Annotated in this window: 187 protein-coding genes, 4 tRNA genes, 1 pseudogene, 1 CRISPR repeat array and 1 riboswitch; of the genes and pseudogenes, 63 read left to right on the top strand and 129 right to left on the bottom strand. The window is 67.9% G+C overall.

The window, feature by feature from the left end; translation table 11 throughout:
* The coding region (locus tag ACN5KJ_RS12960) for a BapA prefix-like domain-containing protein (protein ID WP_418594454.1) at positions 1 to 1,186 on the bottom strand (1,186 nt) is incomplete at its 3' end.
* Between the two features lie 242 nt (positions 1,187 to 1,428).
* On the opposite strand from ACN5KJ_RS12960, the gene ACN5KJ_RS12955 reads away from it, so the two are divergent.
* The 3 genes from ACN5KJ_RS12955 (at position 1,429) to ACN5KJ_RS12945 (ending at position 5,618) form a co-directional block, all read left to right on the top strand.
* Positions 1,429 to 3,459 carry a hybrid sensor histidine kinase/response regulator gene (locus ACN5KJ_RS12955; protein ID WP_418594453.1) on the top strand — a complete coding sequence of 677 codons (2,031 nt, stop codon included), beginning with the start codon at positions 1,429 to 1,431 and terminating at the stop codon, positions 3,457 to 3,459.
* Positions 3,460 to 3,610: 151 nt separating this feature from the next.
* Complete coding sequence (locus tag ACN5KJ_RS12950) at positions 3,611 to 4,249, top strand: LuxR C-terminal-related transcriptional regulator (protein WP_418594452.1); 639 nt, start codon at positions 3,611 to 3,613, stop codon at positions 4,247 to 4,249.
* 127 nt (positions 4,250 to 4,376) lie between these two features.
* Entirely contained in the window at positions 4,377 to 5,618 is a 1,242-nt protein-coding gene (locus ACN5KJ_RS12945; RefSeq protein ID WP_418594450.1) for a glycosyltransferase, read from the top strand.
* On the opposite strand, the gene ACN5KJ_RS12940 is transcribed toward ACN5KJ_RS12945, so the two are convergent.
* From ACN5KJ_RS12940 to ACN5KJ_RS12915, 6 genes are all read right to left on the bottom strand, one after another.
* Positions 5,602 to 6,906: a BamA/TamA family outer membrane protein gene (locus tag ACN5KJ_RS12940; RefSeq protein WP_418594448.1), complete on the bottom strand. Its 1,305-nt coding sequence runs from the start codon at positions 6,904 to 6,906 to the stop codon at positions 5,602 to 5,604. The two genes, ACN5KJ_RS12945 and ACN5KJ_RS12940, sit on opposite strands and share 17 nt — an antisense overlap.
* Positions 6,907 to 6,949: 43 nt before the next feature.
* Positions 6,950 to 8,122: an HlyD family type I secretion periplasmic adaptor subunit gene (locus ACN5KJ_RS12935; RefSeq protein WP_418594446.1), complete on the bottom strand. Its 1,173-nt coding sequence runs from the start codon at positions 8,120 to 8,122 to the stop codon at positions 6,950 to 6,952.
* The gene (locus ACN5KJ_RS12930; protein WP_418594445.1) at positions 8,119 to 10,254 is read right to left on the bottom strand and encodes a type I secretion system permease/ATPase; all 2,136 of its coding nucleotides are present in this window, start codon (positions 10,252 to 10,254) and stop codon (positions 8,119 to 8,121) included. Before ACN5KJ_RS12930 ends, ACN5KJ_RS12935 begins: the two co-directional genes overlap by 4 nt.
* 31 nt (positions 10,255 to 10,285) lie before the next feature.
* Complete coding sequence (locus ACN5KJ_RS12925) at positions 10,286 to 11,572, bottom strand: TolC family protein (protein WP_347165319.1); 1,287 nt, start codon at positions 11,570 to 11,572, stop codon at positions 10,286 to 10,288.
* Positions 11,569 to 12,417, bottom strand: a complete 849-nt coding sequence (locus ACN5KJ_RS12920) for a hypothetical protein (RefSeq protein ID WP_418594443.1) — start codon at positions 12,415 to 12,417, stop codon at positions 11,569 to 11,571. Before ACN5KJ_RS12920 ends, ACN5KJ_RS12925 begins: the two co-directional genes overlap by 4 nt.
* 228 nt (positions 12,418 to 12,645) lie before the next feature.
* Entirely contained in the window at positions 12,646 to 15,735 is a 3,090-nt protein-coding gene (locus ACN5KJ_RS12915) for a hypothetical protein (protein WP_418594441.1), read from the bottom strand.
* A gap of 1,059 nt (positions 15,736 to 16,794) precedes the next feature.
* Between ACN5KJ_RS12915 and ACN5KJ_RS12910 the strand changes: the two genes are divergently transcribed.
* Complete coding sequence (locus ACN5KJ_RS12910; protein ID WP_418594439.1) at positions 16,795 to 18,009, top strand: tyrosine-type recombinase/integrase; 1,215 nt, start codon at positions 16,795 to 16,797, stop codon at positions 18,007 to 18,009.
* 224 nt (positions 18,010 to 18,233) lie between these two features.
* On the opposite strand, the gene ACN5KJ_RS12905 is transcribed toward ACN5KJ_RS12910, so the two are convergent.
* The 16 genes from ACN5KJ_RS12905 to ACN5KJ_RS12830 all read right to left on the bottom strand — a co-directional run bounded on the left by ACN5KJ_RS12905 (position 18,234) and on the right by ACN5KJ_RS12830 (position 36,566).
* Entirely contained in the window at positions 18,234 to 19,769 is a 1,536-nt protein-coding gene (locus tag ACN5KJ_RS12905; protein WP_418594437.1) for a GTPase, read from the bottom strand.
* The gene (locus ACN5KJ_RS12900) at positions 19,756 to 21,675 is read right to left on the bottom strand and encodes a TerB family tellurite resistance protein (RefSeq protein WP_418594435.1); all 1,920 of its coding nucleotides are present in this window, start codon (positions 21,673 to 21,675) and stop codon (positions 19,756 to 19,758) included. The genes ACN5KJ_RS12905 and ACN5KJ_RS12900 overlap by 14 nt, the downstream gene beginning before the upstream one ends.
* A gap of 3 nt (positions 21,676 to 21,678) precedes the next feature.
* Positions 21,679 to 22,074 (bottom strand): hypothetical protein, encoded by a 396-nt coding sequence (locus tag ACN5KJ_RS12895; protein WP_418594433.1) that lies wholly within the window; start codon positions 22,072 to 22,074, stop codon positions 21,679 to 21,681.
* Positions 22,075 to 23,143: 1,069 nt separating this feature from the next.
* A CRISPR array of direct repeats spans positions 23,144 to 23,721; the repeat unit is 29 nt; unit sequence CGGGTGATCCCCGCGTGGGCGGGGAACAG.
* Positions 23,722 to 23,801: 80 nt separating this feature from the next.
* Positions 23,802 to 24,092, bottom strand: coding sequence for a type I-E CRISPR-associated endoribonuclease Cas2e (cas2e, locus tag ACN5KJ_RS12890; protein ID WP_418594431.1), 291 nt, complete (start codon positions 24,090 to 24,092; stop codon positions 23,802 to 23,804).
* A complete protein-coding gene (cas1e, locus tag ACN5KJ_RS12885) occupies positions 24,067 to 25,008 on the bottom strand; it encodes a type I-E CRISPR-associated endonuclease Cas1e (protein WP_418594429.1) in 942 nt (313 codons plus the stop codon). The genes cas2e and cas1e overlap by 26 nt, the downstream gene beginning before the upstream one ends.
* Position 25,009: 1 nt before the next feature.
* Positions 25,010 to 25,681 (bottom strand): type I-E CRISPR-associated protein Cas6/Cse3/CasE, encoded by a 672-nt coding sequence (gene cas6e, locus ACN5KJ_RS12880; protein ID WP_418594427.1) that lies wholly within the window; start codon positions 25,679 to 25,681, stop codon positions 25,010 to 25,012.
* The gene (cas5e, locus tag ACN5KJ_RS12875) at positions 25,678 to 26,376 is read right to left on the bottom strand and encodes a type I-E CRISPR-associated protein Cas5/CasD (protein WP_418594425.1); all 699 of its coding nucleotides are present in this window, start codon (positions 26,374 to 26,376) and stop codon (positions 25,678 to 25,680) included. Before cas5e ends, cas6e begins: the two co-directional genes overlap by 4 nt.
* The gene (gene cas7e, locus ACN5KJ_RS12870; RefSeq protein WP_418594423.1) at positions 26,369 to 27,427 is read right to left on the bottom strand and encodes a type I-E CRISPR-associated protein Cas7/Cse4/CasC; all 1,059 of its coding nucleotides are present in this window, start codon (positions 27,425 to 27,427) and stop codon (positions 26,369 to 26,371) included. Before cas7e ends, cas5e begins: the two co-directional genes overlap by 8 nt.
* Positions 27,424 to 27,924, bottom strand: a complete 501-nt coding sequence (gene casB, locus ACN5KJ_RS12865; protein WP_418594421.1) for a type I-E CRISPR-associated protein Cse2/CasB — start codon at positions 27,922 to 27,924, stop codon at positions 27,424 to 27,426. The genes cas7e and casB overlap by 4 nt, the downstream gene beginning before the upstream one ends.
* Positions 27,921 to 29,390 (bottom strand): type I-E CRISPR-associated protein Cse1/CasA, encoded by a 1,470-nt coding sequence (gene casA / locus ACN5KJ_RS12860; protein WP_418594419.1) that lies wholly within the window; start codon positions 29,388 to 29,390, stop codon positions 27,921 to 27,923. The genes casB and casA overlap by 4 nt, the downstream gene beginning before the upstream one ends.
* A gap of 111 nt (positions 29,391 to 29,501) precedes the next feature.
* Positions 29,502 to 31,949: a CRISPR-associated helicase Cas3' gene (gene cas3, locus ACN5KJ_RS12855; protein ID WP_418594417.1), complete on the bottom strand. Its 2,448-nt coding sequence runs from the start codon at positions 31,947 to 31,949 to the stop codon at positions 29,502 to 29,504.
* Between the two features lie 804 nt (positions 31,950 to 32,753).
* Positions 32,754 to 33,158 (bottom strand): XRE family transcriptional regulator, encoded by a 405-nt coding sequence (locus tag ACN5KJ_RS12850; RefSeq protein ID WP_418594415.1) that lies wholly within the window; start codon positions 33,156 to 33,158, stop codon positions 32,754 to 32,756.
* A 152-nt stretch (positions 33,159 to 33,310) separates the two neighbouring features.
* Positions 33,311 to 34,114: a recombinase family protein gene (locus ACN5KJ_RS12845; RefSeq protein WP_418594414.1), complete on the bottom strand. Its 804-nt coding sequence runs from the start codon at positions 34,112 to 34,114 to the stop codon at positions 33,311 to 33,313.
* A gap of 160 nt (positions 34,115 to 34,274) precedes the next feature.
* Positions 34,275 to 35,924: a DUF927 domain-containing protein gene (locus ACN5KJ_RS12840; RefSeq protein WP_418594412.1), complete on the bottom strand. Its 1,650-nt coding sequence runs from the start codon at positions 35,922 to 35,924 to the stop codon at positions 34,275 to 34,277.
* 78 nt (positions 35,925 to 36,002) lie between these two features.
* Positions 36,003 to 36,236 carry a helix-turn-helix transcriptional regulator gene (locus tag ACN5KJ_RS12835; protein ID WP_418594410.1) on the bottom strand — a complete coding sequence of 78 codons (234 nt, stop codon included), beginning with the start codon at positions 36,234 to 36,236 and terminating at the stop codon, positions 36,003 to 36,005.
* Positions 36,237 to 36,476: 240 nt separating this feature from the next.
* Positions 36,477 to 36,566 (bottom strand) — tRNA-Ser (locus tag ACN5KJ_RS12830).
* A 216-nt stretch (positions 36,567 to 36,782) separates the two neighbouring features.
* Here ACN5KJ_RS12830 and ACN5KJ_RS12825 point away from each other — a divergent pair.
* The 4 genes from ACN5KJ_RS12825 (at position 36,783) to ACN5KJ_RS12810 (ending at position 40,823) form a co-directional block, all read left to right on the top strand.
* Positions 36,783 to 37,727, top strand: a complete 945-nt coding sequence (locus tag ACN5KJ_RS12825; RefSeq protein ID WP_418594408.1) for an SPOR domain-containing protein — start codon at positions 36,783 to 36,785, stop codon at positions 37,725 to 37,727.
* 170 nt (positions 37,728 to 37,897) lie between these two features.
* Positions 37,898 to 39,064, top strand: coding sequence for a D-alanyl-D-alanine carboxypeptidase family protein (locus tag ACN5KJ_RS12820; RefSeq protein ID WP_418594406.1), 1,167 nt, complete (start codon positions 37,898 to 37,900; stop codon positions 39,062 to 39,064).
* On the top strand, positions 39,061 to 39,678 hold the full coding sequence (tmk, locus tag ACN5KJ_RS12815; protein ID WP_347165323.1) for a dTMP kinase: 618 nt from the start codon (positions 39,061 to 39,063) through the stop codon (positions 39,676 to 39,678). Before ACN5KJ_RS12820 ends, tmk begins: the two co-directional genes overlap by 4 nt.
* Positions 39,675 to 40,823, top strand: coding sequence for a DNA polymerase III subunit delta' (locus ACN5KJ_RS12810; RefSeq protein ID WP_418594404.1), 1,149 nt, complete (start codon positions 39,675 to 39,677; stop codon positions 40,821 to 40,823). The genes tmk and ACN5KJ_RS12810 overlap by 4 nt, the downstream gene beginning before the upstream one ends.
* 52 nt (positions 40,824 to 40,875) lie before the next feature.
* Here the strand turns inward: ACN5KJ_RS12810 and ACN5KJ_RS12805 are convergent, their stop codons facing one another.
* Positions 40,876 to 41,940: a P-loop NTPase gene (locus ACN5KJ_RS12805; RefSeq protein WP_418594402.1), complete on the bottom strand. Its 1,065-nt coding sequence runs from the start codon at positions 41,938 to 41,940 to the stop codon at positions 40,876 to 40,878.
* A gap of 221 nt (positions 41,941 to 42,161) precedes the next feature.
* On the opposite strand from ACN5KJ_RS12805, the gene ACN5KJ_RS12800 reads away from it, so the two are divergent.
* Together ACN5KJ_RS12800 and ACN5KJ_RS12795 are read left to right on the top strand one after the other, a co-directional pair.
* Positions 42,162 to 42,380: a DUF1127 domain-containing protein gene (locus ACN5KJ_RS12800; protein WP_347165327.1), complete on the top strand. Its 219-nt coding sequence runs from the start codon at positions 42,162 to 42,164 to the stop codon at positions 42,378 to 42,380.
* Positions 42,381 to 43,418: 1,038 nt separating this feature from the next.
* Positions 43,419 to 46,514: a valine--tRNA ligase gene (locus ACN5KJ_RS12795; RefSeq protein WP_418594400.1), complete on the top strand. Its 3,096-nt coding sequence runs from the start codon at positions 43,419 to 43,421 to the stop codon at positions 46,512 to 46,514.
* Between the two features lie 617 nt (positions 46,515 to 47,131).
* Here ACN5KJ_RS12795 and ACN5KJ_RS12790 read toward each other — a convergent pair.
* The 4 genes from ACN5KJ_RS12790 to metZ form a co-directional block, all read right to left on the bottom strand.
* Positions 47,132 to 48,580, bottom strand: a complete 1,449-nt coding sequence (locus tag ACN5KJ_RS12790; RefSeq protein WP_023851505.1) for a TrkH family potassium uptake protein — start codon at positions 48,578 to 48,580, stop codon at positions 47,132 to 47,134.
* 213 nt (positions 48,581 to 48,793) lie between these two features.
* Entirely contained in the window at positions 48,794 to 49,021 is a 228-nt protein-coding gene (locus ACN5KJ_RS12785) for a hypothetical protein (RefSeq protein WP_347165331.1), read from the bottom strand.
* A 124-nt stretch (positions 49,022 to 49,145) separates the two neighbouring features.
* Entirely contained in the window at positions 49,146 to 50,246 is a 1,101-nt protein-coding gene (gene folE2, locus ACN5KJ_RS12780) for a GTP cyclohydrolase FolE2 (protein ID WP_418594397.1), read from the bottom strand.
* 122 nt (positions 50,247 to 50,368) lie between these two features.
* Positions 50,369 to 51,544: an O-succinylhomoserine sulfhydrylase gene (gene metZ, locus ACN5KJ_RS12775; protein ID WP_418594395.1), complete on the bottom strand. Its 1,176-nt coding sequence runs from the start codon at positions 51,542 to 51,544 to the stop codon at positions 50,369 to 50,371.
* Positions 51,545 to 51,591: 47 nt separating this feature from the next.
* A riboswitch (SAM riboswitch) is annotated at positions 51,592 to 51,670 on the bottom strand.
* A 120-nt stretch (positions 51,671 to 51,790) separates the two neighbouring features.
* Between metZ and ACN5KJ_RS12770 the strand changes: the two genes are divergently transcribed.
* Together ACN5KJ_RS12770 and ACN5KJ_RS12765 are read left to right on the top strand one after the other, a co-directional pair.
* The gene (locus ACN5KJ_RS12770) at positions 51,791 to 52,714 is read left to right on the top strand and encodes an alpha/beta hydrolase (protein WP_418594393.1); all 924 of its coding nucleotides are present in this window, start codon (positions 51,791 to 51,793) and stop codon (positions 52,712 to 52,714) included.
* Between the two features lie 276 nt (positions 52,715 to 52,990).
* Positions 52,991 to 54,874: a monovalent cation:proton antiporter-2 (CPA2) family protein gene (locus ACN5KJ_RS12765; protein WP_418594392.1), complete on the top strand. Its 1,884-nt coding sequence runs from the start codon at positions 52,991 to 52,993 to the stop codon at positions 54,872 to 54,874.
* A 464-nt stretch (positions 54,875 to 55,338) separates the two neighbouring features.
* On the opposite strand, the gene ACN5KJ_RS12760 is transcribed toward ACN5KJ_RS12765, so the two are convergent.
* From ACN5KJ_RS12760 to ACN5KJ_RS12740, 5 genes are all read right to left on the bottom strand, one after another.
* Complete coding sequence (locus ACN5KJ_RS12760; RefSeq protein ID WP_418594390.1) at positions 55,339 to 55,845, bottom strand: CarD family transcriptional regulator; 507 nt, start codon at positions 55,843 to 55,845, stop codon at positions 55,339 to 55,341.
* A gap of 268 nt (positions 55,846 to 56,113) precedes the next feature.
* Positions 56,114 to 56,452, bottom strand: a complete 339-nt coding sequence (fdxA, locus tag ACN5KJ_RS12755; protein ID WP_347165336.1) for a ferredoxin FdxA — start codon at positions 56,450 to 56,452, stop codon at positions 56,114 to 56,116.
* Between the two features lie 46 nt (positions 56,453 to 56,498).
* On the bottom strand, positions 56,499 to 56,885 hold the full coding sequence (locus tag ACN5KJ_RS12750) for an RNA-binding S4 domain-containing protein (RefSeq protein WP_206564437.1): 387 nt from the start codon (positions 56,883 to 56,885) through the stop codon (positions 56,499 to 56,501).
* A complete protein-coding gene (locus tag ACN5KJ_RS12745; protein ID WP_418594388.1) occupies positions 56,882 to 59,887 on the bottom strand; it encodes a helicase-related protein in 3,006 nt (1,001 codons plus the stop codon). Before ACN5KJ_RS12745 ends, ACN5KJ_RS12750 begins: the two co-directional genes overlap by 4 nt.
* A gap of 47 nt (positions 59,888 to 59,934) precedes the next feature.
* Positions 59,935 to 60,501, bottom strand: coding sequence for a hypothetical protein (locus ACN5KJ_RS12740; RefSeq protein WP_418594386.1), 567 nt, complete (start codon positions 60,499 to 60,501; stop codon positions 59,935 to 59,937).
* A gap of 87 nt (positions 60,502 to 60,588) precedes the next feature.
* Here ACN5KJ_RS12740 and ACN5KJ_RS12735 point away from each other — a divergent pair, with 87 nt between their 5' ends.
* From ACN5KJ_RS12735 to ACN5KJ_RS12710, 6 genes are all read left to right on the top strand, one after another.
* The gene (locus tag ACN5KJ_RS12735) at positions 60,589 to 60,879 is read left to right on the top strand and encodes an SCP2 sterol-binding domain-containing protein (RefSeq protein ID WP_206564434.1); all 291 of its coding nucleotides are present in this window, start codon (positions 60,589 to 60,591) and stop codon (positions 60,877 to 60,879) included.
* Positions 60,879 to 61,841 carry an alpha/beta hydrolase gene (locus ACN5KJ_RS12730; protein WP_418594384.1) on the top strand — a complete coding sequence of 321 codons (963 nt, stop codon included), beginning with the start codon at positions 60,879 to 60,881 and terminating at the stop codon, positions 61,839 to 61,841. The genes ACN5KJ_RS12735 and ACN5KJ_RS12730 overlap by 1 nt, the downstream gene beginning before the upstream one ends.
* 201 nt (positions 61,842 to 62,042) lie before the next feature.
* Positions 62,043 to 63,053 carry a ligase-associated DNA damage response exonuclease gene (locus ACN5KJ_RS12725; RefSeq protein ID WP_418594383.1) on the top strand — a complete coding sequence of 337 codons (1,011 nt, stop codon included), beginning with the start codon at positions 62,043 to 62,045 and terminating at the stop codon, positions 63,051 to 63,053.
* The gene (locus ACN5KJ_RS12720) at positions 63,050 to 64,642 is read left to right on the top strand and encodes an ATP-dependent DNA ligase (RefSeq protein WP_418594381.1); all 1,593 of its coding nucleotides are present in this window, start codon (positions 63,050 to 63,052) and stop codon (positions 64,640 to 64,642) included. The genes ACN5KJ_RS12725 and ACN5KJ_RS12720 overlap by 4 nt, the downstream gene beginning before the upstream one ends.
* Before the next feature lie 113 nt (positions 64,643 to 64,755).
* Positions 64,756 to 65,628, top strand: a complete 873-nt coding sequence (locus ACN5KJ_RS12715; RefSeq protein WP_418594380.1) for a hypothetical protein — start codon at positions 64,756 to 64,758, stop codon at positions 65,626 to 65,628.
* 346 nt (positions 65,629 to 65,974) lie between these two features.
* Positions 65,975 to 67,795 carry a M3 family oligoendopeptidase gene (locus ACN5KJ_RS12710; protein WP_418594378.1) on the top strand — a complete coding sequence of 607 codons (1,821 nt, stop codon included), beginning with the start codon at positions 65,975 to 65,977 and terminating at the stop codon, positions 67,793 to 67,795.
* A gap of 211 nt (positions 67,796 to 68,006) precedes the next feature.
* Here ACN5KJ_RS12710 and ACN5KJ_RS12705 read toward each other — a convergent pair whose 3' ends face one another.
* The 3 genes from ACN5KJ_RS12705 to ACN5KJ_RS12695 all read right to left on the bottom strand — a co-directional run bounded on the left by ACN5KJ_RS12705 (position 68,007) and on the right by ACN5KJ_RS12695 (position 69,816).
* Positions 68,007 to 68,534 carry a hypothetical protein gene (locus ACN5KJ_RS12705; protein ID WP_418594376.1) on the bottom strand — a complete coding sequence of 176 codons (528 nt, stop codon included), beginning with the start codon at positions 68,532 to 68,534 and terminating at the stop codon, positions 68,007 to 68,009.
* A gap of 162 nt (positions 68,535 to 68,696) precedes the next feature.
* Complete coding sequence (locus ACN5KJ_RS12700) at positions 68,697 to 69,371, bottom strand: hypothetical protein (RefSeq protein WP_418594374.1); 675 nt, start codon at positions 69,369 to 69,371, stop codon at positions 68,697 to 68,699.
* 175 nt (positions 69,372 to 69,546) lie between these two features.
* Positions 69,547 to 69,816 carry a DksA/TraR family C4-type zinc finger protein gene (locus ACN5KJ_RS12695; RefSeq protein WP_347165352.1) on the bottom strand — a complete coding sequence of 90 codons (270 nt, stop codon included), beginning with the start codon at positions 69,814 to 69,816 and terminating at the stop codon, positions 69,547 to 69,549.
* Between the two features lie 88 nt (positions 69,817 to 69,904).
* Between ACN5KJ_RS12695 and ACN5KJ_RS12690 the strand changes: the two genes are divergently transcribed.
* Positions 69,905 to 70,417, top strand: coding sequence for a glutathione peroxidase (locus ACN5KJ_RS12690; protein WP_418594372.1), 513 nt, complete (start codon positions 69,905 to 69,907; stop codon positions 70,415 to 70,417).
* Between the two features lie 77 nt (positions 70,418 to 70,494).
* Here ACN5KJ_RS12690 and ACN5KJ_RS12685 read toward each other — a convergent pair whose 3' ends face one another.
* The 8 genes from ACN5KJ_RS12685 to ACN5KJ_RS12650 all read right to left on the bottom strand — a co-directional run bounded on the left by ACN5KJ_RS12685 (position 70,495) and on the right by ACN5KJ_RS12650 (position 78,779).
* Entirely contained in the window at positions 70,495 to 70,731 is a 237-nt protein-coding gene (locus ACN5KJ_RS12685; RefSeq protein ID WP_347165354.1) for a YdcH family protein, read from the bottom strand.
* A 293-nt stretch (positions 70,732 to 71,024) separates the two neighbouring features.
* Positions 71,025 to 72,680 carry a choline dehydrogenase gene (gene betA, locus ACN5KJ_RS12680; RefSeq protein WP_418594371.1) on the bottom strand — a complete coding sequence of 552 codons (1,656 nt, stop codon included), beginning with the start codon at positions 72,678 to 72,680 and terminating at the stop codon, positions 71,025 to 71,027.
* 169 nt (positions 72,681 to 72,849) lie between these two features.
* Positions 72,850 to 74,307, bottom strand: coding sequence for a betaine-aldehyde dehydrogenase (betB, locus tag ACN5KJ_RS12675; RefSeq protein ID WP_418594369.1), 1,458 nt, complete (start codon positions 74,305 to 74,307; stop codon positions 72,850 to 72,852).
* A gap of 110 nt (positions 74,308 to 74,417) precedes the next feature.
* Entirely contained in the window at positions 74,418 to 75,926 is a 1,509-nt protein-coding gene (gene betC / locus ACN5KJ_RS12670) for a choline-sulfatase (protein ID WP_418594367.1), read from the bottom strand.
* Positions 75,923 to 76,489 (bottom strand): transcriptional regulator BetI, encoded by a 567-nt coding sequence (gene betI, locus ACN5KJ_RS12665; protein ID WP_418594366.1) that lies wholly within the window; start codon positions 76,487 to 76,489, stop codon positions 75,923 to 75,925. Before betI ends, betC begins: the two co-directional genes overlap by 4 nt.
* A gap of 388 nt (positions 76,490 to 76,877) precedes the next feature.
* Positions 76,878 to 77,075: a hypothetical protein gene (locus ACN5KJ_RS12660; RefSeq protein ID WP_347165356.1), complete on the bottom strand. Its 198-nt coding sequence runs from the start codon at positions 77,073 to 77,075 to the stop codon at positions 76,878 to 76,880.
* A 116-nt stretch (positions 77,076 to 77,191) separates the two neighbouring features.
* Positions 77,192 to 78,088: a DMT family transporter gene (locus tag ACN5KJ_RS12655; protein WP_418594364.1), complete on the bottom strand. Its 897-nt coding sequence runs from the start codon at positions 78,086 to 78,088 to the stop codon at positions 77,192 to 77,194.
* Positions 78,089 to 78,185: 97 nt separating this feature from the next.
* On the bottom strand, positions 78,186 to 78,779 hold the full coding sequence (locus tag ACN5KJ_RS12650; RefSeq protein WP_418594363.1) for a LysE/ArgO family amino acid transporter: 594 nt from the start codon (positions 78,777 to 78,779) through the stop codon (positions 78,186 to 78,188).
* 90 nt (positions 78,780 to 78,869) lie between these two features.
* On the opposite strand from ACN5KJ_RS12650, the gene ACN5KJ_RS12645 reads away from it, so the two are divergent.
* Positions 78,870 to 79,763 (top strand): LysR family transcriptional regulator ArgP, encoded by an 894-nt coding sequence (locus ACN5KJ_RS12645; protein WP_418594361.1) that lies wholly within the window; start codon positions 78,870 to 78,872, stop codon positions 79,761 to 79,763.
* Between the two features lie 135 nt (positions 79,764 to 79,898).
* Here ACN5KJ_RS12645 and ACN5KJ_RS12640 read toward each other — a convergent pair whose 3' ends face one another.
* From ACN5KJ_RS12640 to ACN5KJ_RS12625, 4 genes are all read right to left on the bottom strand, one after another.
* Positions 79,899 to 80,648: a YebC/PmpR family DNA-binding transcriptional regulator gene (locus ACN5KJ_RS12640; RefSeq protein WP_347165359.1), complete on the bottom strand. Its 750-nt coding sequence runs from the start codon at positions 80,646 to 80,648 to the stop codon at positions 79,899 to 79,901.
* 452 nt (positions 80,649 to 81,100) lie between these two features.
* Complete coding sequence (locus ACN5KJ_RS12635) at positions 81,101 to 82,882, bottom strand: SLC13 family permease (protein ID WP_347165360.1); 1,782 nt, start codon at positions 82,880 to 82,882, stop codon at positions 81,101 to 81,103.
* 69 nt (positions 82,883 to 82,951) lie between these two features.
* Positions 82,952 to 83,764, bottom strand: coding sequence for a TIGR00282 family metallophosphoesterase (locus ACN5KJ_RS12630; RefSeq protein ID WP_418594359.1), 813 nt, complete (start codon positions 83,762 to 83,764; stop codon positions 82,952 to 82,954).
* 265 nt (positions 83,765 to 84,029) lie between these two features.
* Positions 84,030 to 84,353, bottom strand: coding sequence for a 2Fe-2S iron-sulfur cluster-binding protein (locus ACN5KJ_RS12625; protein WP_347165363.1), 324 nt, complete (start codon positions 84,351 to 84,353; stop codon positions 84,030 to 84,032).
* 445 nt (positions 84,354 to 84,798) lie between these two features.
* Here ACN5KJ_RS12625 and ACN5KJ_RS12620 point away from each other — a divergent pair, with 445 nt between their 5' ends.
* From ACN5KJ_RS12620 to ACN5KJ_RS12610, 3 genes are all read left to right on the top strand, one after another.
* Entirely contained in the window at positions 84,799 to 85,155 is a 357-nt protein-coding gene (locus ACN5KJ_RS12620) for an OB-fold nucleic acid binding domain-containing protein (protein WP_418594358.1), read from the top strand.
* Between the two features lie 36 nt (positions 85,156 to 85,191).
* Positions 85,192 to 85,740, top strand: coding sequence for a peptidoglycan-binding domain-containing protein (locus ACN5KJ_RS12615; RefSeq protein ID WP_347165365.1), 549 nt, complete (start codon positions 85,192 to 85,194; stop codon positions 85,738 to 85,740).
* A gap of 67 nt (positions 85,741 to 85,807) precedes the next feature.
* Complete coding sequence (locus ACN5KJ_RS12610) at positions 85,808 to 86,599, top strand: pyrroline-5-carboxylate reductase family protein (protein ID WP_418594356.1); 792 nt, start codon at positions 85,808 to 85,810, stop codon at positions 86,597 to 86,599.
* A gap of 234 nt (positions 86,600 to 86,833) precedes the next feature.
* On the opposite strand, the gene ACN5KJ_RS12605 is transcribed toward ACN5KJ_RS12610, so the two are convergent.
* The 7 genes from ACN5KJ_RS12605 to rpiA form a co-directional block, all read right to left on the bottom strand.
* Entirely contained in the window at positions 86,834 to 88,231 is a 1,398-nt protein-coding gene (locus tag ACN5KJ_RS12605; RefSeq protein WP_418594459.1) for a DegQ family serine endoprotease, read from the bottom strand.
* Positions 88,232 to 88,534: 303 nt separating this feature from the next.
* Positions 88,535 to 88,726 carry a DUF2065 domain-containing protein gene (locus ACN5KJ_RS12600; RefSeq protein WP_023852510.1) on the bottom strand — a complete coding sequence of 64 codons (192 nt, stop codon included), beginning with the start codon at positions 88,724 to 88,726 and terminating at the stop codon, positions 88,535 to 88,537.
* Positions 88,727 to 89,773 carry a protease modulator HflC gene (gene hflC, locus ACN5KJ_RS12595; protein WP_418594353.1) on the bottom strand — a complete coding sequence of 349 codons (1,047 nt, stop codon included), beginning with the start codon at positions 89,771 to 89,773 and terminating at the stop codon, positions 88,727 to 88,729.
* Between the two features lie 2 nt (positions 89,774 to 89,775).
* Positions 89,776 to 90,954, bottom strand: coding sequence for an FtsH protease activity modulator HflK (hflK, locus tag ACN5KJ_RS12590; RefSeq protein ID WP_418594351.1), 1,179 nt, complete (start codon positions 90,952 to 90,954; stop codon positions 89,776 to 89,778).
* Positions 90,955 to 91,025: 71 nt separating this feature from the next.
* Positions 91,026 to 92,468: an FAD-dependent oxidoreductase gene (locus tag ACN5KJ_RS12585; RefSeq protein WP_418594350.1), complete on the bottom strand. Its 1,443-nt coding sequence runs from the start codon at positions 92,466 to 92,468 to the stop codon at positions 91,026 to 91,028.
* A gap of 126 nt (positions 92,469 to 92,594) precedes the next feature.
* Positions 92,595 to 93,245, bottom strand: a complete 651-nt coding sequence (locus ACN5KJ_RS12580; RefSeq protein WP_418594348.1) for a M15 family metallopeptidase — start codon at positions 93,243 to 93,245, stop codon at positions 92,595 to 92,597.
* A 217-nt stretch (positions 93,246 to 93,462) separates the two neighbouring features.
* Positions 93,463 to 94,245, bottom strand: coding sequence for a ribose-5-phosphate isomerase RpiA (gene rpiA, locus ACN5KJ_RS12575; RefSeq protein WP_418594346.1), 783 nt, complete (start codon positions 94,243 to 94,245; stop codon positions 93,463 to 93,465).
* A gap of 511 nt (positions 94,246 to 94,756) precedes the next feature.
* Here rpiA and ACN5KJ_RS12570 point away from each other — a divergent pair.
* The gene (locus ACN5KJ_RS12570; RefSeq protein ID WP_418594344.1) at positions 94,757 to 96,232 is read left to right on the top strand and encodes a fused MFS/spermidine synthase; all 1,476 of its coding nucleotides are present in this window, start codon (positions 94,757 to 94,759) and stop codon (positions 96,230 to 96,232) included.
* A gap of 233 nt (positions 96,233 to 96,465) precedes the next feature.
* Here ACN5KJ_RS12570 and ACN5KJ_RS12565 read toward each other — a convergent pair whose 3' ends face one another.
* Positions 96,466 to 97,149: an anti-sigma factor gene (locus tag ACN5KJ_RS12565; RefSeq protein WP_418594342.1), complete on the bottom strand. Its 684-nt coding sequence runs from the start codon at positions 97,147 to 97,149 to the stop codon at positions 96,466 to 96,468.
* Positions 97,146 to 97,697 carry a sigma-70 family RNA polymerase sigma factor gene (locus tag ACN5KJ_RS12560; protein ID WP_206565068.1) on the bottom strand — a complete coding sequence of 184 codons (552 nt, stop codon included), beginning with the start codon at positions 97,695 to 97,697 and terminating at the stop codon, positions 97,146 to 97,148. The genes ACN5KJ_RS12565 and ACN5KJ_RS12560 overlap by 4 nt, the downstream gene beginning before the upstream one ends.
* A gap of 92 nt (positions 97,698 to 97,789) precedes the next feature.
* On the opposite strand from ACN5KJ_RS12560, the gene cobS reads away from it, so the two are divergent.
* From cobS to ACN5KJ_RS12530, 6 genes are all read left to right on the top strand, one after another.
* On the top strand, positions 97,790 to 98,776 hold the full coding sequence (gene cobS / locus ACN5KJ_RS12555) for a cobaltochelatase subunit CobS (RefSeq protein ID WP_039616178.1): 987 nt from the start codon (positions 97,790 to 97,792) through the stop codon (positions 98,774 to 98,776).
* 248 nt (positions 98,777 to 99,024) lie between these two features.
* Positions 99,025 to 99,429 (top strand): hypothetical protein, encoded by a 405-nt coding sequence (locus ACN5KJ_RS12550; protein ID WP_418594340.1) that lies wholly within the window; start codon positions 99,025 to 99,027, stop codon positions 99,427 to 99,429.
* Positions 99,430 to 99,476: 47 nt separating this feature from the next.
* The gene (cobT, locus tag ACN5KJ_RS12545; RefSeq protein WP_418594338.1) at positions 99,477 to 101,357 is read left to right on the top strand and encodes a cobaltochelatase subunit CobT; all 1,881 of its coding nucleotides are present in this window, start codon (positions 99,477 to 99,479) and stop codon (positions 101,355 to 101,357) included.
* A gap of 245 nt (positions 101,358 to 101,602) precedes the next feature.
* Positions 101,603 to 103,372 (top strand): aminopeptidase P family protein, encoded by a 1,770-nt coding sequence (locus ACN5KJ_RS12540; RefSeq protein WP_418594337.1) that lies wholly within the window; start codon positions 101,603 to 101,605, stop codon positions 103,370 to 103,372.
* Positions 103,373 to 103,432: 60 nt separating this feature from the next.
* Positions 103,433 to 103,783, top strand: a complete 351-nt coding sequence (locus ACN5KJ_RS12535; RefSeq protein WP_418594335.1) for a DUF427 domain-containing protein — start codon at positions 103,433 to 103,435, stop codon at positions 103,781 to 103,783.
* 176 nt (positions 103,784 to 103,959) lie between these two features.
* Complete coding sequence (locus ACN5KJ_RS12530; RefSeq protein WP_418594333.1) at positions 103,960 to 104,787, top strand: SH3 domain-containing protein; 828 nt, start codon at positions 103,960 to 103,962, stop codon at positions 104,785 to 104,787.
* A 196-nt stretch (positions 104,788 to 104,983) separates the two neighbouring features.
* Here ACN5KJ_RS12530 and ACN5KJ_RS12525 read toward each other — a convergent pair whose 3' ends face one another.
* The 5 genes from ACN5KJ_RS12525 to ectA all read right to left on the bottom strand — a co-directional run bounded on the left by ACN5KJ_RS12525 (position 104,984) and on the right by ectA (position 109,466).
* Positions 104,984 to 105,580, bottom strand: coding sequence for a YdeI/OmpD-associated family protein (locus ACN5KJ_RS12525; protein ID WP_418594331.1), 597 nt, complete (start codon positions 105,578 to 105,580; stop codon positions 104,984 to 104,986).
* 167 nt (positions 105,581 to 105,747) lie between these two features.
* Positions 105,748 to 107,166, bottom strand: coding sequence for an aspartate kinase (locus ACN5KJ_RS12520; RefSeq protein WP_418594329.1), 1,419 nt, complete (start codon positions 107,164 to 107,166; stop codon positions 105,748 to 105,750).
* Positions 107,163 to 107,576 (bottom strand): ectoine synthase, encoded by a 414-nt coding sequence (locus tag ACN5KJ_RS12515; RefSeq protein ID WP_347165384.1) that lies wholly within the window; start codon positions 107,574 to 107,576, stop codon positions 107,163 to 107,165. The genes ACN5KJ_RS12520 and ACN5KJ_RS12515 overlap by 4 nt, the downstream gene beginning before the upstream one ends.
* Before the next feature lie 5 nt (positions 107,577 to 107,581).
* Positions 107,582 to 108,856 (bottom strand): diaminobutyrate--2-oxoglutarate transaminase, encoded by a 1,275-nt coding sequence (gene ectB, locus ACN5KJ_RS12510; RefSeq protein ID WP_418594328.1) that lies wholly within the window; start codon positions 108,854 to 108,856, stop codon positions 107,582 to 107,584.
* A gap of 73 nt (positions 108,857 to 108,929) precedes the next feature.
* Positions 108,930 to 109,466, bottom strand: coding sequence for a diaminobutyrate acetyltransferase (ectA, locus tag ACN5KJ_RS12505; RefSeq protein WP_347165385.1), 537 nt, complete (start codon positions 109,464 to 109,466; stop codon positions 108,930 to 108,932).
* 195 nt (positions 109,467 to 109,661) lie between these two features.
* Between ectA and ACN5KJ_RS12500 the strand changes: the two genes are divergently transcribed.
* Positions 109,662 to 110,195 (top strand): MarR family winged helix-turn-helix transcriptional regulator, encoded by a 534-nt coding sequence (locus ACN5KJ_RS12500; protein ID WP_418594325.1) that lies wholly within the window; start codon positions 109,662 to 109,664, stop codon positions 110,193 to 110,195.
* 191 nt (positions 110,196 to 110,386) lie between these two features.
* Here ACN5KJ_RS12500 and ACN5KJ_RS12495 read toward each other — a convergent pair whose 3' ends face one another.
* Positions 110,387 to 112,057 (bottom strand): chloride channel protein, encoded by a 1,671-nt coding sequence (locus ACN5KJ_RS12495; RefSeq protein WP_418594324.1) that lies wholly within the window; start codon positions 112,055 to 112,057, stop codon positions 110,387 to 110,389.
* Between the two features lie 81 nt (positions 112,058 to 112,138).
* Here ACN5KJ_RS12495 and ACN5KJ_RS12490 point away from each other — a divergent pair, with 81 nt between their 5' ends.
* Complete coding sequence (locus tag ACN5KJ_RS12490) at positions 112,139 to 113,515, top strand: FAD-binding oxidoreductase (protein ID WP_418594322.1); 1,377 nt, start codon at positions 112,139 to 112,141, stop codon at positions 113,513 to 113,515.
* A gap of 254 nt (positions 113,516 to 113,769) precedes the next feature.
* Here ACN5KJ_RS12490 and recN read toward each other — a convergent pair whose 3' ends face one another.
* From recN to ftsW, 14 genes are all read right to left on the bottom strand, one after another.
* Entirely contained in the window at positions 113,770 to 115,422 is a 1,653-nt protein-coding gene (gene recN / locus ACN5KJ_RS12485) for a DNA repair protein RecN (protein WP_418594321.1), read from the bottom strand.
* A gap of 35 nt (positions 115,423 to 115,457) precedes the next feature.
* On the bottom strand, positions 115,458 to 116,312 hold the full coding sequence (locus ACN5KJ_RS12480) for an outer membrane protein assembly factor BamD (RefSeq protein ID WP_347165388.1): 855 nt from the start codon (positions 116,310 to 116,312) through the stop codon (positions 115,458 to 115,460).
* A gap of 128 nt (positions 116,313 to 116,440) precedes the next feature.
* Positions 116,441 to 117,367 carry a UDP-3-O-acyl-N-acetylglucosamine deacetylase gene (lpxC, locus tag ACN5KJ_RS12475; protein WP_347165390.1) on the bottom strand — a complete coding sequence of 309 codons (927 nt, stop codon included), beginning with the start codon at positions 117,365 to 117,367 and terminating at the stop codon, positions 116,441 to 116,443.
* A gap of 431 nt (positions 117,368 to 117,798) precedes the next feature.
* Positions 117,799 to 119,433, bottom strand: a complete 1,635-nt coding sequence (gene ftsZ, locus ACN5KJ_RS12470) for a cell division protein FtsZ (protein WP_418594320.1) — start codon at positions 119,431 to 119,433, stop codon at positions 117,799 to 117,801.
* 492 nt (positions 119,434 to 119,925) lie between these two features.
* The gene (locus ACN5KJ_RS12465) at positions 119,926 to 120,603 is read right to left on the bottom strand and encodes a hypothetical protein (RefSeq protein ID WP_347165394.1); all 678 of its coding nucleotides are present in this window, start codon (positions 120,601 to 120,603) and stop codon (positions 119,926 to 119,928) included.
* A gap of 15 nt (positions 120,604 to 120,618) precedes the next feature.
* Positions 120,619 to 121,947 (bottom strand): cell division protein FtsA, encoded by a 1,329-nt coding sequence (gene ftsA, locus ACN5KJ_RS12460; protein WP_418594319.1) that lies wholly within the window; start codon positions 121,945 to 121,947, stop codon positions 120,619 to 120,621.
* Between the two features lie 2 nt (positions 121,948 to 121,949).
* The gene (locus ACN5KJ_RS12455) at positions 121,950 to 122,936 is read right to left on the bottom strand and encodes a cell division protein FtsQ/DivIB (protein WP_418594317.1); all 987 of its coding nucleotides are present in this window, start codon (positions 122,934 to 122,936) and stop codon (positions 121,950 to 121,952) included.
* A 220-nt stretch (positions 122,937 to 123,156) separates the two neighbouring features.
* Positions 123,157 to 124,071 (bottom strand): D-alanine--D-alanine ligase, encoded by a 915-nt coding sequence (locus tag ACN5KJ_RS12450; RefSeq protein ID WP_418594316.1) that lies wholly within the window; start codon positions 124,069 to 124,071, stop codon positions 123,157 to 123,159.
* 175 nt (positions 124,072 to 124,246) lie between these two features.
* Positions 124,247 to 125,167, bottom strand: coding sequence for a UDP-N-acetylmuramate dehydrogenase (gene murB / locus ACN5KJ_RS12445; protein ID WP_418594314.1), 921 nt, complete (start codon positions 125,165 to 125,167; stop codon positions 124,247 to 124,249).
* A 132-nt stretch (positions 125,168 to 125,299) separates the two neighbouring features.
* On the bottom strand, positions 125,300 to 125,572 hold the full coding sequence (locus ACN5KJ_RS12440) for a hypothetical protein (protein WP_418594313.1): 273 nt from the start codon (positions 125,570 to 125,572) through the stop codon (positions 125,300 to 125,302).
* Between the two features lie 343 nt (positions 125,573 to 125,915).
* The gene (locus ACN5KJ_RS12435; protein WP_418594311.1) at positions 125,916 to 126,164 is read right to left on the bottom strand and encodes a DUF2484 family protein; all 249 of its coding nucleotides are present in this window, start codon (positions 126,162 to 126,164) and stop codon (positions 125,916 to 125,918) included.
* 427 nt (positions 126,165 to 126,591) lie between these two features.
* Positions 126,592 to 127,989, bottom strand: a complete 1,398-nt coding sequence (gene murC, locus ACN5KJ_RS12430) for a UDP-N-acetylmuramate--L-alanine ligase (RefSeq protein ID WP_418594458.1) — start codon at positions 127,987 to 127,989, stop codon at positions 126,592 to 126,594.
* Between the two features lie 13 nt (positions 127,990 to 128,002).
* Complete coding sequence (locus tag ACN5KJ_RS12425; RefSeq protein WP_418594309.1) at positions 128,003 to 129,157, bottom strand: UDP-N-acetylglucosamine--N-acetylmuramyl-(pentapeptide) pyrophosphoryl-undecaprenol N-acetylglucosamine transferase; 1,155 nt, start codon at positions 129,155 to 129,157, stop codon at positions 128,003 to 128,005.
* A 123-nt stretch (positions 129,158 to 129,280) separates the two neighbouring features.
* Positions 129,281 to 130,450, bottom strand: coding sequence for a putative lipid II flippase FtsW (gene ftsW, locus ACN5KJ_RS12420; RefSeq protein WP_347165401.1), 1,170 nt, complete (start codon positions 130,448 to 130,450; stop codon positions 129,281 to 129,283).
* A 217-nt stretch (positions 130,451 to 130,667) separates the two neighbouring features.
* Here ftsW and ACN5KJ_RS12415 point away from each other — a divergent pair, with 217 nt between their 5' ends.
* Positions 130,668 to 131,843: an NAD(P)/FAD-dependent oxidoreductase gene (locus tag ACN5KJ_RS12415; RefSeq protein WP_418594307.1), complete on the top strand. Its 1,176-nt coding sequence runs from the start codon at positions 130,668 to 130,670 to the stop codon at positions 131,841 to 131,843.
* 84 nt (positions 131,844 to 131,927) lie between these two features.
* Here ACN5KJ_RS12415 and ACN5KJ_RS12410 read toward each other — a convergent pair whose 3' ends face one another.
* From ACN5KJ_RS12410 to ACN5KJ_RS12390, 5 genes are all read right to left on the bottom strand, one after another.
* Positions 131,928 to 132,926 (bottom strand): endonuclease/exonuclease/phosphatase family protein, encoded by a 999-nt coding sequence (locus ACN5KJ_RS12410; RefSeq protein WP_418594305.1) that lies wholly within the window; start codon positions 132,924 to 132,926, stop codon positions 131,928 to 131,930.
* Entirely contained in the window at positions 132,923 to 133,966 is a 1,044-nt protein-coding gene (locus ACN5KJ_RS12405) for an ABC transporter ATP-binding protein (protein WP_418594304.1), read from the bottom strand. Before ACN5KJ_RS12405 ends, ACN5KJ_RS12410 begins: the two co-directional genes overlap by 4 nt.
* 109 nt (positions 133,967 to 134,075) lie before the next feature.
* The gene (locus tag ACN5KJ_RS12400; RefSeq protein WP_418594303.1) at positions 134,076 to 134,975 is read right to left on the bottom strand and encodes an ABC transporter permease subunit; all 900 of its coding nucleotides are present in this window, start codon (positions 134,973 to 134,975) and stop codon (positions 134,076 to 134,078) included.
* A 9-nt stretch (positions 134,976 to 134,984) separates the two neighbouring features.
* Positions 134,985 to 135,866 carry an ABC transporter permease subunit gene (locus tag ACN5KJ_RS12395; protein ID WP_347165408.1) on the bottom strand — a complete coding sequence of 294 codons (882 nt, stop codon included), beginning with the start codon at positions 135,864 to 135,866 and terminating at the stop codon, positions 134,985 to 134,987.
* A gap of 61 nt (positions 135,867 to 135,927) precedes the next feature.
* Complete coding sequence (locus ACN5KJ_RS12390) at positions 135,928 to 137,232, bottom strand: extracellular solute-binding protein (RefSeq protein ID WP_418594301.1); 1,305 nt, start codon at positions 137,230 to 137,232, stop codon at positions 135,928 to 135,930.
* A gap of 640 nt (positions 137,233 to 137,872) precedes the next feature.
* On the opposite strand from ACN5KJ_RS12390, the gene ACN5KJ_RS12385 reads away from it, so the two are divergent.
* The 5 genes and pseudogenes from ACN5KJ_RS12385 (at position 137,873) to ACN5KJ_RS12365 (ending at position 143,339) form a co-directional block, all read left to right on the top strand.
* Positions 137,873 to 139,423 carry a glucan biosynthesis protein gene (locus ACN5KJ_RS12385; RefSeq protein ID WP_418594299.1) on the top strand — a complete coding sequence of 517 codons (1,551 nt, stop codon included), beginning with the start codon at positions 137,873 to 137,875 and terminating at the stop codon, positions 139,421 to 139,423.
* Entirely contained in the window at positions 139,420 to 139,590 is a 171-nt protein-coding gene (locus ACN5KJ_RS12380; protein WP_347165410.1) for a hypothetical protein, read from the top strand. Before ACN5KJ_RS12385 ends, ACN5KJ_RS12380 begins: the two co-directional genes overlap by 4 nt.
* Before the next feature lie 7 nt (positions 139,591 to 139,597).
* Positions 139,598 to 141,379, top strand: a complete 1,782-nt coding sequence (gene mdoH, locus ACN5KJ_RS12375; protein ID WP_418594298.1) for a glucans biosynthesis glucosyltransferase MdoH — start codon at positions 139,598 to 139,600, stop codon at positions 141,377 to 141,379.
* Positions 141,366 to 142,595, top strand: coding sequence for an OpgC family protein (locus ACN5KJ_RS12370; protein ID WP_418594296.1), 1,230 nt, complete (start codon positions 141,366 to 141,368; stop codon positions 142,593 to 142,595). The genes mdoH and ACN5KJ_RS12370 overlap by 14 nt, the downstream gene beginning before the upstream one ends.
* A 65-nt stretch (positions 142,596 to 142,660) precedes the next feature.
* A pseudogene (locus ACN5KJ_RS12365) lies at positions 142,661 to 143,339 on the top strand (acyl-CoA dehydrogenase family protein).
* Positions 143,340 to 143,714: 375 nt separating this feature from the next.
* Here the strand turns inward: ACN5KJ_RS12365 and ACN5KJ_RS12360 are convergent.
* The 4 genes from ACN5KJ_RS12360 to ACN5KJ_RS12345 all read right to left on the bottom strand — a co-directional run bounded on the left by ACN5KJ_RS12360 (position 143,715) and on the right by ACN5KJ_RS12345 (position 150,147).
* Positions 143,715 to 146,876 (bottom strand): efflux RND transporter permease subunit, encoded by a 3,162-nt coding sequence (locus ACN5KJ_RS12360; protein WP_418594294.1) that lies wholly within the window; start codon positions 146,874 to 146,876, stop codon positions 143,715 to 143,717.
* A complete protein-coding gene (locus tag ACN5KJ_RS12355; RefSeq protein ID WP_418594292.1) occupies positions 146,873 to 148,252 on the bottom strand; it encodes an efflux RND transporter periplasmic adaptor subunit in 1,380 nt (459 codons plus the stop codon). The genes ACN5KJ_RS12360 and ACN5KJ_RS12355 overlap by 4 nt, the downstream gene beginning before the upstream one ends.
* Positions 148,253 to 148,409: 157 nt before the next feature.
* Positions 148,410 to 148,835: a PACE efflux transporter gene (locus ACN5KJ_RS12350; protein ID WP_418594291.1), complete on the bottom strand. Its 426-nt coding sequence runs from the start codon at positions 148,833 to 148,835 to the stop codon at positions 148,410 to 148,412.
* A 415-nt stretch (positions 148,836 to 149,250) separates the two neighbouring features.
* Complete coding sequence (locus ACN5KJ_RS12345; RefSeq protein WP_418594290.1) at positions 149,251 to 150,147, bottom strand: LysR substrate-binding domain-containing protein; 897 nt, start codon at positions 150,145 to 150,147, stop codon at positions 149,251 to 149,253.
* A gap of 205 nt (positions 150,148 to 150,352) precedes the next feature.
* On the opposite strand from ACN5KJ_RS12345, the gene katG reads away from it, so the two are divergent.
* Entirely contained in the window at positions 150,353 to 152,572 is a 2,220-nt protein-coding gene (gene katG / locus ACN5KJ_RS12340) for a catalase/peroxidase HPI (RefSeq protein WP_418594288.1), read from the top strand.
* 289 nt (positions 152,573 to 152,861) lie between these two features.
* On the opposite strand, the gene ACN5KJ_RS12335 is transcribed toward katG, so the two are convergent.
* Positions 152,862 to 154,103: an AGE family epimerase/isomerase gene (locus ACN5KJ_RS12335; protein ID WP_418594286.1), complete on the bottom strand. Its 1,242-nt coding sequence runs from the start codon at positions 154,101 to 154,103 to the stop codon at positions 152,862 to 152,864.
* 431 nt (positions 154,104 to 154,534) lie between these two features.
* Here ACN5KJ_RS12335 and ACN5KJ_RS12330 point away from each other — a divergent pair, with 431 nt between their 5' ends.
* From ACN5KJ_RS12330 to cydX, 9 genes are all read left to right on the top strand, one after another.
* Positions 154,535 to 155,461 carry a LysR family transcriptional regulator gene (locus tag ACN5KJ_RS12330; RefSeq protein WP_418594285.1) on the top strand — a complete coding sequence of 309 codons (927 nt, stop codon included), beginning with the start codon at positions 154,535 to 154,537 and terminating at the stop codon, positions 155,459 to 155,461.
* Positions 155,462 to 155,569: 108 nt separating this feature from the next.
* Positions 155,570 to 156,571: a Bug family tripartite tricarboxylate transporter substrate binding protein gene (locus tag ACN5KJ_RS12325; protein ID WP_418594283.1), complete on the top strand. Its 1,002-nt coding sequence runs from the start codon at positions 155,570 to 155,572 to the stop codon at positions 156,569 to 156,571.
* 274 nt (positions 156,572 to 156,845) lie between these two features.
* A complete protein-coding gene (locus ACN5KJ_RS12320) occupies positions 156,846 to 157,421 on the top strand; it encodes a tripartite tricarboxylate transporter TctB family protein (protein ID WP_347165427.1) in 576 nt (191 codons plus the stop codon).
* Positions 157,421 to 158,938 carry a tripartite tricarboxylate transporter permease gene (locus ACN5KJ_RS12315; RefSeq protein ID WP_418594281.1) on the top strand — a complete coding sequence of 506 codons (1,518 nt, stop codon included), beginning with the start codon at positions 157,421 to 157,423 and terminating at the stop codon, positions 158,936 to 158,938. The genes ACN5KJ_RS12320 and ACN5KJ_RS12315 overlap by 1 nt, the downstream gene beginning before the upstream one ends.
* On the top strand, positions 158,935 to 159,786 hold the full coding sequence (locus ACN5KJ_RS12310; RefSeq protein WP_418594279.1) for a shikimate dehydrogenase family protein: 852 nt from the start codon (positions 158,935 to 158,937) through the stop codon (positions 159,784 to 159,786). The genes ACN5KJ_RS12315 and ACN5KJ_RS12310 overlap by 4 nt, the downstream gene beginning before the upstream one ends.
* 213 nt (positions 159,787 to 159,999) lie before the next feature.
* A complete protein-coding gene (locus ACN5KJ_RS12305; protein WP_418594277.1) occupies positions 160,000 to 162,339 on the top strand; it encodes a DEAD/DEAH box helicase in 2,340 nt (779 codons plus the stop codon).
* 534 nt (positions 162,340 to 162,873) lie between these two features.
* Positions 162,874 to 164,484 carry a cytochrome ubiquinol oxidase subunit I gene (locus tag ACN5KJ_RS12300; protein ID WP_418594276.1) on the top strand — a complete coding sequence of 537 codons (1,611 nt, stop codon included), beginning with the start codon at positions 162,874 to 162,876 and terminating at the stop codon, positions 164,482 to 164,484.
* A 6-nt stretch (positions 164,485 to 164,490) separates the two neighbouring features.
* Entirely contained in the window at positions 164,491 to 165,654 is a 1,164-nt protein-coding gene (cydB, locus tag ACN5KJ_RS12295) for a cytochrome d ubiquinol oxidase subunit II (RefSeq protein WP_418594274.1), read from the top strand.
* 11 nt (positions 165,655 to 165,665) lie between these two features.
* The gene (gene cydX, locus ACN5KJ_RS12290) at positions 165,666 to 165,806 is read left to right on the top strand and encodes a cytochrome bd-I oxidase subunit CydX (protein ID WP_347165437.1); all 141 of its coding nucleotides are present in this window, start codon (positions 165,666 to 165,668) and stop codon (positions 165,804 to 165,806) included.
* Positions 165,807 to 166,245: 439 nt separating this feature from the next.
* Here cydX and ACN5KJ_RS12285 read toward each other — a convergent pair whose 3' ends face one another.
* From ACN5KJ_RS12285 to rlmB, 7 genes are all read right to left on the bottom strand, one after another.
* On the bottom strand, positions 166,246 to 166,566 hold the full coding sequence (locus tag ACN5KJ_RS12285) for a hypothetical protein (RefSeq protein ID WP_418594272.1): 321 nt from the start codon (positions 166,564 to 166,566) through the stop codon (positions 166,246 to 166,248).
* Positions 166,567 to 166,811: 245 nt separating this feature from the next.
* Positions 166,812 to 167,714 (bottom strand): mechanosensitive ion channel family protein, encoded by a 903-nt coding sequence (locus ACN5KJ_RS12280; RefSeq protein WP_418594270.1) that lies wholly within the window; start codon positions 167,712 to 167,714, stop codon positions 166,812 to 166,814.
* A gap of 115 nt (positions 167,715 to 167,829) precedes the next feature.
* Complete coding sequence (gene nusB / locus ACN5KJ_RS12275) at positions 167,830 to 168,303, bottom strand: transcription antitermination factor NusB (RefSeq protein WP_347165440.1); 474 nt, start codon at positions 168,301 to 168,303, stop codon at positions 167,830 to 167,832.
* Positions 168,300 to 168,851, bottom strand: a complete 552-nt coding sequence (locus tag ACN5KJ_RS12270) for a 6,7-dimethyl-8-ribityllumazine synthase (RefSeq protein ID WP_418594268.1) — start codon at positions 168,849 to 168,851, stop codon at positions 168,300 to 168,302. The genes nusB and ACN5KJ_RS12270 overlap by 4 nt, the downstream gene beginning before the upstream one ends.
* Positions 168,851 to 169,978 carry a 3,4-dihydroxy-2-butanone-4-phosphate synthase gene (gene ribB / locus ACN5KJ_RS12265; protein ID WP_347165443.1) on the bottom strand — a complete coding sequence of 376 codons (1,128 nt, stop codon included), beginning with the start codon at positions 169,976 to 169,978 and terminating at the stop codon, positions 168,851 to 168,853. Before ribB ends, ACN5KJ_RS12270 begins: the two co-directional genes overlap by 1 nt.
* Positions 169,979 to 170,105: 127 nt before the next feature.
* Entirely contained in the window at positions 170,106 to 170,432 is a 327-nt protein-coding gene (locus ACN5KJ_RS12260) for a hypothetical protein (protein WP_418594267.1), read from the bottom strand.
* Between the two features lie 9 nt (positions 170,433 to 170,441).
* Entirely contained in the window at positions 170,442 to 171,218 is a 777-nt protein-coding gene (rlmB, locus tag ACN5KJ_RS12255) for a 23S rRNA (guanosine(2251)-2'-O)-methyltransferase RlmB (protein WP_418594265.1), read from the bottom strand.
* Between the two features lie 129 nt (positions 171,219 to 171,347).
* Between rlmB and ACN5KJ_RS12250 the strand changes: the two genes are divergently transcribed.
* A tRNA-Tyr gene (locus tag ACN5KJ_RS12250) sits at positions 171,348 to 171,431 on the top strand.
* A gap of 280 nt (positions 171,432 to 171,711) precedes the next feature.
* Here the strand turns inward: ACN5KJ_RS12250 and ACN5KJ_RS12245 are convergent.
* The 18 genes from ACN5KJ_RS12245 to ACN5KJ_RS12160 all read right to left on the bottom strand — a co-directional run bounded on the left by ACN5KJ_RS12245 (position 171,712) and on the right by ACN5KJ_RS12160 (position 186,119).
* Positions 171,712 to 172,188 carry a Fur family transcriptional regulator gene (locus tag ACN5KJ_RS12245; RefSeq protein WP_206565127.1) on the bottom strand — a complete coding sequence of 159 codons (477 nt, stop codon included), beginning with the start codon at positions 172,186 to 172,188 and terminating at the stop codon, positions 171,712 to 171,714.
* Positions 172,189 to 172,424: 236 nt separating this feature from the next.
* Positions 172,425 to 173,204 carry a LamB/YcsF family protein gene (locus ACN5KJ_RS12240; RefSeq protein WP_418594264.1) on the bottom strand — a complete coding sequence of 260 codons (780 nt, stop codon included), beginning with the start codon at positions 173,202 to 173,204 and terminating at the stop codon, positions 172,425 to 172,427.
* Complete coding sequence (locus ACN5KJ_RS12235; RefSeq protein WP_418594262.1) at positions 173,201 to 174,208, bottom strand: biotin-dependent carboxyltransferase family protein; 1,008 nt, start codon at positions 174,206 to 174,208, stop codon at positions 173,201 to 173,203. Before ACN5KJ_RS12235 ends, ACN5KJ_RS12240 begins: the two co-directional genes overlap by 4 nt.
* Positions 174,209 to 174,251: 43 nt before the next feature.
* Complete coding sequence (locus tag ACN5KJ_RS12230; RefSeq protein ID WP_418594261.1) at positions 174,252 to 174,989, bottom strand: 5-oxoprolinase subunit B family protein; 738 nt, start codon at positions 174,987 to 174,989, stop codon at positions 174,252 to 174,254.
* A 408-nt stretch (positions 174,990 to 175,397) separates the two neighbouring features.
* A complete protein-coding gene (locus ACN5KJ_RS12225) occupies positions 175,398 to 176,645 on the bottom strand; it encodes an aminotransferase class V-fold PLP-dependent enzyme (RefSeq protein ID WP_418594259.1) in 1,248 nt (415 codons plus the stop codon).
* On the bottom strand, positions 176,642 to 176,827 hold the full coding sequence (locus ACN5KJ_RS12220) for a DNA gyrase inhibitor YacG (protein WP_347167924.1): 186 nt from the start codon (positions 176,825 to 176,827) through the stop codon (positions 176,642 to 176,644). Before ACN5KJ_RS12220 ends, ACN5KJ_RS12225 begins: the two co-directional genes overlap by 4 nt.
* Positions 176,824 to 177,852, bottom strand: a complete 1,029-nt coding sequence (locus ACN5KJ_RS12215; protein WP_418594258.1) for a ribonuclease E/G — start codon at positions 177,850 to 177,852, stop codon at positions 176,824 to 176,826. The genes ACN5KJ_RS12220 and ACN5KJ_RS12215 overlap by 4 nt, the downstream gene beginning before the upstream one ends.
* On the bottom strand, positions 177,849 to 178,436 hold the full coding sequence (locus ACN5KJ_RS12210) for a Maf family protein (RefSeq protein WP_418594257.1): 588 nt from the start codon (positions 178,434 to 178,436) through the stop codon (positions 177,849 to 177,851). The genes ACN5KJ_RS12215 and ACN5KJ_RS12210 overlap by 4 nt, the downstream gene beginning before the upstream one ends.
* A 442-nt stretch (positions 178,437 to 178,878) precedes the next feature.
* Positions 178,879 to 179,097 carry a translation initiation factor IF-1 gene (infA, locus tag ACN5KJ_RS12205; protein ID WP_023849011.1) on the bottom strand — a complete coding sequence of 73 codons (219 nt, stop codon included), beginning with the start codon at positions 179,095 to 179,097 and terminating at the stop codon, positions 178,879 to 178,881.
* 89 nt (positions 179,098 to 179,186) lie between these two features.
* Entirely contained in the window at positions 179,187 to 180,071 is an 885-nt protein-coding gene (locus ACN5KJ_RS12200) for a carbon-nitrogen hydrolase family protein (RefSeq protein WP_418594255.1), read from the bottom strand.
* A 295-nt stretch (positions 180,072 to 180,366) separates the two neighbouring features.
* Entirely contained in the window at positions 180,367 to 180,948 is a 582-nt protein-coding gene (locus ACN5KJ_RS12195) for a GNAT family N-acetyltransferase (RefSeq protein ID WP_418594456.1), read from the bottom strand.
* Positions 180,948 to 181,346 (bottom strand): ketosteroid isomerase-related protein, encoded by a 399-nt coding sequence (locus ACN5KJ_RS12190; RefSeq protein WP_418594253.1) that lies wholly within the window; start codon positions 181,344 to 181,346, stop codon positions 180,948 to 180,950. Before ACN5KJ_RS12190 ends, ACN5KJ_RS12195 begins: the two co-directional genes overlap by 1 nt.
* A gap of 181 nt (positions 181,347 to 181,527) precedes the next feature.
* Positions 181,528 to 181,971, bottom strand: a complete 444-nt coding sequence (locus ACN5KJ_RS12185) for a low molecular weight phosphatase family protein (protein WP_347167925.1) — start codon at positions 181,969 to 181,971, stop codon at positions 181,528 to 181,530.
* Between the two features lies 1 nt (position 181,972).
* Positions 181,973 to 182,452 carry a UPF0262 family protein gene (locus ACN5KJ_RS12180; protein WP_418594251.1) on the bottom strand — a complete coding sequence of 160 codons (480 nt, stop codon included), beginning with the start codon at positions 182,450 to 182,452 and terminating at the stop codon, positions 181,973 to 181,975.
* A gap of 199 nt (positions 182,453 to 182,651) precedes the next feature.
* Complete coding sequence (gene hisD, locus ACN5KJ_RS12175) at positions 182,652 to 183,965, bottom strand: histidinol dehydrogenase (protein WP_347165452.1); 1,314 nt, start codon at positions 183,963 to 183,965, stop codon at positions 182,652 to 182,654.
* A 247-nt stretch (positions 183,966 to 184,212) separates the two neighbouring features.
* Positions 184,213 to 184,677: a DUF2948 family protein gene (locus tag ACN5KJ_RS12170; RefSeq protein WP_347165453.1), complete on the bottom strand. Its 465-nt coding sequence runs from the start codon at positions 184,675 to 184,677 to the stop codon at positions 184,213 to 184,215.
* Positions 184,674 to 185,945, bottom strand: coding sequence for a UDP-N-acetylglucosamine 1-carboxyvinyltransferase (gene murA / locus ACN5KJ_RS12165; protein ID WP_347165455.1), 1,272 nt, complete (start codon positions 185,943 to 185,945; stop codon positions 184,674 to 184,676). The genes ACN5KJ_RS12170 and murA overlap by 4 nt, the downstream gene beginning before the upstream one ends.
* A 9-nt stretch (positions 185,946 to 185,954) precedes the next feature.
* Positions 185,955 to 186,119, bottom strand: a complete 165-nt coding sequence (locus tag ACN5KJ_RS12160) for a hypothetical protein (protein ID WP_347165456.1) — start codon at positions 186,117 to 186,119, stop codon at positions 185,955 to 185,957.
* Positions 186,120 to 186,250: 131 nt separating this feature from the next.
* On the opposite strand from ACN5KJ_RS12160, the gene ACN5KJ_RS12155 reads away from it, so the two are divergent.
* From ACN5KJ_RS12155 to ptsP, 6 genes are all read left to right on the top strand, one after another.
* A tRNA-Thr gene (locus ACN5KJ_RS12155) sits at positions 186,251 to 186,325 on the top strand.
* A 416-nt stretch (positions 186,326 to 186,741) separates the two neighbouring features.
* Positions 186,742 to 187,962, top strand: coding sequence for a 3-deoxy-D-manno-octulosonic acid transferase (locus ACN5KJ_RS12150; protein ID WP_418594249.1), 1,221 nt, complete (start codon positions 186,742 to 186,744; stop codon positions 187,960 to 187,962).
* A 62-nt stretch (positions 187,963 to 188,024) separates the two neighbouring features.
* Positions 188,025 to 188,450, top strand: coding sequence for a DUF1178 family protein (locus ACN5KJ_RS12145; RefSeq protein WP_418594248.1), 426 nt, complete (start codon positions 188,025 to 188,027; stop codon positions 188,448 to 188,450).
* Positions 188,451 to 188,454: 4 nt separating this feature from the next.
* The gene (locus ACN5KJ_RS12140; RefSeq protein WP_418594246.1) at positions 188,455 to 188,907 is read left to right on the top strand and encodes an SgcJ/EcaC family oxidoreductase; all 453 of its coding nucleotides are present in this window, start codon (positions 188,455 to 188,457) and stop codon (positions 188,905 to 188,907) included.
* Between the two features lie 107 nt (positions 188,908 to 189,014).
* Positions 189,015 to 190,274 carry an aspartate kinase gene (locus ACN5KJ_RS12135; protein ID WP_347165459.1) on the top strand — a complete coding sequence of 420 codons (1,260 nt, stop codon included), beginning with the start codon at positions 189,015 to 189,017 and terminating at the stop codon, positions 190,272 to 190,274.
* A gap of 358 nt (positions 190,275 to 190,632) precedes the next feature.
* On the top strand, positions 190,633 to 192,876 hold the full coding sequence (gene ptsP / locus ACN5KJ_RS12130) for a phosphoenolpyruvate--protein phosphotransferase (protein ID WP_418594244.1): 2,244 nt from the start codon (positions 190,633 to 190,635) through the stop codon (positions 192,874 to 192,876).
* A 193-nt stretch (positions 192,877 to 193,069) separates the two neighbouring features.
* Here ptsP and ACN5KJ_RS12125 read toward each other — a convergent pair whose 3' ends face one another.
* Complete coding sequence (locus ACN5KJ_RS12125; RefSeq protein ID WP_418594242.1) at positions 193,070 to 193,771, bottom strand: HAD family hydrolase; 702 nt, start codon at positions 193,769 to 193,771, stop codon at positions 193,070 to 193,072.
* Positions 193,768 to 194,052 carry a DUF3572 domain-containing protein gene (locus tag ACN5KJ_RS12120; protein WP_418594240.1) on the bottom strand — a complete coding sequence of 95 codons (285 nt, stop codon included), beginning with the start codon at positions 194,050 to 194,052 and terminating at the stop codon, positions 193,768 to 193,770. Before ACN5KJ_RS12120 ends, ACN5KJ_RS12125 begins: the two co-directional genes overlap by 4 nt.
* A gap of 112 nt (positions 194,053 to 194,164) precedes the next feature.
* On the opposite strand from ACN5KJ_RS12120, the gene ACN5KJ_RS12115 reads away from it, so the two are divergent.
* Positions 194,165 to 195,634 carry a diguanylate cyclase gene (locus tag ACN5KJ_RS12115; RefSeq protein WP_418594238.1) on the top strand — a complete coding sequence of 490 codons (1,470 nt, stop codon included), beginning with the start codon at positions 194,165 to 194,167 and terminating at the stop codon, positions 195,632 to 195,634.
* Between the two features lie 347 nt (positions 195,635 to 195,981).
* Here ACN5KJ_RS12115 and ACN5KJ_RS12110 read toward each other — a convergent pair whose 3' ends face one another.
* The 4 genes from ACN5KJ_RS12110 to ACN5KJ_RS12095 all read right to left on the bottom strand — a co-directional run bounded on the left by ACN5KJ_RS12110 (position 195,982) and on the right by ACN5KJ_RS12095 (position 198,255).
* The gene (locus ACN5KJ_RS12110) at positions 195,982 to 196,482 is read right to left on the bottom strand and encodes a periplasmic heavy metal sensor (protein WP_418594237.1); all 501 of its coding nucleotides are present in this window, start codon (positions 196,480 to 196,482) and stop codon (positions 195,982 to 195,984) included.
* A 3-nt stretch (positions 196,483 to 196,485) separates the two neighbouring features.
* Positions 196,486 to 196,854: a hypothetical protein gene (locus ACN5KJ_RS12105; protein ID WP_347165466.1), complete on the bottom strand. Its 369-nt coding sequence runs from the start codon at positions 196,852 to 196,854 to the stop codon at positions 196,486 to 196,488.
* Positions 196,847 to 197,434, bottom strand: a complete 588-nt coding sequence (locus tag ACN5KJ_RS12100; RefSeq protein WP_418594235.1) for an RNA polymerase sigma factor — start codon at positions 197,432 to 197,434, stop codon at positions 196,847 to 196,849. The genes ACN5KJ_RS12105 and ACN5KJ_RS12100 overlap by 8 nt, the downstream gene beginning before the upstream one ends.
* 104 nt (positions 197,435 to 197,538) lie before the next feature.
* A complete protein-coding gene (locus tag ACN5KJ_RS12095; protein WP_418594233.1) occupies positions 197,539 to 198,255 on the bottom strand; it encodes an EF-hand domain-containing protein in 717 nt (238 codons plus the stop codon).
* 224 nt (positions 198,256 to 198,479) lie between these two features.
* Between ACN5KJ_RS12095 and ACN5KJ_RS12090 the strand changes: the two genes are divergently transcribed.
* From ACN5KJ_RS12090 to ACN5KJ_RS12080, 3 genes are all read left to right on the top strand, one after another.
* A complete protein-coding gene (locus ACN5KJ_RS12090; protein ID WP_347165472.1) occupies positions 198,480 to 198,869 on the top strand; it encodes a DUF983 domain-containing protein in 390 nt (129 codons plus the stop codon).
* A gap of 15 nt (positions 198,870 to 198,884) precedes the next feature.
* On the top strand, positions 198,885 to 199,598 hold the full coding sequence (locus tag ACN5KJ_RS12085) for an NUDIX hydrolase (protein WP_418594231.1): 714 nt from the start codon (positions 198,885 to 198,887) through the stop codon (positions 199,596 to 199,598).
* 301 nt (positions 199,599 to 199,899) lie between these two features.
* Positions 199,900 to 200,667 carry an alpha/beta fold hydrolase gene (locus ACN5KJ_RS12080; protein WP_347165475.1) on the top strand — a complete coding sequence of 256 codons (768 nt, stop codon included), beginning with the start codon at positions 199,900 to 199,902 and terminating at the stop codon, positions 200,665 to 200,667.
* 238 nt (positions 200,668 to 200,905) lie between these two features.
* Here ACN5KJ_RS12080 and ACN5KJ_RS12075 read toward each other — a convergent pair whose 3' ends face one another.
* Positions 200,906 to 201,865, bottom strand: coding sequence for a LysR family transcriptional regulator (locus ACN5KJ_RS12075; protein WP_206565436.1), 960 nt, complete (start codon positions 201,863 to 201,865; stop codon positions 200,906 to 200,908).
* A 383-nt stretch (positions 201,866 to 202,248) separates the two neighbouring features.
* Complete coding sequence (locus tag ACN5KJ_RS12070; RefSeq protein ID WP_347165479.1) at positions 202,249 to 202,614, bottom strand: arginine transporter; 366 nt, start codon at positions 202,612 to 202,614, stop codon at positions 202,249 to 202,251.
* 400 nt (positions 202,615 to 203,014) lie between these two features.
* On the opposite strand from ACN5KJ_RS12070, the gene ACN5KJ_RS12065 reads away from it, so the two are divergent.
* Both ACN5KJ_RS12065 and ACN5KJ_RS12060 read left to right on the top strand, forming a co-directional pair.
* Positions 203,015 to 203,371, top strand: a complete 357-nt coding sequence (locus ACN5KJ_RS12065) for a hypothetical protein (RefSeq protein ID WP_347165480.1) — start codon at positions 203,015 to 203,017, stop codon at positions 203,369 to 203,371.
* Between the two features lie 92 nt (positions 203,372 to 203,463).
* On the top strand, positions 203,464 to 204,888 hold the full coding sequence (locus ACN5KJ_RS12060; RefSeq protein WP_418594228.1) for a PepSY-associated TM helix domain-containing protein: 1,425 nt from the start codon (positions 203,464 to 203,466) through the stop codon (positions 204,886 to 204,888).
* 213 nt (positions 204,889 to 205,101) lie between these two features.
* Here ACN5KJ_RS12060 and gdhA read toward each other — a convergent pair whose 3' ends face one another.
* From gdhA to ACN5KJ_RS12030, 6 genes are all read right to left on the bottom strand, one after another.
* Positions 205,102 to 206,457: an NADP-specific glutamate dehydrogenase gene (gene gdhA, locus ACN5KJ_RS12055; RefSeq protein ID WP_347165484.1), complete on the bottom strand. Its 1,356-nt coding sequence runs from the start codon at positions 206,455 to 206,457 to the stop codon at positions 205,102 to 205,104.
* Between the two features lie 329 nt (positions 206,458 to 206,786).
* Positions 206,787 to 206,861: transfer RNA gene (locus tag ACN5KJ_RS12050), tRNA-Glu, on the bottom strand.
* 190 nt (positions 206,862 to 207,051) lie between these two features.
* On the bottom strand, positions 207,052 to 208,791 hold the full coding sequence (recJ, locus tag ACN5KJ_RS12045; protein ID WP_418594225.1) for a single-stranded-DNA-specific exonuclease RecJ: 1,740 nt from the start codon (positions 208,789 to 208,791) through the stop codon (positions 207,052 to 207,054).
* 299 nt (positions 208,792 to 209,090) lie between these two features.
* Complete coding sequence (gene glpX, locus ACN5KJ_RS12040; protein ID WP_418594224.1) at positions 209,091 to 210,062, bottom strand: class II fructose-bisphosphatase; 972 nt, start codon at positions 210,060 to 210,062, stop codon at positions 209,091 to 209,093.
* 235 nt (positions 210,063 to 210,297) lie between these two features.
* A complete protein-coding gene (locus ACN5KJ_RS12035; RefSeq protein WP_418594222.1) occupies positions 210,298 to 211,584 on the bottom strand; it encodes a homoserine dehydrogenase in 1,287 nt (428 codons plus the stop codon).
* A 346-nt stretch (positions 211,585 to 211,930) separates the two neighbouring features.
* Positions 211,931 to 212,257: a hypothetical protein gene (locus tag ACN5KJ_RS12030; RefSeq protein ID WP_418594221.1), complete on the bottom strand. Its 327-nt coding sequence runs from the start codon at positions 212,255 to 212,257 to the stop codon at positions 211,931 to 211,933.
* Positions 212,258 to 212,339: 82 nt separating this feature from the next.
* Between ACN5KJ_RS12030 and ACN5KJ_RS12025 the strand changes: the two genes are divergently transcribed.
* Positions 212,340 to 212,927: a TetR/AcrR family transcriptional regulator gene (locus tag ACN5KJ_RS12025; protein WP_418594219.1), complete on the top strand. Its 588-nt coding sequence runs from the start codon at positions 212,340 to 212,342 to the stop codon at positions 212,925 to 212,927.
* Between the two features lie 197 nt (positions 212,928 to 213,124).
* On the opposite strand, the gene ACN5KJ_RS12020 is transcribed toward ACN5KJ_RS12025, so the two are convergent.
* Positions 213,125 to 213,535 (bottom strand): c-type cytochrome, encoded by a 411-nt coding sequence (locus ACN5KJ_RS12020; RefSeq protein WP_206565148.1) that lies wholly within the window; start codon positions 213,533 to 213,535, stop codon positions 213,125 to 213,127.
* A gap of 310 nt (positions 213,536 to 213,845) precedes the next feature.
* Here ACN5KJ_RS12020 and ACN5KJ_RS12015 point away from each other — a divergent pair, with 310 nt between their 5' ends.
* Positions 213,846 to 214,280 carry a DMT family transporter gene (locus ACN5KJ_RS12015; RefSeq protein ID WP_347165488.1) on the top strand — a complete coding sequence of 145 codons (435 nt, stop codon included), beginning with the start codon at positions 213,846 to 213,848 and terminating at the stop codon, positions 214,278 to 214,280.
* 267 nt (positions 214,281 to 214,547) lie between these two features.
* Here ACN5KJ_RS12015 and rplA read toward each other — a convergent pair whose 3' ends face one another.
* Positions 214,548 to 215,246 carry a 50S ribosomal protein L1 gene (rplA, locus tag ACN5KJ_RS12010; RefSeq protein WP_418594217.1) on the bottom strand — a complete coding sequence of 233 codons (699 nt, stop codon included), beginning with the start codon at positions 215,244 to 215,246 and terminating at the stop codon, positions 214,548 to 214,550.
* Positions 215,247 to 215,251: 5 nt separating this feature from the next.
* A partial coding sequence (gene rplK / locus ACN5KJ_RS12005) for a 50S ribosomal protein L11 (RefSeq protein WP_418594215.1) occupies positions 215,252 to 215,590 on the bottom strand: 339 nt, incomplete at its 5' end.

Below are 215,590 nucleotides of genomic sequence, written 5' to 3'. Positions count from 1 at the left end.
GACCACCATCGGACAGCACCGGGTCGAGCAGGCCGCCGTCACCGCCGACGAGTCCCGTCACCGCGTCCGTGAGGCCGTCCACCGGCTCCAGCACCTCGTCCAGCAGGCCACCTGCGCCGCCATCACCCAGCAGACCGGTGCCCAGCAGCCCCCCCAAAAGGCCGTCGGACCCGGTCACGTCGCCCAGCAGGCCGCCATTGCCCAGAAGGCTGCCCAGCAGGCCGTCCGAGCCGGTGATGTCTCCCAGCAGGCCATTGTTGCCGGTCACCGGCCCGAGCAGACCACCATCGGACAGCACCGGGTCGAGCAGGCCGCCGTCACCGCCGACGAGTCCCGTCACCGCGTCCGTGAGGCCGCTTACCGGGTCCAGAAGCCCGCCCAGCAGGCCACCTTCGCCGCCGTCACCCAGCAGGCCGGTGCCCAGCAGGTCGCCCAACAGGCCGTCCGAGCCGGTCACTTCGCCCAGCAGCCCATCGTCACCGATGAGGTCGCCAAGCAGGCCGTCCGAGCCGGTGATATCGCCCAGAAGGCCATCGTTGCCGGTCACCGGGCCAAGCAGACCATCATCCGAGAGGATGGGGTCCAGCAAACCGGCAGAACCATCGGTCGGGTCGGTGCCATCGGTCGGATCGGTGCCGTCGGTCGGATCGGTGCCGTCGGTCGGATCGGTGCCGTCGGTCGGATCGGTGCCGTCGGTCGGGTCCGTGCCATCGGTCGGATCGGTGCCATCGGTCGGGTCGGTGCCATCGGTCGGGTCGGTGCCATCGGTCGGGTCGGTGCCATCGGTCGGGTCCGTGCCATCGGTCGGGTCCGTGCCGTCGGTCGGGTCGGTCGGATCGTCATCATCGTCGGATCCGCTCCCGCTGGAGGCGGCAAGGCCGAGCCCGGCGATCGCGGCGCCAATCCCCGCGGCCGCATCGTCCGGGATGGCAAAGCCCAGACCGGCCTCACCCTCTTCCGGCCCCTCTTCCCCCGAAACGCCGGTGTATGTGCCATCCGCGAACAGCAGCCGGTGAACCTCGCCGCCCGCCGTCGGCGCGTAGAAGCCCGTCACGCGAATCGTGTCGCCAGAGGAGGTCTCGACAACCAGATCCTGGCCCGCGCGCAGATAGCGTGAGACGTCCCCGGCATTGACCGGGAGTGTGACAGCCTGCGCCGGTCCGGCCGCAAGTACAGTATTTGCCATCGTATCGTTTCCTGTTCAGCTGAGATCTGGCGGCGGCCCAGGTCCGTCGCGCACGTTATCTTTTGTATGTACCGGACCATACTATCGGATGATAAAGTGTCAATCGTATGCCCCTGCAGATATTTCCCTGTACATGGCGGCAGTTCGACGCTACCCGATGGCGGTGGCCGCAGGGTCGGGCGGACCGCCGCGGCGGGTCGTCACGGTCGTGCGCCCCCTTCAGCAGGCGCGGAGGCACAGGCTTGAGCACGACAGACAAAGGCGAAGCGGTCCCGGCCAGCGCTTCCCCGGTCTTGGATCAGGTCGCCCCGGCGACCCCGGAGGCGACCAGCGCCTCTTATCGGCCCATGATCCAGATGCTGGCGCGCCTGATCGCCTCGGACCGCAGGGCGGTTCTGCTGGCCAACGAAGCGGGCGAGGTCCTGCTGGCCAACGGCCCCGCCAAGCGGCTTGGCGTCGAACGCACCCTGCGGGACCGCATGAACTGGACCGAACGCTGCACGGTCGCGAAGCGCGCCGGCAGCGCCCCGGTCTCGATCACCGTCGACGACCTCTCGCTGGAAGGCGAACTGGTCCTGTTGCCGCTTGGTCCGGCGGCGGGGTTTTACCTGCGGCTTTCCGAGACCGATGGCGAGGCGCTGTGGCTGCGCAACCGCGCGCGGGCCGCGACCCTGCTGCGCGTCACCCATGACCTCAGAACGCCGATACAATCGCTGCTGGCCAGCGCGGAAACGCTGGTGCTGAACAAGGAACACAACCAAGAGGGGCTGGAGCGCCTGAAACGGGCGGCGGAATTGTCGCTGGATCACATCAGCAACGTGCTTGCGGTGATCCGTGGAGAGCAAAGCGGCGCCGCGGCCCGACCGGACGAAGCCTTCTCGATCGCGCAGGAACTGCGGCAGATGACCGATGTCATCCGCCCCCTGGCCGAGCAGCGCGGTGCCGCCCTGTCGCTGAGCCTGCCGCCCGAGGCCGAGACCTGCGTGACCGGCCCGGTGCGCTTTGTCCGCGCGCTGTCCCAGAACATGGTCGACAATGCCGTGAAACACGGCGGCGAGGCGATCGAGGTCATTCTGACCACCGCCCGGCTGGGGTCCGATATCGAGGAGCTCTCTGACACAGACCGGCGGCTGCAGATCACGCTGGAGGTCCGGGACATGGGCGGCGGCCTGCCCCGGGCGCAGAAAGACCGGCTGCGGCAGGCGCTGGGACAGGCGGGCGGCGCGACCCCGGCCCCGCCCCCGGCGCAGGACCGGCCCTCGGGGGGCATGAATGTGCTGGCCCATGCGCTCACCCAGCTTGGCGGACATCTGGACATATTGGATCGCGGTGTCGACGGCACCCCGGTCGGCGCCGAGGGCGGCGCGGTCGTCGGCACCATCCTGCGCGCGGTCTTCTCTTTGCCCGCCGCGGACCTTGCCGACACCACCTTTGAACAGGAGGCCCCGCAAGAGATCGACGGCCTGCTGAAGGGCGCCTCTCTGCTGGTGGTCGAGGACAGCCCCGCCAGCCAGGCCTGGCTCAGCCATGTGTTGCGGGCCGCCGGGGCAGCGGTGCAGGTGGCCGGCAGCGGCGCCGCGGCGCTGGCGCTTCTTGAACATCGCGCGGACACCCGGTTCGACCTTGTGCTGTCCGACGTGACCCTGCCGCAGATGAGCGGCGTCGAACTGGCGCAACGGATCGCTGCGGGCATCGCCTCGGGTGCCATCACCCCCGCCCCGCGCATCGTCGGCCTGACGGCCCATATCGAGGACAGCATCCGCGCCGCCTGTCTGAAGGCCGGGATGCAGAGCGTTCTGGAAAAGCCGATTCGTCCCGACCCCCTGTGCCATGCGATCCGCGACGCGCTCGATTCGGACATCCGCACCCCGCCCCGCCCCCGGGCCGCCGCCACGCGCAAAGGGCCGGGCAGACCGCCCCGCCCGGCACCGGACGCGGTCCTCAGCGACTCGGTGGTGACGGAACTGGTGGCCGGGCTGGGGGCGGACGGCGCGCGCCGGTACATGTCGCGCGCGCTGGCAGAGGCAAGCGCCGCGATCGTCAGCCTGAAGGCCCATGGCGTCACCGACCAGACGGATTGCATGCTGCATGCCGCCACCGGGGCCTGCGGGCTGACCGGGCTGGCCGGGCTCGACAGCAGCATGCGCCTGCTGGAAGACGCGGTGAAGGCAGGCAAGCCCGATTTGTCCGCCGAAATGGCCCGCGTGACCGACGCCCTGACCCGCACCACGCAGGCAATTGCCGCCCTTGGCGCGGATCCGGCGGCCGGTTGACGCAAGGTTCTGCCGGTATCGCCCCCGGAACAAACGTGACTTCGCCGAATTTAATCTACCTACGTGACGAAAGGTGAGGCATCCGGCATGCTATGCTCCCGCAGCAGGCGGATTCGGCAAGCCGGATGCTGCAGAGTGCGAAGGTAAAGAAATGGTATCAGAAGAAGTCACCCCGATCAGGATCCTGATCGCCGACGATCACGCGATGGTCCTGGAGATGTTCCAGCAGTTCATTTCGGGCGTGCCCGACGTGACGGCCATGACAGCCCCCGATCTGGACACGGCCCTCGACATCATCGACCGTGAAGGTGCCTTCGATCTCGTCCTTGTCGACCTGAACATGCCCGGCATGAACGGCACCGCAGGCCTGCGCAAGGCCATCGAGCGCAATGACGGCAAGCCCGTCGCCCTGCTGACCAGCAACCCGCCGGCCCATCTGGTGCCCGAGGTGCTGGACATGGGCGGCGCGGGCTTCGTGCTGAAGACGACCTCGCTGCGCAGCTTCTACAACGAGGTGCGCTTCATGGCGGCGGGCGAACGCTACATCCCGGTCGAGTTGATCGAATGCAGGCGCGTGGTGCCCCGCGACATGGCAACCGTGCCCCTGTCCGAGCGCGAGATGGACGTTCTGGCAGAATTGTCCGAGGGCAAGTCGAACCGCGATATCGGCACTGCGCTCGGCCTCAAGGAAGCGACGGTGAAGATGCACGTGAAGTCGGTCTGCACCAAGCTGGGGGCCAACAACCGCACGCAGGCGGTGATCGCCGCCCGGGAAATGAACCTGATCTGACCCCGACCCCGCCGTAAGTCGAGAAATCACCGCCGAAAGTATGTAAGTCGCGACCGTTTTGCCCTAGACCGGCAGGACGGGCGCCCGGCGCGCCCCTTCGATGGATCGAAAGCGGAGAGAGCGGGCCATGGCCAAACCAGTGATCGTCTTTGCCGGGGCCGTCTACCCCGGCCAGTTCGGCGGGCTTTGCGACTACTTGCGCGCGGCGGGACTGGCGGAAACCTACTTCCTGACCACGCCGGGCCATCAGGCCCGGAACGCACATCGCGGCAAGCACATCCTGGGCTTCCGCCCCGATGGCCCGGTGACCGGCAAGCAGCACTACTACTACACCGCCAAGCTGGAGCGCTCTGCCCATATCGGGCGGGGCCTGCTGTCGGCGCTGCAGCAGTTCCAGAAGCACAAGAAGATCGACGTGGTGCTCAGCCATTCGCTCTGGGGGGCGCCACATTTCCTTTATGACGAGATCGACGCGGCCATCGTCAGCTATATCGAGTTTCCCAGCTTCCGGGCGCATGGCTGGGATCCCGCCTACCCGCCGGACCAGTCGCAGCGCATGGTCGACCGCAACACCGAGATGCTGAACTTTCATCAGGCGCTGCGCAGCGATCTGGTGATCTGTCCCAGCCATCATGCAAAGGCCATGTTCCCCGAGCCCCTGCAATCCAACATCGAAGTGCAGCTGGAAGGCTTTGCCTTCGAAGCCATGACGATGCCCGAGCCCAAAGCGGCCTCGGCGCCGCTGACCATCGGCTTTTCCGCCCGCGACCTGTCGAACGCCAAGGGCTTCGACACCTATGTGCGGCTGGTGGACAAACTGGTGGAACGCGGGCTGAAGGCGAACTTCGTCGCCCTCGGCGGCAGCGAGGGCAGCACCTACGGCTACGAACAGCAGTGGGTGCAGCGCAAGTACGGCGGCGAGGTCGCCAGCTTCCGCGATCACCTGCTGAAGGTCTATCCGCGCGCCGCAGAGGTGATCGCCTTTCCGGGGAAGCTGCCCTACGAGGCCTTTGTCGAGAAGCTCTCCGGCATCGACATCTTCCTTTATCCGCTGCGCTTCGGCGTCGCGAACTGGGGCCTGGTCGAGATCCTCGGGCGCGGTGGCTGCGTGCTGGCACCGGATCGCGGTTACCCCGCCGAACTGATCCAGGACGACGTGAACGGGCGCCTCCTGCCCGACGATGACGAGGCCTGGATCGACGAGATCACCGCCCTGGCGCAGGACCCCGAACGGCGCCTGCGCTACGGGCAAGCCGCCTGCGCCAGGGCGCGGCTGCTCTACAGTCTTCAGGCGGTCGCGCCGCGCTATCTGAACCTGTTCCGCCTCGCCATGGACCGGCGACAGGCGCGGCTTAGAAACGGGTCGTGAAGCTGAGGCCGATGGCCTGCGTCTTGTCGCCCGACTTTTCACGCAGCGGTGTCGCGACATAAAGCGACACCGGTGTATTGGCGACCTCGAAGGACAGCGACAGCCCGACGCTGGCCCGCATGTGCCAGTCGTCGTCAATGGCGCCGTTCAGCGTGTCGTCCAGCCCCCAGGCGCTGCCCGCCTCGACAAACAGACCCGCCTGCATCGGCAGAGACAGCAGCTTGCCGATGTCGCGCTGCACCTCGACAGAGCCGACGAGATAGCTGTTGCCGCCCAGACGGTCGTCGCCGTCCCGCGGGCCGATCCCGCGCGGCGCGAAGCCGCGGAAGCTGTCGGCGCCCGGAAAGAAGCGGTCGACGGCGCGGGTGTCATTGCCGTTCAGCCCGGTGACGCTGCCCGCGCGCACCGTCCCGAGCAGCCGGTAGGACCCGCCGAAGGGCTGCGTCACGCTGGCCTCCAGTCGGCTGTCCGACAGCGCCTCTCCGGTGCCGATGTTCCACAGGTAGTGATCCAGCCGCAGCCCGTATTCCAGCGCGCCCACCGCCTCGTCATCGCCGCCGCGACCGCCGGAATAGACCGCCGACATGCGCAGGTAGGGCGCGGAAATCTCGCCGGTTTCCTCGCGCAGAAGCAGGGCGCTGGCGGCGCCGTCGACGTCGTACATACGATAGCTGCGCCACCCCAGCCCCAGTTCCAGACGCGCGTCTTCGTCCGGCGTCCAGGCAAGGTAGGGCTCTGCCCGGACACCCCGTTCAGAGTAATTGGTATCGTCGAGATGCGCCTCGCGCGCGACAAGGTCGATGCCGAAATCCAGCGTCTCGGAAAAGGCATCGGCGCGGTAGAGATGCGCCTCCAGCGCCTTCACCTCGGCGTTGAACGACAGGTGAAGCGCGCCATAGGTGCCGGGGAACAGGTTGTATTGTTCGAAGGACAGCTCTCCGACCACGCCCGCGTCGGACACGTAGGACACCGCCGCCTCGATCCGGCCGGGGCGGTTGTCGATCTCGGCCACCTCGATCACCAGCGCCTCGCCCTCGGGGGACAGGCTGACCGCCTCGAAGGCCCCGGTCGACATCAGGCAATCCTCGATCGCCCGCAACTCGTAATCCGCGTAGTCGACGCCCGGCAGGGCGCCGCAGGTCATGCGGATGTCTTCTTCGGGGATGAACTCGGCACCGCGCACCGCGACCGTCTCGAAGACGCGCGCGGATGCGGGGGCGGACAGGGAAATCACGGCAAGAGCAAGCAGAGCCTCTCGGCAGCGGGGGGCGTGGCAGACGCGCGACACGGGTATTCCTTCGACTTCTTGGCAGTTCGGAGAGGGGCAGCCCTCAGCGGAGACGGGCGTTGAGCAGCGGCCGCGTCAGGTAACTCAGAACCGAGCGCTTGCCGCTCTCGATATCGACCTGGGCCACCATGCCCGGCCGGATCGCGAAGCGCTCGCCGCCTTGTTCGAGGTAGTTGTGTTCGGTCATGACCATGACCCGGTAGAAGTTCTGCGGGCCCTGCCGCGTCTCTTCCTCGACCGTGTCCTCGGAGATCTGCATGACCGTGCCGCGCAGGTCGCCATAGGTGGCAAAATCATAGGCCGTGATCTTGACGCTGGCGGGCATGCCCGGCGCCACGAAGGCGACGTCGCGCGGCAGCACCTTGGTCTCGATCACCAGCTGGTCGTCGATGGGCGTGATTTCCATGATCGGCTCGCCCGGCTGCACAACCCCGCCCAGCGTGGTGATCGCGATATTGTTCACCCGCCCCGCAACCGGAGAGCGGATGGCGGTGCGCTGCAACTCGTCCTGCTTCTGCACCGCCTCTTCGGACAGCGCGCTGAGGCGCGAGCGCCGCTGCGCGAGGTCCTTGTAGGCGTCCTGCACATAGGCGTTGCGCGTGTCGCCGATCCGACCGTCCAGCTCGGCCTTCTTCTGTTCCAGCTGCAACAGGTTGATCCGGCTGACAGAGCCGCTGGCGGCCAGCGGGCTGGTAATGGCGATCTGTTCCTCGATGGCGGCGCGTTCGCTTTCCAACGCCTGTAGCGAGGCCTCCAGCTTGGTGCGGCGCGCCTTGAACAGCCGCAATTCGGTCTGCTCGGCGGTGTTGGGCTCGGCGCCGAAATCCAGCTTTGGCTGTTCCAGCACCTCGGCCTCCAGCCGGGCGACCTCGGCGGTCAGGGCGGTGATCTGGCTTTCGGCGGCCATGAAGGCAGAGCGCGAGCGCGTCGCATCCAGCCGCGCCAGCACCTGCCCGGCCTCGACGATATCGCCCTCGGCGACCTGAAGCTCGGCGAGGATGCCGCCCTCAAGGCTCTGGATCGTCTGCATGCGGCGGGCCGGAATGACCTTGCCGTCGCCCCGCGTCACCTCGTTGACCTGCGCCACCGCAGCCCAGGCGATGGCCGCCAGCAGCGACAGCACGACGAGGTATATCGTCAGGCGCGACCGGCGCAGCGTCTGCTGGCGGTAACTTCCGTCCACATGGCTGGGGTCGAAGAGCTCGGGGCTGCTCATGTCACTGCCTTCACCTGCGCCTTCTGCACCGTGTTCGCACGGGCCGTGTTGAGGATCTGCAGCAGGTCACCGTCGCGCGCGATCTTGCCCTCTTTCAGCACCAGCGTCCGCTGCGTCAGGCTGAGCAGCTCGCGCTTGTGGGTCGAGATGATCGCCGTGCGCCCCTCGAGCCAGGTGTTCAGGTGGGTGATGACCTGCTTCTCGGTGATGTGGTCGAAGGCCGCCGTCGGTTCGTCCAGCAGCACGATCTTCGGGTCCTGCAACAGGATGCGCGCCAGCCCGATGGCCTGACGCTGGCCGCCGGACACGTTGCCGTTGCCGTGGATGACAAGGTCGAGCCCGCGCACGTGGCGGCGCACGAAACTGCCCAGCCCGACCGCGTCCAGCGCTTCGAGCAGCTGGTCGTCCGAGTGCAGCCCGTGATCCAGCAGCAGGTTGTCGCGCAGCGTGCCCTGGAACAGCGCGACCGATTGCGGCAGGTAGCCGATCTGGCGGCGCCGGTCGAGCGGGTCGATCTGGCTGAGCGACAGGTCGTCCAGCAGCACAGAGCCTTCCTGCGGGTCGATCAGACCGGCAATCAGCCGCATGAAGCTGGACTTGCCCGCGCCGTTGCCGCCCAGCAGCGCGATGCGCTCACCCGCCTTGATGTGCAGGTCGCGGATATTGACCACCGGCGGCGCGGCAGGATCGTGGCGGAAGACCACGTTGTCCAGCCGGAACTCGCCGCGCAGCTCCGAGGCACGCACGAAGTGGCGGTCGGCGGGGCGTTCCTGCGGCAGCTCCATGATCTTGTCGAGACCGTCCAGCGCGGCGCGCACCTGTTGCCAGCGGGCCAGCAGACCCGCCACCTGCCCCATCGGAGTCAGCGTGCGGCTGGACAGGATCGTACAGGCGATCAGGCTGCCCACGGTCAGACTGCCGGAGCTGATCAGGTAGACACCCGCGATGATGACCCCGGCATAGGTGACCTTCTGCACGCCGCTGACCAGCTGGGTCATCGTCGTGGTCAGGTTGCGGGTCTTGACCGCCGTATTGGCCATGGTGGCGGACAGCTGGGCATAGGACCGCTGCAACCGCCCCTCGGCCCGGGCGGCCTTCACGGTTTCAAGGTTCGAGATCGTTTCCAGCAGCAGGCCGTTCAGGGCGGCGGCCTCGCGGGCGTTCTCGCGCGAGGCACGGGCCAGACGCCCCTGCATCAGCATGCCGGGAACGATGGTCATGATCACGCCAAGCAGCGTGACGATGGCCACCGGCCCGCCGATGAACCAGATCACCGCAAGGAAGATCGCCACGAAGGGAATGTCGCAAAGCGCCGTCACCGTGCCCGAGGTGAAGAACTCGCGCACCGTCGCGAAATCCCTTACCTGGTTGGCGAAGACCCCGGTCGAGGCAGGCTTGTGCGCCAGCCGCATGTTCGCGACCCGGTCGAACAGCTTCGACGAAAGCTGCAGGTCCAGATCCCGGCCCGAGACGTCGATTAGCGAGGCGCGGGTGGTGCGCAGGACAAGCTCCAGCAGGATGGCCAGCCCGACCCCGCTGGCCAGGATCCACAGCGTGTCGAAGGCATTGGTCGGCACCACGCGGTCATAGACCTGCATGGAAAACAGCGCCGTCGCGATGGCCAGAAGATTGGCCGCGAAAGAGGCAAAGACGACGTCGCGATAGATCCACCAGTTCCCCAGAACCGGCCCCCGCAGCCAGTGGCCCTGCTTCGGCTTCGACTCGTCCAGCCGATCCGACACGATGTCGATGGGCTTGGACACCAGGATGCGCCCGTCGTGCTTTTCCGCCAGTTCCTTCCGGCTCCAGAACAGGCGGCCGCCCGAGGTTTCGGGCAGGATGATCTGCACGTCTTCCTCGGCCCATTTCTCCAGCACGGCGGTCCGGCCATCCTTGAGGAACAGCAGCACCGGCAGGCTGTGGTCGGGGAACGATTGCACTGGCGCCGATGTCACCCGGCAGCTCATGTTGATGCGCCGCAGCGCCTGCGGCGCAAGCTCGACCGACATCGGCTTGTCCGGCGACCAGCCAAGACCGTCCGTGAGGCGGGCCGCCGAGGTCGTCACGCCCTGCGCACGGCACAGTTCGATCAAACCCTCGACGACCGGATCGAAGTTCTGGTGGGCGTTCATGGCCGGTGGTTCCCGCAAAATTGCATGCTACTCATGACCCGCTCGATGCAAGGATCAGGGTGCCGAGCACCCCAAGATCGCGGGCGGCCTGGTATTCCGTCCGCTTTCGTTCGTCGTAGGTGTCGACCTGATCGACCCGCGCGTCGTAAAGATCGCGTCCAGTGGTCAGCACGTCGATCAGCTCTCGCTGTCCGGCCACGAACTGATCCTCGTAGTTCGCAAGGACGCGGGTGGCCTGTTCCAGCTGGGTGACGCGCGACTGCTCTGCGGTCCGCAGCGTCGCGATGTGGCGAAGCGCCGTCTGGGCGGTATTGGTCATCTGCCGCTCGATGCCGCGCAGCGAGGATTCCGCCGCAGCCGCGTCCGAGCGGGCCACCTGAACGGCCCGCCCGCCAAGGCCGCCGGCGTTCAGGTCGACCCCCGCCGACAGTCCCAGCGCCGTGCTGGTGCGCCCGCCGTTCAGGTCGGTCCGCCCCTGCGCCTGCAACTGGATCGTCGGCAGGCGCGCGGCCTTCGCCCGGTCGACATTGGCAAAGGCCTCTGCCGCGCGGGCGCGCCCGGCGATGTAGTCCGGCGCGATGCGCACGGCGGACTGGATCTTGGCCGCATTGCCGTAACGCCGCGCGTAGTCCAGCGAGGGCGGCGCCTGCACAGCCGACAGCTTGCGCCCGGTCAGAAAGGCGATCTGCGAAAGGCTCATGTCGCGATCCGCCATCAGGCTGTTCAGCTGATCCTGCGCGCGGGCCACTTCCAGTCGCGCCCGGGCGACCTCGCCATTGTCGCCAAGACCGGCACGGGCGCGGCCCTCGGCCTGGGTGGACAGGCGGTCGGCGAACCCCATGTATTCGCGGGTAAGCGCGATCTTGCGCTCGGCGATCTCGACGTCGAGGAACGCCTCGGAGACCAGCAGGGTCAGGTCTTCCACCGACATCTTCAGATCGGAAACCGCCTGCACCCGGGCCTGCGTCGCGGCCTTGATCTCGCTTCGGATCAGGCCCCAGTCATAGAGCACCTGCGACACCGTCAGCGAGATGCCGGGTCCGTTGGCATCCGTGGTGCTGGTATCGCTGGAGAGGCTGACCTTGGGGTAATAGCCGTCGCGCGCCTGCTTGATCCCCAGCGTCCGGCTGGCGACCTGCTGGCGCAGCGCGGTCACATTGGGGTCGAGTTCCGTCGCCAGCCGCGCCGCGTCCTTCAGGGCCAACTGCGCGAGGGCCGGCGCCGCCAGCACCCCAAGGGCAAGGGCAGACACCGCGGCCAGCCGGGCGCACCGCGTGACCAGCAAGGCTGCGATCGGTTTGCTGGGGCTCTTCGTCATGTCTCACCTTCGGCAGTCAGGGGAAGCAGCAGGTCCGGTGCGTCCAGCCCTTCGGGCGACAACTCGGTGGCCTCTGCGAAAAACGGGGCAGACGGACCGTCCGTCTGCGGGGGATCAAGGGGGGCGCCGGCACTTTGGCCGCCGTCCTGGTCGGCCTCGTCCTGCATGGTGCTGGCAAGGATATCGCCCAGGGCACGCGCGACCTCGTCCTCGGCCTCTGGCGCGCCAAGCAGGGCGTCGATGTCCTGCTGCAGCGCGTCGGCATCGGCGGCGGCCTGATCGGCGGCCGGCAGGGCCGCCTGGCTTGCCCGGTCGTCGTCGTCCCCCTCGTCGTCCTGCACGTCCGTAAAGAGGTTCATCGAGCCATAGCCCGCGGCCAGCCCGGCCCCGGCGCTGAGCATGGTCGAGCCGCCGCCAAAGGAAGCTGCATCGCCGTCGGCCTCGCCGGTTTCACCCGATGCGGCAGCAGTGCGGCCCGGCCCGTCGTCGCCCCCGGCAGCCCCGGGGGCGCTGCCTGCGTCCAGCGCCGACGCCATGTCGCCGCCCATGTCGTCCAGCGAAGGCTCCGGTGCCGTCAGGCCTGTCACCATCGGCTCGCCCCGGGCGTCCAGCAGGCGGCTGTAGTCGCCCTCGGGGTCGATGACAAAGAAGTTCCCGATCTTCAGGGTCTGACCGTCAGACAGCTGCACCGCCAGATCGCGGCCCGTCTTCTCGTGACCCACGACCTCGGGGCCGGTCGCCGGGAGGGCGATATCTGACGCACGATTCAGCGCGATCCCGGCCTCCACAACCAGTGATTGCGCCTGATCCCGCCCCACGCCACGCACGGACAGCTCTGTTGCCATTCAACCACTCCCCAAGAAACGGGACGTCCCACGTTATTCTTGGTCCAAACCTCTGCAAACAAACGACCACATACAATTCGAACGCGCCAGCAGGACGAAGAGAACACAGGTGTTCACGGGCGCCCTGGGTTCGGATTATATCCTGAAACTCGCCTTACAGGAGAATACACCCAATAGATGCATATTACCTGCATTTATGTGGGTCAACCAAAGACACCCCCAAAAGACTTATCCGGTTTCGTCGTCCGCACCACCCAGACCGCCCAGCAATCCGCTTCCGGTATCGAACAGCGACGAAAGTACGCCATCGATCTCGGCCTCGCCCAGAAGGCCGCCATCGCCGGTGTCGACCGCTGCGGCGGGGTCGTCGGACTCTGCATCGCCTCCGATCAGCAGGTCGAAGATGCCCGGCCCGCTGTTGGTGACATCACCGTCGACAGAGCTGCCAAGGATCTGCGTCAGCAAGCTGTCGATCTCGTCATCCGGAACGGCGTCATCGGCCAGCAAGCCCTGCTCGATCAGGGAACCGCCCATGTCGGCAAGCCCGCCAAGACCCGCGGTCAGATCGTCGACATCCTCCACCGGGTCGAGCGGAACATCGATCCCGAAGACATCGTCGTCGCCGACAAGGGCGGCAATGAGGTCCTCGCCGCCGCCGGAGGCAAGCAGCGTATCGACGAAGTCATCCACGCCCGGATCATCACCCAGATCGTCGCCCGGCCCCGTGTCCGCCGCTTCGCCAAGGGTCGGCGCGCTGTCCGGCGCTGCCTCCACAAGGCCTTCGGTCCCGGCAGCGGTCGCCAGCGGCTCATCAGCGCCCAGCCCCCCGTCCGCCGCACCGCCGTCTCCGGCCAGCGTATCGCCAGCGAAGGCCGAGACGAGGCCCCCTTCGGGCGCGTCATCCAGCGCGGTACCGCTGTCCGCTTCGGCTACGATTTCGGCTTCGGCAGGGTCATCGCTTTTCGCAAAGGCGCCGAAGAGCGACCCCAGCAGCCCGCCTTCACCGATCACCGGGTCGAGCACCGAGCCCAGAAGCCCGCCGCCCCCGAACAGCCCGCCCAGCAGACCGTCGTCGCCCAATACCGCGTCGACAACGCCGCCCTCGCCGGTGACCGTGTCGAGCACCGTGTCCACAAGACCGTCGTCGCCGAACAGCCCGCCCAGCAGACCATCGTCGCCCAGCACCGCATCGACAACGCCGCCCTCGCCGGTCACCGTGTCGAGCACCGTGTCCACAAGACCGTCGTCACCGAACAGCCCGCCCAGCAGACCGTCGTCGCCCAGCACCGCGTCCACAACGCCGCCCTCGCCGGTGACCGTGTCGAGCACCGTGTCCACAAGACCGTCGTCGCCGACAACGCCGCCCAGCAGACCGTCGTCCCCGGTCACCGTGTCGACAACCGAACCCACAAGGCCGTCGTCGCCGGTAATGCCACCCAGCAGGCCGTCGTCGCCCAGCACAGCGTCGATCGGCGTTTCGGGCACGGCGCCCAAGGGCGCGTCGTCATCCGCGACGGGATCCGCCGAGCCACCGCCCCCCAGCACGCCGCCGAGCAGCCCGCCCAGAAGCCCGCCCTCACCGGTCACCGTATCGAGGACCGAACCCACAAGGCCGTCTTCTCCGACAATGCCACCCAGCAGGCCGTCGTCGCCCAGCACCGCATCGACAACGCCGCCCTCGCCGGTGACCGTGTCGAGCACCGTGTCCACAAGTCCGTCGTCGCCGACAACGCCGCCCAGCAGACCGTCGTCGCCCAGCACAGCGTCGACAACGCCGCCCTCGCCGGTGACCGTATCGAGCACCGTGTCCACGAGGCCATCTTCGCCGACGATGCCACCCAGCAGACCGTCGTCGCCCAGCACAGCGTCAACAACGCCACCCTCGCCGGTCACCGTGTCGAGGACCGAGTCCACGAGACCGTCTTCCCCGACGATGCCGTCCAGAAGACCGTCTTCGCCGATCACCGTGTCCAAAACCGAGTCCACGAGGCCGTCGTCGCCAACGATGCCATCCAGAAGACCGTCTTCGCCGACCACCGTGTCCAGGACCGAGTCCACGAGGCCGTCTTCCCCGACGATGCTGTCCAGCAGGCCGTCTTCGCCGATCACCGTGTCCAGAACCGAGTCCACGAGGCCGTCGTCGCCGACGATGCCATCCAGAAGACCGTCTTCCCCGACCACCGTGTCCAGGACCGAGTCCACGAGGCCGTCGTCGCCGACGATGCCGTCCAGCAGACCGTCTTCCCCGACAACCGTGTCCAGGACCGAGTCCACAAGCCCGTCTTCGCCGACAATGCCATCCAGAAGACCGTCTTCGCCGACCACCGTGTCCAGGACCGAGTCCACGAGCCCGTCTTCGCCGACGATGCCATCCAGAAGACCGTCTTCGCCGACCACCGTGTCCAGGACCGAGTCCACAAGCCCGTCTTCGCCAACGATGCCGTCCAGAAGACCGTCTTCGCCGACAACCGTGTCCAAAACCGAGTCCACGAGCCCGTCGTCGCCGACGATGCCATCCAGCAGACCGTCTTCGCCGACCACCGTGTCCAGGACCGAGTCCACGAGCCCGTCTTCGCCGACGATGCCGTCCAGCAGGCCGCCCCCGTCAGTATCCGCATCGGCGGGCTCATCCCCTCCGGATGCGTTGGCCGGCTTATCGGTCGAAGGCGCGGGCCCGTCCTCGGGCAGCGGAGACGGAGCAATGGCGGGTTGATCGCTGTCGGATTCCGCCGGTTCCAATGGCTTGACGATGCCGACCTCGGGTCGCGCCTCGACAACCGCTTTCGGGGCGGTGGATGTGGGAGCCGCGTCAATCGCATCGGCAGTCGCGGCCCTTGCCACCTCTACCGTCGTCGGCTCATCCTCGCTGTCGGGATCCGCAAAGGGGAACGGCCCTGCGCCGACATCGATCTCTACCGCCGCCTGCGACTCGGGGCCTGCCAGATCTTCCGCCCCCGGCACCTCGACCGGCGGCGCCGCGTTCAATCCGGTCTCGTCCGTGGGCCCGGTCTCAGCGGACTCCATCGGCGCCCTGCTTGTATCGGGTGCCCGCTTTCCGCCGGCGTCGCCGGACATCCGGCCCGGCGCCTCCTTGGGCGGCAGAGCGGCCTGAAGCGATGTCTGGCCCTCTGCCGTGGCGTTCTGGGTCGCAAGCCCCATGCCGATGACGCCAGAGATCGCGGCAATACCGGCCTGACCAAAGTCAGCCCGCGCGGATACCGTCGCATCGCGCTCGCGCGCGACGTAGACGTGCTCCTGCGGCCCCTCGACCGTCAGCGGCCTGCTGCCCGAACCACTCTTTCCCCTGCGAGCCCCCAATCGGGTGTTCCTTTCACTCAGGTCATTCGCCGCGTCACGGCCAAGCCGGCTCGATTCCCGATGGGAGATCGAACATTCTTTCGTTTGTATAGCTTTCGGCTACCCGCCTGTCCACATTCTTTGGTATGTAAGCACCCCGTGCGAGCTTCGGGGCTTTTACACTTCACAGCCAAAAGACGGCAACGCCCGGCAATCAAAGGTTGAATCGCCCCACCGCCCTGAACGCGCGGGTCCCGCTCCGCGCCCCCGCCGGTCGGTCCGCCGAAACGGGGCGCGGCATCGCCATCGCCCCCGACCCGCCCCGGGACCACCCCGGACCCGGCCCAGCCCGGGCCGTTCACCCCAAGCAGGCCGGTCGGCGGAAACACCTCTTCACGCGCCGCTTGAGACATCGAGACGAAACACCGGCCGGTCGCCCGGAAAGCCACCGCCGCGCAGCCTTTGAGCGCTGCGACGGGCTGCCCGTCGGATGTGGCTTCGGATCCGTCAGCCGAAAGCGGCGACACGCACGCCTTGGTCGCGGCCCTGCCGGGGTCGACAAGCGCCATGGACGCAGGACACCCGCCCCGAGCCGGACGCGTCTTCAGCGTCGCTTTCCCTGTGATGCTGGCACCATGCAATTGACTGACAGTCCTGGCCAAATCCGATCTGACCAAGGCGCACCTGCGTCATGGTGCGGGCCTGCTCATGACGCCCGGGTACCACGCCGGACCCCCAAGAGGAATCCCCCACGGCACCTGTGCCACACTGCCGGAGGACGGACCGGCCCCGCAGAGACCCTGAACATGCCGCCCGGCAGTTTCCCGCGTGGACAGGCAACAGGCGGGCGGGAAGGCCCACAGGTCTTGGGACCGAACAATCAAGCCAGGGAATTGCCCGCAATTCTGGCGGAGGCTCAGTCCGCCCGACCACACCTGCACACAACAGCAGACTTCAGAAAAAACATTAATTATCGAATATTTACGTTATGATCTCGATCTTTTTACTTGCAGACACCCTCAAACCTCCACTTACAATCGCCTATCGTTAGGTGGGATCGTGCCTAAGATTGCTAAAGAGATGAGCGCGCTGGAAGTGAAGCGACTGACGGGCGTGGGCAAGCACGCTGTCGGCGGCGTCACAGGGCTCTGTTTGAACATCAATCGCAATGCTGCCAAGTCGTGGATCCTCCGTACGACGATAGATGGCAAGCGCAAAGAGATCGGGATGGGTTCCTATCCTACCGTGCCCCTCTCGACCGCGCGGGATGAAGCCCGTCGACTTCTCGCTGACGTGCGCTCTGGCTCCGATCCCGTGGTAGAGCGAAAGCGTTCGCGCCAACAGGCAACGAAGAACGCCGTCACTTTCGCAATCGCATTCGAAACTTTCTTCGCTGACAAACGCGAGGCCGAGTTCAGCAACGACAAGCACGCCAAGCAGTGGCGTTCTACACTCGAAGCCTATGCCTATCCGGTCATTGGCGACAAGCCTGTGTCGCAGATCATGTTGGATGATATACTGAAGGTCCTGAAACCGATTTGGCAGACCAAGACAGAGACAGCCGCCAGGCTGCGTGGTCGTATGGAGAACGTTCTGGCTTGGGCGACGGTTTCAGGCCTGCGAGAAGGCGAGAACCCCGCGCGCTGGCGAGGAAACCTTGATCAAGTTCTACCTTCTCCGAACAAGGTCAAGAAGCAGGCCCATCGTCCCGCCCTTCAGCTAGACGACGTAGCGCGGTGGTTCGCGTTGCTTCAGGCTCGTGAAGGTATCGCGGCTCTGGCAATGCAATTTCTTTTCTTGAACGCTGCACGCTCTCAAGAGATCCGCATGGCGACCTGGGCCGAGATCGACCAAACCACCTGCATCTGGACCGTACCTGCCGAGCACATGAAGATGAAGCGCACGCACCGCGTCCCGCTGTCTGACGCTGCGATGGCTGTGCTTGCGGCAGCGCCTCGACTCGCGGGAGCGGACCTTATCTTTCCTGGAATGAACAACCGTCCAATGTCGGACATGACCCTGTCCGCGGTCATGCGCAGGATCAACGAGTCCGAAAGCGCGGCTGGCAGGACAGCTTTCGTCGACTCCGTCAGTGGACGGCCCTTAGTGCCGCATGGATTGAGGTCCACGTTTCGCGATTGGGCCGCTGAGCGCACCGAGTACCCATCGGACATGGCCGAACTAGCGCTTGCCCATGATGTCGGTACTGCAGTCGAACAGGCGTATCGTCGAAGTGACATGGTCGAACGGCGTCGGCAGATGATGCGCGATTGGGCGCAATTTGTGCTGCAGTGAGCCTCTCGCCCCTACCCCTGATCAGTGCACAAGCAATGGAACGAGTGCGGCGCCTGCAAAAGCGACACGGTAACGAACGACAGTCGCCCAAGCGAAGCCGCGGTGTGCTCCAGGCAGAACTCTGCATGACACGTCAAGGGCGTCGCGAGCAGAGTATCATCAACTCCGAGGGCGAATGCAGATACCGGCCGCCATCGGATCTATCTTACCGAGAGAAATCCGCTTTAGCGCCCAAAGAGTTTCCCGCTTGCGAGGCGACCTGCTTGCCAGATGCCGGACGCACCTCGCGAAAGTTCCTGCGATACCGAACTGCCCGCTTGGGTCCCCGTCATGCGCCGGCGGTTGCGCTGCGTGGCCAAGGCGTCTGATGCGCCGTTCAAGATCGCGGCTCTCAACTGGTCATGGTTCCAGACGCTTCCTTCGGACACCAGCGGGATCGCCTCCCGACAGGATAGATCAGCGCAGATGGCGCTGCTGGCGGCGGCGACGGTCGTCTGCGCCTCGTTCGTCAGGTGATGTTCGGGAAAAGGCCAGTCCGGCAACAATTGGTCCACCGCGTTCGCGGCGATGGTCATGGGCGGCACCCGCCGCAACGGGCGGGCAGCGAAGGCCGTCTCGATCATTCGGAGCAACTCGACATCCGGTGCGCGTGCGGGGCGGTCAGCGCGGACAATCCAGAGGATGTGGTCGCATTCGAGAACCTGTGCGAGCAATGCTTGAGCCACTTGGTCACTGCCGTCGATTCCCTGGCTGTCGATCACCGAATATGCCAGTCCGTCAATGTCGAACACATGTCGGGTCAGACCCGGTGTGGTCGGTGCCATGTCGGTCTCGGCGATCGTGCTTTCAGCGAGCTGGTTGATTACCGTGGATTTTCCCGCCGACACTTGGCCGATGACAAGCAAACGGATTGGCTCGTCCGGCTGGGCGAGGATGCGCTTGTCGAGAACGGCCGAGCCAAGCTCGATCTTGAGCAATTCCTCGTCCGTGAAACGCATGTGACCGGAGTGCAAATCCACCGCGGCGCGCGCGACTTCTTCCAGAATGACCTGCTGAACGATGACAACGCTGAAATTCCTAATCTCGCCGCCATCGGCCCCACTGGTCACGATCCCTTGGATCTCCTGTATGATGGCGGCAGGCGGGTTGGTGACCAGACGCTTCGCACGCCAAGCCCATCCGGCTGCAGTGGCGCCGCGTTGGGCCCATGCCTTATTCTGCCACATCCAGAGGAGAGTCTTGAGGCTGATGCGGTCGGAGAACGGAACCATGTCATGCAGGTTTCGCCGCATGCGGATCATCACGCGATCCGCCAACAACAGCGCTTCGGGGATCGAGAAGTCCAAGGCCCCCTTTTCGCCAGCTGACAGGTGCTTGGCGGCCTCCTCGACCAGATCAAAGGCAACTTGGCGAAGGTTCGACCATGGAACCGGTTCCCGAGCGATGCCCGCGCACAGGCTCTTAAATGCCGCCAGCTCCCGCTCGGTCCAGTCCGGATTCGGAGCGACGATTGGCTCATGATCGGCATCGCCGGGCGCAGTACTCCATCGCCTCCACAATCGGCGGAGCAGCATAAGTGCCAGCCTAAGGAGAAGAGTCAGGCCAAGCGTGATTCCGACGAAAGGCAAAAGCCAGTCATGCTCTGCCAGCCAAAGCACACCGAGTACGACCAGCGCTAGCCACGGCAGGGCGTAGATCACAACTGCGAGAACGGCAGGGCTGCGCGTAATGCGTTTGAGTACGACATTAGCCTTTGGCATGGGCGGCATCCTTCACCTCGGCCTGCGAGAAGGCGGCACGGTAGCGATCCCGAAGCGCCTGCCCATCGACCTTGCGGCCCGCTTTGGTATGATACATCCAGTAGGCGGCCGCGCGGCCCACGGCATAGGTCGAGGCAAAGCCGTATCCTGCGGTCAGCACCGGAACGGCCGTCTGGCCTACGACCGGGATGGCTCCGGCGAGGCTACGGCCCAGAACGCCGACCAGTGCGCCTCCGACAACGCCCGTCCCAAGCGTAGAGACGAAAGCAATCAGACGGTCACGATCCCAGGGCAGGCCATAACTGTTTGCCAGCGCAGTGACCAAGGCGAGTTGCAGGGCTGGGGCTGTCGCCGCCCCTACAAGGGGCACGGCACCAGAGGCGGTCGCCATACCCGCATAGCGCAGAATGGTGCCTCGATTGGCCAGAAAGGCCGCCTCCTCCGCGTCGCTCGCCCTGTTCCGGTCCATCAGCATCGCGACGGAAGGCAGGGTCGTGGACAGAGCTTCTTTCAGCCCCTCCAGATCGGCTTTCGAGGGTATCGACAGGTCCAGTTCGAGCCACGGCAGGTCCCGCTTCGCCGACTTCTCGAGGAGCGACTGGTTTGCCGTCTTGATCCTTCTGCGTTCGGCCGGGTCGGCAACCTTGTCTGCCGCGGTGTGCAGGACGACGACGTTCAGGTCGGGCCTCTTTCGGATCACTTTCGCAAGCGCGTCCGCGACAGTGCCCTGGACCGGATCGTCGAGGCGCGACACCACGAGTATCATCTGCGAAGCGTCCCCGTTCGCTGCAAGATCTTGCTCTGGACGATAGCCTGCTTCGCCTAGCCCGCGCGTATCCAGGAAGCGCAGGACGGGATCCTCCGCCGGGAAGTCGTAGGTATCCGCCGTCCGGGTGCAGGAGACAAAGCCATTTCCGATCTCGGCCGCGCTTTTTCCGGTCATTGCCTGTACCAGCGAAGACTTGCCGGCACCTGTCTTTCCCAGCAGCCACAGAACCGGGACGGAATGGTCGAGCGGGGAAGGACTTTGCGAATGCGCCTTGCCGTGTCCCATCAGCGCCGACGCTCCGCTGGAGACAGTGGACCATAGATATGAAGGCGCGGCAGTGACGCTGCCCAGCGCCGAACGGGCGGTTTTGGACCATCCGCCCGTTGCCCTTTGAAGAATCTGGTCTGTCCGCGTGATGGCAGCGAGTTCCGCATCATGAAGGACGCCATCCGCCGATGCGATCTCGGTCAGAAAGGCCAGAAGCTCTGCCTTGAGTGCTTCGAGGCTACAGTCGGGGTTGTCCCGATTATAGGCGGCCAGCGCCTCGGCAATCTCGTCGATGTTGCGGCCTTCGGCGCTGCGCTCGATGACGGGCAAAGCGGCGGCGATGTAGGCCGGATCAAGGCCCCACTCCGCAATGAAGTAGTCGGTGATCGCCGCCCGCTCGGAGTCATCGACCGCTTCTGCCTCCAAGGCCACACGTACGGCCAATGATCCCATCATGTCGAACAGAGCCGCCCCGAGCACGTCGATGGGCGTGTTGATGAAGGTCGGCACCTTCTGGACGCGCGAGCCTTCGTAGTTGCGGAATAGGCTTAGAACCCCGTAGCACGCGGCACCGCTTGCAACGGCTGCCCCGACCACCCAGCCAACAGGTGTCACCGCCGCACCGATGCCAAGAGCGGCGAGCCATCCACCGCCGAAGAACGTTCCCGCCACGGCGGACGAGCTCGCCGCCAGCCCTCCGGCCGTTGCAGCGGTGCCAACCTGCCAGAGGCTGCCAACCATGCGCGCGGCCTGCAGCGACGCAAAGGCATCCTCTCCGATCGCAAGCTTTGCCTTGAACTTCAGCGGTTCGGCGACCACCCGCGTGACGCCCTCGAAATGACTGGCCTGATCGTGGACAACGGTTGCCAAGGTTTACGCTTTCACGGCGGCGAGTTGCGCCTGAAGCGCCTCAACCCTCGTCGACCAAGCTGAGGACCGGAGGTCCGACAAGGCGCCCATCGTCACACCCGTCGCCAGCATGATCGGACCGGCAAACGCAGCAAGCAGCGGTCCGACCAAAGGCAGGGTCCCGACAATCAGGGTGACGATGAAGGCGACTACCACGCCGAACAGGGTGCCTGGGAATGTCGTCACGATGTCCAGCGCGACAGACAGAATCTTGCGCCCGATGGCGACAACCGTCGAACCGACGGTCCATGTCACCTTTGCCAAGTCTCTGAGGACCGCTTTGAAATCGGCCGATGCATCAAGTTGATCTATGTGGGCCGTCAGCTTCCGAAGGGGAAGAGACAGGTTCAGTTCCTTCACGATACCTGCATTTCCCGGATTAAGCGGATGTGTTGGCGACATGAATAGATCCTTCCCTGTGCGTCGTATGGTCTAATAGGTGGCAGCATCAGCCGCCAAGAAGAATGTCCTGCCTCTGAATAAAACAGTTTTTTGTTGCCAGGATAGCGCTTTGCCGCGCGCAGAGATTGCCAATCGTTGGGTGTGACTTCTCGATCTTGGTCCAGCGCATGAAACGGGTCCCGTGGGGTCCGACTTATGTCCGGTCTGTGTCACCCCGCCTTGCATGAAGCTGAAAAATCCCCCTGGCGGGAGCAGACACTCACAAAAACGCATATGCTGCCGGACGCATCGGAGGTATTGTCGATTTCCGCAAAGCCCATCGAATGCTGCCGTGCGGGGCAAAACTTCCCTTCTCTGACTTCCAAGGGAATCTGGCAGCAAGGCCCAAGCCTCGCTGGGAGACAAGGCAATCGCGGCTTGGTCATGATGCCAACGTCATGCCAGACAAAACTGCGCCGCAATTCACACGTGCGTCGGTCGCGCAAAAGATGAAACACTCGCTTGCACGTTCTGAATGAGATCCTGGCAAACATCGTCTCGCCGTTGCTTGCAGCTTTTTAAATCACTTTCGCGGTTTTTTGGACAGAGGTGGTCCAAAAGGGAAAAGTACCCTTATTTCATTGGCCCTGACCCTTCCTTCTGGTCCCGGATGTAAGGGTTTGCGGGCGTAAGGTAAGGGTCCGATGCTTCCGAGGTAAGGGTGCATGTAAGGGTCGAGGGAAGGGTCACGTAAGGGTTTCAGCACCTGAGGTAAGGGTTCGTACCGCCTCGGCGGCGCCGGGCCTGAATTGGTTCAAGAGAGATGACGGGTGTGCTGCTCAAGTGGACGGCAGACATTCTCGGGCGTGGAACTGAATGAGAGCTTAGATTGCAAAGAAAGTACCCGACCGATTGGGGGCGCCTGCCTAAGGTCGGGGTTCCGAGGTAAGACACGTGCATAACGACGCCGCTATGCGCATGTTTTATTCGGAGGAGCCATGCTGGGCGGGGAACGGCGCACCGCCTACGCAGGCAATGACGCCACCGGCGGGTGATCCCCGCGTGGGCGGGGAACAGGCTTCTTTGTTTCCCTGCTGGACCCAGTTTTCCGGGTGATCCCCGCGTGGGCGGGGAACAGCCGATCAGCGGCACGTCATGCACCAGCCGGATCGGGTGATCCCCGCGTGGGCGGGGAACAGGCGCTGAACGCTCCAGGTTCACGCCACGCCATCGGGTGATCCCCGCGTGGGCGGGGAACAGGCGCCGGTACTGAAACGAGGGCGCGCATGAACCGGGTGATCCCCGCGTGGGCGGGGAACAGCCCTTCCCACCACGGGTCATCTCGCCCCATGTCGGGTGATCCCCGCGTGGGCGGGGAACAGGAACGGAATAGCTGCGCGCCGAACACCGACAGCGGGTGATCCCCGCGTGGGCGGGGAACAGATTCGGGACGTGGCTGTAACCGGCGGCTGCGGCGGGTGATCCCCGCGTGGGCGGGGAACAGTCCACCGCAACATCCGCCCGGATCATCTCGCCCGGGTGATCCCCGCGTGGGCGGGGAACAGTCCACCGCAACATCCGCCCGGATCATCTCGCCCGGGTGATCCCCGCGTGGGCGGGGAACAGTCTTGCTGGAAGTAACTGATTCCACTTCGTAATCTGAATGTCAAAAAGCGTACCAGCCTTTGGGCCGGTGATTTGCAATGCTAGCGGCCCTGTGGGAGAAACCGGATGAGTTGCAACCCCTCGAAGTCCTCTGGCATCCTGCGGTTCCGGCCGGTGGTGAGAAAGTCGAAGCCCTGATCGTTCGGGGTATGCCAGACCATAACCGCATCACCCTCTTCAGTGCCACCCAAGACCTGATCCCAGATCATCTCGCGGGTTCGCGCGGAGTAGTCTCCGACATAGACCCCGGCCCGGATTTCCAGAAGCCAGGCCGCCAGCCGCCCGCGCAGACGTGGCGGTGCTCGACTAACCACGATGACCATCATCGCCATGGCCGATCTCCTCTTCAAAGGCAGGCCCCACGGCATCTGCGGGCGGGTCCGGACGGCGCAGCTCTCCCGCCATAAGGACCTCTTCAATTTGCGGTATGATCTTTGCCAGCAGTCCGCTCTTGCGAAAGGCATCGCGGCAAGCAAGGCGAACGGCGCGGTCCGGCGCCATATCGAGTTTGCCCAGAGCAGCTTGCCCGGCTATCCGGAACGCCTCTGGCACGACGGTGTCGAGCTTCCACAGGTCGGCAATGTCATAGACGAAGCTCAGGGGTTTGCCCGTGTGCAAAAAACCGATGGCGGGCGCATAGCCAGCGGCCAGAACAGCGGCTTCGGTCAGCCCGTGCAGACAGGCGGTGGCCGCGGAAAGGCATCGGTTGGGGGTGTCGCCCGCCTCCCAGTCCTTTGGGTCGTACTTTCGACGTTTCCATGCCACCCCATATTTCTGTGCCAGGAGGGCATAGGTCTCGCGGACACGCACGCCTTCGATACCACGCAACTGGTCGATAGAACGGCGCTCGGGGGCTGGCTGGCCAAAGCGGATCTCGAACATGCGGCGCACGATTTTCAGCCGCGCATTGTCATCCAGCGCCAGCCGAGCTTGCCAAAGCAATTTGTCTGAGCGCGCGCCTCCGGGCTGGCCAGCAGAGTAGAGGCGCACACCACCTTCGCCAACCCATGTGATCAAGGTGCCGGTGCGCGCGGCGAGGGCGATTGCCGCGTGGCTGATGCGCGCGCCCGGTTCCAGCATAAGACCGGCGAGGCCTCCCACCGGGATCTGGGTGACCGTGCCATCGGCATTGACCGCGCAAAACGCACCGTCGCGCACGTCAAGCTGCGCGCGTTCGACGAAGACGAGCTGCGCCCGGTCCTTGAGCGGGATCGGACGCGGTGGAGGCAGGCCCGGTATGGATGACATATTAGGCGCGCCGGATCAGCATGAGGCCGCAACCAAAGCTCTTTGCGCGACCAAAGCCTTGCTGCAGTTTTTGTGTAAAGGCGTCGGGCTCGGCGATCGTCAGCTGCCCCGTCAGGTCGAGAATGCCGAACCGCGGCGCGCCTTGGCGCTTGCCACGATAGCCTGGCAGCGTGAAGGCCGTGTATTCCTGAACCCGCACCTCGTCCGGCGTGAACCCGGCGCGCGCGCCTTGCGCCTGCATCCAGTCCAGCGCCGCCTGATTGGCTATGTCCATGCGACGGGCGTTGCGCTGTTCTTTCGGTATGTCATGCAGCAGGTGCATGACGACATCAACGCGTCTGCGTTTATCTCCACGCAGATCGCGCGTGGCGTTGACCCGCAACAGGAAGGATAAGCGGTCCCCGGCTCGAAGATCCGGGGCATGTTCGCGGATCTCAGCAGGTTCGAAAAACGGGCTGTCCTGTGGCGGACGCGCGGACTGAACCAGAAAGTTCCCATGGCCGCCGTCTCGCCACAGGAAATCGCGGGTTGCCTCCGGATCGCCCGCAAAGGCGGACCAGATTAAGCGGTGATGAGCATCCAGTTTGTCGCCTGCCGTTTCGGGGTCGAGCAGGGCATTCAGAGCCGCGATCTGCGGGGAACGCGACAGTCGCAACCATGACAGGTACATCATGATGTCACCTCAGAGGTCTGAATATCCGGATGGGCAATGGCGTAGCGTCGCGACCCGAAGTGCCAAAGCGGACGATTGAGCGCGCGATCATGGCGCGTCTCGATGCGCGCAGGAGCGCCAAGTTCGGTGCCTTCATCAGCGGCGATCTTTGACATCGAGCGCGGGCCGATCCACGGGGGCAGGCGTAGATGCGCCAAGGCGTGCGATGGGGTCTTGGCCCCGACCTGTTGTGGATCGAACGGCGCTGAAAGCGGGCAGGCCTTACGACCCAGGAACGTTTGAAAAACCGGGCGCCGAAGCGCGGCTTCCAGTTGTGACAGGTCACCGTTCCAGAGTGCCACACCGAACACGCAATCAGTGCGGTAGTCACGACTTGTCAGTGTCGTGTTGACCTTGCGTCCGGCGTCCCGCAATGCCTGAGGGCGGGACTGCGGTTGTTTGATGGCCGCAGAGGGCACTGTCTGCACCGTATGGTAGTCTCGCAGCGGCGTGGTGAGAGCGAAGCTGGCAACCGCGACCCCCAATCCATCGAGATCCTCGAAAGACTCGTTGCGCCGCCGCCCCAAGGCTGCCCCCAGCGTGCCAATCACTGCAGATCGGCCCGGGAGGTCGAGGCTACCGCGCCGGTCATGACCGCCGAACTCGCCCATTGCACCGATCGTGGCAATCAACTGAAAAACCAGGAAATCAGGCATGGGTTGGCTGGGTCACTGCATCCGCCGCAAAAGCGGCGATCGCTTCCAGAGTCCCGGTGCCCCGCGCGACGTCCATCACCAAAACATCATCGAAATTGGAGCCGTAAGCCCGGTCAATCTTGTCCGCCATTTCCGTCAACGCATCGATGCTCGCGCGTTCATCGGCTACCACCGCACTGTGAAAGGCACCCGACAGGTCGCGCGGTTGTTGGGCCCCACGTTCGACCCGAATGAACCCGGCGCGCGGATGGTGGGCGTGGCTGTTTTGCTTTCCCTTCGGCGTGGCCGTGGACAGAGCCCGCGCCAGAGAGGCAATACCTCGGGCCGCCAAAACGCGATCGCCGCACAGGTTCTCAATCAAGAGATCCACGTTCACGCAGGCGTAAATGTAATAGACGCCGGAGCCAAAGCCGTGTTCGCCGATATGACCGGCGCCGGCATCCTCTTCGCGCGTCTTCAGATCGTCCACTGCTGAAAACCAATCGTCCTGCACCTGCGCGCGGTGGGTAGTAAAGGCGTGGGCGACCTGCACTGCCGCATCCCGGTTGTATTCTGGGCTGTCCGCCAGCATACGGCCGAACATCGCGATATCGACCGCGCCATCTGCACGACGCAGCACGGCTTTGCGCAGGTCTTTCTCCTTTGGCAGCGCTTCTCCCGCGACGGCTCGGGCCGCTAGATTACGCGCAAGGGCCCACTCCTCGGGTGAGATGAAGGCCAGCGTGGTCGCATTGGTCGATGCCTTCTCAAGTTTTGAAAAAGCCGTGCCGATATCGGTTGCAATCTGGTCTGCCTGCTCGTCGCCCACACCTTGCGCGATCAACTCGGCCTTCAGTTCGGTCGCCAACCTGCGCGTCCGCGTGCCGGTGTGGCCAGCCAGGTCCTGGGCGAAAAAACTGCTTTCTCGCACCGCTCGTTTGAGCGATTGCGAGGAAATCCGCAGGCGTGGCGCGCCGCCGATCAACGCCTGCTTCGGGCGGCCTTGATCGTCGCGGTTGGGATTGGACAACGGGTACGTGGTCAAAAGATGAAACTGAACGAAGGTCGTCATAGAGCGATATCCTTGGAATGGTTGGCCTCGGTGGGGGCCTCGGCGCCGTAGTAGTCAAAGCACCAGCGTGTGCGCATCTTGTCGTTCCAGAACAGCAGCGACTCGCCCAGATGAGCAACATTGGCTGCGTGACCGACCATTGGCAGCGCCCGGCGGATGGCTGTTTCCAGATCATCTTCGCCGGACTGGATCAGCCGCTCGAACCGGAGGGGGGACAAGGCTTTCGGATCACCTACCCCAAGGCGCTTCGGCAGGTTCGCCGGCACATGCTCGCGGATATTTGCAAGGCTGCGTGCCAAACGTGCGATACGCGGCCCGTCGCGCAACCCAAGCCGCCCGGCCAGAGCATGTACTGGCAGCTGGCACAGGACACTGACGTCGTCGCCCCGGCTCAGCCGGGCCGAGAGGCCCTTTTGTGAACCGGTTGCCCGTGCTCCCAGTTCTGATGACCACCACGCCAGAATGACCTGGCCGGGGCGGAGTTGGGCTTCGCTCATACCTCGACCTCCTGCTTGGTAGATTTTCGGGACACGGGTGGTTGCAGGCCCGCTGCCGTCCACAGTTTCTGTCCCGCCTTGCTGCGCCCCAGTACCAAAGCCTGCAAGTGCCGATGGGCCGCGACGATGGCACCTGCTTTCTTGATAGAATTGTCCACCATCCCGGGCAAAGCGTGTGCCTGGAATTGCCTAAGCGCCTGTGCGCCAATCGCGCGGACGAAGCGGTGCGATATTGCTGCTGCGTCGTGCCCCTCTATGGCAAGCCCCGACAGCGCGGCTGAAAAATCGCCCTCGGTCGCGGACCAGAGCTGGTCCAGTTCGGCCTCCCGCGCGCTGCCTTCTGCCAGCAAGATCTGCAGATGTTGCCGCAGGCCGCTGGCGACCAGGCTGGCGGCTTCGATCAGTTGTGCGGCACGGGTCTGCGCATCCGTGTCCAGCGGCAAGAGCGGCAGTTCGGCCCAAAGAAAATCCTTTGGCTTCATGTTGTCCATGGCCCAGCCAGCAGCGATCATCCTGTGGGCCTGATTTTCGAAGCGGTTGAAGCAGTTGCGAATGCACGCGGCACGCAGCCGCAGCCCCCCTTCTTCCTGAGAGGGGTCAGACAGGATGATCCCCGCCCAGTTGCGATAGGGCAAGCGCCCACCCGAAGGGTGCCGGGGCAGCAGCTCCGCGCCGGCCTTTATCCGATAATATGGTGTCGTGGGATGCGTCCAAAGGGCGTAATTCGTGCCGTACGGACGCTGGATCACCCCTTCTACGACATCGTCACCGACAAGATGGAGACGCCGTGGCATTCCGAAGAACGCCTCGACCGAGTGAGCATGTTCAGGGTGAACCGCCTGGGCTGTTTCAGAGGTTCGAGTCGGACGCATCCACGGCAGATCGTGAACGCTGGCGGCAGAGCCATAGGGCACATTTGCCCAGACCAGATCCCAAAGTCCGGTGCCCGGGTCGATCAGCGTCACCAGAGGGCCGCCACCACGCATCGAGGTTCGATTGCCTGCTCCGCCTGCCGGCGCGAATTGCTGAAACGCATAGAGCGCCATTGCTGCCAGCGGCAGTTCCAGCACGTCATAGCGGTTGCGGTGAACCATCACGTCCGCGTTGTTCTTGATCGTATTTCCACCAGATGAATCGATGAACAGCATGTCCGGCGGGTTCGGCGCGCCCGGAAGCGGCTCAATATCCTGCAAAAAGCGCGGTCCGTCGCCCATCAACTCGAAGGCTGACGCGAAGGCGCTCAGTCGATCTTTCAGTGCGGCTTGGCCCGGTCGATTGCGCGCCCAGTCTCGCAAATCGGATGGCGGCGCGACCATAAAGACCATTCCAATCAGAAACTCGTAGCAGGCGAGATTCAAATCTGCACGGGGCCAATCTGGAGCGGAAATCTGTGGATCGGCCACTTCGTGAGGGGCAATCAAAGCACGGGTTCCGTCTATACGACGAACCGGGATCCAACGGTCCAAAATCAAATTCAAAGACACAGCAGTCACGCAAGATCAGCAATTTACGTCGACGGTATTTACAAACGCATGGTGGGTCAATCCATGCTTCTACACCTTGGAGGAAATATTGAATCAGGAGAATATCAGCCCGACACCAACAGCATAAGATAACCCCTCGCAAATCGACCCATCCTCCTCAACCGGGCAAATCGTCATTTGCGCCCGCATCCAGTCAGGCCATTCGGCTTTGATCTGTGTGATCTCGGGGCTGTCTTGATTTGGCAGGGATAGACAGTCGAGCTTTCTCGACGAAGTCGACACTTCGCTGAGCTGTCGCGCGGTCGAGGTCCACGCTTCACCATTCCAAGGGCTCAAACCAGCGTCAGCCCGGCGGGCCAACACCAAGGTTCTTTGGGGCAAGCCAAGGCGGGTCGGAAAATCAGCGTCTTCGGCAAACCCTTTGATGTCACGATAGGCGACGTTGAGGTCGATAAGGTTTTGCCTCGCCAAAGATGTCGCAGAAAATCCTTCGGCTTCGCGCTCAAGTTCTGCCTGTTGCACCTCAGGCGGTAGCACGCCACCGGTCAAGCCATCCTCGATCAGCGCGCGTAAACCCTTGGGCGCATCGATCCGACCGGCATCAAAGATCGCCCGGGCAGAGCGCCACTGCATATCCACGGGGTAGGTGAAAGCCCCCCTGTCCAACACATTCCGCAACCAATGCGCATCCTGAACCGCGTCCGGGTCGGGTGATACCACATGTAGGATAGGCTCCGGCACCGGGCGGTGGGGCCTGGGACGCCGATCCATGTGCCTCCAGAGACGACCGGCGCGTTGAACCAGCGCAGCAATCGGGGCCAGATCCGACACCATCACGTCAAAATCCAGATCGAGCGAGCTTTCCACCACCTGCGTCGCCACCAGCACCCGTCCAGTCCTTTCTTTGCGAGCCTTTCCATACGTCGCGAGCGCGGCCGCTTCGTGCCTCAGGCGGTCGCACAGGGCAAAACGAGCGTGCAACAAGTCAGCTTCGATACCGTGCTCGCGCAACGCATCGACCGCGGCTACCGCATCATCAACGGCATTGCGGACCCAGAGGCAGACAGCTCCGCATTGTACGGCTTGCCGCAGGACGCTTATGGCGTCGGATGCCGTCGGCAGTCGGGCAATCGCTACTGGCCCCCGCGGGCTGCCCGTCTTTTGGCCACTGACATGACTATGACCGGCAATGATCAGTGCAGGGTAAGCCTTGCTAGTCGGGGCTGTGGTTCCGAAGGCCGCGCATAGGCGCTCTCGCTGGGCTACCGGCAGCGTGGCGGTCATCAGAATGGCAGATCCGCCCATACGCCGGTGCAGTGCCAACAGGTGGCACATTTCCTCCAACATGTATGGATCGCCCATCTCGTGCACTTCATCCACGATCAGGATTTTTTGAGCCAACGCGAAATGCCTTAACATCGCATGCCGCACTGGCAGGGCAGAGAGCAACGCTTGGTCAATGGTCCCTACCCCGACATTGGCCAGCAAGGCGCGCCTGCGATCATCGGCCAGCCACGTTGTGCAGGACGGCATCCGCGGATCGCGTTCGAACCGCGTCACCTCACGGAACTTTTCGGACAGCGCCGCGCGCCCATGCGCAAGCGCTAGGCTGGGGGGCGTGAGGTATAAGCGCCCGACCATATCCGCAGCACGAGCGAACATGGCATTCGCTGTCGCCATGGTTGGCAGCGCAAAGAAAAGTCCGCGCCCCTTGCCCGCCAATAGCATCCTTTGCGCAAGGATAAGCGCCGCCTCCGTCTTGCCCGAGCCGGTTTCGTCCTCGATGACAGCCAGGGTTGGCCCGTCGGGAATGCTGACATTGGCCGCAACCTCCTGCATCGGTCGCATACGCCAGTCCGGCGGTATGACGGACGCATTGGACGGCGTGGGCCAATCCAATCCGGACGTTTTGACCGCTTGCGCGGCTTTCAGGCGTGCTGCCTTCAAATAGGCTTCGGGGGAAGGTCCCGGCGAGAGGACGGGGAAGAAATCGGTATTTGACCCGAGCCAATCAGACACTGCGATCAAGCCCGGTAGCCACCAGGTCAACGAACGAATTTCGTCCTCCGGCACCTTCAGCTGAGCTCTAGGCCAGCATTTCAGTAGGGTGGTAAATGCCACTTCGGCATCGATCCTCGCCTGAGCTCCAGCCGCTGAGAGCATGGCGGAAAAGTCCTCGCGCCAAGGCGGACGTCCGTGATGCCCTGCGATAGACGCACGGATGTCTTTTCGGTCGAATCTGTCGCCGATGACCTTTGAGAACGGCTGATCTAATTTGTACAACCAAGCCTCTGTGACTTCCCAGTGCCGCCCGTTGGATTGCGTTGCGCCATGACGCAGCATGGCGCGGAAACTCTCGCTGATCTTTCCCAGATCGTGCATTGCCGCGCTCAACGCAAAGAACTGCTTTAATTCTTCGGAGATATCCAGCGGCGCCACCAAACACTCAGCAACCGCTCCGACGTCTAGCATGTGGTAAATCGCTGGGTGCTCGGGGTTGCCGCCTATTGCAGATTTTCCGGGCCAATCAAACAAGGACATCAAAACGCCTTCAATGTTGCAAGACAGCATTGTTCGTTTGAGCAACGCACCGACTAAAGCAGGGCACGGGATCGCCGGCAAGCCCCAGCTTCGGGACCCGGAAAACGACATCAGGAACTGACCTATCAGCGTCACACGGAACTACCCCCACCTTGTTTCCAGAGCAAACATTGGTGCCGCCTTGCGGTCGATAGAGATGACATCGCTGTAGTGCAGCTATCCGGTCGAAGGTCGCCGTGGTGAGAACGGAGACGCCAAAATCTGTACTGACAACTCTTGAGCTGGCGACAGCGGAAGAATTGCCCACCCGGGTCATCCCGGGACCCCGAGGCATCCCCAGCACAGGTTACGGTTCTTCTAGGGCTTCGTCTTCCTTCCCTGGATCCCAGGCAACAGCGCCTTTCCTCGGATGCAGGGGAGTGACGAGGCACACGCCACGCGCAAGTGGTGTAACAGGCAGTACTTCCTCTCCCACATCAGAGATGAAGTCGTCGCACCAAGCGTTCCAGATGGACAGTACGCTTCGACGAAGTGGGGCCAACCAGAGCGCCATAAGTAGCCTGCGCGAGTAGAGGCCCTAGAACATGGCGCCTTCGCTCCCAGCCCCAACACTGCCCCCCTAGAGACTCTTTATGTTATCGCGCTCCATCGCCCCCCCCCTCAGCGTTTGTACTTCGACGAGGCGCGGCGCCCTGACGGGACCGGGGTAGAGATCGCGAAGGACTTCGATCCAGCGGCGTTCGTCGGCGGTCAGATGGCGATGATCGTCCGGCAGCTTGAACAAGTGATGGTCATGTCCATGAATCATTCGAACAGGCTCCGCAATATCTTGCGGGCGCGTGCTGTCAGAGGTGGATTGGCACCTCCGGACGCGTCCCGCAGTTCTTCAAGCCAAGAGAGTTCGTTGCTTGTTACGACAGTGCCGATGATCTGCTTCAATGCGGCGAGTGCAGTCTCGTTGCCCTGTTGTTCGAAAGCCAGCAGGAAGAGATGGCGGTCGTCCGTGTCGAGGGCCTTCGACAGCGCGGGCACACGGTCGAGCGCAAGCTTGGCGTCTCCGGTCTTGATCATCGACAACATGTTGGCGTTTGCAAACCCGGCTTCACGCGCGATCTCCTTTTGCGACTTGGCGCCGGAGAGGGCAAGAATGCATGCGGCGACATGCCGCGCGAGGCGGGAAAGATGACCGGGGTGAACGTGTTTTGGCACGGATGAGATCCTTGATTGTTCAGTGACGATACAAGTTCATTATAGTCGTCTCTGACGCGGATCTGCGTCATGCCGCGTTGGGAGTTGAAAAGGGTCTTGAGCAGGCGACCCTTCGGGTACTGCGGCCCGGCGGACCGCAGTAGTTCTAGGCGTTAGGCAGGCGAGTAACCGTCCACGAACCAACCATTCAAGATGATGTAGTCGCGCATCAGCGGCTCTATCTGGCGCTTCCAAGCGCGCTTGAAGCTCTGCAGGTCCCACTCGCGCGCGCCCTTTACGAACTCGCGCCGTACACCCCGGCTGCTCAAGTAGCCGACCTTCTGAGCGTGGTCCATACGGGCGATGTCAGGCTGATGTGCCAGACACTCTGCCGCGCGCCGGATGTCGTCAGCCCTTCGCGTCTGGTTCTTCAGGCGGCCTTTCAGGCGCTCGGCATCGCCGAGGTTGTTGCGTGGGCGAGCCTTCTTGTCGCGCCGGATGTTTGCGTCGATCTGGGCCGCCGACTTGTGATTGCTGTTGCGCGCGGCACGGGCGATCCGCGTTCGCAGGAAGTCACGACCCAGAGGCCGAAGAAGATCCCGGTCGCGAACGAGGAACGGTATTCCGGTGTCGTAGAGCAGTTCGGCATCCTTGCGGCACCGAGACAGACGCGAGATCTCGTCAACGAGGATCACGGCGTCGTATTCGATTGCCCGCAACAGGACCTCGCACAGGACCGGCCGACAGAGCAGGAAGCGCCCCCGCGCCGAAGCCGTTTCGCGGTAAGCTTCCCCGATGATATCGATGCTGTGGATGTCAGCGAATGCCCGGCACCGGCGCTCCTGATCCTGAAACGAGTTCTGCTGCGGCGTTGAACAGCGTGTGTAGAGGATCGCCCGGCGCGGGGCGATCCTGGGCCTCAGCCTGACAAAGTTCGCGGGTATCTCAAGATGTGTGATGAGGTCCGTATGGATCATGATCTGTTGGTGTGTCCTGGGTGTGGGAGAAGTGTGTAAAGTGTGATGTAGCTGGGCCAGTAGCCGAGCCTGACAGAGGCCACGGGTAAATCCGGATCAACGGGATCGGGATCATGCCGTCGCAGCCTGATCCGTTTGATCCGGATTTCGTGAATGCAGGTCATTTCGGGCTCTCGGCGGGCAGGCGTAGCGCGTAGACCTTGGGCTGCTTCGGATCGAGGCCGCGCGGGACCCGGTACTGGTAGCCGTCTGAGTTGGATGTCAGCAGCCCTTCGGCATTGAGCGCCTTGGCAGCCTTCTTGGCCCCGTCCGGAAAAATGTCGCGCCAGTTTCTCGGCAGAACGTAGACATGTCCGGTATCGCGATAGCCCGCCCGAGGGGCTGATCCTTCGGAGCCGGCATCGTCGGCGAACTGCTCTGCGTGCTTGGCAGCGTAATCAAGTATCTGCCGGGCGTAGACATTTGCATCGGTATCGCCAGAACAGGCCTGACGCGCAGCCCATTCGCAGAGGAGCCTCAAGCACGCGTGGGATGCATCCGCTTTCTGCCACCCGGTGAGCCCCGCTTTTGTTGCCAACTCACCGGCCAGCGCAACCGCAGCGAGCCTCGAGGCGACGCGGTCCGCGACGACATTTTCGCGATCGACGCTCGCCTTGAAATGCTGTGTCAGTCGCACATGCATCTCTGCGAACGTCGGGAAGCTCGAGCGCGTCTGCAGCAACCAATCAAGGAACGCTGGGCCTACCACGGCATGGTTGTTCCCTGCAGCGTGCATGATCCGTTGTGCAACTTCGGTCGGAAGCGTGCATGCGCTGCCATCAATGTCGATCAGGCCGTCAATCAGCGTCCTGGCGCCCGGGCGCCGCACCGGCATGCCGGCCATCGACCATGGGCTGAAGCTGACGACGAAGGACCTGCCATAGTGCTTGCGGTCGCCAGACCCTCCAAGGGCGGCGGCATCAAGAGCCTTGAAAATTGGTGGAGCGTTGCCCGCGCCGAGTTCACCCAACACAAATGTTCCGTCCTGGGAACGGTAGCCGGCACGAAGCAAGGCCTTGCCAGACAGTGCTGTCGTGCATACCGAAGCAAGCCCAACGGACCGACAGACGGCCATCAGCAGGTCGCCCTGCACGGATGTCACGCCCGCAAAGTAGACGCCGCATGAAGGCAGGTCGAGGATGCGCATCAACGGGCCGACAAGTCCGCAACAGAGCGCCAGGATCGCAAGCGGGTCATTGCCGCAGGGCGCTGCAACGTCGACACGCCAAGCGTCCAACGTGCCGCTGGGAGGCATGGTCTCGACCGTTGTGTTGCAACACCGATAGGAGTCGAGTCCGACGCAGCATCCGTCCGCCGTCAAAAATGCATCCAAACCGGCACCGACCCAACCATAGCGATCGAGTTCGATCACGCGTTGCGCTGGGATCCACTCGTCGAGGAGACGCGCGACATCGGTATCAGCGCCATAGGTCACGCGCAGCCCACCAGAACGCAGCGACTGGACCACTTTCGCTGTACCGGGGCCGAAGTTGGCCAGGGGGACAAGCCGTTCATGCTCACGTCCATCCATGTCCATGAACGTCACGATCTTGCTCCTGAGCCTCCCGTCCGGCGTGGTGCTGAGAGCCTTGACCGTCAAAGTTCCGCAGATGTTGCGGGGCGCGATCGGGTCACCCGCGCCGCCCTTCACGTAGATGCCGTCGGGCCGCACCACGAACCCTGGCGGCAGGTCCGAGGCGTCTGCCGACCCGGAGGCTGTCTTGTGAAGAAAATCGTCGGGGAGGGGCGAATGGTCGGCTGTTTGAGCCATGCTGGTTCCTTGATGCCATAGCGGTAGCGATCTCCGAACGGGGTCCGGAGCGTGCGCAGTTCGATCATGAGGCTGGTTTCAGGGCCTGAAAGTGATACCAGACGTGTCGAACGTCATCACCATGCAGGCTTCGAGACCCGCTTCAAACTCAAGGACATCGGCGAGTCTCCAGCGCGTCATCTTTGGCCCAAGGCGACGCGGCACCGGGAACGTGCCGTTCCGTTTCCAGCGCCAGATGGAATCTTCAGAGACGCCGAAGCGTTCCGCCACTTGCGTGACAGACAGGTAGAGAGACGAGTTGTCCAGAGGCATGTTTTCCGCCTGAGCTATGAGATTACGGTCTTTTTGACCTTCTCTACTCATAGCGCGGCACTGCGAGCGATGCGGGCGGTTTCCTCACAAAAAATCAGTGTCTGTTGATCGAGCTTTTTAGGTCATCCATGCCGCCCGCGCGCACGAGGCCAAACTGACTCAACTGTTGGCGGGCAGGAAGGTGGGATCACCCGTGGACCTGATATTTACGTAACAATTTCAACAATTTACCTGAATGCATGGCGGAGGCTCAGGGATTCGAACCCTGGGGACGCTCTCACGCCCAACGGTTTTCAAGACCGCCGCATTCGACCACTCTGCCAAACCTCCGGTCCCGCCGCGATACCCCCGCCAAAGCGATTCTGGAAGCACCCGATCGGAAAATCCGCGCCGCCCCTGCGGTGCAGGGTTCCCCTGAGACTCCGAATTGGCTAGTCTACCGCCAAAGGCGGGCCGCAAGAGCCCGTACCAGAGGCAGCAAACGACCGGGACAACCCGGCGTGACGCGGTGACATCGGTCGCCACGGCAAAGGCGAGAGGCAAGAGATGAGCGGTTCTTCGGCACATATCGGCAGGACTCTGCGTGTATCGGTTGCGGGCATGGCACTGCTGGGCCTGACCGCCTGCGCCGAGGGCCAGATGCCCGGCTTCCTGAAATCCAAGGGCGATGGCGATGTCGTCTCGCGGGCCAGCACCACCGGCGGCGGCAAACGCACCTCTGAACGCGACGTCGAGGCGCCGGATATCTTCCAGGCCACCGAGGCGGGCCTCTGGGACGGCCGGCCCTCGCTGGGCGGGGTCTGGGTGGCGCATCCGGACGTCAAGGAACCCGAGCGGGCGATCATCCGCAACGAACAGAACGGACAGTTCGTCATCGGCGCGCTGTTCAAGCGCGAACGGCAAAGCCCCGGCCCGCGGCTTCAGATCTCGTCCGACGCCGCCGCAGCGCTTGGCGTGCTGGCCGGTCAGCCGTCGAACCTGAACGTCGTCGCGCTGCGCCGCGAAGAGGTGGCAGAGGCCGCCCCCGCACCGACGCCGGTGATCAATGCCGCCGGTGCGACAGAAGCCATGCCCGCCGCCCCCGGCGTGACCGAGGGCACGCTGGACCCGGTCGCCACCTCGGCTGCCGCCGCCCTCGATGGCACCGCCCTGCCCCCGGCCTCTGCACAGGGCGACACGCCGCAGCCCAGCCTGGCCGCAGCTGTTCCGGCGCCGAGGCCGAAGCCCGCCGCCAAGCCTGCCAGCGCCGCCAGCAGCCTGAAGAAGCCCTATATCCAGATCGGCATCTTCTCGGTCAAACAGAACGCCGAGAACACCGCCACATCGATGCGGCAGTCCGGCATGGTGCCCACGGTCAAGGCCCACAACAGCCAGGGCAAGGAGTTCTGGCGCGTGGTCGTCGGCCCGGCGCAGACCAAGGGCGAGATGGACACCCTGATGAAGACCATCAAGGACAATGGCTTTACCGACGCCTACGCCGTCAGCAATTGATGCCCCGCCCTGCGCGCAGGGCACAAAACCGCGCATCGGGATGACAGGCTCTCGCATATCGGGGATAACCGGGGCACAGCCCCCCCGGGGTCCGTTCGACTCGGCCCTTTCCGGGCGGCGGTCGGCCCCCGGTATCGTTCGGGCCGGACCCGCGCCACAGGAGACAGACCATGAGCCAACTCTCCCGCTTTCTTGCCAGCGCCGCGACCCTCGCGCTGATCGCCACGCAGGCCCCGGCCTTCGACACCACCGCGCGCGCGGCCTTTGTCCTTGATCAGAAGACCGGCACGGTGCTTCTGACCAAGAACGCCGACGAAGCGCTGCCCCCCGCCTCGACCTCGAAGCTGATGACGCTCTACGTCGCCTTCGAGGCGATCCGGGACGGGCGCCTGCAGCTGGACGAACGGCTGCCGGTGTCGCAGCACGCGCAAAGCTATGGCGGTTCGACCATGTTTCTCGACACCACGGACCGGGTCCGGGTCGAGGATCTCTTGCGCGGGATCATCGTCCTGTCGGGCAACGACGCCTGCGCGGTTCTGGCCGAGGCCCTGTCGCCCGACGGCACCGAAAGCGGCTTTGCGCGGATGATGACCCAGCGCGCGCAGCAGATCGGCATGACCTCTTCGACCTTCAAGAACGCCTCTGGCTGGCCCGCCGAGGGGCACGTGATGTCGATGCGCGATCTTGTCCTTCTGGCCGATCGCATCATCACCGACTTCCCGGAATTCTACCCGATGTTCGCCGAGCAGAAGTTCGAGTTCGACGGCCGCGCGCCCTCCAATGTCAACAACCGCAACCCGTTGCTGGGGCTCGGGATCGGCGCCGACGGGCTGAAGACCGGCCACACCGAAGAAGCGGGCTACGGCCTTGTGGGCTCTGCCAAGAGCGGCGACCGCCGGGTGATCTTCGCCATCACCGGCCTGCCCACAAGCGGCGAGCGCGCCGAACAGTCCGAGCAGATCGTCAATTGGGCCTTCCGCCAGTTTGCCGAAAAGACCATCGTGACCAAGGGCGCGACCATCGCCAGCGCCGAGGTCTGGATGGGGGCCACCGACCGCGTGGACCTGGTCGCCGAAGAGGATGTGACCATGCTGCTTCCGACGCTGTCCGCCAACGGGCTGGAGGCCGAGGTGGTTTACACCGGCCCGATCGAGGCGCCGGTGCGGCAGGGTCAGAAGCTGGCGGAACTGATCATCCGCCCCGAGGGCCTGCCCGAGCGCCGCGTGCAGCTGGTCGCCGCCGGCAATGTCGAGGCCGGCGGCTTCGTCGACCGGATGCTGACGGTCAGCCGCGTGCTGGCCCAGCGGTACTCGGCGCAGCCGCAGGACTCGATGTGAGCGGCAAGGGCCTGTTCGTCAGCTTCGAAGGCATCGACGGTTCGGGAAAGTCCACGCAGGCGCGCCTGCTGGCCGAGGCCCTGCGCGCCGAGGGCCGTGACGTTCTGCTGACCCGCGAACCGGGCGGCAGCCCAGGCGCCGAGGAAATTCGCGCGCTGGTCCTGCAGGGCGACCCAGACCGCTGGTCGGCGGAAACCGAACTGCTTCTGTTCACCGCGGCCCGCCGCGATCACCTGGAACGCACGATCCGCCCGGCACTGGCCGAGGGCCGCGTGGTGATCTGCGACCGCTTCGCCGACTCGTCGCGCATGTATCAGGGCCGCGACGGGCGCCGCGCGCAGGTCGACGCGCTGCATGACCTGATGATCGGGATAGAACCGGACGTGACGCTGCTGATCGACATGGACCCCGAGGCCGGCCTGTCCCGCGCCAAGGCCCGGGCCACCGCCGAGGAACGCTTCGAGGATTTCGGCCTGCCGCTGCAACAGGCCATGCGCGCGGGCTTTCTGGCCCTGTCGCGGGAGTTTCCCGCACGCTTCCGCGTGATCGAGGGCAACCGGGCCATGGACACTGTCGCCGCCGATGTGCGCGCCGCGCTGGAGCCGGTGCTGTGAGCGATCCCGAAGACCTTCCCGAACCGGACCGCGCCCCGGGCGCCCCGCATCCGCGCTTCTGCCCGCAGGTTCTTGGGCAGGGGCGCGCCGAAGCCGGTTTCCTCACCGCCTTCAACGCCGGGCGCCTGCACCATGGCTGGTTGCTGACCGGGCCGCGCGGCGTCGGCAAGGCCTCTTTCGCCTGGGCCATCGCGCGCTTCCTGCTGGCCACGCCCCCGGACGAGGGCGACGGCCTGTTCGGCGCCCCGCCGCCGCCCGAAAGCCTGCACATCGACGACGAGCACCCGGTCGCGCGGCGTCTGCGTGCCCTGTCGGAACCCGGGCTGTGCCTGATCCGGCGCGGCGGCCTGGGGACCACCGAGTCCGAGCGCGAGAAGAACTACAGGGACGGCAGGTTCTCTGCCGGTATCCGCGTGGACGAGATCCGCAAGCTGGCGGACTTCATTCACATGTCGTCGACCGATGGCGGGCGGCGCGTGGTGATCGTCGATGCCGCCGACGATCTGAACGCCAGCGCCGCCAACGCGATCCTGAAGATGCTGGAAGAGCCGCCCGCCCGCACGACGCTTCTGCTGATCTCGCACCAGCCCTCGGGTCTGCTGCCGACGATCCGCTCGCGCTGCCGCGAGTTGCGGCTGGCGCCCCTGTCGCCGGAGGATCTTGGCGCGGCCCTGCATCAGGCCGGCGTCAGCCTGGACCCCGAGAGCGCGGCGGCCCTTGCGGTGCTGTCCGATGGCTCTGTCGGGGCCGCGATCCGGCTGATCAGCCTTGACGGGCTGGCGCTCTACCGCGACATCCTCGGCCTGCTGGGCAGCCTGCCCGCGATGGATCGCGGGCGCCTGCTGCGGCTGGCCGAAAGCTGCGCCGGGCGGGGCAAGGAAGAGCGCCTTGCCCTCTTGCTGGGGCTTACCGACCTCGCGACCGCGCGCCTGGCCCGCACGGGGGTTCTGGGTTCTGCCGGAACCGAGATAGAGCGCGGCGAGACCGAGCTTCTGCGCCGCCTGTCACCGGACGCGGGTGCCGCCCGCCGCTGGGCCGATGCCGGACAGAAGGCCTCGGACCGCGCCCGGCACGCGCTGTCCGTCAACGTCGAGCCTGCGGCGCTGGTCACCGACCTTTACCTGCAACTGGCGAAGGCCGGTTGAAAGCGGGCCCCGGCGCCGCGCGGTGACGCGCGGACACCGGCAGGCCCGCCCCTCAGACGAGGCCGCCCGCGATCATCCGGTCCGCAAGCCGGGCATAGGCCTCTGCCATGGCACCCGAGCCTGTCGCCACCGGCACACCGCCATCGCCGCCCAGCCGGGTGTCGAGGTCGATCGGCAGCTGCGCCAGCAGCGGAACACCCAGCGCCTCGGCCTCGGCCACCACGCCGCCATGGCCGAAGATCTGACTATCCTTGCCGCAATGCGGACAGGTGAAGACCGCCATGTTCTCGATCAGCCCCAGAACGGGCGTCTTCAGCGTCCGGAAGGCGTCCAGGGCTTTGCGCGCGTCGATCAGGGACACATCCTGCGGCGTCGAGACGACGATGGCGCCTGCCACCTCGCTTTTCTGGCACAGGCTCATCTGGATATCGCCGGTGCCCGGCGGCAGGTCGACGATCAGCACGTCCAGCTGGCCCCAATCCACCTGCATCAGCATCTGCTGCAGCGCGCCCATCAGCATCGGCCCGCGCCAGACCACCGCCTTGCCCTCTTCCAGCATCGAGCCAATGGACATGACCGTGACCCCATGCGCCTTGAGCGGCACGATGGTCTTGCCGTCCGGGCTGGCGGGGCGCTGCGTCAACCCGAACATGCGCGGCTGCGACGGCCCGTAGATATCGGCATCCAGCAGCCCGACGGATTTGCCCGCCCGGGCAAGGGCCACCGCAAGGTTAGACGAGACGGTGGACTTGCCGACACCGCCCTTGCCCGACCCGACCGCGAGGATCGTTTTCACGCCCGCCGGGCGCATCGGCCCTTCCTGCGGCGTGGCATGGCCGCCCATCTTCAGCGCGGGCGGCTTGCGCTCTTGCGTGGGCGCGCTGAGCACGGCGCTGGCGCGCAGCACGCCGGGCACGTCCAGCGCCACGGCCTCGGCGGCCTTGCGCACCGGCTCCATCAGGCGCGCGATCTCTGCCGTCGGCGCTTCGATGACGAAGCGCGCAACGCCCTCTTCGACTGTTAGCGCCCGAATCAAGTCCCGGGAAACGAGGTCCCCGCCATCGGGAAGGCTGACGCGCGCCAGTTCCCGCAACACCGATTCTTTCGTTTCCTGCATGCCCATACCTCTTCAATTTGCCTCTTTAAGTGGCGCTACCCCTACGGCAACGCAACTCCTACCGCCCCGGGCGCCGCATTAGCCAGCAGAACCTGCCGCCCATAGTCATCTTTACCATGCAATTGCTGCATGGCGGCATTGCTTGGGAAGGCATTGTGCACGTGCAGCATTTCACCCATCTTGGGGACAACAGAACGAAACACTGCCTGAGGCAATAGACAATGGCACACGCAACACATATCGCGACCGGCAGCCAAAGCGGTCTGCTCGCCCGGGTCGCCACCCTGATCGAAACTCTCCGTGCACGCTCCGCAAAGCGCCGGATCTACAACCAGACCTACCGCGAGCTGGCAAGCCTGTCCGACCGCGACCTGATGGATCTGGGCATGAGCCGGACAGAGATCCGCCGCGTCGCATGGCAGGCCGCTTACGAAGCGTAAGCAGCAAGCCGGATATGATATCCGGCGAAAAGGGGCGGCCCGGCCGCCCAACGGAATACCGGGCCCCGATGGCCCAGAGACATGTGAAGGCCCCTCTCCTCCTCCCTGGGGTCTAGCATAAGCGGCGGCACCTCTCCTCCTCCCTGGTGTCGCCGCACCCTACAATCGGGCTTCTCTCGCGCAAGCGACTGCCGCCCACGACATGCCGGACCCCTCTCCTCCTCCCTGGGGTTTACGGTATCAGCGACGGTGCCTCTCCTCCTCCCTGGCACCGTCGCAACCTTACAAAGGGTTCCGGCGTTTGCCTGTGAACTCATCGAATGCAGGGTCCCTCTCCTCCTCCCTGGGGCCAAGCATAAGCGGCGGCACCTCTCCTCCTCCCTGGTGTCGCCGCGCCCTAAAACCGGGCTTCTCTCGCGCAAGCGACTGCCGCCCACGACATGCCGGACCCCTCTCCTCCTCCCTGGGGTTTCCGACATCAGCGACGGTGCCTCTCCTCCTCCCTGGCACCGTCGCAACCAGATACCGGCCCCCGACGGGCCAGAGATTGCAGGGCTCCTCTCCTCCTCCCTGGAGCCAGGCATACGCGGCGGCACCTCTCCTCCTCCCTGGTGCCGCCGCACACCAATTCGGTTCGAGCCCCCTCTCCTCCTCCCTGGGGCGCTCGTAAACTTCGGCCCCGCGATGCACCCGCATCGCGGGGCTTTTTTCGGTCGCTGCGAGCCCCGCCTCGCAGCGACCAGTGGGCAAAGCTGCCTTTCCGCGTGAACTCCGGCGGCTCATCCCCTCGCCAATCCAGCGCCCACCCGAAACAAGGCCCGTTTTCTTCCCCAGACCCGGGCCGCCGACTGGCCCGGCGGACCGCCGGAATCCCCACAGGCCCGTCCCACCCCAAAGGGTCCGGGTCGGGTGGGCGGGCCGCCTTTGCGCAGCAAACAGGTCCGCCCCGCCCGAGCGCACCGCACCTGCAAAGCCACGCGCCCTTCCCCTCCCCGCCCCCATTCGCTACAGGTCTGGACAAAGCAAAGAGGTCCCGACATGCCCCTGGAAAAGACGTTCAACGCCGCCGAGGCCGAACCCCGCCTCTCCGCCAAGTGGATCGAGAGCGGCGCCTTCCGCGCCGGTGCCAACAAGTCCCGCGACGAGAGCTTCACCATCATGCTCCCGCCGCCCAACGTGACCGGCGCCCTGCACGTCGGCCACGCCTTCAACCACACGCTGATGGATATCCTGACGCGCTGGCACCGAATGCGCGGCTTTGACACGCTCTGGCAGCCCGGGCAGGACCACGCGGGCATCGCCACCCAGCTTCAGGTCGAAAAGAAGCTGAAGGCCGAGCAGGGCCTGCGCCGCACCGACCTGACCCGCGCCGACTTCCTGAACCACGTCTGGGACTGGAAGACGCAATACGGCGACACCATCATCCAGCAGATGCACCGGCTGGGCAGCTCGTGCGACTGGGAACGCAACGCCTTCACCATGTCCGGCGCCCCCGGCGCGCCCGAGGCGGACAGCACCGGCAACTTCCACGACGCCGTGATCAAGGTCTTCGTCGACATGTACGAAAAGGGCCTGATCTATCGCGGCAAGCGGCTGGTGAACTGGGACCCGCATTTCGAGACGGCGATTTCCGACCTCGAGGTCGAGAACATCGAGACGCCGGGCCACATGTGGCATTTCAAGTACCCGCTCGCGAATGGGGCGACCTATACCTACGTCGAGAAGGACGAGGACGGGACCGTGCTCTTCGAGGAAGAGCGCGACTATATCTCCATCGCCACCACGCGCCCCGAGACCATGCTGGGCGACGGCGCGGTCGCGGTGCATCCCTCGGACGACCGCTATGCGCCCATCGTGGGCCAGCTTTGCGAGATCCCGGTCGGCCCCAAGGAACACCGCCGCCTGATCCCGATCATCACCGACGAATACCCCGATCCGACCTTCGGCTCGGGCGCGGTGAAGATCACCGGCGCGCACGACTTCAACGACTACCAGGTCGCCAAGCGCGGCGGCATCCCGATGTATCGCCTGATGGACATGGCCGGCCAGATGCGCGCCGACGGCGCCCCCTACGCCGAAGCCGCCGCCACCGCGATGAAGGTGGCCAAGGGCGACCAGACCCTGACCGAGGCAGAGACCGACGCACTGAACCTCGTGCCCGACCACCTGCGTGGCCTCGACCGCTTCGAGGCGCGTGACAGGGTCGTGGCCGAGATCACCGCCGAGGGTCTCGCGGTGATGACAGAGGCCACCGACCCGCGCCTCGGAAAGCCGGTCAAGGCTCCCGTCGCGCCCGAGGAAGGCGGCGAGGACCGCACCGAAGAGCAGAACCTCGTGCCGCTGGTCGAGGCCAAGCCGATCATGCAGCCTTTCGGCGACCGCTCGAAGGTGGTGATCGAGCCGATGCTGACCGACCAGTGGTTCGTCGATGCCGAGAAGGTTGTCGGCCCCGCGCTGGATGCCGTCCGCTCGGGCCGCATCAAGATCATGCCGGAATCGGGCGAGAAGACCTATTACCACTGGCTGGAAAACATCGAGCCCTGGTGCATCTCGCGCCAGCTTTGGTGGGGCCATCAGATCCCGGTCTGGTACATCCCCGGCGAGGAAGACTGGTACCCGGTCTGCGCCGCGACAGAGGCCGAGGCCATCGAGAAGGCCATGGCGATCTCGCCCGAGGGCACGGAATTCCGCATCGTCGCCGATGCGCAGGAGGCCGCCGATGTCCTGCGGGCCCTGCGCGAGGCCATGGACGTGGCGGACGAGGGCACCATCCGCACCTTCGATGCCCCGATGCAACTGCCGATGTTCCGCGATGCCGATGTGCTGGATACCTGGTTCTCGTCCGGTCTCTGGCCCATCGGGACGCTGGGCTGGCCCGAAGACACGCCGGAAATGCAGAAGTATTTCCCCACGGACGTGCTGGTCACCGGGTCCGACATCCTGTTCTTCTGGGTCGCCCGGATGATCATGATGCAGCTTGCCGTCGTCGACGAAATCCCCTTCCACACCGTCTACCTGCACCAGCTCGTCCGCGACGAGAAGGGCAAGAAGATGTCCAAGACCACCGGCAACGTCATCGACCCGCTCGAGGTGGTCGAGGAATACGGCGCCGACGCGCTGCGCTTCAACAACGCGGCCATGGCGTCCATCGGGGGCGTGCTGAAGATGTCGATGGACCGCATCGCGGGCTATCGCAACTTCGGCACCAAGCTGTGGAACGCCTGCCGCTTCGCCGAGATGAACGAGGTCTTCACCGCGCATGAAACCGCCGCGGACCCGGCATGGGTCGTACCCGCGCAGCAGACCGTCAACCGCTGGATCGTGGGCGAAACGGCGCGCGTGCGCGAAACCGTCGACCTCGCGCTGGCCGAGTACCGTTTCAACGACGCGGCCAACGCGCTGTACGCCTTTGTCTGGGGCAAGGTCTGCGACTGGTACGTGGAATTCTCCAAGCCGCTGTTTGCGGACGAGAATCCCGCCGTCGTGACCGAAACCCGCGCGACCATGGCATGGGTTCTGGACCAGTGCCTGACCCTGCTGCACCCGATCATGCCCTTCATCACCGAAGAGCTCTGGGGCACGCTGGGCACGCGCCAGAAGATGCTGGTCCACACCGACTGGCCGACCTATGCCGCCGCCGATGTGGTGGACGCCAAGGCCGAGGCAGAGATGTCCTGGGTCATCGCCCTGATCGAGGGCGTCCGCTCTGCCCGGGCGCAGATGCATGTGCCCGCAGGCCTCTACGTGCCGCTGCTGGTCACGGGGCTGGGCGCCGAGGACCGCGCCGCGTGGGAGCGTAACGAGGCGCTGATCAAGCGTCTCGCGCGGATCGAGAGCCTGTCGGAGGTGACGGAGTTCCCCAAGGGCTGCGTCACGGTCCCGGTGGGCGGGGCGACCTTCGGGATGCCGCTGGCGGATATCATCGACGTCACCGCCGAGAAGGCCCGGCTGGAGAAATCCATCGCCAAGCTGGCCAAGGAACTCGGCGGGCTCCGCGGACGGCTGAAGAACCCCAAGTTCGCGGAATCCGCGCCGCCCGAGGTGGTCGAGGAAGCCCGCGACAACCTCGCCGCGCGCGAGATGGAAGAGGCCAAGCTGCAAGAGGCGCTGGCGCGTCTGGCAGAGCTGGGCTGAGACAGACGCACCCCGCCTTCGGGCGGGGTGCGCTGTGATGGTGAAGCGCTATTGGCTGGTTATTGGGCTGGTCGCCTGCGGCTAACGATTGGGGGCTGGTCAGCAGGCTGGCCGCCTGCCGCGAACGATCACCCCGACTTTCGAAAAGTCCTACCTATCCGCTCCAAAGCTCAAACAAGTCAGCGATGAGGAAGGACAATGCGATCCACCGCCCGGCGCGGAATCAAGGCGAAGCCGCCGCGCATCGCCGGGCCGCCCCCTGGCCCGGCGATTTGGCTACCGGTATCGCTACCCGGCGAAGTTCTACGGACTTGGCTGGGATAAAGTGCCGTCCAGAAAAGTCAGATCGCCGCGCCACGGCCCGCCGATGCGCGGCTTGGTGGTTGGGGAGAGGGTATCCCGAGGTTCGTCGCGCACTCAGGCGACCTCCGAAGGTCTGAAGGCTTGGCAGGAAACAACCGCCGTCCTGACATGTCAGATCGCGGGACCACCAAGACCCAGCGATGCTCGTCACCGCGGATACAGCGGGCCGTTCTCCCCTGTTGGCGGGTTGAATCCCGACCTACGACGCTTCGCGGCGGACCGCCCTACGGCACCAAGGCCACCAAATGTCCTCCTCAGTCCTGCCAGAACCGCAGTGTGAAGAGGACATAGACCGCCATCAGCTCAAGCCGCCCGGCCAGCATGGCGAAGCACAGGATCCACTTTGCCGTATCGCCCAGCCCCGCGAAATTGCCCGCCGGGCCGATCATGTCGCCCAGCCCCGGCCCCACGTTCGCCAAAGCCGTCGCCGCCCCGGACACCGAGGTGATGAAGTCCAGCCCGGTCAGCGACAGCGCCACCGCGAAGACCCCCAGCGAGACCACGAAGAACACGAAGAAGGTCATGACCGACCGCAGCACGTCCTGCGCCACCGGCCTCCCGTCGTAGCGCGTCACGAAGACCCCGTGCGGCGAGACGATGCGCTTCAGCTGCACCCGCACCGCCGCGAACAGCAGCTGGTAGCGGAAGATCTTCACCGAGCAGGCGGTCGAGCCCGCGCAGCCTCCGATCAGGCCGATGTAGAAGAACATCGTGACCAGCACCGGCCCCCACTGCATGTAGTCGACAGAGGCATAGCCGGTCCCCGAGATGATCGAGGTGATGTTGAACAGCGCCTCGCGCACCGCCTGCTCCGGGTGGTGCGGGAAGATCCACAACAGCGCCACCGCCGTGCAGACCGTCAGAACGCCGATCACCCAGAGGAATCCGCGCGCCTGGATGTCCTGGAACACCGCGAAGCGGTTGCCGCCGACCATCTGCACGTAGCGCACGAAGGGCAGCGCCGCGAGGATCATGAAGACCGAGGCGATGTATTCCGCCGGCCCCGAGAAGGTCCCGAAAGAGGCGTCGTAATTGGCGAAGCCGCCGGTCGAGACCGTGGTCATCGCATGCACCGTGGCGTCAAAGGCATTCATGCCCACGATCAGGTAGCAGGCGGTGCAGGCCAGTGTCAGCGAGACATAGATGGTCGAGATCGAAGAGGCGATCTGCGTCGCGCGGGGCAGGATCTTGCCCATGGTGTCGAAAGCCTCAGAGCGGAAGATCTGCATGCCCCCGACCCTCAGCTCCGGCAGGAAGACCATGGCCATGACGATCACCCCGATGCCGCCGGACCATTGCAGCAGCCCGCGCCACAGAAGCAGCCCCTTGGGCAGGGTTTCCAGCTGGGTGAAGACCGTCGACCCGGTGGTGGTCATGCCCGACATGGCCTCGAAATAGGCGTCGGTGAAACTGGCCTCGGTGGCGCCCAGCACGAAGGGCAGCGCGCCGAAGAAGGGCAGCGCGACCCAGACGCCGGTGGTCAGAAGAAAGGTCTGTTGCAGCGTCAGGTGCTCTTTCACGCCATTGGCGCAGGCCAGCGCGATCATGCCGCCGCAGAACATCGTCAGGACGCCGGTTTCCAGAAAGACGTGCCATTCGCCCCGCCCTTCGGCAAGGTCGACGAGCAACGGCAGGAACATCATCGCGCCGAGGATCGCGACCAGCAGGCCGATCACATAGGCGACGGGGCGGATATCGAACATCGGCGGGCGTCCGGTCCGGCTCAGGCCCGCAGGGCCGGCGCCCGGCTCCGCGCCGCGTCGGCGTGGCAGGCCTGAGCGTGTGCGCCCACCCGTTCGAACCGGCAGGCCCTGCAAAGGCAATGTCCCGTCAACGTCCGCATCGCTGCGCCCCCGTTCCTGATCGCCGCGACCCTACCGCGCAAGCGCGGCATGGGAAAGCCGCAACCGCAACGGTCACACGGCGAGAATGTCGCGGAACACGAAGCTGAGGATCTCCTCGCGCCGCAGGCCCAGCTCGGCCAGCTGCGCATCCGTGGCGGATTCCAGCACGATGATCTCGCGCAGGCGCCCGCGCCGCAGGGCGTAGGGGTTCAGGCCAAGGCCGATTTCAAGGAAATAGCGGTCGATCTTCTGATGGATGGAGGCATGTCCCATCCCGATCTGGACATTGTCGCGCGGCATCGTGGAAACCTCTTCGCAGGGGGTCGGTTTCCTCCCGCCGCCATGCTGCCACGAATCCGCTGCGCGCTCCATTAAAGACAGCGGCGCCGGATGGCCTCCGGCGCCGCTGCCTGCATTTCAGGCATCAGCCGACGTGAAACAGCGTCTGGAACAGCTTCGGGTCAAGGCTCTCGGAGGCAAACAGCGTGCCTTCGGTCAGGACCGATACCGCGTCATGGCTGTGCAGGCTTTCCTGATGGCTGGCAATGATGCGGTAATCGCCGATCCGGTCGTCCTCTTGCAGCTGCTCGGCGAACAGCCGCGCCGCGTCCTCAACGAAGATCGGGTTGGCGGCGTTCAGCTCGGCAAAGGCCTGCTCGTCCTCGCGCTTGACCATGACCTGCGTTTCCGTCGGCACGGCGCGGCGGCACATGTCGATCAGGTCTTCGAACCACAGGCACTTACCGGGGTTCAGCTCTACCGACAGGCGCGCCACGGAGCGCTGCGAATGCGGCGTCGCAAGCTGACCGCGCTCGCGCCGCGCATGTTCGGACAGCTCCAGGGAGCAGGGGCAGGTCGAGGAATAGACGTAATCGAGGTGCATAACCTTGCGCCGCACACCGTCCACTTCGAACAGTTCCAGCGCGATGTCGTAATACTGGTAGCCCTTCAACCCCGACCGCAGGCTTTCCACCTTCACCGGGAAGCGGAAGGCCATGTTGATCCGCGCGTCGAAACTGCCAAGGTCGGCCTTGTAGTCGTCCAGCGCCGCCTCGATCACCTCGAAGCTGAAGGTCTTGTCCGCATGCACGTAGAAGGACCGCATGATGCGGCTCATGTTGATGCCCTTCTTGTCCGCCTCGAGGCTGACGGTGCCGGTGACGCTGGTTTCCAGCGCAAGATCGCCGCTGTCGCGCGAATGGTACTGGATCGGCAGGCGGAAGTTCGAGATGCCGACGTGCTGGATCGCCCGCTGGGCGCCCCTGATCAGCGAGGACGGACCGTTCTGAAGATCCGGCAGCGAGGCCTTGTAGACCGGGTCGACGGCGAATTCCTCGGGGTATTCGCGCGCCAGCGCCGGATAGCCCGCCGGATCGAAGCCGGCGGTCAGCTGCGTCAGCGCCGAATCCAGCGTGTCGATCTCCTGCCCTTCCGCCTGGGTGGCCCAGCGGCGCAGGACAGCCAGGGCCGCCTCCGCCTCTGCGCGGGTCGGTTCGCCGTCGATCTTCGGTGTATGTATGGTCATGGCCGATGGCCCCCGTCCGTCGTCAGTCACGTTCTAACCTATGGCCTGCCCTGCGCAGGTTCCACTCTTGGTAAGACATACGTGAAATACGCCTGATCGGATCAAAGTCCAAGGATTATGCCTCAGACCGCCTCGAGCGCCCCCATGAGATCCGCGATCAGGTCCGCCGGATCCTCGATGCCCACCGACAGCCGCACCAGCCCCTCGGAGATCCCCAGCTGCTCTCGCTGCTCGGGGGTCAGGCGGCTGTGCGTGGTGGTTCCGGGATGGGTCACGATCGATTTCGCATCGCCAAGGTTGTTCGAGATGATGACCACCTCAAGCGCGTTCAAGAAGCGGAAGGCCGCCTCTTTCCCGCCCTTGAGGTCCAGCGCGATCATCGTGCCGCCCGCCCCCAGCTGCGCCTGCGCCAGCGCGTGGTCGGGGTGGTCGGGGTGGCCCGGGTAGATCATCTGCGCCAGCTTCGGGTGACCCTGCAGGGCCTCGGCGATCTTCACCGCGGTCTCTGTCTGGGCACGCACCCGCAGGCCCAGGGTTTCAAGGCCCTTCAGCATGACCCAGGCGTTGAACGGGCTCATCGAGCCGCCGGTGTGCTTCATGTAGGGTTCGACCACGCCACGGATGTGTTCGCGGGCCCCCAGGATGATGCCGCCAAGGCAGCGCCCCTGCCCGTCCACATGCTTGGTGGTCGAATAGACCACCAGATCCGCCCCCTGCTCGATGGCCTTGGAATAGACCGGGGTCGAAAAGACGTTATCCACGACGACCAGCGCGCCCTGCGCATGGGCCAGCCTGGCCACGGCCGCGATATCCACGAGCCGCAGGGTCGGGTTGGACATGGATTCGAAGAACACCGCCTTGGTCTCGGGGCGGATCGCCGCCTCCCATGCGGCCAGATCCCCGCCGTCGACAAAGGTGACCTCGACCCCGTAGCGGGTCAGCACCTCTTCGAGGATGTAAAGGCAGGAGCCAAAGAGCGCCCGGGCCGACACCACGTGATCGCCCGCCTTCAGCATGGAACAGAGCGCGCCATTGACCGCCGCCATCCCCGAGGCGCAGGCGAATCCGTCCTCGGCGCCTTCCAGCAGCGCCATGCGCTCCTCGAACATGGCCACGGTCGGGTTGCCGTAGCGCGCGTAGATGAATTCGTCGGGACCGGTCTTCTTGAACCGGGCCTCCGCCGCCTCGGCGCTGTCATAGACGAATCCCTGCGTCAGGAAGATCGCCTCGCTGACCTCTCCCCACTGGCTGCGCTTGGTGCCGCCGTGCACCAGTTCGGTCTGCTTGCCTCGTGCCATGTCCTAGATCCTTCGCAACAAAAAAGCCCCATCGCGGTCAAGCGAAAGGGGCCTTTCGTCTGACCTCTTTAGCGGAATGTTTAACGTGGCCCGCAATCCGGTAAACAAAGCGCCACGCCCCCTGCCTTAGAGCGGTTAAGCCCGCGTTTCAAGACCGTCACGCGCCTGTAACCGAGGTTTCACAGAGCCGGGCCAGTCTCGGCGCCAAGGGGACTGCACCAGATATAGTGGACGGGCACGATGCCAATGCTACGGCTCACGGTAACCGAACAGGGCGCGGCGCTGCATGAGGCCCGGGCGCCGCTCCTGCCGGTGCTGCGCCACGCCCTGTCGCGCGACCCCGGCCCGGTCACGGTGATGATCCACGGCTACAGGTACCAGCCCGGTCACGCACTGCACTGCCCGCATGGCTCGATCTTCGCGCGCTGCCCGGCGCCGCGGCAGCCGCGCGTCGTCAGCTGGCCCCGCCACCTGGGCCTGCGCGGCCAGCCCGGCGAGGGGCTGGGGATCTCCTTCGGCTGGCAGGCGCGCGGCTCGATCTGGCAGGCCCACCAGAACGCCGCCGAGGCCGGAGAGGCCCTGGCCGAGCTGCTGGCCGATCTCCGCCGCCTCGCCCCCGCGCGCCCGGTCAACCTGATCGCACATTCGCTGGGCGCCCGCGTCGCGCTGCGCGCCATCGCCGGCGCGACCCCCGGCACCGTCAACCGGGCGATCCTGCTGGCCGCCGCCGAATACGCCGGCACCGCGCGCCGCGCGCTCGAAAGCCCCGCCGCCCGGCAGACGCAGGTCCTCAACGTCACCAGCCGCGAGAACGACCTCTTCGACTTCCTCAGCGAAAGGCTGATCGCCCCGGACAGCCCCGGCCCCGACCACATGCTGGGACAGGGCGCGCCGGACCTGCCCAACCTCGTGACCCTGCAACTGGACGACCCCGACAGCCTGCGTGCCCTGCGCCGGGCGGGCTTTCCCGTCCGACCGCCGGAACGCCTCGTCTGCCACTGGTCGCCCTACCTGCGCCCGGGCGTGTTCCCGCTCTACCGCGCGGTCTTTGCCGGGGACATGGCCCTGTCCCGCCTGCGCGCGCTTCTGCCCGCCGAAACGGCGCCGCGCTGGTCGCGCCTGATGCCGCGCCTGCCCGGCCGCACCGCCTCCGGCCCCCTCTCGGCCTGAACGGACCACCCCGAACACCTGCCCCCACCTGCTTCTTTGGTCCGCCAAATACCTCGGGGGAGGCCGAAGGCCGGGGGCAGAGCCCCCTTCGCGCCGCGCCCCCCTAAGCCCCCCCTGTCAAGGACCGCAACACGCCCCTGCCCGCCCACCGCCGCCGGATCCGCTGAAAGACGCCGCGATCCCGGCAAGCCGCCCGCGAATCCGCGCCCGTCATGTTGCGTTTCCCGCCCTGCCCCGCGCATCATGGGGTGACTCGCCAACCCAAGGGGACAACACGTGGAATCCTTCCTGCTTCAGGCCTCGATCTTCCTCGGAGCCGCGGTGATCGCGGTGCCGATCGCCGCGCGGCTGGGGCTGGGATCGGTGCTGGGATACCTCATGGCCGGCCTGATCATCGGGCCGGGGCTGGGCCTCGTCGCCCATACCGAGGACATCCAGCATTTCGCCGAGTTCGGCGTGGTCATGATGCTCTTCATCATCGGGCTGGAGCTGGAGCCGCGGGCACTGTGGGACATGCGCCACCGGCTGATCGGCATGGGCGGGCTGCAGGTGGTCATGACCATGCTGACCATCATGATTGCCGCGATGGTCTTCGGGCTGGTCTGGCAGACGGCGCTGGCGGTAGGCATGATCCTCGCCCTGTCCTCGACCGCCATCGTGCTGCAGACCCTGACCGAGAAGGGCCTGATGGAAACCAACGGCGGTCGCGCGACCTTTTCGGTGCTGCTGACGCAGGATATCGCGGTGATCCCGATGCTGATCGCCCTGCCGCTGCTGGCGACGGGGCCGACGGTCATGCTCTCGCCCGACGGCTCGATCCGGCGCCCCTCGGTGGAACACTCCGACGCGGGCCATGAATCGTTGTCTCTGGTGGCCGATCTGCCGGGCTGGGGCGCGGCGCTGGTGACGCTGGGCATGGTCGCGGCGATCATCCTCGCGGGGATCTACGGCGCGCGCCCGCTGTTCCGCTTCATCCATGCCGCGCGCCTGCCCGAGATGTTCACCGCCGTCGCCCTGCTGATCGTCGTGGGCATCGGCTCGCTGATGCTGATGGTGGGCCTCTCGCCCGCGCTCGGCACCTTCCTTGCCGGGGTGGTGCTGGCCAACTCGGAGTTCCGGCACGAGCTGGAATCCGACATCGCCCCCTTCAAGGGCCTGCTGCTGGGGCTTTTCTTCATCACCGTCGGCGCGGGCATCGACGTCGAACGCCTGCTGCAGGAGCCCTTCCTGATCCTCGGGCTGGCGCTGGGGCTGATCCTGCTGAAAGGCACCGTGCTTTACACGCTGGCGCGCGTCTTCGGGTTGCGCAAGCGCGGGCAATGGCTGTTCACCCTTGGCCTCGCGCAGGCCGGCGAGTTCGGCTTCGTGCTGATTTCCTTCGGGCTGCAGCAAAGCGTCCTGACCCAGAACCTCGGCAACCGACTGCTGCTGGTGGTGGCGCTGTCGATGCTGATCACGCCGCTCTTGTTCCTGCTCTTCGACGCCATCAACCGCCGGATCGCCGCCGCCTCCGGGACCGACCACAAGCCCGACGTGATCGACGACAGCGGGCCGGTGATCATCGCGGGGATCGGCCGCTTCGGGCAGGTGGTGAACCGGCTGGTGCAGGGCGCGGGCTATCGCACGGTGGTGCTGGACCACGACATGCAGACCATCCAGCTGATGCGCCGCTTCGGCTACAAGGGCTTCTTCGGCGACCCGACCCGCCCGGAGCTGCTGCACGCCGCCGGGATCGAGAAGGCGAGCGTCCTGCTTGCGGCGCTGGACGATCCCAAGGCGACGACGAAGCTGGTGGCCTACGCCCGGCGGGTGCGGCCCGACCTGCACATCATCGCCCGCGCCCGCGACCGGGTGCATGTCTACGCGCTCTACAAGGCCGGGGCCAATGACATCGTGCGCGAGATGTTCGACTCGTCGCTGCGGGCCGGGCGCTACGTGCTGGAGAACGTCGGCATGAGTGAATTCGAGGCCGCCATCGCCGAGGAGACCTTCTACCACCACGACCGCGCGACCGTGCGCGAACTGGCAGAGCTGTGGGATCCCTCGCTGCCCGCCTCCGAGAACCACGCCTATATCGCGCGGGCGAAGGAGCTGGAGAAGTCCCTGGAAACCGCGCTCTTCACCGCATTGGAGGAACGGGCCAAGCAGGACGCCGCGTGAACCGGCAAGGTGCCGTCGTACCCACCTTACACCGCACTTTGAGCCGCGCCATCGCAGGGCCGTGGTTCGGCGATCCACCGTTGCTGGATGGCAGTTTATCCCGGCAAAGCCCGTATGCCCTCCGTCAGGTCGCGCCTGCATTTGCCAAATCGCCGGGCCGTCGCACGGAAGGTGCGCCGACCAGATTTGGCCCGCCTTTGGCGGGACGGACGGCCCGTCATGTCGGAGACATGCCTCCGGCGTGATGGCGCGGCGGCCTGCGGCCTTGATTCCGCGCCGGCTGGTGGATCGGAACGGTCCCTCGGGCGACAGGCCCGACCGCCCGGCAAGATCCCCCCTTTGCCGAAGCACGGCCGACAGGTCGCAAGCCATGGGGCGCCGCCCGAAAGGCTCTTTCCCCCGCCCCCGAACGAAAACGCCCCCGCGGTCTCCCGCGAGGGCGTCTCAAGTCAATCCGCGACGGATCAGGCGGCGCGCAGGCCCAACACCTCGTCGACCTGGCGGGCGGCGGCGGCCTCGTCACCGGATACGGCGGCGATCTCGCGGGTCAGACGCTCGAGCGCGGCCTCGTAAAGCTGACGCTCGGAATAGGACTGCTCGCGCTGGTCGTCGGCGCGGTGCAGGTCGCGCACGACCTCGGCGATGGCGATCAGGTCGCCCGAGTTGATCTTCTGCTCGTACTCCTGCGCGCGGCGCGACCACATCGCCCGCTTCACCTTGGCCTTGCCCTTCAGCGTCTTCATCGCCTCGCTCACCACATCCGGAGAGCTGAGCGAGCGCATACCGATTTCCGTTGCCTTGTGCGTCGGAACGCGCAGGGTCATCTTGTCCTTCTCGAAGGAGATCACGAAAAGCTCCAGGCTCAGCCCGGCCACTTCCTGCTCTTCGATCGACACGATCTGGCCGACACCGTGGGCCGGGTACACAACAAAATCATTCGGACGGAATTCGGGTTTCTTCGCTTTGGTCATTTGGGTCCTCGCAGCTCGCGCACGATCAGGCGACAAAAAAGACGATCGGGGATCGCAGCGATTCCCGGTCATCTGTGTGGTTTGTCCCCTGAACTATGCCCCCACTGGCCTACGGGCCGGGGCGGGCGCGCGTGATGTCATCATGTAGAAGAGAAATATAACACAAAAAAGCGCCTCTTCCCAGCACCTCGCCGGAAGAGTAGATTACATCGCTTTTTCAACGGCCTGCGCGAATTATCACCCCCAGCGGGGGCAACCCTGACGCGAATCAGCCGCCCTCGCCCGGCGCCTCGGAGAAATACTTCTCCATCTTGCCTTCTTCCCCGTCGCGTTCCTCTGCGCCGGGCATCGGATCCTTCTTGGAGATGATGACGGGCCAGAGTTCCGAGTACTTGCGGTTGAACTCGACCCACTTCTCCATGTCCGGCTCGGTGTCCGGGCGGATCGCGTCGGCGGGGCACTCGGGTTCGCAGACGCCGCAGTCGATGCATTCGTCGGGGTGAATCACCAGCGTGTTCTCGCCCTCGTAGAAGCAATCGACGGGGCAGACTTCCACGCAATCGGTGTATTTGCAGGCGATGCAGTTTTCGGTGACGACGTATGTCATGGCGCAACCCTCGGTTCTCGGGGTGTTGCTAATCCAGCCCGGCGGATCATTCAACCTCCCCCCGGCGATCAAGATCGAGTTTCCTGCGGTCCCGCTTGGTGGGGCGAGAATTGCCTTCCAGACGGCGCACAGGCGGAACATCCATCGCGGTTTTCGGCTCTGGCGGGGACAGATCTTCGTAGAGCGCCTGCGCCTCGGGTGCCGGGCCGCGCCGCTCGCCCAGCGCAAGGACGCGGATCACGCGAATGTCACGGGCCTGCGGGAAGGTCAGCACGTCGCCGGGCACAACCGCATGGGCCGGTTTCGAGACCGGGTTGCCGTTGACCCGGCAGGAACCGCTGGCCGCCACCTTGGCCGCCAGCGATCTGGTCTTGAAAAAACGCGCCTGCCACAGCCACTTGTCCAGTCGCAGGCGCGTCGCGGGCTCGCTCAAGAGCGGTCCTTCAGCCCCATCAGCGCTGCCGCGAAGGGGTTGTCCGGGTCGATCTGCTTTTCCTTGCGGGGCGGGCGCGACTCGAAGTTCTTCGGTCCGCGATCCCGGTCGCCTTTCGGCCCCTTGCCGCCCTTGCCCTTCGGACCCTTGCCCTTGCCGCCACCGCCGGAGCGGTCGCCGCGCTCGCCGCGCGGACGGTCGCCGCCAGCGGCATCCCGGCGCGGCTTGCCGCCGCCTGCGCCCCGGCGCTGACCGCCACGGTTGTTGCCGCGGTTGCCACCCCAGGTGAAGGTATAGAAGACCTCGGTCTCGGCGCCCGCAAGCGCCTCGTCCGGCGCGGTGCCGGGCAGGATCTCTTCTTCCGGCGTCTCCGCCACCACCGCCTCGTTCGAGGCCGCGTCCGTCACCTCGGCAGGCTCGGCAGAGACCGGCGCCTCGCCCTCGTCTTCCAGGGCGGCCACGGGTTCGGCCACGTCGGCGGGTGTGGGCGTCTCTTCGGCACCGGGTTCCAGCGCGGGCGCGGTCTCGGCGGCGACGTCCATCACCGGCGTGTCCTCGGGCAGCTGCGTGGCCGCGCCCGCGACCTGTTCGCCGGTCTCGGGCTGAACCACCGCATCGGCGGGTTTCACCTTGGTGCGCTCACCCTGCTCGGCGCGATAGCCCAGGCCGCCCATCAGGTCGGCGAACTGTTCCAGCGTCATGCCGGTGATCGACAGCATGTCGGCCTTGGCCTCGAAGCCCGCGCGCGAATCCTCGGCCCGCAGCATGTCGGCCAGACGCTCCAGCATGTCGATGCGGATCGAGCGCTGCCCGGCCTTGCGGTATCCCGCCAGCGTGTAATGCTGGTCCGGCACGTCCTGCACGTTGGGCACGGTGACGAGGCCCGGAGGCGGCGCCTCGGGGAAGATGTCCAGCCCGTTGGCCAGCGACCACAGCACCAGCCGCAGCCGGGTCGGTGCGGGCTTCAGCAGGAGCGGCATGAAGATCGTGTACTGGCCAAACCGCACGCCGTGCTTGCGCAGCGCGCCGCGCGCGTCCTGGTCCAGCGCCTTGACGTCATCGGCGACCTCGGCCCGCGGGATCACGCCCATGGCCTCGACCAGACGGAAGGCAAAGCCCCGCGCCAGGCCGGTCAGCGCCTCGTCGTCGCGCATCTTGACCAGCGGCTCGAACAGCGCGGCGATCTTGCGATCCATGAAGTGCTGCAACCGGCGCTCGACCTTCTGCGCCACATCCGGCCCGGCCTCGTCGTCGACAAAGGCCACGACGCGCGGCTTCAGCGGGTCGTCGCCCTTGGCCAGCTTGCCGACCGCCTGATCGCCCCACATCAACCCGCCCTGTTCGGTATAGTCGATCTCGGTATCGGGCGCGTTGTAGAAGCGGTCCGCGCGCAGGTGGAAATGCGGCGTCAAAGCCTGCACCGAGGCCTGACGCAAGGTCTTGGCCTCCTGCCCGGTCGCGTCCTTGTCCTGACGGAACCGGAATCCCTCGAGCCGACCGACAAATTGCCCTTCGACGGTGACTTCACCCTGATCGTTTACCTCGGCCAAGAGGGCCTCCTTCTGTTTCAACCGGCGAAGCAGAACGCTGGTCCGCCGGTCTACAAATCTTTGCGTCAGAGCCGCGTGAAGCGCATCCGACAGGCTGTCTTCTACAGCGCGCGTGGCGTCGCGCCAATGGTCTTCATCCTGAACCCAACCGCGCCGTTGCGCCACATAGGTCCATGTGCGGATATACGCCAGCCGTTTCGACAATGTGTCAATATCGCCGTCGGTCCGGTCGATCCGCTTCACCTGCCGTGCAAGGAAATCGTCGGGGACATGCCCCACCTGATGCAGATGTCCGAAAATAACGCCAAGCAGCGACGCATGTTCCGCGTTCGAGATGCCGCGGAAGTCCGGGATGCGACAGACATCCCACAAGAGCTTGACCGAGGCCGGGTCAGTGGCCCGCGCCATGACCTCTGTTTCGCCGGACAGCGCCCGGAGCGCCCGCAGGTCGTCGGCCTCGCGCGCCTTGGACAGGCGGTCATCCGCCGGCGACGCGTCCAGCGACGTCTCGAGCGCGGCAATGGAGCCGAAGCGCAGGTCGGCATTGCGCCAGTTCAGCTTCTTCAGCGGCGTGAAGGAATGGCTGGTGATGGCCTCGACCCACTCGTCGGGAATCGGTCCGGCCTCGCCGGTGACGCCGAAGGTGCCGTGGCTCATGCCCCGCCCCGCCCGGCCCGCGATCTGCGCCAGCTCGTTGGGTTGCAGGGGCCGCATCCGCCGCCCGTCGAACTTGGTCAGCGAGGAAAAGGCGACGTGGTCGATATCGAGGTTCAGCCCCATGCCGATGGCATCGGTCGCCACGAGGTAATCCACCTCGCCGTTCTGGTACAACTCCACCTGCGCGTTGCGCGTCCGGGGGCTGAGCGCCCCCATGACCACCGCCGCGCCGCCCTTCTGGCGTTTCAGCAGTTCCGCGATGGCATAGACGTTGTCGATGGAAAAGCCGACGATGGCCGTGCGCGCGGGCAGGCGGCTGATCTTCTTCGACCCCGCGTAGACCAGCTGCGACATGCGTTCGCGCCGCACGAATTCCACCCCCGGCACCAGCCCGGCGATCGGCCCGCGCATGGTGTCGGAACCAAGGAACAGCGTCTCATGCGTGCCGCGCATGCGCAGCAGACGGTCGGTGAAGACATGGCCGCGCTCGGGATCGGCACAAAGCTGGATCTCGTCGATGGCGACGAAATCGGCGCCCATGCCCTCGGGCATCGCCTCGACGGTGCAGACCCAGTATTGGGTGCGCGGCGGCACGATGCGTTCCTCGCCGGTGACCAGCGCCACCACCGAAGGCCCGCGCGCCGCGACGATGCGGTCATAGACCTCGCGGGCGAGCAACCGCAGGGGCAGCCCGATGACGCCGGTCCGATAGCCCAGCATCCGCTCGATCGCGTAGTGGGTCTTGCCTGTATTGGTCGGGCCAAGAACGGCCGCGATCCGAGAATGCTGGGGCATTGCCCGCCTATCCTGCCCCGCTGCCGGGGTATTCCGGGACGCCGACGCTAGAGCGTCACGCCCATGACTTCGCCTTCCAGCCGCTTCATCGCGTTGAGGGTATCCTCGTCGTGCGGCCGTAGTTCCAGTACGCGCTGATAGGCGTCATAGGCAAGGGCATGCCGCCCCACCTGCTCGTTGATCGCGCCGACGCCCTTCAGCGCCGCGAAGTGATGCGGGTTCAGCACCAGCACATGTTCCAGCGCATCCATCGCCGGGCCGAACATCTCGGCCTGGTAGAAGGCCAGCGCCAGCCCGTGCCAGCCCTCGGCGAAACCCGGCGCGTGGTCGGTCAGCGCGGTGAAATGTTCCAGCGCGCCCTCGATATTGTCGACGTCCAGCGCGTCGCGGCCGCGTTTCAGCAGCAGGTCCATCGCCGGAGAGCCGCTCTTGGACCATTCGGCCATGATCTGCGATTCCAGACGGCGCGCGGCGCTGTCGTCCTCTGCCTCGGCCAGCCGGGACAACAGCCGCCCTGCGCGGTCCTCCGCCGACGGCGCCTGCGCTGACGCGGCGTAGGGTAGGGAAAACATGACTACGGCCAGAAATGCCGTGGCGGTAGATTTGAAATCCATGGGACCCGTCCTCATAACCTGTTCATAATGTAGCCGATGCAGGCGGCATTGCCAGAGCACGTTTTTGAGAGAGACCGAGGAAGACACATGAGCGACACCGTAAGCGCAGCCGTGACCGCGCTGAATGCAAAGATGGCCGGAGACGGCTTTGACGGCACCGCGAAATTCGTGATCGAGGATGAGGGCAGCCTGATCATCGACGAGAACGGCGCACATGCCGGCGACGAAGCCGCCGACGTGACCCTGACCGCCTCGCAGGACACCTTCGAGGCGATCCTGTCCGGCGACCTGGACCCCACCAGCGCCTTCATGTCGGGCAAGCTGGCGGTCGACGGCGACATGTCCGCGGCCATGCGGCTGGCACAGGTCCTGAGCTGATGGCCCTCTCCCCCGCTCCCTTCGACAGCGTCCTCGCCGAGGGTCCGCTGGACAGCCGTGCCTTCTGGGTAACGGCCTCCGACGGGCTGCGCCTGCGCGTGGCCCACTTCCCCGGAGAGGGAGAGCGGGGGACGGTGCTGCTGTTCCCGGGCCGCACCGAATATGTCGAGAAATACGGCCGCACCGCGCGGGTGCTGGCCGAGGCCGGCTATCACACGCTGGCCATCGACTGGCGTGGACAGGGGCTTGCCGACCGGATGCTGGCCGAGCGCCGCACCGGCCATGTGGGCCTCTTCTGCGACTACCAGCGCGACGTGGCCGCCATGGTGGCGCTGGCCGACGAGATGGCGCTGCCGGGGCCGCGCCACATGGTGGGGCATTCCATGGGCGGCTGCATCGGGCTGCGCGCGGCGATGGACGGGCTGGAGGTGGCCTCTTGCGCCTTCACCGGGCCGATGTGGGGCATCCGCATCGCCCAGCCGGTCCGCCCCGCCGCATGGGCGGTCAGCCGCCTGTCGAAATCGGTCGGGCTGGGGCATATGTTCGCGCCGGGCACCGGGGTAAACAGCTATGTCGCCTCGGCGGACTTCGACGGCAACCTGCTGACCACCGACCCGGCGATGTGGGACTACATGCGCCGGCAGGTCATGGCGATCCCGGAGCTGCAACTGGGCGGGCCCTCGCTGCACTGGCTGCACGAGGCGCTGACCGAGATGCGGGATCTGAACCGCCGCGCCTCGCCCGACCTGCCCTGCGTGACCTTCTGCGGCACGCACGAACGCATCGTCGATGTCGACCGCATCCGCAACCGGATGGCGCGCTGGCCCGGCGGGCGGCTGGAGATGGTCGAGGGCGGCGAACACGAGCTGATGATGGAGGCCCCGGCGCTGCGCGACCGGGTGATGGCGGAAATGATCGCGCTGTTCGACTCGGCCTCGGAAACGGTCGCGTTACGCGCCTGACCGCCTGAGAGGCGGCGTTGGAGGGGGCGCCGCCCCCGGCCTGCGGCCTCCCCCGAGGGTATTTGGACCAAGAAGAAACCCGGGGCGGTTCTGCCCCTGCGCGCAGGGATGGCGCGTGTCGGGCGGCGCTTTCGGGCTGCCTGTTTCCTGTCGGCGCCCTGCCGGGATTGAAGCGGTCGGGGCGGCGCCTAGTTCCCTGCCATGGCCGACCCCGTTCTGACCTTTACCGAGCGCGGCATCTACTGCCCCGCGGGCGATTTCCACATCGACCCCTGGCGCCCCGTGGACCGGGCGCTGATCACCCATGGCCATGCCGATCACGCGCGGCCCGGCCACGGGCGCTATCTGGCCACCGAGGCGGCCCTGCCGGTCATGCGCCACCGGCTTGGCGCGATCGCGGCCGAGGGGATCCGCTATGGCGATGTACGGCGGATCGGCGGGGCGGAAGTGTCCTTTCATCCGGCGGGCCATCTGCCCGGCTCTGCCCAGATCCGGGTCTCGGTGGGCGGCGTGGTCTGGGTGGTCTCGGGCGATTACAAGACTGCGCAGGACGGCTTCTGCGAGGCCTTCGAGCCGGTGCCCTGCCAGCATTTCGTGACCGAGTGCACCTTTGGCCTGCCGGTCTTCAACTGGCCCGATCAGGCCCGGGTGGCGCGCGAGATCAATGGCTGGTGGGCCGCCAATGCCGCCGAAGGGCGGTTTTCCCTGCTGGGGGCCTATTCTCTGGGCAAGGCGCAGCGGGTCCTGAGCCTGCTGGAGCCCGTCGCCCCGATCCTGACCCATGGCGCCGTCGAGGCCACCAACGCGGTCCTGCGCGACCAGGGCTACGTGCTGCCGCAGACCCTGCGGGTGACGCCCGACCTCGATCCCAAGGCCCATGCGGGCGCGCTGGTGCTGGCGCCGCCCTCGGCGCTTGGCAGCCCGTGGGCGCGGCGGTTCCGGCCATCGGCGACGGGTTTTGCCTCTGGCTGGATGATGCTGCGGGGCATACGGCGGCGGCGGGCCATGGACCGGGGCTTTGTGTTGTCGGATCATGCCGACTGGACCGGGCTACACGAGGCCATCGCCGCAACGGGCGCGGAAAATATATATACAACACATGGTTACACGGACATCTTCGCGCGGCACCTGAGTGAAGAGGGCTATGCCGCGCGGGTGGTTCCGACAGAATTCGGCGGTGAAGAGGACGACAGCGCGGAGGATGCCGCGTGAAACGCTTTGCCGCGCTGTTCAACGCCCTCGACCAGACGACGAAAACGTCCGCGAAGACAAGGGCTTTGGCCGAGTATTTCGAGCAGGCGCCGGAGGCGGACAGGCTGTGGTGCGTGGCGCTGTTTTCCGGGCGCCGCCCGCGCCGGGCCATCACCACCACGCAGCTGCGCGCCCTGGCGGCAGAGCGCGCGGGCCTGCCGCTGTGGCTGATCGAGGACTGCCACCCCATCGTCGGCGACCTGGCCGAGACCATCGCGCTTGTCCTGCCCCCGCCGTCGCGCGCATCGGACCACAGTTTGTCCCATTGGATCAACACCCTGCGCGGCCTGCATGACCTGCCGCAGGAGGCGCGGCGCGCACCGATCCTCGACGCCTGGGACCAGCTGGACGACAGCGGGCGGTTCCTGTTCAACAAGCTGATCACCGGCGGCTTTCGCATCGGCGTCAGCCGCAAGCTGATGACCCGCGCGCTGGCCTTGGCGACCGGGCAGGACGAGCCGGTGCTGGCGCACAAGCTGATGGGCGGCTGGACGCCCGAGACCACCTCCTGGCACGCGCTGATCGAGGCCGAGGACCCGGCGGCCGACGAGAGCCGGCCCTATCCCTTCTGCCTTGCCTACCAGCTGGACACCGAGCCCGGGCTGCTGGGGTCCCCGCAAGATTGGCAGGCCGAGTGGAAATGGGACGGCATTCGCGGCCAGTTGCTGCTGCGCGAGGCCGGGCACCACCTGTGGTCGCGCGGCGAGGAATTGATCACCGACCGCTTCCCCGAGTTCGCCCGCGCCGCGGATTTCCTGCCTGCCGGAACCGTTCTGGATGGTGAAATCGTGGCCTGGGACGGTGCCGCCCCGATGCCCTTCAACGCGCTGCAACCGCGCATCGGGCGCAAGACCGTGCCGAAAAAGCTGCTGAAAGAGGCGCCCGTGGTCCTGCTGGCCTATGACCTGCTGGAACACCGGGGCCGCGACCTGCGCGACCGGCCCATGGCAGAGCGGCGCGCGCATCTGCAGGCGCTGCTGGCGCCGCTGCCCGAGGACGCGCCCATTCGCCTGTCCCCGGCCCTTGTCTTCGACGACTGGCAGGCCCTGGCGGCGACCCGCGCGACCGCCCGCGCCCAGCGCGCCGAGGGCCTGATGCTGAAGCGCAGGGACTCGCCCTACCTGTCGGGCCGCAAGAAGGGCGACTGGTGGAAGTGGAAGCTGGACCCGCTGACCGTGGACGCGGTGCTGATCTATGCGCAGCAGGGATCGGGGCGGCGCGCTACCCTGTTCACCGACTTCACCTTCGCGGTGCGCGACGGCAACGGGCTGGTGCCCTTCACCAAGGCCTATTCCGGCCTGACCGACGAGGAATTCGCCCGGATCACCGCATGGGTGCGGCGCAACACGCTGCAACGCTTCGGCCCGGTGCGGCAGGTCAAGCCAGAGCATGTCTTCGAGATCGCCTTCGAGGGCATCCACGAAAGCCCGCGCCACAAGTCCGGCATCGCGCTGCGCTTTCCCCGCATGGCGCGCTGGCGTCACGACAAGGCGGTGGACGAGGCCAATACGCTGGACGACCTGCGCCAGATCCTGAGGCAATACGCCTGAGCGTCTTCCTGCCACAGCCCCGCGCCATCTGCGCGCTGTCCGGTTTTTCGGGCTAGGCAATGCTGCGGCTGCATGAAACCCTGTCGTCCGCACTTACGAAAGACCGGACCACCATGACCCGCCGCCTGCCCTCAATTCTGCTTGCCCTCCTGGCCCCCGTCCCCGCCCTTGCGCAGGGGCTTTCCTTCGACGGCACGGTGGGCCTTGGGGCCACCGGCACCGAGGGCACGCGGGGCGTGGGCATGGTCGATGTCACCCTGACGGTGCCGCTGTCGCGCCGGATCCCGCTGAGCTTCGAGGCGGGCACCTACATGGTGGTGCTGGAGGGCAAGCGCCCGCATGAAACCTATGCCGCCTTCGCCTGGGACGACCGTTTCCGGATCGGCGTGGTGCGGCCGGCCTATGACAGCGTCCTGCCCTCGGTCTTCGAGCGCGCGGCGCCCTTCCTTGCCTACGAGCGGATCGAATACGCGCGATCCCATGCCACGGTCGAGGCGATGCGGGCGACCGCCGTGCCCTTCGGCATCTCGGCGCAGGGCACAGAGGGCGCGCTGCGCTTGATGGTCTCGGCCCACAAGGACGACAAGGGCGGCTTCGACGCGGCCTCTGTCGCGGCCTCCTATCAGGGCACGGGCTGGCAGATCGCCGCGGCGGTCGAGGGCGTCTGGGAACACGGCGGCCCCGACCGGGTGGATGCCAAGCTGGGCGCGCGGGTCGCCCTTGGACCGCAGGTCGAGGCCGGTCTGACGCTGCTGTCGCCCGACGGCAACGACCGCGACGATGCGCTGGCCTTCGACATGACCTGGACCGCGACGGAGGCCCTGAGCCTCATGGCCTTCGGAGAGACCGTGCGCGGCGGCGGGGACGACGCCTGGGGGCTGGCGGGAGAGTACCGCTTTCGGCCCCGGACCAGCGTGATCGTCGCGGGCACGGATAGCGATGCGGCGGGCGCCGCGTGGCACCTGACGCTGGCCCACCGCTTCTGACAGGGCACGACGGCCAGGCCGCCCGCTCTGCCACGGCGCGCCTGCGGGGACCGTTCCGGGGCGCTGGCGGGACCGTCGGCCTTCTGCCGCAGACCTGACGCCTTGCCTGGCCCAGCCCCCGCCTGTTCGGTCTCACGGGGCAGAGCCGGAAGGCGCGAGGCCCCGGGCCATCCATCCCGGGGCAAGCGGCGCATCCGACAGGGCGGCCTTGCGCGCCGGGGCCACGCCCACCCGGCGCCGCACGCCCCCCTCTTTCTGCGGGAACCGGGCCAAAAGTATCGGCCCCGCGCTTGCCCTGCCCGCCCTGCGGCCCCTATGTCAGGGGAAACGACAGAAAGAGGCCGACATGCGCTATACTCCGACCCTCACCCGCGACGCCAATGCCTCTGCTGGGGGCAAGAACCTCGGCGACCTGCCGGAATGGGACCTGAGCGACCTCTACACCGCGCCCGACGCGCCGGAACTGAAGCGCGATCTCGACTGGCTCGAAGACGCCTGCCGCAGCTTCGCCGCCGACTACGAGGGCAAGCTGGACAGCCTGAGCGCGGGCGAATTCCTGACGCTGGTGCAGCGCAACGAGAAGATCGGTGCCATCGCGGGCCGCATCATGTCCTTCGCGGGCCTGCGCTATTACCAGATGACCATGGATGCCGAGCGCGCCAAGTTCCTCTCCGACTGCCAGGAAAAGATCACCAATTACACCACGCCGCTGGTCTTCTTCTCGCTGGAGATCAACCGCCTGCCCGAAGACCACTACGCCGACCTCTTCGCCGCCAATGACGAGCTGGCCCGCTACAAGCCCGCCTTCGACCGCCAGCGCGCGATGAAGCCCTACCAGCTGTCCGACGAGTTGGAGAAGTTCCTGCACGACCTCGGCGTCGTCGGTGACGCATGGGAGCGGCTGTTCGACGAGACCATCGCCGGGCTGACCTTCGAGGTCGACGGCGAAGAGCTGAACATAGAGTCGACGCTGAACTTCCTGACCGAGCAGGACCGTAGCAAGCGCGAGGCCGCCGCCCGCGAACTGGCCCGCGTCTTTGCCGCCAACATCCGCACCTTCGCCCGCGTCCACAACACGCAGGCGAAAGAGAAGGAAGTGCTGGACCGCTGGCGCGGCATGCCCTCGCCGCAGATGGGCCGCCACCTGTCCAACGACGTGGAACCCGAGGTCGTCGAGGCCCTGCGCAACGCGGTGGTCAAGGCCTACCCGCGCCTCTCGCACCGCTATTACGAGCTGAAGCGCAAGTGGCTGGGTCTCGACCGCATGCAGGTCTGGGACCGCAACGCGCCGCTGCCGATGGAAACCACCCGCACCGTGTCCTGGGACGAGGCCCGCGAGACGGTCATGAACGCCTATTCCGCCTTCGACCCGCGCATGGGCGAGCTGGCCCAGCCCTTCTTCGACAAGGGCTGGATCGACGCGCCGGTGAAGCCCGGCAAGGCCCCCGGCGCCTTCGCCCACCCCACGGTCACCGACGTGCACCCCTACGTGATGCTGAACTACCTCGGCAAACCGCGCGACGTGATGACGCTGGCGCATGAGCTGGGTCACGGCGTCCACCAGGTGCTGGCCGCCGGTCAGGGCGAGATGCTGTCCTCCACCCCGCTGACGCTGGCCGAGACGGCGAGCGTTTTCGGCGAGATGCTGACCTTCCAGCGCATGCTGGAGAACGCCAAGGACGACAAGGAGCGCAAGGTGCTTCTGGCGGGCAAGGTCGAGGACATGATCAACACGGTCGTGCGCCAGATCGCCTTCTACGACTTCGAGTGCAAGCTGCACGACGCCCGGCGCGGCGGCGAGCTGACGCCCGACGACATCAACGCGCTGTGGATGTCGGTGCAGGCGGAAAGCCTGGGCGAGGCCTTCGACTTCATGGAAGGCTACGAGACCTTCTGGGCCTATATCCCGCACTTCGTGCACTCGCCCTTCTACGTCTACGCCTATGCCTTCGGCGACGGTTTGGTGAACGCCCTCTACGCCGCCTATCAGGAAAGCCCCGAAGGCTTTCAGGACAAGTACTTCGACATGCTGAAGGCGGGCGGGTCGAAGCACCACAAGGCGCTTCTGGAACCCTTCGGGCTGGACGCCACCGACCCGACCTTCTGGGACAAGGGCCTGTCGATGATCGAAGGCTTCATCGACCAGCTGGAAGCCATGGAGGAGTGACCCTGGCCGGGCCGCAAGGCCCGGCATCGCCCCTGGTCGGCGCGTTGGCGCGGCAAGGAGGCACCCGCTCGGCTGGGGCAAGCGGGTCTTCCTGCACCCCGGCTCGGACCGTCGGGGCGGCCTGCGCCCCGGCCAGCGCGTTCGCGCCGTCCTGCGTCCCTGCCCCGGCTCAGGCGATCAGGGCATCCTGCGCCCCGGCCTCGCTCCGCCCCTACTCCATCGCCAGCCGCGTCTCGACCACGCCCAGAATCTCGACACAGGTGGCGGGGTCGACCGCCGAGGACAGGCTTGGCTTGCGGCAAAGCTCACCCGTAAAAGCCAGTTCGACCTCGCCCATGCTGCCGTGGATATCGAAGCGGACAATCTCGACCTGCGCCGGACGGGACGCCCCCGCGCTGGTCCAGTACGGCCCGCCCAGCCCCTCGGGTGTATACAGGATATCGACCGAAAGCGGCTCTGCGCCGGGACTGTACCAGCCGGCAAAGCGGACCGTGACCGCCATGCCGTCGGCGCCCGCGAACCGCGGCGCGTCATAGCCCTGGATCTGCAACTCGGCGAGCCATTGGCTCTGCCGAAACCCTGCCGTGACGATCCGCCCGCCCGGCCTGTCGAGGGCATGGATGCGCCATTCATGCGGGACGCCGTCCAGCCGTGCTGTCATCACACCCAGTTCCTCGGCCCAGCACGGAGAGGCGAAACCCCACAACACCAACGCGACACAGTCGAACCGCCGCGCCATTCCGCACCTCCCCGTCAGGGCCGAAAGGGGCTCCGGGCATCTGCGCCGCCTCGCTCGAACCGCAGGTCACGCCGCGCCGGTCCTCCGGCTTTACAGGCATCACGCCTCATCGGGTCCGCTCCGTCAATATCCCAAACCGGGGCAAGGGGCCCCCGGCGCTGCTTACTCCTGACGCAGCCGCGTCAGGACACCGGTGCGCACCGCCTCGGGGTGGATGATGCCCAGTTGCGCCGGGATCTTCGGCAGCCCCAGCACCCGGGCAATGGCAAAGCGGTTGCGCCCGCCGCCAGAGCGCAGCACCTCGCCGTCCCGGGCGATGTGGACATAGATGCCGTCGTATTCGCGCCGCAGGTGTCCGGGCAATTCGCTGCGCGGGCGCAGCCTGCCGGTCCTCTGCGCCTCTTCATAGACCCGGTCGAGATCCTCGTAGCGGGCCATGATCTCTTCCAGCGTGCGGGCGCCCTCGGAAATCCCCTTCTCGGCGATCTTTTCCAGATGATAGTCCACGATCCCGGTTTCCGCCCAGCTCATCCCCCGGACAAAGTGATCGTGGATGACCCGCGCCGCCCGCGTTTCGGGCAGCGGCGCGCGCGACAGGTCCCAGTCGCCGCCGCGCACCATGCCGCTGTGCCTGCGCCGGAACATGGACTTGCCCACGGTGCCGTCCGTCACATGGATATAGCGCACATCGCAGGGCGCCACGTAGATCCGTTCGTCGCTGCGCGGCGCGCCCGGACCAAAGCGCGCCCGGTTCCAGACGTCGCGCAAGACCTTCTGCGGCACACCGGCGGCAAGCCTGCGCCCTAGCGTCGTTCTGGGTTGATCCGGGTGGGGCATGGCACGTCTTCGATCAGGGAGGCGGGGCGGCACTCCGGCCCCGGGCGTCTTTGGCCAAGGATCAAATCCGCAGCGGCCTGTCAACGCCACGGGGGCCTGCCCTTTGGCACAGAGGCCAGCGCCCTCAGGGGTGCACGGGCGAAAGCGAGACCACTGCGCGCACCCGCGCAAGGCCTTACTTCAGCTGGCTGTCCTTCGATCCGCGCCGATTGAAGCCCGCCTTCGCGCGGAACACCCCGTCACGCTCGGAGGCGCAGTCGACGCATAGCTTCACCCCCGGCAACGCCACACGCCGCTTCTCGGGGATTTCCTCGCCGCATTCGGCGCATTCGCGAAAGCTTTCGCCCGAAGGCCCCCTGCGCGCCTTCATGCGCTCCAGCTCCTCGGCAATCGAGGCCTCGATCTGTTCGCTGACCGCGCCGTCGCGGCTCCATCCGCCTGCCATGGCCAAACCCTCCTTTTCCGTCACCATACGACACTTTGAAACCAAAACGCAGAATGCCACGTATCTGTCTCAAAGAAAGGTCCGATCCATGCTGCGCATCCTGCTTCTTGCCCTTCCGCTGGCCACCGCGATCCAGGCGGCGGAACCCTTTACCTTCACCAGCATCGACGGCGGCACGCTGGACCTAGCGGAATGGCAGGGCCAGCCGGTGCTGGTGGTCAACACCGCCTCGCGCTGCGGTTTCACTCCGCAATACGATGGGTTGCAGACGCTTTATGACAGGTATCGCGACCGGGGCCTTGTGGTCCTTGCGGTGCCCTCGGACGATTTCCGGCAGGAACTCGACAGTGCCGAGGCGGTGAAGGACTACTGCGAGACGACCTTCGGCCTGACCCTGCCGATGACCGATATCACCCATGTCCGGGGCAGCGAGGCGCATCCCTTCTACGCCTGGGTCCGGCAGACCGAAGGCTTCGAACCCGCGTGGAACTTCAACAAGATCCTCATCGGCCCCGACGGCGCGGTGCTTGCGACATGGGGCGCGACGACGCGGCCCCTGGCATCCGCCGTCACCGGCGCGGTGGAGGCCGCGCTGGACTAGGGGCGTGGCTCGCGGATGGGCCGGTGGCCCTCTCCGGCAGGAGAGGGGCACGGGGCGCGCACCCGCCAGCCTCGGCCTCAGGCCTTCAGCAGCGCATAAAGCTGGTCCTTCAGCCCGGCCCGCTCTTTCCGCAGGGCCTCTTCGGCGAGATCGTCCATCGGCTCGACCCGGGTTTCGGCGCGGTGGATGCGGCGGTTGACCGCGTGATACGTTTCGGACAGCCGCGCGAAATGCGCATCGGTCTGCTTCAGGGCGCTCATCCGGGCGGCGTGCTCGGGGAATTCCTCGGCCAGTTCATGCGGCACATGCGACATTGCGGGTCTCCTTTGGTTCCTCTGTCGAAGGCACCCTGACAGAGCCCGGGACCCCGCACCTTGACCCGCATCAAACCGGCAGCCTTGCGGGCGCACGCGGCCCGTCCGGGTGGCGAACAAAGGGCACACCCGGTCCGTGCGACGCCCGTCCGGTCACCCCCGGGCGCGGCACTTTCTGCCTCGGGCCTCGACCGGCAAGCACCGAAGACCCGGCAGAGGAACACCGCCCGGCCCTGCCCGCCGCGATCTCTTCAACCCGGCATGACAGGGCAATGACAGCTAGCCCGCAGCCCTTACCGCTGTGCCGTCTGCCACGCGGGATGCAGCCAGGGCTCGGCGTTGTCGGGCGGCAGGCGGCGGCCCAGAACATGGTCGGCGATCTTCTCGCCGACCATGATCGAGGGCGCGTTGAGGTTGCCGTTGGTGATGCGCGGGAACAGCGAACTGTCGGCCACGCGCAGCCCCTCGACGCCGATCACCCGACCCTCGGGATCGACGACCGCGCGCGGATCGTCCACAGCCCCCATCCGGCAGGTGCCGCAGGGGTGATAGGCGCTTTCGGCGTGTTCGCGGATCACCGCATCCAGCGCCTCGTCCGACTGCGCCTCGGCGCCCGGCTGCAACTCCTTGCCGCGATAGGGAGCGAAGGCGGGCTGGGCGAAGATCTCGCGCGTCAGGCGGATCGCGGTGCGGAAATCCTGCCAGTCCTGCGCCTCGGACATGTAGTTGAAGAGGATGCGCGGATCGGCGCCCGCATCAGCGGACCGAAGCGTGACCGACCCGCGCGAGGGCGAGCGCATCGGCCCCACATGCGCCTGAAAGCCGTGGCCCTCGGGCGCGACCCGGCCATCGTAGCGGACCGCGATCGGCAGGAAGTGGTATTGCAGGTCCGGGTAGTCGATCCCGGCGCGCGACCGGATGAAGCCCGCGCTTTCGAACTGGTTCGAGGCCCCCGGCCCCTTCCGCGCCAGAAGCCACTGCGCCCCGACCCAGGCCTTGCCCGCAAGGTTCCAGTATTTCGCGAGGCTGACGGGCTGAGTCGCGGCCATCTGGACGTAAAGTTCAAGGTGGTCCTGCAGGTTCTGCCCCACACCGGGCCGGTCCGCCACGACCGGGATGCCATGCTCGGCCAGATGCCGCGCCGGGCCGATGCCCGAGAGCATCAGAAGCTTCGGCGAATTGATCGCGCTGGCCGAGACGATGACTTCGCGCGCGGCGCGGAGGACCTCTGTCCGGCCACCACGCTGGACCTCGACGCCCACGGCCCGGCCCTCTTCGATGACCACGCGGCGAGCGAAGGCGCGCGTGACCTCTGCCCCCATGGCCTGCGCCGGACGCAGGTAGGCCTTGGCCGCCGACCAGCGTTCGCCTTTCCAGACGGTCATGTCGAAGGGGCCGAAGCCCTCTTGCCGGTGCCCGTTGTAGTCGCCGGTGATCGGGTAGCCGGCCTGCCTGCCCGCCTCGACGAAGGCCCGCGTCAGGGGATTGTCCCGCGCCCCGCGCGTCACGTGCAAGGGCCCGCCCTGCCCGCGCCACGCCGGATCGCCGCCATGACCGCCGTCGTGCCAGTCCTCCATGCGCTTGAAATAGGGCAGCACATCGGCAAAGCCCCAGCCCGCGCAGCCCTCGTCGCGCCAGTGGTCGTAGTCGCGGGCATGGCCGCGCACGTAGATCATGCCATTGATCGAGGACGACCCGCCCAGCACCTTGCCGCGCGGACAGGCAAGGCGGCGGTTGCCCAGATGCGGTTCCGGTTCGGTCTGGAAGCCCCAGTCGTAGCGCCGCATGTTCATCGGGTAGCTGAGCGCGCCGGGCATATTGATGAAGGGCCCCCGGTCGGAGCCGCCGTGTTCGATCACCAGCACCGAGCGCCCGGCCTCGGCCAGCCGGTAGGCCATGGCACAGCCCGCGCTGCCCGCGCCGATGACGATATAGTCGGGCCGGGTCATGGGCGCCCCGCACGGGTCGGATGCTGCGTCCGTGGCTGGCGGCAGATGCCTCCGGCGGGGATATTTCCGGACAGAAGAAACGCGGGGGTGCGCCTCATTTCGGGCCTGGGACGCGCTGGGGTGAGCGGGGGCCGGGTCGTGCGGCGTGGGGGTGCGGAGGGGGCGGCCATCAGAAGGGTGCCTCGACGTCGCCCATGCGCACGTAGACGCTTTTGAGCTGGCTGTAGTGCTCGATCGCGGCCCTTGCGTTCTCGCGCCCCACGCCGGAGCGTTTGGAGCCGCCGAAGGGCAGTTCGACCGGCGCGTCGTTGTAGGAGTTGATGAAGCAGGACCCGGCCTGAAGCTGGCGGATCACCCGATGCGCGCGGGCGAAATCCGTCGTGAAGACCCCGGCGGAGAGGCCGAAGTCGGTGGCATTGGCGCGGGCGATGACCTCGTCCTCGGTCTCGAAGTCGAGCACCGCCATGACCGGGCCGAAGATTTCCTCCTGCGCGATGGTCATGCTGTCGGTGACATCGGCGAAGACCGTGGGTTCGACAAAGAAGCCGGGGCCATCGGGGGCCGCGCCGCCGGTCACGAGACGGGCGCCCTCGGCCCGGCCCTCGGCGATGTAGCCCATGACCTTCTCGCGCTGCGCCTGCGAGACCAGCGGGCCAAAGTTCGTGGCCCCATCCATCGGGTCGCCGAGGATCGCGCCCTTCAGCCGTTCGGCGAGGCGCGTCAAGAAGCGCTCCTTGATGCCGGTCTGCACGAAGACCCGGGTGCCGTTCGAGCAGACCTGCCCGGAGGAATAGAAGTTGCCGAGGATCGCGCCGCCGACGGCGTTTTCCACATCCGCATCGTCGAAGACCAGCAGGGGCGATTTGCCGCCCAGTTCCATCGTGACATGCTTGATGCCCTCGGCGGCGGCTGCATAGACCCGCCGCCCCGTCGGCACCGAGCCGGTCAGCGAGACCTTCTCGACCCGCGGGTCGGTGACCAGCGCGCCGCCCACGGCGCCCGCCCCCTGCACCACGTTGTAGAGCCCGGCGGGCAGGCCCGCCTCGTGCAGGATCTCGGCCACCTTCAGGGCACAGAGCGGCGTCACCTCGGAGGGTTTGAAGATCATCGCATTGCCGCAGGCCAGCGCCGGCGCGCCCTTCCAGCAGGCGATCTGGGTCGGGTAATTCCACGCCCCGATGCCGACGCAGAGCCCCAGCGGCTCGCGCACGGTATAGCCCCAGTTCTCGCCCAGCTGGACGTGTTCGCCGGTCAGGCTCGCCGCCAGCCCGCCGAAGTATTCCAGCGCGTCGGCGCCCGAGGTGGCATCGGCCACCAGCGTTTCCTGCAGGGGCTTGCCGGTGTCCCATGTCTCCAGCACCGAGAGGTCGCGGTTGCGCTCCCGCATCAGGTCGGCGGCGCGGCGCAGGATGCGGCCGCGTTCCGTGCCCGGCACGCGCGCCCACTCCGCCTGCGCCCGCAGCGCCGAGGTCACCGCCTGCTCGATCACCGCCGGGGTCGCCGCGTGCACGCGGGCGATCACCGCGCCGGTGGCGGGGTGGATCACCTCGATTTTCTCTCCGGCGCTGTCCTCGACATAGGCGCCGTCGATGAAGTGGCTGGCGGTGGGTTGCGTGTCATAGGCCATTGCAAAACCTCGAGGTCAAAGCCCCCGGACCGCCCCGAAGGGGCCTCGTCTTCGGAGGACGGGGTGGGTGGGCGGGCGGCCTTCGAAGACGAGGCCGCAGGCGCGCCCGGTCATTCTCCGCGCGGGAAGCGCTTGTTCTCTTCCAGCACGTTCAGGTCCATGTGGTTGCGCATGTAGCGTTCCGAGGCCGCGCGCAGCGGCTGGAAATCCCAGGGGTAATAGCCGCCCTGCCGGAGCGCCTCGTAGACCACCCAGCGCCGGGCCTGGCTTTGCCGCACCTCGGCGTCGAAGCGTTCCAGGTCCCAGCGCGCGGCGGCCTTGACGCGGAACCCTTCCAGCACGGATTTCGCCGCCGGGTCATCGGCACGGTTCTCCAGCTCGTGCGGATCGGCCTCGAGGTCGAAGAGCTGCTCGGGATCCAGCGCGCAGTTGGTGTATTTCCACCGGCCCTCGCGCAGACAGACCAGCGGCGAGTAGCTGGCCTCTGCCGCGTATTCCATCGCCACCGGCGTCTTGCGGGCGGCGCCCCTCATCAGGGGTACCAGCGACTCGCCCTCGGTCCAGGGCATGACCTCGGACATGTCCACGCCCGCCAGCGCACAAAGCGTCGGGCAGATGTCGATGTTGGACACCGGGTCGGTCACCCTCCCCCCCTGCCCGCCGGGCGTGGCGATCATCATGGGCACCCGGGCCGAACCCTCGTAGAAGCACATCTTGAACCACAGCCCGCGCTCGCCCAGCATGTCGCCGTGGTCGCTGACGAAGACCACAACGGCCTCCTGCCGGGTGTCCTCGAGCGTCTGCAAGAGCGTGCCGATGTGGTCGTCGAGATACGAGATATTGGCGAAGTACGCGCGCCGCGACCTGCGGATGTCCTCTTCGCTGATATCGAAATTGCGCCAGTCGTTGGCGTCGAAGATCCGCTGCGCATGCGGGTCGTGATCCTCGTAGGCCATGGCCGGAACCTGCGGCAGCAGATGCGCGCAATCCTCGTAAAGATCCCAGTATTTCTTCCGCGCCACATAGGGGTCGTGGGGGTGGGTGAAGGACACGGTCAGGCACCAGGGCCGCGCATCCAGACCCCGCGCGAGGTCATAGAGCTTCATCCTGGCGTGATGCGCGACCTCGTCGTCGTATTCCATCTGGTTCGAGATCTCGGCCACACCCGCGCCCGTCACCGAGCCCATATTGTGGTACCACCAGTCGATCCGCTCGCCAGGCTTGCGATAGTCCGGTGTCCAGCCGAAATCGGCGGGGTAGATGTCGGTGGTCAGCCGCTCTTCGAAGCCGTGCAGCTGGTCGGGGCCGACGAAATGCATCTTGCCCGAGAGCGCCGTCTGGTAGCCCGCCCGGCGCAGGTGATGCGCATAGGTGGGTATGTCCGAGGCGAACTCGGCGGCATTGTCGTAGACCCGGCTGACGCTGGGCAGTTGCCCCGACATGAAAGAGGCCCGCCCCGGCGCGCACAGCGGCGAGGCCGTGTAGGCATTGGCGAAGCGCGTCGCCCGCGCCGCCAGCGCCTTCAGGTTCGGCGCGTGCAGCCAGTCGGCGGGGCCGTCCGGGAACAGCGTCCCGTTCAGCTGGTCGACCATCAGGATCAGGATATTCGGCTGGCTCATCGCGTCCCCATCATCGCATAGGCGCTGGCCAGCACCTCTTCCGCGCCCCCGCCCACGCCCCGCCCCGAGAGCGCCGCGCGCAGGTAGACACCGTCGATCAGGGCGCCCAGATGCTCGGCCACCGGCCCGGGCCGGTCGGTGCGCCCGCGCAACGCATCCACGAGGTTCGACCGCAGCCGCCGCTGGTAGATCCGCAGCAGCCGCGCCGCTTCCAGATCGCTGAGCGAGAGCACGTAGAAGGTCAGCCAGGCCGAAACCGTCGCGGGCCGGAAACAGCTTTCGGCAAAGCTCGCGTCGATGATCGCCTCCAGCCGCCGGCCCTCTTCGGCCCCGGCCAGGGCGCGCCGCACCTCTTGCCCGTATTCGGTCAGCACGTGCCGCATCGCGGCCAGGAAGATCTGCGCCTTGCCGCCAAAGTAGTGATGGGCCAGAGCGCTGGACATGCCGGCACGGCGCGCGATCTGGCCGACCGTGACGTCAAGCGTCCCGGCCTCGCCGATCTCGGCCACGGCGGCTTCCATAAGGGCCGCCCTGCGAAGAGGTTCCTGTCCAATCTTGGGCATGACGGCAAACTGCCGTTTATTGACTGGTGCGTCAATCAAAATCACCAGTCTGTCACCGCCATCTGTCTGCCGGGCAAACGGCCCCCGAGGCAGCGGCACGGGCGCATCGGTCCGGCCCAGTGAAAACGGCGCGCTCCGCTGTCGGATCAGGCTTGAAGCAGAGCCTGTCGCGCCGATAAGCGACCGGCGAAGGGTTTATCCCCTCTTTGCCTGTGGTGCAGCCTCGACCCGTGACAGCTCCTCGGAGAGGCCAGCTTGTGCAACCGGTCCCCCGCTTGCCAGCCGGGTCCTCGGGCGACCCCGCCCCCTGGCCATGGCATCCGGCCCATGACCCGGGTGCCCTGCCCGCCTTTCCGACGGGCCGATCCGGACCACGCCGGGCCTGGCCTCAGATGGAAAAGACGCCCAGGACCTCGTTCTTCGGCAGGCGCGCCACTTCGACGCCCCCCTCGGTCCGGCGCAGGTTGTAGCCGTAGCCCCGCATCCGGAACCGCCACTCCGCCTCCGACAGCACCTTCTGCCGCTCGGCCAGCAGGAAGCTTTCCACCTCCCTCATATCCCCGGTCACTGTGCTTTCCGTAAACATCCGTCCCTCCTGCGTCGCACTCTGACTTCCGTTGGGTCAATGAATGCCCGCCAAATGCGGCGCCGCTTGGGCGCCACCGGGGATTTTTCACGAGGCGCGAACAATGCCGGGCGAAATCAGAGCTTCGTTTCCGGCACCGCCGGGGTCACGGCTTTCTTCAACCGCGCCTCGCGCCAGGTGATGAAGACCACGGCGCCGACAATCAGCGAGCCGCCCCCGATCACCCAGAAATCCGGCGGCTCGGCGAAGAAGACCCAGCCCACCAGCACCGACCAGACCAGTTGCAGGAAGGTGACCGGCTGCGTCACCGACACCGGGGCGGCGGCGAAGGCCAGCGTCATGGTGTAATGCCCGGCGGTCGCGAAACTGGCCACGCCAAACAGCACCAGCAGCTCCCAGCCGGTCGGCCAGACCCAGACCGCCAGCGCCAGCGGCGCCAGCCCGACGGTCACCGTGATCGACAGTAGCGCCACGACCACGGCGGCGCTGACCTGCCCCGAGAGGATCTTGGCCAGCAGGTAGGAGCCGGCGAAGAACAGCGCCGTGCCCAGCATGGCGATGTGGCCGGGGTCGAGCTCGCGGAACCCGGGCCGCAGGATCAGCAAGGCGCCGAGCAGCGCCGCGACAATGGCAAGGATGCGGCGAAAGGCCAGCGTCTCGCCCAGGAAGAACACCGCGAGGATCGTCACGTAGACCGGGTTGAGGTAGTTCATCGCCGTGACCTCGGCGATGGGCAGGCGCGTCATGGCGAAGAACCACAGCACCACGCCCGCCGTATGCAACAGGCCACGCAGGCCGAACAGCTGCCACTGCCGCCCCGACAGCCGCAGGCGGGACAGGCTGCGCGCCATGGGCAGCAGGAAAACGAGGCCCAAAAGGTAGCGCAGGAAGGCGGATTCGGCGGCGGGGATGCGCTCGCCCAGGAGCTTCACCAAAGCCGTGACAGCAACGAAGCACAGCCCCGTGACCGCCATCCAGAAGATGCCCTGCGCCGGGCGCGCCGTCATGTCCATGGGCCTCAGGCTTAGCGGATATCCGGGCAGGCGCAAGCGGCGGGGGCGCCGAATTCTTGCAAAGAATTCGTGGCGGTTTCTTTCTAAGAAACCGGCCTCACCCCAAGAGCAGCCCCGCCGCGATCAGCCACATGGTCACTCCGATGCCCGCGTCCAGCACGCGCCACGCCCCCGGACGCTCAAAGACCGGCGCCAGCAACCGCGCGCCGAAGCCCAGTGCGAAGAAGAAGCTGAACGAGGCTGTCACCGCCCCGATGCCGAAACCCAGGGGCCAGGCGGCCTCGCCCGAGACCGCGCCCAGCAGCAGCACCGTGTCGAGGTAGACATGCGGGTTCAGCCAGGTCAGGGCGAGGCAGGTCAGAAGCGCCGCCCGCAGGCTGCCCACCCCCCTGCCCGCCGTCATCGCCGCGCCGCCCCGCCAGGCCGACCACAGGCTGCGCAGCCCGTAGGCGATCAGGAAGGCCGCCCCCGCCAGCCGCATCGCGCCCTCCAGCCAGGGCGCCGCGCGCACCAGCGCACCCATGCCGGCCACGCCGCCCGCGATCAGAAGCGCGTCGCTCAGGGCGCAGACCAGGACCACCGGCAGCACATGTTCGCCGCGCAGCCCCTGCCGCAGGACAAAGGCGTTCTGCGATCCGATCGCCACGATCAGGCTCAGCCCCAGGGCGTAGCCCGCGAAGACACTCTGCATCACCGCTCTCTCCCTCTTTCGGACCGGACTACGGTGACACCCGGGATAAGCCAAATTAATCTGCCTGCATCTGCATAAGGACAGCTAAGGATGCGCCTCGACCCCGCCCAGCTTGCCGCCCTCGAGGCGGTCCTGCGTCTTGGCAGCTTCGAGGAAGCCGCCGCCGCGCTTGGCGTCACCCCCTCGGCGATCTCGCAGCGCATCCGCGCGCTGGAGGACCGCACCGGGACGCCGCTGGTGATCCGCACCAGCCCCGCCGAGGCCACCGCGCTTGGCGCCCGCCTGGCCCGGCATGCCCGCGAGCAGGCGCTGCTGGATGCGGCGCTTGCGGATGAGCTGCACCAAGCCCGCGCCGCCGCCCGCGTCCGCATCGTGCTGAACGCCGATTCGCTGGATACATGGGCCCTGCCCGCGCTGGCGGACGCAGACCTGCTGTACGAGATCGTGGTCGAGGACGAATCCATCTCGGCGGAGCGGCTGCGGCGCGGCGAGGTCTCTGCCGTCGTCACCACGCAGGCAAACCCGGTTCAGGGCTGCGACGTGATCGCATTGGGCGCGATGCGCTACCGGGCCACCTGCGCCCCCGCCTTCCACGACCGGCACTTCGCGCGGGGCCTCGACGCCACGGCGCTGGCGCAGGCGCCCATGCTGGATTTCTCGGGGCACGACCGCCACCAGCGGGCCTGGATCACCGCGCTCACCGGGCAGCCGCTGTCGCCGCCCGCGCATCTGCTGCCCTCGACCCACGGCTTCGTCACGGCGGCGAAACTGGGGCTGGGCTGGGGCCTGAACCCGGCGCCGCTGGTGGATGCAGAGATCGCGGCGGGCCGCCTGCGCGACATGGCGCCCGACCGCCCCTTCGACGTGCCGCTGTACTGGCAGCTGCGCAGCCTCGTCGCACCCGCGCTGCGGCCCCTGACACGGGCCATGGTGCGGGCCGCGAAGCGCGGATTGGTGCAACAGGCGGGACCGGACGGCCCCTAGGGGCCCCGGGGCCGCCCTTGTCGAGGTCGCGCACGTCCCCGGCCCGGCACCCGGATGGGCCGGGCCACCGCCTGTCGCGGCAGCCCCCGCCCGCTTCGGTCCGGGTCTCGCGGCCCAGAAAGACCGGATTGCCCGTCAGAGGCTTTCCAGCTGCTCCATGACCTCGTCCGAGGCCTCGAAGTTGGTGGTGACGCGTTGCACGTCATCGTCTTCTTCCAGCGCGTCGACCAGCTTCATCAGGGTCTTCATGCCGTCGAGATCCAGTTCCGTCGTGGTGGTCGGCTTCCAGATCAGCTTGGTCGACTCGGATTCGCCCAGGGCCGTCTCAAGCGCCGAGGACACCTCGTTCAGGTCGGTGTCGGCACAGTAGACCGTGTGGCCCTCTTCCGAGGATTCCACGTCCTCGGCCCCGGCCTCGATCGCCGCCATCATGACGTCGTCCGCGTCCCCCACCGAGGCGGGATAGACGATCTCGCCCTTGCGCTCGAACATGAAGCCGACGGACCCGGTCTCGCCAAGGTTGCCGCCGTTCTTGGTGAAGGTCGAGCGCACGGTCGAGGCGGTCCGATTGCGGTTGTCGGTCATTGCCTCGACGATCACCGCAACGCCGTTCGGGCCATAGCCCTCGTAGCGGATTTCCTCGTAATCCTCGCCCTCGCCGCCGATGGCCTTCTTGATGGCGCGCTCGATATTGTCCTTGGGCATAGACTGGCCCTTGGCCTCTTTCACCGCCAGACGCAGGCGCGGGTTCTTTTCCGGATCCGGGTCGCCCATCTTCGCCGCGATGGTGATTTCCTTGGACAGTTTCGAAAAGACCTTGGCGCGCAACTTGTCCTGTCGGCCCTTGCGGTGCTGAATGTTTGCCCATTTGGAATGGCCGGCCATGTACTCGCCTCATATCGGTTTGTGATGTATGGGCGCCTCTATACGGGAGGACGCCCCCCCTTGCCAAGACGCGTGGCGCGGGCGCGTCGCGGCGGCAAGCCCGCCTTCGTTGCCCGTTTCCTGCCTCTGCCCCCGCTCCGAAGCTTGGGCCAGTGGCGCCGAAGGCCGCGCCGTCCATGACCGGGGCCCGGGGCGCTGGCCCGGCGCGACAAGACCGGCGCGATCCTCGGCGGCGGTCCGGGCTGCGGGCCGGTCCCGGCCCAGACCAGCCACTCAAGACCCAGATCCAGACCGCCCGCCCGTTGCCGATCCCCCGGACCGCCGCGGACGACCGGCCCGCCATGGGCTACGGCTTCGCAGCAACGCATCCGGGCGCAGAGATCTCAAGGGCCCGCAACATCCGCCCGGCAGAAGGCTGCACCGCCCTGTCGAATACTGCCCCTAAAGCCCCGTCACAGCGGGAAAAATACCGGGATCAGAAGCGAGGCGACGATGCCCATGACAAGGTTCATCCCCAGCCCGACCCGCAGGAAGTCGGTGAAGCGATAGCCGCCGGGGCCATAGACCAGCGTGTTGGTCTGGTAGCCGATCGGCGTGGCGAAGGCGCAGGAGGCGGCGATCATCACCGCCACCACCAGCGGGCGCGGATCGACCCCCATGGCAGCGGCCAGCCCGATGGCGATGGGCGTCACCACGACCGCCACCGCGTTGTTGCTGATCGCCTCGGTCAGGATCGAGGTCAGGAAGAAGACCGAGGCCACCAGCAGCACCGGCGGCAGGGTCTCCATCCAGGGCGCCAGCGCGCCGACGATCATCTCGACCGCGCCAGAGCTGTCCAGCGCCGCGCCCACCACCAGCATGGCGAAGATCAGCGCCAGCAGGCGGCCCTCGACGAAGGAAAAGGCCTCGTCCGCGTCGATGCAGCGCGACAGCAGCACCACCGCCACGGCGATCACCGCCAGCGGCAGGATCGGCGCCACACCCAGCGCCGAGAGGATCACCACCGCCGCCAGCGCGCCCAGGGCCACCGGGGCATGGCCGCGACGGAAGGCGCGGACGGTGGGTGTGGCCACATCGACAAGGTCCATCTCGTCGGCGAGGCGCTTGATGTCCTCGGCGTTGCCTTCCAGCAGCAGCGTGTCGCCGACGCGCACCACAAGCTCGTCCAGCTGGCGCCCGATGTTCTGGTTCCGCCGGTGCACCGCCAGCGGGTAGACGCCGAACCGCCGCCGCAGGCGCAGCGCACCAAGCGAACGCCCGACCATCTTGCAGCCCGGAGAGATCAGCACCTCGACGGTCGTTGTCTCCTTGGCGGAAACCTGGTCGACGCGCTTCAGCTCCTTGTTGCGTTGCAGGGACAGCAACTCGGTCATCTGCGTGCGCAGCACCACGCGGTCGCCGACCTCCAGCTCTACGCCTTCAAGGTTGCGGCGCAGGGATTCGTCGCCCCGGATCACGTCGATCAGCCGCACGCCCTCGCGCTTGAACAGCTGCACGCCCAGCACCTCGCGGCCGATCAGGTTGGAATCCGGCGGGATCACCGCCTCGGTGAAGAACTTCATCCGGCTGCGGTCCGACGACAGCATGCCTGCCATCGAAGACCGTTCGGGCAGCAGGAAGCGCCCGGCAAAATACAGATAGGCCATGCCGACAGCGACCAGCACCAGCGCCATGGGGGTGACCTCGAAGATCGAGAAGGGCTCGAGCCCGCGCTGGCGCCCGATGCCGTCCACCAGCAGGTTGGTCGAAGTCCCGATCAGCGTGGTCGTGCCGCCAAGGATCGCCGCATAGCTGAGCGGGATCAGCAGCTTGGACGGCGCGACGCCCAGCGAGTTGGCAATCTGCACGAAGACCGGCAGCATGACCACGACGACGGGTGTGTTGTTCATGAAGGCCGAGGCCAGCACCACGAAGCCGAGAATCGCACCCAGCGCCATCTTCGGGCGCTTCATCACCTGTTCCTGCGCGTGCCGGGTGAAGGCATCCAGCGCACCGGTCCGCACCAGGGCCCCCATGACGATGAACATGGCCGCGATGGTCCAGGGCGCCGGGTTCGCCAGCACCGCCAGCGCCTCATCCTGCGGCAGCACCCCCAGCGCCAGAAGCGCGGCCATGCCGCCAAGGGCGGTGACCTCGGTCGGATAGGTCTCGCGCACGAAGAGGGCGAACATCACGATAACCACCGCAATCGTCACCCACGCCTGCGCCGTCTGGCTCAAGTCGATCCAGTTCATACAATACCTTGTCGCTCATCCCCAAACGAACGCATTTTTGCGAAGCAGCGCAGGCGTTGCAAGAGAAACTCAGAGATCGGGGCCAAGCTGCGCCAGCCGTCCGCCCTGCCGCACCATGCAGACGCGCTTTGCCTTGCCCGTGGCATCGTCGGTCTCGACGAAGGTGCCGCAAAGCGTCGCCTCGCCCTCGGCCGGAGAGAACCGGCTCTTGGGCATGCCGATGACAAAGCGGCGCAGGGGTTCGGTCTTTTCCATGCCGATGACGGAATTGTAGTCGCCGCACATGCCCGCATCCGCCTGAAAGGCGGTGCCGCCGTCGAGGATCTGCGCGTCGGCGGTGGGGATATGGGTATGCGTGCCGACCACGAGGCTGGCACGCCCGTCGCAGAAATGGCCCATGCCCATCTTTTCCGATGTCGCCTCGCAGTGCATGTCCACCACCACCGCCTGCGCCTGTCCGGCCAGACGCTTCAGCGCCTCGTCGACGGCAGAGAACGGGCTGTCGTAGTTGCGCGACATGAAGACCTGCCCCAGCGCCTGCACCACCAGCACCTTGCGCCCGCGCCCGTCCTTGTACAGCGCCGCCCCGCGCCCCGGCGCCGCCTTGGCAAAGTTCAGAGGCCGCACGATGCGCGTCTCGCGCTCGATGTAGGACAGCATCTCCTTCTGGTCGAAAGCATGGTCGCCCAGCGTGACGACATCGGCACCGGCCTCGAAAATCAGCTTGGCATGGGCCTCGGACAGGCCGTGGCCGCTGGTGGCATTCTCACCGTTGACGATGACGAAATCGAGCGCCCAATCACGGCGCAGCGCCGGAAGGCGCTCCGCGATGCCGGTACGCCCGGCGCGCCCCATGACGTCGCCCAAGAATAGTATCCGCATGGCGCACAGGGGTAGACGCGCGCGCCGGGAAAGAAAAGCCCCCTCGACGCCTAATCGCAGCCCATGGCCGCGCGGATCGCCGCAGGGCGGTTGGCGCCAGGGCGGCGGGCCCTCGGCAGGCCGCAAGCCCCCGCACGGCCTGGGCGCGGCGCGTCACAGGCCTGACAGGCGGCGCGCCGGATCAGAACCGGCAGCCCCTGCGCATCAAGCGGCCTGGCCACAAGAGCCGGGGCGAGGGCCGCGAAAGCCACCCCCGCCCGGCGCATCAGATCTGTTTCTCGGGCAATTGCACGACAAGCCCGTCCAGCGCGTCCGAGACCTTCAGCTGGCAGGTCAGCCGCGAGCGCGCCGGGTCCGGCTCGAATGCAAAGTCGAGCATGTCCTCTTCCATGTCGTCCTTGGCGGGCAGCTTTTCCACCCAGTCGGGGGCGACGTAGACGTGGCAGGTCGAACAGGCGCAGGCGCCGCCGCAATCCGCCTCGATGCCGGGGATGCCGTTGTCGCGCGCGCCTTCCATGACGGTCAGCCCGTTGGCGACCTCGACGACATGCTCGGTTCCGTTGTGCTCGATATAGGTGATCTTTGCCATCGCGCCGCTCCTTGGTGCCTTGTTCGCTGGTCCGGCACAGTCCTAGCCAGCCATGCGCCCGGGGGCCAGAGGCTTTTGCGTCGCGGCGCCGCCTGTCGCGACGGCTGTGCCCGATCCGGGCAAGCCGCGCCACGGCCCGCGCCCATGGCTCCGCCCCGCCCCGGCCCGGCGAAGCCCCTCTTCGGCCAGCGATCCGGTGCAGCGATCTGGTGCAGCGGTCTGGCGCAAGGCTCCGGTGCAACGGTCGGTGACAGCGGACTGGCGCAGCGATCTGGCCACATGACCCCCGGCGCGACGGGCGCCACGGGCCGGGACAGCCGCGGCGGAAGCGGGCCATGGAACCGGCCCCGCTCGGGGCACGCGCCCCGGCGCAGGCCAGCCGCACGGGCGCCGGCCCCTGTCTGACCCCTTGCCGGACCACGGGAGATGTTTCATATTCGTTCTCATGACATGGCCCCACCCGCCCTCCTGCCTTCCCGCTGCCCGGCTGGGCGAACCGCCCAATGGCGCGCGTGTCGCCGTGGCGGGCATCGTCATCCTGCGCCAGCGCCCGGGCACCGCGAAGGGCGTGATCTTCGTCACCCTCGAAGACGAAACCGGCGTGGTCAACGTGATCGTCTGGCGCAAGATCTACGAACGCTTTCGCCGCGCGGTCATCGCCGGGCGGATGCTGCGCGTCACCGGCCGCCTGCAACGCGAGAACTGCGTGACGCATGTGGTGTCCGAGCAGATCGAGGACATCTCTGCCCTGCTCGATCGGCTGCTGGACGAGACGCTTTCCTCAGGCTCGGAAAGTGGCTAGTCTCTGCCGGACAAGGCACGACAAGAGGCCCGAGCAGTGATCACCCGCTTCTTCCCGCGCGTTTCGCTTGCGCGCCCGCTGACGGGCTGCGCCCTGGCCGCGCTGTGCGCCTGTGCCGCCCCGGTGGCAGAGACCCCGGCGGGCGGCGCCGCGCCGATGCCCGGGGCCCCGGTGGCAGAGCACGAGGCCGACGGCAGCTGCCGCGTGCGGGAAACGACACCTGCGGTCTACGAACAGGTCATGGGCGAAGTGCAGGTCGTGCAGGCCGAGATCGCCGAGGATGGCACGGTGCTGCGTCCGCCGGTCTATCGCAAGGCCCCGGTGCCGCGCATCGTGCGCCCGCGGGCCGAGATCAGCTTTGCAACCCCCTGCCCCGAAGAGATGACGCCAGAGTTCCTGTCCTCGGTGCAGCGGGCGCTGACCGCACGCGGCTATTTCACCGGCCCCGTGTCGGGCAGCATGGATGCCGCGACCGCGGCGGCGGTGCGCCGCTACCAGTCCGAGCGCGGCCTGGAAAGCGCCCGGCTCTCGGTGGAAACGGCGCGCGACCTGGGGCTGATCGCCGTGGAACGCGATCCGCTCTGAACCGCCCGCCTTGCCAGACACAGCCCCGCGCCTGCACTGGCCCCGGGCAACCCAAAGGAGACGCGCCATGCGCGACAGGATCGGTTTCATCGGATCGGGCATGCTGGGCAGCGCCATCCTGCGGGCCTGGATCGACAGCGGCACGGTCGCGCCGGAGGCGCTGATCGTGGCCAACCGCAGCGGTGCCCTGCCGGACCTGCCGCAGGCCCGTGCCATCACCGTGACCACCGATCCGGCCAGCCTCGCCGCGCGCTGCGACACCATCGTGCTCTGTGTGCCGCCCGCCACGGCACCGGCCCTTGGCCTGCATGCCCCCGATGCGCTGATCCTCTCTGTCATGGCCGCCGCGACGCTTGACGATCTCACCCGGCTGACCGGCGCGGCACGGGTGATCCGGGCCATGTCCAGCCCCGCCGCCGCCCATGGCATGGCCTATTCGCCCTTCGTGGCCGCCCTCGCCGCAACCCGCTCCGACCTGGCCCGGGCGCAGCGCCTGCTGGGCGCCTGCGGCCAAAGCGATCAACTGGCGGACGAGGCGCTGCTGGATCACTTCACCGCCATGACAGGCCCGGTGCCGGGCTTCGTCGCCGCCTTCGCCGAGGCCATGGTCGCCCATGCGGTCCGCGTCGGCACCCCGCCCGAGATCGCGGATCGCGCGATCCGGCAGCTGTTCCTCTCCGCCGGGCATATGCTGGCCAGGGACGCGCCCACAGCCGCCGAACATGTGCAGGGCATGATCGACTACGCCGGAACCACCGCCGCCGGTCTGGAAAGCCTGCGCCGCAGCACCCTGCACCAGGACGTCTCCGAGGCGCTGACCGCCGCCGCCGAACAGGCCCGGCGGATGCGCCCCGCCTGATCGCGGCACACGCGCCCCTCCGCACAGGCTTCCCCTCTTCTTTGGTCTGAAAATACCGCGGAGAGCGCGAGAGGCAGCGCCTCTCGCACGGCCGCGCAGCGGCTGTCCCGCCTGCCCCCGCATGCCCCCGCCAGCACGGACCGGAACCACCACGGACCGGAACCGCCAGAGACCGAAACGAAAAAGGGCGGCCCGAAAAGGCCGCCCAAAACCGAGGTTCCTTGACCTGAAAGCTCAGTCCTCGTCGAGCCCCAGCGCCACGAAGCGCGGATCGCCACCGCGACGGACCAGCAGAAGGATGGACTTGCGCCCCTCTTCCTGCGCCTCGTCGATGCGGTCCTGAAGCTCGGCCACCGTGGTCACGGCGCTTTGACCGGCTTCGGTGATCAGGTCGCCGGCGCGCAGGCCCTTCTCGAAGGCCTGCGAGGTCGGGACGACGTCCATGACCGCAAGGCCCTTGGTGTCCTCGTCCAGCTCCAGCTCGCCGCGGATCTCGGCGGTCAGCGGGCTCAGCGTCAGGCCCAGCACCTCGACCTCGCTGGGGGCTTCCGCATCGGGCCCGCCGCTTGCGGCAGCGGGAACGGCGCCCTGCGCCTCTTCGCGGCGGCCCAGCGTGACCTTCAGCGTCTGCGTCGCGCCGTCGCGGAAGACCACGACCCGCACGGTCTCGCCCACCGGGGTGTTGGCGACAACCCGCACCAGCTGGCGCGTGTCCTCGACCGCAACGCCGTCGAAGGACAGGATCACGTCTCCGGCCATCATCCCGGCCTCCATGGCGGGGCCTTCCGGCACGTCGGAGACCAGCGCGCCCTTGGCTTCCTCCAGCCCCAGCGCCTCGGCTTCATCCTCGGTCACGTCCTGGATGCGGACACCCAGCCAGCCGCGCCGCGTCTCGCCGAATTCCTTGAGCTGCTCGACGACCTTGGTCACCACGTTCGACGCCATCGAGAAGCCGATCCCGATCGAGCCGCCGGTCGGCGAGAGGATCGCGGTGTTCACGCCGATCACGTCGCCTTCCATGTTGAACAGCGGGCCGCCCGAGTTGCCGCGGTTGATCGCCGCGTCGGTCTGGATGTAGTCGTCATAGGTGCCCGACAGCGCCCGATTGCGCGCCGAGACGATGCCTGCGGAGACCGAGAAGCCCTGCCCCAGCGGGTTGCCCATGGCCATGACCCAGTCGCCCACGCGGGCGCCGTCCGAGTTGCCGAAGTTCACGTAGGGCAGCGGCTCGTCCGATTCGACCTTCAGAAGCGCGATGTCGGTGTTCGGGTCGGTGCCCTTCAGCTCCGCCTTCAGTTCGCGGCCCGAGAAGAACTCGATGGTGATCTCGTCGGCGCCTTCGATGACGTGGTTGTTCGTCACGATGTAGCCGTCTTCGGAAATCACGAAGCCAGAGCCCAGGGCCGAGGACCGGCGCGGGCGGTCGGGGCCGCCGCGTTCCTGGAAGTCGCGGAAGAGATCCTCGAAGGGCGAGCCTTCGGGCACGATGCCCTGCGGCCCGGTGCGGCCCGCCACGACGGTCGAGGTGGTGATGTTCACGACCGAGGGGCTGACCCGCTGCGCGAGGTCGGCAAAGCTTTCGGGGACGCCCCTGGCCTGTGCCATCAGGGATTGCGAAACGATCAGGATCATCGACAGCGTGCCCAGCCAGAACAGCCGCAGCGGCGTCGCCCGATCCCGTATTATTGCTTGGGATTGCGGTTTCAATTGAATCTCCTTGTCTGCCAGCCGGCGGTCTGAACGCGCCACCGCCTGCCTCCTGTCAGTCAGTGTTTCAGAGATAGGTGCATGGCGGCAACACCAAAGACAGAGTTACGATTCTTCACGCGAGAGTGACTGGCCGGGGTGCGCCCCCGCCCCTTGTCCGTCGGGATCATACCTGTTTTCCGAACATCCCGACGGAACTTAATCCGGCCCGGATCGGGATCGGCGGGATCACGCCCGCAGGAACCACAGCATGATCAGCCCGGTCGCGAGGGTGGCAAGACCGAGGGTCCGCCTTGTGTCGACCGGCAGGGCCCGCAGGGCTTCCAGCAGGCGTTCGACAAGCGAAGGGGCCAGTGCGTACACCAGCCCCTCGATCACGAGGACCATGGCGATCCCCGTCCAGATGTCCGTCCCGGTCACTTAGTTTCCGGGCGCCGTGTCGTCGCCCTCGGCCGGCGCCGGGTCGACGGGTGCCGGGGTGTCCGGCGTTTCGTCATCCACGGCTTCGGGATCGGCGAACTCGGGCGCTGCGCCGTCCAGCCCTTCCCCCGGCTCGGCGGTGGGAATGCGCGTGGCCGCGGCGGTGAAGCCCGAGGTCGCGTTCTCGTTCCGGAAGTAGTTGAAGAACTGGCTGTCCGGGGTCATCACCATCGACGAATTGCCGCCGCGCAGGGCCGTTTCATAGGCTTGAAGCGAGCGGTAGAAGGCAAAGAACTCGGGGTCGGCGCCATAGGCCTTGGCGAAGATGCTGTTGCGCTCGGCGTCGGCCTCACCACGGATCACGCTGGCTTCGCGTTCGGCTTCCGAGAGGGTCTCGACCACCGTACGATCCGCCAGGGCGCGCACCCGCTGTGCCGCTTCGTTACCGCGCGCGCGCTCGTCCGCCGCTTCACGCTCGCGTTCGGCGCGCATCCGGTCGAAGGTCGCGTCGAGGTTCTGCGACGGCAGGTTCGTCTGCTTCAGGCGCACGTCCACCACGTCCAGCCCCAGCGAGCGGGCTTCGGCCCGGGCCTGATCCCGGATGCGGTTCATCAGCTCGCGGCGATCTTCGGAGAGGATCCGGTCCGAGGTGACCTGATCGGCACCCAGAACTTCGCGGATCTGCGCGTTGAGGATGCCCGAGAGGCGATCCTCGGCAGTGCGCTCGCCGCCGATGCCCACGGCCTGCCGGAACTGCACAACGTCGGCGATGCGGAAGCGGGCGAAGGCGTCGACCACAAGGCGGCGGTCGTCGGCGGGCGTGACCTCGATGGTGTCGGTATCCAGCGACAGGATGCGGTCGTCGTAGCGCACGACCTCCTGGATCAGCGGGATCTTGAAGGCCAGGCCCGGCTCTTCCTTGACGGCCTTGATCTGGCCGAACTGAAGCACCAGCGCCTTTTCACGCTCGTCCACCACGAAGATCGAGGACAGCACGACCACGATGGCGACGACGAGCACGGGAAGGAGATAGGTTGTCTTGCGCATGATCAGTTTCCTTCCGCAGCTGCGCCGCCCGCCGGACGGCGGAGTTCGTTGAGCGGCAGGTAGGGCACGACACCCCCGCCCGACGCGCCGCCACCGGCCACGGATTCGTCGAGGATCATCTTGTCCACGTCGCCAAGCACCTTCTCCATCGTCTCGATGTAGAGACGGCGGCGCGTCACTTCGGGGGCCAGCGCGTATTCCTGCTGGACCGAGGTGAAGCGGGCAGCCTGACCCAGCGCTTCGTTGACCTGCTGGGCGCGGTAGCCCTCGGCCTCTTCGCGCACCTGCGCGGCCTGACCGCGGGCCTCAGCGACGACGCGGTTGGCATAGGCGTCGGCCTGACGCTCCAGCCGGTCACGCTCTTGCTCGGCGGCCTGAACGGCGCGGAAGGCGTCGATGACCTCGGAAGGCGGATCGGCGGTGTCGAGGTTGACCCGGACGATGTTGATGCCGCTGTCGTATTCGTCCAACGTCGCCTGGATCTGCTCACGCGCGCTGTCCGCGATCAGACCACGGTCGCGGTTGAGGATCGGCGCGAGGTTCGAGGCGGCGATGATCTCGCGCATGACCGATTCAGACGCCGCCTGAACGGTCAGCTGCGGGTCGCGGATGTTGAACAGCAGTTTCGCCGGGTCCGAGATGTTCCAGACCACCTGGAAATCGATGTCGACGATATTGGCGTCCGTGGTCAGCATCAGCCCGCCGTCGGTGGCGCGGCCGCCGCCGATTGTCTCGGTGCGTTCCGAGGTCACGTTCACGACCTCGTAGGTCACAACCGGCCAGGGCGCGAAGTTCAGACCCGGGTTGCCGGTCGACGAATATTCGCCAAGGAACAGCTCAACCGACTGCTCTTCGGGCCGCACGGTGTAGAAGCTGCCATAGGCCCAGAGCGCAACGAGGCCCAGAAGCCCCAGCATGACGGTGCCCTTGCCGAAGCCGCCGCCGCCCATGCCGTCGCCGCCATTCCGGCGCGCGCCATTGTCGCCGCCGCGGCCGCCCATGAGAACGCGCAGGCGTTCCTGCCCCTTCTTCATCAGCTCGTCGATCTCGGGGATCTGGCTGTCCTCGGGCCGGCGGCCACCGCCGCCCCCGCCTGAACTGGGCGGGCGTCCGTTGTTGCCGCCGCCGCCCTGGCTTCCGCCACCGCCGCCCCCCCAGGGGCCGCCGCTGTTACCTGCCATGAAGTCCGGTCCTTCCTGTATTCATTCTTGATGGTCTGTACCTGTGCATCACCGCGCGCAAATCAAGCGTATCACGATTTTCGCATCGGCGTGCGCATGGTCACGATTTCCTCGGACATGGTCGGATGCACCGCCACCGTCCGGTCGAAGTCTTCCTTTGTCGCACCCATCTTTACGGCGATCCCGGCCAGCTGGATCATCTCTCCGGCCCCGGGTGCGACGATATGGCAGCCCAGCACCCTGCGGGTGTCGGCGCAGACGATCAGCTTCATCAGCACCCGGTCGCTGCGCTCGGCAAAGGCCGACTGCATGGGGCTGAAGGAGGTGCAATAGACCTCGATCGGGCCCTTGTCGCGGGCCTCTTCCTCGGTCTGGCCGATGCTGCCGAATTCCGGCTGGGTGAAGACCGCCGAAGGGATCAGCTCGTGATCCACCGGCGTCGGGTTGCCCTTGAAGACGGTCTCGACGAAGGCCATGCCCTCGCGGATCGCCACCGGCGTCAGGTTCACGCGGTTGGTCACATCCCCGATGGCATAGACCGAAGGCACGGCGGTCTGGCTGTAGTCGTCGACCGGGATCGCCCCGTCGCGCCCGACCTCGATCCCCAGCGCCTCCAGCCCCAGGCCGTCGGTATTCGGGCGCCGCCCGGTGGCGAAGAACACCGCGTCGAAGCTGCGGCGCTGGCCGCTGGTGGACTTGACGCTGATCGGCTGCCCGTCCGGCCCCGAGGGTGCCTCGGCGGCGGCGGCGAAGTCGCGCACCTCGACAGGCGCATCGCGGGTTTCGTCAAGATCCGCCTCGCGGCACATCTCGACGATCTCGGTGCCCAGATGCAGGTCGATGCCGCTGGCCTTCATCTGCTCGGCGATCAGGCCGCGCGCTTCGTCGTCGAAGCCGCGCAGGATCTGCGCGCCCCGGTAGAACTGCGTGACCTCGACGCCCAGCCCGTTGAGAATGCAGGCGAATTCGCAGGCGATATAGCCGCCGCCGACGATCAGGACCGACTTCGGCAGCCTGGGCAGGTCGAAGATGTCGTCAGAGACCAGACCAAGGTTCGCGTTCACGGCATCCGGCCGCACCGGGCGCCCGCCGGTGGCGATCAGGATATGCTTCGCGGTCTTCGTCTCGCCGGTCGACAGCTCCACCGTATGCGCATCCTTCAGCGTCGCGCGGGCATCGAAGGTCTCGACCCCCGACCCGGCCAGAAGCTTGCGGTAGATGCCTTCGAGACGGTCGAGCTCGGCGTGCAGCTTGCCCTGGAAAACCGACCAGTCGAAGGTGCCGTCGGGGATGTCCCAGCCGTTGGCGCGGGCCGCGGCGGGCATCCCAGCGTATTCAGAGGCGAAAACCATCAGCTTCTTCGGCACGCAGCCCCGGATGACGCAAGTGCCGCCGTAGCGGCTTTCCTCGGCCAGAGCCACCTTCGCGCCGGTCTCTCCGGCTGCAACGCGCGCGGCGCGGACGCCGCCGGATCCGCCACCGATGACGAAGAGATCGTAGTCGAAGTCGCTCATGGGGTGCCTCGTGCCTCGTGCCTCATGTCCCGCAGGAGGTATTTCACAGCCCGCCGGGCTTGGCCAGACCACCCGTGGCCGCGGACACCCCGCCGGAACCGGTTCCGGGGACGCCGCCGCGCCGCCTCAGCGCCCGCTGCGCGAGAAGTGCTGGTAGTCCTTCGCGCTGCGCCATGTGCCGCCCCAGCCCCAGCCGCGCGCGGTGAAGGCGCGCACCACCGCGTCGCCCTCGCGGATGACACCGGGCACCCCGGCGCCGCGCTCCGCCGGCTGGTCGAAGTCGACGCCCGCCGCCGGGGCGGTGCCGCCCCGCGTCACATAGGGGTTCTGCACCGGGTTGATGTCGACGGCGGTGCCGAAGGCGTGATCCGACAGCCGCGTGCCGCCCCCCACCCTGCGACAATTGAAGGCCGAGGTGTTGTTCGCCGCCATCGACAGCGCGTCCCTGCCGCCGAATTCGTGCACGGGACGCATCTGCTGGATCGGGTAGCCCGCCTGATACAGCGCGGCGAAGACGTCCAGCAGGGTCTCGGCCTCCGTCGCGGCGGCGACCAGATGGCCCAAGCGCCGGTCGCCGGTGAAATCGTGATGCGGGATCGTCAGCAGCCGCAGCTCCGCGCGCCCCGCACAGCCCAGGCCCGGGTGCCAGGACACGCCCTGCATCCTCTGCCAGAGCGCATCGGGGATCGGCTCGGCCCGCCCGCGCGGCTCCTGCGCGGGCAAGGCAGAGGCCAGCAGGGCCAGGATCGCGGCGCAGGGCAAGGGTCGCAGCGGCATGGGATCGCCTTTCCGGCTGAAAACCAGTCGCGCAAATCTGGCCGCATCGGGGCCAGCCCCGTCAAGGCGGGAATTCCGGAGGACAGACCGACGGCCCCCTGCAAGCCACGCGGGGCCAAGTCAGGATGACGCCGCAAGGGCTGGGGTCGGGCGCGGCAGGCACCACCGGCCGTCGCACAGGACGGGCGCGCTGCGGGGCCGCCCGTCGTCTATCCGGTCAGACGTCGCGGAACAGGTTCTCGTCCTCGACGAAATCCAGACGCTCTTCGCTGACGGTGCCCGCGTTGATGTCGCGCGTCTCGACCCGGCCATCGCCGAAGCCGATCACCACCTGATCGCAGATGTCGATGAACAACCCGTTCTCGACCACGCCCGGCACCTGGTTCAGCACCATGGCCAGCTGGCGCGCATTGCCGATCCGGCCCAGGTGCAGGTCGAGGATGTGGTTGCCCTCGTCGGTCACATAGGGCCGCTCGCCGTTCATGCGCAGGGTCGCCTTGCGACCCATCACGTCCATGGACACAAGCATCTCTTCGATCAGCGCCTGCGAGGTCTGCCAGCCGAAGGGAATGACCTCGACCGGCAGGGGGAAGTTGCCGAGGCTCTCGACCTCCTTGGCCGCATCGGCGATCACCACCATCTGGTCCGAGGCGGTGGCCACGATCTTTTCCTGCAACAGCGCGCCGCCGCCACCCTTGATCAGGCTGAGGTCGCTGTCGAATTCGTCGGCGCCGTCGATGGTGATATCCAGCCACTTGGCCTCGTCGAGAGAGATCACCTCGATGCCCACCTCGCGGGCCAGATCGGCGGTGCGGGTCGAGGTCGGCACACCGCGAAAGCGCAGCCCTTCCTCGCGGACCTTCTCGCCCAGACAGCGCACCAGCCAGGCGGCGGTGGAGCCGGTGCCAAGGCCCACGCGCATCCCGCTTTCCACGAATTCCGCCGCGCGCTTGGCGGCAACGAACTTGGCCTTGTCGATGGGCGAGAGCTCTCCGGACATTGGTATCCCCTTCAGGTGCGGCAGACGTCGCGCCCTTATAGGGCGGCAGGCGTCGCGGCGCGAGAGGCAAAGGCGAGATTTCATCCCATGCCCGGATCGCGGCGGGGCCCGAGCCCCCGCCTGCCCGGCGCGCGGAGGGGGCGGACGGCCCAGACCCGGGCGCAAACCGGGATGGCGCGGTTGCTGCTGGCCCCCGCATCGGGGCGGGCAAGCACCGCCCGCGTACGGGACGCGCGGAGGCGGGGGTGTCGGGGCGCAGGCCGCGATGGCGATACGCGGGCCCGCGACTGCCGCGCCCAACCGCACGACGGGGACAGCCTGCGCGCCGGTTCCGGGCCGGGCCACGTGGGCAGGACAACGGACGCGAGGGGCGACAGCGCGACATTCGGGCTTGCCTCCAGCGCGCCCGCCCGCAACATGGCGCGCGCCCCGCCTTCCGGTCCCGTGCCGGGCCGATGGGTTGGGATGCCGCGCCAAGGACAGGCGCGCCTTCACGATTGAGAGGCCCCTCATGCGCCCTGCCCCGCTCTGGCTACTGGTCACGCTGCAAGCCGCCGTTTCGGCGGCCTCGCTGGTGGTCGAGATCGTGGCGGGCCGGATGCTGGCCCCCTACGTGGGCATGTCGCTGTATACCTGGACCTCGGTCATCGCGGTGGTGCTGGCGGGCTTTTCCGTGGGCCACTGGATCGGCGGACGGCTGGCCGAGCACCCGCGCGGGCTGGCGCTGACCGGCTGGGGGCTGGTGGCGGCGGCATTCAGCACCGCGCTGGCCGGGGTGGCGCTGCGCGCCTCGGCGCCCCTGCTGATGGAGATCGGCAGCCCGGTGGGCGCGATCACCGCGCTGACGCTGGCGGCCTTCTTCCTGCCCTCGCTCTTTGCCGGGATCCCGGCGCCGGTGCTGACGCAGGTCTCTCTGGCCGCGCCGCAGGGACAGGGGCGCGCGCTGGGGGCGATGTTCGCAGCCGGTGCCGTGGGCGCCATTGCCGGCACGCTGCTGGCGGGATTCGTCTTCATCTCGTGGCTGGGCAGCGCCTGGACGCTGGCGGCGGTCACGGGTGTCTACCTCTGCGCGGCGGCGCTGTGCCTGTGGCTGGCGCGGCGGCTGAGCGCGGCGCCGGTCATGGCGCTGGTGGCGCTGGCGGTCGCGGCGGGCCTGCTGGCGGCGCGGCCCGGCCCCTGCACGGTGGAAAGCCGCTACTTCTGCCTGCAATCCATCGATGTCGCCGCCGATCCCACCCGACCGACACGGGCCATGGTGATCGACCACCTCGTGCACGGCATCTCGGCCCGGGATGCGCCCGAGGTCATGTTCACCCCGCACACCGCCATGCTGGACGCCCTTTCCCGGCTGCGCGCCCCACAGCCCGGGTTTTCCAGCTTTCACATCGGCGGCGGCAACTACGCCCTGCCCCGCGCCTTCGCGGCCCGGGGCAGCGGCCCGGTGACGGTCGCCGAGATCGACCCGGCGGTGACGGCGCTGGCAGAGCGCGATTTCTGGTTCGACCCCGCCAGCGCCACCATCCTGCACGAGGACGCCCGCCGCGCGCTGCTGCTGTCACTGGTACGCTACGACGTGATCATCGGGGACGCCTTCACCGATACCGCCGTGCCGCAACACCTTGTGACCTCGGAGTTCTTTGCGCTGGTGGCCGGGCGGCTGACGCCCGGCGGCAGCTACCTGATGAACGTGATCGACTACGCCGACCGGATGCAGGCGACGGGCAGCCTTGTGGCGACCCTGCGGCGGCATTTCCCGGTGATCGAGGTCTGGACCGAGGCGCGGCGGCCCGCCCCGGGGGAGCGCGTGGTCATGGTTATCGCCGCAGGGCACAGCCGCACGGAGACCGACAGCTTTGCCGTGCCCGCGCCGGAGCGCACCACCTTCGCGGCGCTGGGACCCGGCTTCGTCGACCGGCTGGCGGCGGAGGCCATGGTGCTGACCGACGATTTCGCCCCCATCGACCGGCTGGTGGGCGCGCGGGATTGACCTGCGCCGCACCGATCCCTGGAGACGGATCAGCAGAGGGGAGCGTCCGGGTCGTCCGGCCTGCGCCGGCCGATCCGCCGGGGGCTCTGCCCCCGGACCCCCGAGGTGCTTGGAAGACCGAAGAAGCAGGGGCTTTCGCGTCCCGGGGCGCGGTCGCGGGCAGGCCTGCGGGCGCATGTGGGGACAGGAAAGGCCTGACGCCTGCCGGGATACGGGTGACCGGCGCCCGCGCCTCAGAGCGGGATCGGGATGCCTGCCGCCTGGACCGCGCCCGTGGGCAGGCCGGTGGGCGAGCCGCCCTCGGGCTCGTCCGAGACGGCGAGAGTGGCGCCCGGAACCCGGGCGGCCATCTCGTCCGATAGCACCACGATGTGATCGCCCCCCGGCGACATGACCCCCAGCGAGATCGGCTGTTCGCCCTCCGGGATCAGCCAGAGTTGCAGCACGCGGCCCTCGGGCAGATCGCCGCCGCGGTGGTCGACGGCGACCGTGTGGGTCGGCGGGTCGATGCGCACGTCGAAGGCCAGCGTGCCTGCCACCGGTTCGAGCGAGGCGAGGATTTCGGGGCGGGGCGTTTCCAGCACACCCGACACGAAGACCGCCCAGGACAGGGCCGCCCCGGCCATGGCGCCGCCGAGGTAGGGCAGAAGCTGGCGCCAGACCGGCAGCCGCGTGTCGCCATAGGCCTCGGCCTCGATGCGGCGGATCACGGCGGGAGGCGGGGTCAGCTCTGGTATCGCGTCAGTGAAGCTGGCGAAATACTCGGACCAGGCCGCGACGTCCTGCCGCAGGTCCGGGTCGCGCGCCAGGCGGGCCTCGAAGGCGGCCTGTTCGCCCGGGTCCAGCAGGCCCAGCACATATTCGGCGGCGACGGCCTCCCAGCCGCCGGGCAGCACGGTATCGTCCTTCCCTGTCATCGGCTCAGGCACTCCCGCAGCTGCAGGAGGCTGCGGCGCAGCCATGTCCGCACGGTGTTCAGCTTCACCCCGGTCGATTCGGAGAGTTCCGCGTAGGTCATGCCCTGAAGGTAGGCCTGCCGCACCATCGAGGCCCGGTCATCGGGCAGCTCGTCGAGGCATGCGTTCAGCACCCGCGCCTCGTCGCGTTCCACCGCGCGGGCCTCTGGCCCCGGCTGCGGGTCGTAGAGGCGTTCGGCGATCTCCACCGGCTCGGTCGCCGTACCCTCGCGCCGGGCGCGGCGCAGGCGGTCGATGGCAGCGTTGCGCGTGATGGTGATGAGCCATGTCATGGGCGAGTATCCATTGGCCTTGTAGCTGTCCGCCCGGTGCCAGATCCGCAGGAAGACCTCCTGCAGGACCTCTTCGGCCTGGGCCTCGTCCCTCAAGACACGCGAGGCGATGCCAAAGAGTTTCGCCGAGGTCCTCTCGTAGAGCTCGCGAAACGATTTGCGATGGCCCATGGCCACGCGGGCGATCAGCGCCTCGATCTCTTCCTGAGGTGTCATCGTGTCGTCTTGCCCGCTTCCCCTTGCCCCTCATCCAGATATGTTGCACCTACTGCAAGGCAATCGAGCTTGAACTGAAGGACGGTGCAACCATGGCGGACGGCACGATCGATATCAACGCGAAACCGACCGAGGAGATCTCTGTCCGCGAGGTCTTTGGAATCGACAGCGACATGGTGGTGCACGGTTTCCCCGACCGCACCGACCGGGTGCCGGATCTCGACAGCACCTACAAGTTCGACCCCGACACGACGCTGGCGATCCTTGCGGGCTTTCGCAACAACCGCCGCGTGATGATCCAGGGCTATCACGGCACCGGCAAATCGACGCATATCGAACAGGTGGCGGCGCGGCTGAACTGGCCGGCGGTGCGGGTGAACCTCGACTCGCATATCTCCCGCATCGACCTGATCGGCAAGGACGCGATCAAGCTGGTGGACGGCAAGCAGGTCACGCAGTTCCAGGAAGGCATCCTGCCCTGGGCGCTGCGCAACCCCTGCGCCATCGTCTTTGACGAATACGATGCGGGCCGCGCCGACGTGATGTTCGTGATCCAGCGCGTGCTGGAGACCGACGGCAAGCTGACGCTGCTGGACCAGAACGAGGTCATCACCCCGCATAAGTACTTCCGCATCTTCGCCACCGCGAACACCGTGGGCCTTGGCGACACGACGGGCCTGTATCACGGCACCCAGCAGATCAACCAGGGCCAGATGGACCGCTGGTCCCTGGTGGCGACGCTGAACTACCTGTCGATCGACGCCGAAACCAACATCGTCCTGTCCAAGGCGCCGCATTACAACAACGAGAAGGGCCGCAAGACCATCCGCCAGATGGTCACCGTGGCGGACTTCACCCGCCGCGCCTTCATGAACGGCGAGCTCTCGACCGTGATGTCGCCCCGGACGGTCATCGCCTGGGCCAACAATGCCGAGATTTTCCGCAACGTGGGCTATGCCTTCCGCCTGTCCTTCCTGAACAAATGCGACGAGCTGGAGCGCCAGACCGTGGCCGAGTTCTACCAGCGCTGCTTCGACGAGGAACTGCCCGAAAGCGCGGCAAGCCTGTCGCTGGGCTGAGGGGTCAAGCCGCTTCGAAGCGGCTTTGACGCGCGCCGGGCGCGCGTAGGAAGGCCCTTCGACGGGCCTTTCCGTCCACCGGACCATGGGCCAGACGGATTGCGCCCCAGCCGCCACCGATACGCCGAGGCTTTGCCGCCTCTGGCCGCCCCGCTGCGCCCCGGCGCGGGGGGCGCGCCACATCGATTTCGCAAAAGTTTTCACAACGCCCAATTCTTGACCGGCAAATCCGTGTTATTGTCGTCATCATGGGCGTTCTGAAAACACTCCTCTGCCTCGGCCTTCTTGTCGCATCCGCGGCCCTGCCCGCCCGCGCCCTGCCCGAGATCGCCTCTGACCGCGCCCTGCTCTTCGCCGCCTGTGCCGGGCGCTACTCGGCCACGATGGAGCATGCCTGGCTGATGGGCCAGGACGGCGCCGAGGCCCGCGACCGCCGCGCGGTCTTCGTCGACCTGCTGGAGGCGCTGCAACCGCAGGCCGTGGCCCAGGGGCTTTCGGGACCGGCGCTTCTGCAGGCCCGCATCGCCGCCAAGGCCGCGCAGGCGCGGCTTTTGAACCTGGCCAGTTTCCACACCGAACCCGGACAGCAGCGCCGCGCCCATGCCGCCGCCCGGCGGGCCATGGCCCCCTGCGCCGCGCTTCTGCTGGCCTGACCGGAGGCCCCTTGCCGCGCCCGCGCGAGAGTGCTTTATCGTCAGGCATGAACAAGCCGTCCGACAACCCCGCCGATCCCTTCAAGAAGGCCCTCGCCGAGGCCACCAAGGTCATGGCCGACGATCCCGAGATCACGGTCAGCTACTCGGTCGATCCCGCGGGCATGTCCGGCGATGCCATGCGCTTGCCGCAGGTCAGCCGCCGCATGACCCGCGACGAGGTGCTGCTGGCGCGCGGCACGGCGGATGCGCTGGCGCTCTATCGCCGCTACCACGACGGCGCGACCCACAGCCGCTACCTGCCGCAGGGCGAGATGGCGCGCGACATCTACGAGGCGATGGAAACCGCCCGCTGCGAGGCGATGGGCGCCCGCGACATGCCCGGCACCGCCGGCAACGTCGACGCCAAGATCGCGCACGAGGCGCAGCGCCGGGGCTACGGCCAGATCACCGACAAGGCCGAGGCGCCGCTGGCGCAGGCCGCGGGCTACCTGATCCGCCACCTGTCCACCGGTCGCGACCTGCCGCCCGAGGCCGCGAACGTGATGAACCTGTGGCGCGACTTCATGGACAATCAGGCCGGCGGGACGCTGGAGAGCCTCGACAAGACGCTGTCGGATCAGGCCTCTTTCGCCCGCTTCGCGCGGCAGATGATCACCGATCTGGGCTATGGCGACCAGATCGGCGAGGACCCCGACCAGCTGGACGACGAGGCCGAGGACGAGGGGCAGGAAGACGGCGATCAGGACGATCAGCAGCCCGACAGCACCGGCAATGACGAGGACGAGGGCGAAGAGGCCGACGCCACGCCCGAACAGTCGCAGGACCAGACTCAGGACCCGTCGCAGGCGCAGGTCTCGATGGATGACATGGCCGATCAGGAGCTTGGCGAAGAGGCCGAGATGCCCGACGGCGAGGCCCCGCTGGAACCGCCCGCGCCGCAGCCCGTGTCCGAGGCCGACCCGGATTACATCGTCTACTCGACCGAGCACGACGAGGAGATCGCCGCCGAGGAACTGGCCGAAGCCGCCGAGCTGGAGCGCCTGCGCGCCTATCTCGACCAGCAGCTGGAACCGCTGAAGGGCGCCGTCAGCCGTCTGGCGAACAAGCTGCAGCGCCGCCTTCAGGCGCAGCAGAACCGCAGCTGGGAGTTCGACAAGGAAGAGGGCGTGCTGGATGCAGGCCGTCTGGCGCGCGTGGTGGCGAACCCGACGACGCCGCTGTCCTTCAAGGTCGAGAAGGACATGGAATTCCGCGACACCGTGGTGACTCTGCTTCTGGACAACTCCGGCTCGATGCGCGGGCGGCCGATTTCCATCGCCGCGATCTGCGCCGACGTTCTGGCGCGCACGCTGGAACGCTGCTCGGTCAAGGTCGAGATCCTCGGCTTCACCACCCGCGCGTGGAAGGGCGGACAGGCGCGCGAGACATGGCTGAACGAGGGGCGCGAGCAGCTTCCGGGGCGGCTGAACGACCTGCGCCACATCGTCTACAAGCAGGCTGACGCGCCGTGGCGGCGCACGCGGGCCAACCTTGGCCTGATGATGAAAGAGGGCCTGCTGAAAGAGAACATCGACGGCGAGGCGCTGGAATGGGCACACCGCCGGATGGTAGGACGCCCGGAGGCGCGCAAGATCCTGATGGTGATCTCGGACGGCGCCCCGGTGGACGATTCGACGCTGTCGGTGAACCCGGCCAACTACCTAGAAAAGCACCTGCGCGACGTGATCGCCATGGTCGAGAAGCGCAAGCAGGTCGAGCTGCTGGCCATTGGCATCGGCCATGACGTGACGCGCTACTACGACCGCGCCGTGACCATCACCGATGTCGAGCAACTGGCCGGGGCGATGACCGAACAGCTGGCCAGCCTCTTCGACAGCGATCCGCGCAAGCGCGCCCGGGTGATGGGCATGAGGCGCAGCGCCTGAGACTCCCCGCCCCCGGCCCGACCGGTTGCGCGCCGGTCACAGGCCCCGGTCCGGCCCCCTGTCCGGCCCGACCGGTCGCGATTGCGCCACTGGGCCGGTTTCGGCCCGACCTCCGGGCCAGGGGCCCTTGGCCTGTTTCCCCCATGCCCGCCAGCGACGCGCCCCGGCGCGGTGCTCGGGCCCTCCGGTCCGCGGGTCTTGTCACCCCGTCGCCTGTGACTAATCTGCGCGCAAAGGAGACTTGCATGTTCCAGACATTCGAAGAAAGCGCCTCTCCCGAGCAGGGGCCGCCGCGCCTGAAGGCCCTGCGCGCCGCCATGGAGACCCGGGGGCTGGACGGCTTCCTCGTGCCGCGCGCCGATGCCCATCAGGGTGAATATGTCGCCGACCGCGACGCGCGGCTGGCCTGGCTGACCGGCTTCACCGGCTCGGCGGGCTGGTGCGTGGCGCTGAAGGACCGCGCGGCGGTCTTTGCCGATGGGCGCTACACGGTGCAGGTGCGCGCCCAGGTGGCCGAGGATTTCGAGAAGGTCGACTGGCCCGAGACCGCGCTGGCCGACTGGATCGGCGCGGCCCTGCCCGAGGGGGTGGTCGGTTTCGACCCCTGGCTGCTGACGGTGGACCAGCACCGCGCGCTGACCGAGCGCTGCAAGACCCTGCGGTTCGAACCCTGCGAGAACCTCGTCGACGCGATCTGGACCGATCAGCCCGCCGCCCCGGCGGCGCCGGTCTTTGCCCAGCCCGTCGACCTGGCCGGAGAGCCGCATGGCGACAAGATCGCCCGGCTGGCCAAGACGCTGACGGCAGAGGCCGCGCTGATCACCCTGCCCGACAGCATTGCCTGGCTGCTGAACATCCGTGGCGCCGACATCCCGCGCAATCCCGTGCCGCATGGCTTTGCCGTGCTGCACGGCGATGCGACCGTGACGCTCTACATGGCCGAGGCCAAGCTGGCCGGGCTTGGCGACCATCTCGGGCCGCAGGTGCGGATCCGTCCGCCCGAGGCCCTGACCGGCGACCTTGCCGCGCTTGAGGGGCCGGTGCAGATCGACCCCGCGTCCTGCCCGGTGATCCTGGCCCGGGCGCTGGCGACAGCCCCGGTCGAGGCGCCGGACCCCTGCCTGCTGCCCAAGGCGGTGAAGAACGCCGCAGAGCTGGACGGCTCCCGCGCCGCCCATCTGCGCGACGCCGCCGCCATGGTGCGTTTCCTCGCATGGCTCGACGCGCAGGCCCCGGGCTCGCTGACAGAGATCGACGTGGTCAAGCGGCTCGAGGCCGAGCGGCGCGGCACCAATGCCCTGCGCGACATCTCTTTCGAGACGATCTCGGGCGCCGGTCCGAACGGCGCCATCGTGCATTACCGCGTGACCGAAAAGACCAATCGCCGCGTCGGCGACGGAGAGCTTCTGCTGGTCGACAGCGGCGGGCAGTATGTCGACGGCACCACCGACATCACCCGCACCATCGCCATCGGCCAGCCCGGCGCCGAGGAACGCGCCGCCTTCACCCGCGTGCTGCAGGGCATGATCGCGGTGTCGCGCCTGCGCTTCCCGCGCGGGCTGGCGGGACGCGACGTCGACCCCTTCGCCCGTGCCGCCCTGTGGCAGGCGGGGCTGGACTACGGCCACGGCACCGGTCATGGTGTCGGCGCGTATCTTTCGGTCCACGAAGGCCCGGCCCGGATCGCCCGCACCGGCACTGTACCGCTGGAGCCGGGCATGATCCTGTCGAACGAGCCGGGCTTCTACCGCGAGGGCGCCTTCGGCATCCGAATCGAGAACCTGATCGCCGTGCGCGAGGCACCTGCCCTGCCCGGCCAGACCGTCAAGGCCCTGCTGGAGTTCGAGACCCTGACCTGGGTGCCGATCGACACAAGACTGGTGGATGCCGATCTGCTGACCACGGCAGAGCGCGACTGGCTGAACGGCTATCACGCCGAGGTGCTGGCCCGTGTCGGCCCGCAGGTCGACGATGTCGCAGGGGCGTGGTTGGCCCTTGCGTGCAGGCCGGTCTGACATGGAAAATTCACACACCCTGTGCCAAGCAGGGGAATAACGAGACGAGGGGAGACAACAATGATGACGACCAAGACGATCACCGTAACACCTGCCGTGGGCACCTGGGTGGTCCGCGCCGGCGGCGCGGTTCTGGGGGAAACAAGCCGCGCGCTGGAACTGGTCGAGGGCGATCTGCCGCCGGTCATCTACTTCCCGCGCGAAGACATCGGCATGGCCTTTCTGGACGTCACCGACCACCGCACCACCTGCCCGCACAAGGGCGAGGCCAGCTATTTCTCGATCATGTCCAAGTCGCGCACCTATGAAAACGCGGCCTGGAGCTATGAGGCCCCCAAGGACGTGGTGGCCGCAATCAAGGGACACCTGGCCTTCGACGTGCAGGACGGGGTCGCCGTCGAGCAGGTCTGAACAGCGCATGCAAACCTCTGGCGGGCCTGCGGGGCCCGCCTGTTCATTTCCGCACAACACGCGGTAAACCGCTGATTTCCCAGCCTGTCATTGCCTGACACCCCGGCTGATATTGCATAGCAGCCCGCATAGCCCCCAGTTTGGTGCCATCAGAACGACACCAAGGGAGCTGCCACATGCTTCGCCTAATGACCTTTCTCTCCGTGCTGCTGCTGGCGGGCGCCGCCCATGCCACCACGCTTTTCGTGAACACGCCGAGAGACGGATACCTCAACCTGCGCTCCGGCCCCTCGACCAGCTACGGCGTGCAGTACCAGATGCCGCACGGCACCGAGGTCGAGATCCTCCGCAAGCGGGGCGACTGGGCGCAACTGCGCCACGAAACCGGCCGGACGGGCTGGGCCGCGTCGCGCTACCTGACCACCTGGGCCGAGGAACAGCCCCGCCGCCCCGGGCGCGATCCCGGCGCCGACACGGCCGATCGGCTGCCCGCCCTCTACGTCGATGCGCCCGGCTACGGCGGGCTGAACCTGCGCAGCGGGCCCGGCACCGGCAATGCGGTGCTGCTGACCATGGCGCAGGGCGACCGGGTCGAGGAACTGGGCCGCACCGGCGACTGGCGCCTGCTGCGCCTGTCCAACGGCAAGGTCGGCTGGGCCCACGGCGGGTATCTCTCGACAGAGAAACCCCGCGCGCGTCAGCCGAACCGGACCGCCGGGGGCTTCGACCCCAACCCCAACCATATCCAGCCGGGTTTCCGCCCCGCCCCGCGGCGCGACGACGGCTGGCGCAATGGCCACGGCAATGGCTGGCAGAACGGCCGCGGCAACGGCAATGGTTGGCGCAACGGGCATGACAACGGCTGGCGCGAGGCCGAGCGCGACAACCGCCGCACCTTCCGCGACCCGGTCGACGCCCTGCCCGAGCTGCTGATGCGCTGCGCCGGGCGTGAAGGCAGCGGCCTCGCCAACTGCATCGCCCGGGGCCTGATCCAGACCCAGTGACAGGAATTGGAGCAGTGACCGGAGGGTGTCCCGCAGGGCCGGGCGCCCTTCCCCTTGGCGCCGCGCCCATTCGGGGCAGGCTGTCGGGGGGGCGCGAAGGCACGACCTGCGGCAGCAGCGCCCCCGGCGTAGCGCGGGCATCGACGCGGTCGGCTGGCGCCTACTGACGCTGGCCCGCGAACCGGCGCCCTCCCCCTTACCGCCCCTGAAAGTTCTTCCCGGCAAGGATGTGATCGCGCGCCTTTTCGATCCGGGCCAGCCGCGTGTCCGACTGCTTTGCCTGGCCGACATGCAGGTAATAGCTGCGCTTCCGGCCCGGTGTCAGCGCCGCGAAGGCCTCTGCCAGCGCCGGATCGCCGTCGAGCACCCGGCTCAGCTCTTCCGGTGCGTCCAGATCGTCCTTCTCGAAGACCACCTTCGCCCCCGCCTTTTGCAGTGCCACGGCCTCTGCGACATAGTTCCGAAGGGTGTCTTCGACCGCGCCGATCTGGTCCAGGCCGGTGAACCGCGCCGCGCAGGCAGAGCGCGCGTTCTCTCCGACCGGCGACAGGATCCCTTCCGGGTCCTTCAGCAGCACACCCTTGAAGAAGGTCAGGCGGCAGGAGTCCTTGAAGGCGGCGGGCATCGCGATATTGCCGCCATGGGCCGTGTAGCAGGGCTGGCGCCACTTGCGTTCCTCGCTCAGGCCGCAATCCAGCAGCAGCGCGCGCAGGGCCCGCATCTCTGCCGCCCACTCCCCGTCCTTGGCGTAAAAGGCCTCGATCTTTTCGGCATCGTTCCGCGCGTCGCTCATCCGTCCCTCCCGACTTTGGCGCAGGGTCACCCTGAACGCGGCACATGTCCATCGGAAAAAAAACGACAAACCGGCCCGGCGGGCGGGGGAACAGTCAGGAACCCCATCCCGCCGGACCGGCTGTCATGACCGGCGAGCCGCACCGGCCAAACCCTTCCCCGGCGGCGTCAGGCCGCCAGGGAGATCTGCTTGCTGTCCTCTTCGATGAAGGCCTTGTGCAGGGCCTTGATCGCGGGGGCGAGGTCGTCGCGCTCCATGATGAACTGCACATCCACATTGCGCGGCCCCTGGCTGGCGCCGACGCTGGCCATGCCGGCATCCGCGATGGCCTGAAGGCCCCGTTGCAGCACCGACAGCCCGCGCAGGTCACGACCCACGACAGCGGCCATGCCCAGCGTCCGCAGCATCACGTCGGCAGAGGGGTACAGTTTCTTGATGTCCCGCTCGACCCGACGCAGCGTCTTCAGAGAGGTGTCGACGTAATGGGTGATGGTGTTGGCATTGGACACCTTGGACACGATCCGCACCTCATGGCGCGTCAGCACGTCGAGGATGGCGGCGTCATAGCCCTTCACCCCGACCATGTCCTGCTCGAAGACCTCCAGCGCCACCACCTCGAGGCCGGTCACGATCTCGACCTCTGCCGCATCGGCGGGCTGGTCGTCGATCAGCGTGCCCGGGTCCTCCGGCTCGAAGGCATTGGTCACGCGCAGCGGCACCTCGGCCTGACGCAGGGTCTTGGCCGCCTTGGGGTGGATCGCCTCCATCCCCAGGTTCGACAGCTGGTCGGCCACGTCATAGTTGGTCCGGCCCAGCTTGCGCACCGCGTCCTGCCCGACAAGGTTCGGGTCGGCGGAGGAGAGGTGGAACTCCTTGTGTATGATCGCCTCGCGCGCCCCGGTGAGGGCGGCAAGCTTCGAAAAGGTCACCTCGGAGTAGCCCCGGTCGAACTCGCGCATCAGGCCTTCGGCGCATTGCGCATAGCCGGTCACGATGGGCATTTCCGTCGCCGGGTCGATGCCCTCCATGGCGGTCAGGATACGCTCGTCAAGGGTCACGTTGCCCTCGTCGCGCCAGCCCGACAGATCCACCAGCCGGGCATTCACACCGGCCCGCTGCAGCAGAAGCGTGGTGACGAAGGCGGAATGCGCCTCGCCCAGACCGCTGAGCAATTCGCGGATCTGCAACATGTGCTCGGACAGCCGGAAGTGGCCGTAGGCACAGAGCCGTTGCAGGTCGATCAGGCAGTTGCGGGCGCCGTCGATGCGTTCGCGCACGAAGACGCGGGCCTGATCGCGGTCGCCCGGGTGGTCAAGGACCGCCTCATGCGCCTCGACCATGGCCTCGGACACCGCGTGCAGGGCATCGTGCCAGCCCTGATCGCTGTCGGCATCGGCAAAGGCGGCATAGACGCCCTGCTTGCCGGTCTTCTTGTGTTCCAGCAGCAGGTTGGTGATCCCGCCGAAGGCAGAGACCACGAAGATGCGCCCGTAGGGGTTTTCCTTGTCGCCGATGAACAGCGTGTCGCGCAGTTCATTCACCCGGGACATGGTTGTCCCGCCGATTTTCTCGACCGTATGGGTCATGCGGACACCTCCTCGGTGACCTCCCCGGGCGCGGCGTAAGAGCCGTCCTCGCGGTGCACCTCGGTGCCGGTCACCGGCGGGTTGAAGCAGCAGGCCATGACCAGCTCTTCCTCGGCCCGCAGGATATGGCGGTCGTGCTTGTCCAGCGCATACATCACGCCGGGCTTGATCTCATGCGTCTCGCCGGTGGCCAGGTCGGTGATCGAGCCCTTGCCCTGCATGCAGTAGACGCTTTCGAAGTGGTTCTTGTACTCGAAGGTGTGCTCGCTGCCTTCCTCGAGGAAGGTGATGTGGAAGGAAAAGCCCATCCCATCATCCGCCAGCAGCATGCGCACGCTGGACCACTTGGCGTCAGAGACCACGCGGTCCCGCTCGTTTTTTACGATCTCGTTGAAATCACGGACAATCATGGGTGTTACTCCGCTGCAATCTTGTTGTTGTCGGTCAGGGCGCGCGTCGCGTCGAGAAGAATGCCAAGGCCCTCTTCCATCAGCGCGGGGCTGGTGGTCAGGGGGGCAAGCACCTTCACGACCTCGTCCTCGGCGCCCGAGGTTTCGATGATCAGGCCGGCCTCGAAGCAGCGCGCGCAGATCGCGCCCGCCAGTGCGCCAGAGCCCACGTCGACCCCCTGCATCAGGCCGCGGCCTTTCAGGGTGGCGCCCGGGATCTCGTCCGCGACCGCCTGCAGGCCGGTGGTCAGCAACAGCGCCTTCTCGGCCAGTTCGCGCTGGAAGGCATCGTCCTTCCAGAACTTCTCCAGCGCCACGCGGGCGGTGACGAAGGCATGGGTATTGCCGCGGAAGGTGCCGTTGTGCTCTGCCGGGCCCCAGATATCCAGCTCCGGCTTCATCAGCAGGGCCGCGAAGGGCAGGCCCATGCCGCTGAAGGACTTCGCCATCGGGATCAGGTCCGGCGTCACCCCCATCTCCTCGAAGGAAAAGAAGGTGCCCGCGCGGCCGCAGCCCGCCTGGATGTCGTCGAGGATCAGCAGCGCGCCGTGTTCCCTGGCAAGGCGCTGGAGGCCCTGAAGGAATTCCTTCGACGCGGCATTCAGGCCGCCCTCGCCCTGGATCGGTTCGATCAGGAAGGCGGCGGGGGCGTCGATGCCCGAGGACGGATTCGACAACATCTGCTCAAGGTAGCTGAGGCTGTCGACGCCTTCCAGCGCGCCCTCGAAGGGCATGCGCGTGACGCCCTCCAGATCGGTGCCCGCCCCGGCGCGCTTGCCGGCGTTGCCGGTCGCCGCGAGGGCGCCCATGGTCATGCCGTGAAAGCCGTTGGTGAAGGCGATGACATTCTTGCGGCCGGTGACCTTGCGGGCCAGCTTCAGCGCCGCCTCGACGGCATTGGTGCCGGTCGGGCCGGTCATCATGACCTTGTGGTCCATGCCGCGCGGCTTCAGAACGATCTCTTCGAAGGCCGTCAGGAAGGCGGCCTTGGTGTCGGTGAACATGTCCAGACCGTGGGTGATGCCATCCGCCTGGATATGCGCCACCAGCGCGGCCTGCATGTCGGGGTCGTTATGGCCGTAGTTCAGCGAGGAACACCCCGCGAGGAAGTCGATGTAGCGATTGCCCTCGGCGTCCCACATCTCGGACCCCTTGGCCCGGGTGAAGCGCGTCGGGAAAGAGCGGCAGTAAGAGCGGGCTTCGCTTTCGCGGCGTTCGAAAATGGTGTTGTCGGTAGACATAAGATGTCCTTTCCGCCCCGCCTGGGGGCGTATCATCAAGATTGACTGTTCGGGAATTCGACGTGTCAGGCGATCAGGCGACAGAGCGCAGCTGGCTGCGGTGCTCGGGCAGCGTGATCGTGACCATATGCTCGGTGGCGGCGGCGCCGTCGAAATGGTCGTGCTCTTCGAAATGCGGGCGGTCCCAAAGGGCCCCGCCGATGCTGCGCGCGAAGCTGCGGAACATGCCCCAAGAGGCCTTGTTGCTCTCGGTGATGGTGGTCTTCAGCGTCTCGGCGGTGATGCACTCGGGGCGGCGGACGAGATGCACCAGCATCTTCTTGCCCAGACCCATCCCGCGGGCCTTCTCGCCCACTGCAACCTGCCAGACGAAAAACGCATCCTGACCGGGGATCATGTGGCCGGAGATCCAGCCGACGATCTCGCCGTCCAGCTCCGCCACCACGCAGGTGTCGCGGAAATGGTCGGCCTGGATCAGGTTCGCGTACATGGAATTTTGATCGAGCGGCGGGCAGTTGCGCACCAGCTCCCAGATTGCGGCCCCATCGGTGCTGCGCGGCTTGCGCAACAGGGGCACCCTAGTCTCGGGGTCAGAGACGTCCTTCGGCATGGTATGGCTCCTTGACTGTTCGATAGCCTAAGTAATCCAACCGCGATTTTGTTTCAACCGTCTAAGTATATTTTTCCTTTTCTTGCGCCATAGTCCATATTTCAAAGGGCGATATCGGAATGGTAAACCCTAATGAAATGGACCCGCATCGCTTAGTCTGATATAAGCGAGTTTACGCCAAAAGGAGTCTGGAGCATGCGCCTGAACCATGCGACAAAGGCGATCAATCCGGAGATGGCCGTGGATCGCACCGATGAAAGCCTGATTGCCCTGCGGCGCATCCTGCGCTCGACAGAGCTCTATGCCCGCGACCTTGCACAGGCCGCCGGGCTGACGCCTGCACAGCTGCGGGTCCTTCAGATCGTCGCGGCCAAGGGCGGCAGCACGCAGCCCAAGGCGCTGGCCAAGCAGATGGGCGTCAGCCAGGCCACCGTGACGGCGCTGGTCGACAAGCTGGTCGGCCGCGGCTTCGCGACCCGGCACCGGAACGCGGAGGACCGCAGGCAGACCGACGTCGTGCTGACACCCGACGGGCAGGCCGCCGTGGAAGAGGCCCCCGACGCCCTGCAGCAACGCTACGTGAAAGAGTTCGAGAAGCTGGCCGACTGGGAACAGGCCATGCTCGTCGGCGCGCTGGAACGCGTGGCGGCGATGCTGGACGCGCATGAACTCGACGCCTCGCCGGTGCTGACCATCGGCGACATCCACACCGGCAAGACCAGCCACTAGGCTCCGGTCTCCGGTGGGCCCTGGCGCGCCCCACCCCTCCGCCAAAACCCGCCAGCGCCGACAGGCCCCGTGCGACCCGCGCCGCCAAAGCTCCCCTGTCTTCTCTGGTCTTCCAAATACCCTCGGGGGTCCGGGGGTAGAGCCCCCGGCGGTCCAACGGCCGCCACCGTCCCGTCCGTCAGGCCCCTGCCCTACCGATGCTCCTCCGCCGCCGTCGCCGCCAGCGCGCGGTTGTAGGCCTTCAGCGCATCGACATGGAACAGCGCCCCCTGCAGGACTGGCTCGTCATCCTGCATCGTCACCACCGGCAGGAAGGCGACACCGGACCGGTCAAAGCGCGGCAAGGCGGTTTCCAGCGTGGCGCTGGCCTGCACGAAAAGCCCCTGCTCGATCATCTCCAGACAGGTCTCTTCATCCGCCGCCCCCTTGTCAGTGGGCTTGCGCATCACCCCCTGCACCCGGAACATCGCCAGCAGGTAGCTTTGCGGTCCCGCCGACAGGCGCACGTTGCGCCGCTCCAGCTGGGTCAGGAAATACGACCGGTTCACCGCCCGGCTGGCCAGCGCCGTCGACATCGAGACCGAGACCATGACCGCCAGCCCGGTCTGCCAGTCCCCGGTCAGCTCGAAGACGATCAGCGTGGTCGAGATCGGCGCGCCCAGCACCGCCGCCGCGACCCCGCCCATCCCCGCCAGCGCGTAAAGCGTGAAGGCCGAGGACATCTCGGGGACGACCCCGGTGGCGATATGGCCGAAGGCCAGCCCGGTCAGGGCGCCCACCATCAGCGAGGGCGAGAACATCCCGCCACCCATGCGCCCCGCCACGGTGATCGAGACCGCCGCGACCTTGATGACGGCGAACATCACCGCCTCGCCCAGCCCCATGCTGCCGGTCAGCGCGCGCGAGGTCGTCTCGTAGCCGACCCCGATGATATGCGGAAAAAGGATCGCCAGCCCGCCCAGCAGGCAGCCCGCCAGCGCAGGCCGCAGCCAGGAAGGCAGCCCAAGGCGCCGTTGCAGGTTGGTCTCCAGGTCATCCGCGAAGAAGATCGTCCGCATCATGATGACGGCGACGATCCCGCAGACCAGCCCCAGCAGGAAGAAGGCCGGCAGTTCCAGGTAGAACTCGACGGTGGTGGTGCCCGGCAGGGTGAATTCCGTGACATCGCCATAGACCAGTCGGTTGATCACCGTCCCGGCGGCGCTGGCCACCACGATGGGCGCGAAGGCGTGCAGCGCAAAGTGCCGCAGCACGACCTCCAGCGCAAAGAGCGCCCCGGCGATGGGCGCGTTGAACGAGGCCGAGACCGCGCCCGCCACCGCGCAGCCCAGCAGGTCGCGCCCGGTGATGCCATCGACCCGAAGAAGGTTCGCCACCCAGCTTGATGCCAGCGCGGCGATATGCACCACCGGCCCCTCGCGCCCGGTGGAACCGCCGGTCGACAGGGTGATCCACGAACACAGGACCGAGGCAAGCCCCGCCTTCTTTTCGACCCGCCCGTCGTTCAGCGCCGCACCCTCGATCACGTCCGGGACCGAACGCACCCGCCCGTCCGGCGTGAAGACATGCAGGATGACGCCCACCGCGATTCCGCCGAAGACGGGGATCAGCAGCACCCAGAGCCACGGCAGCTCTTCGGCAAAGCTGTGCAGGGTGTTGACGTTGTCGGTGCCGTAGACGGTCGCCTCCAGCCATTCCACCGCCCCGCGAAAGGCGATGGCGGCGAGGCCCGAGGCCACGCCCAGAAGCAGCGCGATGAACCAGAATTGTATCTGGCTGGGGCCCTTGTGCCGCAGCAGATCCCAGCCTTCGGCACAGCGGCGCCTGGTCTCGTCGATCTGCTGGCGCAGATGCCTCGGCATGGGCGCGTCCTCCGATCCCGTGACTTTCGCCCGGTGCGGGCAGTGGTTAATGTGGCCGGGACGTCTTTACCGGAGATCCCGATGGCCACAGAGCAGGCAATCCGCCTCTTGCAAGAGCTTCTCGGCCCGCGCCTTGGCCTGTCCAAAGCCGATCTTGCCGCACATGGCAAGTCCGAGTCCTATTTTCCCGACATGCCGCCCGATGCGGTCGCCTATCCCGAAGGCACCGCCGAGGTGCAGGGCATCGCGCGTATCTGCGCCGCCGAACGGGTGCCGGTGATCGGCTGGGGCGCCGGAACCTCGCTGGAGGGGCACGGGCTGGCCGTGCAGGGCGGCGTGGTGGTGGATTTCAGCCGCATGAACCGCGTGCTGGACATCCGCGCCGCCGACATGGACGTCGAGGTCGAGCCCGGCGTGACCCGCGAGGCCCTAAACGAAGACCTGCGCGCCACCGGCCTGTTCTTCCCGGTCGATCCCGGCGCCAATGCCTCGCTGGGCGGCATGGCGATGACCCGCGCCTCGGGCACGACGACGGTGCGCTACGGCTCGATGCGCGACAATGTCATGGGGCTGGAGGTTGTGCTGGCCGATGGCCGGGTGATCCAGACCGGCAGCCGGGCGCGCAAATCCGCCGCGGGCTACGACCTGACGGCGCTCTTCCTTGGCTCGGAGGGCACGCTGGGGCTGGTGACGCGGCTGACCCTGCGCCTGCACGGCATCCCCGAGGCGACAACGGCGGGCATCTGCGCCTTCCCCGACATGAACAGCGCCGTGGCGGCGGTGACCGAGACGATCCAGATGGGCATTCCCATGGCCCGGATCGAATTCGCCGACGCCGCCACGGCGCAGGCCTTCAACGCCTATGCCGGCACCGACATGGCCGCCGCGCCGCACCTGATGGTGGAATTCCACGGCAGCCCCGAAAGCGCCGCGCAGGATGCGGAACGCTTTGCCGAGATCGTCGCCGACCATGACGCCAGCCCCTTCCGCTGGTCCGCCCGCGAGGAAGAGCGCCGCGCGCTCTGGGCGATGCGCCACAACGGCTATTACGCCATCCTCGCCTCACGCCCCGGCGCCCGGGCGGTGGTGACGGATATCTGCGTGCCGATCTCGCAACTGGCCCGCGCGGTCGAGGAAACGCAGGCCGACATTGCCGCCAGCGGCATCCCCGGGCCGATCCTCGGCCATGTGGGCGACGGCAATTTCCACGCCATCCTGCTGATCGACCCGGAGCGCCCCGAGGACCTGGCAGAGGCCAAGGCGCTGTCGGCGCGCATGTCGGAACGGGCGCTGCGGCTGGGCGGGACCTCGACCGGAGAGCATGGCGTGGGCATGGGCAAGACCGCCTTCATGCGCGCCGAACACGGCGAGGGCTGGGACGTCATGGGCGAGCTGAAGAAGGCGCTCGACCCGCTGGGGATCATGAACCCGGGCAAGCTGGTGCCGCCGACGCAGTGAGCGGCAGGGGCCTGCGCCCGGCCTGACCGGCGGATCGGGGCTCTGCCCCGTTCAGGCCGCACTCTGTCCAGTGGACAGAGTGCCGCTGCGCGGACCGGCCTTCACCCCCCCGAGGTATTTTCGGGACCAGAGAAGAGCCGGGCTCGAAAACCGCTTCGGCGGCAGGCAGGCCATGACGAGACAGGCAGACGGTCCTCGGACTTCCATCGGCGCGGCGATGGTGCCATCGCGGCCCCCGGGGCCGTGCGGGAGGGTCAGCCGGCCAGGAGCGCCCGGGCCGCGGCGCGGGCCTCTGCGGTCACCGTGTCGCCCGAGAGCATCCGGGCGATTTCCGCCTCACGGTCTTCAAGGGCCAGCGGCACCACCTCGGAGAGCGTCATCTCGGCCTCGACCCGTTTCGCCACGCGCCAGTGATGGCCGCCAAGCGCCGCCACCTGCGGGGAATGGGTCACCACCAGAACCTGCCCGCCTTCGGCCAATGCCTTCAGCCGCCGCCCGACCGCGTCCGCCGTGGCGCCGCCGACGCCCCGGTCGATCTCGTCGAAGATCATCGTCACGCCGCCGCCCTGCTCTTCCGAGAGGCAGACCTTCAGCGCCAGCAGGAAGCGCGACAGCTCCCCGCCCGAGGCGATGCGGTTCAGCGGCCCCGAGGGTGCGCCCGGGTTGGTCGCGACCGTGAAGGCCACCGCATCGCGGCCCTCGGGCCCGGCGGGGGCCTCGGCGATCTCGGTGCGGAAGACCGCGCGCTCCATCTTCAGGGGGGCCAGCTCTGCCGCCACCGCCCTGTCCAGCCGCAGGGCCGCGTCCCGGCGGGCCGCGCTCAGCGCCTCGGCAGCGACATCATAGGCGCCGCTGGCCTCTGTCACTGCGCGGTCGAGGTCGCCGATCCGCGCCTCGCCCGCGTCCAGCGCCTCCAGCCGGGCGCCCAGCGTCTCGGCCAGCCCAGCCAGCTCGTCCGGCAGCACGCCGTGCTTGCGCGCCAGACCGCGCAGGGCAAAGAGCCGCTCTTCGGTGTCTTCCAGTTCCGCCGGGTCGAACTCCAGCGCGTCAAGGCAATCGGCCACGCCGCGGGCGGCATCGTCCAGTTCCGCCATGGCGCGGGCCAGCGCCGCGATCGGCGCGTCGAGCCTGCCCTCGGCCTTGTCCGCCACGCCTTCCAGCCAGCGCAGAGCGCTGGCCATGGCGCCCTCTGCCCCGTCATATCCCAGCGCATTCGAGGCCTGCGCGATGTCGTCGCGGATCTTCTCGGCCGCCTGCATGGCGCGGCGGCGCTTGTCCAGCGCCTCTTCCTCGCCCGCCTGCGGCGCCAACTTGGTCAGTTCGTCGACGGCGTGACGCAGGAAATCCTCTTCCGCGCGCACCGCTTCCAGCGCCTCGACGGCCTTGTCGCGGGCCTTGCGGGCCGCATGCAGGCCGCGCCATGCGCCGCGCACCGCCTCGCGCGCGGCATCGGTCGCGGCATAGGCATCGAGGATGGCCCGGTGCCCCTTTGGGTCCAGAAGGCCCTTGTCGTCATGCTGGCCGTGCAGCTCGACCAGCGTGTCGGACAGCTGCCGCAGCACCTCGCCCGAGACCCGCCGGTCGTTCACCCAGCCGGTTTTGCGTCCGTCCGCCGTGTTTACCCGCCGCAGGATCAACTCGTCCGAGACCGGCAGCCCCGCCTCTTCCAGCACCGTGAAGGCCGCGTGGCCCTCGGGCAGCTGGAACTCGGCCACGACCTCGCCCTGCTCGGCCCCCGTCCGCACCAGCGCGGCGCGCCCGCGCCAGCCCAGCACGAAGCCCAGGCTGTCCAGCAGGATCGACTTGCCCGCCCCGGTCTCGCCGGTCAGCACGTTGAGACCGGGCTGGAACTCGAGGTCCAGCCGGTCGATGATCAGCATGTCGCGAATTTCAAGCGCGCGGAGCATGGTCAGCCCTTGGGTGGGGGGTTACCCCACCTCCCTCAAAGCCACTCGCCCTTGATCATCTGGCGGTAGATCTGCGCCAGCCAGCTGTCTCCCAGCACCTCGGGCTTCAGCCCCTGCCGGGTCAGCAGCTTGTAGCTGTCCTCGTACCACTCGGTCGACTGGTAGTTGTAGCCAAGGATCGCTCCCGCCGTCTGCGCCTCTGCGGTCAGGCCAAGGGACAGGTAGGATTCGACCAGCCGGTGCAGCGCCTCGGGCGTGTGGGTGGTGGTCTGGAAGTCCTCGACCACCACGCGGAACCGGCTGATCGCCGCGCCGAAGTGGTCGCGTTTCAGGTAGTAGCGCCCGATCTCCATCTCCTTGCCGGCGAGGTGATCGAAGGCGAGGTCGAATTTCAGGATCGAAGAGCGCGCATATTCGCTGTCGGGATAGCGCTCGATCACCGTGCGCAGCGCCTGCAGGGCCTGGAAGGTCAGCCCCTGATCGCGGCCCACCAGTTCGATCTGGTCGTAGTAGGACAGCGCCAGCAGATACTGCGCGTAGGCCGCGTCCTCATCCGCCGGGTAGAAGTCGATGAACCGCTGCGCCGAAGAGCGCGCGTTATCGTATTCGCGGTCCTTGTGATAGGCGTAGGCCTGCATGATCAGCGCACGCTTGGCCATCTCGGAATAGGGGTACAGCCGTTCCACTTCGCCGAAGTAGAAGGCCGCGTCGCCCCAATCCTTGGCGTTGATCTCGTATTCGCCACGCTCGAAGATCTGCTTGGCGGTATAGGATTCCAGCGGCGTGTTGCCCGGCCCCTTGTCGCGGGCGCCGTCACCGCCGCATCCGGCAAGAAACAGGGTGATCATGGCCGTCACGGCCACCAATCCCGTCGATCTGCCCCCCGTCATGTCCGCCACCCCTGCTGTTGTCCGACCCGTCAATAAGGCCGTCTTGGCGAAGGGTCTAGCACATTAATTTCCGGTGCAAAACGCCTGTTGATGCCTTTTCTGCGCAGCATCTCGCCCAAGCCCCGCGCTTAGGCGACGGCGGGAATCTCGGCCTGCCGGACACCCGCGCCCGGCAGCCGGGCTGCGGTGGATTCGTCCACGATCACAACGCGATAGGCCTCTGGCGTGGCAAAGAGCGCATGCAGCAGCGCATTGGTCATGGCATGCCCCGCCTTGTCCCCCTCGTAGTGGCCGAGGATCGGCATGCCCGCCAGCGCGAGATCGCCCAGGGCATCGAGCATCTTGTGGCGCACGGCCTCGTCGGCGTGGCGCAGACCGCCGGGGCTGAGCACCTTGTCGCCATCCACGACGACGGCGTTCTCGTAGGTGCCCCCCAGCGCCTTGCCCACCGCCCGCATGGCGTCGACATCGGCGGCGCGGCAGAAGGTGCGGCTGTCGCAGAGCTCGCGCACGAAGGTGCCGTTGGCAAGGTCCAGCCGCTTCGACTGCTCGCCGATGGCGGCATCCGGGAAAGCGATGCGGAAATCCATCGACAGCCCGTCCCCCGTGGCCGGCGACAGCCGGGCCAGCCCGTGCTGGGTGCGGACCTCGACCGGCGCAATGATCTCGATCGCCCGCAGCGGCTTGCCCAGTAGGCGGACGCCGCGGGACACGATCCCGCGCACGAAGGGCGCGGCAGAGCCGTCGAGGATCGGCACTTCGGGGCCGTCGATCTCGACAAGGGCGTTGTGCACGCCGCAGCCCGCCAGCGCGGCCATCACGTGTTCGATGGTCGACACAGAGACCCCGGCGCGGTTGACGATGCGCGTGCACAGCGGAGAGACCTCCACCTGATCCCAGAGGGCCGGGATGCAGGTATCGCCAAGGGCGATGTCGGTGCGGCGGAACCGGATGCCGTGATCGGCGGCGGCGGGACGGATGGTCAGCCGGGCGGGTTCGCCGGAATGCAGACCGACGCCGTCGAAAGATACGGATGAACGCAGGGTGGTTTGCACGACAAACCTCCGGTTGACCTAGAAAACTTCGCACTCCCCCCACGGAAGTGCGACCTTGAAGGGTAGATAGGGTATGGGGGGGCGGGCTCTCAAATCAAAGATTGCAACCGAGTGAAACATCGGCCCGAAAGCCATCGGCAGAACCCCGCCCAATACCCCAGATAGACCGATCAAGGCACTGATAACAATCCACTTTTAAAGACGAACAGGGAGGGGAAAGACCCCTGATGGCGGCGCCGGAAAGTGCGTGTCACCCCTGCTTTGACAGGCCTCGAAGGCCCCGGATTTTCGCCGGGACCGGGCCAGCCGCGCCCCGCCGGAATGTCGGGACATGGCCTGCCGCTGTCTTCACCGGGCTCTCCTTCCACAAAGAAAAGCGCCCCCCGGATCGTCCGGGGGGCGCTTTTGTTCGGGGTCCGGTCTCTGGCGGGTCAGTTGGCCTGACGACGCAGGAAGGCGGGGATTTCGATCCGGTCGTCTTCGGCATCCGTATCGTGCTGCTGCACCGGGGCCGGCGACGGGCGCGACTGCATGGTCGGCTGCTGGCGCCGCGCCTGCGGCGCCTGCCCGCCGTATCCTTCGCTCTGGCCGGTCATCCGACCGATCAGCGAATTGACAGAGAAGCGCGGCTTGTCTTCGGCGTGCTGCTGCGGCGCGGGACGGGCTGCGGCCTGCTCTTCACGCTGGCGCGCGGCGGCGGCCTTCAGCCGGTCCATGGTCTGCGGGCTCGGCGTGCCGGGCACGGCATTGCGGGGCGCCACGTAGTCCTGCGGATCGGCCTCGATGGTGTCCGGCTGCGGGCGGAACTCGGCCACCTGCGGCTGGTAGGCGGGCGGCGGCAGGCCGTCGTCCTGAGCCACCGGCTCGGGCTGATAGTGCTGCTGCGGCTCTTCGTACTGCGCCGTCTCTTCAATGCCCGAGAACAGCGAGGGTTCGGGTTCCGGCGCGTGGGTCGGAGCCGGGGCGGCTGCAGGCGCCTGAGCGGCAACCGGTGCGGGCTGCGGCGCGGGCGCCGCGGCCTCGGGCTGAGCCACCTCGGTCGACTGCGGCAGCGGCGTGCGCAGCGACCGGCGCGGCACCGGCATGTCGCCGACGTTGTCGGAGGCATCGATGCCGGTCGCCACGACGGACACGCGCATCCGGCCACCCATGCCTTCGTCCAGCGTCGAGCCGACGATGATGTTGGCGTCCTGGTCGACCTGCTCGCGGATGCAGTTCGCGGCTTCGTCCAGTTCGAAGAGGGTCAGGTCGTGGCCGCCGGTGATGTTGATCAGCACGCCCTTGGCGCCCTTGAGGCTGATCTCGTCCAGCAGCGGGTTCGCTATAGCCTTCTCGGCTGCCTGGATCGCGCGCTCTTCGCCCTCGGCCTCGCCGGTGCCCATCATTGCCTTGCCCATCTCGTCCATCACGGCGCGGACGTCGGCAAAGTCGAGGTTGATCAGGCCCGGACGGACCATCAGGTCGGTCACACCCTTCACGCCCTGGTACAGGACGTCATCGGCCATAGAGAAGGCGTCGGTGAAGGTGGTCTTTTCGTTGGCAAGGCGGAACAGGTTCTGGTTCGGAATGATGATCAGGGTGTCGACCATCTTTTGCAGGGTCTCGACACCCTCTTCCGCCTGCTTCATCCGCTTGGCGCCCTCGAACTGGAAGGGCTTGGTCACGACGCCGACGGTCAGCACGCCCAGCTCACGCGCGGCCTGCGCGATGATCGGCGCGGCGCCGGTGCCGGTGCCGCCACCCATGCCTGCGGTGATGAAGCACATATGCGCCCCGGCAAGGTGGTCGACGATCTGCTCGATGCTCTCTTCGGCGGCGGCGGCACCGACAGAGGGACGCGCGCCCGCGCCCAGCCCTTCGGTCACCTTCACGCCCAGCTGCACGCGGCTGGCGGCCTGGCTTTGCTGCAGCGCCTGCGCATCGGTGTTGGCGACAACGAAATCGACACCCTCGAGGTTCTTGTCGATCATGTTGTTGACGGCATTGCCGCCTGCCCCGCCCACGCCGAAGACCGTGATACGAGGTTTCAGTTCGTCCTGTCCGGGCATGGAGAGGTTCAGTGCCATGAATATGTCCGCCTGTGTCTTTGTCACCCAACTGCCGGACCTGTCGTCGGTCCGTTATTGTCAACTCTAGCCGCTGTTAACGCGGGCGTCATCAGAAAAACAGCAGATTTCTACCAAATCGGCCACATTCCTGCCGCATTTCTGCGAGTTTTCGCCGAGACCGCCATATCGGGTATTTGCGGGCGCCCCGGACACAAGCATGCCGACAGAGGCCGCGAGACCTGCGGTGCTTGTCCAGTCGATCCAATGGGGGTCTGCCCGACCCGTGTCAGCCTCGGATGGCCCCTCTGCGGGGGTGTTATGCACATAGTAATCCACAGGCGCCCGAAGGTCACGCCCGAAAATGCGGAAAGGCGCCCGTTGCGGCGCCTTCCCTCCCGTCAAGCCCGCGCGGCGGCGCAGGGACATGGCGCCTCGGGACCGCGCCCGGCGCGTCGGCCCGGGCCTCGGCCCGCTTCGTCAGGTCGCGGCTTCGGCCTCGCGATGGCCGCCTTACACGGCCTCGGCGTCGGTTCTCTGCAGGACGAAAAGCCATGCCGGGATGTTCTTGTTGGCCTTGGCCTCGACCTCGATGATGTCGGCCAGCGCGTAGCGGCCCCGCCCCCACTGGAAGATCAGGTAGGGCATCACCATGGGATGCGCGCCGAAGGGATCCTTGGCCCCGGCTTCCTGCGCGGAATGGCCCATGGTGTGCTCGATGTAGATGCAGCCCTTCGGCTGGATCTGCCGGGCCCAGCTGGCCAGCGCCTTCTGCGGCTCCATCGCCTGATCCAGAGAGTTGGTATAGACGAAGTCGAACCGGCCCTCCCACTCGGGGTTCGGATCGTGGAAATCCCAGGTCACCATGTGGTCGAACTGGGTCGCGGTGTCCGAGATGTCGGTCCCGATCACGTCGCCGTCCAGCGCCCGGCGCAGATGCGCAACCTCAAAGCCGTTGCGGGCACCGTGGCAGATGCCGCTCTTGCCCAGCCCGCGCGCGCGCAGGTCCGCCACCACGCGGTCGAGCACGGTTTCATCCGCCCAGACCTTGTCCAGCTTGCGCTTGTTGTGGTGGATCTGCGTCTTGCGATACTCGTCGTAGCCGCCCGGATAGTCATGCAGGTAAACCGCCTGATCGGACCGATCGGGCGTCTTGCCGCCTTTGCCAAGCAGCTTCTTGAGAAAACTCATCTGAACAGCACCTTGTTACCAGTTCTCGCGGAACCACTGCACGGCACGCTTCAGGCTGCGCGCGGGCAGCCGGTCGACCGGCAGTTCGAAATCCCACCATTCGTCCTGCGGATGCGCCGCGAAAAGGCACAGGCCCACCGCACTGGCAAAGCCCGGCCCGGTCGCCGCCTGCGGCAGGCCATGCACGCGCAGCGGGCGGCCAAGGCGCACCTGCTGGCCAAGGATCTTGGAGGCGAGGCCGTCGAGGCCGGGGATCTGGCTGGCCGCGCCGGTCAGCACGATCTGCTGGCTGGGCAGGTGGTCGAAGCCCGCCACGTCCAGCCGCACGCGCACCTCTTCGAGGATCTCCTCGACACGCGGGCGCATGATGCCGATCAGCTCGGCGCGGCTGACGGTGCGGCGGTCGTGTTCCCAGTCACCGGTCTCGCCGCCGGTCTCGATCATCTCGCGGTCGTCCATCCCGGTGGCCACGACGCCGCCATAGAAGGTCTTGATGCGCTCGGCGGTGGCCATCGGCACCTGCAGCCCCATGGAGATATCAGAGGTCACGTGGTCGCCGCCCATCCGCACGGTGTCGGCATAGATCATGTGCTTCTTGATGAAGATCGACAGGCCGGTCGCGCCGCCGCCCATGTCGATGCAGGCCGCGCCCAGTTCCTGCTCGTCCTCGACCAGCGCCGAGATGCCCGAGACATAGGCGGAAGAGGCCAGACCCGCCAGTTCCAGATCGCAGCGTTTGACGCAATAGGCGAGGTTCTGGATCGCCTGCGCGTCGACGGTCAGCATGTGCATGTCGCAGGACAGCTCGTTGCCGATCTGACCGCGCGGGTCGATCAGGCCAGAGCGATGGTCCAGCGCGAAGTTCACCGGCTGCGCGTGCAGCACCTCGCGCCCGTGGCCGAAGTCCGGCGCGTCGCAGGCCGAGAGCACCCGGGCCACGTCCTGCTCGTCCACCGTGGTGCCCATGACCTCGACCTGCCCGGCCAGCCCGTAGCTGCGCGGCTCGGCGCCCGAGAAGGCGGCGATGACATGGTCGACCCGGATGCCCGCCATCTTCTGCGCCGCCTGCACGGCGGTGCGGATCGCGCGCTCGGTCTCTCCCATCGAGTGGATCTCGCCGAAGCGCACACCCCGCGACCGCGTGGTCGCCGCGCCGATCACCCGAAAGCCGGACTGCCCGGCCAGCGACCCGATGCCGTCGTCGCTGGGGTCGGTCCCGTCGAAGCGCAGCACGAGGCAGGCGATCTTCGAGGACCCGACGTCCAGGATCGCCACGACACCGCGCTGCATGGCGGCGCGGCGCATGTTCCGCATGGCCCTTTGGGATTCGTACAGCTCGATCATTGTTATTTGTCCCCACCGGCTTTGGATGCCTTGACGCGCCAGAGTTCCTGCAAGGCGTCGTCGCTCAATCTGATGGTCGGGCGATGCGGCAGCCGAAGATCGACCGACAGCAGATCGCGCGACAGAAGTTTGACATGCGGCGCCAGCGCCAGCGCCGTCACATGCTCCAGCGCCCGCACGGCGCCGTTCTCGGGCAGAAGGATGCGCTGATCCCGGTCCAGCACCGCATCCCAGCGCCGGGCGCCCATGCGTTCGAAGCCGCGCAGCCGCCCCTGCAGGGGCTCCGCCGCCCGATACAGCGCCAGCGCCTCGGAAACGACCTCGCGCATGCTCAGCCGCAGCGCCTCGGCGCGCCGCCGGTCCGCATCGGACAGCGTCGCCGAGCGCGCCGCCAGAAGCGCCGCATCCTCGGGGCGCAGGATGTCGCCGGCGATGACCGGCAGCTCGGCGTGTTCCATGCGGCTGCCCGCCGGTCCGACCGTGACCCCCTCCTCGTCCAGCAGGAACAGCCCGTCCGCGGCACGCCACAGCACCACCGGCTGCCGCTCGACCACGTCGACCTGCAGGACTCCGCTCTGCCGGATGCGCAGATCGGCCGAGCGGACGGCATCCAGCGCCGCCACCCGGGCCTGCATCTCGGTCAGGTCCAGCTCGAAAGAGCTGATCGGGAAATCGACCGGGATCTCGGCCCGGATCGCCTGGGCCACCGGCACAGAGGCGCCGTCGACCGCCATCAGCTTGACCTGGAACTCGGGGCGGTTCTGCACCGCCGCCTGCACGTCGCTGACCATCAGGTTGAAGGCCTCGCGGTTGGCCTCGGTCGAGAACCACAGCGAGGCGCCGCCGAAACACAGCGCGACGGGCAGCCCGACCCGCAGGGTGAAGCGGAACAGCGGCGTCAGCATCAGCCGCTCCATCCGGTAGCGCATGCGCGAGACGCGCGGGTCCAGCCGCGCCATCTGCGGACCGTCGTGGTTCACCTCGACCATGCCGCCCCCCCGGTTTCCGCCAGCAGGCGCGACCAGACCGCGCCGTCGCGCCGCCCCGGGCGCGCCGGGGCGCCGGTCATCCAGACCCCCGTGCTTCTTCTTGGCCCAAATACCCCGAAACCGCAGCCGCCGCGCAGCGCGCCCTCGGCCCATGCCGCGAACCCGGTGCTTCTTCTGTGCACAAACACCCCGGCGCCCCGGCCCGCCTGCGGCACCCTCGTCAGCGATCGCATGAGGCATCCTCCACCATCCAGGCGCAGAACCGGCCGAAGCTCAGGCCGACCAGCCCGGCGTGCTCGGGCGAGAGCGAGGTCGGCGTCATGCCCGGCTGGGTGTTGGTCTCCAGCAGGATCAGCCCGTCCAGGCCCCGGTCCTCGTCCCAGCGGAAATCGGTGCGCGACACGCCCCGGCACCCCAGCGCCCGATGCGCGCGCAGCGCGTAGTCGAGGCAGGCCTCCGTGATCTCGGCGGGGATCTCGGCGGGGCAGACGTGGCGCGACCCGCCCGCCTTGTACTTGGCGTCGTAGTCGTACCAGCCATCGGTCACGATATCGGTCACCCCAAGCGCGCGGTCGCCCATGACCGTGGTGGTCAGCTCCCGGCCCGGCGCGAAGGCCTCGACCATGACCACCCCGGGCATGTCCTCGGACAGGCGCGGCGGCGTGTTGGCGCCCTTGTCGACGAGGTAGACACCCACCGAAGAGCCTTCGTTGTAGGGTTTGACCACATAGGGCGGCGCCATGACATGCCGCGCCATGACCTCGGCCTTCTCGGCCAGCAGGCTCTCGCAGACCGGCAGACCGGCGGCGCGGTAGACCTGCTTGGTCCGCTCCTTGTCCATGGCCAGCGCCGAGGCCAGCACGCCGGAATGGGTATAGGGCAGCCGCAGCCACTCCAGCATGCCCTGCACGCAGCCGTCCTCGCCCCAGCGCCCATGCAGCGCATTGAAGACCGCGTCGGGCTTCAGCGCCTGCAACCGGGCGACCAGGTCCGGCCCAGCATCCACCTCGGTGACATCATATCCTTCGCCCCTCAGGGCGGCGGCACATTCCCGACCGGAAACCAGCGAGACCTCGCGTTCAGCCGAGGGTCCGCCCTTCAATACCGCCACCTTCGGGAGTGTCCTGCTCGACATCCCAAACCGCCTCTTCCGGCGCGACGACCGTTCCGTCGCTGCGCACTTCTATGCAGCTTATATGGTGCTGCCTGTCTTCTGCCGGGGCCGTTTTCCGGCCCATTTTTTCGCCCGGACCGCGTGGGGTCCGACCTTGTCAGGGCCGGTTTCGGCCCAATCTTGGCGGGTCGCGCAGTTACCCTGCTTCGCCGACCCGCATGATTTCCCAGTGTAACTCTATTCCGCTGTGTTGGAAAACCCTTTTTCGCACTTCCTCGCCAAGTGATTCGAGGTCCGCCGCGGTGGCCCCCCCGGCGTTGACAAGGAAGTTCGAATGCTTCGGGCTCACCTGCGCGCCGCCCAGCGTGGCACCGCGCATTCCGGCCTCGTCGATGACCTTCCAGGCCTTCAGATCGTGCACGTCATCCGCCCGCCCGGTCGAGGAGAACCCCGCCGGGTTGCGAAAGGTGCTGCCGGCGGTGCGGTCCTTGGTGGGCTGGGTCTCGTCGCGCTTCTTCAGCTGCGCCTCCATGCGCGCGGCCAGCGCGGCAGGATCGCCCGGCAGCCCCTCGAAGACCGCCTCGACGATCACCGCGCCCTCGGGCAGGCTGCTCTGCCGGTACTGCAGGTCCAGCGCGGCGGCGTCCAGCACCGCCTCGCGACCGTCGCGCAGCACCACCGTCACCGCCTTGAGGTGATCGGCGGTATAGGTGCCGTAGCATCCGGCGTTCATGCGCACGGCGCCGCCGATGCTGCCGGGGATGGTGCGCAGGAAGGTCAGGTCGACGCCCGCCTCGGCGGCGCGCTTGGCCACATGGGCGTCCAGCGCCGCGGCACCCACGGTGACCCGCCTGCCCTCGACCGAGATCCCGTTGAAGCCCCGGCCCAGGCGGATGACCACGGCCCGCAGCCCGCCGTCCCGCACGATCAGGTTGGACCCGACGCCCATCGGAAAGACCGGCACCGCCGGATCCAGCGCCGCCAGGAAGGCCTTCAGGTCCTCTCGGTCGGCGGGCTGGAACAGCCAGTCGGCGGGACCGCCGACGCGCAGCCAGGTCAGGTCGTTCAGGGGACGGTCCGGGGTCAGCCGGCCACGGGTCTGGGGCATCTGGATCATGGGCTTGTGCTACGCCGCCGGACGCGGCAGGGCAAGCCCGAGCGGCGGGGACCCGCGCGACCGGGCCGGGCAGGCCACCTGGAGGCGGGAAGACCTGCCCGGGCACGGCGCCCCGATGCCGGGGCCGCCGGGCTACGCCGCCTGCCGGGCGCCCGGGTCGAACCGGCCCGCCAGCGCGCCGAGGCCAAGCGCGACGAGGCCCGGCAGCACCGCACCCCAGATCAGCAAGGTGTAAAGCAGAACATCGAGGCCGGGCGTGGTGGCCTCGCGCCAGAAGGCCCAGCCACCCAGCGCCACCAGCAGGGCGGCCAGTCCGGCCAGCACATCGCCCCGCCCCCGGGACAGCGCCTGGTGGCCCGCGATGAGGGCCAGGAAGAAGGCTGCAAACGGTACGGCAAGAAGCATGGCGGCAATCTCTTCGATGTCGGGACAACTGTGCGTCCGCCGCAGCGGTTCCCATAGTCCGGTATCCCCGACCCCCGCGCCCGGCGGGATGCGCCCGCGGGTGCGGCCAGGGCCGAAGCGGCTTCGAAGCCGCTTCAGCACCGCGCGGCAAGGCACCCGATGGCGCCCCGACGCAGGGACAGGCAGGCCCGAAGCGATGCCGGTGGCTGCCGGGCGGGAAGCGGCTTCGAAGCCGCTTTCATCCCACCGAAACCGCGCTCTGCGGCCCGGCTGCACCGGAAAGCGGATCGCCCGCGCGGGACGGATCACCCGCCAAGCCCGCTGACCCCGGGTCAGACCCCGCTCAGCCCGTCGTGCGCCGTTTTACCCATGCACCGAGGTAGCGCAGGGGCCAGCGCAGGATGCTCATCCCCGCAAAAAGCACGATCAGCCCGATCCACGGCCCGTTTTGGTAGGTGACATAGCCCAGCAGCGGGATGCCCACCCCGATCAGCCAATAGGCCCGGGTCCAGTGATCGTCTCGCGAGGGGAGAATTGCCAAGACATTGGCCGCCACCGCCCAGAGGCAGGCCAACATGAGTGAGATGGTCATGGCCGTCCCTTTCCTGTTGCCCCCCAGGCGCCGCAACTATGCGCGCCAGGCTACGCCGGGGCAAGAGCGCAAAGGTGGGATTGTCGCGAAAAATGCCCCTGCGAAGGCGCCTGCCGCCCTCTTGTGCGTTTGAGCCGGGGCATATCCCCCGGGCTTCGTGCCACCTCGGGCTGCCGGGGACCGGCCGGAGCGCCCCGGCCCTACGCGCCCCGACGCCCCGACGATCCGCCCGGCGGGCGAGATCGGCGCGGTCTCGCCAGCTCTCAGGATCGCGGCGAACAGCGGAGCGACGACAGGCGGGCACCCCGCCGCCTGCGCCCCCAGAAAAAAGGGCCGGCATCGCAATGCCAGCCCGCAAGCGCAGAGGGAAAGGCGCATGACCGGCAGGACAGGAACCCACCCCTCCCCTTTAACGCCAGCCGGGGCCTCAGCCCTTCAGACGCTCCGGCAGGCCATTGGCCCAGGCACTGATCGTCCCCGCGCCGAGGCAGACCACCATGTCGCCCGGCTGGGCCTGCTCGCGCACCAGCCGCTCCAGATCGTCCTCGTCGCGGATCGCGCGGGCATGGCGGTGGCCGTGGCGCACGAGGCCCGCGACAAGGTCGTCGCGCGTGGCGCCGGGGATCGGATCCTCACCGGCGGCAAAGACCTCGGCAATCGCGACCACGTCGGCCTCGTTGAAGCAGGTGCAGAACTCGTCGAAGTGATGCGACAGGCGCGAGTAGCGGTGCGGCTGGTGCACGGCGATCACGCGCCCCTCGGTCGCCTGACGGGCGGCCTTGAGCACGGCGGCGATCTCGACCGGGTGGTGGCCGTAGTCGTCGATGACCGTCACGCCACCCACTTCACCCACCTTGGTGAAGCGCCGGTTGACGCCGCCGAAGGCGGCCAGCGCCGCGCGGATCTCATCCGCCGACATGCCCAAGTGGCGCGCCACGGCAATCGCCGACAGCGCGTTCGACACGTTGTGGTCGCCCGGCATCGGCAGGGCGCAGCCCTCGATCACGTCGCCCGAGACCTGGAAGGCGACGTCGAAATGCGCGACGCCCTTTTCGTAGCGCAGGTTCACCGCGCGCACGTCCGCCTGCGCGTTGAAGCCGTAGGTGGTCACGCGGCGGTCGGTGACACGGCCCACCAGCGCCTGCACCTCGGGGTGATCGGTGCAGCAGACCGCCAGCCCGTAGAAGGGGATGTTGGACACGAAGTCGTAAAACCCCTGCCGCAGGTTCTCGATGGTGCCCCAGTGCTCCATGTGCTCGGGGTCGATATTGGTCACGATGGCGATGGTCGCGGGCAGACGGTTGAAGGTGCCGTCGCTCTCGTCGGCCTCGACCACCATCCACTCGCCCTGTCCCATCCGCGCGTTCGAGCCATAGGCGTGGATGATCCCGCCATTGACCACGGTCGGATCGAACTGCCCCGCATCCAGCAGCGTGGCGACCATGGTGGTGGTCGTCGTCTTGCCGTGGGTGCCCGCGATGGCAATGTTGGACTTCAGGCGCATGAGCTCGGCCAGCATCTCGGCCCGGCGCACGACGGGCAGGCCACGGCGGCGCGCCTCGTCCAGCTCGGGGTTGCCCGGCTTGATCGCCGAGGAAATCACCACCACGTCGGCGCCTTCGAGGTTCTCGGCCCGCTGGCCTTCGAAGACGCGCGCGCCCATCTCGGCCAGCCGTTTGGTGATCTTCGAGGCCTTGAGGTCGGAGCCCTGCACCGAATAGCCGTGGTTCAGCAGCACCTCGGCGATGCCGGACATGCCGATGCCGCCGATGCCGACGAAGTGGATCGCCCCCACGTCTCCGGGCAGCTTGGTCGCCCCCGTCATGACCGCCGCCCGCTCAAGCTCCAGGTCCTTCATGTCCCATGCCCTCGTTTTCTTGTTCTGCCTGTAGGTAAGGCCTTGTCCCGGCCAAGTGTTCCACGAGGGCCGCCAGTTCCTCGGCGGCCTCGGGTTTGGCGACGCTCAGCGCCGCCCTTTGCATCTGGATCGCGCCGCTTTCGTTCGACAGGATCGAATGGATCGCCCCGGTCAGGCTTTCGATGGTCAGCTTCGTCTCGGGAATGCGGATCGCCGCGCCCGCCTCGACCAGCGCGCGGGCATTGGCGTTCTGGTGGTCGCCGGTGGCATGCGGATAGGGGATCAGAATCGACGGCCGCCCGATCACCGCGATATCCGCCACCGAAGAGGCGCCCGAGCGCGAGATCACCAGCTGCGCCTCGGACATCCGCGCGGGCACGTCCTGAAAGAACGGCTGCACATCGGCCTGAAGCCCGTTCTCGGCGTAATAGGTGGCGACGCGGTCGCCGTCCTCGTCGCGGGCCTGATGACTGACACGCAGGTTCTGCACCATCTCCAGCGGCAGCCCCGCCAGCGCCGGCGGCACCACGTCCGACAGTGTCCGCGCGCCCTGGCTGCCGCCGATCACCAGCACCGACATCGGGTAGGGTCCGGGCGCGATATAGCCCGCCGCCGCCCGTTCCAGCACCGCCATGCGGACCGGGTTGCCGGTGTGGAACGCCTCGACGCCCTCTGGCAGCGTGGTCGGCCATGTGCCGCAGGCCACCGCGTCGACCTTGTCGGCGAAGAAGGTGTTGACCTTGCCCAGCACGCCGTTCTGTTCATGGATCATCCGCGGCAGCTTCAGCAGCCGCGCCGCGCCAAGCGCGGGGATCGAGGGATAGCCGCCGAAGCCCACGACCACCGAGGGCCGGTCCCGGCGCATCCGCCGCGCCATGGACAGCACGCCGCCGGCGATGCGGAAGGGCACACCCAGCTTGGCCAGCGGGCCGCCCCGCGCGAAGGTCGCGCTGGCGACCTGCTCGATCTCGACCGAATGGGGAAAGCCGCCGGTGTAGCGCGCCCCGCGCGCGTCGGTGGACAGCTTCACCCGCCAGCCCCGCCGCAGCATGATCTCGGCCAGCGCCTGCGCGGGGAACATATGCCCGCCCGTTCCGCCCGCCGCCATCACCAACAGAGGCCTTTGCCCCGCCATTCCACCATCTCCCGTGCCCGCGTTCGGGGCCTGTTATACCACAGCCTGCCCCGGGTCCATCATCGCGGGATCAGCGGCACCTTTCCGCGCATCCGGGCCCGCAGGCAGGGCCCCGGCGCTGTCTCAGGCCTGCCGCCGTCCGCGCAGGATGTCCCCGATCTCGCCCTGCGGACGGGCCCGGGTGAAGGCCAGCAGCATGCCGACGGCGATGCCGCCCGCGATCAGCGACGAGCCGCCGTAGCTGACGAAGGGCAGCGTCATGCCCTTGGCGGGCAGCAGGCGCACCGCGACGCCCATGTTGATCATCGCCTGCACGCCGAACATGGCCGCAAGGCCGGTGCCCGCGAGGCGGATGAAGGGGTCGCGCTCGCGCATCAGCCGGATGAAGCTGCGCACCACGATGGTCGCGTAAAGCGCCAGGATCGCCAGAACCATGACAAGGCCGTATTCCTCGGCGGCGACAGCGATGATGAAGTCGGTATGCGCGTCGGGCAGCGACCATTTCACCTGCCCCTCGCCCACGCCGACGCCGAAGAAGCCGCCCTCGCGGATCGCGTTGGTGGCATAGCCAAGCTGGGTGGTCGGGTCGACATCCGGCGACAGGAAGCCGTCGATCCGGCGGGCAAAGTGCTCGGAAGAGTTATAGGCCAGCATGCCGCCCATGACGACCAGCCCGGCCAGACCGACCAGCAGCATCATCGGCGCACCGCCCACGAACCACATGACACCCCAGCCGAACAGCACCAGCGCAGCCTGACCGAAGTCGGGCTGCACCGCCAGCATCATCACGATCGCGAAGCACAGGACAAAGGAATACAGCCGCCCCGGCGGGCCGCCAAGCTCCTGCCCCGCGGCCATCATCCAGGCCGAAGCGATGACGAACATCGGCTTCAGGAATTCCGAGGGCTGCAGCGAGGCGAAGCCAAGGCTGTACCAGCGCACCGCGCCCTTGCCGAAATCGGTGCCGAAAAACGGCAGCATGGCCAGCGCCACGAAGGTCACAAGGAAGCCGATGACCGCAAGGCGCCGCACCATCAGCGGCGTCATCATCGAGGTCAGGAACATGGCGATCATCGCCAGCCCGCCGAAGAAGGCCTGCCGCTGCACGTAGTGGAAGGGGGTCAGCCCGTTGCGCTCGGCCAGCGGCGGAGAGGCCGCCAGCCCGAGGAGGATCCCCATCCCGAACAACATCAGGATGCAGGACAAGGCCCATTTGTCCACCGTCCGCCACCACTTGGGGAGGACCGGCTCGCCACCCTTCACGGGTACCGTGCCATAAACCATCTCTGTCATGAGAGCACCGCTCGACTGCCTCGAAAAACGCCCGGTTGTCCGGGTCTGTGGTCCAGTCTAGCCGAAGCCGCCCGGTCAAGCCAGAAAAATCCCACTCTGGCAGGGCGGTAGCGAATTCTTTGAAAGAATTCGGCCCGTTTTCCGCGCCGGAAAACGGCGCCCCGCGCGGTCCTTCGGCCCCTTCCCAAGCGCGCGCGGCTGGCATAGAGGGCAGGCCATGCAAGTCCGCACCCTGATCCTTGGCGCCGGCGCCGCCGGCATGATGGCCGCCGCCCACGCCGGCCCCGGCACGCTGGTCGTCGATCACGCGGCCAGCCCCGGCGAGAAGATCCGCATCTCCGGCGGCGGGCGCTGCAACTTCACCAACCTGCACTGCGGGCCAGAGGCCTTCCTCGGCGCCAATGCGCATTTCCACAAATCCGCGCTGGCGCGCTACAGCCAGTGGGATTTCCTCGACCTCGTCGGACGATACGGCATCGCCTGGCACGAAAAGACGCTGGGCCAGCTGTTCTGCGACGGCAAGGCCACGCAGATCGTCGACATGCTGCGACAGGAGATGACGCAGGCCGGGGCCGATCTCTGGCTGAAGACCACAGTGGCGGGCGTGACCCATGCGGACGGGCGCTTTCGCGTGGCGCTGGACCGCGAGGGACGGCGCGAGACCGTCACCGCCGGGGCGCTGATCCTTGCGACCGGGGGCAAATCGATCCCCAAGATGGGCGCCACCGGCCTTGCCTACGACCTCGCCCGGCAATTCGGCCACGCCATCACCGAGACCCGCCCCGCCCTCGTGCCGCTGGTCTTCGAAAAGGGCCGCTTCGCCGGGATCTCGGGCGTCTCGACCCCGGCGCGGCTGTCGAACGACCGGGCGGGCTTCGACGAGGCGCTGCTCTTCACCCACCGGGGCCTGTCCGGGCCGGCGATCCTGCAGATCTCCAGCTACTGGCGCGAGGGCGAAGAGATCGTCGCCAACCTCTTTCCCGGCACCGATCTGTCGGAGGTGCTGAAATCCGCCCGCGCCGCAGAGGGCCGCCGGTCGCTGACCACCGAACTGGCCCGGCACCTGCCGCAGCGCCTTGTTGCGCATCTGGGCGAGAGCCTCGACCTGACGGGCAATCTCGCCGACCTCTCGGACCGCCGGATCGCCGCCCTGACCGAAAGCCTGACCGGCTGGCGCCTGAAGCCCGCGGCGAGCGAGGGCTACCGCACCGCCGAAGTCACGCTGGGCGGCATCGACACCGACGGCTTCGACAGCCGCACGATGATGTCGAAGACCCTGCCCGGCCTCTATGCCATTGGCGAGGCGCTGGACGTCACCGGCTGGCTGGGCGGCTACAACTTCCAGTGGGCCTGGGCCTCGGCCATGGCCGCCGCCCGGCATCGCGCGGGCTGAGGGCGCCGGGCGGGCGCAGGGTCTTCGACGAAGACCCTGCCCGCAGACGCAGTCTTCGTCGAAGACTGCGTCGGCACCCCGCCGCTACCCCATCCGCGCGCGGCACCAGACCGCGTCGTGATCCGACAGCGGTCGGCCCGCCGCATCCAGCGAGGAGACCACCGCGCCCTCCAGCGGCGACAGCCCGCGCCCGGCGAACCAGTCGAGCTTCATCACCCGCTCCGGGTGCGGGGTGATCAGGCTGGGGCGCGTGGTCATGCCCTCGGCGGTGAAATCCCAGTGGTAGCCACGGGCCTCGGCCTCGGCGAACAGCGTCTCGCGGCGCCAGTCGAAATCGGGCGGAAGGTGGTTGCCGGTGTTCAGGTCGCCGCCGATCAGCACCGGCAGGCCGGGGGCGAACGCCTCTGCCCCGTCCAGCAGAACCGCCATCTGCCGCGACCGGTGCGCGGCGTCGGCATTGCTTTCAAGATGGGTGGAGACAACGCAGAGCGGCCCCGCCGCCGTCTCGACCACCGCGGCCAGCGCCATGCGCCCGCCAAGGCGCGGCTGCTCGGGGTCGGCGCCCGCCGCCGCGCTGTACCAGTGGCCGTGATCGTCCAGCCGGATCAGCGTCACGGCGCGCATCGGCACCCGCGACAGGATTGCGTTGCCGTGCCAGCCCAGCCTGTTGAAATCATCGGTGCAGAAAGGCCGCTCGGTCGGGCCGCCAAGGCCCATCTCGAAGAATTCGACCCCGTAGGCATAGGTCATGCCCAGGGCCCGGGCCATTTCTGCGGTCGTGTGGCGCTGGCCGGTGCGGGCCATGCCGTGATCCATCTCGGACAACAGCAGCAGGTCCGGCGCGAAACGCTCCAGATGCGCAGCGCTGTCCTCGGGGAAGAGGCAGCGTTCGAGGTTCCACGCCACCACCGACAGCACCGCGGGCAGGGTTTCGACGGAGGCCGTGCCGCCGGTTTCGACGGCGGCCATCGCGGGCACCTCGGCCATCAGCGCGCGGTGGACCCCGGCGGTGCGCGGCCCCGCCAGCAAGGCCGCGCGCTGCGCCACGGTCACCGGCGGCAGGCTGTCCAGACGCGCGGTCACAGCCGGTGCCCCGTCTGAGGGTCGAAGAGCGCCAGCGCCTCGCGCGGCAGGGCCACGCGATGCCGGCCGCGCGTGATCGGGGAATCCTTCAGCACATGCGCGGTGAAGGGCTGGCCCGCCACCTGCCCGTGCAGCAGCCGGTGCGCGCCCAGTTCCTCGACCAGCGCCACGTCGAAGGTCGCCTCGCCATCGCCGATGCGCACGTCCTCGGGGCGGATGCCCAGCGTGATCGGCCCGCTGCGCCCGCTGGGCGCGGTCAGCACCGCCGTGCCATCCGCCAGCCGGACCGCACCCTCGGCAAAGCTGGCCTCGATCAGGTTCATCGGCGGCGCCCCCATGAAGGAGGCCACGAAGGTCGAGGCCGGCTGGTGGTAGATCTCGGAGGGCGTGCCGATCTGCTCGATGCGCCCGCCGTTCAGCACCACGATGCGGTCGGCCATGGTCATCGCCTCGACCTGATCGTGGGTGACGTAGATCGCCGTCACGCCAAGGCGCCGCTGCAGGGCCTTGATCTCGATCCGCATCTGGTTGCGCAGCTTGGCATCGAGGTTCGAAAGCGGCTCGTCGAAGAGGAACAGCGCGGGGTCGCGCACGATGGCCCGGCCCATGGCAACCCGCTGGCGCTGGCCGCCCGACAGCTGCGCGGGCTTGCGGTCGAGGTAGTCGGTCAGGTTCAGCATCCGCGCCGCCTCTTTGACCTTCTCGGCGATCTCGGCGGCGGGTGTGCGGCGGTTCTTCAGCCCGTAGCCGATGTTCTTGCGCACCGTCATATGGGGATACAAAGCGTAGTTCTGGAACACCATGGCGATGTCGCGGTCCGCCGGGTCGACGGTGTTGACGACGCGCTCGCCGATGGACAATTCGCCCTCGGTGATCTCTTCCAGCCCCGCCACCATGCGCAGAAGCGTGGACTTGCCGCAGCCCGAAGGCCCGACCAGCACAAGGAACTCTCCGTCCTCGATGCGGAAGGAGCAAGGCTTCACCGCCTCGAACCCGTTGGGGTAGACCTTGCGCAGCTGCTCCAGCGTTACCGTCGCCATCTTTTCTGTCCTTTCCTGTCGCCCGCGCGGCTGGCCGCGATCCGGGCGCCGGCCCGTCGCGGCGGGGCGTCTTGTCGTTGACCGCCGGACCCGCGCGGGTCCGCGGGTGTCACTTGTCGGAATCCGTCAGGCCCTTCACGAACCAGCGCTGGAAGAAGACCACCACCGCGACCGGCGGGATCACCGCCAGCACCGCAAGGATGTTGGATCGCCCGAACTCGGGAATATGCCCACCCTCAAGGCTTTGGGTGATCTGCTTGATCCCCTGCACCAGGGTGAACTTGCCCTCTTCGGTCGAAACCATCGTGGGCCAGAGATACTGGTTCCAGCCGTAGACGAACATGATGATGAACATCGCCGCGATCATCGTGCGCGACAGCGGCACGAGGATGTCGACGAAGAACTTCACCGGTCCGGCGCCGTCGATCTTCGCCGCCTCGACCAGTTCCTCGGGGACCGACATGAAGAACTGCCGGAAGAAGAAGGTCGCCGTGGCCGAGGCGATCAGCGGCACGATCAGCCCGGTCCACGTGTTCAGCAGCCCCAGCTTCTGGGTGATCTCGTAGCTGGGCACGATGCGCACCTCGAGCGGCAGCAGCAGCGTGGTGAAGATCAGCCAGAAGGCCAGCGTGGCGAAACGCAGGCGGAAATAGACGATGGCATAGGCCGCCATCATGGCGATGACGATCTTGCCCACCGCGAAGCCGAGGCCAAGGATCATCGAGTTGCGGAACATGTTCAGGCCGGTGGTCTCGCCGGAATAGCTCATCGAGCCGAAGAGCGCCTTGTCCAGGTTGGCGCCGAAGCGGTCGCCGATCTCCAGCGAGGGGCCCGAACGCAGGATCTCCGCGTCGGGGATGGTGCTCATCTGCACCAGCATCAGCAGCGGCGCGATCATGAAAAGCGCGCCTGCGATCAGCACCGCGTGGTTGACCACCGCGCCCCAGCGAAAGGGCGCGCGGTGGATCTTGGGACGGGTCGCGGGGGCGGCTTGGGTCATATCTGCCATGGGGTCGCCTCAGGTATAGTGGATGCGGCGTTCGACCATCCGGAACTGGAAGATCGTCAGCGCCAGCACGAGGACCATCAGCACCACCGACTGCGCCGAGGATCCGCCGATGTCCTGCCCCCGGAAGCCGTCGAGGTAGACCTGATAGACCAGCGTCACCGGCATATCGCCCGGGTTGTTGCGCAGGATCGTGTCGATCATCCCGAAGGTCTCGAAAAGCGCGTAGGTGATATTGATGATCAGCAGGAAGAAGCCGGTCGGCGCCAGCAGCGGGAAGGTCACCGTCCAGAACCGCGAAAAGCCCGAGCGGTTGTCGATCAGCGCCGCCTCGCGCACCGCGCGGGGGATCGACTGAAGCCCCGAGAGGAAGAAGATGAAGTTCACCGGCACCTGCTTCCAGATGCTTGCCACGATCATCGCGAAGGCGGTGTCGTGGTAATCCAGCCGGATGCGGATGTCCCAGCCGAACTGCGAGAAGAACTCTGTCAGCGGGCCCCAGCGCTGGTTGAAGACGATCAGCGCGATGAAGCCCGCCACCGGAGGCGCCACCGCGTAGACCCACATCAGCAGCGTGCGATAGGTCTTTGCCCCGCGCAGCACGGTATCGGCCTTGACCGCCAGCAGCAGCGCGATGCCCAGCGAGAACAGCGTCACAACGCCGGAGAACCAGACCGTGAACCAGGCGTTCCGCATGTACTGGGCGCTGTCCCAGAGCCGCGTGTAGTTCTTCAGCCCGACGAAGGTCTGCCCCAGTCCGAAGGGGTCTTCGAGGTAGAAGGACGAGCGCAGCGCCTGCCATGCGGGCCAGTAGAAGAACAGGCAGATGATCGAAAGCTGCGGCACCAGCAGCAGCATCGGCAGCCAGCGGTTGTCGAATCCGGCGCGTTTCATAGGTGTTTCCAGAACGGGGAAGGGCCGCGCGCTCGCGGCCCTTCGGTTTCTCGGGTCAGGCTCAGTTGGCGGTCTGGGCGAAGCGGCCCAGCAGCTCGTTGCCTTCGGACTCGATGGTGGCCAGCGCGTCCTCGATCGAGGTCTCGCCGTTCAGGAAACGCGACAGCTCGCGGTTCTGGACGTCGCGGATCTGCACGTAGAAGCCCATGCGGTAGCCGGCGGTGTTGTCGCCCGGCTGAAGCATCAGCTGCTTGATGCCGGTTTCGGCGGCGGGGAAACGCTCGTAGTGGCCGTCTTCCTTGGCCAGCTCATAGGCGGCTTCGGTGATCGGCACATAGCCGGTTTCGCGGTGCCACATGTACTGCACCTCGGGCGAGGTCAGGTACTGGAAGAAGGCGGCCGAGGCGGCGTTCTCTTCGTCCGACTTGCCCGCCATGGCGAACAGCGAGGCGCCGCCGATGAAGCTCTGGTAGCCCTCTTCGGTGATCGAGGCCCAGTAGGGCAGATAGGTCGAGGCCCACTCGAAGGGCAGGTCCATCGCGGTCAGGCCGCCGAAGTCACCCGACGAACCGATGTACATGGCCGCCGAACCGTCGTTGAAATGCGCCTGGTTGTCGTCCCACGAGGTGCCGTGGAAGCCGAAGAGGCCCGCGTCCAGCCATTCCTTCACCTTGGTGAAGTGCATGGCCATCTCTTCCGAGTTGATCAGGATCTCGGTGCCCTCGGCGCCGTCATAGCCGTTGTTGTTGGTGGCAAACGGCAGGTTGTGGCGCGAGTGGAAGTTCTCGACGAATTCCCACGGCAGGTGCGTCTGCACCAGCGGCACGTAACCGGCGTCCTTGATCGCGGGGGCGGCGGCCTCGAATTCCTCGTAGGTCGCGGGGGCTTCGACACCGGCGGCGGCCAGGGCGTCGATGTTGTAGTACAGAACCGGCGAGGACGAGTTGAACGGCATGCCGATCATCTTGCCGTCGCTGTCGGCGTAGAAGTAGCGCACGCCGGCGATGTAATCCTCGATGTCGAAGTCGACGCCGTTCTGGGTCAGCAGGTCCTGAACCGGGATCGTCGCGCCCTTGGCGCCGATCACGGTGGCGGCACCGGCGTCGAAGACCTGCACGATGTTGGGCTGCTCACCGGCGCGGAATGCGGCGATGGCGGCGGTCAGGGTTTCCTCGTAGGAGCCCTTGAAGACCGGGGTGATGGTGTAGTCGTCCTGCGATTCGTTGAAGCCCGCGGCGATCTGGTTCACGACGTCGCCCAGATGGCCGCCCATGCCGTGCCACCAGGTGATTTCGGTCTCGGCCACGGCGGCCGTCGCCGTCAGCGCGAAACCCGCTGCGGCGGTGAACTGGATGAAGTTTCTCATGTCTCTCTCCGGTCAGGGCGCGGGCGCACGAAGGGCCCTGCGCTTGTTGCCGCCGGGCACCTGGCCCGCGCGGCGAATGGATCGGGATTTCCCCTGCGTCTCACGCCGCCCTGCCCCGTTTGACCGGGGGCCGGGCCGCGCTCCAGGCTGCTCTAGGAGGGGGGCGTGATGCCTAGGTGACGGTTTTCTGACAGTTTTGTCACAGCCGCCGGCGCGGCGGCGTCAGGTGCGACACTCTGTCAGGCCCAAGTCACTGGCAGCCCTAAAGAATCCCGTTGATGCCGCAACGCGGCGGGCTTAATAACGCGCGGTGCAGCGCGCGACCGTCGCTGTGCCGTTCGCGCGGTGCGAACGCGAATCCTTTGGTGCCGATCTGCGAACCCTGCCCGCATCTTCAAAGGTTTTGCGCTGCGCGACTTACCGCAGGCATGAAACCGCTGTTTTCAAGGGAAATTTCCGCCCGGATCGGCGCGGAATCGCCGGGGCGCGCAAGATTCTGCCCCCGGTTGCGCAGAAATGCGCCGAGGCATTTGATTTCTGCGCTGCGGCAAGCACTTATCTGTCCGAACGAACATCCTCAGAGGCGCCCATGCTGAACGACCCGGCCCGCACTGGCCAATTGATGACCCGCAGAACAGCCATGACGGCCCTTCTGGCCTCGACCGCGGCCTTCGGGATCGCGCCGCTTGCGGCGCAGGAAGCGGCAGAGGCCGAGCCGCAGGACGGCGGCGGCACGCCCTTTTCCTTCGACTGGCTGAGTGCGCGCATGAAGGACCAGGCGGCCAATCCCCCGGCGGTGGCCGAGAAGCTGCCCGGCTTCACCGCCGAACTCGGCTACGACGAGTATCAGCGCATCCGATTCGCGCGCGACCGCAACCGCTGGGCCGACCATGCGCGCTTCCAGATGAACGCCTTCCACCCCGGCTGGCTGTTCAACGAGCCGGTGCATGTCTTCGAGGTGGTGGACGAGACCGCGCGGCCGATGGTCTTCTCGACCGATGACTTCGACTATTCCTCGCTGAAGCGCGATATCCCCGAGCATTTCGAGCTTCCGGGCGCGGCGGGCGTGCGGATCATGGCGCCGCTCAACCGCGCCGACAAGTTCGACGAGCTGGTGACCTTCCTTGGCGCAAGCTACTTCCGCGCGCTGGGGCGCGACAGCATCTACGGGCTCAGCGCGCGCGGGCTGGCGGTGAACACCGGCGTGGCGGAGGGCGAGGAATTTCCCCGCTTCTCGGAACTGTACCTGCAGCGCCCCGCCGAGGGTGACGAGACGCTGACGCTCTATGCCGCGCTGCAAAGCAAATCGGTGACCGGCGCCTACCGCTTTGTCATCCACCCCGGCGCTGTCACCACGATGGAGGTCACGGCACGGCTGTACCTGCGCAACGACATCGCCCAGCTTGGCATCGCACCGCTGACCTCGATGTATTTCTTCGGCGGTTCCGATCCGGGCAATTTCGACGACTTCCGCCCCGCCGTCCACGACAGCGAGGCGCTGGTGGTGAACCTGCCCTCGGGCGAGACGCTGTTCCGCCCGCTGAACAACCCGCCACGGCTGGCAAGCTCCTATCTCGGCGCGCAGAGCCCGGTGTCCTTCGGGCTGGTCCAGCGCGAGCGCGACTTCGACCAGTATCTCGACGCGCAGGCGCATTACGAACGCCGCCCCTCGGTCATGGTCGAACCGCTCGGCGACTGGGGCCGGGGCACCGTGCGGCTGCTAGAAATCCCCTCGGATCTGGAGGTCAACGACAATATCGTGGCCTACTGGATTCCAGAGGCCGAGATGACCGCCGGAACCGAGCTGGAGGTCGCCTACCGCTTGCGCTGGGGCATGACGCCTCCGGGTGACGGCTCTTCGCAACATGCCCGGATCCTGCGCACGCGCGTCGGAAAAGGCGGCGTTTCCGGCGTGGATACGCCGACCGATCGGCGGAAATTCGTCATCGATTTCGCCGGCGGCGTTTTGCGGGAACTTCCGGGCGATGCGGATGTTCAAGCGAACGTGAGCATCACCAAGGGGGAGATCGCGGAAACCGTTCTGTCCCGGCTCGACGACGCACAGGGAACCTGGCGGCTGGTGGTCGAGGCCCGCGCCGCGCCGGGCAGCACCACCGAGCTGAAGGCTTCGCTGGACGGATACGGCGGGGTGCTCTCCGAGACTTGGCTCTACCAATGGATGCTGGAATGAAGCACGATACCGAACTGACAGAACAGGCGCTGCGCGCCGAGGCCATCGTCGAATCCTGGCTGCCCCCGGAGGCGCCGCTGGCCATGCCGACGCAGGCCCTGACCCGTGCCGAGACCGAGCGCCGCGGCGGCTGGTTGCGCATCTTCTTCGGCAACCCCGCTGTCTGACCGCCCGATGCCAGCCCCCCTGCCAGCCTCTAGCCGCACCCGCGTGGTGCGCAGCATCGCCATCGGCGTGTCCCTGTCGCTTGCGCTGGTGGCAAGCGGCCTGCTGTTCGAGGCCTCGTTGCAGGACGGCATGGACTGGCTGGACTGGTTCCGGGCGGTGCTGATCCTGATCACCACCGCATGGCTGGCCTGGGGCGCCTCGCTGGCCTTCGCGGGTCTTGCCCCCGCGCGCCCGCGCGCCGCGCCGCAGATCACCGGCGTGCAGCCCGCGACCGTGCTGCTCATGCCGATCTGCAACGAGGATCCGGTTGCCACCTTCTCGCGCCTCGCCGCCATCGACCGTTCGCTGGCCGCCGAGGGGCTGTCGGTGGACCTGGCCGTGCTGTCGGACACCCGAGAGCCCTTTGCCGCCGCGCGCGAGCGCGAGGCCTTTGCGCAATTGCGCGCCAAGGCGACCGGTCAGGGGCGGATCTACTACCGACAGCGCAGCGACGGACGTGGGCGCAAGGCGGGCAACGTCGAGGAATTCTTCCGCCGCGCGGGCGGGCGCTACGAGTTCGCCGTGATCCTCGACGCCGACAGCCTGATGACCGGCGCCGCGATACGGCAGATGATCGCGCGGATGATGGCCGACCCCTCGCTGGGCCTGCTTCAGACCCTGCCGCGCATCGTCTTCGCGCGCTCGTTCTTCGGTCGCGCCATGCAATTCGCCGCCTCGTTCCACGGCGCCGTCTTCTCGCGCGGGCTGGCGCGGATGCAGGGCGCCACCGGGCCGTTCTGGGGTCACAACGCCATCGTGCGCGTGCGCGCCTTCGCCGAAAGCTGCGGCCTGCCGGAGCTGCCCGGAAAGGCGCCCTTCGGCGGCCACATCCTGTCCCACGACTACGTCGAGGCGGCGCTTCTGGCGCGCAACGGCTGGCGGGTCGAGGTCGATCCGCAGATCGACGGCTCTTACGAGGAAGGCCCCGAGAACCTCTACAGCTACGCCCGCCGCGACCGCCGCTGGTGTCAGGGCAACCTGCAGCACATGCGCCTGCTCTTCGCGCCCGGCCTCGCCCCATGGAGCCGCTTCGTCTTTCTTCAGGGCATCCTGTCCTACCTCGTCTGCCTGCTTTGGGCGGGCTTCGTTCTGGCCTCTCTCGCGGCCTCCATCTGGGCGGTGCCGCCGGATTACTTCCCCGAGCCGCACCAGTTGTTCCCGGTCTTCCCCAGCGACCGCAGCAAGGAGATCACGGCGCTGTTCCTTGGCATCGTATGCCTGCTGATCCTGCCCAAGTTCGCGATCTGGGCCGAGGCCGCGCTGAGCGGTCGCGCCCGCGCCTACGGCGGTCCCGGCCTTACCCTGGCGGCGGTGCTGACGGACATCCTGCTGAGCTCGCTGCTGGCGCCGGTCATGCTGATGTACCAAACCCGCGCGGTGCTTCAGGTGCTGTCCGGACAGGACGGCGGCTGGCCCGCCAATGCGCGCGGAGAAGGCTTCCTGACCGTGGCGCAGGCCTGGCGCGGCAGCCTCTGGATCGTCGCGCTTGGCATGACCGGGCTGGGCATCGTCGGCTGGTTCGCCCCCGCGATGACCGTCTGGATGCTGCCGATCCTGCTGCCACTGATCGTGGCCCCCTGGCTGATCGCCCTGTCCTCGCGCCGCCTGACCCGGGCCGTCTTCGGCACCCCCGAAGAGACCGACCCGCCCGCGATCCTCACCGATTACACCACCATCCTCGAAGGCTGGAGCGCCCCGCGCGACCGGTCCGAGACCGTCGAAGGCTCTGCTGCCCATGTCCCGGCCTGACCCCCTGTCCGCCGTCCGGCGCCCCCGCGATCCGCGCATCGACGCCTTTCGCGGGCTGGCGCTGGCGATGATCTTCATCGACCACGTGCCCGGAAACCCCTACGAGGCCTGGACCCTGCGCAACTGGGGCTTCTCGGATGCCGCCGAGGCCTTCTTCGTCATGTCCGGCGTGGCGGCGGGCATCGCCTATTCCGCCCGGTTCGAGACCCGCGACCAGACCGGCCTCTGGCCCGCCATGGCGCCGCTGTGGTCGCGGGCCTGGATGCTGTACATGGTGCAGATGCTGCTGACGGTCGCGACCATCGCGATCTTCGCCGCCGCCGCCGCGCATTACGCCATGCCGGACCTGCTGACCAAGCATAACCTGAAGGGCATCTTCCAGACGCCGGAAACGGTGCTGCCCGCCCTGCCCTTCCTCGGCCATCAGATCGGCTATGTGAACATCCTGCCCAGCTATGTCGTCCTGCTGCTGGTGGCGCCCTTCGCGATCATGCTGGGCCTGCGGCGGCCCGGCCTGCTTATGGCGCTGTCGGCGGCGCTCTGGCTGGTCGCCGGGCTGACGCGTCTGAACATGCCGAACTTTCCCGGCAACGGCGGCTGGTTCCTGAACCCCTTCACCTGGCAGGTGATCTTCGTCCTCGGCCTTGCCATCGGCATCCGCCACCGGCGCGGAGAGCGGCTGGTGCCGGTGTCGCGCCCGCTGTTTGCGCTCTGTGCCGGGTTCCTGCTCTTCGTGCTGGCGTGGAAGGAGATCCCCGCCTTCGGCAAGTTCATGAACTACCAGATGTGGCGGCTGGGCGACCTTGGGCTGCCCTATACCTTTGTCACCCACAACAAGACCTACCTCGCCGTGCCCCGCCTGCTGCACGTTCTGGCGCTGGTCTACGTGCTGTCCTGCCTGCCCTGGGTGCTGCGCGCCTGCGGGTCGCGTCTGGCCGCGCCGCTGCGGCTGATGGGCCAGCACGGGCTGCTGGTCTTCGCCATCGGCACCGTCCTGTCGATGGGTTTTCAGGCGGTGATGGACGGCCACAACGATGCCGCATGGCTGGGGGTGATACTGCCGCCGATGGGCCTCTACCTGCTTTATGCCGCCGCCTATATCGCGCGCCACCTGCGGGCGCTGAAGGCGCCGCACCGTCCCGCGCCGGTTCCCGCCGCATCGGAGGCGCCCGCCGTCCTCCCCGTCCCCGCCGCCGTCGCCCACGCCGCCGAATAGCAGGCCTTGCATCTGTCGCGGTGCTGCGCCTTCATTCCCCCACAGGGACAGGAGGAGGACAGGCAATGCTGCTGGACGACAACCAGGCCATGATCGAGGAGATGGCCCGCCGCTTTGCCCGCGAAAAGCTGGCACCGCAGGCCGCCGAGAGGGACCGCACCGCGGAGTTCCCCGCAGAGACCCTGGCCGAGATGGGCGCGCTGGGGTTCATGGGAATGCTGGTGCCCGAAGACCACGGCGGCAGCTACACCGACCACCTGTCCTACGCCGTCGCGCTGGAAGAGATCGCGGCGGGCGACGGGGCGGTGTCGACGATCATGAGCGTCCACAACTCGGTCGGCTGCGTGCCGATCCTGCGCATAAGCGCGCGCCGCGCTGGAGGCGGCGACCGCTTATGCGCAGGACCGCCACAGCATGGGCCGCGCGCTGGTGGATCATCAGGCGGTGGCCTTCCGGCTGGCGGATATGGCCACCCAGGTCGAGGCGGCGCGCCACCTCGTGCGCCATGCCGCCGCGCTGAAGGACGCGAGGCAGCCCGCGCTGAAAGAGGCGAGCATGGCCAAGCTCTTTGCCTCGGAGATGGCGGAACGGGTCTGCTCGGCGGCGGTACAAGTCTTCGGGGGCTACGGCTACACCGCCGATTTCCCGGTCGAACGGATCTACCGCGACGTGCGCGTCTGCCAGATCTACGAGGGCACAAGCGATATACAGAAACTGGTCATCGCCCGCGCCCTGACCGCCTGAGGCTGCCTTACCGCCCGGCGTCAGCGACGGAGGAGGCAGCGACACCGGTGCCCCCGGGGCCTTCTCGCGGGCGCAGCCGCCGACCGGGCGCATGACGGGCCGGGGCGAAACACGCCGCCGGGGCCCCTCTTCCAGGCGCTTTTGCTGCCCGGGCGGCACGCCCTTCTCCGGCGCAGGCAGGCGCTCCGCCATCGCCGCCGCCGCGCAGGAACGATGCGGCGTCAACATGGCGTGCACAAACGCCTCAGGGGCACCACTCCGCGCGCGCCGCAACGTCAAGGACGCCACAGGCGCAATAGACCCCGCCTTACCCGTCAGGTTTCGGGCGCGGCCAGGCCCGCCTTTCGCTCCGGTCTCCGGGCCGGCGCTGAACGCCTAGGGCTTCAACCCCGGGACGTCGCGGGCCGGGTCGGGCGACTCGGCGCGGCGCCAGCGGCGCTTGCGCGGGCGGCGCGGACGGTCGGCCAGCATCAGCATGGCAGGCGTCACCACCAGCGTCAGCACCGTCGCCACCGCCAGGCCGCCCGCGATGGCCGAGGACAGTTCGGTCCAGTATTGCGTCGAGGGCGCCCCCACCACGATATCGCGGCCGAAGAAGTCGATGTTCAGCCCCAGCACCATCGGCATCAGCCCCAGCGCCGTGGTGACCGAGGTCAGGAAGACCGGACGCAGACGCTGGGCGCCGGTGCGCAGCGCCGCCTCCAGCGGCGCCTGCCCGTCTCGACGCAGGTCGTTGTAGGTGTCGATCAGGACGATATTGTTGTTCACCACGATCCCGGCCAGCGCGATCACGCCCACGCCGCCCATGACGATGCCGAAAGGCCGCCCGGTGACGATCAGCCCCAGAAGGACGCCCGCGACCGAGAAGACAATGGCGCTCATGACCACGAAGCTTTGATAGAAGCTGTTGAACTGGATCAGCAGGATCACGAACATCAGGAAGATCGCCGCCACGAAGGCCGAGCCGAGGAAGATCATCGACTCCTGCTGGTCCTCCGCCTCGCCGGTGAAGGTGTAGCTGACCGTATCCGGCAGCTCCGCCCCGTCGAGCGCGCCGCGCAGCGCGACGATCTGGTCGTTGACCAGAAGGCCCGGCGCCACGTTGGCCTCGATCGTGGTCACCCTGCGCTCGTCGATGCGGCGGATCACGCCGACCCGCTCGACCGGCGAGAAGCTGACGAAGTTCGAGATCGGCACCAGCCCCGAAGAGGTCGGCACCCGCAGGCTTGCCAGTTCCGTCAGCGACCGCGCGTCCGACGGGAAGCGCACGCGCACGTCCATTTCCCCGTCCACGTCCGAGGGCCGGTAGTCGGTCACCGTGATGCCCTGCGTCAGCAGCTGCACCGCCTGCCCCAGCAGGCTGACGTCGGCGCCAAAGCGCGCGGCCTCGGCCCGGTCCACGGTCACCGCGACCTCGACCCCCGGCAGGGGGCGCGTGTCGGTGATGTCGGTAAAGCCGCCGACCCGCTCCATCAGGGCCAGCGCCTGTTCGACCGCGGCGGCCTGATCCTCGGGGTTCGAGGCCGAAACCTCCAGATTGACCGGTTTGCCGCTGGTCGGCCCGCCGCTTTCGGTCTGCACCTGCACGTCGATCCCGGCGATATCCGACATCTCGGCACGGATATCCTCTCCGATCTCCTCGGCGGTGCGGCGCAGATCCCAGTCGATCAGGTCAAGCTGGATCCTCCCGATCACATCCTCGTCGCCCTGCCCCGCGCTCATCGAGACGCGTGCATAAACATGTTCGACACCCTCGAAGCCCAGCAGCCGGCGCTCGACCACCCGCACCAGCGTGTCGCGTTCGTAGATCGAGATATTGTCGCGGGCGCGCACCTCGACCTGCATGAACTCGGGCTCGACCGAGGGGAAGAAGCTGACGCCCCGCCCGAACTCTCCGTAGGCGGCAAAGCCCCCGAGCAACATGGCGACCGCCAGCAGGACCGTGGCGCCCGGGCGCAGGATCGCCCATTGCAGCACGCGCACATAGGCCCCCGTCAGCCCGCCGATCTGGCGCGGGTCGCCGGTTTCTGCGGCATGCAGCGCGGCCTTGGCCTTGGCGGTCTGCGGCTGGCGCTTGCCGATGACACCCCCCACCACGGGAATGAAGATCAGCGCCATGAAGAGCGAGGCCGCCAGCGTGATGATCACGGTAATCGGCAGGAACTTCATGAACTGCCCGACCACGCCGGTCCAGAACAGCAGCGGGAAGAAGACGCAGAGCGTCGTGGCCGTCGAGGCGATGATCGGCCAGGCCATGCGCCGCGCGGCGCGGGCAAAGGCGCGCTTGGGCGGGTCGCCCTCCTGCAGGTGCCGGTCCGCCAGTTCGACCGTGACGATGGCGCCGTCCACCAGCATGCCAACGACGAGGATCAGCGAGAAGAGCACCACGATGTTCATGGTGTAGCCCATGACCCACAGCACGATCACGCCCGCCAGAAAGGCCCCCGGAATCGCCAGCCCCACAAGGATCGCGGACCGCAGACCCAGCGCGTAGAGGATCACGATCATCACCAGCATGACGGCGGCAAGCACGTTGGCCTCGAGATCCGACAACAGCGTCTTCACCTCTTCGGACTGGTCCTGAAGATAGGTGACGTGCAGCGAGTCCGGCCAGTCGGCGCGCAGGGTCTCCATGGTGGATTGCACCGCCGCAACCGTGTCGATGATATTGGCGCCCGAGCGTTTCTTGACCTCCAGCGCCAGTGCGGGCTGGCCGTCGATGCGGGCGAAGCTGGTCGGATCCTCGAAGGCGCGGCGCACGGTGGCCACGTCGGCGAAGGTCACGACGGTGTTGCCGTCGACCTTGACCGGCATGGCCAGCACGTCCGACAGATCCTCGATCAGCCCGGGAACCTTCAGCACGATGCGCCCGCCGCCGGTCTCGATGGCCCCTGCCGCGATCAGGCGGTTGTTGCGCTGGATCTGGTTGATGATCTCGTCGAAGGACAGGTTGTAGGTCTGGAAGACCGTCGGGTCGATCAGCACCTCGAGGAACTCGTCCCGCGCGCCGCCGATATCGACCTCGAGCACGCCGCCCAGCGCCTCGATTTCCTCCTGCGCTTCGTCGGCAAGGTCATTCAGCGTGCGCTCCGGCACCGGGCCGGACAGAACGACGGTGATGATCGGGAAGAGCGCCGTGTTGATCTCGGTCACCTTGACGTCATAGGCGTCCTCGGGCAGGTCGCCCTCGACCGTGTCCACCGCCTCGCGCACCTTGTCGAGCGCCTCGTCGATGTCGCCGCCCGCCGCGAATTCCAGCTGCACCGAGGCAAAGCCTTCGGCGGCCTCGGAGGACATCTTGTCCAGCCCCTCGATAGAGCCGAATTCCGCCTCCATCGGTTCCAGCAGCAGGCGTTCCGCGTCGCCGGGGCTGATGCCGTCCATGCCGGTCGAGACATAGACCAGCGGCAGCGGCACCTCTGGGTTGGCCTCTTTCGGGATAGAGACATAGGCGATCGCGCCAAGGCTGAGGATCATGATCAGCGCAATCAGCACCACGCGAGAGCGGGAAAAGGCCGCGTCGATGAGGCCGTTCATTCCCCGGCCTCCGCCGGAGTATCCGCCGCGTCGCCGCCCTGCGGATCGGCCTGCGGTGCCGGAGTCGCCGCGCCGGGCTCTGCCTCCGGGGTATCGGCTTCGGGCGCCGTCCCGGCAGGCTCTGCATCGGGTTTGGCCTCCGGGGTATCGGCCTCCGGGGTAACAGCATCCGCGCCTGAGCCCGTCGCCGGTTCTGCAGAGGCTTCGGGGTCCGGTTCCGTTGCGGCGGCCACGGCGCCTTCGGCTTCGGTCTCTCCCGCGCCCGAGGGCGCCGGTTGCACGGTGACGCTTTCGCCGTCCCGGACATAGCCCTGCCCGATGGTGATGACCTCGGCGGTCTCCGGCAGGCCCGTCGCCCAGACGCCGTTCAGATCCGCCTTGACGATCTCGATGGGCCTGAAGGCGACCTTGCCATCCTCGACGACCTTGACCCCGAGTTCGCCGTCCTCGCTCAGCGAAACCGAAGAGGGCGCAAGGAAATGGGCCGTGGCCTCGCCGGTCGGGATGACGATCTGCGCCGAGATGCCCGCCGGGATCCTGCCATCGGCGTTCTCGACGGTGATCTCCGCAAGGAATGTCCGGGTCGAGGAGGCGGCGGCGGTGCCGACGAAGGTCACCTCGCCCTCCAGCGTTTCGCCGGTGATGAAGGTCACGCGGGCGGTCTGGCCGGTCTTCACCCGGTTCAGCGCCTGCTGCGGCACCTGTATCTCGACCGTGAGCGGCCTGTTGTCGACGATGCGCCCGACCTCGGCACCCGAGGTGACGAATTCGCCCTCGTCGAGGCTGAGCGTTTCGATGCGACCGGCGAAGGGCGCCACGATCCGCGCATTGCGCAGGGCCTCTTCGGCGGCGGTCACCTGCGCCTCTGCGGCGGCCAGCGAGGCGCGGGCGGAACTGACACGGTCCGCCGTGGCAACGCCGCGCTGCAACAGCGCCGAGGCATTGTCGTATTCGCGCTGCGCCACCGCAAGCTCTTCGCGCGCACGGGTCAGGTCGGCGTCCAGCTGCGCGGTGGTCAGGGTGGCGATCACCGCACCGCGCGCCACGTTCTGGCCCTTGCGCACCAGCAGCTCGCCCACGTCGCCCGAGGATTCGGCGCGGATCATGGTGTCGCGGTCCGGCAGCGCCTGCCCCTCGGCGCTGAAGGTCAGGGTAACGGGCTTGGCCGCGGAGGCGGTGACAGAGACCGAGGCCAGCCGCACCTCGGCTTCGGCGGGGGCGGCCTCGGGTTCGGCGGAGGGCAGGATGAAGCCACTTGCCATCCAGCCGATGACGGCCAGAAGCACCGCCGTGGCGATCCAGAAGGACCGCGACGCGCCCCTGTCGGTTTCGAAGCTGAGCTCTCTCGCGCCCGTTTCGCTGCTCTTGTCGGTCATCTGCTCCGTCCCGTTCCCTGTCCCGCACCTTTGGCGCGCCATCCTGACGCGATGTAAACCGGTCAGTTTGGATTTGAACCCCATTTTGCTGCAGAACAGCAAAAAGACCGGTTCACGGCGGGAAGTAGCGCAGCCCCTTGGACGGGAAAGCCGGTTCTCAGCCCTGCGACCACTCCGGCAGCGGAAACACCCGGTCGTAGAGCCAGTTGTAGGCGAAAGCATAGACCACGTAAAACCCCGCAAAGGCCACGTCCATGACCAGCGCCTCCAGCAGCGGGACGGCAAGATACCACGCGATGAAGGGGGCCAGCAGGACCAGCAGACCGGCCTCGAACATCAGCGCATGCAGGACACGCACGCGCGGCGTCTTGAGCGTGCTTCCGGTGCGGCGGTTCAGGGCAAGGTCGAAAAGCCAGTTGTAAAGCAGCGTCCAGAGCGTGGCGAGCGTGGCCCCGACCACGGCGATCACGCCGATTTCGGACAGGGCATGGTCGAAGACCCAGGCGCCAAGCGGGGTGACGATCAGCAGGGCCAGCGCCTCGAAGCTGATGGCGTGGCGAAGGCGGTCGGGGAAGGAGCGCATCGGGGCAACCTCTATCCGGGGCCGGGTCGTCCCGGCAATTGTCCATCAGGGGGAGGTCGTCCTCACGGCTTGGGACATGCCCCCTGCCCGGGGTGTCGTCAAGCCCGGCGCGCCGGACGCCTGCGGCGATTGCCACGGCACAGGCGGACAACCGGGGGCCGGGATCGCGCAATGGCGCAGCCGCCTCCGGGCACGGTCCGCCAGAGGCGACGGGGCGGCAACCCGACCCATCCGCAAGGCACCGCCGGGGTTCATCACGCAGCCATGAATAGCGGGATGGCGCTGTCGCCGCCCGGGACAAAACCGGCACGGGCAGCGCCTGCCCCGCTTCGGACGCCCCGGGGCGCGGCAGCGCAGGACCGGACGCCCCGTGACGCTCGCCCCCTGCCCCAAAGGCGCCCGGGCCCGCGCCGTCTTACCGTTCTGTTGCCGCCGCCTCGCGCACCGTTTCGGCGATTTCCGCAAAGCTCTCTTGCAGCGGGCTTGCCTTGCGCCAGACCATGCCGACGCTGCGCCTTGGCACCGGGCGCGCAAAGCGGGCCACGTCCACCGCGGCGCCCTTCGCCTCGACACCGACCGCCATGTCCGGGATCAGCGTCACGCCGATGCCCGCCGCGACCATCTGCACCAGCGTGGTCAGCGACGACCCGTCCAGCCCGTCGCGCGGCGCCCCCGGCTGCAGGCTGCAGAACGACAGCGCCTGATCGCGGAAGCAGTGCCCCTCTTCCAGCAGCAGCAGGCGCATCCGCGACAGGGTTTCGCCGTCCGGGACCGGCTTGCCGGCATCCGCCAGCGGGCGGACCAGCACGAAATCCTCGTCGAACAGCGGCACCTCGGCCAGCTCCGGCTCTGAGATCGGCAGCGCCACGATGGCCGCATCGATCCGGCGCGCCTGCAACTCCTCGATCAGTCGCGAGGTCAGCGTCTCGCGCACCTGAAGGTCGATGGCCGCGTGCCGGGCGGACAGATGGCCGATGATGCGCGGCAGCAGGTAGGGGGCGATGGTCGGGATGATCCCCAGCCGCAGCCGCGACAGCGGGCTTTCGCGCGCGGCCCGGGCATAGTCCTGCAATTCCTCGACCCCGCTCAGGATGCCGCGCACGCGCGACAGGATGTCCTCTCCGAACTGGGTCAGGCGGATCTGCCGCGCGCTGCGCTCGAACAGCTGCGCGCCGAGATCCTCTTCAAGATCGCGTATCTGCACCGACAGCGCCGGTTGCGAGATCGCGCAGGCCGAGGCGGCGCGCCCGAAGTGGCCATGCCGGGCGACGGCCTCGAAATAGCGCAGTTGTTTCAGGGTCATGTTCGTCATAGGCAAAAGTTATTGGAACGATCTGAAATTTCAACTTAAACATATCATCTAGCCTTGTTAGAAAGGTTCTAGAAACGCCGGGGAGGAGGCCTGGACGATCGCCCGAAGGGCGGCGTTCACGCGTGCCGAATTCTCTGCTTTTCTACACGTATTCAACGGGTTGACCATGCGTCAACCCCAGCCAGCGCCCGACAGGAGACCCGACATGGACGGAAATGATATCGGCGGATGCCCGATGAAGGCCCATGCCACGATGATCGCCAGCACCAACCGCACCCGCAGCAATCGCGAGTGGTGGCCGAACCAGCTGAACCTGAACATCCTGCACCAGAAGCACCCGCGCCTCGACCCGATGGGCGAGAGCTATTCCTACGCCGAGGATTTCAAGAAGCTGGACCTGAAGGCGCTGAAGGCCGACCTGACCGCGCTGATGACCGACAGCCAGGACTGGTGGCCCGCGGATTACGGCCACTACGGTCCGTTCTTCATCCGCATGGCCTGGCACTCGGCGGGCACCTACCGCACCGCCGACGGGCGCGGCGGCGCGACCTCGGGCACGCAGCGTTTCGCGCCGCTGAACTCGTGGCCGGACAACGGCAACCTCGACAAGGCCCGCCGCCTGCTCTGGCCGGTCAAGCAGAAGTACGGCAACCAGATCAGCTGGGCCGACCTGATGATCCTGGCGGGCAACGTCGCGCTGGAATCCATGGGCTTCAAGACCTTCGGCTTCGGCGGCGGCCGTGCCGACGTCTGGGCGCCCGAGGAAGACATCTACTGGGGTGCGGAAACCGAGTGGCTGGCCACCTCGGACAAGGAAGGCAGCCGCTATTCCGGCGACCGCGCTCTGGAAAACCCGCTGGCCGCCGTGCAGATGGGCCTGATCTACGTCAACCCCGAGGGCCCGGACGGCAACCCCGATCCGCTGGCCTCGGCGCGCGACATCCGCGAGACCTTTGCCCGCATGGCGATGAACGACGAGGAAACCGTCGCGCTGACCGCCGGTGGCCACACCTTCGGCAAGGCGCATGGCGCCGGTGACGCGGGTCTCGTCGGCCCCGAGCCCGAAGCCGCCCCGATGGAGGCCATGGGTCTTGGCTGGCTGTCCAGCCACAAGTCCGGCAGCGGCGTCGATGCCATCACATCCGGCATCGAAGGCCCGTGGACCCCGACCCCGACCCAGTGGGACATGAGCTATTTCGACGTGCTCTTCGGCTACGAATGGGAGCTGGTGAAATCGCCCGCTGGCGCGAAGCAGTGGCACCCGGTGAACCCCAAGGACGAGGACATGGCGCCTCAGGTCGACGGCTCGGGCGCGAAGGTCACCACCATGATGACCACCGCCGACATGGCGATGCGCGAAGACCCGGAATACGCCCGCATCTCGCGCGACTTCCACGCCAACCCCGAGAAGTTCGCCGATGCCTTCGCCCGCGCCTGGTTCAAGCTGACCCACCGCGACATGGGTCCGAAGGTGCTGTATCTCGGCGACGAGGTGCCCGCCGAAGAGCTGATCTGGCAGGATCCGATCCCCGCCGTCGATCACGCGCTGGCCGATGATGCCGACCTCAAGGCGCTGAAGGACAAGATCCTTGCCTCCGGCCTCACGGTTTCGGAACTGGTCTACACGGCGTGGTCCTCCGCCTCGACCTATCGCGGCTCGGACAAGCGTGGTGGCGCCAACGGTGCCCGCATCCGCCTTGCTCCGCAGAAGGACTGGGCGGTCAACCAGCCCGAGCAGTTGGCGAAGGTTCTGGGCGTGCTGGAAGGCATCCAGTCGGACTTCAACGGCTCTGCCTCGGGCGGCAAGAAGGTCTCGCTGGCCGACCTGATCGTGCTGGGCGGCAATGCCGCGATCGAGAAGGCCGCGGCGGACGCGGGCAACCCGGTCGACGTACCCTTCACCCCGGGCCGCACCGATGCCAGCGCCGAACAGACCGACGCAGAAAGCTTCGAGCCGCTGGAGCCGCAGGTCGACGGCTTCCGCAACTACATGCCCGAGGCGCTGTCGGTTCCGGCCGAGGCGATGCTGGTCGACCGCGCGCAGCTGCTGGAGCTTTCCGCACCCGAGATGACGGTGCTGATCGGCGGCTTGCGCGTGCTGGGCGCCAACCACGGCGGCACCGATCACGGCGTGCTGACCACCCGCAAGGGCCAGCTGACGAACGACTTCTTCGTCAACCTGCTGGACATGGGCGTGAACTGGGCCAAGACCGACGACAGCGAGCAGCTCTTCGAGGCCAAGGACCGCAAGACCGGCGCGGTCAAGTGGACGGGCACGCGCTGCGACCTGGTCTTCGGCTCGAACTCGCAGCTGCGCGCGGTCTCCGAGGTCTATGCGCAGGAAGACAGCAAGCAGAAGTTCGTACGCGATTTCGCCAAGGCCTGGGCCAAGGTGATGGACGCGGACCGCTTCGAACTGGCCTAAGCCGCTACGCGCCCCGGCCCGCCCGGGGCGCCGCAAAGCACTTTATCAAGGGTCCCCGCGTTCCGGCGCGGGGGCCTTTTTGCATGGCCCATGCGGGCGTAGCGGGGTCGGTTTTCAGGGATGAAAACCGGCACGCCGACCGGGGTCCGGCAACACCCGGCGCGGGGGCATTGCGCAGGGCCAAGGCCTGCGGGAACCAATTGTGCCGCGCCCTGCCCTCGCGCGCCTTGCAGGGTGTCGGACCGGTCGCGCGGCGGACCCCGGAAACGCCGCCCGCGCCCGCTGCGCCTCAGGCGCCGCGCGTATCCCTGAGCCCCTCGATGCTGCGGGACAGGCCCGGCGCCAGCGGCAGAAGATCGGCCTGAAGCGCGTGGTAGATGTCCGGCTTGCCGATGAACTGGCGCGACACCGGGCGCCCATCCTCGCCCAGTTCCGGATACCACCCGCCCCTCTCGCGGTCGATCAGCGCGCCATGGGCGAACTTCCAGAGCCGCCGGTACCAGGCTTCCAGTTTCGCATCGGCGCTGATCTTGAGCAGGCTGGCAAGCGCGCCGATGCCCTCTGTCACCGGCCACCAGTAGCGGTCCGGGATCGCCACCCCACCGGCGGCGTTCAGCGTGTAGACAAGGCCACCGTCCTCGCGCCACGCGTCGGACAGCGCCTGTGTCACCAGCGCCCGGGCGCGGCCGACCGTGTCCCCCTCGGGCCGTCCGGCGAGATCCCAGTGATGCAGCATAAGCCGCGCGAATTCCAGAGAATGGCCCGGCGTGGTCCCGGCGGGGCGGAACATCGGGTTGCCGCTGTAATCCGGGTCAACCTCCCAGTCCGAGGTGTAATGTTCGGGGATGCGGTTCCCGTATTCGCCCGCCATGGACCGGGTGAAGAAATCAAGGATGTCGCCCGCGCGATCAAGGTGCCTGCGGTCCCCGGTCGCCTCATAGGCGGCCAGCAGCGCCTCTGTCCCGTGCATGTTGGCGTTCATGCCCCGGTAATCCGAAAACACCTGCCAGTCGCGGGTGAACTCGTCCTGGAACAGCGCCCGTCCCTCGTCGGAAAAGCGCGTGTCGAGCACCGTCAGGATGTCCTCCATCAGGGTCTGTGCAAGCGGATGGCCGATCAGCGCGGCGCTGGAGGCCGCCAGCAGGACGAAGACATGCCCGTAGGCCAGCTTGCTGCCGTCGTGCACGCCGTTCTCGTCCACCGACCAGAGATAGCCGCCATGCATCGGGTCGCGGTGGACGGTCCACAGATAGCGCATCCCGGCGTCAACGATCTCTTCGGTGCCGCCGAAGCCCGCCGCGGACGCCAGCGCGAAGGAATGCACCAGCCGCGTCGTGGTATGCAGCTCCTGCCCCTGCCGCAGAAGCGGCTGGGCGTCATGGTCCAGCGCGTCAAACCCGCCGTCGCCCCGCAGGCTGAGCGCGAAGAAGCGCACCTGCCGCTCTGCGTCGGCGCGCAGGTAGCGACGGTGCACCGGGTCGTTCAGCCAGGACCCTTCGTGGCCCGGGTCGGCCAGACGCAGATCGGTCATTCACACACTCCTTCGGGCCTTCGCCCCCTTGCAGACGGGTATCCCCTGCGCTGACAGTCAGGCACACCCTTGCGGATTTTGCCCGGAAACACACAGGAAAGAAAAGCCTCTGCCGCAGGGATCGCCCCACGGCAGGTCTGGCGGTCTTTTCGCAGGCGCTTGGCCGCGTCAAGGCGGTGTCGTGTCAGGACCGCCTGCGCCGGGCGCCGGCCGATACCGGGGGCCTGCCCGCGCCCCGTCCCCCGGCCGGTTCGGCAAAAGGCGCCGCGCGGCTCCCCGACCACCGCGCCCGGGCCCAGCGCCAACGGCGCCCGGCGCGCCATGCCTGCGGAGCCGCCCGGCGACGGGCGCGCCCCGCCACGACTTAACCTCAAATTACGACATTTCCGCCTGAGTAACATCGTGTTACGCTGAACGCGGGAGGACGGGCCATGCCGGAAATGACCCTGCGCCAGATCGAGGTGATCCGCGCCGTGATGATGACCGGCACCATAACCGGTGCCGCGAAGCTGCTGAACGTCTCGGCTCCCGGCATCAGCCGCCTTGTGAAACACGCCGAGGAATCGCTGGGCATCCGCCTGTTCGAGCGCAAGGCCGGGCTGTTCACCCCCTCGGTCGAGGCCGGGCCGGTCTTCGACCAGATCCGCGAGGTCTATACCGGCGTCGCCAACCTGCAACGGGCGCTGGGATCCCTGCAAAAGGGCGAGGACGTGACGCTGGCCTTCGCCTCTGCGCCCTCGATCGCGCAGTTCGTGGCGGCCCGCGCCCTGCGCCGTGTCCGGGCGCGCTATGCCGATCTCTTCATCGACCTCAATATCCTGAAGATCGAGGAAACGGTGGATTACCTGCTGCTCGAACGCGGCGAATTCGTGGTCATGAGCTATGCGGTCGACAATGCCGCCATCGAGAACGAGAAGATCGCCGAGGGCCAGCTTGTGGTGATCCTCCCCGAGGGCCACCGGCTGGCCGCGCAGCGGACGGTCTCTGTCCACGACCTGACCGGCGAGGCGCTGGTCGGTCTCGACCCCGAGGACCCCTATGGCCGGCTGATCGCGGAACCCTTCCGCCGCGCCGGCCTGCCGCTGAACCACGCGATGCGCGGACGCTTTGCCCAGACGCTGGTCAGCCTCGTCCGGCACGGGCTGGGTGTCGCGGTCATCGACGAGTTCTCGGTCGCCGAGGTCTACATGCCGGGCGTCATCCGGCGCCCGCTGGCAGAGACGGTGCCCATCGGCACCTATATCGTGCGCAAGAAGGGCCGCGTGCTCTCGGGCTTTGCCGAATTCGCGATCCAGCAGTTCCGCCGCGAACTGGCCCGGGCCTGCGCCGACCGCGACAGTTACTACGGGGATTCGTAACAAGATGTTAACGCATGGCCAAAACCGATGTTTGACGTTACGACCCACGCTCATCAGTGTATTGCCAGACCGTCGGCAGGCCCGACTCGGACCCATAGGGAGGACTTCATGAAGACATTCATTCTCGGCGCGATCGGTGCCCTGTCGCTTGGCGCAACCGCGGCCCTTGCGGACTACCCCGAAAAGGAAATCCAGGGCATCATCCAGTGGGGCGCCGGCGGGTCCACCGATACCGTGATGCGCTCTGTCACCCCGCATGCCGAAGAGGTCCTGGGCGGCACGGTCGTCATGCAGAACATGACCGGCGCCGTGGGCGCCATCGCGCTGAACCATGTCGCGGGCTCGTCCGCCGACGGCTACACCCTGCTGATGGGCGCGGAAAACCCTTTGCTTTACAAGATCATGGGCCTTGGCGACAAGGACTACTCGGAATTCACCCCGGTCTCGATCCTCGCCCGCGGCACACCGATCCTCGTGGCCGGCAGCGAGGCGCCCTTCGACACCTATGCCGAGATGATCGACTACGTGAAGGCAAACCCCGGCGAGGTCCGCTTCGGCTCCACCGGGCCGGGCGGCCTGGCCTCGGTCGTGACCGCGATGGTGAAGGCCGTCGAGGGCGACCTGGACGTGATCGAGGTGCCCTATGACGGCGACGGCCCGGCCCTGACCGGCCTGCAGGGCGGCGCCATCGACGTCATGGCCGTCGTGCTGGGCATCGCCCTCGACCCGATCCGCGCCGGCAACGTGAAGGCCCTGACCGTCGTCGACCCGCAGGGCGTCGATCAGCTGCCCGACGTGGCCCCGGTGACCGAAACCAGCGAGGGCTTCAACACCTACCTGCCCTGGGGGCCCTTCTTCGGCGTCTTCACCCCCAAGGACACGCCCGAGGATGTGGTCGCCAAGCTATCCGCCGCCTATGCCGAGGGCGCGCAGAACCCCGAGTTCGTCGAGATGATGCAGGGCCGCGGCTTCACGCTGATGGGCATCTCCGGCGACGAGGCAGAGGCCTTCCTGGCCAAGTGGCAGCAGGGCACCGCCTGGCTGCTGCAGGATGCCGGTCTGGCAAAGAACTCGCCCGAGGACTTCGGCATCGCCCGCCCCGGGGAATGACCAGAACGGCGCGGCGCCGCAGGGAACGCGGCGCCGGCCCCTTCTTCTGTCCGGAAATATCCCGGGGAGAGGGAGGGGCAGCGCCCCTCGCCACCGAAGCCCGCCCCGAAAGCAGGTCTCGCAAACCCGGCACCGCCGTCCCCACCCGGCGCCGCTCTCGCCAGACCAGGACCGCGTGCGTTCCGACACCCGCCAGCCCATGGCAGCGACCTTCCGGCAAGCCCCGCCCGGATTTCCCCGAAGGCCGCACTTGCAGATGCACAGGGAGGCATCCATGCAGCACCTCGACCCCGACCACCACGACGGCACTTCCGATGCCACGCCGGGCGGAGAGCCCGGAAAGCGCCGCCCCGGAGAGCTGCTCTTTGCCGCCGTCCTGACCGGCGCCAGCGCCTTCCTGCTGTTCGATGCCTGGGGGATCGAGAACAGCTTCGGCCCCAACGGCCTGTCCTCGCCGCGGGCCATCCCGGTGGCCGCGACCTTCGTCATGCTGCTCAGCGCCGGGCTGGTGCTGGTCCAGACCGCGCGCCTGCCGAAGGACCGCTCCGAAACGGTGCTGAAGGATATCCTGCCTCCGGTGGTCATGCTCTTCGCCGCGCTGCTGATCGCCTACGGCCTCTTGCTGCGCCCGCTGGGCTTCCTGCCGACCTCGGCGCTGTTCCTGATCACCGCGATCAGGATCCTGGGCCGGCGCGGCTGGGGCTGGACGCTGGCGGTCTCGCTGGGCAGCCTGCTGCTGATCTGGCTGGTCTTCCGCATCGTCTTTTCCGTGCTCATGCCCTCCGGCATCCTGCCCGAGGCGGAACTGCTGCAATTCTTCCGCACCCTGACCGCCGGAGGAGAGGCCTGATGGACGCGCTGATGAACATCCTCACCGTCCTCACCCAGCCGCAGCTGTTGCTGCTGGTGGGCCTGGGCACCTTCGCGGGCATCTATATCGGCGCGATCCCCGGCCTGTCGGTGACCATGGCGGTGTCGATCCTGATCTCCTTCACCTTCTCCTGGGATGTCTATCCGGCAATCTCGCTGATGATCGGCATCTACATGGGCGGCGTCTACGGCGGCTCGCGCACGGCGATCCTGCTGAACATCCCCGGCGCGCCCTCGGCCATCGCCACGGCGCTGGACGGCTACCCCATGGCGCAGCGCGGCGAGGCGGGCACCGCCATCGGCGTCACCACCGTCATGAGCTTCATCGGCGGCTTCGTGGGCATCGGCGTGCTGGCGCTGGCCGCGCCCATGGTCTCGGACTTCGCGCTCCGGTTCCAGCCGCGCGACTACATGCTGCTGGCGGTGCTCGGCATCCTGCTGGTCGGCTCGCTGTCGCAGGGGTCGCTGACCAAGGGCATCTTCGCCGGTGCGCTGGGGATCGGCATCGGCTGCGTCGGCCGCGACCCGCTGACCTTCACCGAGCGCTTCACCTTCGACCTGCAACTGATGGAGGGCGGGATCTCCTTCATCGCGGTCATGATCGGCATGTTCGGCGTCTCCGAGGCGCTGTTGCAGCTGCACCACGTCGACAAATCCGCCGTCCGGCAGAAGATCAGCCGCATCCTGCCCTCGCTGGCCACAGTCCGGAAGCACCTGCCGCTCAGCCTGCAGACCTCGACCATCGGCGTGGTCATCGGCGCCCTGCCCGGCACCGGCGGCGACATCGCGGCGCTGATGGCCTACGACCACGCCAAGCGCGTGACGAAGGACCCCGAACGCCCCTTCGGCGAGGGCGCGATAGAGGGGCTGGTGGCCCCCGAGACCGCCAACAACTCGGCCGTGGGCGGGGCCTTCATCCCGATGATGACGCTGGGCATTCCCGGCGACGCGGTGACCGCCATCATGATCGGCGCGCTCTTCATCCACGGGCTGAACCCCGGCCCGATGCTGATGATCGACCAGCCCGACATGTTCTGGTTCATCGTCGGCTGCCTGATCATGGCCAACTGCTTCATGCTGCTCTTCGGCCTGACCGGGATCAAGCTGTTCACGAAGATCGTCGAAATGCCGCGCAGCGCCCTGATCCCGCTGATCATGCTGCTGTCCATCGTCGGCGCCTACGCGGTGAACAACGCGGTGGCAGATGTCTACTGGATGCTGGGCTTCGGCGTCTTCGGCTATTTCATGCGGCACTACGGTTACCCGCTGGGGCCGGTGATCCTTGGCGTGATCCTCTCGCGCCTCCTGGACGACAACTGGCGCCGGGCGATCATCTCGGAACGCGAGGACCTGGGCCGCTTCTTCGAGGGCATCCTCGGCAGCCCGCTCTCGCTGGCGCTGCTGATCTCGGTGATCCTGATCTTCGTGTCGCAGACGCCGGTCTGGCGCTGGGGCAAGGCCCGGCTCTTCGGCCAGACGGAAGGACCCAGACCATGAATGACACGCCCGACCTGCTGCTTGGCCTGATCGGCGACAATATCGCCCGCTCGCGCACACCGCTGCTGCACCGCCTCGCGGGGGCGCAGAACGGCAAGACCGTGCGCTACGACAGGCTGGTCCCCAAGGACATGGGAGAGGCGTTCGACAGCGTCTTCGACGCCTGCGCGGCGCGCGGCTATCGCGGCATCAACGTGACCTATCCGTACAAGGAACGTGCGGCGAAGAAGGTCACGGTGGAGGACCCGCTGGTCCGTGCCATCGGGGCGGTGAACACGGTGCTCTTCGGCCCCGAGGGGCCCCGGGGCTTCAACACCGATTACAGCGGTTTCACCGCAGCCTACCGGGGCCTGCGCGGCGATACCGCCCCCGGCACGGTCTGCCTGATCGGCACCGGCGGCGTGGGCCGCGCCGTGGCCTTCGCGCTGGCGTCGATGGGCGCGGCAGAGATCCGGCTGGTGGACCGCGACGCGGCCAAGGCCCAGACCATGGCGGCAGAGCTTCGGGCCGCAAGCCCCGGCCTGCGCGTGACAGTGGCGGCAACCGCCGAAGCCGCGGCGCGCGGCGCGGACGGGATCATCAACTGCACGCCGGTCGGCATGGTCGGCTACGAAGGCACCCCCATCGAGGCGCAGGCCCTGACCGGCGCCACATGGTGCTTCGACGCGGTCTATACGCCGGTCGACACGCCCTTCCTGTGCGATGCGGCGCGGGCCGGTCTGACCGTCATTTCGGGCTACGAGCTGTTCTTCTACCAGGGTGTGCACGCCTGGGCGCATTTCGCCGGTCTGCCGCTGGACGAAGCGGCCCTGCGCCGGTCGCTTCTGGACGCCCCCGCCGAAGCCTGAGGTCAAAGGCGCTTCGAAGCGCCTTTGACAAAGCCCGTTCGAACGGGCTTCCCCCCACCACACCCGCCGCGCAGGGACAGCCGCCGCCCCCGTGGCAATCCGTCGCGAATTCGCTGTATACTCCGGCGCCGCCTTGGCGTAAGAGCCATGGCTTGCGCCCGCGCGCGCCGCGCGCCGGGTTCGCCGCCCTCTGCCATGGATACCCCCCTCCCGATGCTTCCTCCCCTTTCCGCAGCGCTGTCCGAGCGCGGTTACGAAACCCTCACCCCCGTGCAGGAGGCCGTGATCGCCCCCGAACTGGCACAGGCCGACCTGCTGGTCTCGGCCCAGACCGGGTCGGGCAAGACCGTGGGCTTCGGCCTTGCCATCGCGCCGACACTGCTGGACGAGGCCCACCACTTCGGCCCCGCCGCCGAGCCGCTGGCGCTGATCATCGCCCCCACCCGTGAACTCGCCGTGCAGGTGCGGCAGGAACTGATGTGGCTCTACGGCCAGACCCGCGCGCTGGTGACCTCCTGCATCGGCGGCATGGACGCCCGCACCGAACGGCGCGCGCTGGAGCGCGGCGCCCATATCGTCGTCGGCACCCCGGGCCGCCTGCGCGACCATATCGAGCGCGGCGCGCTCGACCTTTCGGGCCTGCGCGCCGTCGTGCTGGACGAGGCCGACGAGATGCTCGACCTGGGCTTCCGCGAGGACCTCGAATTCATCCTCGGCGAAGCGCCCGAGACGCGCCGCACCCTGCTGTTCTCGGCCACCGTGCCGCCGACCATCCTGAAGCTGGCCCAGACCTTCCAGCGCGACGCGCAGCGCATCAGCACCATCGACACCCGCGAGCAGCACAGCGACATCACCTATCAGGCGATGCGCGTGGCCCAGCAGGACGTCGAACCGGCGATCTTCAACCTCCTGCGCTTTCACCACGACGGCAATGCCATCGTCTTCGCCAACACCCGCGCGCAGGTGAACCACCTCGCCGCGCGGCTGGCGAACCGCGGCCTTGCCGCCGTCAGCCTGTCGGGCGAGCTCAGCCAGGCGGAACGCACCCACGCGCTTCAGGCGATGCGCGACGGGCGGGCCCGGGTCTGCGTGGCCACCGACGTGGCGGCGCGCGGCATCGACCTGCCGAACCTCAGCCTCGTGATCCACGCCGACCTGCCGATGAACACCGAAAGCCTGCTGCACCGCTCGGGCCGGACCGGGCGCGCAGGCCGCAAGGGCATCTCGATCCTGATGGTCACCCCCAAGGCCATGGGCAAGGCCACCCGCCTGCTCAAATGGGCCAAGATCACCGCCGACTGGGTCGAGGCCCCCTCTCCCGCCGCGATCCGCGAGGCCGACGAGGCGCGGCTGATGGCCGATCCGGCCTGGAACCACGGCGCGACAGAGGAACAGGCGGCCCTGGGCGAGCGGCTGCTCGAAGCCTTCGGTCCCGCCGCCGTGGCCACGGCCTTCCTGCGTCTGCACGAACAGAACCACGCCGCGCCGGAAGAGCTGCGCGCGCCGGGCGAGCGGGCACCCAGGAAAGAGCCGCGCGATTTCGGCCCCAGCCGCTGGATCGCCCTGTCGGTGGGCCGCGACAACCGCGCCGAGGCGCGCTGGCTGCTGCCGCTGCTGTGCCGCACGGGCAACCTCGACAAGAATGCCATCGGCGCGATCCGCGTGACCGACAAGGAGACCTACGTGGAGCTGTCCGAACCGGTGGTCGACAGCTTCATGGCCAGCCTCGGCCCCGATGGCGCACTGGAGGACGAGGTCTCGGCCCGGCTGTTCGACGGCGTGCCCGACCTGCCGCAGCGCAAGCCCCGCGACAGTGGCCCGCGCGACGGTGGCCCCCGTGGCCCCCGCCCCGACCGTGGCCCGCGCCCGGATCGTGGCCCGCGTCCCGAACGCGCGCCGCGCGAGGATCGCCCCGCCCGCCCGCGCCGCGAGGCACGCGAGGACGGCCCCGCGACCAAGCCGGTGTGGTCCGGATCCGACGACAGCCGCCCCTCCGGGCGCGGCGACCGTCCCTCGGGCCGCGAGGACGGCGCCGAGCGCCCCGCCAGGAAACCCTATGCCAAACGCGAGGACGGCGACCGGACGTTCGACCGCAAGGGCGGCGACAAGCCCTACGGCAAGCGCAAGGACGGCGACAAGCCGTTCCGCAAACCCGACGGCGACCGGCCTTTCGGCAAGAAGGACGGCAAACCCTTCGGCAAGCGTGACGACGGCGACCGCCCCTTCGGCAAACGCGACGGCAAGCCCTTCGGCAAGCGTGGAGACGGCGACCGGCCCTTTGGCAAGCGCGACGGCAAACCCTTCGGCAAGGATGGCGAGGACCGCCCGCGCAAGCCGCGCAGCGATGCCGGACGCCCGGACCACAAGACCGGGTCAGAGAAACCCAAGGGCCGCCCCGGCAGCACCGACCCCAGCGTCTCGCTGCGCAAGAAGGCCAAGCCGGGCGGCGGCAAACCGGTGAAGGGCAAGCACAGCCCCGCGGGTGCTGGCAAAGCCGGCCCCCGCCGCGAGGGCGGTTTCGAAACGCCCCGGCGCGGCAAGCCCCGCGACTGACCGGCACCCCGCGCGCTTCGGGCCCCCTCGATGGCCCGAAGCGCACCACCGCTCTCCCGGCACGCCGCTGATCTGACCCGAAGACCCAGGCGCCGTGCTGCCACCCGGGGCGCCATCCGCCCCGGCCCTGTGCCCCTGCGCCCGGCCCCCGTCTGCCCAAGCCCCGCCTGCCCCGGTCCTAGCCCCCCCGCGCAAGCGCTTTGCCCCGCCTGCACCGGCCCGGCCCCGCCCCTCTTCCCAGACACCCGCACCAAGGCCCCGCCGAAGACCCGGGCCCTCGGGATTGCCCCGCGAACCGACGCCCCCCGCTTCTTTGGTCCGACAAATACCTCGGGGGAGGCCCTTCCGGGCCGGGGGCAGAGCCCCTCTGCGCCAACGCCCCCCGGAACCCCGCCCTGCACCGGACACAGCCCCGCCGTGACAAATCGCGCGCGGCGGTCCGGCGGATTGCGCTGTAATATAGGGGTATCTGCGAGTCAGAATATACCGCAGCCAAGACACAAACCGTCACAGCCTGAAAAAGGAGCTTTCGTGATGGAAATCGGCCTTGTGGAATTGTCGCGCCTGCAGTTCGCGATGACCGCCATGTACCACTTCCTCTTCGTGCCGCTGACACTGGGTCTGTCGATCCTCGTGGCGATCATGGAAACCGTCTACGTCATGACGAACCGCCCGATCTGGCGGCAGATGACGAAGTTCTGGGGCACCCTCTTCGGCATCAACTTCGTGCTCGGCGTCGCCACCGGCATCACGATGGAGTTCCAGTTCGGCATGAACTGGTCCTATTACAGCCACTACGTCGGCGACGTCTTCGGCGCGCCCCTGGCGATCGAGGGGCTGATGGCCTTCTTCCTCGAGGCGACCTTCGTGGGCCTCTTCTTCTTCGGCTGGGACAAGCTGTCGAAGGTCGCGCATTGCGTCGTGGCCTGGCTGGTGGCCATCGGGTCGAACTTCTCGGCGCTGTGGATCCTGATCGCCAACGGCTGGATGAACAACCCGGTCGGCGCGGAATTCAATCCCGACACCATGCGCATGGAGATGACCGATTTCTTCGCGGTGCTCTTCAATGAGGTCGCCCAGTCGAAATTCGTGCACACCGTCTCGGCGGGCTATGTCACCGCCTCGATCTTCGTGCTGGGGATCTCGTCGCTGTATCTGTTGCAGGGGCGCTTCACCGACCTCGCGCGGCGGTCCATCGCGGTGGCCTCGGCCTTCGGCCTCGCCTCGGCGCTCTCCGTCGTCGTGCTGGGCGACGAGAGCGGCTATGCCACCGGGCAGGTGCAGAAGATGAAGCTGGCCGCCATCGAGGCGATGTGGGACACGCATGAGGCCCCCGCCCCCTTCACGCTGGTGGGCTTCCCCGACCAGGAGGCGCGGGAAACCCATTACGCGGTCGAGATCCCCTGGGTCATGGGGCTGATCGGCACCCGCAGCCTGACCGAGGAAATCACCGGCATCAAGGATCTGGTGGCCGAGAACGAGGGCCGCGTGCGGCGCGGCATCATCGCCTATGATGCGCTGATGACCATCCGCGAAGAACGCGACGCGGCCCCCTCCGAGGCGCGCTTCCGCTTCGAGCAGAACTCCATGGACCTCGGCTATGCCTTCCTGCTGAAGCGCTATGTCGACGACCCGCGCGAAGCCAGCGAAGAGCAGATCGCGCAGGCCGCATGGGATACGGTGCCCCATGTGCCGCCGCTGTTCTGGGCCTTCCGCATCATGGTGGGCCTCGGCGTCAGCTTCATCGTGCTAACGGCGGCCTTCTTCTGGCTGACCTCCTTCAGGGGCGGGCACTATCCGCGCTGGCTGCTCTGGGGCGCCGTGGCATGGATCCCCATGCCGTGGATCGCCGCCGAGATGGGCTGGTTCGTCGCCGAGTTCGGGCGCCAGCCCTGGACGGTCTCGGGGCTGTTGCCCACGGCCATGTCGGCCTCGCACCTGACCATCGCGGACCTGCTTTTCACGCTTGCGGGCTTCATGCTCTTCTACACCGTGCTCTTCGTGATCGAGGTCCGGCTGATGGTGAAATACATCCGCAAGGGCCCGTTTCAGGACGTCGACGAAACCGACGACTGGCAGCGCCGCCACGAGGCGCGCCTGCGCAGCGCGGGCACCGTGACCCCCATCGCCAACCCTGCGGAGTGACCGGCCATGATCCTCTCTGAGCTTATCGACTTCGAAACGCTGCGGGTGATCTGGTGGGTCCTCGTGGGCCTGCTGCTGATCGGCTTCGCGCTGACCGACGGCTTCGACATGGGGGTCGGCGCGCTGCTGCCCTTCGTGGCCAGGACGGATGTCGAGCGCCGCGTGGCGATCAACACCGTCGGCCCGGTCTGGGAAGGCAACCAGGTCTGGTTCATCCTCGGCGGCGGGGCGATCTTCGCCGCCTGGCCGCCGCTTTACGCGGTGTCCTTCAGCGGCTTCTACCTTGCGATGTTCGTGATCCTCGCGGCGCTGATCGTGCGCCCGGTGGCCTTCAAGTACCGGTCCAAGCGCGAGGACCCGGTCTGGCGCGAACGCTGGGACTGGGCGCTGTTTGCGGGCGGCGCGGTGCCCGCGACGCTTTTCGGCGTGGCGGTGGGCAACGTGCTTCTGGGCGTGCCCTTCCACCTGACGCCGGACCTGATGGCGCGCTACGACGGGTCGTTCCTGGGCAAGTTCATCGGCCTCCTGCGGCCCTTCGCGCTGCTCTGCGGGGTGGTTTCGATCTCGATGCTGCTGATGCACGGCGCCGCGTGGCTCTCGGTCAAGGCCGAGGGTCCGGTCAAGGACCGCGCCCGTGCCATCGGCGTGAAGGCGGGGCTGATCGCGGCGGGCGGCTACGCGCTGGCCGGACTGTGGCTGGCCATGGGCGTCGAGGGCTTCGCCTTCGCGGGCGAGGTCGTGACCGACGGGCCGTCGAACCCGCTGCTGTCCGAGGTGGTGCGCGGCGGGTCCTGGCTGGATGCCTATGGCGCGCGGCCCTGGATCATGGTGGCGCCGATCATGGGCTTTGCGGGCATGGCGCTGGCGATCCTGGGGCTGAAGGCGGGGCGCGAGGTTTCGACCCTGTTGTTCTCGAAACTGGGCATCCTTGGCGTGATCTCCTCGGTCGGGCTGACGATGTTCCCCTTCATCCTGCCCTCGACCGTGGACCCGAACAGTTCGCTGACGGTCTGGGAAGCCTCCTCCTCGCACCTGACGCTGTTCATCATGCTGGTCTGCACGGCGATCTTCCTGCCGCTGATCCTGATGTACACGGCCTGGGTCTACCGCGTCCTCTGGGGCAAGGTGACCGAGGACGACGTCACCGGCAATTCCGAAACGCTTTACTGAAAGGACAGGCCATGTGGTATTTCGCCTGGCTTCTCGGCCTCCCGCTTGCCGCCCTCTTCGCCGTCATGAACGCCATGTGGCTGGAGCTGCGCACCGATGCCGCCATCGCCGCCGAGGCCGACGCCGAGGACCGGGGCTTCGATCAGGACTGACGCCTGACGCTGCCGGTGCCGTCGTCAGGCCGCACCGGCAGCGTCCCTGCCACCGACCCGCCGCATGCCCGACCCGGGGCGCCCCGTGCCCTCGGATACCGCAAGCGGATGCGGGCAACGGAAGGAGCGCGGTTGACCCAGCCGGCGGCAGGGGATCGCGCCCGGCCCCGACAATTCCCCCGGCCCCCTTGTCAAAACCTGCCTGCCGCCATACCTCCGTCAGCGGCGGGTTCTGCTCTTCTCGTTACACGGGTACATTCCGGTGGCCTTAAGCAAATCCGAGGGAGCTGGCTCTGATTGGGCCGTGGTCCAGTTACCCGGCGCCCACCTGTATATACAGGTCCTCGGGAATGCGTCACCCATACGGTCGCTGCGGTTCCCGCCGCTGCGATAAAGGACCCCCGTGCCACCCGGCGCGGGGGTCCTTTCGCATTTCCGGTCAGAGACGGCGCAGCAGGTCGCGACGGCGCGGACGCGCCGGGCTTTCGGCCCGCACCGGCTGTGCCAGCGGCTGGCGTCGCCCGCCGCTGCCGCTGTCGCTTCGGGCCATGCGCATGATCGCAATGCCGAACTGCACGCCGCCAAAGACGATCCCGTTGAACAGCCACAGCAGGAAGAGGGCCAGAAGCCCGATGTCGCTGCCGCCGATCAGGTGGCGCAGATTCGCCACGTTGAACCACAGCAATATGCCGACGAAGACCGCCGACAGGGCAAAGCCCGCGAGTGTTTGCAGGATGTACAACCGGATCAGGCGCGGCATGGCGAGGCTCCCACTGCGTTTCGGGTCTTCCCGGGGCCGTCCCGTGACACGAATGCCCCGTAAACGCCGGGGGCCGGACGGCTCTGCCTGTCCCGGGTTGCGCCCGAACCGCTTTGTCATTCCATAGTCAGAATATGACAACCCCGGCCAAATGCAAGCGCGGTCCACCGGGTTCGGGGTGTGGCATATGGTGGCGCAGGACCAGCCCTGGCGCGCCTCCCCGGTGCCGGTGGCAGACAGCTGCCTCAGCCATCGTCCGCCTCCTCGCGCCGGTGCAGCGCCAGCGGTTCCTTGAAGGTGAGCGTGCGGTAGGGAAAGGGGATCTCGATCCCCTCCTCGTCGAGCGCCCGCTTGATCGCCGCCACCACCTTGTCGCGAGAGCGGCGGATGTCCACCGGCAGCGAGCCGGTCCACCACGCGATCTCGAAGTCGATGGAACTGGCCCCGAAGGCCATGGCGAAGACCTGCACGTCGCGCACGTCGTCGCGCACAAGGTCCACCTCCCGGACCGCCTTGTAGATCACGGCGCGGGCGCGGTCGATGTCCTCGCCATAGGCCACGCCGCAGACAATCGAGGTGCGCCGCACCTCCTGGTTGGTGCGCACCGTCACCGGGTTGTGGAACAGCTGCGCATTCGGCACGACGACAAGCTGCCCGTCGGTCTGGCGAATGTGGGTGTCGCGGATCGTGATGCGCTCGATCTTGCCCTCGGCGCCTTCGCATTCGATGAAATCGCCCATCTGGAAGGGTTCGCGCAGCAGGATCAGGATACCCGCAAGGAAGTTCTCGAAGGTGTCCTTGAAGGCGAAACCGATGGCCACCGATCCCAGCCCCAGCGTCGTCAGGGCCTTGCCCGGGGTGATCGTCGGAAAGACCACCGTCAGTGCCATCAGGATGCCCAGCAGCCAGATCGTCGTATTCGACATCAGCTTGAGCACATCGACCAGGTTGCGCCGGAAGCGCGCCCGGCGCCCGACCCGATCCAGAACGCCGCGAAAGAGCCAGGCGACCAGCGCCGTGACCGTCAGGACAAGGATCGCCACGCCCAGCCGGGGCCCGGCGGCGACCGCCCCTTCGACCCAGAAGGTCAGCTGATTGGTCAGGGTGCCGGTTACATCGCCCGGCAGCAGCGCGTCGATTTCATCCATCCCCGGATGAACGCGACAAACCGTCCCGGGTTCCACGCGGCCCGGCAGGGCGCGGGGGCGCGGTGCCCCGCCCGCGGTCCGTCCTCCGTGGCAGGCGCACCGGGCAGGCGCCGCGTCAGAATGCCTCGGGCTTTGCCTCGCGGGCCATGTGGTCGAGCACGGCGTTCACGAACTTCGGCTCGCGCCCCTCGGGGAAGAAGGCGGCAGCGACCTCGACATATTCCACGATAACCACCTTCGGCGGCGTGTCGGTGGCCACCAGCTCTGCCCCCGCCGCACGGAACAGCGCCCGCAGGGTCGGGTCGATCCGGTCGATCTTCCACTTCGCCACGATGGCGCGGTCGGTCATCTGGTCGATCTTCGCCTGCCAGTTCACGACCTCGTTCAGGATCTTGGTGAACAGGGGAATATCGCCGTCCAGCATCTCGTCGCCTTCGGGCGTCACCGCGCCGAAGCGGTGTTCGAGGAACTCACCCCGCACCTTGTCGGCGCTCTGGCTGGAATGCTCCATCTGGAACAGCGCCTGCACGGCATAAAGCCGCGAGGCGGACTTCATCTTGCGCCTCTGGTTGCCCGAAATCTGGCTCATGCGGTGGCCGGCCCTTTCCCCTCGCCCGCGATCTTCAGCTCGTCGGGTGTTGCGCGAAAGCCGACACCCTTGCGGTCCGCGCCGTATTGCCGTGTGATCGCCAGCAGGTGCAGCGCAGCCGCAGCGGCGCCGCCGCCCTTGTTCTGGCCCTGCGATTCGGCCCGGACCCGGGCCTGTTCGTAGTTTTCGACCGTGAGGATTCCGTTGCCGATGCACAGCCCCTGAAGCCCCAGCAGCGTGATCGCCCGCGAGGAATCGTTGCAGACCGTGTCGTAATGGGTCGTCTCGCCCCGGATCACGCAGCCCAAGGCCACATAGGCGTCGAAGTTCGACAGCCGCTCGGCGATGCCGATGGCGCTGGGGATTTCCAGCGCGCCGGGCACCTCGATGGTCTCGTGCGAGCCGCCCGAAGCCTCGATTTCCGCCTGCGCACCCTTCACCAACTCATCGGCAATGGCCTTGTAATAGGGCGCCACGACGATCAGCACCTTCACGGGCTTGTCGAATGCCGCGCGCGGCAGCGTGTAGTGCTCTTCGTTCGACGCCATCAGCCCAGCTCCGAGATCTTGCGGGTGCCGGTGATCTCCAGCCCATAGGCGTCGAGGCCGACAATCTTCGGCGAGGGCGAATTGGTCAGCAGCACCAGCTTCGACAGCCCCAGCGACGACAGGATCTGCGCGCCAAGCCCGTACTGTCGCAGGGTCTTGGGCGACACGCCTTCGTGCGCGTCCAGCTTCATCGAGGTGTCGCGCAGCAGGACCACGACGCCGCGGCCTTCGTCCGCCACGGCCTGCATCGCTGCGGCAAACTCGCCGGAGCGGCCCTTGGGCCCGGTGCCCACGACGTCCAGCATCGGGTCAAGCGCGTGCATCCGCACCAGCACCGGCGCATCGCCGGAAACATCGCCCTTGATCAGCACGATATGCTCGTCACCATGGCTTTCGTCGGTGTAGATCTTCATCTGCCACTCGCCGCCGAACTCGGATTGCACCGTCTCTTCGCTGCGCACCCGCACGAGGTTGTCGTTGCGGCGGCGGTAGGCGATGAGGTCGCTGATGGTGCCGATCTTCAGCCCGTGTTTCTGAGAGAAGGCCACCAGTTCCGGCAGCCGCGCCATCGACCCGTCGTCGTTCATGATCTCGCAGATCACGCCCGCCGGGTTCAGCCCGGCAAGGCGCGCGACGTCGACCGCGGCCTCTGTGTGACCGGCGCGGACCAGCACACCGCCCTTGCGGGCGCGCAGCGGGAAGACGTGGCCCGGGGTCGCGATGTCCTGCGCCCCCTTGCTGGCATCGATGGCCGTGGCCACGGTGCGCGCCCGGTCAGCGGCGGAAATGCCGGTCGAAATGCCCTCGCGCGCCTCGATCGAGGTGGTGAAGGCGGTTTCATGACGCGACGAGTTGTTCGTCGACATCAGTTGCAGGCCCAGTTCGCCGATGCGCTCTTCGGTCATCGACAGGCAGATCAGCCCGCGCCCGTAGAGCGCCATGAAGTTGATCGTGTCCGGCGTCGCCCATTGCGCGGGGATCACGAGGTCACCCTCGTTCTCGCGGTCCTCGTGGTCGACAAGGATGAACATGCGCCCGTTGCGCGCGTCCTCGATAATCTCCTCCACCGAAGAGATTGCGTCGCTCCAGCTTTCTTCGACTTGGCCGGGGGTCTCGTACTCTGCCATGGGGCCTCCGCTAGGTTTGGCAGCGCAGATACGCCACCCGGCGCGCGAAGGCCAGAGGCAACAGCGGTCAGCGACCGGCACAGAGGCTGTGCATGGGGCAAAAAACGGTGCCGCCCCGGCGCGGGGATCAGTCGAAGATATCCTCGATCACGTCGAAGGCTTCGTCGAAGAACCGCTGCACCAGCCCCTTCTTGAACTTTTTCTTGCGGGATTTCTTCTTGTTCCGCCCCTCCAGCGCGCGCAGGATCTCGTCGGCGGGAGACTTCGGGCGTTTCGCGGCCTTTGCCACGGGCGCCCTGCCCCGGCGCGGTTTGTCGGCGCCGGTCTTGAGGTTCTTCATCCGGCTCAGCGGTGCCCCGCAGGATGCGCAGGCCAGTTCGTGCTGCACCGCGCCTTCCAGCACCAGCGCGGCGCGGGTGCCGCAGTAACAGCAGGTTGCAATCCGGGTCTGCATCACCCCGATCTAGGCGCGCGCGGCGTAGAGCGCAACGGCAGCGGCATTCGAGACATTCAGCGAGCCGAAGCCGCCGGCGAAATCGATGCGCACAAGGCGATCCACGGTTTCCTTGGTCTTCGGACGCAGGCCCGGCCCCTCGGCCCCCAGCACCAGCGCGACCGGATCGGCGCGGCGGCCTTCCAGCGCCTCTTCGATGGTCACCTCGGCCTCGCCGTCGAGGCCCAGCACCAGATAACCCATGCCCTGCAGGGCCACGATGGTATCGGCAAGGTTGCGTTCGCGCAGGTAGGGCTGACGCTCCAGCGCGCCGCTTGCGGTCTTGGCCAGCGCGCCGGTTTCCGGCGCGGCGTGGTGGCGCGTGCCGATCACCGCCTGCGCGCCGAAGACCTCGGCCGAGCGCAGGATGGCGCCGACGTTATGCGGGTCGGTGACGCGGTCCAGAAGCACCAGCCGCAGGGCACCCTCGCTGGCGATGGCCACATCCTCCAGCCGCCCCCAGTCCAGCGGCCTGACCTCCAGCGCGGCGCCCTGATGGACCGAGTTCGGGTCCAGCGGCACCTTGAAGCGGCGCGGGTCCTGAATCTCGGGCTCGATGCCTGCGGCGGTGACGGCCTCGGCCAGCTTGTCGGCGGCATTCGGGGTCAGAATCAGGCGCAGCTTCTCACGCCGGGGGTTCATCAGCGCGTCGCGCACCGCATGCAGGCCGAACAGCCAGACGGTCTCTGCCGCCGAGGCTTTTTTCGCCTGTTCCTTCTCGACCACCCATTTCGGTTTCTTCGCCATGATCAGACCCTTTTCGCCGGACCCATGCCTTCGCATCGAAAGAGGCGCTTTGCCAAGAGAATTTCCGGTTGACGGGGAAATTGCCCCCCTGTAATGACCCCCCACGCCGGGCAAGTCCCGGCGCCCGGTGGGCGACAGGCCGCAAGGTGTGGCAGGGGACTGTAACTCCCTCGAGGCGACTCACGCCTGGTTCGATTCCAGGGTCGCCCACCATTCTATCAGACATAGCATTGAAATCGTGATGAAACCGCGCGTTTAGGCCGCGCGGGTGTCATCCTTGCCCCCCAGCGTCCTGCCCAGGGGGAGCCATGCCCCCCCTTTTCAGAGGCAGACAGCAAGCCGGTCAGCCGGGCAATGCCGGGGTCGGGCGGTCTCAATCCCGGATCACGGGAGAGCCGCTGCCGACCCGGTCAGCTGCAACTGGATGAAGGCCCCGCTCCGGGACGCGCGCAGGCTGGCCGCGCGGCTTCGGGGACGGCGGCGCGCGCCGCGGTCAGGCGGCGGCTTCGCGGCAGGCGCGGCAGAGGCCCAGAGCCTCGACCGCCACCCGCTCGACCGCGAAACCGACCTCTGCCCCGGCCTCGCGCACCGCCGCCGTGGCGGCGCGGCCCGGCGCCTCGACCACCGTGTCGCAGGCGGTGCAGATCAGGAAACAGGGGGCGTGGCGCTCTCCGGGGCGACCGCAGGCGATGAAGGCGTTCAGCCGTTCGACCCGATGCGCCAGCCCGTTCGCCACGAGGAAGTCCAGCGCCCGGTAGGCCACCGGCGGCTGCGAACCGAAGCCGCCCTCGCGCAGCCGGTCCAGCACCTCGTAGGCCCCCAGCGCGCGGTGCTCTTCCAAGAGCACCTCGAGCGCACGGCGCCGCACGGGGGTGAATTGCAGGCCCTTTTCGGAGCAGGTGTCCTCGGCGGCCCGCATCGCGTCGGCGATGCAGGTCCCGTGATCGTGCTGCTCGAATCCCTGAAGCATGGCGGCCCCTTTCCTTGCGATACAGTATAACACCATAACCGCTTTACAGGGGCGCCGACAAGGCCGGGCCCGATCCCGCGGTGCGCCTGCGGCGCGCATCCCCTCTTGGGGGCGAAGCCCCCAAACCCCCGCTGCCGCCCCGGGCCGCGGGCGGGGCTTGCGTCACACGATGCCCCTGTTGCGACGGCGCGATGAGGTACTTTCAGGACCAGAGAAGCCCCGGGGCGGTGCGGGCCTCAGGCGAAGCGCCCCCGGCGGCCGGAGAAGGCGGCAAGCGTGATGCCCTCTGCTTCGAGCCGCGCCCGGACCGCGCGGGCGATGGCCAGTGCCGTGGCGCCGTCGCCGTGCAGGCAGACGGTGTCCACCGGGGCGGGGATCGGCGCGCCCTCGTCTGGCAGGATCGCGCCCGCGCGGACCATGCGGGCGACCCGGGTCGCGGCCTCTTCGGGATCGTGGATCACCGCGCCCGGGCGGCTGCGGTCGACCAGCGTGGCGTCGGGATTATAGGCCCGGTCGGCGAAGATCTCGCCCGCCCAGGGGCAGTTCAGGGCCTCTGCCGCGCGCTGTTGCGCCGTCGCGGCCAGAACCATGACGATGACCTCCGGCGCGACCTCCTGGGCGGCACCGTAGCAGGCGCGCGCCAGCCCCTCGTCCTCGGAGGCCATGTTGGACAGGGCGCCGTGCAGCTTCAGGTGGCGCACCCTGCCGCCCGAGGCCCGCGCCATGGCCTGCGCGGCGCCCAGCTGGTACTGCACGAGATGGCGCAGCGTGGCCTCTGACAGGTGCATGCGGCGGCGGCCAAAGCCCTGAAGGTCGGCAAAGCCGGGGTGCGCGCCGATGCCCACGCCCCGGGCCACGGCCCCGGACATGGTTGCGGCCATGACGTCCGGATCGCCCGCGTGCAGCCCGCAGGCGACATTGGCGGAGGTCACGACCTCGAGCAGGGCCGCATCCTGCCCCATCACCCAGGGGCCAAAGCTTTCGCCCATGTCGGCGTTCAGGTCGACGGTTTTCATGACAGCTCCTCTCCGGCGGTGACGCCGCTGATCAGGGTATGGGTCAGGAGGTCCGGCACGTCGCGCGGATGGCGGACCAGCGGTGTTGCCAGCCCCGGCAGCGCGGCCAGGTGGCGGCGCAGGCGCGCCTCGGCCTCCAGCGCCTCGGGGCGGGTGACGAAGCGGAAGCGCAGCCGGGTGCCGGGCCCGGCCTGCGCCGCGCGCGGCAGGTCGGCGGGAATCACCGTGCCGATGCGCGGGTAGCCCCCGGTGGTCTGGCATTCCGCCAGCAAGAGGTAGGGCGCGCCGTCGCCGGGGATCTGGAGGTCGCCGGGGGTGATGGCCTCGGAGAGGATGCTCTGGCCCGAGGACAGGCCAAAGCCGCCGCCCGCCGGTGTCAGGCGCACGCCCATGCGGTTGCCGCGGGCGTCACGGGTGAAGGTCTCGGCCTCGAAGCGGGCGCGCTCGGCTTCGGGAAAGAGCCCGGTCTGCAGGCCGGGCAGGACGCGCAACGTACCGCCGCCGAAGCGGTCGTCGGACGGCAGGCAAAGCCCCGTCCGCCCGCCCCGGTCGGGGGCCAGCGGCAGGCGGTCCCCGGCCTCGAGCGCCCGCCCCAGCCCCGCCGCCAGATGGGCCGAGACCGCCCCCAGCACCAAGGGCAGGTCGAAGCCGCCGCCGAGGGTGAGCATGCCGCAGGTACCCGTGCCGCCGCCGTCGATGCGCAGCACCGCCCCGGCGGGCAGCGCATGCGAGGCGTTCCACGCGAGCGGCGCGCCATCCACCGAGGCCCGCATCGGCGCGCCGGTCAGGGCGATCCGCAGCGGCACCCCGGCCCGAAAGCGCCCGCCCATGCCGATCATTTCCAGCGCCGCGCCCGGGGGCTGGCGCAGCAGCGCCGCGCCCTCGGCAAGGGCCAGCCGGTCCAGAGCGCCGCCCCGCGACAGGCCCTGCGCAAGGTAGCCCGGGCGGCCCGCATCCTGCAGGGTGACCCCCGGCCCGGCCGAAAGGACTTCCAGCACGCTCATGCCCCGCCCTTCCGGTGGCATGGCGGGGATGCGCCGGGCCCGGTCATGTCAGCGACTCGGCTGTGATGCCGTCCTTTCCGGCTGCCCCCATGGCCTCGAAGGCAGCGCGGTCGATGGCGGGAAAGCGCACCGCGTCGCCGGGGCGCAGCAGGAAGGGCTTCGCCGTCCCCGGCCGGAAGAGGCGGACATGGGTCTGCCCGACATGGCGCCAGCCGGTGGGGGTGGAGACCGAGAACAGCACCATCTGCCGGATCGCCACCACCAGCGCGCCCACCGGCACCTGCGGGGTCAGGCCGGTCTGGCGCGGGATGTCCCAGGCCTCGGGCAATGTACCGAGATAGGGCTGGCCCGGCGCGAAGCCGATGGTCGTCACCCGCAGCGGCGCCTGCGACAACTGGTCGATGGCCTCGGCCCGGGACAAGCCCGCAAGCGCGGCGGCCTCGGCCAGTTGCGGGGCGCGGTCGGTGCCGTAGAGCGTGGGGATGTGCAGGAGCTGTCGCCCCTCCGGCAGCGGCGCGGCGTACCAGTCCTGCGCGGCGAGCCGCTGGCGCAGCTCTGCCGTCAGCCGCTCCAGCGGCAGGTGCAGCGGATCGAAGCGCAGCTGGGTGGAGACCAGCGCGGTCGAGACCTCTTCGACGGCCTCCGGCGGATCGCGCTCGAGCGCCGCTCGGAAGGCCAGCGCGGCGCGGTTGGCGGGCTCGGTCAAGGTATCGGCAAACCGCACGAGCACCCCGTCGAGGCCGAGGGGATCGATGCGCGGGAATCTGTCGGCGGCAGTCATGCGGTCAGGGGATCACGGGGCGGCGGGGCTGTCCAGAGGGCGGGTCCGGGTTGGGGCGGTGCCTGGGGTGGTGGTTGAGGGGCACCGGTCCGGGTGTCGATTTCGGTGCTGCCAGCGCGGGGGAGCGGCAGGCTGCTGGGCGTTCCGCCCGGATGTGGGCTGGCCCTCCGGGCGGCGGAGGTGGAAGGAGCTCTGCCCCCGGCCTGCGGCCCCCCCCGAGGTATTTCGAGACCAAAGAAGCGGGGGATGGCAACTTGCCGGGCGGTGGGATGCCGTCCTCGGGGGTGGGAGTGCCGCATGCCCCCGGGCCCGCGGGGGGCGGGGCCCGCTGCGGGGCAGCGGAGGCCCGGGCGCGGCGCCTGGCCCCGCCCGGGCTCTGCCTGTTGCGCGGCGCGCCCTGCCCCGCGATCAGGCGGCGATCTGCTGCATCGCCGTCAAGAAGGCGCGGACCTCGTCGGCGCTGTTGTAATGTGCCATGGAGACGCGGATGCAGTCGGCCTGCCCCAGCGGCTCCAGCACGTTGCCCGAGTAGTGGTCGGCCTTGCGGGTATGGGTGCGGATGCCCGCCTCGTTCAGGGCGGTGACGATCTGCGGCGAGGGCACGCCCTCTTTCCAGAAGCTCACGAGGCCTTCGCGCGCCGCATTGTCGGCGCCGCCGACGATCTGGACGCCGGGCAGGCTGGCGAGACCGGCGAGATTGTCCACCCCATGCACCATCATCTGTGCCAGCGCCGCCTCGTGGTCGTGGATCGCGCGGCCCGCCGCCTCGATCCGGGCGCGGCGGCCGGTCTCGTCCGAGACCTCTCCACCCAGCCAATCGAAATAGGCCACCACCTCGCGGAAGGTGGCATAGGCGCCGGTGTCGCGGGTGCCCAGTTCCCACTGCCCCTCGGGCGCGCCGATCAGCGCGTCATGGGCCAGCGCGGTCAGCCTATCCGAGGCCCATGCGATGCCGTAGCCGTGGCGCGAGAAGACCTTGTAGGGCGAGATCACGTAGCCGTCCACATCCGCCGCCTTGAGGTCGATGCCGCCGTGGCAGGCGTGCTGGATGCCGTCCACGATGATCAGCGCATCCGGCGCCGTGGCGCGGATCGCCCCGGTGATGGCGGCCAGATCCATGCCCATGCCGGTCACCGGCGAGGTGTGCAGGATCGTCGCCACGGCGGTGTCCTTGGTGACCTTGGCCGCGTAGGCCTCTGCCGAGACGGTGCCGGTGGCGTCGTCGTGCTTGATCAGCACGTGTTCGCGGCCCGCCTGCGCCGACCAGCGCGCGGCGGCGCTGCGCGAGGCGGGGTGTTCCAGCGTCGAGCCCAGCACCGGGCCGGGCCGCGCGCCGAGGCAGGCGTCGCGGATCAGGCGGAACAGCAGTTCCGTACCGCTCTCGCCAAACAGCACCTTGCCGCCCTCGGCGTTGAAGAACTCGGCCACATCGGCGCGGGCGCCGTCGATGACCTCTTGCAGGGCCTTGGCGGCAGGATTGTCACGGCCCTGGTTGTCGGGGATCGCGGCGAAAAGCGCCGAGGTTTCGACCACCGCGTTCAGCGTCAGTGCGCCGCCGGCGTTCTCGAAGAAGACCCGCGGGCCGGTGAAGGGGCATGTGCCGACGTGGGCAAAGCGCGAACGGATCTCGGACAGCAGCTCGGGGGAGAAGGTCAATGCGGTTTCCTTTGTTCTTCGCGAAGGACGGCCTCTGCCGCCTCTTCCATGTCTTCGGGATCGTCCGAGGGGATGGCATAGCTGCCCGTCATCCAGCGTGCGAGGTCGACGTCCGCGCAGCGCTTCGAGCAGAAGGGGCGGAATTCGGTCACGGTCTTGCGCTGGCAGATCGGGCAGCTCACAGCAGCCCCCTGACGGCCACACGGTCGCGTTTGCGTTGCAGTTCGACAAGGCCCAGCGTCGTCCAGCCCGCCACGATGGTTTCCACCGTGTCGCGTTTCAGCGCCGCCTTCAGCGCCTGTTCAAGCTGGCGCCGGTCCTTCTTGGGACAGGGCGCCGGGTCGATCAGCACCTGCCCGCCAAGGCCGCGCAGCCGCAGCTGGCGCGGCAGGTCGCGGAAGGCGGCCATATTGGCCTTGAGCCCCGCCGCCGGAGAGGTGTCGCCGCCGGTGTTCACATCCACCGCGACCAGCGCCGAGGTGGGTTCGACCATCATGTGGCCGCCGCCGGGAAGATCCACGCGCGGGCCCTTCAACGCCTCGACCATCTCGGTCACGCCATGGCGCTCGAAGGCGCCGTCGCCCTCGTCCACATCGGCCACCGGCCATTCGCGCCAGGCCAGCGCGTGCGGGCCGTCGCCCTCGACCAGAAGCTCTGCGCCGCCGCTGGCATCCGCCAGCACCTGCGCGGCCAGCGAGACCATGGCGAGGATATCGTCCATGATCGCGTCCTCCTCGGCCTCGGCGCAGGAGGAGCGCAGAATGAGGCCTGCGCCTTCGGGCAGCGGGCGTTCCTGCAGGGTGTCATGCGCCACCTCGTGCAGCGCATCGCGGATGTCCTCGTCCTTGATCGCGCGCGAGATGTTGATGCCCGGCGCGCCCGGCGTGACGATGGCGTAGCGCGACTTGAACAGCAGGCGCTGGGTGACCGGGATCGCCTTGCCCGGCTCGGCGTAGCCGGTGACCATGACCAGCAGGGGTTCGCCGGGCGAGAGACCCTTGACCTGCCGCAGGAAGGCATTGCCGTCCGGGGTCTTCAGGAACATCCCCCCCTGCCCCTTCATGGGGCGTTCGGCGACGGCGCGGTAGATGGCGCCGGGACGCGGCAGGTCCGTGTCGATCAGCAGGTCCTGCAATTGTCCGTCGGTGATCAGCGCCGCGGCCTCGCGGCCCTGCCACTGATCCAAAGCGATGGTGCTGCCCTTCATGCCTGTTCTCCCATGGGATAGCCTGCGGCCCGCAGCAGGTTGGCGGTTTCCGCCAGCGGCAGGCCCACGACGGCGGTGAACGATCCCGAGATCCACGGGATCAGCGCGCCCGCAGGCCCCTGAATGCCGTAGCCGCCCGCCTTGCCGCGCCAGTCTTCGGTAGCGATGTAGCTCTCGCGTTCTTCGTCCGAGAGGCGCTTCATCCTGACCTGCGTGACCACGTCGCGTTCCCAGATCCGGTCGCCCCGCCGCACCGCGACGGCGGTGATCACGCGGTGACGACGGCCCGAAAGCATGTCGAGGAAGCGCCGCGCCTCCTCCGCGTCTTCGGGCTTGCCGAGGATGCGGCGCCCCAGAGCGACGGTGGTGTCGGCCGACAGCACGATCTCACCCGCATCAGAGGGAATCGCCAGCGCCTTCTCGCGCGCGAGGCGGACGCAATAGGGGCGCGGAAGCTCTGCCTTCGCGGGATCCTCGTCGATATCGGGCGGGCGGATGTCGTCGGCAGTTATGCCAAGCTGGGCGAGCAATTCGCGCCGCCGGGGGCTGCCGGAGCCAAGGATGAGTCGGGGGCGCTGTGTCATGCGGCAGGGATTAGCGCGTCGGCGCAGGCGGGGCAATGCGGGGCGCGATCCGGGGGCGGTGGGCGGATGGACCGGGCCGCGCCACCCTGCCGCCGAAGGCGCTGCGGGCGAGTGCGGGATCGCGCGCGCCCCGGGACCTGGCCCGGATGACGGGCCACGCGGGTATCTCGGAGCGCCCTGTCGACCGCTCGGGGACAGCCGACGCTACGCGAAGGTCTTGCGCATGGAGAACACGCGCTGCGCGACAGTCCACCGCTCTGCGAGCACTCACCGCCCGGAGAGCACCCGGCGCTCCGCCAAGACCCACCGCCGGGCGAGGATCCACGGCCCGACGACGCGCGGCGCGGCCTGCCGGTTCCGGGCAGCGCGCCCCTGAGGCCGGACACGAAAAAGCGGCCCGGCCCAAGGGCCCGACCGCTGTCCGTCCTGCCGTGATGGCAGCTTACTTGAACCGGTAGTTGATCCGGCCCTTGGTGAGGTCGTAGGGGGTCATCTCGACCTGAACCCGGTCGCCTGCAAGAACGCGGATGCGGTTCTTGCGCATCTTGCCTGCCGTGTGCGCGATGATCTCATGGCCGTTGTCAAGCTCGACCCGGAACGTCGCATTCGGCAGGAGTTCCTTGACGACACCGGGGAATTCGAGCGTGTCTTCCTTGGCCATGGTCTCTCCTGAATCTGCTCCCCGCGCTCTGTCGCGGGGCGCGGGCCTATATGCGCCCACAGAACCTTAAATTCAAGCCCCAACTCGCCCTATCGCAAAGCCGTGACGGCGGGGGGCGTATCCCGGCCCTCCTGGTCCTGCCAATGGGCACGGTTCAGCACCACCCCATCACAGCGCACGCGGGCGATCAGGCCGGGGTCTACCTCTGCGTAACACCACCCGGGACGGTCGAGTTCCCCCTGCGCGAGGATGCCATCGGGGGGAAAGCCGGTATCGGGCGGGCCGAAGACCGCGCCGCGCCCGACCGAGACGTCGATGACCTCGGACCAGTCGGCCTTGCCCACCACCGAGGACATGACCGCAAGGCACTGGTTTTCCAGCGCCCGGGCGCGGGCACCGACGCGCACCCGGGTATGGCCCGCCAGCGCCTCGGTCACCGAGGGCACCAGCAGGATATCGGCCCCGGCCAGCGCGCGGCCCAGCAGGGGAAACTCGCTGTCGTAGCAGATCAGGATGCCGATCCGGCCCAGGGCCGTGTCGAAAAGGCGCAGCGGCCCGCCGGGATGGATGCCCCAGTCCTCGCGTTCGAAGCGGGTCATGATCTGCTTGTCCTGCACGCCCATCGCGCCGCCGGGGGTGAAGAGGCGCGCGCGGTTGACCGGGCGCGGTGCAACGGTCTCGTCGATCACCGGGGCCGAGGCGGCGAGGATATGGACCCCGAAGCGCGCCGCGAGCTCGGCGTGCAGCCCGTCCGCGTCTGGGATGCGCGCGGCGGTGGCATGGATGCAGGCCTCGAGATCCAGCGCCGCCTCGCGGCCCGAGAGCGTCGCCAGCTCCATCGCGCCGTATTCGGGAAAGACCAGCAGCTCGGCCCCCTGCCCCGCGGCCTCGGACACCCAGTCGGTGATCTTGTCGGCGTAGTCCTGCCACGAGGCGAGGTAGGAGGTCTGGTAGGCGGCGGTGGCGATCTTCATGCCGGGTCTCCCGTGGCGAGGGCGGAGGTGAGCCTTTGCGCAGAAAAGACGGATGTGCGTCTGCTGCAGGATGGGGGGCCCGGGTGGCCCCGCGCCGACCGCTCGCGTATGGCGGGCCGCGCAAAAGGTATTTGGGCCAAGAAGAAGCGCAGGGCGCGTGACCCCGGCAAGCCGGGACGACGGGCGGCAGCCGGGGTGGTGCGGGCTGGAGGCGCGGCGGGGCGCCGGGACGACGGCGGGCACGCGCAGGGCATTGGCTTGGCGCGGCGCTTGTTCACATCCGGGGACGAGCGGATCACAGGCGGCGGATCCAGAATTGCAGCGGGTGGTCCGTCTCGGTGGTCCGGTCGATATCCTTCCAGCGGAACTGTGCCACCGCGCCGGGCAGCGGGGCATAGCCGCGCCTGCGCCAGAACGGGTCGAGCGGGGCGTAGGTCTCCGGGCGCAGCGGGTGGTCGGCGGGGCGGGAGACACTGCAAAAGGCGGCGTGGGTCTTGCCCAGGGCGCGGGCGTGGTGCTCGCGCAGGTCGAAGAAGCGGTGGCCGATGCCCCGGCCGCGATACTCGGGCAGCAGCACCGATTCGGCGCAGTAGAAAAGCGTCGTCAGGTCGAGATCCTGCCCGGCGAAGGCCCTGGCGAAATCCTCGGCGTGATCCGCCATCGGGGTGCCGGTGGAGGCGCCCACCAGCCTTTCGCCGTCGAAGGCGCCGACCAGAACGGCGCCGGGGCTGCTGCGGTAGGTCTCGAGATAGGCGCGTTCGTAGTCGAGCGAGCCGTCGTAGAGATAGGGGAAGGCGCGGAAGACCGCGATTCGCAGCCGCGCCACATCGTCGAGCGCGGCGTCGAGCGCCGCGCCGGTCAGGACCTCGACCCGCATCATGAGACCTGACGCACCCAGTCCCCGAGGTTGTAATAGGTCACCACGCGGGAAATCCTGCCGTCCTTCAGCGAGAAGAAGGAGCCGGCGGGAAGGCGGTAGGTCTGCCCCTTCGCTTCCGGCAGGCCGGCGTCGGTTTCGAGATAGGTGCCGTTCACGATGAATTCGGCGGCGGCGCGGGTGCCGTCCCCGTTGGCGAAGATCACGATCTCGGTGAGGGTTTCGCGGTAGCAGCGGCTCATGTGGTCGCAGAACTCGGCGAATTTCCCGGTGCCCCTGCGGATCTGTCCTTCGTTGACGTGGTGCTCGATCTCCGGGTCGAGGCAGGCCAGCATCTCTGCGGTGTCGCCCGCATTGAAGGCATCGAAATAGCGCCGGATGGTGTCGTTGGCGGTCATGGTCTCTCCTGTCTGCACGGGCGGCCGCCTGGCCAGCCGCGCGCGACCATGCCTTCGGCCCGGGGGCCGCGCAAGGCAGCCGAAAGGGGCAATTGCCGGTTTTGCCGGTTACGCCTGCGGCGGGCGCCAAAGCCGCTTGCAAGCGGCTTCCACTCGGCTTGCGAAGGGAGTGGCGGGCGGCTCAGGCGGACCAGCTGCCCTTCATCCGCTGCACCAGCTGGTCGCGGGTCTGGCGGTAGGCGTTCAGCTTCTGCTCGCGCGTCTCGCCGATGCCGGTCGGGTCCATGACCGGCCAGTATTCCACCGACAGGTGATAGTAGCGCGTCAGTTCCAGCGCGCGGCGCTGCGAGGCCGGGGACAGGGTCACGATCACGTCGAAGCCCGACAGCGCCTCGCCCATCTCTTCCATCTCCTCGAAGGACCGCGACCGGTGGCGGGCAAGCTGCACGCCGATCTCCTCGCAGGCGGCAATGGCGAAACCGTCGATCTCGAGATCGTTCAGCACCCCCACCGACTGCACGTAGGCCTCGGTCCCGAACAGCTTCTTCATGATGCCCTCGGCCATGGGCGAGCGCACGGCATTGTGGTCGCAGGCAAAGAGCACGGATTGCGGCAGTCCGCCCAACTCAGCCCCCGAAGTGCAGCACGCAGACCAGCGTGAACAGCCGCCGCGCGGTGGCGTCGTCCACCTCGGCCTTGCCGTCGAGCCGCTCTTGCAGGATGCGCGCGCCTTCGTTGTGGATGCCTCGGCGGGCCATGTCGATGGTCTCTATCTGGCTGGGCGCGGCGGTCTTGACCGCGTCGAAGTAGCTTTTGCAGATCTGGAAGTAATCCTTCACGACCTGCCGGAACGGCGACAGCGAAAGGTGGAACTCCGCCGCCTTCTCACCCTGCCCGGTCATGACGTCGAAGACCAGCCGCTTGTCACGGATCGACAGGCCGAGGTTGTAGGGGCCGGGCGGCACAATCCGGTCGCCGCGCGCCGGAAGCGCGAAACGGTTTTCCTCCATGAGGTCGAACATGGCGACCCGGCGCTCCTGTTCGATCTCCGGTGTCGGAGGCGGCAGATTCGCGTCGTCCAGCTGGATTTGGGCGATATGTGACATGGGCGAGCCTTTCGCAGGTGCAGCAATCGTACAGTGCCACGGAAGGCGATGACAATATGATGACTGCGTTATGCAGGTTTTTCCGCCCTGTCACGTCATACGAAGGTCGGTTTCGCGGTCCTCCGCCCGCATGCGCCCCCGGCATTCGGGACAGCAAGGCAACGGCGGGACGGGCCGGGACGGAACGGGGCGGAGGCCCTCAGCCCCCGGTCCCGCGGTTCAGCCGCTGCAGCCGTGCCGTGACGCTCAGCCCGTGCGCCTCGAGGCTTTCTGACCGCGCCAGCACCTCCGCCGCCGGGCCGATGGCGCCCAGGGCTTCGGGCGACATCCGGGCCAGGGTCGTGCGCTTGAGGAAATCCAGGACCGACAGGCCAGAGGAGAACCGGGCAGAGCGCGCCGTGGGCAGAACGTGATTCGGCCCGCCGACGTAATCGCCGATGGCCTCGGGCGTCCAGGCGCCCAGGAAGATCGCCCCGGCGTGGACGCATTGCGCGGCCAGCGCCTCCGGGTCGGCCACGCAGAGCTCCAGGTGCTCCGGCGCGATCCGGTTCGACAGCGCCGCGGCCTCCTCCAGGTCGCGCACCACGATCACCGCGCCGAAGTCGCGCCACGAGGCCCCCGCGATGGCGCGCCGCTCCAGCGTCTCCAGCCGCGCCTCGACAGCTTCGACCACCCGCCGCCCGAACTCCGCGTCGTCGCAGATCAGGATCGACTGGGCGCTCTCGTCATGCTCGGCCTGGCTCAGCAGGTCCAGCGCCAGCCAGTCCGGGTCGTTGTCGCTGTCGGCGATCACCAGGATCTCCGACGGCCCGGCAATCATGTCGATCCCCACCTTGCCGAAGACCCGGCGCTTGGCCGCCGCCACGAAGGCGTTGCCCGGCCCGGTGATCTTGTCGACCGGCGCAATGCTTTCCGTGCCATAGGCCAGCGCCGCGATGGCCTGCGCGCCGCCGACCCGGTAGACCTCGTCCACCCCGGCGATCTGTGCCGCCAGCATGACGGCGGGGTTCACCACCCCGTCCGGGGTCGGCACGCAGATCGCCAGCCGCTCCACCCCGGCGACCTTTGCCGGCACCGCGTTCATCAGCACCGACGAGGGGTAAGAGGCCAGCCCCCCGGGCACGTAAAGCCCGGCGGCGGACACCGGCGTCCAGCGCCAGCCCAGACCGGCGCCCTCCGGATCGGTCCACCAGGCATCCTCGGGCATCTGGCGCACGTGATAGGCCCGGATGCGCTGCGCCGCCTGTTCCAGCGCCACACGCTCCGCCTCCGGCACCCGCGCCGCATGCGCGGCAATCTCTTCCGGCGAAAACCGCAGCTCCGAAGGCGTCAGAGACAGCCGGTCGAAGCGCCCGGTCAGGTCGCAGACGGCTGCATCCCCGCGCGCGCGCACCTCCGCGATGATCCCGGCCACCACGTCGTCCACATCGGGGCTGTCCTCGCGCTTGGCCGACAGAAGCGTGGCGAAGCCATGCTCGAAACCGGCATCGGACGTATCGAGGAAAACGGGCATGACGGGCCTCCTTCGCGGCAAGATCCGGGGCGATGTACCGCGCAGGCCGCAAACCCTCAAGCGCCCTGGGCTTCTTCTTGGCCCAAATACCTGACTGCGCGGCCGCCCCAAACACCCCCGTCCCCGATGAACTCCGGGGCGTGGCTGGAGGGTGGGCCGCCGCGGGGCCGCAGGGCCGCGCGGTCGGGGCGCGCCCGGAGGACCGCCCCCTCCCTGGCCCGAACCGGACCGAACCGGCGATAGCGGCTCAGGCGCCGTGGTCGGGCAGCTTGCCGGAGGGCGCCACATAGGGCCGGGTGACATCCTTCAGGGTCACTTCCAACGCCTCGACCTCGGCGCGCAGGGCGCCGTCGCCCGCCAGCGTCAGGACAACCGCACCCGCCGGGGCCTCGCCCGGCTCGAAGCTCACGGAAAGCACCGACAGCACCAGGTCGCGGTCTTCCCGGTCGATGCCCTGGCTCGAAACCCCCAGCACGTTGTCGATCACCAGCAGCGCCTGCACCCGCTCGACCGCGCCGCGCGGCGTATCCTCGCGCCGCAAGCGGTTCACCAACAGGCCCAGCCGCCTTGCCCGCTTCTGCCAGCGAATTTCTGTCACCGGCAGAACCGCGTCCTGCGCCAGCGCCGAGATCACGTCCAGATCATCGGCGTCCAGCGCCCCAAGGTTCAGCGCCCGCCCGCCGGCATCCTCGAACCGTGCATCCTCTGTCATGCCTCTTTCACCCGTTCGATCCGCGCCCCCAGCGCCGACAGCTTCTGTTCCACGTTCTCATAGCCCCGGTCGAGGTGGTAGACCCGGCTCACCAGAGTCTCGCCCTCGGCCGCAAGCCCGGCCAGGATCAGCGACACGCTGGCCCGCAGGTCGGTCGCCATGACCGGCGCGCCGCGCAGCCGCTCGACCCCGGTCACCGTGGCATGGCCGCCCTGCACCTCGATCCGGGCGCCCATGCGCATCAGCTCCGGCGCATGCATGAAGCGATTCTCGAAGATCTTCTCCTCCAGCACCGATGTGCCCTCGGCGGTGCACATCAGCGCCATCATCTGCGCCTGCAGGTCGGTCGGGAAGCCGGGGAAAGGCTCGGTCACCACGTCCACTGCCTTCACGCGACCGTTCTTGCGCGCCACCGTCAGCCCGCGCGGCCCCTCGGTGACGGAAATCCCCGCCGCGTCCAGCTTTTCGCAGAAGGCAGACAGCAGTTCGATCCGACCGCCAAGGCAGGTCACCTCGCCGCCGCAGATCGCCGGCGCCAGCATGTAGGTGCCCAGCTCGATCCGGTCGGTGACAACGCCATGCGTGGCGCCGTGCAGCCGGTCGACCCCCTGAATGGTGATCTCGGAAGAGCCCTCGCCCTCGATCTGCGCGCCCATCTTGCGCAGGCATTGCACAAGGTCGACGATCTCGGGCTCGCGCGCGGCGTTCTTCAGAACCGTGGTGCCCTTGGCCAGCACCGCCGCCAGCAGGGCGTTTTCCGTCGCGCCCACCGAGACCAGCGGGAAATCGACGATGCCGCCCTTCAGGCCGCCCGTCGGCGCCTTGGCATAGACATAGCCGTCACGCAGGTCCATTTCGGCGCCAAGCGCCTCCATCGCCTTCAGGTGCAGGTCCACGGGCCGCGCGCCGATGGAACAGCCGCCGGGCAACGAGACCTCGGCATGGCCGAAACGCGCCAGCAGCGGCCCCAGCACGAGGATCGAGGCCCGCATCTTGCGCACGATGTCGTAATCGGCCCGGGTCGAGATCGCACCATGCGAGGACATCGCCAGCACGCGGCCCTCGTTCAGCGCCGTCACCTCGGCGCCCAGCGACTCGAGCAGCCGGGTCATGGTGCGGATGTCCGACAGCCGCGGCGCATTGGTCAGCGTCAGCGGCTCTTCGCTGAGCAGCGTCGCCGGCATCAGCGTCAGGCAGGCGTTTTTCGCGCCCGCGATGGGAATCTCGCCGTTCAGCGGGTTGCCGCCCGTCACCAGAATGGAATCCATGCCTGCCTCTCAGTCCTTGTCGTTTTCGGTATCCGCTGCATCGGCGGCTTTCGGCGCCTGCCGCGCGCGGCTCTGGGCCTTGCGGCGGGCAAGGTTCGCCTTCAGCGCCGCCTTCAGCCGCTCGTCCCGCGACGCGGGCGCTGCCCGCCCGCTCTTGCCCTGCTTGCCATCCATGCCTTCTCCTGTATCGCAGGGCCGAAACCGGGTCCAGCCTGCGCCCCGCCGTTCCCCGGCAAAGCCGTTCAGATTTTTTCGCTCGCCCTCTTGCGCGGTCCGGAAATTGGGTCTATCAGCCCCGCCACGGCGCTGCTGTAGCTCAGAGGTAGAGCACTCCCTTGGTAAGGGAGAGGTCGAGAGTTCAATTCTCTCCAGCAGCACCATTATCCCCCAGACTCTACTACCGCCTTGCCGGGCACGCCCCCGGCGGCCACCTGCGGCTTGATCCATCGCGTGAAGACCGCAGCTCAGGGCGCTCATCGCAAAAGAAAAACCGTCGAGGCCCGCGTCAGGATCCGGGGGCCCCATGCGCCCATGCGGCTGGCCCCGGTGCAGACCCTCCTGCGCATGGTGCGGGATTCGAAACGCCCCTGACCTCAGCCGCGGCCCCCGGGCGCGGCCGGCAACCGGCGCAGGGCCCAACGCCCACCCAGCGCCGCTGTCGACCTCACGATGTTTTCAGCCGGACGGACGACCCGCCAGCCAAACCCGCAGCGGCCCGCGCCGATGCCCCTGCCCCCCAGCGAGACTTGCCAAGGGGGCCGCCGCCCCCGTATGGCCCCGGCAGACCGCCGCCAGAATGGGTGCCGCCGTGCTGCTCTATCGCCTTCTCGCCAGCCTCTTCGCGCTGATCACCCTGTTTCGGGCGGCGCGCGCTGGCGGGCGCGCGGCGGCCTGCGCAAGGCTGCGCGTCGCCGATCCGGCGCCGGGCCCGCATGTCTGGCTGCACGGTGCCTCGAACGGCGAACTTGCCTCGGCCCGACCGGTGCTGGCCGCGCTTGTCGCGGCCCGGCCCGACCTGCACTGGCTGATCACCGCCAATACCGCCACCGGCCTGGCGCTTGCGCAGGGCTGGGCGCTGCCGCGCACCAGCGTCCGGCCCGCGCCGCTGGATCTTGCGGCGACCACCCGGCGCACCTGCCGCGACTGGACGATCCGCGCCCATGTCACGCTCGAATCGGAACTCTGGCCCAACCGCATCCTGCTGTGTCCCGGCCCGGTGATCGGCCTCGGCACCCGCCTGAGCGCGGGCTCCGCAGGGATCTGGGGCCGCTTTCCCCGCCTTGCCCGCCGCCTTCTGACCCGGCTCGACCTCGTGGTGCCGCAGGACCCCGGCACCGCCCGGCGCCTGCTGGCGCTTGGCCTGTCCCAAGAGGTTCTCGGCCCGACCGTCGACCTCAAGGCCTTCTACACCGCGCCGCCGCCCGCCGAGGCCCCCACCTTCGACCGCGCCCGCACCTGGCTGGCCGCCTCGACCCACGAGGGCGAGGAGGCGGCGGTGCTCGACGCCCATGCCGCCCTCTTGGCGCAGGACCCAGGGCTGCGCCTGATCCTTGCCCCCCGCCATCCCGCGCGGGCCGATGCCATTGCCGCGCTGGTCGACGCGCGCGGCCTGACGCTGGCGCGGCGCAGCCTGGGGCAGGACCCGCAGGGCGCACAGGTCTACCTGGCCGATACCATGGGCGAGATGGCGCTGTGGTACGCCAGCGCCGGGCGTGTCTTCATCGGCGGCACCCTGACCGACCGTGGCGGCCATACCCCCTACGAGCCCGCCGCCTTCGGCGCGGCGCTGCTGCACGGGCCGGACATGCGCAACTTCACCACCGCCGCCGAGCGGCTTGCACGGGCCGGGGCCTCGGTGACGGTCACGGATGGCGTGGCCCTGGCCGATGCCCTGCGCGCCCTCTCCGCCCCCGAGGCCCAGGCCCGGGCCGGAGAGGCGGCGCAGAAGGCGCTGCGCCCGCAGGCGGATGCCTCGACCCTGTGCGACCTTCTCGCCGACCATCTGCCGCGCGCATAGTTCACCTTGATCGCGCCCGCGGAATCCTTATTTTCAAACAGATAGCCAGGGAAATCGGGCCGATGATCCAGTACAGCCTGAAATGCGCAGAGGGCCACCGCTTCGACAGCTGGTTCCAGTCCGCTGCCGCCTTCGACAAGCTTCAGGCCGCCGGCCTTGTGGCCTGCGCTGTCTGCGGCTCCGAATCCGTGGAAAAGGCGCTGATGGCGCCCCGCGTCAACGGCACCGAGGCGGCAGAGCCGCCGAAACCGCTGCGCAGCCCCGGCACTGCGGCGGAACAGGCGCTTGCGGCCCTCAAGGCCCATGTCGAGAAGACCTCGGACTACGTCGGGCGCAATTTCGCGAAAGAGGCCCGCGCCATGCATCAGGGCGACGCGCCCGAGCGCGCGATCTGGGGCGAGGCCCGCGGCGAAGAGGCCAGGGCGCTGGTCGAGGACGGCATTCCCATCGCGCCCCTGCCCTTCGTACCGACCCGCAAGAGCAACTGAGCCGGTGGCGCTGAAGCGCGCCGGGGACATCGTCGCGGCCTTTGTCGCGGCATGGCAGGCGCGATCCGGCGCGGAGATCGCGGCGCTGTTTGCCGAGGACGGCGATTTCGTCAATGTCACCGGGCTGTGGTGGCACGGGCGGGCGGCCATCGCCCAACCGCACGACTATGCGCTGAAAAGCTTCTTTGCACAGACCACCCTGCATGTGGGCCGGACCGAGACCCGCACCCTGGGGCCCGATCACGCGCTGGTGCGCTGCCGCCTGACCCTGCGCGGCCAGCGCGCCCCCGATGGCAGCGCCGCCGGGGACCGCCAGACCATCCTGTGCTTCGTCATGGCCCGGGGCCCCAAGGGCTGGCAGGCCGTCTCGGCCCAGAACACCGAGGTCCAGCCCGGCAAGGAAACCCATGTCGCACAGGGGGAAAGCATCACGCCGACGGACTACCGCGCCCCCTGACGCCCGGCCGTCCGCGCCGGAACCGCCCCCCTTTCTGTCCAAAAGGCTTGCCTCTTATCCGACAGTTGCGTAAATCGCGCGCGATCTTGTCAGGAAAGACCCGCCCCATGCCCGTTCTCGTCATGAAATTCGGCGGCACTTCGGTTGCCACGCCGGACCGCATCCGCCGCGCCGCGAAACGCGTTGGCGTCGAAGTGGCCAAAGGCTACGACGTTATCGTCATCGTCTCTGCCATGTCGGGCGAAACCAACAAGCTGGTGGGCCTCGTCGAAGAGACCTCGCCGCTGTTCGACGCGCGCGAATACGACGCCGTGGTGTCGTCGGGCGAGAACGTGACCGCCGGGCTGATGGCGCTGACCCTGCAGGACATGGATGTGCCCGCACGGTCGTGGCAGGGCTGGCAGGTGCCGGTCGTGACCACCGGCGTGCATGCCAATGCCCGGATCGAGGAGATCCCCACCGAGAACATCTCCGCCAAGTTCGGCGAGGGCATGCGGGTCGCCGTTGTGGCGGGCTTTCAGGGCATCAGCCCCGAGGGCCGGATCACCACGCTGGGCCGGGGCGGCTCGGACACCACCGCCGTCGCCTTCGCCGCCGCCTTCGGCGCGGAACGCTGCGACATCTACACCGATGTGGACGGCGTCTACACCACCGATCCGCGCATCTGCGAAAAGGCGCGCAAGCTCAACCGTATCTCCTTCGAGGAGATGCTGGAACTGGCCTCTCTGGGGGCGAAAGTGCTGCAGACCCGCTCTGTCGAGCTGGCGATGCGCTACAAGGTGCGCCTGCGGGTGCTGTCGAGTTTCGAGGAACAGTCCGACGAGGCGGGAACGCTCGTCTGCGACGAGGAGGAAATCATGGAATCGAATGTCGTGGCCGGTGTGGCCTATTCGCGTGACGAGGCCAAGATGACCCTCGTCACCGTCGAGGACCGTCCGGGCATCGCCGCGGGCATCTTCGGCACGCTGGCGGATGCCGGCGTGACCGTGGACATGATCGTGCAGAACGTGTCCGAACTGAACTACAAGGGCCATACCGAAGGCGTGACGGACATGACCTTCTCCTGCCCGGTGAACCAGGTGAAGCGCGCCGAGAAGGCGCTTGGCGACGCCAAGGCCGCGGGCAAGCTGATCTACGAGACGCTGGCCATCGAAACCGATGTGGCCAAGGTCTCGGTCGTGGGCATCGGCATGCGCTCGGCGGCGGGCGTGGCGGCGCAGATGTTCAAGGTGCTCTCGGACGAGGGCATCAACATCCAGGTCATCACCACCTCCGAGATCAAGATCTCCGTCCTGATCGAACGCAAGTACATGGAGCTTGCAGTGCAGGCCCTGCACGACGCCTTCGGACTGGACAAGGTCGCCTGAAGGCGGCCCGGGGGCGGCCTGAGCGTCACCCGGTTTCGGCGGCCCTCCGGCCCGGGGGGCCCTGCCCTGCGCCATGACCTCCCGGTTCCATGGCGCGACAATGCCCCCGAGGATACCTCCGGACCGCGGAAAACCGGGGCGCCGCTCCTTCTTCTGTCCCGAAATATCCCGGGGAGCGCGAGGGGCCGGCCCCTCGCTCCGCCGCCCGCCGCAGGCGCCTCCATGGGCGGAACAGGACCGTCCGCCTGCCCATCCCCGCGCCATCCCGGTGCGAAATCCCCCGTGAATCCAAGCATTCCGCTTTCCCTACCCCCGCCTACTCGCCTATAGCTGGCAACCGGGGGACCAAGGGCAGCCGATGGCACATACTCTGGAAAGCGAAAGCAGGAAGCTGCTCGGCCGGTTGCGCGACACCATGGCCGAGGATGCCGCCGGGCAGGCGCGGCTGGACAAGATCACCCATCTGACCGCCGATTCCATGGGCACCGAGGTCTGCTCGATCTACCTGTTCCGCGATGCCGACACGCTCGAGCTCTGCGCCACGCAGGGCCTGAACGCCGCCGCCGTCCATCAAACCCGCATGAAGCTGGGCGAGGGCCTGGTGGGCCGGGTCGCCCGCAGCGGCAAGACCGTGAACGCCGCCGATGCGCCTTCGGAACCGGGCTTCCGCTTCATGCCCGAGACCGGCGAAGAGATCTATTCCAGCTTCCTCGGCGTCCCGATCCAGCGCCTTGGCGAGAAGCTGGGCGTGCTGGTCGTGCAGTCGAAACAGGCCCGCCAGTTCTCGGACGACGAGATCTACGCGCTGGAAGTCGTGGCCATGGTGCTGGCCGAGATGACCGAGCTTGGCGCCTTCGTAGGCGAAGGCGCGGCGATGGAAAAGCGCCACACGCAGGCGGTGCTGTTCCGCGGCAGCACCGGGCAGGAGGGCGCGACCATGGGCCACGTCTGGCTGCACGAGCCGCGCGTGGTGGTGACCAACCTCGTCGCCGACGACCCCGAGACAGAGCTGACCCGCCTGCAAGAGGCGGTGGACCGCCTGCGCGTCTCGGTCGACCAGATGCTGGCCGGGGCCTCGATCGGCGAGGGCGACCAGGTCGAGGTGCTGGAAGCCTACCGCATGTTCGCCAATTCCAAGGGCTGGCTGCGGCGGATGGAAGAGGACATCGGACGCGGCCTCTCGGCCGAAGCGGCGGTCGAGAAAGAGCAAAGCCAGACCCGCGCCCGCATGAGCCAGGTCACCGACGGCTACCTGCGCGAGCGGCTGCACGACCTCGACGACCTGTCGAACCGGCTGCTGCGCATCCTGACCGGACAGGGGCGCGAAACCGGATCGGAAATGCCCGAGAACCCGATCCTGGTGGCGCGCAACATCGGCCCCGGCGACCTGCTGGACTATAACCGCAAGCTGCGCGGCGTGGTGCTGGAAGAGGGCTCTGTCGGCTCGCATGCCGTCATCGTCGCCCGGGCGCTGGCGATCCCGCTGATCATCAATGCCGAGCGCATCACCAACGAGGCGCTGAACGGCGACCAGATCCTTGTCGACGGCGATCAGGGCATCGTGCACCTGCGCCCCGACGATACCGTGGTCAACGCCTTCCGCGACAAGCTGGCGATGCAGGCCAAGGCGCAGGAACGCTACAGCTCGATCCGCGAAGCCGAGTGCGTCAGCGCCGATGGCCAGCGCATCCACCTGTTGATGAACGCCGGGCTGATGGCCGATCTGCCGTCGCTGACAAGCTCGGGTGCCGAGGGTGTGGGCCTGTTCCGGACCGAATTGCAGTTCCTTGTCCGCAACAAGATGCCCAAGCGCACCGAGCTGGCCGAAATCTATGCCCGGGTGCTGGACGCGGCGGGCGGCAAGCGGGTGGTCTTCCGGACGCTGGACATCGGCTCGGACAAGGTCCTGCCCTACATGAAGCCCACCGAAGAGCCCAACCCGGCGCTCGGCTGGCGCGCGATCCGGGTGGCGCTGGATCGTCCCGGCGTGATGCGCATGCAGCTTCAGGCGCTGATCCGGGCCGCGAACGGGCGCCCGCTGACGCTGATGTTCCCCTTCATCGCGCAGTACGAGGAATTCATCCACGCCCGGGCAGAGCTTGAAAAGGTCATGGCCCGCGAACAGAAGCTGGGCCACACCGTGCCCGAGCGGGTCGAGATCGGCACCATGCTGGAAACGCCCTCGCTGGCCTATGCGCCGCAACGCTTTTTCGACGAGGTCGAGTTCGTGTCGATCGGCGGCAATGACCTGAAGCAGTTCTTCTTCGCCGCCGACCGCGAGAACGAACGCGTGCGCCGCCGTTACGACACGCTGAACCAGTCGTTCCTGTCGTTCCTGCGCCTTGTCGTCGAGCGCTGCGAGACCTCGAACACGCCGCTGTCCTTCTGCGGCGAAGACGCGGGCCGCCCGGTCGAGGCGCTGTGCCTTGCCGCCATGGGCATCCGCACGCTGTCGATGCGGCCCGCCTCCATCGGGCCGGTGAAGTCGCTGCTGATGCGCTACCGCCTGTCCGAGATCCGCGACGTCATCGAAGAGGCCTTCGCGCGCGGCGAGCAATCCGTGCGCGGGCCGGTCATGGACTACCTGCGCGACAATTCCTGAACGATCCTGAGAGGCCTGCGCGCCTGACCGACTGGTGACGGGGTGGCGCGCTGCGCCGCGCCCGGTGGCTGGTCATGCCCCCCGCGCGGGCTTCGCGGTGCGGGGCACCGGCGGCGCCCTGCCCCGGGGCGTGACATCACGGCCTCTCTCTGGCGCGCGGCAGCCGGGGGCCGCCTCTCGCATCGCCCGGCTCTCAGATCCGCCCGTCCAGCCAGTCCGGCAGGTGGCCCACGTCCGGCAGCACCACATCGGCCAGGGGCGCCAGCGTCTCTCGGCCCGCAACGCCGGTCAGCACCCCCACGCACAGCATGCCCGCCGCGCGCCCGGCCTTCAGGTCATGCGTGCTGTCGCCGACCATCACCGTCTGCCCGGGCGCCACGCCCACCGCCCGGCAGAAAGCAAGCAGCGGCGCCGGAGAGGGCTTGGCGCCAAAGCCGCTGTCGGCGCCCGCGATGAAGTCGAACATGTTCACCACGCCGACCTCGGCCAGATGCGCGCGGGCCACGGCTTCGTCGTCGTTGGTCATCACCCCAAGGTCGAGATCGCGCGCCGACAGCAGGGCGAGGAAGGGCACCAGCGCCACCGCCTCGACCAGCGGCGCCGCCGCCGCATGGGCCACCAGCCGTTCTTCGACGCGGGCCCCCGTCCAGCCCGGCAGCGCCCGCAACAGGCAGTCCGCGACCTCGCGGTTGGTGCCCGCGATCACCGGGCTGTCGGGCAGGAACCGCGCGGCGGCAAGATCATAGCGCACCGTCAGGGCAAGATCGCGGGCGTGCTCGGGATCGCCCGCCGACAGGTCCTCGATCACCCGCATGCCCCAACCGTCCCAGGTTGCGCCGAAATCGAAAAGGGTGCCGTCCTTGTCGAAGAGAACCGCCGCGATGCTGCGCCTCATGTCCAATGCACCGCCTCGCCGCCGGGCAGCGCCGCGCGAGCTTGCATCGGGGTGTCGTAACGCAGCCCCGCCGCGTCGCAGAAGCCGGTGATCCAGGCATCGTCCATCAGGATGAAGTCCAGCACCGAGCCCTGAAAGGCGGGATCTTCCAGCCCGGCGCGGAAGTCCGCCTCGCTGGCGCCCGTGGCCCCAAGAAAGACCGGCAGAAGCTCTTCGTTGCCCGCCAGCCAGGCCACCGCCTGCAGGCCCGTGGTTTCGGCGGTTTCCCGCGACATCGTCATTTGATTCAGTTCTCGAAAGGGTTTCTTAACCATTCTTCATCAAATCTGAGCGGGATCGAAAGTGCAAGGGCAGCGCCGGTGCCGCGGCGCGGAATAGGAGCAGTCGGAAGCCATGACAGGCCGCATCCTGATCGTCGACGCCGTGCCGACCAACCGCATTGTGCTTCGGGTGAAGCTGTCCGCCGCCTTCTACGAGGTGACGCAGGCGGCCAGCGGCGCCGCGGCCCTTGCCGCGGTGCGGACAGCCATGCCCGACCTCGTGCTGAGTGCCGCCGCGCTTCCCGACATGACCGGCCCTGCGCTTTGCGCCGACCTGCGCCGGCGCGACCCGCGCGCCGCGCCCCCGGTGGTGATCCTGCACGACGGCGACGACCCGGCAGAGCGCCTGGCCTCGCTCGCCGCCGGTGCCGATGAGGTGCTGTCGCGCCCCTTCGAGGACAAGGTGATGCTGGCCCGCCTGCGCGCGCTTCTGCGGGAACGCGACGCCGAGGCGGAACTTGAACTGCGCGAGGACACGCGGCGCGCCTTCGGACTGGCCGAGGCGGGCAGCGATTTCTCCGGCCCGGGCATCGTGCATCTGATCGCGCAATCCGGGCTTGCCGCCACCAGGGCGCTGGCGGCGGGGCTGCAGGACCGGATTGCCGACCGGGTGGTCCAGGTCGATCCCGGCAAGGCGCTGCGCACCCTGCCCGCGCCCGACGTGGTCGTCGTGGCCGAGGCCCTGGGCTGCGGTGGCGAGGGGCTGTCGCTGCTGCCGCAGCTGCGCGCCAACCGCGCGACGCGGCACTCCGGCCTGATCTACATCGCCCGGCCGCTGGAACCGCGCGAGGCGGCCAGCGCGCTGGACATGGGGGCCAACGACATCCTCACCGACGGGCCGGATCTCGACGAGCTGGCGGTCCGGCTGAAACGGCAGATCCGGCGCAAGCGCACCAACGACCGGCTGCGGGCGAACATGCAGGACGGGCTGCGGGCCGCCGTTCTGGACCCGCTCACCGGGCTGTTCAACCGCCGCTACGCCCTGCCCCACCTGTCGCGGCTGTCGGAACGGGCCATCGCCAAGCGGCGGCCCTACGCGGTGCTCATGGCCGATATCGACCGCTTCAAGTGGGTCAACGATGTGCATGGCCACGCCGGCGGCGATGCCGTCCTGCAGGTGCTGGCACAGCGCTTGCGCGGCACCCTGCGCGCCGCCGACCTGATCGCCCGCTGGGGCGGAGAGGAATTCCTGATCGCCATGCCCGATGCCGACCGTTGCGCGGCGCTGGCCACGGCAGAGCGGCTGTGTGCGATCATGGCGGCGCAGCCGGTGCGCCTGCCGGGCGGCGCCTCGGTCGACCTGACCCTCTCGATCGGGGTGGCCACCCCGTTGCGGTCGGGCGAGGACCAGCCCATGGACCTGATCGAACGGGCGGACGACGCGCTTTATGCGGCCAAGAATGCCGGGCGCAACACCGTCGTTCTGGCCGATACGGTCCGCGCCCTGCCGGACCTGCGCAAGCGGCCCCTGCCACCGGACGGCCTGCGGCCCGCCCATGACATCCCCCTGTCCGGGGGCCTCGCCCGGGGCGGAAAGGGATAGGCCCGGAGCCCGCAGCCGGGCCGTCACCGGCGCCGAGGGTTCCGCCCGTTCAGCCTGCCGTGTCTCGCCCGCCAGCGCCACCCGCCCTGGTCATCGCGCCGTAGGCCAACGCCGCCTGTCCCGGCCATTGCATCGCCAGCCACAAGTCAGCGCGCATCACCCGCCCCGGTCATCGCGCCGTAAGCCTCGGGCCAGCGCGTATCATCCGTCCCGGTCATCGCACCACACGCCTCAGGCCTGCGCCGCCCGTCCCGGTCATCGCACCACACGCCTCAGGCCAACGTCGCCTGCCCCGGTCATCACGCCGCAGGCCTCGGCCCTTGCGCCCACGCCCGACGTTCAGACCGTCAGTCCCGGCCACCCTTCTTGCGAAAACGCTCGAAGCGCGCCGCGTATTCCTCCAGCACCACTTCCAGACGGTCCGCATAGGCCGCCCGGTCCTCGGGCGACAGCGCCGTCACGTAGTCCAGCAGCACCCTCTCGCCACGCTGCCGCCGCTCATCCGCGCGCGCGCCCTGTTCCGCCAGCACGCGGCCAAAGCCTTCGGCATCGAAGGGTTCGGCCCGCAGCGCATCCAGCGCCGCGCGGTATTCGCCCAGCACGTCCGGGCGCCCGTCCGCCGCGCGATCCGCGCGATACCGCTGCCACAGGGCCTGCCAGACCTCGCCGCGCTGCTCTTCGTCGAAGGCGCGCGTATAGGGCGCCACCGGGTCGCGGTCATGGCCATGCCGGGGCGGCCCCTTGAACAGGAAGCCCGCGAACAGCCCCGCCACCGCCAGGTTCAGGGCCAGCGAGGCAAACAGCACGATCCTCAACCAGGGCCGCATCGGCCCACGCATGTCACTCATCCCCTAGCCTCCGATCATCGCGAGGTCATAGGCGCTGACCGGGTCCACGCCCAATTGCCCCAGCCCCGCCTGCTGACTATCCCAGAGCGCGCTCATGCCCTCTGGCGGGCTGACGCCCAGCCAGACCCCGGCGGCACAGGCCACGGCCAGCCCGGCCAGCCCCGGCCAGCCGCCCAGGGCCTGGCGCAGCCCGGACCAAAGCCCCGGCCCCATCCGCTGCGCCCCGGCCTTCAGACGTCCGGCCTGCGCCAGCTGTTCGTCCAGCGCGCCCTCTGTCAGCCGCGCCAGGAAGGCCGCATCCGGCTGCGGCGGCGTCTCGCGGGCCGCGGCAAAGAAGGCGTCAAGCCCGCTGTCATCCCTGCGCTCAGTCATCGTCCTGGTATCCCAAAGCCTCGCGCTGCCCACGCAGCAGCGCCTCCAGTGCCCGTTTGCCCCGCGCCGTCAGACTTTCGACCGCACGCGGGCCGATGTCCATGATCCCGGCGATCTCGGGGTTGGACAGCCCCTCGATATGGCGCAGGATCACCGCCTGCCGCTGCCGGTCCGGCAGTTGGCTCAGCGCCGTCTGCAGGGCCTCGGCCCGCGCGTGTTGCTGCATCCCCTCCAGCGCCGAGGGCCTGTCGTCCTCCGGCTCGGGGATCGCGTCCAGCGCCGGGCCGCTGCGCCGCCGCCGCATCCGGTCGATGCAGAGGTTCGCCGTCACCCGGTACAGCCAGGTCGAGACCTGCGCCTCGCCCGCCCGCCAGTCCGGCGCGATCCGCCAGAGCTTCAGCAGGGCCTCCTGCGTCACGTCCTCGGCCTCGGCCCGGTCACCGCCCAGCATCCGCGTGGCATGGGCATAGACCCGGGGCGCCAGCCGCGCCGTCAGCGCCCGCGCAGCCTCGGCCCGGCCCGCCGCGTAGTCGGCGAGAAGCTCTTCGTCGCTGCGGTCGCTCATGGCGTCAAACGGCATCTCTGCGGGCGGTCCATTCCTCTGCGCTAGCGGCAAGGCCGGCAAAGCGCAATCCTGTCGGGGGTGAAGCGGCGCGACCCGCGCGGGGCCGCGCCGGGAAGGCCTCAGCGGCCCTCGGTCCACCCCGGTGTGCCCCGGCCCCGCTCATGGCCGCGTTCATGGCGGCGTTCATCGCCGTGGTGTTCGCCGTGCCGGTATCCCTGCATGGGTCCCTTGCGGTCGCCGTCGCGATGCATGCCATGCGCGCCCTCGGGACGATGCGCCCCCCGCTCGGCCATGCGCTTGCGCGGCGCCTGCAGTTCCTCTTCGGTCAGGGCACCGTCGCCATCGGTGTCGAGCCAGTCGAGGATCCGGTCGAAGCGGCTGGTCTCGGGCTGCACGCCCGAAATCTCGTCAAGCGACAGCTGCCCGTCGCCATCGGCGTCCATGCGCGCGATCAGGGCCGCCTGCCGGGCGGCGCGGCGCATCTCTTCGCGCTCGGCGCGCAGGGCCTCGGCATAGGCAGAGACCTCCTCCGGCGACAGCAGCCCGTTGCCATCCGCATCCGCCGCCTCGAAGCGTTCGGCCTGGCGGGCCTCGACCTCTTCGACCGTCACGCGACCGTCGCCATCGGCATCGTAGCTGAGGATCGGCATGCCGAAGCCCGGGCCGCCGTGACCGCCGCGCGGCGCCTGCGCCATCGGGCGCTCGGCGGGCCGGGCCTGCGCCGGGGGCTGGTCCGGGGCCTGCGCCGGAGACTGCGCTTGCGCCAGTGCGAGGCCTGCCGATCCCGTCATCAGGACCAGCGCGAGGCCGGTCATCGAAAGAGCCGTCGTCTTCATTGCAAGTTCCTTCCGTCTTGCCGTTATCGCAGGAACGACAGGCTCTTCCCCGCCGTCCATGGCTCTTTCACGCAGCCCGTCGGCGATCCCGTCGCGGGAATCCGCGGCGCCGGATCACGTCGCCGTGAGGCCGCGCGTGCTGTGACATCCCGACGCAAGGGCATCTTGTACCCTTTCGGCGCCGCCGTCGCGGGTCCATCTTCCGGCCAAAATACGAGGGTGACATGACCATTCAGGACAAGGAACACACGCGCGATCCGCTTTGGTCCGCGCTATGGAAAGGCTGGCGCTGCCGCTGCCCCAACTGCGGCTCGGGTCCGATGCTGACCGGCTATCTCAAGGTTCGCGACACCTGCCCGGTCTGCCGCGAGGCCCTGCACCACCACCGCGCCGACGACGGCCCGGCCTACCTGACGATCCTGATCGTCGGGCATATCATGGCGCCGATGCTGCATGTGGTCTTCACCACCTTCCGCCCCGACCCGCTGACCCTGTTCACGATCTTTGCGGTTGGCTGCGTGGCGCTGTCGCTTTACCTTCTGCCGCGACTGAAGGGGGTCGTGGTGGCCTTCCAATGGGTGCGCGGCATGCATGGTTTCGACCCGCACCCCTGACGGGGGATCTGCGTGATGAGTGACCGGACAGCCGCCGCCGAAGGCCCGCCGATCCGCGATGCCGCCACGGTCATCGTGCTGCGCGACCGCGACACCCGGCCCCGGGTGCTGATGGGCCAGCGCGGCGCCAAGGCCGCCTTCATGCCGAACAAGTTCGTCTTTCCCGGCGGCGCGGTGGATGCGGGCGACCGCGCCGTGCCGCTGGCCACGCCGCTGACCCCGGTCTGCACCGCGCGGCTGGAGGACGATGCCCCCGCCGGCATCGCCCACAGCCTTGCCGTTGCGGCGATCCGCGAGCTTTGGGAGGAAACCGGGCAGCTGCTGGGCCGCCGGGCACCCTGGCCCGACACGGTGCCCACCGACTGGCTGCCCTTCGCGGGCGCGGGCCTGCGGCCCTCGGCCGAGCACCTGCAATTCGTGTTCCGCGCCATCACGCCGCCGGGCCGGCCGCGCCGCTTCGACGCGCGGTTCTTCCTTCTGGACGCCGAGGCGCTGGTCTCGGACCCGGACGATTTCTCCGAGGCCGAGGACGAGCTGGCCCATCTGCAATGGATCGAGGTCGACCGGGTGCGGGACTTCGACCTGCCCTTCATCACCGAAGTGGTGCTGGCCGAGGTCGCCGCCCGCGCCCGCGACGAGGCGCCGCCGGAATCGGTTCCCTTCTTCCACAATGACGCGGAAGAGAGCCTGTTCCTGCGCCTGCATGGCAGACCGATGCGCGAGGACTGACCCGGGGCGCCGAATTCTTTGAAAGAATTCGGGCCGTTTTCCGCATCGGAAAACGCCGCCGCCAGCCGGAAAGGCCGCGCGCGGCCAGCCGCGCCTCGCCAGAACCCCGTGCCAGCCAGGCCCCCGCCCGCGCCCCCCGCGGGGCTGCCTTCCCGCTTCGGGCCTTCAGGCAGGAAGAGGCGACGGTTTTACCCCCCGCGCGCGATCACTGCCCTGCCTTGGCGCCTTTGGAGCACCAGCCCCGGCGCCCGCACCAGAAAGGCTCTGGTCCCGTTCGGCGGCGCGGGGTATGCAGCGGGGCATGCTCAATACGCTTTCCTACGGCACCCCCGGCGACATTCCCCTCGTGATCGTGCACGGCCTGTTCGGATCCGGGCGCAACTGGGGGGTGATCGCCCGGCGGCTCTCGGACCGCTGGCACGTGCTGACCCCGGATATGCGCAACCACGGCGACAGCCCGCGCTCTGAGTGCCACGGCTATCCCGAGCTTGCCGGCGATCTCGCCGAGTTGATCGACGCGCATGGCGGGCGCGCCCATGTGGTCGGCCATTCCATGGGCGGCAAGGCCGCCATGGCGCTTGCGCTGATGCACCCCGAACGGGTGGCCTCGCTGCTGGTGGCCGATATCGCGCCGGTCTCCTACGGGCACAGCCAGATGCCCTTTATCGAGGCGATGCGCGCCGTCGACCTGTCGCGGGTCGAGAAGCGTTCGGACGCGGTGGCCCAGCTTGCCCCGACCGTGGCGGACAAGAGCCTGCAGAGCTTCTTCACCCAGTCGCTGGATCTGAAGGAACGGCGGTGGAAGTTGAACCTGGATGCGCTGGCCGCCGAGATGCCGAAGATCCTTTCCTTCCCGGATCTGGACGGACACTACAGCGGGCCGACGCTGTTCCTGTCGGGCGGGCAGTCCGACTATGTCCGGCCCGAGCATCGCGAGACCATCCGCGGCTCTTTCCCGAAGGCGCGCTTCGCGAAGATGCCGCAGGCCGGGCATTGGCTGCATGCGGACGACCCGCGCGGGTTCGAGGCCTCTGTCCGGGCCTTCCTCGACGCGGTCGCAAAGGGCTGAGGACCGCCCCCCTGGCAGCGGGCGGAGGGGGCCCTGCCCCCGCTGCGCTCCCCCGAGGGTATTTGGACCAAGAAGAAGCAGGGGCCGCGTCCGGCCTGCGATCCGGGGTGATGAGGACAGGGGGCTGTCTGGCCTCGGGGTGCCGGGGCGCGCTGATTTTCGGAAAGCTGAAACGGCGCATCCCGATTCGTGAATGCGGGCCGGGACGCGGCATCCTGCCAGCCTGGCGCGGCCTGCCCTATTCCTCCAGAACCGCGAGGTCGCCCTTCAGCCATGGCAGCTGGGCGAGGGCCGGGGCGATGACCATGTCGCCGATGAGCATCCGCACCGTGCGCGCCACCTCGCGCGGGACGTGGTCCGTCCAGTCGGTCGCGGCCAACAGGCTGATGGTGCGCGCGAAGGGGCGGAAGGGCACCGGGTGGACCTCCATCCCCTCGTGCAGGCGATGGGCGCGCATGTAGCCCAGCGGCGTCGTCACCGTCCAGCCGACCCCGCGCGCCACCAGGGTCATCAGCGACAGGTGCGGGCCGATTTCGAAGCGCGCGTCGAAGCTGAGATTCTGCCGGGCGAGATGGGCCTCGATCTGGCGACCGATCAGCTGTTCGCGGTCGTGGCGCAGGAAGGGTCGCGCCTGCATCAGGGCGGCGATATCGCCCGCTTCGGCCACCGCGCCCCTGGCGCAGACGAAGATATAGGGGTCGCGGGCCAGCGGGTATTCGATCACGCCCTGCGCGTCCTCGCCGGTGGAGGCGGCGACGGCGAGGTTCAGGCGGCGCGCCCGGATCGCGCCCGCGATCTCGTGGCTGGGCGCGGTGATCAGCCGGAAGGCGCAGCCCTGCATGCTGTCCGCGAGGATGGTGACGAGGCGCGGCGTCAGGTCGTTGTCGAAGTCGTCGATCACGCCGAGGCTCAGCGTTGAGAGGTGGCTGAGGTCCATCACCGTCAGTTCGCTTTGGGCGAGGCGCAGCTGCCGCAGCACCGCCTGCGTGCGGATCAGGAAGGCGCGCCCGGCGGGTGTCAGCGTCATCGGCCTGCGCCCGTGGTCGACCAGATCGGTGCCGAGCGCCGCTTCGAGGTTGCGCATCTGCTGGCTGACCGCGGGCTGGCTCAGCCCGGTCACCTCTGCCGCGCGCGCAACGGACCCGGAGCCCGCCAGCGCGTCGAAGACCTCGAGCCCCTTCAGCGTCACCCCCTTCATCAGCACCGCTTTTCCCCCCGCTGCGCCTGCGCCACTTTCAGCTTTTCCGAAACTGCACCCCTTCCGTCAAGGCCGCAGCCAGGCCCCGGCTGCCGAAATCCGCCCCCGGGCAGGCCGGTGCCGCCGGGCCGACCCATGTGCTGCCGGTGAAGGGCGCTGCGCGCGACAGCCCCGGTCTGGTCCTGCACGGGATCCTGAAGACCGCCACATGGCGGCAGGCGCGCTGCGCGTCCTGGATCACCCGGTCCAGTGCCGTCGTCGCGCGCGCCCCCGGAGGGCCTGCGGTGCAGCGCACAGCTTCAGCGCGAAAAAGACGAGCCCCGCAGCGCAGGGCAGGCAGCGGGGCCGTGATGTAGCAATCTGCAAGGCGCAGCGCGGGCGCGTCAGGCGCCCGTGCAGGTCCGCTCGGCGCTGGCGCTGAAGGCCTTGTAGCGTTTCCAGAAGGCCTCGTGGTTGGGATTGTCGGACTGTCGGATCTCTTGTGCGTGATGCGGATCGGCGAAGAACTTCGCCGCCAGCCGCTGATCGGAGCCCGAGAGAGACCGATCCGCCACCGCCTGCACACAGCCGCACAGCGATGTGGAGGCCGCCTTGCGTCCGCCCCGCAGGCAGGCGTTCGACACCGGTCCGGTGGCAAAGGCCTTGGTCGGCGTGGTGTAGGAGATATAACCCCGGTCCGCCCGGTTCGCACCGCCGCCGCAGGCGCCAAGCGCCAAGGCCGCAAGCAGCAAAAGTCCTGTTGTTTTCATGTCGTCCTGCCCATGTCACGGCGCGGGGCGGGTCATCCCGTCTCTCCGGCCTCACTGCTCTGGCGCACATCCTGCCGCAAATCCCGCGCCCGATCAAGCGCGGGCGGTCATTCGGATGCCACCCCGTCGCGGGCCGCACGGCGGTCGGCGGATCGACCGCCCAGGCGGCGCCCGCCAGCCTGTTTCGCAGGCATGCCGCGGCTCCCGTCCCGGGGGCACCGCCGCCTCACCCATGTAGACCCGCGCCCACACCGGAAGGACTGCGGGGCGGTGAAGGACGCGGGGGTATGTGCATCGGACCGGGACCAAGCCCCGGCGCGCAACCGCCTTGCCCATGAGGCGGGACTGCGGCGATATCCCGGGTTCCCTCAGCGCGCTTCCGATGCCATAAGCCACGGCCATGACATCCTGGGTTTCAACCGCATGCGCGCTTTTGCTGGGGCTTATCCTTGCCTCGACCAGCGTCATGTCCGTCAGCCTGATGGCCCCCGACCGCGACAGCGATCAGCGCGACGCCTACGCCCTGATCTACGGAGAGGCCTCGCTGGCGCTTTGTGCGGACCACGGCGGTCACGCGGACCACGACCATAGCTGCCCCTTCTGTCACGCGACGCCCCGGGCGCCCGAACCGGCCTCTCCCGGGCTGTCCCTTGCCTTCGTGCCCCACGACCTGTGGCGGCAGGGCGAAGCGCTGCACCGCGAGTCGCAGGGCCGCAACATCAACCATTCCACCAGAGCGCCTCCACGGATCGTCTGACGCAGAGCTGATCCGATGGTCCCGCCGCTGCCTGCGGGGGGACGCCTCTTGACCCAAGCCCGTCACGCCGACGGGCCGCTTGGAATGTACACATGACAGATACGACCCAACGTGCGGCAGGCGCCGCACTCTATCGCGCCGTCTGGCGCTGGCACTTCATCGCCGGACTCGTTGTCCTGCCCTTCGTCCTGATCCTTGCCGTGACAGGCGCGATCTACCTGTTCAAGGACGAGATCAACAATGCCGCCCACCGCGACCTGCGCTTCGTCGAGATCCGGTCCGACACCCTGCCGGCATCGCGCCTGACCGCCGCAGCCCTTGCCGCCCACCCCGGCACGGTAAAGGCCTATTCTCCCCCGCCTGCCCCGGACCGCAGCGCGGAGGTCGACATCCTGGACGCCGGGGGTCTGCGCAATACGGTCTATGTCGATCCCTATGACGGTCAGGTTCTGGGCACCCTCTGGGACGGCGGTGCGGCGGGCAGCCCGGCGCTCTACGTGGTGCGCAAGCTGCACTCGCTGGAATATCTCGGCTGGTTCGGCAATCGCCTGATCGAGGCCGCGGCGGGCTGGATGGTCCTGCTGGTCTTCAGCGGCATCTATCTGTGGCTGCCGCGCGGGCGCAAATCGGTGGGCACCCTGCGCATCAAGGCCAGCCGGGGGCGCCCGTGGTGGCGAGACCTGCACGCGGTGACGGGGATCTACACCGGCGTCTTCATCGTTTTCCTCGCCCTGACCGGCCTGCCCTGGTCCGGTGTCTGGGGCGGCAAGTTCTACGACGCGGCCTATGCCCTTGGGCTGGGGATGCCCGACGGCTACTGGTCGAACACACCGCAGTCCACCGTGCCGACGCAGGAGGTCGTGGACCGCGCCCCGTGGATCATGGAGCGCCAGCCGATCCCCGCCTCGCCCCTGCCCGACGCGGGCGCCCATGCCGGGCACCTTGCGGATGCACCGGAGGCCGCGACCGACGGCAATGCCGCCCTGCCGCTTCTGGACGGGGTCATCGGCACGGTCGAGGGGCTTGGCCTCGTTGCGGGCTACGCGGTCACGCTTCCCGCCGGGCCGACCGGGGTCTTCACGGCCTCGGTCTATCCCGACGACGTCACCTATGAACGGGTCATCCATCTGGACCGCTACACCGGCGCGGTGCTCTACGACGCGGGCTTCGCGGATCTCGGCACGCTGGGCCGCTGGGCCGAATGGGGCATCAGCGTGCACATGGGGCAGGAATGGGGCGTTCCGAACCAGATCGTCCTGCTGCTGGCCTGCGTCGCGATGGTGCTGATGTGCGTCTCGGCGGTGGCCATGTGGTGGAAGCGGCGTCCCTCCGGCGCCCTTGGCGTCCCCGCGGTGCCGACCGACTGGCGCATCCCGCGCACGCTTCTGGTCATGGCCATCGCCGGGGGCGTCTTCTTCCCGCTGGTGGGCCTGTCGATGCTGGTGCTGCTGGTGATCGAACTGGCGGTGCATGTCATCACGCGGCGGCGCCTTCCGGCACAGGGCGCGGCCCGCTAGGCCCCTGAACGACAGGGGCAGCCGCCAGTTCCGGGGGCTGCCCTCACGCAAAGATATTCGCCGGAGCCGTTACGCCGCCCGGATCGCTGGCCGCTCTGCCACCGCTCTGGCCGCGGGATCGAAGGGCCCTCTGTCCGGAACGCGGGCCCCGGAAGGCGCGGCGGCACACAGTCGCCGCGCCTCTTTTGCGACACCCGAAGGCGTCCTCCGAGGTCAGATGACGCCCATCATCCGCATGGCCTCTGCAACCCGCACGAAACCGGCGATATTGGCCCCCAGGACGTAATCCCCCGGAGCGCCGTATTCGTCGGCGGTTTCGGCGCAGCGGTCGTGGATGCTCTGCATGATCCGGGCCAGACGTTCCTCGGTCTGGGCAAAGGTCCAGCGGTCGCGGCTGGCGTTCTGCTGCATTTCCAGCGCCGAGGTCGCAACGCCCCCGGCATTGGCCGCCTTGCCGGGGCCGAACAGAACGCCCGCATCGCGCAGGATGCGGATGGCCTCGGGGGTGCAGGGCATGTTCGCGCCCTCACCCACGGCCTGCACGCCGTTCTTGACCAGCGTCTTCGCGTCTTTCCCCGACAGTTCGTTCTGGGTCGCCGAGGGCATGGCCACGTCGCAGGGCACATCCCAGACCGACCCCTTGCCCACGGCGACGAAATGCACGCCGTCGCCCCGGCGCCGCGCGTATTCCGTGATGCGCTGGCGGCGGACGGTCTTGATTTCCTGAAGCAGCTCAAGGTCGATCCCGGCCTCGTCGATGATATAGCCGCTGGAATCCGAGCAGGCGATGACCTTGCCGCCGAAGGACTGCACCTTCTCGATGGTGTGGATGGCGACGTTGCCCGCGCCCGACACCACCACGCGCTTGCCGTCGAAACCGCTGTTGCGGGTCTCCAGCATGGCCTTGGTGAAATAGGTGTTGCCGAATCCCGTGGCCTCGGTCCGGGCGCGCGAGCCGCCATAGGCGATGGCCTTGCCGGTCAGCACGCCGGCCTCGTAGCGGTTGGTCAGGCGCTTGTACTGCCCGAACATATAGCCGATCTCGCGCCCGCCGACGCCGATATCGCCCGCCGGCACGTCGGTCTGTTCACCCAGATGGCGGTGCAGCTCGATCATCAGGGACTGGCAGAAGCGCATGATCTCGCCGTCGGATTTTCCCTTGGGATCGAAATCCGTGCCGCCCTTGCCGCCGCCGATGGGCAGGCCGGTCAGGGCGTTCTTGAAGATCTGCTCGAAGCCGAGGAACTTGATGATCCCCAGGTTGACCGACGGGTGGAACCGCATCCCGCCCTTGTAGGGGCCGAGCGCCGAGTTGAACTGCACACGAAACCCGCGGTTGATCTGGACCTTGCCCTGATCGTCCACCCAGGGGATGCGGAAGATGATCTGGCGTTCGGGTTCGCAGATGCGCTCGATCAGCGCCTGTTCCAGATAATCGGGATGCTTGGCGACGACACGGCCAAGGCTTTCCAGAACCTCGTGCGTGGCCTGGTGGAATTCCGGTTCCCCGGCATTGCGCCGCATCACTTCGGCAAGGATCGGTTGCAGTTTTTCGTCGATATTGGTCATGTATTTCGTCGCCTTTCGGCAGAATTGTTCGCAAAACGGTGAGTAAGCGGGCAACAATTCTGCATGCAGCCCATTTTCAGAGCAGTTATTTGATCCACAACCGCTGTGCAAGCCGTTCTCAAACCCGGCCTGCCGCACAGACGCGCGCGTCCCGGCACCGTTTGGATCCAAAGCCGTGACCGATACCACGGCGCACCGAAACGGCACGCCCGCAGCGCCGCCTCGACAGCGGCTTTCAACGCGTCACCCAGGCAGCCTGTCCACCTCTCCGAAAAGAGGCATCACGGGCGCGATAAGCCCGGCGCAATCGATGTCCAATGGAAGTGAAGTGGCAGCCCGTAGGGGAATCGAACCCCTCTTTCCAGGTTGAAAACCTGGCGTCCTAACCGATAGACGAACGGGCCACTCTGGTCCGCCGCGTGTCTGCCTGACTGGCCAACCCTGCGGCGTGAGGCGGGTTCTATGGAAACCCCGCGCCGCTTGCAAGCAGAAATTTCCACCTTGGCGACTTTTTCCTGATCCGGGCGAGAAAATTCCGGAAACAGCCTGCATCTTCAGATTTTTCCAATACCTTGCAAGGACTTATCGGAACACTCACGCGGGGCTGGCATCCTCCAGCCGCAGCTGTGCGGTCCGCCTTCCGTTCCACTCGTTGATTTCCAGCCGCCCCGCCAGATGGAATCGCCGCCCCCCGTGCTCGGTCAGGGCCGTCCCCAGCGGCCCGTCGAAGGCCCCGAAACAGATTCCATCCAGTCGCGCGCCAAGCCCGTCGGTACAGCTCAGTTTCAGATGGCCCGATCCGACCTGCTTCGCGAAAGAGATCCCCACGTCCGGCACCACGAAACGCGGCCCCGGGGCGCCCTGTCCGAAGGGGCCCGCCCGCTCCAGATCCTCGATCAGCGCCACCGTCGCCGCGCCGGGCATCAGCAGCCCGTCGACCCGCAGGTCGGCGGCGCCGCCCTGCCCCGCGCCCTGCCGCTCCAGCAGGGCAGAGAGGCGCGCCATGGCCTCGTCCAGCCGGTCGCGGGCCACCGTCAGCCCCGCGGCCATCCGGTGCCCGCCTCCCTTGATCAGCAGCCCCTCCGAGGCCAGCCGCTGGACCGAGGCGCCAAGGTCCACCCCCGCCACGGAACGGCCAGAGCCCTTGCCCTCGTCGCCCTCCAGCCCGATCACGACCGCGGGCCGCCCGGTCAGCTCCTTCAGGCGCGAGGCGACGATTCCCACGACGCCGGGGTGCCAGCCCTCGCCGGCGGCCCAGACCAGCGGCGCGTCAAGCCCGCGCTCCTCGGCCTGCGCAAGGGCGGCGGCGCGCACCGCCGCCTCGACCTCGCGGCGCTCGGCATTCAGCGCCTCCAGCCGCTCGGCCAGCGCCTGCGCCTCGTGCTCGGATTCGCAGGACAAGAGCCGCGCACCCAGATCCGCCTGCCCGATCCGGCCGCCCGCGTTCACCCGCGGCCCCAGCACGAAGCCCAGGTGGTAGGAGGACGGCGCCTGCTCCAGCCGGGCGACATCCGACAGCGCCACAAGGCCCGGGCGGTCGCGCCGGGCCATGACCTTCAGCCCCTGCTGCACCAGCGCCCGGTTGACCCCCTTCAGCGGCGCCACATCCGCCACCGTCGCAAGGGCAACAAGGTCGAGCATGCCCATCAGGTCCGGCCCGGACGCCCCCGCCACGCGCAGCTGCCGCCCGGCCTCCACCAGCATCAGGAAGACCACGGCCGCCGCGCAGAGATGCGCCAGCGACCCGTCCTCGTCCTGCCGGTTGGGGTTCACAACCGCCACGCAATCGGGCAGCACCTCGCCGCCGAGGTGGTGATCCAGAACCACCACATCCGCGCCCCTGGCCGCCGCGATCGGCTCCAGCGAGAGGGTCCCGCAATCGACGCAGACAATCAGGTCGTGGTCGCGCGCCAGCGCCGCCATGGCCGGGGCGTTCGGGCCATAGCCCTCGTCGATGCGGTCCGGCACATAGAGCGTCGCCGGGCGCCCCATCTGCCGCAGCCAGTCGATCAGCAGCGCCGCAGAGGTGCCGCCGTCCACGTCGTAATCCGCAAAGACCGCGATCCGCTCGCGCCGCCGGACAGCGGTCAGAAAGCGTTCCGCCGCCACCTCCATGTCCTTCAGCGCGCGCGGGTCCGGCAAGAGTTCGCGCAGGGTCGGCGCAAGATAGGCCGTGACCTCCGCCACCGGTACCCCCAGCCGCGCCAGCACCGCACAAAGCGGCGCCGCAAGCCCGGTGGCCTGGCCCATGGCCTCGGCCTGCCGTTCCACCTCGACGCCGGGACCGACCCAGCGCCGCCCCGTCAGACTGCCTTCGACACCCAAGTAAGCCACGTTTGCCCCTTCCGCCTGAACCCGCAGCCTCATAGCGCGCCACCGGCCCGGTGTCGAATGACGAAGGGCAGCCCAGCCCGCCGATGCAGAACCGCCCCCGATGCTTCTTCTTGGCCCAAATACCTCAAAGCGACAGCGCCGCCGGACCCGGGGCCGCGATTGAAGCGCCCCTTGTCCCGCGGCGCCCGGGGCGCAGAGAAACGCCCCGCATCGGCCTCATCGCCCGGGCAGGACCACCGCCCTGCCCGTCTGCCCTGTCAAGATACCCGTCTGCCCCGGCCAGCCCGGGGCGGCAGAGCTCAGACCGTGTGCCGGAACGGGTTGCGATAGTGCATGCGCCGCACCGAGCCGGTCTTGGAGCGCATCAGCAGGGTTTCGGTCTCGATCCAGCCCGGCTCGCGCCGGATGCCCTGCACCAGCGAACCCTGCGTCACGCCCGTCGCGGCAAAGATCACATGCTCGGTCACCAGGTCGTCGCGCGCGTAGATGCGGTCGAGTTCGGTGATGCCGGCCTTCGCCGCGCGGCCCTTCTCGTCGTCGTTGCGGAACATCAGGCGGCCCCACATCTGCCCGCCCATGCACTTCAGGGCCGCCGCGGCCAGCACCCCCTCGGGCGCACCGCCGGAGCCCATGTACATGTCGATGCCGGTCTTGACGGTCTCGGCGCAATGCATGACGCCCGCCACGTCGCCGTCGGTGATCAGCCGGATGCCGGCCCCGGTCTCGCGCACCTCGGCCAGCATCTCCTCGTGGCGCGGACGCTCGAGCATGCAGACGGTGATGTCGCGCGGCTGGCAGCCTTTGGCCTTCGCCAGCGCCGCAACCCGTTCCGACGGCGACATGTCCAGCGAGACGACGTCGGTGTCATAGCCCGGCCCGATGGCCAGCTTGTCCATGTAGACGTCCGGCGCGTGCAGCATCGAGCCGCGCGGCCCCATGGCGATCACCGTCAGCGCGTTGGGCATGTCCTTGGCGGTCAGGGTCGTGCCTTCCAGCGGGTCCAGCGCGATATCGACGCCCGGGCCACCGCTGCCGACCTCTTCGCCGATGTAGAGCATCGGGGCCTCGTCGCGCTCCCCCTCGCCGATGACCACGACACCCGAGATTTCCAGCTTGTTGAGCTGTTCGCGCATGGCGTTGACAGCGGCCTGATCGGCGGCCTTCTCGTCGCCCCGGCCGATCCAGTCGGCACTGGCAATGGCGGCCTGTTCGGCCACCCGTGCGAGGCCGAGAGACAGCATCCGGTCACTGAAATCCTGGGGGCTGGGCATGGGGTCGTCCTCTTTGCGAAATCCTTCGCCTCCGCTCTAGCCCATGCCCCGGCCAAGAGAAAGCCCGCTGACGCTAACGGCGTGACCGGGACAGGCCCTGCCCCGCCGCGTGGTCCATGGGAGACCCGGAGGCGTCAGGGGGCGCTGCCCCCCGGCCTGCGGCCTCCCCCCGAGGGTATTTGGACCAAGAAGAAGGGTCCTGGCGGCGTCCCCCGGCGGCGCGGGCCGCTCGGGTTCAGACCTCTTCGATGCGCAGGGCCACCGGCTCGTGCGTGACGACGCCCGTGGCCATCATCGCGGCGAGCGCCTGATCGAGGGAGGGGCGCGTCGTCTTGTGGGTGACGATCAGCACCGGGGCGGCGTCGTCGACGTGATCGTACTGGCGCATGCGGTGGATGGAGACCCCCGCCTCGCCCAGTGCCTGCGCCGCCTTGGCCAGCGCGCCGGGCCGGTCGACCAGCGCCATGCGCAGGTAGTAGGGCGCCGCCGCCGTCGCCTTTGCCGGGGTCGCCCTGGCCAGCGTGCCGGCGGGCCGCCCGAAGGTCGAGACGCGCAGGCCGCGCGCGATATCCATGACGTCGCCCATGACCGCGCTGGCGGTCGGGCCCTCGCCCGCACCGGCGCCGCGCATAACGATCTGGCCGACCTGATCGCCTTCGATCACCACCATATTGGTGCCGCCCGCCAGTTGCCCCAGCGGCGAGGCCGCGGGCACGAGGCAGGGCGCCATGGACTGTTCCAGCCCGCGCCCGGTCATGCGGCTGACCCCCAGAAGCTTGATGCGGAAGCCCATGTCGGCGGCCTGCCGGATGTCGTCGATGGTGACCTTGCCGATGCCTTCCAGTTCCACCGCGTCGAAATCGACCTGCGTGCCGAAGGCGATGGCGGCCAGCAGCGACAGCTTGTGGCCCGCGTCGATGCCGCCGACGTCGAGGGTCGGGTCGGCTTCGAGGTAGCCCAGGGCATCGGCTTCGGCGAAGGCCGCCTCGTAGGTCAGCCCGCCGTCTTCCATCCGGGTCAGGATATAGTTACAGGTGCCGTTCATCACGCCGACCACGCGCTGGATATCGTTGCCGGCAAGGCTTTCGGTCAGCGCCTTGATGACCGGGATGCCCCCCGCCACCGCTGCCTCGAAGCGCAGCACCGCGCCATTGGCCTCGGCCAGTTCGGCCAGCGCCTGCCCGTGATGCGCCAGCATCGCCTTGTTCGCCGTCACCACGTCCTTGCCCGCCGCCAGCGCCGCCTCGACAGCGGCCTTGGCCGGGCCGTCGCTGCCGCCCATGAGTTCGACGAAGACATCGACGTCGTCGCGGGTCGCCAGAGCCACCGGGTCGTCCTCCCATGCGTAGGAGGACAGCGGCACGCCGCGGTCCTTGTCCCGCGTGCGCGCGGAGACCGCCGAGACCACCACCGGACGCCCGGCGCGTTCGGCCAGCAGCGTCGCCTTCTGGCGGACGATCTTGACCACGCCCGCGCCAACGGTTCCGAGGCCGGCGATACCAAGACGCAGGGGGTCGGACATAGAGGGCTCCTTCAGGGACAGTGTTGCGGGCCTCCGGTTAGCGCCAAGTCGGCCCGGGTGCAATGGGATGCGGGTCCTGCCCACTGGCTGCGCCGCTATCGGGACACCGGGCTGCAGCACAGAGGGGGGGCAGACGGTCTGGCGCGCAGGCCGGTCAGGCGGGGCCCCCGCCCCGGCGCCGCAGGGCCGCAGGGTCGATCCATCGGACGGCAAGGGCCGCCCCGTCACAAAGGCAGGGCTGCGTGGTCGTACCTGTGCGAAGCGGGGCTGCGGAGGCCCCGGGGTCGAGGCCCGCCTTCAGGGCGGATCCGGCGCCGCGTCCCTGCGCGCGCGACGCGGCAGAGGATCAGAGCTCGGCCTCGCGCAGGGCCTCGGCCTTCCGGCGCAGCCGGGTCAGCCGGTCCTGCACGTCCGCGCCCTGCGCGACCGGCGCCGCCTGCACCGTGCCCGCACGCCCGCGCAGCGCATCGGCACGGCCCAGCACCCCGTCGACCATCCCGGGCGTTGCCGTGGGTTGCCGCCCGTCCAGCAGCTCCTCGATCGGCAGGAGCCGCGGATAGGGCGCCGTGGCCACCCCCGGGGTCTGCGTCTGATCCAGTTCGGGGAACTGCGCGCAGCCCGCAAGCAGCGCCGAAAACGCCACCGCAAGCCCATATCCGAAACCCCTCTTCATGCGGTCAGTCTTGCCCCATCGCCCGGCCCCCGGCAAGCCTTCCCGCTTGATCTGAACATGTGTTCATATAAAGCTGCCCGCCATGGCACGCACACAGGGTTCCCACGCCGGCATAACCGGCCCCAAGATCCGCGCCGAGGCGCTGCGGCTTTTTGCGGAAAGCGGCTATGCTGCGGTGTCCATGCGCGAGATCGCCCGCGCGGTCGGCGTGCAGGCCGGGGCGCTTTACAACTACACGCCGGACAAGCAGGCGCTGCTGTTCTCGTTGCTCAAGGGGCATATGGACGACCTCGCCGAGGCGCTTTCGGCCCTGCCCCGCGCCGCCGACCCGATGGAGCGGCTGCAGACCTTCGTCCATTTCCACATCGCCTTTCACCTGGAACGCCCGCAGGCGGTCTTCATCGCCTACATGGAACTGCGCAACCTGACACCCGAGAATTTCGCCGTGATCGAGGCGCAGCGCCGCGACTACGAGACCGGGCTGGAAGAGATCCTGCGGGCGGGCATGGCGACGGGCGCCTTCTCGGTGCCCGACAGCAAGCTGGCCACGCTTGCCATCATCGCCATGCTGACCGGCGTGACGACCTGGTATCGGCCCGGCGGCCGCCTGCCGCTGGAGGCCGTGCAGGACCGCTACTGGGAGCTGACCCGGCAGATGGTCTCCGCCTGAGGCCCCGGACGCGGATCACCGCCACACTTCCGACGACAGACGCCCCCGGCCCCGTTCGCGCGCCGCATCGGCCCGCTGCATCGTCGTTTCCGACAGGGCGCGCACCGGACGCGGCTGGAACCCGGAGGGACCCGCCCTGCATCCGGCCCCGGCGCGACACCCCGCCGGGGTGCCACGCGACCGCCCGGGTCAGTGCCCTACCGGCTGGTCTGGATCGATTCGAGGTATTCCACCAGCGCGACCAGCTTTCGCGGGGTCGGCGTCTGGATGCCGTCACCGCTGTCGAAGGGAATCAGGTCGCCTTTCAGCAGCTCGCCGAACTCGGGCATGCCCGGGCCAGACAGGTCGGACCGCGCATAGCCGTCGACGGTGGACATCACCTTGGCACGCGGAAAGCTGTCGCCGTGGCGCACGGAAATCAGCGTCAGGTCCTTCGGAGCCTTCGTCATGGCGCGCGCCATCGCACCGTTGCCGCGCCCGTCCGCGCCATGACACACCGCGCAATTCTCCATGAACAGCGCCTTGCCGTCCTGTGCCACCGGCATCTCTGCCTCGACACATCCCCACAGGGCCGCCAGCGCGGCCAATCCCAGAGCGATCCGTTTCATTGTTGCCCCTCGTTATTGCTCTCCACCGACTTGCCGACTTTGCCCCAGGCCTGCAAGGGGGCTGTTGCGCCGGAAGCCTGCCGGCGCGGGTGAGGCGGGCGATCAGACCCTGTGGCACAAGGGTCCCGTTGCCGTCGGGCGCGGCGCCCGGAACAGGGGGGCACGGCCAGAGCCATGCGCCCCTCCCCCTTCGCCACGCGCGGCCCGGGGCCGCCTTCGGCCGGATTGCGCTGTTGCACCCGAACCGACCCTGGGTCATCAAAGCGCGACCCGAACACCACCCCCTCGCAGCCCCGGAAGAGACCCCGCCATGACGCAATACGCCCTCATCATGCTTCTGGCCGGGATCGGCATTCCGCTTCTTGCCGCGCTGAATGCCGCGCTGGGACAGGCGCTGGGGTCGCCGGTGGCGGCGGCCATGGTGCTGTTCTGGGTTGCGGTCCTGACGACCACGGCGATCTGGATCCTGCGCGGCACCCCGGCGCTGGCGATCCTGTCACAGCCGCCCAAACACCTGTTCCTCGGCGGTCTGCTGGTCGCCTTCTACGTCTTGTCGGTGACGATCATCGCGCCGCGATTCGGCGTCGGGAACGCCATCTTCTTCGTCCTCGTGGGACAATTGCTGAGCGCCGCGACGATCGACCATTTCGGCCTGTTCGGGGCCCGCCTTTCGCCTCTGACGCTGACCCGGGCGACCGGGATCGCGGTGATGATGCTGGGCGTCTGGATCACCCAGAAGGCATAGTCGGGCGGCCTTTTCACGGCGCGCCGGAGGCTTCATGCCCGGGGCATGCCGGGGGCTCTGCCCCCGGACCCCCGAGGTATTGTCCGGACCGAAGAAGGGGGCTGCGGCGCCGGACCTGCAAAGGGGCCCGCGATGGTGCGCGGGCGGCGCAGGGCTGCCTGGCGCGCGATGCCGCCGATCGTCGCCCGGGCGCGGCGTTTCGGGGCAGCAAAAGCAAAGGGGCGGACCAAGCGGCCCGCCCCCTGCAATTTCCGTATCCACCCAGGCTTAGTTGCCGGTGGCGTTCGACACGTCGACGGTCACGCCCGGGCCCATCGTCGAGGACAGCGCGATCTTCTTCATGTAGGTGCCCTTGGCGCCGGTCGGCTTGGCCGCCGAAACCGCGTTCACGAAGGCACGGATGTTCTCGGCCAGCTTGGCCTCGTCGAAGGAGGCCTTGCCGACGCCGGCGTGCACCACGCCACCCTTCTCGGCCTTGAACTGGACCTGTCCGCCCTTGGCGGCCTCGACGGCCTCCTTGACGTCCATGGTCACGGTTCCGACCTTGGGGTTCGGCATCAGGTTGCGCGGGCCGAGGATCTTGCCCAGACGGCCGACGATCGGCATCATGTCCGGGGTCGCGATGCAGCGGTCGAAGTTGATGTTGCCGGCCTGAACCTGCTCCATCAGATCTTCTGCGCCGACCACGTCAGCGCCGGCAGCCGTCGCTTCGTCGGCCTTGGGGCCGCGGGCGAAGACGGCGACGCGGGTGGTCTTGCCGGTGCCGTTCGGCAGCGAGACGACGCCGCGGACCATCTGGTCGGCGTGGCGCGGATCGACGCCGAGGTTCATCGCGATCTCGACGGTCTCGTCGAACTTCGTCTTGGTGTTCGCCTTGATCAGCGCAACAGCCTCTTCGACAGAGATCTCATCCTTGCCTGCAAAGGCTTCGCGGGCGGCGCGGGTGCGTTTTCCGAGTTTTGCCATCGTGATTACCCCTTCACCTCGATGCCCATCGAATTGGCCGCGCCGACGATGATCTTCATGGCCGCATCGATATCATTGGCCGAGAGGTCCTTCATCTTGGCTTCGGCGATCTCGCGGACCTGCTTGATGCTGATCGTCGCAATGGTCTCGCGGCCCGGTGCTTCGGCACCGCGCGGGCGGTTGCGCTTGCCCACGGGCTTCAGGCCGGCGGCCTTCTTCAGGTAGTAAGACGCGGGCGGCGTCTTGATGTCCATGGTGAAGGACTTGTCCTGATAGTAGGTGATCACGGTCGGGCACGGCGCGCCGGGCTCCATCTCCTGCGTCTTGGCGTTGAACGCCTTGCA

This window comes from Ponticoccus sp. (in: a-proteobacteria) (assembly GCF_048381735.1).
The sequence above is the reverse complement of the archived record's forward strand: the minus strand, read 5'-3'. Positions and strand labels throughout refer to the sequence as shown.

Excerpts from the sequence above, each read along its gene's own strand:
- ACN5KJ_RS12950 (WP_418594452.1), top strand. The coding sequence starts at position 3,611 with ATGGTATCAGAAGAAGTCACCCCGATCAGGATCCTGATCGCCGACGAT.
- ACN5KJ_RS12945 (WP_418594450.1), top strand. The coding sequence starts at position 4,377 with ATGGCCAAACCAGTGATCGTCTTTGCCGGGGCCGTCTACCCCGGCCAG.
- ACN5KJ_RS12935 (WP_418594446.1), bottom strand. The coding sequence starts at position 8,122 with ATGAGCAGCCCCGAGCTCTTCGACCCCAGCCATGTGGACGGAAGTTAC.
- ACN5KJ_RS12930 (WP_418594445.1), bottom strand. The coding sequence starts at position 10,254 with ATGAACGCCCACCAGAACTTCGATCCGGTCGTCGAGGGTTTGATCGAA.
- ACN5KJ_RS12925 (WP_347165319.1), bottom strand. The coding sequence starts at position 11,572 with ATGACGAAGAGCCCCAGCAAACCGATCGCAGCCTTGCTGGTCACGCGG.
- ACN5KJ_RS12920 (WP_418594443.1), bottom strand. The coding sequence starts at position 12,417 with ATGGCAACAGAGCTGTCCGTGCGTGGCGTGGGGCGGGATCAGGCGCAA.
- ACN5KJ_RS12910 (WP_418594439.1), top strand. The coding sequence starts at position 16,795 with ATGAGCGCGCTGGAAGTGAAGCGACTGACGGGCGTGGGCAAGCACGCT.
- ACN5KJ_RS12905 (WP_418594437.1), bottom strand. The coding sequence starts at position 19,769 with ATGCCAAAGGCTAATGTCGTACTCAAACGCATTACGCGCAGCCCTGCC.
- cas2e (WP_418594431.1), bottom strand. The coding sequence starts at position 24,092 with ATGGCGATGATGGTCATCGTGGTTAGTCGAGCACCGCCACGTCTGCGC.
- cas1e (WP_418594429.1), bottom strand. The coding sequence starts at position 25,008 with ATGTCATCCATACCGGGCCTGCCTCCACCGCGTCCGATCCCGCTCAAG.
- cas6e (WP_418594427.1), bottom strand. The coding sequence starts at position 25,681 with ATGATGTACCTGTCATGGTTGCGACTGTCGCGTTCCCCGCAGATCGCG.
- cas5e (WP_418594425.1), bottom strand. The coding sequence starts at position 26,376 with ATGCCTGATTTCCTGGTTTTTCAGTTGATTGCCACGATCGGTGCAATG.
- cas7e (WP_418594423.1), bottom strand. The coding sequence starts at position 27,427 with ATGACGACCTTCGTTCAGTTTCATCTTTTGACCACGTACCCGTTGTCC.
- casB (WP_418594421.1), bottom strand. The coding sequence starts at position 27,924 with ATGAGCGAAGCCCAACTCCGCCCCGGCCAGGTCATTCTGGCGTGGTGG.
- cas3 (WP_418594417.1), bottom strand. The coding sequence starts at position 31,949 with ATGTCCTTGTTTGATTGGCCCGGAAAATCTGCAATAGGCGGCAACCCC.
- ACN5KJ_RS12845 (WP_418594414.1), bottom strand. The coding sequence starts at position 34,114 with ATGATCCATACGGACCTCATCACACATCTTGAGATACCCGCGAACTTT.
- ACN5KJ_RS12840 (WP_418594412.1), bottom strand. The coding sequence starts at position 35,924 with ATGGCTCAAACAGCCGACCATTCGCCCCTCCCCGACGATTTTCTTCAC.
- ACN5KJ_RS12835 (WP_418594410.1), bottom strand. The coding sequence starts at position 36,236 with ATGCCTCTGGACAACTCGTCTCTCTACCTGTCTGTCACGCAAGTGGCG.
- ACN5KJ_RS12825 (WP_418594408.1), top strand. The coding sequence starts at position 36,783 with ATGAGCGGTTCTTCGGCACATATCGGCAGGACTCTGCGTGTATCGGTT.
- ACN5KJ_RS12820 (WP_418594406.1), top strand. The coding sequence starts at position 37,898 with ATGAGCCAACTCTCCCGCTTTCTTGCCAGCGCCGCGACCCTCGCGCTG.
- ACN5KJ_RS12805 (WP_418594402.1), bottom strand. The coding sequence starts at position 41,940 with ATGCAGGAAACGAAAGAATCGGTGTTGCGGGAACTGGCGCGCGTCAGC.
- ACN5KJ_RS12800 (WP_347165327.1), top strand. The coding sequence starts at position 42,162 with ATGGCACACGCAACACATATCGCGACCGGCAGCCAAAGCGGTCTGCTC.
- ACN5KJ_RS12795 (WP_418594400.1), top strand. The coding sequence starts at position 43,419 with ATGCCCCTGGAAAAGACGTTCAACGCCGCCGAGGCCGAACCCCGCCTC.
- ACN5KJ_RS12790 (WP_023851505.1), bottom strand. The coding sequence starts at position 48,580 with ATGTTCGATATCCGCCCCGTCGCCTATGTGATCGGCCTGCTGGTCGCG.
- ACN5KJ_RS12785 (WP_347165331.1), bottom strand. The coding sequence starts at position 49,021 with ATGCCGCGCGACAATGTCCAGATCGGGATGGGACATGCCTCCATCCAT.
- folE2 (WP_418594397.1), bottom strand. The coding sequence starts at position 50,246 with ATGACCATACATACACCGAAGATCGACGGCGAACCGACCCGCGCAGAG.
- metZ (WP_418594395.1), bottom strand. The coding sequence starts at position 51,544 with ATGGCACGAGGCAAGCAGACCGAACTGGTGCACGGCGGCACCAAGCGC.
- ACN5KJ_RS12770 (WP_418594393.1), top strand. The coding sequence starts at position 51,791 with ATGCTACGGCTCACGGTAACCGAACAGGGCGCGGCGCTGCATGAGGCC.
- ACN5KJ_RS12760 (WP_418594390.1), bottom strand. The coding sequence starts at position 55,845 with ATGACCAAAGCGAAGAAACCCGAATTCCGTCCGAATGATTTTGTTGTG.
- fdxA (WP_347165336.1), bottom strand. The coding sequence starts at position 56,452 with ATGACATACGTCGTCACCGAAAACTGCATCGCCTGCAAATACACCGAT.
- ACN5KJ_RS12745 (WP_418594388.1), bottom strand. The coding sequence starts at position 59,887 with ATGCCCCAGCATTCTCGGATCGCGGCCGTTCTTGGCCCGACCAATACA.
- ACN5KJ_RS12740 (WP_418594386.1), bottom strand. The coding sequence starts at position 60,501 with ATGGATTTCAAATCTACCGCCACGGCATTTCTGGCCGTAGTCATGTTT.
- ACN5KJ_RS12735 (WP_206564434.1), top strand. The coding sequence starts at position 60,589 with ATGAGCGACACCGTAAGCGCAGCCGTGACCGCGCTGAATGCAAAGATG.
- ACN5KJ_RS12730 (WP_418594384.1), top strand. The coding sequence starts at position 60,879 with ATGGCCCTCTCCCCCGCTCCCTTCGACAGCGTCCTCGCCGAGGGTCCG.
- ACN5KJ_RS12725 (WP_418594383.1), top strand. The coding sequence starts at position 62,043 with ATGGCCGACCCCGTTCTGACCTTTACCGAGCGCGGCATCTACTGCCCC.
- ACN5KJ_RS12715 (WP_418594380.1), top strand. The coding sequence starts at position 64,756 with ATGACCCGCCGCCTGCCCTCAATTCTGCTTGCCCTCCTGGCCCCCGTC.
- ACN5KJ_RS12710 (WP_418594378.1), top strand. The coding sequence starts at position 65,975 with ATGCGCTATACTCCGACCCTCACCCGCGACGCCAATGCCTCTGCTGGG.
- ACN5KJ_RS12705 (WP_418594376.1), bottom strand. The coding sequence starts at position 68,534 with ATGGCGCGGCGGTTCGACTGTGTCGCGTTGGTGTTGTGGGGTTTCGCC.
- ACN5KJ_RS12700 (WP_418594374.1), bottom strand. The coding sequence starts at position 69,371 with ATGCCCCACCCGGATCAACCCAGAACGACGCTAGGGCGCAGGCTTGCC.
- ACN5KJ_RS12695 (WP_347165352.1), bottom strand. The coding sequence starts at position 69,816 with ATGGCAGGCGGATGGAGCCGCGACGGCGCGGTCAGCGAACAGATCGAG.
- ACN5KJ_RS12690 (WP_418594372.1), top strand. The coding sequence starts at position 69,905 with ATGCTGCGCATCCTGCTTCTTGCCCTTCCGCTGGCCACCGCGATCCAG.
- ACN5KJ_RS12685 (WP_347165354.1), bottom strand. The coding sequence starts at position 70,731 with ATGTCGCATGTGCCGCATGAACTGGCCGAGGAATTCCCCGAGCACGCC.
- betA (WP_418594371.1), bottom strand. The coding sequence starts at position 72,680 with ATGACCCGGCCCGACTATATCGTCATCGGCGCGGGCAGCGCGGGCTGT.
- betB (WP_418594369.1), bottom strand. The coding sequence starts at position 74,307 with ATGGCCTATGACACGCAACCCACCGCCAGCCACTTCATCGACGGCGCC.
- betC (WP_418594367.1), bottom strand. The coding sequence starts at position 75,926 with ATGAGCCAGCCGAATATCCTGATCCTGATGGTCGACCAGCTGAACGGG.
- betI (WP_418594366.1), bottom strand. The coding sequence starts at position 76,489 with ATGCCCAAGATTGGACAGGAACCTCTTCGCAGGGCGGCCCTTATGGAA.
- ACN5KJ_RS12660 (WP_347165356.1), bottom strand. The coding sequence starts at position 77,075 with ATGTTTACGGAAAGCACAGTGACCGGGGATATGAGGGAGGTGGAAAGC.
- ACN5KJ_RS12655 (WP_418594364.1), bottom strand. The coding sequence starts at position 78,088 with ATGGACATGACGGCGCGCCCGGCGCAGGGCATCTTCTGGATGGCGGTC.
- ACN5KJ_RS12650 (WP_418594363.1), bottom strand. The coding sequence starts at position 78,779 with ATGCAGAGTGTCTTCGCGGGCTACGCCCTGGGGCTGAGCCTGATCGTG.
- ACN5KJ_RS12645 (WP_418594361.1), top strand. The coding sequence starts at position 78,870 with ATGCGCCTCGACCCCGCCCAGCTTGCCGCCCTCGAGGCGGTCCTGCGT.
- ACN5KJ_RS12640 (WP_347165359.1), bottom strand. The coding sequence starts at position 80,648 with ATGGCCGGCCATTCCAAATGGGCAAACATTCAGCACCGCAAGGGCCGA.
- ACN5KJ_RS12635 (WP_347165360.1), bottom strand. The coding sequence starts at position 82,882 with ATGAACTGGATCGACTTGAGCCAGACGGCGCAGGCGTGGGTGACGATT.
- ACN5KJ_RS12630 (WP_418594359.1), bottom strand. The coding sequence starts at position 83,764 with ATGCGGATACTATTCTTGGGCGACGTCATGGGGCGCGCCGGGCGTACC.
- ACN5KJ_RS12625 (WP_347165363.1), bottom strand. The coding sequence starts at position 84,353 with ATGGCAAAGATCACCTATATCGAGCACAACGGAACCGAGCATGTCGTC.
- ACN5KJ_RS12620 (WP_418594358.1), top strand. The coding sequence starts at position 84,799 with ATGACATGGCCCCACCCGCCCTCCTGCCTTCCCGCTGCCCGGCTGGGC.
- ACN5KJ_RS12610 (WP_418594356.1), top strand. The coding sequence starts at position 85,808 with ATGCGCGACAGGATCGGTTTCATCGGATCGGGCATGCTGGGCAGCGCC.
- ACN5KJ_RS12605 (WP_418594459.1), bottom strand. The coding sequence starts at position 88,231 with ATGATCCTGATCGTTTCGCAATCCCTGATGGCACAGGCCAGGGGCGTC.
- hflC (WP_418594353.1), bottom strand. The coding sequence starts at position 89,773 with ATGCGCAAGACAACCTATCTCCTTCCCGTGCTCGTCGTCGCCATCGTG.
- hflK (WP_418594351.1), bottom strand. The coding sequence starts at position 90,954 with ATGGCAGGTAACAGCGGCGGCCCCTGGGGGGGCGGCGGTGGCGGAAGC.
- ACN5KJ_RS12585 (WP_418594350.1), bottom strand. The coding sequence starts at position 92,468 with ATGAGCGACTTCGACTACGATCTCTTCGTCATCGGTGGCGGATCCGGC.
- ACN5KJ_RS12580 (WP_418594348.1), bottom strand. The coding sequence starts at position 93,245 with ATGCCGCTGCGACCCTTGCCCTGCGCCGCGATCCTGGCCCTGCTGGCC.
- rpiA (WP_418594346.1), bottom strand. The coding sequence starts at position 94,245 with ATGTCCGGAGAGCTCTCGCCCATCGACAAGGCCAAGTTCGTTGCCGCC.
- ACN5KJ_RS12570 (WP_418594344.1), top strand. The coding sequence starts at position 94,757 with ATGCGCCCTGCCCCGCTCTGGCTACTGGTCACGCTGCAAGCCGCCGTT.
- ACN5KJ_RS12565 (WP_418594342.1), bottom strand. The coding sequence starts at position 97,149 with ATGACAGGGAAGGACGATACCGTGCTGCCCGGCGGCTGGGAGGCCGTC.
- ACN5KJ_RS12560 (WP_206565068.1), bottom strand. The coding sequence starts at position 97,697 with ATGACACCTCAGGAAGAGATCGAGGCGCTGATCGCCCGCGTGGCCATG.
- cobS (WP_039616178.1), top strand. The coding sequence starts at position 97,790 with ATGGCGGACGGCACGATCGATATCAACGCGAAACCGACCGAGGAGATC.
- ACN5KJ_RS12550 (WP_418594340.1), top strand. The coding sequence starts at position 99,025 with ATGGGCGTTCTGAAAACACTCCTCTGCCTCGGCCTTCTTGTCGCATCC.
- cobT (WP_418594338.1), top strand. The coding sequence starts at position 99,477 with ATGAACAAGCCGTCCGACAACCCCGCCGATCCCTTCAAGAAGGCCCTC.
- ACN5KJ_RS12540 (WP_418594337.1), top strand. The coding sequence starts at position 101,603 with ATGTTCCAGACATTCGAAGAAAGCGCCTCTCCCGAGCAGGGGCCGCCG.
- ACN5KJ_RS12535 (WP_418594335.1), top strand. The coding sequence starts at position 103,433 with ATGATGACGACCAAGACGATCACCGTAACACCTGCCGTGGGCACCTGG.
- ACN5KJ_RS12530 (WP_418594333.1), top strand. The coding sequence starts at position 103,960 with ATGCTTCGCCTAATGACCTTTCTCTCCGTGCTGCTGCTGGCGGGCGCC.
- ACN5KJ_RS12525 (WP_418594331.1), bottom strand. The coding sequence starts at position 105,580 with ATGAGCGACGCGCGGAACGATGCCGAAAAGATCGAGGCCTTTTACGCC.
- ACN5KJ_RS12520 (WP_418594329.1), bottom strand. The coding sequence starts at position 107,166 with ATGACCCATACGGTCGAGAAAATCGGCGGGACAACCATGTCCCGGGTG.
- ACN5KJ_RS12515 (WP_347165384.1), bottom strand. The coding sequence starts at position 107,576 with ATGATTGTCCGTGATTTCAACGAGATCGTAAAAAACGAGCGGGACCGC.
- ectB (WP_418594328.1), bottom strand. The coding sequence starts at position 108,856 with ATGTCTACCGACAACACCATTTTCGAACGCCGCGAAAGCGAAGCCCGC.
- ectA (WP_347165385.1), bottom strand. The coding sequence starts at position 109,466 with ATGCCGAAGGACGTCTCTGACCCCGAGACTAGGGTGCCCCTGTTGCGC.
- ACN5KJ_RS12500 (WP_418594325.1), top strand. The coding sequence starts at position 109,662 with ATGCGCCTGAACCATGCGACAAAGGCGATCAATCCGGAGATGGCCGTG.
- ACN5KJ_RS12495 (WP_418594324.1), bottom strand. The coding sequence starts at position 112,057 with ATGCCGAGGCATCTGCGCCAGCAGATCGACGAGACCAGGCGCCGCTGT.
- ACN5KJ_RS12490 (WP_418594322.1), top strand. The coding sequence starts at position 112,139 with ATGGCCACAGAGCAGGCAATCCGCCTCTTGCAAGAGCTTCTCGGCCCG.
- recN (WP_418594321.1), bottom strand. The coding sequence starts at position 115,422 with ATGCTCCGCGCGCTTGAAATTCGCGACATGCTGATCATCGACCGGCTG.
- ACN5KJ_RS12480 (WP_347165388.1), bottom strand. The coding sequence starts at position 116,312 with ATGACGGGGGGCAGATCGACGGGATTGGTGGCCGTGACGGCCATGATC.
- ftsZ (WP_418594320.1), bottom strand. The coding sequence starts at position 119,433 with ATGGCACTGAACCTCTCCATGCCCGGACAGGACGAACTGAAACCTCGT.
- ACN5KJ_RS12465 (WP_347165394.1), bottom strand. The coding sequence starts at position 120,603 with ATGAGTTTTCTCAAGAAGCTGCTTGGCAAAGGCGGCAAGACGCCCGAT.
- ftsA (WP_418594319.1), bottom strand. The coding sequence starts at position 121,947 with ATGATCGAGCTGTACGAATCCCAAAGGGCCATGCGGAACATGCGCCGC.
- ACN5KJ_RS12455 (WP_418594317.1), bottom strand. The coding sequence starts at position 122,936 with ATGGTCGAGGTGAACCACGACGGTCCGCAGATGGCGCGGCTGGACCCG.
- ACN5KJ_RS12450 (WP_418594316.1), bottom strand. The coding sequence starts at position 124,071 with ATGTCGAGCAGGACACTCCCGAAGGTGGCGGTATTGAAGGGCGGACCC.
- murB (WP_418594314.1), bottom strand. The coding sequence starts at position 125,167 with ATGATCCAGATGCCCCAGACCCGTGGCCGGCTGACCCCGGACCGTCCC.
- ACN5KJ_RS12440 (WP_418594313.1), bottom strand. The coding sequence starts at position 125,572 with ATGCTTCTTGCCGTACCGTTTGCAGCCTTCTTCCTGGCCCTCATCGCG.
- ACN5KJ_RS12435 (WP_418594311.1), bottom strand. The coding sequence starts at position 126,164 with ATGACCATCTCACTCATGTTGGCCTGCCTCTGGGCGGTGGCGGCCAAT.
- murC (WP_418594458.1), bottom strand. The coding sequence starts at position 127,989 with ATGACGGGGGCGACCAAGCTGCCCGGAGACGTGGGGGCGATCCACTTC.
- ACN5KJ_RS12425 (WP_418594309.1), bottom strand. The coding sequence starts at position 129,157 with ATGGCGGGGCAAAGGCCTCTGTTGGTGATGGCGGCGGGCGGAACGGGC.
- ftsW (WP_347165401.1), bottom strand. The coding sequence starts at position 130,450 with ATGACAGAGATGGTTTATGGCACGGTACCCGTGAAGGGTGGCGAGCCG.
- ACN5KJ_RS12415 (WP_418594307.1), top strand. The coding sequence starts at position 130,668 with ATGCAAGTCCGCACCCTGATCCTTGGCGCCGGCGCCGCCGGCATGATG.
- ACN5KJ_RS12405 (WP_418594304.1), bottom strand. The coding sequence starts at position 133,966 with ATGGCGACGGTAACGCTGGAGCAGCTGCGCAAGGTCTACCCCAACGGG.
- ACN5KJ_RS12400 (WP_418594303.1), bottom strand. The coding sequence starts at position 134,975 with ATGGCAGATATGACCCAAGCCGCCCCCGCGACCCGTCCCAAGATCCAC.
- ACN5KJ_RS12395 (WP_347165408.1), bottom strand. The coding sequence starts at position 135,866 with ATGAAACGCGCCGGATTCGACAACCGCTGGCTGCCGATGCTGCTGCTG.
- ACN5KJ_RS12390 (WP_418594301.1), bottom strand. The coding sequence starts at position 137,232 with ATGAGAAACTTCATCCAGTTCACCGCCGCAGCGGGTTTCGCGCTGACG.
- ACN5KJ_RS12385 (WP_418594299.1), top strand. The coding sequence starts at position 137,873 with ATGACGGCCCTTCTGGCCTCGACCGCGGCCTTCGGGATCGCGCCGCTT.
- ACN5KJ_RS12380 (WP_347165410.1), top strand. The coding sequence starts at position 139,420 with ATGAAGCACGATACCGAACTGACAGAACAGGCGCTGCGCGCCGAGGCC.
- mdoH (WP_418594298.1), top strand. The coding sequence starts at position 139,598 with ATGCCAGCCCCCCTGCCAGCCTCTAGCCGCACCCGCGTGGTGCGCAGC.
- ACN5KJ_RS12370 (WP_418594296.1), top strand. The coding sequence starts at position 141,366 with ATGTCCCGGCCTGACCCCCTGTCCGCCGTCCGGCGCCCCCGCGATCCG.
- ACN5KJ_RS12360 (WP_418594294.1), bottom strand. The coding sequence starts at position 146,876 with ATGAACGGCCTCATCGACGCGGCCTTTTCCCGCTCTCGCGTGGTGCTG.
- ACN5KJ_RS12355 (WP_418594292.1), bottom strand. The coding sequence starts at position 148,252 with ATGACCGACAAGAGCAGCGAAACGGGCGCGAGAGAGCTCAGCTTCGAA.
- ACN5KJ_RS12350 (WP_418594291.1), bottom strand. The coding sequence starts at position 148,835 with ATGCGCTCCTTCCCCGACCGCCTTCGCCACGCCATCAGCTTCGAGGCG.
- ACN5KJ_RS12345 (WP_418594290.1), bottom strand. The coding sequence starts at position 150,147 with ATGACGAACATGACCCTGAAACAACTGCGCTATTTCGAGGCCGTCGCC.
- katG (WP_418594288.1), top strand. The coding sequence starts at position 150,353 with ATGGACGGAAATGATATCGGCGGATGCCCGATGAAGGCCCATGCCACG.
- ACN5KJ_RS12335 (WP_418594286.1), bottom strand. The coding sequence starts at position 154,103 with ATGACCGATCTGCGTCTGGCCGACCCGGGCCACGAAGGGTCCTGGCTG.
- ACN5KJ_RS12330 (WP_418594285.1), top strand. The coding sequence starts at position 154,535 with ATGCCGGAAATGACCCTGCGCCAGATCGAGGTGATCCGCGCCGTGATG.
- ACN5KJ_RS12325 (WP_418594283.1), top strand. The coding sequence starts at position 155,570 with ATGAAGACATTCATTCTCGGCGCGATCGGTGCCCTGTCGCTTGGCGCA.
- ACN5KJ_RS12320 (WP_347165427.1), top strand. The coding sequence starts at position 156,846 with ATGCAGCACCTCGACCCCGACCACCACGACGGCACTTCCGATGCCACG.
- ACN5KJ_RS12315 (WP_418594281.1), top strand. The coding sequence starts at position 157,421 with ATGGACGCGCTGATGAACATCCTCACCGTCCTCACCCAGCCGCAGCTG.
- ACN5KJ_RS12310 (WP_418594279.1), top strand. The coding sequence starts at position 158,935 with ATGAATGACACGCCCGACCTGCTGCTTGGCCTGATCGGCGACAATATC.
- ACN5KJ_RS12305 (WP_418594277.1), top strand. The coding sequence starts at position 160,000 with ATGCTTCCTCCCCTTTCCGCAGCGCTGTCCGAGCGCGGTTACGAAACC.
- ACN5KJ_RS12300 (WP_418594276.1), top strand. The coding sequence starts at position 162,874 with ATGGAAATCGGCCTTGTGGAATTGTCGCGCCTGCAGTTCGCGATGACC.
- cydB (WP_418594274.1), top strand. The coding sequence starts at position 164,491 with ATGATCCTCTCTGAGCTTATCGACTTCGAAACGCTGCGGGTGATCTGG.
- cydX (WP_347165437.1), top strand. The coding sequence starts at position 165,666 with ATGTGGTATTTCGCCTGGCTTCTCGGCCTCCCGCTTGCCGCCCTCTTC.
- ACN5KJ_RS12285 (WP_418594272.1), bottom strand. The coding sequence starts at position 166,566 with ATGCCGCGCCTGATCCGGTTGTACATCCTGCAAACACTCGCGGGCTTT.
- ACN5KJ_RS12280 (WP_418594270.1), bottom strand. The coding sequence starts at position 167,714 with ATGGATGAAATCGACGCGCTGCTGCCGGGCGATGTAACCGGCACCCTG.
- nusB (WP_347165440.1), bottom strand. The coding sequence starts at position 168,303 with ATGAGCCAGATTTCGGGCAACCAGAGGCGCAAGATGAAGTCCGCCTCG.
- ACN5KJ_RS12270 (WP_418594268.1), bottom strand. The coding sequence starts at position 168,851 with ATGGCGTCGAACGAAGAGCACTACACGCTGCCGCGCGCGGCATTCGAC.
- ribB (WP_347165443.1), bottom strand. The coding sequence starts at position 169,978 with ATGGCAGAGTACGAGACCCCCGGCCAAGTCGAAGAAAGCTGGAGCGAC.
- ACN5KJ_RS12260 (WP_418594267.1), bottom strand. The coding sequence starts at position 170,432 with ATGCAGACCCGGATTGCAACCTGCTGTTACTGCGGCACCCGCGCCGCG.
- rlmB (WP_418594265.1), bottom strand. The coding sequence starts at position 171,218 with ATGGCGAAGAAACCGAAATGGGTGGTCGAGAAGGAACAGGCGAAAAAA.
- ACN5KJ_RS12245 (WP_206565127.1), bottom strand. The coding sequence starts at position 172,188 with ATGCTTCAGGGATTCGAGCAGCACGATCACGGGACCTGCATCGCCGAC.
- ACN5KJ_RS12240 (WP_418594264.1), bottom strand. The coding sequence starts at position 173,204 with ATGAAAACCGTCGACCTGAACGCCGACATGGGCGAAAGCTTTGGCCCC.
- ACN5KJ_RS12235 (WP_418594262.1), bottom strand. The coding sequence starts at position 174,208 with ATGAGCGTGCTGGAAGTCCTTTCGGCCGGGCCGGGGGTCACCCTGCAG.
- ACN5KJ_RS12230 (WP_418594261.1), bottom strand. The coding sequence starts at position 174,989 with ATGACTGCCGCCGACAGATTCCCGCGCATCGATCCCCTCGGCCTCGAC.
- ACN5KJ_RS12215 (WP_418594258.1), bottom strand. The coding sequence starts at position 177,852 with ATGAAGGGCAGCACCATCGCTTTGGATCAGTGGCAGGGCCGCGAGGCC.
- ACN5KJ_RS12210 (WP_418594257.1), bottom strand. The coding sequence starts at position 178,436 with ATGACACAGCGCCCCCGACTCATCCTTGGCTCCGGCAGCCCCCGGCGG.
- infA (WP_023849011.1), bottom strand. The coding sequence starts at position 179,097 with ATGGCCAAGGAAGACACGCTCGAATTCCCCGGTGTCGTCAAGGAACTC.
- ACN5KJ_RS12200 (WP_418594255.1), bottom strand. The coding sequence starts at position 180,071 with ATGAAGATCGCCACCGCCGCCTACCAGACCTCCTACCTCGCCTCGTGG.
- ACN5KJ_RS12195 (WP_418594456.1), bottom strand. The coding sequence starts at position 180,948 with ATGCGGGTCGAGGTCCTGACCGGCGCGGCGCTCGACGCCGCGCTCGAC.
- ACN5KJ_RS12190 (WP_418594253.1), bottom strand. The coding sequence starts at position 181,346 with ATGACCGCCAACGACACCATCCGGCGCTATTTCGATGCCTTCAATGCG.
- ACN5KJ_RS12180 (WP_418594251.1), bottom strand. The coding sequence starts at position 182,452 with ATGTCACATATCGCCCAAATCCAGCTGGACGACGCGAATCTGCCGCCT.
- hisD (WP_347165452.1), bottom strand. The coding sequence starts at position 183,965 with ATGCCCGTTTTCCTCGATACGTCCGATGCCGGTTTCGAGCATGGCTTC.
- ACN5KJ_RS12170 (WP_347165453.1), bottom strand. The coding sequence starts at position 184,677 with ATGACAGAGGATGCACGGTTCGAGGATGCCGGCGGGCGGGCGCTGAAC.
- murA (WP_347165455.1), bottom strand. The coding sequence starts at position 185,945 with ATGGATTCCATTCTGGTGACGGGCGGCAACCCGCTGAACGGCGAGATT.
- ACN5KJ_RS12160 (WP_347165456.1), bottom strand. The coding sequence starts at position 186,119 with ATGGATGGCAAGCAGGGCAAGAGCGGGCGGGCAGCGCCCGCGTCGCGG.
- ACN5KJ_RS12150 (WP_418594249.1), top strand. The coding sequence starts at position 186,742 with ATGGGTGCCGCCGTGCTGCTCTATCGCCTTCTCGCCAGCCTCTTCGCG.
- ACN5KJ_RS12145 (WP_418594248.1), top strand. The coding sequence starts at position 188,025 with ATGATCCAGTACAGCCTGAAATGCGCAGAGGGCCACCGCTTCGACAGC.
- ACN5KJ_RS12135 (WP_347165459.1), top strand. The coding sequence starts at position 189,015 with ATGCCCGTTCTCGTCATGAAATTCGGCGGCACTTCGGTTGCCACGCCG.
- ptsP (WP_418594244.1), top strand. The coding sequence starts at position 190,633 with ATGGCACATACTCTGGAAAGCGAAAGCAGGAAGCTGCTCGGCCGGTTG.
- ACN5KJ_RS12125 (WP_418594242.1), bottom strand. The coding sequence starts at position 193,771 with ATGAGGCGCAGCATCGCGGCGGTTCTCTTCGACAAGGACGGCACCCTT.
- ACN5KJ_RS12120 (WP_418594240.1), bottom strand. The coding sequence starts at position 194,052 with ATGACGATGTCGCGGGAAACCGCCGAAACCACGGGCCTGCAGGCGGTG.
- ACN5KJ_RS12115 (WP_418594238.1), top strand. The coding sequence starts at position 194,165 with ATGACAGGCCGCATCCTGATCGTCGACGCCGTGCCGACCAACCGCATT.
- ACN5KJ_RS12110 (WP_418594237.1), bottom strand. The coding sequence starts at position 196,482 with ATGAGTGACATGCGTGGGCCGATGCGGCCCTGGTTGAGGATCGTGCTG.
- ACN5KJ_RS12105 (WP_347165466.1), bottom strand. The coding sequence starts at position 196,854 with ATGACTGAGCGCAGGGATGACAGCGGGCTTGACGCCTTCTTTGCCGCG.
- ACN5KJ_RS12100 (WP_418594235.1), bottom strand. The coding sequence starts at position 197,434 with ATGCCGTTTGACGCCATGAGCGACCGCAGCGACGAAGAGCTTCTCGCC.
- ACN5KJ_RS12095 (WP_418594233.1), bottom strand. The coding sequence starts at position 198,255 with ATGAAGACGACGGCTCTTTCGATGACCGGCCTCGCGCTGGTCCTGATG.
- ACN5KJ_RS12090 (WP_347165472.1), top strand. The coding sequence starts at position 198,480 with ATGACCATTCAGGACAAGGAACACACGCGCGATCCGCTTTGGTCCGCG.
- ACN5KJ_RS12085 (WP_418594231.1), top strand. The coding sequence starts at position 198,885 with ATGAGTGACCGGACAGCCGCCGCCGAAGGCCCGCCGATCCGCGATGCC.
- ACN5KJ_RS12080 (WP_347165475.1), top strand. The coding sequence starts at position 199,900 with ATGCTCAATACGCTTTCCTACGGCACCCCCGGCGACATTCCCCTCGTG.
- ACN5KJ_RS12075 (WP_206565436.1), bottom strand. The coding sequence starts at position 201,865 with ATGAAGGGGGTGACGCTGAAGGGGCTCGAGGTCTTCGACGCGCTGGCG.
- ACN5KJ_RS12070 (WP_347165479.1), bottom strand. The coding sequence starts at position 202,614 with ATGAAAACAACAGGACTTTTGCTGCTTGCGGCCTTGGCGCTTGGCGCC.
- ACN5KJ_RS12065 (WP_347165480.1), top strand. The coding sequence starts at position 203,015 with ATGACATCCTGGGTTTCAACCGCATGCGCGCTTTTGCTGGGGCTTATC.
- ACN5KJ_RS12060 (WP_418594228.1), top strand. The coding sequence starts at position 203,464 with ATGACAGATACGACCCAACGTGCGGCAGGCGCCGCACTCTATCGCGCC.
- gdhA (WP_347165484.1), bottom strand. The coding sequence starts at position 206,457 with ATGACCAATATCGACGAAAAACTGCAACCGATCCTTGCCGAAGTGATG.
- glpX (WP_418594224.1), bottom strand. The coding sequence starts at position 210,062 with ATGCCCAGCCCCCAGGATTTCAGTGACCGGATGCTGTCTCTCGGCCTC.
- ACN5KJ_RS12035 (WP_418594222.1), bottom strand. The coding sequence starts at position 211,584 with ATGTCCGACCCCCTGCGTCTTGGTATCGCCGGCCTCGGAACCGTTGGC.
- ACN5KJ_RS12030 (WP_418594221.1), bottom strand. The coding sequence starts at position 212,257 with ATGAAGAGGGGTTTCGGATATGGGCTTGCGGTGGCGTTTTCGGCGCTG.
- ACN5KJ_RS12025 (WP_418594219.1), top strand. The coding sequence starts at position 212,340 with ATGGCACGCACACAGGGTTCCCACGCCGGCATAACCGGCCCCAAGATC.
- ACN5KJ_RS12020 (WP_206565148.1), bottom strand. The coding sequence starts at position 213,535 with ATGAAACGGATCGCTCTGGGATTGGCCGCGCTGGCGGCCCTGTGGGGA.
- ACN5KJ_RS12015 (WP_347165488.1), top strand. The coding sequence starts at position 213,846 with ATGACGCAATACGCCCTCATCATGCTTCTGGCCGGGATCGGCATTCCG.
- rplA (WP_418594217.1), bottom strand. The coding sequence starts at position 215,246 with ATGGCAAAACTCGGAAAACGCACCCGCGCCGCCCGCGAAGCCTTTGCA.